The organism is Niveispirillum sp. CC-CTL257 (assembly GCF_059489915.1).
The window spans coordinates 1,813,573-2,044,258 of record NZ_JCAJXE010000001.1 but is presented as its reverse complement, the minus strand read 5'-3'; the positions used below and the strand labels follow the sequence as shown (position 1 = coordinate 2,044,258).

Annotated in this window: 181 protein-coding genes and 3 pseudogenes (1 of these 184 cut by a window edge); 97 read left to right on the top strand and 87 right to left on the bottom strand. The window is 64.2% G+C overall.

From position 1 onward, the window contains the following. Nucleotides 1-281 precede the first annotated feature (281 nt). Together ABC729_RS09515 and ABC729_RS09510 are read right to left on the bottom strand one after the other, a co-directional pair. Nucleotides 282-656, bottom strand: a complete 375-nt coding sequence (locus ABC729_RS09515) for a DUF3703 domain-containing protein (RefSeq protein ID WP_488968691.1) — start codon at nt 654-656, stop codon at nt 282-284. Between the two features lie 5 nt (nt 657-661). Further along, nucleotides 662-1,324, bottom strand: coding sequence for a cation efflux transmembrane domain-containing protein (locus tag ABC729_RS09510; RefSeq protein WP_488968692.1), 663 nt, complete (start codon nt 1,322-1,324; stop codon nt 662-664). 70 nt (nt 1,325-1,394) lie between these two features. Here ABC729_RS09510 and ABC729_RS09505 point away from each other — a divergent pair, with 70 nt between their 5' ends. After that, entirely contained in the window at nt 1,395-1,826 is a 432-nt protein-coding gene (locus ABC729_RS09505; RefSeq protein WP_495607373.1) for a MerR family transcriptional regulator, read from the top strand. A gap of 33 nt (nt 1,827-1,859) precedes the next feature. Here ABC729_RS09505 and ABC729_RS09500 read toward each other — a convergent pair whose 3' ends face one another. From ABC729_RS09500 to ABC729_RS09480, 5 genes are all read right to left on the bottom strand, one after another. Continuing rightward, the gene (locus ABC729_RS09500; RefSeq protein WP_488968694.1) at nt 1,860-2,084 is read right to left on the bottom strand and encodes a methyltransferase family protein; all 225 of its coding nucleotides are present in this window, start codon (nt 2,082-2,084) and stop codon (nt 1,860-1,862) included. 74 nt (nt 2,085-2,158) lie between these two features. Further along, complete coding sequence (gene istB / locus ABC729_RS09495; RefSeq protein WP_495607372.1) at nt 2,159-2,953, bottom strand: IS21-like element helper ATPase IstB; 795 nt, start codon at nt 2,951-2,953, stop codon at nt 2,159-2,161. Then, a complete protein-coding gene (istA, locus tag ABC729_RS09490; protein ID WP_495607371.1) occupies nt 2,943-4,472 on the bottom strand; it encodes an IS21 family transposase in 1,530 nt (509 codons plus the stop codon). The genes istB and istA overlap by 11 nt, the downstream gene beginning before the upstream one ends. 107 nt (nt 4,473-4,579) lie before the next feature. Beyond that, nucleotides 4,580-4,861: a hypothetical protein gene (locus ABC729_RS09485; RefSeq protein ID WP_488964043.1), complete on the bottom strand. Its 282-nt coding sequence runs from the start codon at nt 4,859-4,861 to the stop codon at nt 4,580-4,582. Nucleotides 4,862-5,413: 552 nt separating this feature from the next. Further along, complete coding sequence (locus tag ABC729_RS09480) at nt 5,414-5,761, bottom strand: hypothetical protein (RefSeq protein ID WP_495607370.1); 348 nt, start codon at nt 5,759-5,761, stop codon at nt 5,414-5,416. A gap of 145 nt (nt 5,762-5,906) precedes the next feature. On the opposite strand from ABC729_RS09480, the gene ABC729_RS09475 reads away from it, so the two are divergent. The 6 genes from ABC729_RS09475 (at nt 5,907) to ABC729_RS09450 (ending at nt 14,848) form a co-directional block, all read left to right on the top strand. Next, complete coding sequence (locus ABC729_RS09475; protein WP_488964045.1) at nt 5,907-6,206, top strand: hypothetical protein; 300 nt, start codon at nt 5,907-5,909, stop codon at nt 6,204-6,206. 72 nt (nt 6,207-6,278) lie between these two features. Further along, a complete protein-coding gene (locus tag ABC729_RS09470) occupies nt 6,279-7,559 on the top strand; it encodes a TolC family protein (protein ID WP_488964046.1) in 1,281 nt (426 codons plus the stop codon). Next, nucleotides 7,556-8,773, top strand: coding sequence for an efflux RND transporter periplasmic adaptor subunit (locus ABC729_RS09465; RefSeq protein WP_488964047.1), 1,218 nt, complete (start codon nt 7,556-7,558; stop codon nt 8,771-8,773). Before ABC729_RS09470 ends, ABC729_RS09465 begins: the two co-directional genes overlap by 4 nt. 11 nt (nt 8,774-8,784) lie before the next feature. Then, entirely contained in the window at nt 8,785-12,045 is a 3,261-nt protein-coding gene (locus ABC729_RS09460; RefSeq protein WP_495607369.1) for an efflux RND transporter permease subunit, read from the top strand. Between the two features lie 75 nt (nt 12,046-12,120). Beyond that, nucleotides 12,121-12,522, top strand: a complete 402-nt coding sequence (locus tag ABC729_RS09455; protein WP_488964049.1) for a hypothetical protein — start codon at nt 12,121-12,123, stop codon at nt 12,520-12,522. Nucleotides 12,523-12,829: 307 nt separating this feature from the next. Next, nucleotides 12,830-14,848 (top strand): heavy metal translocating P-type ATPase, encoded by a 2,019-nt coding sequence (locus ABC729_RS09450; RefSeq protein ID WP_495607368.1) that lies wholly within the window; start codon nt 12,830-12,832, stop codon nt 14,846-14,848. Between the two features lie 85 nt (nt 14,849-14,933). On the opposite strand, the gene ABC729_RS09445 is transcribed toward ABC729_RS09450, so the two are convergent. The 7 genes from ABC729_RS09445 to ABC729_RS09415 form a co-directional block, all read right to left on the bottom strand. Continuing rightward, nucleotides 14,934-15,608, bottom strand: coding sequence for an ArsR/SmtB family transcription factor (locus ABC729_RS09445; RefSeq protein WP_495607367.1), 675 nt, complete (start codon nt 15,606-15,608; stop codon nt 14,934-14,936). 101 nt (nt 15,609-15,709) lie between these two features. Beyond that, nucleotides 15,710-16,507, bottom strand: a complete 798-nt coding sequence (locus tag ABC729_RS09440; RefSeq protein WP_495607366.1) for a nucleoside phosphorylase — start codon at nt 16,505-16,507, stop codon at nt 15,710-15,712. Next, nucleotides 16,507-17,139 (bottom strand): class I SAM-dependent methyltransferase, encoded by a 633-nt coding sequence (locus ABC729_RS09435; RefSeq protein WP_495607365.1) that lies wholly within the window; start codon nt 17,137-17,139, stop codon nt 16,507-16,509. The genes ABC729_RS09440 and ABC729_RS09435 overlap by 1 nt, the downstream gene beginning before the upstream one ends. A 168-nt stretch (nt 17,140-17,307) precedes the next feature. Further along, nucleotides 17,308-17,718, bottom strand: a complete 411-nt coding sequence (locus ABC729_RS09430) for a hypothetical protein (protein ID WP_495607364.1) — start codon at nt 17,716-17,718, stop codon at nt 17,308-17,310. Between the two features lie 86 nt (nt 17,719-17,804). Then, a complete protein-coding gene (locus ABC729_RS09425; RefSeq protein ID WP_495607363.1) occupies nt 17,805-18,071 on the bottom strand; it encodes a hypothetical protein in 267 nt (88 codons plus the stop codon). Between the two features lie 14 nt (nt 18,072-18,085). Beyond that, nucleotides 18,086-18,820: a HupE/UreJ family protein gene (locus tag ABC729_RS09420; protein WP_495607362.1), complete on the bottom strand. Its 735-nt coding sequence runs from the start codon at nt 18,818-18,820 to the stop codon at nt 18,086-18,088. Between the two features lie 57 nt (nt 18,821-18,877). Beyond that, on the bottom strand, nt 18,878-19,246 hold the full coding sequence (locus tag ABC729_RS09415) for a hypothetical protein (protein WP_495607361.1): 369 nt from the start codon (nt 19,244-19,246) through the stop codon (nt 18,878-18,880). A gap of 231 nt (nt 19,247-19,477) precedes the next feature. On the opposite strand from ABC729_RS09415, the gene ABC729_RS09410 reads away from it, so the two are divergent. Next, a complete protein-coding gene (locus ABC729_RS09410) occupies nt 19,478-20,710 on the top strand; it encodes an MFS transporter (protein ID WP_495607360.1) in 1,233 nt (410 codons plus the stop codon). A 300-nt stretch (nt 20,711-21,010) separates the two neighbouring features. Here ABC729_RS09410 and ABC729_RS09405 read toward each other — a convergent pair whose 3' ends face one another. From ABC729_RS09405 to ABC729_RS09385, 5 genes are all read right to left on the bottom strand, one after another. Then, entirely contained in the window at nt 21,011-24,178 is a 3,168-nt protein-coding gene (locus ABC729_RS09405; protein WP_495607359.1) for an efflux RND transporter permease subunit, read from the bottom strand. 11 nt (nt 24,179-24,189) lie between these two features. Then, nucleotides 24,190-25,452, bottom strand: a complete 1,263-nt coding sequence (locus ABC729_RS09400; RefSeq protein ID WP_495607358.1) for an efflux RND transporter periplasmic adaptor subunit — start codon at nt 25,450-25,452, stop codon at nt 24,190-24,192. A gap of 4 nt (nt 25,453-25,456) precedes the next feature. Then, nucleotides 25,457-26,770, bottom strand: coding sequence for a TolC family protein (locus ABC729_RS09395; protein WP_495607357.1), 1,314 nt, complete (start codon nt 26,768-26,770; stop codon nt 25,457-25,459). A gap of 69 nt (nt 26,771-26,839) precedes the next feature. After that, nucleotides 26,840-27,163, bottom strand: a complete 324-nt coding sequence (locus ABC729_RS09390; protein ID WP_495607356.1) for a hypothetical protein — start codon at nt 27,161-27,163, stop codon at nt 26,840-26,842. A gap of 128 nt (nt 27,164-27,291) precedes the next feature. After that, a complete protein-coding gene (locus ABC729_RS09385) occupies nt 27,292-27,558 on the bottom strand; it encodes a metal-sensing transcriptional repressor (protein ID WP_488964063.1) in 267 nt (88 codons plus the stop codon). Nucleotides 27,559-27,676: 118 nt separating this feature from the next. Between ABC729_RS09385 and ABC729_RS09380 the strand changes: the two genes are divergently transcribed. Further along, nucleotides 27,677-27,853, top strand: a complete 177-nt coding sequence (locus ABC729_RS09380) for a hypothetical protein (protein ID WP_488964064.1) — start codon at nt 27,677-27,679, stop codon at nt 27,851-27,853. A gap of 564 nt (nt 27,854-28,417) precedes the next feature. Here the strand turns inward: ABC729_RS09380 and ABC729_RS09375 are convergent. The 3 genes from ABC729_RS09375 to ABC729_RS09365 form a co-directional block, all read right to left on the bottom strand. Further along, entirely contained in the window at nt 28,418-31,555 is a 3,138-nt protein-coding gene (locus ABC729_RS09375) for an efflux RND transporter permease subunit (protein ID WP_495607355.1), read from the bottom strand. Further along, nucleotides 31,552-32,778: an efflux RND transporter periplasmic adaptor subunit gene (locus ABC729_RS09370; protein ID WP_495607354.1), complete on the bottom strand. Its 1,227-nt coding sequence runs from the start codon at nt 32,776-32,778 to the stop codon at nt 31,552-31,554. Before ABC729_RS09370 ends, ABC729_RS09375 begins: the two co-directional genes overlap by 4 nt. Nucleotides 32,779-32,871: 93 nt before the next feature. Continuing rightward, nucleotides 32,872-33,225, bottom strand: a complete 354-nt coding sequence (locus ABC729_RS09365; RefSeq protein WP_495607353.1) for a hypothetical protein — start codon at nt 33,223-33,225, stop codon at nt 32,872-32,874. Between the two features lie 499 nt (nt 33,226-33,724). Between ABC729_RS09365 and ABC729_RS09360 the strand changes: the two genes are divergently transcribed. From ABC729_RS09360 to nqrF, 9 genes are all read left to right on the top strand, one after another. Further along, nucleotides 33,725-34,102, top strand: coding sequence for a hypothetical protein (locus tag ABC729_RS09360; RefSeq protein WP_495607352.1), 378 nt, complete (start codon nt 33,725-33,727; stop codon nt 34,100-34,102). Between the two features lie 302 nt (nt 34,103-34,404). Beyond that, on the top strand, nt 34,405-34,980 hold the full coding sequence (locus ABC729_RS09355) for a cupredoxin domain-containing protein (RefSeq protein WP_495607351.1): 576 nt from the start codon (nt 34,405-34,407) through the stop codon (nt 34,978-34,980). Between the two features lie 13 nt (nt 34,981-34,993). Beyond that, complete coding sequence (locus ABC729_RS09350; RefSeq protein WP_495607350.1) at nt 34,994-36,730, top strand: copper resistance system multicopper oxidase; 1,737 nt, start codon at nt 34,994-34,996, stop codon at nt 36,728-36,730. Nucleotides 36,731-36,744: 14 nt separating this feature from the next. Further along, the gene (locus tag ABC729_RS09345; protein ID WP_495607349.1) at nt 36,745-37,497 is read left to right on the top strand and encodes a copper resistance protein B; all 753 of its coding nucleotides are present in this window, start codon (nt 36,745-36,747) and stop codon (nt 37,495-37,497) included. Between the two features lie 274 nt (nt 37,498-37,771). Continuing rightward, on the top strand, nt 37,772-40,156 hold the full coding sequence (locus ABC729_RS09340) for a heavy metal translocating P-type ATPase (protein ID WP_495607348.1): 2,385 nt from the start codon (nt 37,772-37,774) through the stop codon (nt 40,154-40,156). Between the two features lie 156 nt (nt 40,157-40,312). Continuing rightward, nucleotides 40,313-40,735 (top strand): hypothetical protein, encoded by a 423-nt coding sequence (locus tag ABC729_RS09335; RefSeq protein ID WP_488964072.1) that lies wholly within the window; start codon nt 40,313-40,315, stop codon nt 40,733-40,735. 350 nt (nt 40,736-41,085) lie between these two features. After that, on the top strand, nt 41,086-43,770 hold the full coding sequence (locus ABC729_RS09330) for a TonB-dependent receptor (protein ID WP_495607347.1): 2,685 nt from the start codon (nt 41,086-41,088) through the stop codon (nt 43,768-43,770). Between the two features lie 213 nt (nt 43,771-43,983). Further along, nucleotides 43,984-44,700: a PepSY domain-containing protein gene (locus tag ABC729_RS09325; protein ID WP_488964074.1), complete on the top strand. Its 717-nt coding sequence runs from the start codon at nt 43,984-43,986 to the stop codon at nt 44,698-44,700. Then, nucleotides 44,700-46,547 carry an NADH:ubiquinone reductase (Na(+)-transporting) subunit F gene (gene nqrF / locus ABC729_RS09320; RefSeq protein ID WP_488964075.1) on the top strand — a complete coding sequence of 616 codons (1,848 nt, stop codon included), beginning with the start codon at nt 44,700-44,702 and terminating at the stop codon, nt 46,545-46,547. Before ABC729_RS09325 ends, nqrF begins: the two co-directional genes overlap by 1 nt. 114 nt (nt 46,548-46,661) lie before the next feature. Here the strand turns inward: nqrF and ABC729_RS09315 are convergent, their stop codons facing one another. Together ABC729_RS09315 and ABC729_RS09310 are read right to left on the bottom strand one after the other, a co-directional pair. Further along, a complete protein-coding gene (locus tag ABC729_RS09315) occupies nt 46,662-47,084 on the bottom strand; it encodes an AAA family ATPase (protein WP_488964076.1) in 423 nt (140 codons plus the stop codon). 317 nt (nt 47,085-47,401) lie between these two features. After that, nucleotides 47,402-52,450 (bottom strand): SIR2 family protein, encoded by a 5,049-nt coding sequence (locus ABC729_RS09310; RefSeq protein ID WP_495607346.1) that lies wholly within the window; start codon nt 52,448-52,450, stop codon nt 47,402-47,404. A 262-nt stretch (nt 52,451-52,712) separates the two neighbouring features. Here ABC729_RS09310 and ABC729_RS09305 point away from each other — a divergent pair, with 262 nt between their 5' ends. Then, nucleotides 52,713-53,189, top strand: a complete 477-nt coding sequence (locus ABC729_RS09305; RefSeq protein WP_495607345.1) for a YciE/YciF ferroxidase family protein — start codon at nt 52,713-52,715, stop codon at nt 53,187-53,189. A gap of 64 nt (nt 53,190-53,253) precedes the next feature. Beyond that, nucleotides 53,254-54,390 carry a zinc-dependent alcohol dehydrogenase gene (locus tag ABC729_RS09300; RefSeq protein WP_495607344.1) on the top strand — a complete coding sequence of 379 codons (1,137 nt, stop codon included), beginning with the start codon at nt 53,254-53,256 and terminating at the stop codon, nt 54,388-54,390. 42 nt (nt 54,391-54,432) lie between these two features. Here the strand turns inward: ABC729_RS09300 and ABC729_RS09295 are convergent. Further along, nucleotides 54,433-55,571, bottom strand: a protein-coding gene (locus ABC729_RS09295; protein WP_495607343.1) for an IS3 family transposase whose coding sequence is annotated in 2 segments (ribosomal slippage) — nt 54,433-55,316 and nt 55,316-55,571 — 1,140 coding nt in all. Because the reading frame shifts where the segments join, the coding sequence is not laid out codon by codon here. Nucleotides 55,572-55,654: 83 nt separating this feature from the next. On the opposite strand from ABC729_RS09295, the gene ABC729_RS09290 reads away from it, so the two are divergent. Beyond that, complete coding sequence (locus tag ABC729_RS09290) at nt 55,655-56,581, top strand: diflavin oxidoreductase (RefSeq protein ID WP_495607342.1); 927 nt, start codon at nt 55,655-55,657, stop codon at nt 56,579-56,581. Between the two features lie 216 nt (nt 56,582-56,797). Here the strand turns inward: ABC729_RS09290 and ABC729_RS09285 are convergent, their stop codons facing one another. From ABC729_RS09285 to ABC729_RS09275, 3 genes and pseudogenes are all read right to left on the bottom strand, one after another. Continuing rightward, nucleotides 56,798-58,264: a caspase family protein gene (locus ABC729_RS09285; RefSeq protein ID WP_495607341.1), complete on the bottom strand. Its 1,467-nt coding sequence runs from the start codon at nt 58,262-58,264 to the stop codon at nt 56,798-56,800. 126 nt (nt 58,265-58,390) lie between these two features. Continuing rightward, complete coding sequence (locus ABC729_RS09280) at nt 58,391-58,897, bottom strand: LysR substrate-binding domain-containing protein (protein WP_495607340.1); 507 nt, start codon at nt 58,895-58,897, stop codon at nt 58,391-58,393. A 42-nt stretch (nt 58,898-58,939) separates the two neighbouring features. Further along, nucleotides 58,940-59,254: pseudogene (locus ABC729_RS09275) on the bottom strand (IS5/IS1182 family transposase); the annotation flags it as partial. Nucleotides 59,255-59,731: 477 nt separating this feature from the next. Between ABC729_RS09275 and ABC729_RS09270 the strand changes: the two are divergent. The 4 genes from ABC729_RS09270 to ABC729_RS09255 are packed head-to-tail and all read left to right on the top strand — an operon-like array spanning nt 59,732 to nt 63,468. Continuing rightward, a complete protein-coding gene (locus tag ABC729_RS09270) occupies nt 59,732-60,301 on the top strand; it encodes a hypothetical protein (RefSeq protein WP_495607339.1) in 570 nt (189 codons plus the stop codon). Then, nucleotides 60,298-61,686 carry a 7-cyano-7-deazaguanine synthase gene (locus ABC729_RS09265; protein WP_495607338.1) on the top strand — a complete coding sequence of 463 codons (1,389 nt, stop codon included), beginning with the start codon at nt 60,298-60,300 and terminating at the stop codon, nt 61,684-61,686. Before ABC729_RS09270 ends, ABC729_RS09265 begins: the two co-directional genes overlap by 4 nt. After that, a complete protein-coding gene (locus tag ABC729_RS09260) occupies nt 61,677-62,858 on the top strand; it encodes a helix-turn-helix domain-containing protein (protein WP_495607337.1) in 1,182 nt (393 codons plus the stop codon). The genes ABC729_RS09265 and ABC729_RS09260 overlap by 10 nt, the downstream gene beginning before the upstream one ends. Then, nucleotides 62,833-63,468: a PIN domain-containing protein gene (locus tag ABC729_RS09255; protein WP_495607336.1), complete on the top strand. Its 636-nt coding sequence runs from the start codon at nt 62,833-62,835 to the stop codon at nt 63,466-63,468. The genes ABC729_RS09260 and ABC729_RS09255 overlap by 26 nt, the downstream gene beginning before the upstream one ends. Before the next feature lie 132 nt (nt 63,469-63,600). Here the strand turns inward: ABC729_RS09255 and ABC729_RS09250 are convergent, their stop codons facing one another. From ABC729_RS09250 to ABC729_RS09230, 5 genes are all read right to left on the bottom strand, one after another. After that, nucleotides 63,601-65,157, bottom strand: coding sequence for an ISL3 family transposase (locus ABC729_RS09250; RefSeq protein WP_495608664.1), 1,557 nt, complete (start codon nt 65,155-65,157; stop codon nt 63,601-63,603). Nucleotides 65,158-65,556: 399 nt separating this feature from the next. Then, a complete protein-coding gene (locus ABC729_RS09245) occupies nt 65,557-67,983 on the bottom strand; it encodes an efflux RND transporter permease subunit (RefSeq protein WP_495607335.1) in 2,427 nt (808 codons plus the stop codon). Then, nucleotides 67,980-68,972: a WD40/YVTN/BNR-like repeat-containing protein gene (locus ABC729_RS09240; protein ID WP_495607334.1), complete on the bottom strand. Its 993-nt coding sequence runs from the start codon at nt 68,970-68,972 to the stop codon at nt 67,980-67,982. The genes ABC729_RS09245 and ABC729_RS09240 overlap by 4 nt, the downstream gene beginning before the upstream one ends. A 339-nt stretch (nt 68,973-69,311) precedes the next feature. Then, nucleotides 69,312-71,141, bottom strand: a complete 1,830-nt coding sequence (locus ABC729_RS09235) for a sigma 54-interacting transcriptional regulator (protein WP_495607333.1) — start codon at nt 71,139-71,141, stop codon at nt 69,312-69,314. After that, nucleotides 71,138-71,410: a hypothetical protein gene (locus ABC729_RS09230; RefSeq protein ID WP_495607332.1), complete on the bottom strand. Its 273-nt coding sequence runs from the start codon at nt 71,408-71,410 to the stop codon at nt 71,138-71,140. Before ABC729_RS09230 ends, ABC729_RS09235 begins: the two co-directional genes overlap by 4 nt. Nucleotides 71,411-71,739: 329 nt before the next feature. Between ABC729_RS09230 and ABC729_RS09225 the strand changes: the two genes are divergently transcribed. From ABC729_RS09225 to ABC729_RS09140, 18 genes are all read left to right on the top strand, one after another. After that, nucleotides 71,740-73,617: a DUF1302 family protein gene (locus tag ABC729_RS09225; protein ID WP_495607331.1), complete on the top strand. Its 1,878-nt coding sequence runs from the start codon at nt 71,740-71,742 to the stop codon at nt 73,615-73,617. 22 nt (nt 73,618-73,639) lie between these two features. Then, nucleotides 73,640-74,971, top strand: coding sequence for a DUF1329 domain-containing protein (locus ABC729_RS09220; RefSeq protein ID WP_495607330.1), 1,332 nt, complete (start codon nt 73,640-73,642; stop codon nt 74,969-74,971). 96 nt (nt 74,972-75,067) lie between these two features. Then, nucleotides 75,068-75,655 (top strand): 2-hydroxychromene-2-carboxylate isomerase, encoded by a 588-nt coding sequence (locus ABC729_RS09215; RefSeq protein WP_495607329.1) that lies wholly within the window; start codon nt 75,068-75,070, stop codon nt 75,653-75,655. Nucleotides 75,656-75,943: 288 nt separating this feature from the next. Next, the gene (locus ABC729_RS09210) at nt 75,944-76,216 is read left to right on the top strand and encodes a phenol hydroxylase subunit (RefSeq protein WP_495607328.1); all 273 of its coding nucleotides are present in this window, start codon (nt 75,944-75,946) and stop codon (nt 76,214-76,216) included. Beyond that, nucleotides 76,213-77,211: an aromatic/alkene monooxygenase hydroxylase subunit beta gene (locus tag ABC729_RS09205; RefSeq protein ID WP_495607327.1), complete on the top strand. Its 999-nt coding sequence runs from the start codon at nt 76,213-76,215 to the stop codon at nt 77,209-77,211. The genes ABC729_RS09210 and ABC729_RS09205 overlap by 4 nt, the downstream gene beginning before the upstream one ends. Nucleotides 77,212-77,316: 105 nt before the next feature. Further along, on the top strand, nt 77,317-77,589 hold the full coding sequence (locus tag ABC729_RS09200) for an MmoB/DmpM family protein (RefSeq protein ID WP_495607326.1): 273 nt from the start codon (nt 77,317-77,319) through the stop codon (nt 77,587-77,589). An 11-nt stretch (nt 77,590-77,600) separates the two neighbouring features. After that, the gene (locus tag ABC729_RS09195) at nt 77,601-79,136 is read left to right on the top strand and encodes an aromatic/alkene/methane monooxygenase hydroxylase/oxygenase subunit alpha (RefSeq protein WP_495607325.1); all 1,536 of its coding nucleotides are present in this window, start codon (nt 77,601-77,603) and stop codon (nt 79,134-79,136) included. A 156-nt stretch (nt 79,137-79,292) separates the two neighbouring features. Continuing rightward, a complete protein-coding gene (locus ABC729_RS09190) occupies nt 79,293-79,652 on the top strand; it encodes a phenol hydroxylase subunit P4 (RefSeq protein WP_495607324.1) in 360 nt (119 codons plus the stop codon). A 7-nt stretch (nt 79,653-79,659) separates the two neighbouring features. After that, a complete protein-coding gene (locus ABC729_RS09185) occupies nt 79,660-80,721 on the top strand; it encodes an NADH:ubiquinone reductase (Na(+)-transporting) subunit F (RefSeq protein ID WP_495607323.1) in 1,062 nt (353 codons plus the stop codon). Nucleotides 80,722-80,724: 3 nt separating this feature from the next. Further along, a complete protein-coding gene (locus ABC729_RS09180; protein WP_495607322.1) occupies nt 80,725-81,057 on the top strand; it encodes a 2Fe-2S iron-sulfur cluster-binding protein in 333 nt (110 codons plus the stop codon). Between the two features lie 17 nt (nt 81,058-81,074). Further along, nucleotides 81,075-82,001, top strand: a complete 927-nt coding sequence (locus ABC729_RS09175) for a catechol 2,3-dioxygenase (RefSeq protein ID WP_495607321.1) — start codon at nt 81,075-81,077, stop codon at nt 81,999-82,001. 82 nt (nt 82,002-82,083) lie between these two features. Continuing rightward, complete coding sequence (locus tag ABC729_RS09170; RefSeq protein ID WP_495607320.1) at nt 82,084-83,550, top strand: 2-hydroxymuconic semialdehyde dehydrogenase; 1,467 nt, start codon at nt 82,084-82,086, stop codon at nt 83,548-83,550. 3 nt (nt 83,551-83,553) lie between these two features. Continuing rightward, complete coding sequence (locus ABC729_RS09165) at nt 83,554-84,348, top strand: 2-keto-4-pentenoate hydratase (protein WP_495607319.1); 795 nt, start codon at nt 83,554-83,556, stop codon at nt 84,346-84,348. Between the two features lie 14 nt (nt 84,349-84,362). After that, complete coding sequence (locus ABC729_RS09160) at nt 84,363-85,127, top strand: 2-keto-4-pentenoate hydratase (RefSeq protein WP_495607318.1); 765 nt, start codon at nt 84,363-84,365, stop codon at nt 85,125-85,127. An 11-nt stretch (nt 85,128-85,138) separates the two neighbouring features. Further along, nucleotides 85,139-85,963: an alpha/beta fold hydrolase gene (locus ABC729_RS09155; RefSeq protein ID WP_495607317.1), complete on the top strand. Its 825-nt coding sequence runs from the start codon at nt 85,139-85,141 to the stop codon at nt 85,961-85,963. A 793-nt stretch (nt 85,964-86,756) separates the two neighbouring features. Further along, a complete protein-coding gene (gene acnD / locus ABC729_RS09150; RefSeq protein ID WP_495607316.1) occupies nt 86,757-89,393 on the top strand; it encodes a Fe/S-dependent 2-methylisocitrate dehydratase AcnD in 2,637 nt (878 codons plus the stop codon). Then, complete coding sequence (prpF, locus tag ABC729_RS09145) at nt 89,393-90,592, top strand: 2-methylaconitate cis-trans isomerase PrpF (protein ID WP_495607315.1); 1,200 nt, start codon at nt 89,393-89,395, stop codon at nt 90,590-90,592. The genes acnD and prpF overlap by 1 nt, the downstream gene beginning before the upstream one ends. 124 nt (nt 90,593-90,716) lie before the next feature. After that, nucleotides 90,717-91,577: an isocitrate lyase/PEP mutase family protein gene (locus ABC729_RS09140; protein ID WP_495607314.1), complete on the top strand. Its 861-nt coding sequence runs from the start codon at nt 90,717-90,719 to the stop codon at nt 91,575-91,577. Between the two features lie 84 nt (nt 91,578-91,661). On the opposite strand, the gene ABC729_RS09135 is transcribed toward ABC729_RS09140, so the two are convergent. Both ABC729_RS09135 and ABC729_RS09130 read right to left on the bottom strand, forming a co-directional pair. Continuing rightward, complete coding sequence (locus ABC729_RS09135; protein WP_495607313.1) at nt 91,662-92,690, bottom strand: PstS family phosphate ABC transporter substrate-binding protein; 1,029 nt, start codon at nt 92,688-92,690, stop codon at nt 91,662-91,664. Continuing rightward, entirely contained in the window at nt 92,687-92,860 is a 174-nt protein-coding gene (locus tag ABC729_RS09130) for a hypothetical protein (protein WP_495607312.1), read from the bottom strand. The genes ABC729_RS09135 and ABC729_RS09130 overlap by 4 nt, the downstream gene beginning before the upstream one ends. Between ABC729_RS09130 and ABC729_RS09125 the strand changes: the two genes are divergently transcribed. The 4 genes from ABC729_RS09125 to ABC729_RS09110 all read left to right on the top strand — a co-directional run bounded on the left by ABC729_RS09125 (nt 92,834) and on the right by ABC729_RS09110 (nt 98,445). Continuing rightward, entirely contained in the window at nt 92,834-95,005 is a 2,172-nt protein-coding gene (locus ABC729_RS09125; RefSeq protein ID WP_495607311.1) for a TonB-dependent receptor, read from the top strand. The two genes, ABC729_RS09130 and ABC729_RS09125, sit on opposite strands and share 27 nt — an antisense overlap. A gap of 59 nt (nt 95,006-95,064) precedes the next feature. Continuing rightward, nucleotides 95,065-96,237, top strand: coding sequence for a PstS family phosphate ABC transporter substrate-binding protein (locus tag ABC729_RS09120; RefSeq protein WP_495607310.1), 1,173 nt, complete (start codon nt 95,065-95,067; stop codon nt 96,235-96,237). 8 nt (nt 96,238-96,245) lie between these two features. Beyond that, nucleotides 96,246-97,736: a PstS family phosphate ABC transporter substrate-binding protein gene (locus ABC729_RS09115; protein ID WP_495607309.1), complete on the top strand. Its 1,491-nt coding sequence runs from the start codon at nt 96,246-96,248 to the stop codon at nt 97,734-97,736. A gap of 136 nt (nt 97,737-97,872) precedes the next feature. Next, nucleotides 97,873-98,445 carry a hypothetical protein gene (locus ABC729_RS09110; RefSeq protein ID WP_495607308.1) on the top strand — a complete coding sequence of 191 codons (573 nt, stop codon included), beginning with the start codon at nt 97,873-97,875 and terminating at the stop codon, nt 98,443-98,445. Between the two features lie 118 nt (nt 98,446-98,563). On the opposite strand, the gene ABC729_RS09105 is transcribed toward ABC729_RS09110, so the two are convergent. Then, the gene (locus ABC729_RS09105) at nt 98,564-99,640 is read right to left on the bottom strand and encodes an ABC transporter substrate-binding protein (RefSeq protein ID WP_495607307.1); all 1,077 of its coding nucleotides are present in this window, start codon (nt 99,638-99,640) and stop codon (nt 98,564-98,566) included. Nucleotides 99,641-99,912: 272 nt separating this feature from the next. Between ABC729_RS09105 and ABC729_RS09100 the strand changes: the two genes are divergently transcribed. The 6 genes from ABC729_RS09100 (at nt 99,913) to ABC729_RS09075 (ending at nt 106,725) form a co-directional block, all read left to right on the top strand. Next, on the top strand, nt 99,913-100,581 hold the full coding sequence (locus ABC729_RS09100) for a response regulator transcription factor (RefSeq protein ID WP_495607306.1): 669 nt from the start codon (nt 99,913-99,915) through the stop codon (nt 100,579-100,581). Then, on the top strand, nt 100,578-101,984 hold the full coding sequence (locus ABC729_RS09095) for a sensor histidine kinase (protein ID WP_495607305.1): 1,407 nt from the start codon (nt 100,578-100,580) through the stop codon (nt 101,982-101,984). The genes ABC729_RS09100 and ABC729_RS09095 overlap by 4 nt, the downstream gene beginning before the upstream one ends. 232 nt (nt 101,985-102,216) lie before the next feature. Beyond that, complete coding sequence (locus tag ABC729_RS09090) at nt 102,217-103,182, top strand: hypothetical protein (RefSeq protein ID WP_495607304.1); 966 nt, start codon at nt 102,217-102,219, stop codon at nt 103,180-103,182. Between the two features lie 125 nt (nt 103,183-103,307). Continuing rightward, nucleotides 103,308-104,825: a hypothetical protein gene (locus tag ABC729_RS09085; RefSeq protein WP_495607303.1), complete on the top strand. Its 1,518-nt coding sequence runs from the start codon at nt 103,308-103,310 to the stop codon at nt 104,823-104,825. A 5-nt stretch (nt 104,826-104,830) separates the two neighbouring features. Next, nucleotides 104,831-105,928 (top strand): PstS family phosphate ABC transporter substrate-binding protein, encoded by a 1,098-nt coding sequence (locus ABC729_RS09080; protein WP_495607302.1) that lies wholly within the window; start codon nt 104,831-104,833, stop codon nt 105,926-105,928. Nucleotides 105,929-106,179: 251 nt separating this feature from the next. Next, entirely contained in the window at nt 106,180-106,725 is a 546-nt protein-coding gene (locus ABC729_RS09075; protein WP_495607301.1) for a hypothetical protein, read from the top strand. A gap of 147 nt (nt 106,726-106,872) precedes the next feature. On the opposite strand, the gene ABC729_RS09070 is transcribed toward ABC729_RS09075, so the two are convergent. After that, on the bottom strand, nt 106,873-107,937 hold the full coding sequence (locus ABC729_RS09070) for a YncE family protein (protein WP_495607300.1): 1,065 nt from the start codon (nt 107,935-107,937) through the stop codon (nt 106,873-106,875). Between the two features lie 254 nt (nt 107,938-108,191). Here ABC729_RS09070 and ABC729_RS09065 point away from each other — a divergent pair, with 254 nt between their 5' ends. Next, a complete protein-coding gene (locus ABC729_RS09065; RefSeq protein ID WP_495607299.1) occupies nt 108,192-109,514 on the top strand; it encodes a CitMHS family transporter in 1,323 nt (440 codons plus the stop codon). A 199-nt stretch (nt 109,515-109,713) separates the two neighbouring features. After that, nucleotides 109,714-111,894 carry a TonB-dependent receptor gene (locus ABC729_RS09060; RefSeq protein ID WP_495607298.1) on the top strand — a complete coding sequence of 727 codons (2,181 nt, stop codon included), beginning with the start codon at nt 109,714-109,716 and terminating at the stop codon, nt 111,892-111,894. 59 nt (nt 111,895-111,953) lie between these two features. Here ABC729_RS09060 and ABC729_RS09055 read toward each other — a convergent pair whose 3' ends face one another. Continuing rightward, the gene (locus tag ABC729_RS09055; RefSeq protein WP_495607297.1) at nt 111,954-112,700 is read right to left on the bottom strand and encodes a transporter; all 747 of its coding nucleotides are present in this window, start codon (nt 112,698-112,700) and stop codon (nt 111,954-111,956) included. Nucleotides 112,701-112,737: 37 nt separating this feature from the next. Further along, complete coding sequence (locus tag ABC729_RS09050; RefSeq protein WP_495607296.1) at nt 112,738-113,028, bottom strand: PepSY domain-containing protein; 291 nt, start codon at nt 113,026-113,028, stop codon at nt 112,738-112,740. Between the two features lie 116 nt (nt 113,029-113,144). Here ABC729_RS09050 and ABC729_RS09045 point away from each other — a divergent pair, with 116 nt between their 5' ends. The 5 genes from ABC729_RS09045 to ABC729_RS09025 all read left to right on the top strand — a co-directional run bounded on the left by ABC729_RS09045 (nt 113,145) and on the right by ABC729_RS09025 (nt 120,267). Beyond that, complete coding sequence (locus ABC729_RS09045; RefSeq protein ID WP_495607295.1) at nt 113,145-113,477, top strand: PepSY domain-containing protein; 333 nt, start codon at nt 113,145-113,147, stop codon at nt 113,475-113,477. Next, a complete protein-coding gene (locus tag ABC729_RS09040) occupies nt 113,478-114,143 on the top strand; it encodes a response regulator transcription factor (protein ID WP_495607294.1) in 666 nt (221 codons plus the stop codon). Continuing rightward, a complete protein-coding gene (locus tag ABC729_RS09035) occupies nt 114,140-115,480 on the top strand; it encodes an ATP-binding protein (RefSeq protein ID WP_495607293.1) in 1,341 nt (446 codons plus the stop codon). Before ABC729_RS09040 ends, ABC729_RS09035 begins: the two co-directional genes overlap by 4 nt. Nucleotides 115,481-116,085: 605 nt before the next feature. After that, nucleotides 116,086-117,180: an efflux RND transporter periplasmic adaptor subunit gene (locus ABC729_RS09030; protein WP_495607292.1), complete on the top strand. Its 1,095-nt coding sequence runs from the start codon at nt 116,086-116,088 to the stop codon at nt 117,178-117,180. Between the two features lie 6 nt (nt 117,181-117,186). Further along, a complete protein-coding gene (locus ABC729_RS09025) occupies nt 117,187-120,267 on the top strand; it encodes an efflux RND transporter permease subunit (protein ID WP_495607291.1) in 3,081 nt (1,026 codons plus the stop codon). A gap of 17 nt (nt 120,268-120,284) precedes the next feature. Here ABC729_RS09025 and ABC729_RS09020 read toward each other — a convergent pair whose 3' ends face one another. From ABC729_RS09020 to ABC729_RS09005, 4 genes are all read right to left on the bottom strand, one after another. Further along, nucleotides 120,285-122,438 (bottom strand): TonB-dependent receptor, encoded by a 2,154-nt coding sequence (locus ABC729_RS09020; RefSeq protein WP_495607290.1) that lies wholly within the window; start codon nt 122,436-122,438, stop codon nt 120,285-120,287. A 99-nt stretch (nt 122,439-122,537) separates the two neighbouring features. After that, on the bottom strand, nt 122,538-123,110 hold the full coding sequence (locus ABC729_RS09015) for a dual specificity protein phosphatase family protein (RefSeq protein ID WP_495607289.1): 573 nt from the start codon (nt 123,108-123,110) through the stop codon (nt 122,538-122,540). Beyond that, the gene (locus tag ABC729_RS09010; RefSeq protein ID WP_495607288.1) at nt 123,107-123,334 is read right to left on the bottom strand and encodes a hypothetical protein; all 228 of its coding nucleotides are present in this window, start codon (nt 123,332-123,334) and stop codon (nt 123,107-123,109) included. The genes ABC729_RS09015 and ABC729_RS09010 overlap by 4 nt, the downstream gene beginning before the upstream one ends. Next, a complete protein-coding gene (locus tag ABC729_RS09005; RefSeq protein WP_495607287.1) occupies nt 123,331-124,083 on the bottom strand; it encodes a hypothetical protein in 753 nt (250 codons plus the stop codon). Before ABC729_RS09005 ends, ABC729_RS09010 begins: the two co-directional genes overlap by 4 nt. Nucleotides 124,084-124,178: 95 nt before the next feature. Between ABC729_RS09005 and ABC729_RS09000 the strand changes: the two genes are divergently transcribed. After that, complete coding sequence (locus ABC729_RS09000; protein WP_495607286.1) at nt 124,179-125,105, top strand: MurR/RpiR family transcriptional regulator; 927 nt, start codon at nt 124,179-124,181, stop codon at nt 125,103-125,105. Between the two features lie 596 nt (nt 125,106-125,701). On the opposite strand, the pseudogene ABC729_RS08995 reads toward ABC729_RS09000, so the two are convergent. Continuing rightward, nucleotides 125,702-126,875 (bottom strand): annotated as a pseudogene (locus tag ABC729_RS08995) (IS3 family transposase). 15 nt (nt 126,876-126,890) lie between these two features. Between ABC729_RS08995 and ABC729_RS08990 the strand changes: the two are divergent. Together ABC729_RS08990 and ABC729_RS08985 are read left to right on the top strand one after the other, a co-directional pair. Then, nucleotides 126,891-127,563, top strand: a pseudogene (locus ABC729_RS08990) (IS3 family transposase); the annotation flags it as partial. Nucleotides 127,564-128,002: 439 nt separating this feature from the next. Beyond that, complete coding sequence (locus ABC729_RS08985) at nt 128,003-129,481, top strand: AMP-binding protein (protein ID WP_495607285.1); 1,479 nt, start codon at nt 128,003-128,005, stop codon at nt 129,479-129,481. A 26-nt stretch (nt 129,482-129,507) separates the two neighbouring features. On the opposite strand, the gene ABC729_RS08980 is transcribed toward ABC729_RS08985, so the two are convergent. After that, nucleotides 129,508-130,191: a TetR/AcrR family transcriptional regulator gene (locus tag ABC729_RS08980; protein ID WP_495607284.1), complete on the bottom strand. Its 684-nt coding sequence runs from the start codon at nt 130,189-130,191 to the stop codon at nt 129,508-129,510. Between the two features lie 209 nt (nt 130,192-130,400). Between ABC729_RS08980 and ABC729_RS08975 the strand changes: the two genes are divergently transcribed. The 3 genes from ABC729_RS08975 to ABC729_RS08965 all read left to right on the top strand — a co-directional run bounded on the left by ABC729_RS08975 (nt 130,401) and on the right by ABC729_RS08965 (nt 136,090). Further along, nucleotides 130,401-133,037: a TonB-dependent receptor plug domain-containing protein gene (locus ABC729_RS08975; protein WP_495607283.1), complete on the top strand. Its 2,637-nt coding sequence runs from the start codon at nt 130,401-130,403 to the stop codon at nt 133,035-133,037. 93 nt (nt 133,038-133,130) lie between these two features. After that, nucleotides 133,131-134,456: a spinster family MFS transporter gene (locus ABC729_RS08970; RefSeq protein WP_495607282.1), complete on the top strand. Its 1,326-nt coding sequence runs from the start codon at nt 133,131-133,133 to the stop codon at nt 134,454-134,456. Further along, on the top strand, nt 134,453-136,090 hold the full coding sequence (locus ABC729_RS08965; RefSeq protein WP_495607281.1) for a carboxylesterase/lipase family protein: 1,638 nt from the start codon (nt 134,453-134,455) through the stop codon (nt 136,088-136,090). The genes ABC729_RS08970 and ABC729_RS08965 overlap by 4 nt, the downstream gene beginning before the upstream one ends. A 13-nt stretch (nt 136,091-136,103) precedes the next feature. Here ABC729_RS08965 and ABC729_RS08960 read toward each other — a convergent pair whose 3' ends face one another. Both ABC729_RS08960 and ABC729_RS08955 read right to left on the bottom strand, forming a co-directional pair. Next, complete coding sequence (locus ABC729_RS08960; RefSeq protein WP_495607280.1) at nt 136,104-137,348, bottom strand: TetR/AcrR family transcriptional regulator; 1,245 nt, start codon at nt 137,346-137,348, stop codon at nt 136,104-136,106. 77 nt (nt 137,349-137,425) lie between these two features. Beyond that, a complete protein-coding gene (locus tag ABC729_RS08955) occupies nt 137,426-139,234 on the bottom strand; it encodes an acyl-CoA dehydrogenase (RefSeq protein ID WP_495607279.1) in 1,809 nt (602 codons plus the stop codon). A 219-nt stretch (nt 139,235-139,453) separates the two neighbouring features. On the opposite strand from ABC729_RS08955, the gene ABC729_RS08950 reads away from it, so the two are divergent. From ABC729_RS08950 to ABC729_RS08925, 6 genes are all read left to right on the top strand, one after another. Then, nucleotides 139,454-141,703 (top strand): TonB-dependent receptor, encoded by a 2,250-nt coding sequence (locus tag ABC729_RS08950; protein ID WP_495607278.1) that lies wholly within the window; start codon nt 139,454-139,456, stop codon nt 141,701-141,703. A gap of 14 nt (nt 141,704-141,717) precedes the next feature. Beyond that, entirely contained in the window at nt 141,718-143,337 is a 1,620-nt protein-coding gene (locus ABC729_RS08945) for a carboxylesterase/lipase family protein (protein WP_495607277.1), read from the top strand. 72 nt (nt 143,338-143,409) lie between these two features. Then, nucleotides 143,410-144,117 carry a TetR/AcrR family transcriptional regulator gene (locus ABC729_RS08940; RefSeq protein WP_495607276.1) on the top strand — a complete coding sequence of 236 codons (708 nt, stop codon included), beginning with the start codon at nt 143,410-143,412 and terminating at the stop codon, nt 144,115-144,117. 25 nt (nt 144,118-144,142) lie between these two features. Beyond that, complete coding sequence (locus tag ABC729_RS08935) at nt 144,143-145,744, top strand: AMP-binding protein (RefSeq protein WP_495607275.1); 1,602 nt, start codon at nt 144,143-144,145, stop codon at nt 145,742-145,744. A gap of 37 nt (nt 145,745-145,781) precedes the next feature. Further along, nucleotides 145,782-147,083 (top strand): glycoside hydrolase family 1 protein, encoded by a 1,302-nt coding sequence (locus ABC729_RS08930; protein ID WP_495607274.1) that lies wholly within the window; start codon nt 145,782-145,784, stop codon nt 147,081-147,083. A gap of 53 nt (nt 147,084-147,136) precedes the next feature. Further along, a complete protein-coding gene (locus ABC729_RS08925; protein ID WP_495607273.1) occupies nt 147,137-148,456 on the top strand; it encodes an MFS transporter in 1,320 nt (439 codons plus the stop codon). A gap of 40 nt (nt 148,457-148,496) precedes the next feature. On the opposite strand, the gene ABC729_RS08920 is transcribed toward ABC729_RS08925, so the two are convergent. The 6 genes from ABC729_RS08920 to ABC729_RS08895 all read right to left on the bottom strand — a co-directional run bounded on the left by ABC729_RS08920 (nt 148,497) and on the right by ABC729_RS08895 (nt 158,962). Then, nucleotides 148,497-150,143 carry a tannase/feruloyl esterase family alpha/beta hydrolase gene (locus tag ABC729_RS08920; protein WP_495607272.1) on the bottom strand — a complete coding sequence of 549 codons (1,647 nt, stop codon included), beginning with the start codon at nt 150,141-150,143 and terminating at the stop codon, nt 148,497-148,499. Between the two features lie 2 nt (nt 150,144-150,145). Further along, on the bottom strand, nt 150,146-151,468 hold the full coding sequence (locus ABC729_RS08915; RefSeq protein ID WP_495607271.1) for an MFS transporter: 1,323 nt from the start codon (nt 151,466-151,468) through the stop codon (nt 150,146-150,148). A 38-nt stretch (nt 151,469-151,506) separates the two neighbouring features. Continuing rightward, entirely contained in the window at nt 151,507-153,549 is a 2,043-nt protein-coding gene (locus ABC729_RS08910) for an acetoacetate--CoA ligase (protein WP_495607270.1), read from the bottom strand. A gap of 113 nt (nt 153,550-153,662) precedes the next feature. Further along, nucleotides 153,663-155,945, bottom strand: a complete 2,283-nt coding sequence (locus ABC729_RS08905) for a TonB-dependent receptor (protein ID WP_495607269.1) — start codon at nt 155,943-155,945, stop codon at nt 153,663-153,665. Nucleotides 155,946-156,093: 148 nt separating this feature from the next. After that, nucleotides 156,094-157,185: an AraC family transcriptional regulator gene (locus ABC729_RS08900; protein ID WP_495607268.1), complete on the bottom strand. Its 1,092-nt coding sequence runs from the start codon at nt 157,183-157,185 to the stop codon at nt 156,094-156,096. Between the two features lie 100 nt (nt 157,186-157,285). Next, nucleotides 157,286-158,962, bottom strand: a complete 1,677-nt coding sequence (locus ABC729_RS08895; RefSeq protein ID WP_495607267.1) for a M28 family peptidase — start codon at nt 158,960-158,962, stop codon at nt 157,286-157,288. 209 nt (nt 158,963-159,171) lie between these two features. On the opposite strand from ABC729_RS08895, the gene ABC729_RS08890 reads away from it, so the two are divergent. Continuing rightward, complete coding sequence (locus ABC729_RS08890) at nt 159,172-160,179, top strand: alpha/beta hydrolase (RefSeq protein WP_495607266.1); 1,008 nt, start codon at nt 159,172-159,174, stop codon at nt 160,177-160,179. A gap of 13 nt (nt 160,180-160,192) precedes the next feature. Here ABC729_RS08890 and ABC729_RS08885 read toward each other — a convergent pair whose 3' ends face one another. Next, nucleotides 160,193-161,485, bottom strand: a complete 1,293-nt coding sequence (locus ABC729_RS08885; protein ID WP_495607265.1) for a hypothetical protein — start codon at nt 161,483-161,485, stop codon at nt 160,193-160,195. A 227-nt stretch (nt 161,486-161,712) separates the two neighbouring features. Between ABC729_RS08885 and ABC729_RS08880 the strand changes: the two genes are divergently transcribed. Together ABC729_RS08880 and ABC729_RS08875 are read left to right on the top strand one after the other, a co-directional pair. Then, on the top strand, nt 161,713-162,504 hold the full coding sequence (locus ABC729_RS08880) for a GntR family transcriptional regulator (protein WP_495607264.1): 792 nt from the start codon (nt 161,713-161,715) through the stop codon (nt 162,502-162,504). 1 nt (nt 162,505) lies between these two features. Continuing rightward, entirely contained in the window at nt 162,506-163,543 is a 1,038-nt protein-coding gene (locus tag ABC729_RS08875; protein ID WP_495607263.1) for a serine hydrolase domain-containing protein, read from the top strand. A gap of 157 nt (nt 163,544-163,700) precedes the next feature. Here the strand turns inward: ABC729_RS08875 and ABC729_RS08870 are convergent, their stop codons facing one another. Beyond that, a complete protein-coding gene (locus tag ABC729_RS08870) occupies nt 163,701-165,311 on the bottom strand; it encodes a GMC family oxidoreductase (protein WP_495607262.1) in 1,611 nt (536 codons plus the stop codon). Further along, the gene (locus ABC729_RS08865; protein WP_495607261.1) at nt 165,308-166,327 is read right to left on the bottom strand and encodes a Rieske 2Fe-2S domain-containing protein; all 1,020 of its coding nucleotides are present in this window, start codon (nt 166,325-166,327) and stop codon (nt 165,308-165,310) included. The genes ABC729_RS08870 and ABC729_RS08865 overlap by 4 nt, the downstream gene beginning before the upstream one ends. A 307-nt stretch (nt 166,328-166,634) precedes the next feature. Here ABC729_RS08865 and ABC729_RS08860 point away from each other — a divergent pair, with 307 nt between their 5' ends. Further along, entirely contained in the window at nt 166,635-168,137 is a 1,503-nt protein-coding gene (locus ABC729_RS08860; protein ID WP_495607260.1) for an AMP-binding protein, read from the top strand. Next, nucleotides 168,134-168,940 (top strand): enoyl-CoA hydratase/isomerase family protein, encoded by an 807-nt coding sequence (locus ABC729_RS08855; RefSeq protein ID WP_495607259.1) that lies wholly within the window; start codon nt 168,134-168,136, stop codon nt 168,938-168,940. The genes ABC729_RS08860 and ABC729_RS08855 overlap by 4 nt, the downstream gene beginning before the upstream one ends. A gap of 73 nt (nt 168,941-169,013) precedes the next feature. Here ABC729_RS08855 and ABC729_RS08850 read toward each other — a convergent pair whose 3' ends face one another. The 4 genes from ABC729_RS08850 to ABC729_RS08835 all read right to left on the bottom strand — a co-directional run bounded on the left by ABC729_RS08850 (nt 169,014) and on the right by ABC729_RS08835 (nt 174,025). After that, on the bottom strand, nt 169,014-170,291 hold the full coding sequence (locus ABC729_RS08850; protein WP_495607258.1) for a spinster family MFS transporter: 1,278 nt from the start codon (nt 170,289-170,291) through the stop codon (nt 169,014-169,016). A 45-nt stretch (nt 170,292-170,336) separates the two neighbouring features. Continuing rightward, complete coding sequence (locus tag ABC729_RS08845; protein WP_495607257.1) at nt 170,337-171,530, bottom strand: acetyl-CoA acetyltransferase; 1,194 nt, start codon at nt 171,528-171,530, stop codon at nt 170,337-170,339. A 108-nt stretch (nt 171,531-171,638) separates the two neighbouring features. Continuing rightward, nucleotides 171,639-173,111, bottom strand: coding sequence for a 3-oxoacyl-[acyl-carrier-protein] synthase III C-terminal domain-containing protein (locus ABC729_RS08840; protein WP_495607256.1), 1,473 nt, complete (start codon nt 173,109-173,111; stop codon nt 171,639-171,641). An 11-nt stretch (nt 173,112-173,122) separates the two neighbouring features. Continuing rightward, nucleotides 173,123-174,025, bottom strand: a complete 903-nt coding sequence (locus tag ABC729_RS08835; RefSeq protein ID WP_495607255.1) for an SDR family NAD(P)-dependent oxidoreductase — start codon at nt 174,023-174,025, stop codon at nt 173,123-173,125. A gap of 95 nt (nt 174,026-174,120) precedes the next feature. On the opposite strand from ABC729_RS08835, the gene ABC729_RS08830 reads away from it, so the two are divergent. After that, nucleotides 174,121-175,011 carry a LysR family transcriptional regulator gene (locus ABC729_RS08830; protein ID WP_495607254.1) on the top strand — a complete coding sequence of 297 codons (891 nt, stop codon included), beginning with the start codon at nt 174,121-174,123 and terminating at the stop codon, nt 175,009-175,011. Nucleotides 175,012-175,016: 5 nt separating this feature from the next. Here the strand turns inward: ABC729_RS08830 and ABC729_RS08825 are convergent, their stop codons facing one another. From ABC729_RS08825 to ABC729_RS08815, 3 genes are read right to left on the bottom strand one after another with little or no spacing between them, the layout of a single operon-like run. Continuing rightward, nucleotides 175,017-177,188 carry a 3-hydroxyacyl-CoA dehydrogenase NAD-binding domain-containing protein gene (locus ABC729_RS08825; protein WP_495607253.1) on the bottom strand — a complete coding sequence of 724 codons (2,172 nt, stop codon included), beginning with the start codon at nt 177,186-177,188 and terminating at the stop codon, nt 175,017-175,019. A gap of 23 nt (nt 177,189-177,211) precedes the next feature. After that, on the bottom strand, nt 177,212-178,420 hold the full coding sequence (locus ABC729_RS08820) for an acetyl-CoA C-acetyltransferase (RefSeq protein WP_495607252.1): 1,209 nt from the start codon (nt 178,418-178,420) through the stop codon (nt 177,212-177,214). A gap of 48 nt (nt 178,421-178,468) precedes the next feature. Further along, on the bottom strand, nt 178,469-180,811 hold the full coding sequence (locus ABC729_RS08815; RefSeq protein WP_495607251.1) for a TonB-dependent receptor: 2,343 nt from the start codon (nt 180,809-180,811) through the stop codon (nt 178,469-178,471). A gap of 324 nt (nt 180,812-181,135) precedes the next feature. Here ABC729_RS08815 and ABC729_RS08810 point away from each other — a divergent pair, with 324 nt between their 5' ends. Continuing rightward, nucleotides 181,136-182,614, top strand: a complete 1,479-nt coding sequence (locus ABC729_RS08810) for an aldehyde dehydrogenase family protein (protein WP_495607250.1) — start codon at nt 181,136-181,138, stop codon at nt 182,612-182,614. Between the two features lie 98 nt (nt 182,615-182,712). Here ABC729_RS08810 and ABC729_RS08805 read toward each other — a convergent pair whose 3' ends face one another. Both ABC729_RS08805 and ABC729_RS08800 read right to left on the bottom strand, forming a co-directional pair. Then, a complete protein-coding gene (locus ABC729_RS08805; RefSeq protein WP_495608663.1) occupies nt 182,713-182,832 on the bottom strand; it encodes an FAD-linked oxidase C-terminal domain-containing protein in 120 nt (39 codons plus the stop codon). Nucleotides 182,833-182,927: 95 nt separating this feature from the next. After that, nucleotides 182,928-183,839, bottom strand: coding sequence for a LysR substrate-binding domain-containing protein (locus ABC729_RS08800; protein ID WP_495607249.1), 912 nt, complete (start codon nt 183,837-183,839; stop codon nt 182,928-182,930). A 249-nt stretch (nt 183,840-184,088) separates the two neighbouring features. On the opposite strand from ABC729_RS08800, the gene metC reads away from it, so the two are divergent. From metC to ABC729_RS08760, 8 genes are all read left to right on the top strand, one after another. After that, on the top strand, nt 184,089-185,270 hold the full coding sequence (gene metC / locus ABC729_RS08795) for a cystathionine beta-lyase (RefSeq protein WP_495607248.1): 1,182 nt from the start codon (nt 184,089-184,091) through the stop codon (nt 185,268-185,270). 26 nt (nt 185,271-185,296) lie between these two features. Further along, nucleotides 185,297-186,364, top strand: coding sequence for an amino acid ABC transporter substrate-binding protein (locus ABC729_RS08790; protein WP_495607247.1), 1,068 nt, complete (start codon nt 185,297-185,299; stop codon nt 186,362-186,364). 10 nt (nt 186,365-186,374) lie between these two features. After that, a complete protein-coding gene (locus tag ABC729_RS08785) occupies nt 186,375-187,535 on the top strand; it encodes an amino acid ABC transporter permease (RefSeq protein ID WP_495607246.1) in 1,161 nt (386 codons plus the stop codon). Further along, nucleotides 187,532-188,641 carry an amino acid ABC transporter permease gene (locus ABC729_RS08780; RefSeq protein ID WP_495607245.1) on the top strand — a complete coding sequence of 370 codons (1,110 nt, stop codon included), beginning with the start codon at nt 187,532-187,534 and terminating at the stop codon, nt 188,639-188,641. Before ABC729_RS08785 ends, ABC729_RS08780 begins: the two co-directional genes overlap by 4 nt. Further along, nucleotides 188,638-189,369, top strand: a complete 732-nt coding sequence (locus ABC729_RS08775) for an amino acid ABC transporter ATP-binding protein (protein ID WP_495607244.1) — start codon at nt 188,638-188,640, stop codon at nt 189,367-189,369. The genes ABC729_RS08780 and ABC729_RS08775 overlap by 4 nt, the downstream gene beginning before the upstream one ends. Before the next feature lie 203 nt (nt 189,370-189,572). Next, on the top strand, nt 189,573-192,173 hold the full coding sequence (locus ABC729_RS08770) for a TonB-dependent receptor plug domain-containing protein (protein ID WP_495607243.1): 2,601 nt from the start codon (nt 189,573-189,575) through the stop codon (nt 192,171-192,173). 39 nt (nt 192,174-192,212) lie between these two features. Then, nucleotides 192,213-192,560 carry a copper resistance protein CopC gene (locus tag ABC729_RS08765; RefSeq protein WP_495607242.1) on the top strand — a complete coding sequence of 116 codons (348 nt, stop codon included), beginning with the start codon at nt 192,213-192,215 and terminating at the stop codon, nt 192,558-192,560. A gap of 15 nt (nt 192,561-192,575) precedes the next feature. Then, complete coding sequence (locus ABC729_RS08760) at nt 192,576-194,042, top strand: M20/M25/M40 family metallo-hydrolase (protein ID WP_495607241.1); 1,467 nt, start codon at nt 192,576-192,578, stop codon at nt 194,040-194,042. A 71-nt stretch (nt 194,043-194,113) separates the two neighbouring features. On the opposite strand, the gene arsB is transcribed toward ABC729_RS08760, so the two are convergent. The 4 genes from arsB to ABC729_RS08740 are packed head-to-tail and all read right to left on the bottom strand — an operon-like array spanning nt 194,114 to nt 196,524. Further along, a complete protein-coding gene (gene arsB, locus ABC729_RS08755) occupies nt 194,114-195,181 on the bottom strand; it encodes an ACR3 family arsenite efflux transporter (RefSeq protein WP_495607240.1) in 1,068 nt (355 codons plus the stop codon). Nucleotides 195,182-195,213: 32 nt separating this feature from the next. Beyond that, nucleotides 195,214-195,639 (bottom strand): arsenate reductase (glutaredoxin), encoded by a 426-nt coding sequence (arsC, locus tag ABC729_RS08750; RefSeq protein WP_495607239.1) that lies wholly within the window; start codon nt 195,637-195,639, stop codon nt 195,214-195,216. Continuing rightward, entirely contained in the window at nt 195,636-196,145 is a 510-nt protein-coding gene (locus ABC729_RS08745) for an arsenate reductase ArsC (RefSeq protein ID WP_495607238.1), read from the bottom strand. Before ABC729_RS08745 ends, arsC begins: the two co-directional genes overlap by 4 nt. Beyond that, on the bottom strand, nt 196,135-196,524 hold the full coding sequence (locus tag ABC729_RS08740) for an ArsR/SmtB family transcription factor (protein WP_495607237.1): 390 nt from the start codon (nt 196,522-196,524) through the stop codon (nt 196,135-196,137). The genes ABC729_RS08745 and ABC729_RS08740 overlap by 11 nt, the downstream gene beginning before the upstream one ends. 114 nt (nt 196,525-196,638) lie before the next feature. Between ABC729_RS08740 and ABC729_RS08735 the strand changes: the two genes are divergently transcribed. After that, nucleotides 196,639-196,959 (top strand): ArsR/SmtB family transcription factor, encoded by a 321-nt coding sequence (locus tag ABC729_RS08735; RefSeq protein WP_495607236.1) that lies wholly within the window; start codon nt 196,639-196,641, stop codon nt 196,957-196,959. Here ABC729_RS08735 and ABC729_RS08730 read toward each other — a convergent pair. From ABC729_RS08730 to ABC729_RS08680, 11 genes are all read right to left on the bottom strand, one after another. Continuing rightward, nucleotides 196,925-198,118, bottom strand: a complete 1,194-nt coding sequence (locus tag ABC729_RS08730) for an MFS transporter (RefSeq protein ID WP_495607235.1) — start codon at nt 198,116-198,118, stop codon at nt 196,925-196,927. The two genes, ABC729_RS08735 and ABC729_RS08730, sit on opposite strands and share 35 nt — an antisense overlap. A gap of 17 nt (nt 198,119-198,135) precedes the next feature. Next, nucleotides 198,136-199,530 (bottom strand): NAD(P)-binding domain-containing protein, encoded by a 1,395-nt coding sequence (locus tag ABC729_RS08725; protein WP_495607234.1) that lies wholly within the window; start codon nt 199,528-199,530, stop codon nt 198,136-198,138. 149 nt (nt 199,531-199,679) lie between these two features. Further along, complete coding sequence (locus ABC729_RS08720; RefSeq protein WP_495607233.1) at nt 199,680-202,046, bottom strand: 2-hydroxyacyl-CoA dehydratase; 2,367 nt, start codon at nt 202,044-202,046, stop codon at nt 199,680-199,682. After that, nucleotides 202,046-203,299: a CaiB/BaiF CoA transferase family protein gene (locus tag ABC729_RS08715; RefSeq protein WP_495607232.1), complete on the bottom strand. Its 1,254-nt coding sequence runs from the start codon at nt 203,297-203,299 to the stop codon at nt 202,046-202,048. Before ABC729_RS08715 ends, ABC729_RS08720 begins: the two co-directional genes overlap by 1 nt. Then, on the bottom strand, nt 203,296-204,495 hold the full coding sequence (locus tag ABC729_RS08710) for a CaiB/BaiF CoA transferase family protein (protein ID WP_495607231.1): 1,200 nt from the start codon (nt 204,493-204,495) through the stop codon (nt 203,296-203,298). Before ABC729_RS08710 ends, ABC729_RS08715 begins: the two co-directional genes overlap by 4 nt. Continuing rightward, nucleotides 204,492-205,484, bottom strand: a complete 993-nt coding sequence (locus tag ABC729_RS08705; protein WP_495607230.1) for a CoA transferase — start codon at nt 205,482-205,484, stop codon at nt 204,492-204,494. The genes ABC729_RS08710 and ABC729_RS08705 overlap by 4 nt, the downstream gene beginning before the upstream one ends. A gap of 10 nt (nt 205,485-205,494) precedes the next feature. Then, on the bottom strand, nt 205,495-206,691 hold the full coding sequence (locus ABC729_RS08700; protein ID WP_495607229.1) for a CaiB/BaiF CoA transferase family protein: 1,197 nt from the start codon (nt 206,689-206,691) through the stop codon (nt 205,495-205,497). Beyond that, nucleotides 206,688-207,770 carry a TRAP transporter substrate-binding protein DctP gene (gene dctP / locus ABC729_RS08695; RefSeq protein WP_495607228.1) on the bottom strand — a complete coding sequence of 361 codons (1,083 nt, stop codon included), beginning with the start codon at nt 207,768-207,770 and terminating at the stop codon, nt 206,688-206,690. Before dctP ends, ABC729_RS08700 begins: the two co-directional genes overlap by 4 nt. Then, nucleotides 207,767-209,071: a TRAP transporter large permease gene (locus tag ABC729_RS08690; RefSeq protein ID WP_495607227.1), complete on the bottom strand. Its 1,305-nt coding sequence runs from the start codon at nt 209,069-209,071 to the stop codon at nt 207,767-207,769. Before ABC729_RS08690 ends, dctP begins: the two co-directional genes overlap by 4 nt. Then, nucleotides 209,061-209,558, bottom strand: a complete 498-nt coding sequence (locus ABC729_RS08685; protein ID WP_495607226.1) for a TRAP transporter small permease subunit — start codon at nt 209,556-209,558, stop codon at nt 209,061-209,063. The genes ABC729_RS08690 and ABC729_RS08685 overlap by 11 nt, the downstream gene beginning before the upstream one ends. A 182-nt stretch (nt 209,559-209,740) precedes the next feature. After that, on the bottom strand, nt 209,741-212,134 hold the full coding sequence (locus ABC729_RS08680; RefSeq protein WP_495607225.1) for a TonB-dependent receptor: 2,394 nt from the start codon (nt 212,132-212,134) through the stop codon (nt 209,741-209,743). Between the two features lie 208 nt (nt 212,135-212,342). On the opposite strand from ABC729_RS08680, the gene ABC729_RS08675 reads away from it, so the two are divergent. From ABC729_RS08675 to ABC729_RS08660, 4 genes are all read left to right on the top strand, one after another. Next, nucleotides 212,343-212,816 carry a MarR family winged helix-turn-helix transcriptional regulator gene (locus tag ABC729_RS08675; protein ID WP_495607224.1) on the top strand — a complete coding sequence of 158 codons (474 nt, stop codon included), beginning with the start codon at nt 212,343-212,345 and terminating at the stop codon, nt 212,814-212,816. 208 nt (nt 212,817-213,024) lie between these two features. Beyond that, on the top strand, nt 213,025-215,148 hold the full coding sequence (locus ABC729_RS08670) for a TonB-dependent receptor (RefSeq protein ID WP_495607223.1): 2,124 nt from the start codon (nt 213,025-213,027) through the stop codon (nt 215,146-215,148). Nucleotides 215,149-215,162: 14 nt separating this feature from the next. Then, nucleotides 215,163-216,629 carry a hypothetical protein gene (locus ABC729_RS08665; protein ID WP_495607222.1) on the top strand — a complete coding sequence of 489 codons (1,467 nt, stop codon included), beginning with the start codon at nt 215,163-215,165 and terminating at the stop codon, nt 216,627-216,629. Next, nucleotides 216,629-217,408 (top strand): OmpA family protein, encoded by a 780-nt coding sequence (locus ABC729_RS08660; RefSeq protein WP_495607221.1) that lies wholly within the window; start codon nt 216,629-216,631, stop codon nt 217,406-217,408. Before ABC729_RS08665 ends, ABC729_RS08660 begins: the two co-directional genes overlap by 1 nt. Before the next feature lie 4 nt (nt 217,409-217,412). On the opposite strand, the gene ABC729_RS08655 is transcribed toward ABC729_RS08660, so the two are convergent. Next, nucleotides 217,413-217,613, bottom strand: coding sequence for a YgaP family membrane protein (locus tag ABC729_RS08655; protein ID WP_495607220.1), 201 nt, complete (start codon nt 217,611-217,613; stop codon nt 217,413-217,415). 233 nt (nt 217,614-217,846) lie between these two features. On the opposite strand from ABC729_RS08655, the gene ABC729_RS08650 reads away from it, so the two are divergent. Genes ABC729_RS08650 through ABC729_RS08635 form a run of 4 tightly spaced genes read left to right on the top strand, consistent with a single transcriptional unit; the run spans nt 217,847 to nt 222,758 of the window. After that, entirely contained in the window at nt 217,847-218,194 is a 348-nt protein-coding gene (locus tag ABC729_RS08650) for a rhodanese-like domain-containing protein (protein ID WP_495607219.1), read from the top strand. Nucleotides 218,195-218,215: 21 nt separating this feature from the next. Continuing rightward, on the top strand, nt 218,216-219,214 hold the full coding sequence (locus ABC729_RS08645; protein ID WP_495607218.1) for an efflux RND transporter periplasmic adaptor subunit: 999 nt from the start codon (nt 218,216-218,218) through the stop codon (nt 219,212-219,214). Beyond that, nucleotides 219,211-222,423: an efflux RND transporter permease subunit gene (locus ABC729_RS08640; RefSeq protein WP_495607217.1), complete on the top strand. Its 3,213-nt coding sequence runs from the start codon at nt 219,211-219,213 to the stop codon at nt 222,421-222,423. Before ABC729_RS08645 ends, ABC729_RS08640 begins: the two co-directional genes overlap by 4 nt. Before the next feature lie 35 nt (nt 222,424-222,458). Next, nucleotides 222,459-222,758: an ArsR/SmtB family transcription factor gene (locus tag ABC729_RS08635; RefSeq protein ID WP_495607216.1), complete on the top strand. Its 300-nt coding sequence runs from the start codon at nt 222,459-222,461 to the stop codon at nt 222,756-222,758. A 72-nt stretch (nt 222,759-222,830) separates the two neighbouring features. Here ABC729_RS08635 and cydX read toward each other — a convergent pair whose 3' ends face one another. The 6 genes from cydX to ABC729_RS08605 form a co-directional block, all read right to left on the bottom strand. Then, nucleotides 222,831-222,944 (bottom strand): cytochrome bd-I oxidase subunit CydX, encoded by a 114-nt coding sequence (gene cydX, locus ABC729_RS08630; protein WP_495607215.1) that lies wholly within the window; start codon nt 222,942-222,944, stop codon nt 222,831-222,833. A gap of 18 nt (nt 222,945-222,962) precedes the next feature. Then, on the bottom strand, nt 222,963-224,117 hold the full coding sequence (gene cydB, locus ABC729_RS08625; RefSeq protein WP_495607214.1) for a cytochrome d ubiquinol oxidase subunit II: 1,155 nt from the start codon (nt 224,115-224,117) through the stop codon (nt 222,963-222,965). Nucleotides 224,118-224,122: 5 nt separating this feature from the next. Then, on the bottom strand, nt 224,123-225,697 hold the full coding sequence (locus ABC729_RS08620; RefSeq protein WP_495607213.1) for a cytochrome ubiquinol oxidase subunit I: 1,575 nt from the start codon (nt 225,695-225,697) through the stop codon (nt 224,123-224,125). A 91-nt stretch (nt 225,698-225,788) separates the two neighbouring features. Beyond that, the gene (locus ABC729_RS08615) at nt 225,789-227,465 is read right to left on the bottom strand and encodes an amino acid ABC transporter ATP-binding/permease protein (RefSeq protein WP_495607212.1); all 1,677 of its coding nucleotides are present in this window, start codon (nt 227,463-227,465) and stop codon (nt 225,789-225,791) included. Continuing rightward, a complete protein-coding gene (cydD, locus tag ABC729_RS08610) occupies nt 227,462-229,039 on the bottom strand; it encodes a thiol reductant ABC exporter subunit CydD (protein WP_495607211.1) in 1,578 nt (525 codons plus the stop codon). The genes ABC729_RS08615 and cydD overlap by 4 nt, the downstream gene beginning before the upstream one ends. A gap of 114 nt (nt 229,040-229,153) precedes the next feature. Further along, complete coding sequence (locus ABC729_RS08605; RefSeq protein WP_495607210.1) at nt 229,154-230,158, bottom strand: LacI family DNA-binding transcriptional regulator; 1,005 nt, start codon at nt 230,156-230,158, stop codon at nt 229,154-229,156. Nucleotides 230,159-230,324: 166 nt separating this feature from the next. On the opposite strand from ABC729_RS08605, the gene ABC729_RS08600 reads away from it, so the two are divergent. After that, nucleotides 230,325-230,686, top strand: the 5' portion of a protein-coding gene (locus ABC729_RS08600) for an LLM class flavin-dependent oxidoreductase (RefSeq protein WP_495607209.1). 628 nt of this gene lie beyond the right edge of the window; the window shows 362 of its 990 coding nt (coding positions 1-362); its start codon is at nt 230,325-230,327; its stop codon lies beyond the right edge, outside the window.

The window sequence follows — 230,686 nt, the reverse complement described above, 5'->3', positions numbered from 1 at the left end:
CCTCATGCGTAGGGCCTACCTATTGGGCGACTAAAGTTGAAAGCCAGCTGGTCAAGCAGATACTCCGGCACCACCACATTGTGGACGTTGTCATTCAGTGAGTGGCTACTGGTCTTGGTATGGTAAGCGGCGATCCTTCATTCAGGACATAGGCGATTGAAAACACCTCTCCGGGCTACTGGGCGTTGCAGACCAGTCGCGTTCAGTCGCCTAACCGGATGAAGAGGTTCTCCAACCTGCGGAGTCCGGCGAGGATTGCCGATCCTATACCGCAGTTGACTTTAGCGGTGGTAACCCGTGGGTTTCCGACCCCGGCCGGCTTCTGCCAGCTTGACAGCGATCTCCGGGTCGAGCGGCATCACCGCCATGATCGGCACCGTGGCCCGGCCGGTATTGCCCCTGGGCGCTTTGCCCAGCAGGGAGCCGATGCCCGCCACGGCGATGCGCGCGACCTGCCCCCGCACCTCCATCCAGTCGCCCAGGCCGATGGCGAAGCGCAGCATCGCCAGATGCACCCTGGTATGCAGCCAAGCGTCCGGCTGTGACAGGACATGCGCCCTCTCCAGTGCGGTCCAGGCGTCAGCCGTGTGGCTGTCGCGCCGGGCGCGGTGATGGCTGGCCAGTTCCTCTTCCACGAACCGTTTCAACATTGTCATGGGCGTCACTCCGTCGCCAGGGTCTGGGGCAAGGTGCGGGGCAGGGTGCCAAGCGGCGGCTGCGCCAGCTCGCGCCGGGCCTGCATGACGATCTGCACGGCACCCGACAGGGCGAGCCAGGCCATGATGGCGGCCACGATGAGGTCGGGCCAGTTGCTGCCCGTGCCGAAGACGCCGGCGGCGGCCAGCATGACGGCGATATTGCCGATGGCGTCGTTGCGTGAGCAGATCCACACCGAGCGCATGTTGGCGTCGCCCTGGCGGAAGGCGTAGAGCAGGGCGACCGTGGCCATGTTCGCCACCAGCGCCAGCAGGCCCACGACACCCATCACCTCTGCCTCCGGCACCTGGCCGTTGAAGAGGCGCCAGACGATGTTGCTGGCCACGAGGAGGCCGATGAGGCCCATGGATAGGCCCTTGACCAGGGCTGCCCTGGCGCGCATGGCCAGGGCGGCGCCCAGCACGAATAGGCTGATGGCGTAGTTGGCGCTGTCGGCCAGGAAGTCCGCACTGTCGGCCAGCAGCGAGGCGGAACCGGCGGCGGCCCCCGCCACGATCTCCACGGCGAACAGGCTGGCATTGATGATCAGTGCCGCCCACAGCACGCGGCGGTAGGCGGGGTCGACGGCCGGTTTCGCCGGGCCGGTGTTGCAGCAGGAAGCGCCCATGTCCTTCTCCTTGATGGCGTTCCTGCGTAAGCTGGGGCCTGTAGCGGCTACAGGGTCAAGGGGTATTTCCATGGGTGCGCAGGGAATGAATATCGGCCGTCTGGGCAAGCTGACCGACACCAATATCGAGACCATCCGCTATTACGAGCGGATCGGCCTGCTGCCACCCCCGCCCCGCACGGAGGGCAACTACCGGGCCTACGACCAGTCCCATGTGCGGCGCCTGTCCTTCGTGCGGCGGGCGCGGGCGCTGGGCTTCCACCTGGATACGATCCGGGCCTTGCTGGACGTGGCCGACAGGCCGGACCAGCCCTGCTGCGACGTCGACGCCCTGGCCCAGGCCCAGATCCGCGAGGTGGAGGCCAAGATCGCCGACCTGAACCGCCTACGCGACGAGCTGGTGCGCATTGCGGGCCAGTGCGGCGGCGGTCGCATCGCCGATTGCCGCATCATCGAAGCCCTGTCGCCGGAAACCGGCGCGGCCGAAACTGGCCGGCGATAATCGGGGCAGGGAGTAGGGAAACTGGTTGCCAGCCTACAGCCAGCGCCTCACCCGAGCGGCGTAGGAATCGAATTCGGTTCCGAATTGAGCGCGGAGTGCCCGTTCCTCCGGCCTGATCTGGAACAGGGTCAGGTAGAGGACGAACAAGGGCAGCACCAGGAAGGCGGAGAGCGTGGCCAGATACAGCGCCCATGCCAGCAAGACGACCAGAAAGCCGAGATACATCGGATTGCGCGTATGGTGGTAGATACCGCGCATCTGTTGATTTCCACGCGGAACTGACCCGGGATTTCCGTCGAGAATTGACCCACCTATGAGTTATGCGGCTTGGTTCATGATTGGGTCAAGGCATGTGGATTTCCCTTTCTCTTGCCGGATGCTGCGGCGGTGCTGGCCTTGAAACGAAAGCTGTCATTTCCGGTTTCGACGATGTGGCAGCGGTGCGTCAGGCGGTCGAGCAAGGCTGTGGTCATTTTGGCATCGCCAAAGACGGTGGCCCATTCGCTGAAACTGAGGTTGGTGGTTATGATGACGCTGGTCCGCTCATAGAGTTTGCTGAGCAGGTGGAATAGCAACGCGCCGCCAGATGCGCTGAACGGCAGGTACCCGAGTTGGTCCAGGATCACGAGATCCAGACGTGTCATGGCCTCGGCCAGCTGTCCGGCCTTTCCCTTGGCCTTCTCCTGCTCGAGAGCGTTGACGAGTTCAATGGTCGATATGAACCGGACCTTACGACGATGATGTTCGATGGCCTGAATGGCGATAGCCGTTGCGACGTGGGTTTTTCCGGTACCGGGGCCACCGATCAACACGACATTCTGCGCGCCGTCGATGAACGCGCAGCTGTGGAGTTGGCGCACCGTGGCTTCGTTGATCTCACTGGCGTGGAAATCGAAACCTGCCAGATCCTTGTAGGCTGGGAACCGTGCGGCTTTCATGTGGTAGGCGATGGAACGCACCTCCCGTTCTGCCATCTCGGCCTTCAGCAGTTGCGTCAGGATGGGGATGGCGGCCTCAAAGGCGGGAGCACCTTGCTCAATCAGATCGGTGACGGCCTGCGCCATTCCATACATCTTGAGACTTCGCAGCATGATGACGATGGCAGCACTGGCGGGGTCATGACGCATGACGGCCTCCGGTGCTGCGGGCGCGCAGGTCGTCATAGCGTTCGACATTGGCCTTGGGTTCATGGCGCAGGAGCAGGGTCTGCGGTGTGCTGATGGTCGGCCCGTCGGTCGGCTTACCATCGATCAGGCGATGCAGGATGTTCAGGACATGGGTTTTGGTTGCCACGCCGTCGGACAGGGCCAGTTCGACGGCGGCCAGCACCGCCTGCTCGTCGTGCTGCAGGACCAGGGCCAGGATATCGACCATGTCGCGATCACCACCGGGACGCCGCAGCATCTGATCCTGCAATCGCCGGAACCCCGACGGCAGGTCCGCGAAGGGGGCACCATTGCGCAATGCGCCGGGCTTACGCTGGACCACCGCCAGATAATGGCGCCAGTCATAAATTGTCCGGGGCATTTGACGGGATCGGTCAATCCAGCGTTCATGCTGGCACAGGATATTGCCCTCGGCCGCGACAACAAGCCGGTCCGGGTAGACCCGCAGGCTGACGGGCCGGTTCGCGAACGAGGCCGGCACGCTGTAGCGGTTGCGCTCGAAGCTGATCAGGCAGGTTGGTGAGACGCGCTTGCTCTGCTCAATGAACCCGTCAAACGGGAGCGGCACGGGCATCAGCGCGGACCGTTCCTCTGCCCAGATATCGGCAAGGGTCCCGACGAGACGACCATGCGGAATCTCCTGCCACAGCTCCAGGCAGCGCTGCTCAAGCCAGACATTCAGCGCGGCCAGGTCGGGAAAATCCGGTGTCGGCTGCCACAGCCGTGGCCGTGCATCCTGCACATTTTTCTCGACCTGCCCTTTCTCCCAGCCCGACGCCGGGTTGCAGAACGACGGCTCGAAGACATAGTGGTTGGCCATGGCCAGAAAGCGCAAATTGATCTGGCGCTCCTTGCCACGCCCGACGCGGTCCACCGCCGTGCGCATGTTGTCGTAGATGCCGCGCCCTGGCACGCCGCCGAAGACGCGGAAGCCATGCCAATGGGCGTCGAACAGCATTTCATGGGTTTGCAGTAGATAGGCGCGGACCAGGAACGCCCGGCTGTACGCCAGTTTGATATGCGCGACCTGCAATTTGGTACGATGACCGCCCAGCATGGCATAATCCTCGCTCCAGTCGAACTGGAAGGCCTCGCCGGGGCGAAAACTCAGCGGAACGAAAACGCCGCGCCCGGTCGTCTGCTGCTCGCGTTGCCGCTCCGCGCGCCATTCACGGGCAAAGGCCGCAACCCGGTTATAAGAACCGGTGAACCCCAGCGCGACCAGATCGGCGTGCATATGTTTCAAGGTTCGGCGCTGCTTGCGCGATGTGGAAGCCTCGGCCTTGAGCCAGCCTGCCAACTTGTCGGCGAACGGGTCCAGCTTGCTGGGTCGCTCCGGCACTGAGAACTTCGGTTCGATCGTCCCGGCGTTCAAATACTTCTTGATGGTATTCCGCGACAGACTGGTCCGGCGCGCGATCTCCCGGATCGCCACCTTCTCACGCAAGGCCAAACGGCGGATGACATTCAAAAGTCCCATGTGGATCACTCCTGTGCCCCCCGTCGCTCAATGCGCCGGGGGAAGGGTCACATGGGTCATTTCTCAATGGAAATAAGCCGCCATCCCGGGTCAGTTCCGCGTGGAAATCAACAGCGCATCACCAACGATGAAGCCGTATCCGGGTGCATGGGGTTGACAGTGGTCCGGGCGCGGCGGAAGGCCAAAACCCCGGCCAGGCAGATCAGGATCCCCAGGCAACCGAGCGCCGCGCACAGCCAGACCTGCCAAGGGTCGGTGGGGCGTGGCAGGTCTGTTATCGGTGGCAGCAACCACATCGCCAGCGCGGCGAGAAGGACCAGAGCCAAGGGCGGTACCTTCAGGGAAAGGGTTGGCCAGGGATGCGGCTGTGGCTGTCGGTTGTCTTCCATGATGTTTCCTCCTGTCAGGCTCGGCAGCGGTTCGTCCGCGCGAATGATCAGGTATGAGCCTAAAGCCTGTAGTTCCTACAGGGACAAGACTGAATCTTCCGCATCCTGATGAAATTGCCGCGGCCATATGCGCTGGACCGGCGGAACCGGAAGGGCGCTGGCGGCGACCGTGCCGGCAAACCGCCAGCGCCTTGTCCCTACATTCCGGGTTTCGGCTGCGAGGGCGATACCGGCGCGCACTCGCCTCGACGCCAACGGATGCTGTGCCATTTATGGCCGGTCGGGCGTGTGCCTACCTGCATCTGGCGTTGTCCGCTTTCACAGGAGCTGTCGGTAACTGTACGCGCCGGCGTGTCGGGGCCGGACGAGCATCCGGCCAGGAACATCGCGGCAAGCACGATGGTCGTCATGGTCTTCATGGTTTTTCCCCTATCGGGTTCGGGAACGTGGCATGCAGCCGGTTGCCGGCGGCAGTCGCGGCGCGTGGACGCGGTAGGTACGGCAAGCCGTGTCCGGCATGCCGCGCGGATGGACGGCTTCTCGGCCTGGGCCTCAGGCTGTCCTTGGCGGGCGGTCTATGCGGATGCTGTTCTCTGGCAGTGTGAACCGCGCCGGCACCGCTCCCCCGCCGCCGATTGGCGGGAGGGAAACCAAGGCTGCCTGCGCCGGCAGCACGATGAGGAGATGGTGGCCGCCATCATGGCAGCGGTGCAGGCACACCCCATTCTCCTCGGCAGCGTGTTCCGGGGAATGCCGCGCGCCAGCCCCATCCTCATCGCGGTCATGGAACGCAGACGCCTCGACGGCAGGCCCGCCGACATCGAACGCCATTGCCGCCGCCGCATGGACGACGGTGAAGACGAGCATCAGGGACAGGATGGCGCAAACGATGCGGCGCATTGCTCTGGAGGCCCCAATGAGGGATCGACGCGACCCGCAAAGCCTATGCCCGGAAACGGACGGGAAGCAATCGCATTCCGCATCCTATCCGATTACGCAAAATACAGGCTTGCAAGAGCCGGGACCTGCACCTATTTTCTGGTCCATGCGTTTCCTGACCGTCCTGCTGCTTCTCGCGGCATTCCTGTTCAATGCCCCAGGCATCCATGCCGCGGACATCGGGAACTGTGACGTCCAGACGGTGGCTGCCGAAAGCAGCCACCCGGCCGGCAAGGCGCATGTCGACTACCATCATGGTTGCAGCCACATGCATGTGGCTGATCGGGCACGCGCGACCCGCGTTGCCGAGCCTGTGGTGTGGGAGCAGACCCGCTACGCGATGGACCCTGCACTTCCGCCGGCCAGTGCCGATCCGACCCTGCCTGACGAACCACCGCGCGCCTGACAAGCCGAATTCCGTCTGGGTGATGACCCCTTGGGTCCGCCCGCCATTCGCTTGTCCGCACGCGGAGCATCCATGCGCACGCACGTCGCAGCCGCCTTGGCGATGGTTTTCGCCTGGGCGCCGACGGCCGGGGCACAACAGTCCCAAGCCGCCGAACCCTCCACACTTTCCCCCTCATCCCCATCCGTCCTGACGCCGGAAACGGCCATCGCCCGCGCTCTGGAGGTGGCGCCGCGCACCGCTGCGGCCGCCGCACGCCTGCGGGCCGCCGGCGGGGCGGTCGACCAGGCCGACGTCCTGCCCAACCCCGAAATCTCGGTCGAGTTCGAGAATTTCAAGGGCAGCGGCCCCTATCGCGGCTATGGGAATACGGAAACCACCTACAGCCTGTCCCAGACGATCGAGCTGGGCGGCAAGCGCGGGGCTCGAGTTGGCTCGGCCCGGGCCGCCCGGTCCACCGCCGGCTTCGACCTGGCGGCTGCGAAGCTGGACCTGGTCCGAGACGTGCGCCAGGCTTTCACCGAGGCGGTCGCCGCTGATGCCGCCGTGACCCTGGCCGACGAGCAGTTGCGGTTGGCCGGGGAGGTGGAGCGGTCCACCCAGGCGCGGCTGGAGGCCGGCCGCGAAGCACCGATCCAACTCGGCCGTGCCGAGATCGCGCGGCGCCAAGCTCAGTTGGAACTGGAGCAGGCCAAGCGCCGGGCCGGGGCGGCCCGTCAGGTCCTGGCCGGACTTACCGGCATCGGCCAGGCCGGTCTCCAGCTGGAAGAGGACTGGTTCCGACGGCTCGACGCGACGGCTGCTGAAACGGCGGCGGAGTCCACGGAGCTGCTGCGCCGGCAGTCCGAACTGCGGCGCAGCCGCGCCGAGCTTGATGTGGAACGGTCCAAGGCCATTCCCGATGTGACGGTGTCCGGTGGCTTTCGCCGGTTCCGGGAGGGCCGTGACAATGCCTTCCTAGTCGGCGTCTCCGTTCCCATCCCGCTGTTCGACCAGAACCGCGGCGCCATCGAACGGGCGCGCGCCGAAGTGGTTGCCGCCGAGGCGGACCTGGCGGCCGAGCGCATCGACCAGGAGCGGCGCGTGACCGTCGCCCGCGCCAACCTGGACGCGTCGCGCGATACGGCTGCAGCCTTGCAGGAAAAGATCATTCCCACCGCCGAGCAGGCTTTCGCCGCCGCGCAGGAGGGTTATCGGCAAGGCAAGTTCTCATACCTGGAAATGCTTGAGGCGCAGCGCACGCTGTTTGATACGCGGCGCAACCTCATCGACACGCTCCAGGGCTTCCACAATGCGCGGGCCGAGCTTGAACGCCTGACCGCGACCGCCGAGGGCGGAGAGGTGACACCATGAACAAGAAGAACATCCTGATCGGCGTCTCGGTCCTGGCCCTGGCTGTCGCCGGCATCGGCTATTGGACCTTCAGCGGCAACGGCAAGCCCACCGCCCAACTGGCATCCGGCAAGGACGGCCATGGCGGCGAGGGCGAGGAAGGGCATGAGGATGAGGAAGGCGCCATCCACCTCACGGCCGAACAGATCAAAAAAGCCAACATCAAGGTCGTGGCCGCCGGTCCGGCCGAGGTTTCCCGGGAAATCCAGGTGATGGGCACCGTCGTGGCGGACGCCGATCGCATGACCCATGTCACGACACGGGTTCCCGGTGTCGTCATAGAGGTGCGCAAGCGCCTGGGCGAGCCGGTGACGGCAGGCGAGGTGCTGGCCGTCCTGGACAGCCGCGAGTTGGCCGACGCCAAGGCCGAATACATGTCCGCCCAGCGGCAGGAGGCGCTGGCCGCCACGACGCTGCGGCGTGAGGAAGACCTTTGGCGCAAGAAGGTGTCGGCGGAGCAGGATTATCTCGACGCCCGCACCAATGCTGAGACCAGCCGCATCACCCTGGACGCCACCCGCCAGCGCCTTGGTACGCTGGGCCTCACATCGGCGGAAATCGCGGACCTGTCGCGGCAAGGCGTTTCCAGCCTGAGCCGCCTGGAGGTTCGCGCCCCCATCGCCGGCCGCATCACCCGGCGCGAGCTGGTGCGCGGCGAATTGGCGGCGGCGGAGAAGGAAATCTTCACCATCGCCGACCTGTCCAAGGTCTGGGTGGAACTGCCGGTCTACGCAGCCGACTTGGCGCAGGTGCGCGAGGGGCAGTCTGTCACGCTGAAGGGCCAGGACGGCCGGACGGCACAGGGCACGGTCATCGCGGCCGGTGCCACGCTGGAGACACAGACGGGGGCGGCCCGCGTGGTGGCGGCCCTGGACAATGCCGAAGGGCAGTGGCGTCCAGGTGATTTCGGTACCGGCACCATCGTCGCCGGCGGGGAAAAGGCGGACGTCGCCGTTCCGGCATCGGCGCTGCAGACCCTGAACGGCGAGAATGTCGTCTTCGTGCGCAACGAGGAGGGGTTCCAGGCACGGGCCGTTGAAATCGGCCGCCGCAACAGTGCCGCCGCCGAGATCACCTTCGGCCTGTTCCCCGGCGACCAGGTGGCGACGGGCAACACCTTCCTGCTGAAATCGGAAGCGTCGCGCGGCGCTGCCGAACATTCCCACGCGCATTGAGGAGCGGCGGCATGATCGAACGCGTCCTCAATTTCGCCATCCAGCGCCGCTTCCTTGTGGTGCTGCTCGTGGCGGTCGCCGCCGCCTTCGGCGTGCAGTCGCTTCTGCGACTGCCCATCGACGCGGTCCCCGACATCACCAACAACCAGATTCAGATCACCACCCTTGCCCCGGCCCTGTCGCCGTTCGAGATCGAGCAGCAGGTGACATATCCGGTGGAGACGGCCCTGGCCGGCATCGCCGGGCTGGAAAACACCCGTTCCATCTCCGTCAACGGCCTGTCGCAGGTGACGGCCATCTTCGGTGAGAAGGTGGACATCTATTTCGCCCGCCAGCAGGTGGGCGAGCGTCTGACCGAGGCCAAGGAGCAGTTGCCGCCGGGGTTGACACCCACGATGGGCCCGATCTCCACGGGTCTGGGCGAGATTTACATGTGGACGGTGGAGTATGCGCCGTTCGCCAAGGAGAAAGCCCAGGCCGGCAAGCCCGGCTGGCAGCCCGACGGCGCCTACCTGACCCCGGAGGGCGAGAAGCTGACGTCCGAGGCTGAGCGGGCGACATATCTGCGAACCGTTCAGGACTGGATCGTCTCCCCGCAGATGAAGGGCGTGGCAGGCGTTGCCGGCATCGACACGATCGGCGGCTTTGTCCGCCAGTACCATGTCATGCCGGATCCGGCCCGGCTCATCTCCTTCGGGCTGACCTTCGCCGAACTGGGCGAGGCGTTGGAGCGCGCCAATCAGAGTCTGGGCGCCGGGCAGCTTGAGCGCAATGGCGAGCTGTTCATCGTCCGTTCCGACGGGCGCATCTCCACGGCGGTACAGATCGCCGAGGTCGTCGTTACCACACGCGGCGGCGTGCCTGTCCGCCTTGGCGATGTCGCCACGGTCCAGACGGGGCAGGAAGTGCGCACCGGTTCAGCCAGCGAGAATGGTCGCGAGGTGGTGGTCGGCACGGCCCTGATGCTGATCGGCCAGAACAGCCGGACGGTGGCGGCGGCCGTGGATACCAAGCTGCAGGAGATCCGCCGCTCCCTGCCGGCCGACATCGTCGCCAAGACGGTGCTGGACCGCACTGACCTGGTGAATTCCACCATCAAGACCGTGGCCAAGAACCTGACGGAGGGGGCGCTGCTGGTCATCGCGGTGCTGTTCCTGTTGCTGGGCAACATCCGCGCGGCCCTGATCACGGCGCTCGTCATCCCTGTCACCATGCTGATGACGGCGACGGGGATGCTGGAGGCCGGTGTCAGCGCCAACCTGATGAGCTTGGGCGCACTTGATTTCGGCCTGATCGTCGATGGTGCCGTCATCATCGCGGAGAACTGTCTGCGAAGGCTCGGGGAGCGGCAGCATCATCTGGGCCGCGTCCTGACCCTGAAAGAGCGTCTGGCCGAGGTGGGCGTCGCCGCCAAGGAGATGATCCAGCCGTCGGTCTATGGGCAAGCCATCATCATCGTCGTCTATCTGCCGCTGCTGACCTTCACGGGCGTGGAAGGCAAGATGTTCCAGCCGATGGCGCTCACCGTCATCATCGCGCTCGTCGCCGCCTTCGTCCTGTCGCTGACCCTGGTTCCGGCGCTGATCGCCATCTTCGTGTCGGGCAAGGTGGAGGAGAAGGAGAACGCCATCATCCGCAAAGCCGGGGAGACCTACCGGCCGCTGTTGGAAAAGGCGTTGAAGGCGCCGATGCGCATGGCCGCACTGGCCGCCCTGCTATTTGCCGGCAGCCTGGTGCTGTTCACTCAGCTGGGCCAGGAATTCATCCCGCAGCTGGATGAGGGCGACGTCGCCCTGAACGCCTTCCGCATCCCCAGCACCAACCTGGCCCAGGCGACGGGCCAGCAATTGGAGATCGAGAAGGCCGTGACCGCGTTCCCGGAAGTGGCCTTCGCCTTTTCCAAGACCGGCACGGCCGAGATCGGAACGGACGTCATGCCGCCCGGCATCTCGCACATGTTCGTGATGCTGAAGCCGCGTGACCAATGGCCGAACCCCGGCCTGTCAAAAGCGGAACTGGTCCAGCGGCTGGAGAAGGCTGTGGGATCATTGCCCGGCCAGGTGTACGAGGTCAGCCAGCCCATCCAGTTGCGCTTCAACGAACTGCTGGCCGGCGTGCGCGGCGACGTCGCCATCAAGGTGTTCGGTGACGATTTCGACACGCTGCTGGCCACGGCCAACCAGATCGCCGGTGTGGTCCGGGGCATCGATGGTGCGGCCGACGTGCGGGTGGAACAGGTGTCCGGCGCTTCCTTCATGAATGTGGAGGTCGACCGGGCGCGCGCGGCGCGCTTCGGCCTGTCCGTGGCCGACGTGCAGGAGGTGGTGGCCATGGCCATCGGCGGCCGCGAGGCCGGCATGGTCTATCAGGGCGACCGCCGCTTCGACATTGTCACCCGCCTGCCGGATGCATTGCGCAACGATCCGGTGGCGCTGGCCTCCATCCCGATTCCGCTGTCGGGCGAGGTCGCCGGGGACGAGGGCGGGCCGGCCATGCGGACGGTGCCGCTGGGCGAGGTGGCCCGCTTCAACTTCACGGAGGGACCGAACCAGATCAGCCGCGAGAACGGCAAGCGCCGCATCGTGGTGCAGGCCAATGTTCGCGGCCGCGACATCGGCTCCTTTGTCCTGGACGCGCAGTCCAAGATAGCCGGTCAGGTCCAGGTGCCCGCTGGCTACTGGGTCAATTGGGGCGGGCAGTTCGAGAACCTGATCGCGGCGCGCGAGCGTCTGTCGATCGTGGTGCCGGCCTGCTTCGCCCTGATCTTCCTGCTGCTTTACAGCGCTCTCGGGTCGGCGCGGGACGCGGCTCTGGTGTTCAGCGGCGTGCCGCTGGCGCTGACCGGCGGCATCCTGGCCCTTTTCCTGCGCGGCATGCCGTTCTCCATCTCCGCCGCCGTGGGGATGATCGCGCTGTCGGGCATCGCCGTGCTGAACGGGCTGGTCATGCTCTCCTACATCCGCCAACTCCGCCTGGGCGGGAAAAGCCTGGAGGATGCGGTGCGGGAAGGGGCGCAGACCCGACTGCGTCCCGTGCTGATGACGGCTCTGGTGGCCAGCCTGGGCTTCGTACCCATGGCCTTGTCCACCAGCGTGGGTGCGGAGGTGCAGAGGCCCATCGCCACCGTCGTCATCGGCGGCCTGATCACCGCCACGCTGCTGACCCTGCTGGTCCTGCCTGCCCTTTACCGCCGCTTCGCCGGACCGGTCGTGAGCGGGGAGGCGGAGGACGAGCCCGTGCCGACGGCACCGGGTCCGCACCCCACCGCCTGACATTTTCCGATCCTAATCGACGACAGCCCCGGTTGCCTGCGGGCGCCGGGGCCCCAACCCTGAAGGAGACATACCATGTTGAAGCCGTTTCTGATCGCCGCCAGCCTCTGCCTGCTGCCCGCCGCTGCCATGGCGCAGGACAGCCATGGCCACGACCACACCGCCAAGGGGCCGCATGGCGGCATCGTCAAGGAAGTGGGCGGGCAGGACGCCGAACTGGTCGTGGGCGACGGCACCGTCACCCTCTACCTGCTCGATGGCAAGACGGGTGCCCTGGCACCGGTCGACGGTGCCCAGGCCAGCGTCCTGTTCACGCAAGGCGCTGCCCGCAAGGGAACCCTCGTCCTCCAGGCGGCCGGTGACAAGCTGGAAGCCAAGGGTGCGGTGCCGGAAGGGGCCGACATTGTCGTCAGCCTGCGCACCAAGTCCGGCAAGAGCGGCCAGGCCAAGTTCGAGCTGGGCGGTCACGGCCATTGAGGGTCGGGAAGCCGGCGGCGCGGCCAACGCTGCCGGCTTTCCCATTTGGGGAGCATGTCCGATGGGGCGTCGTATCAGGCCCTCGCGGAGGGAGATTGCCAGGGGCTCCAGTCTGATCGGCGGGCGGCAGGCACGTCCGGCTGCGGTGGAGAAAGCCATGCTCCGGCGGAAGCGGACGAAGCGCCTCCGTCATGATGGCGTGGCGCTGGCCATCATGGGCGCGCTTCTCCTGTTGGGACTGGCCCTGGACCATCTGGTAAGCGGTTGAATCCGAAGACGCGCCGCCAAAGCCGGCGAGGAGAGCATCATGCAGGAACAATCGCACGAATGTGACGGGCACGAAGCCGGCGCGCATGACCACAAGCCCGGCGGCGACCATGAGCATGACCATGGCGGCATCTTTGGCTCCCGCACGGAACTGGTCTTCTCGCTCCTGTGCGGCGCCGCCCTCGGCCTGGGCGTCCTTCTCGAATATGCGATGCCTGGGGCGCCCGGCTGGATCAGCCTCGCCCTGTTCATCGCGGCCTATGTCTTCGGTGGCTGGTTCACGGGGCGGGAGGCGCTGGAGAACCTGTGGAACAAGCGTTTCGAGATCGACACGCTGATGCTGGTGGCCGCCGCCGGCGCCGCGGCGCTGGGGGCCTGGGCGGAGGGCGCGCTGCTGCTGTTCCTGTTCAGCCTGGGCCATGCGCTGGAACATTACGCCATGGGCCGCGCCAAGCGCGCCATGGAGGCGCTGGCGGCACTGGCCCCGCGTACGGCCATGGTCCGCCGGGACGGGGAAGTGATCGAACTGCCGGTGGAGGAACTGGCCATCGGTGACATCGTCATCGTCAAGCCCGACACCCGCCTGCCGGCCGACGGTTTCGTCATCGCCGGCACCAGCAGCGTCAACCAGGCCCCCGTGACAGGGGAGAGCATACCCGTTGACAAGCAGCCGGTGGCCGATCCGGCCGAGGCCCGCGTCAATCTGGACAGGCTGACGGCAGCCACCCGCGTCTTCGCCGGCACGGTCAACGGCGGCGGCTCGCTGGAGGTGGAGGTCACCAAGCGCGCCGACGACAGCACCCTGGCCCGCTTGGTCCGGCTGGTCAGCGAGGCGGAAAGCCAGAAATCACCGACCCAGCGCCTGACCGACACGTTCGAGCGCTTCTTCGTGCCGGCGGTGCTGGGGCTGGCCGTGTTGCTGCTGTTCGCCTGGGTCGTGGTGGACGAGCCGTTCCGCGACAGTTTCTACCGCGCCATGGCGGTGCTGGTGGCGGCCAGCCCCTGCGCACTGGCCATCGCCACGCCCAGCGCCGTGCTGTCCGGCGTGGCCCGCGCCGCGCGGGGCGGGGTGCTGGTCAAGGGCGGAGGGCCGCTGGAGACCCTGGGTTCGGTCACCGCCATCGCCTTCGACAAGACCGGCACCCTGACCGAGGGACGCCCCCGCATCACGGATGTGATCACGGCCGAGGGCGTGGCGGAAGCCGACCTGCTGGCCGTGGCCGTCGCCGTGGAGAGCCTCAGCGACCATCCCCTCGCCCGTGCCATCGTGCGCGATGGCAAGGAACGGCTGGCGGGGCGGCCGGTGGCTGCGGCCGGCAGCCTGGACAGCCTGACCGGACGCGGGGTCAGCGCCATGCTCGACGGCGAGAAGGTGCTGATCGGCAAGGCGGAGATGTTCGGCAATGACGGTATCGCCCCGCTTTCCGCCGCCATGGCGACGGCGGTGGAGGATCTGCGGGAGAAGGGCCGCACCACCATGGTGGTGCGGCGTGGCGATCGCGACCTGGGCGTCGTCGGCCTGATGGACACGCCCCGCAAGGCGGCGGTCGACACGATGCGCCGGCTGCGGGCGCTGGGCGTGCAGCGCATGGTCATGATCTCCGGCGACAACCAGCGCGTGGCCACCGCCGTCGCGGCGGAAGTGGGGCTGAGCGAGGCGCGGGGCGACCTGATGCCGGAGGACAAGGTGGCAACCATCCGGGCGCTGAAGGCCGAACAGCCGGTGGCCATGGTGGGCGACGGCGTGAACGACGCCCCCGCCATGGCCAGCGCTTCGGTGGGCGTGGCCATGGGGGCGGCTGGGTCGGACGTGGCGCTGGAGACGGCCGACGTGGCCCTGATGGCCGACGACTTGTCGCACCTGCCCTTCGCCATCGGCCTCAGCCGACAGGCCCGCTCCATCATCCGTCAGAACGTCTTCGCCAGTCTGGGCGTGGTGGCCCTGCTGGTGCCGGCCACCATCCTGGGACTGGGCATCGGCCCCGCCGTCGCCATGCATGAGGGATCGACGCTGCTGGTCGTGTTCAACGCCTTGCGGCTGCTGGTTTACAGGGAGTGAGGAAGACCGCGCCGGACACGCCCACCGGGGCCGTCACCACCGCAACCACTTCCGGGTTCACCCTGGTGGAACCCGCTGGCGAACCTCAGCCCGGACTGTGGATCTCCACGGCCAGGCCGCCCACTTTCCAGTCTGGGAATCCGTCCTCCAGGCGTACTGCCCGGTATCCTTTTTCGCGCAGAACCGCGACGGCCTCGAACGACAGGACACAGTAAGGGCCGCGGCAATAGGCGACGATCTCCGTATCCTTCGGCAGCTCGTCCAGTCGGCTGGCCAGTTCGGCCAGCGGAATGTTGCGTGCGCCCGGCAGATGCCCGCGCTCGAATTCATCCTGGCGCCGCACGTCCAGCACGGTCACCAAGCCGTCGCCCATGCGGCTGAGCAATTCCTCGCGCGACACGGCTTCCATCTGGTCACGGGCATGGAAATAGTCCCGGATCACGCAGCCCACCTCTGCGACGTTGCGCTCCCCCACCTGGCCAAGCGCCCGCATGAGCCCGATGACCTCTCCGTCATTGGCAAGGCTGTAATGGATGTGCTTTCCGTTCCGTTCGGTCCCTACGAGGTTCGCGCGCCGCAGGATCTGGAGATGGCGGGATGTATTGGCGACGGACAGGTCCGACAAGCCCGCCAGTTCCTCCACCGAGCGGCGGCCCTGCGCCAGCAGATCCAGCAGTTCCAGCCGATTGGCGTGCCCGATGGCCTGGGCCACCTCCGCCAGCTTCTCGAAAATCTGGAATTTGGGTCCGGAGGTTGACAAGCTGACCTCGTCGATAGATCAATCTTGAAATTGATTGAATGATCGGTAGCATGGTTGCGACCACGGGGCAAGCATGCATGGACTTCCGGTGTCCGTCGCCGTCACCGGTTCCACGCCTCCGCGACGGCATGGACGAGGGCGAGCGAGGCGACGGCCCCATTTGCCTCGCCCTTCTCGAAATCCCCGGTCTGACCCATCTGGTTGGTGACGTGGGCAAAGCACAGCACGGGCTTGCCGCGGGCGCGGGAGAAGGCATATAGCGCGGCCGCCTCCATCTCGACGGCCAGGATGCCCTGCTCACGCGCCGCCTCGATGGCTTCTGCGGTTTCACGATAGGGTGCATCGGTGGTCCAGGTCGCTCCGCGTTCCACCGGCTCCCCCACGCGGGACAGCGCCTGCGCGACGGAAGCGATGAGTGCGGGGTCGGCCTCGGCATAGTCCGAGGCGGGCAGGTAGTGGTAGCTGGTGCCTTCGTCCCGGAGCGCCCGTTCGATGAGGATGAAATAGGGTGGGGGGCGAAGTGCCTTGATCTGCCCGGACGAGGTGATGCTGATCAGCAGGCGGCAGCCGGAAGCGAACATCTGCTCCGCCAGCAGCACCGCATAGGAAGCGCCCACGGCGCAGCCGACGACGCCGAACTCCCGTCCTTCCTGCTCGAAACTGTACATCTCGCTGTGATAGCAGGCCCACCCGGTGGTGCGTCTCGAACGGCCAGTGGCATGAAGATGCCGCACGATGTCCCCGTCCGGATCAAGGATGCAAACCTCCGGCACCACCATATCCGGCACGTCCTTCTGCCGGCGCGCCTCGCGCAGGAGGCTTTCCGGCGTGAAGGCGGAGGGCGCGTCATGCTGCTTTTCGCGCAGGATGGGTGGGAGGCTGCCGCCGATCGGGGACATCAGGACCTCGCAATGGGCTGGTGGCGGAAGATGCTGAACTGGAAGGACTGCGTGGAGCCCCAGGGCGTGGCATGCAGGTGCCGTTGCGTGCCTGTCAGCTGGAACGCGGGACCGAGCGTTTCGGCCAGGCTGTCGGCATCGTACCGGACCACCGGCAGGCCGCTGCAACGCTCCGGCCCGTCCGGGGCGAAGGTCGCGATGATGGCATGGCCGCCGGGTTTCAGGGCTTGGGAGAGACGGGCGATGTAAGCCTCGCGATCCGCGGCGGCGGTGAGGAAATGGAAGGCGGCCCGGTCGTGCCAAACCGCGTAGGTGCGATCCGGCTCCCACTTGGTGACGTCCGCCACGATCCATTGCACATGGTCGCCTGTGCTGTCGATCCGGGCCTTGGCGGCGGTCAAGGCCGACGATGACAGATCCAGCACCGTCGCATCCCGGTATCCGCGGTGAAGCAGCGCATCAATCAGGCGCGAAGCGCCGCCACCAATGTCGATAATGGCGTCCGGTGCCGCGGCGCAGCCTTCGATCAGGCCCAGCGAAGGTTCGGGACTATCCTGAAACCAGCTGACTTCCTGTTCGCCCTTCGTCTGGTAGGTGGATTGCCAATGCTCTTGGCGATCTTCCGGATGCATGGGGCTTCCTTCTCGGGACGGCCCTGGGGAAAGGGCGGCGGGCAGAGACTTGCGATCCCGCCTCTTAGCATGGGCCTGGAAGCTTTACATTAAATCATTCTGATGAATGTTATTTCGATGGTAAGCCATTGTAAGGCCGGCGGGCTCCTCCGCCCGCCGGCCAGCTCGTCACATCACACGCTTGAACTTGGTGTAGTCGCCGGTGGCGCGGACTGTGATGGTGACGTCCTTGTCACCACGGTTGCGCCAGAACCAGCCATGGTTGCCATCGAAGGCAGCGACGATCTCGCCTTCATCGCTGGCGGCACCACGGCCCTTCTCATAGGAATGGACCTTGTCGGGGGCGGCGAAGGATTCGCCATGGGTGTCGAAATTCACCACCCCGCCCTCGGCCTTCCAGGAAAATTGCAGCTTGGCACCCTGCTTCATCTCCACCTTGACCTCGGCACCCTTGCCGGGGGCCAGCGTCAGGGTCATCTCGTTGCCATGCTCCTCCTCACCATGCACATGGTCGCCGTGGGCCAGGACGGTGACGGGCAGCAGGCACAGGCCGGCGGCGATCAGAAACGGCTTCAGCATCGGTTTATTCCTTCATATTCCTGGGGACGCGCCGGGCCCGCAGGCATGCCGGCGCGTCGGGTTGTATCGGGGTCGTTGTTCGCGGATCACGGCGCGGAAGCGGGCCGGGGGGCAGCCTGCTCCCGGTCGGCCTTGGCGTCGGCTTCGGCCTCTGCGGCCAGTTCGGACTTGATCTCGCCCATCTCCGTCAGGCCCAGCAGCTTGCCGATGCCGGTGGGGTCGATGGCGTATTCCGACGGCAGCACCACGGTGACCAGCAGGATGGAGGCGGTGACCAGGGCGATGGCGGTGGAGCGCAGGAGCTGACCGGAGGTCGGCAGGTCCGCCTGGGTGGGGATGTTGGTGTTGTACATGGTCTGGCTCCTTCTCAGGACGAGATGGTCCAGCCGGTCAGCTGATACCCGATCAGCATGAACCCGGCGGTCATCATCGCGACGTTGGCGGTGTAGGCATGGCGCCAGAAGCCGGCGGTGCGGCGCCAGTAGCCCATGACGATCAGGATGGCGCCCAAGGCCAGAAGCTGGCCGATCTCGACCCCGACATTGAAGGCCAGCAGGTTGGGGATCAGCCCATCCGGCGAGACGTCATATTCGCGGATCTTGGTAGCCAGCCCCAGTCCGTGGAACAGGCCGAAGACCAGCGTCGCCACCTTGGTGTTGGGCTGGAAGCCCAGCCAGCGCTGATAGGCGCCCAGATTGTCCAGCGCCTTGTAGACCACCGACAGGCCGATGATGGCGTCGATCAGGTAGCCGTTGACGTTGATGTCGAACAGGACACCCAGCAGCATCGTCGTGGAATGGCCCACGGCGAACAGGCTGACATAGAGGCCGATATGTTTCAGCCGGTAGAGGAAGAAGATCACCCCGAACAGGAACAGGATGTGATCGTAGCCGGTCACCATGTGCTTGGCGCCGAGATAGAGGAAGGGCAGGAGATGCACGCCCGTGATCTCCTGGATATAGCCCTTGTCGCCCTGCGTGACGGCATGGGCCAGCGCATCTCTGTTGCCGAAGATCAGCGCCATGCCCAGCAACGCAAGCAACAGGGCGCGCGGCCGCAAGACGGCATCATGCCGTCCGGCCTTCAATGGAAGCCCGTTCATGGGTTGAGGTTCCGTTGTCTATGGATACAGGCGACCGCGCAGGGGGCGCGGCCATGATCATGCGGACAGAGCGGAACGGGGTGGGCGGTCCAGCGAATAGAGCGGCGAGCTATAGGCGGGCGTGGCAACGCCACCCTGCCAATCGGTGCGGAACATGACGGGGGCGACGCTGCCGGGCGGCGCCACGCCGGTCATGGCCACATGGGAATGGTCACCGGCATTGTGGCTGTGGGTATGGGCAGCGGCATGGTCATCCCAGACCTCGAAGCCATCCTCATCATGCCAATGGCAGTGATGCTCGATTTCGGCGACGGCCACACCGGGAAGATGGGCGGCACTGCCATGATGGGCGAGCGACAGGATACCCATTGCCATCGCCAGAAAGGCGATGAGCCGGAAGGCCTTGAGCAAAGGGTGCCGCGACATCTCGTTGCCACCAACCGTCAAGAGGGGGACGCCAAGCCGGCTTGGCCGCTCCCAAGGGCGCTGCCGGACCTGGAGCAGGGATAGCCCATGGCTGGGAACCGGTCAACCATGGCGGGACCGGGCATGTGCTTGCTATATCCCCTCCAGGGGGATAGCATATTGCCTATCACATATGCTTGTGCGGAGGGCCGGAATGCTGGCCGATGCTTCGCCCACCCTGGAAGAAATCCCGTGCTCTCTCCCCTGCTGAACCGGACCTACCGGCATCTTTTCGCAGCACAGGTCGTGGCCCTGGTGGGCACCGGGTTGCTGACGGTCGCTTTGGGGCTGCTGGCCTATGATCTGGCTGGAGCCGATGCCGGGGCGGTACTGGGCACGGCCCTGGCCATCAAGATGGTGGCCTATGTCGGGGTGGCGCCTGTTGCGGGTGCCTTCGCCGACCGGCTGCCCCGGCGCAGCTTCCTGGTGGCCATGGATCTGGTACGGGCGGTGATCGCCCTGTCGCTGCCCTTCGTCACCGAGATCTGGCAGATCTATGTACTGATCTTCCTGCTGCAATCGGCGTCGGCCGCCTTCACGCCGACCTTCCAGGCCACGATCCCGGATGTACTGCCCGAAGAGGCCGAGTACACCAAGGCCCTGTCGCTGGCCCGACTGGCTTATGACCTGGAAAGCCTTGCCAGCCCGACCCTGGCGGCAGCCTTGCTGACGGTTATGACCTACCACGACCTGTTCGCGGGCACGGTGGTCGGCTTCATCGGATCGGCCCTGCTGGTGGCATCGACCAGCCTCGTCAGGCCCAAGGCCGGACAGGACAGGGGCGGTATCTATGACCGGACGACGCGGGGTGTCCGCATCTACCTGCGCACACCCCGCCTGCGGGGCCTGCTGGCCTTCAACGGCACCGTCGCTGCTGCCGGTGCCATGGTCATCGTCAATACGGTCGTGCTGGTGCGCGGCCTGCTGGGCGGGACGGAGTCCGACGTGGCCATGGTGCTGGCCGCTTATGGCGCCGGCTCCATGACCATGGCGTTCCTGCTGCCGCGATTGCTGGAAAGGGTGACGGACCGGACCATCATGTTGGCGGGTGCCTGGGTGCTGACCGGCGGTCTGCTGATGCTGGCGGCGATCCTGGCCAGCGGCGTCATTGCGGCGGATGGCACGTCTCCTTTCCTGGTGCTGATGCCGGCCTGGTACGTGCTGGGGGCGGCCAACGCCGCCGTGCTGACGCCGTCGGGCCGGCTGCTGCGCCGCTCCGCCGAAGCCGGCGACCGACCGGCCATCTTCGCGGCGCAGTTTGCCCTCTCCCATGCCTGCTGGCTGGCCACATACCCGCTGGCCGGCTGGCTGGGCGCGACCGGCGGGCTGGGGATCGCCTGCGCGGTGCTGGGTGTGCTGGCCACCGTGACGACGATGATTGCTGCGCGGATCTGGTCCGGCGACGGGATAGGCTCTGCGAACTGATCAAATCGACGGAATGCCGCCTCCGCCCCTGGCTATGCAAGGGCGGAGGCGGCATGGCTTTACCTGACCTCCTTCATGGGCTGCGCTACCGTCGGGAGGCAATCGCCATCACGCCAGCGCACCCCATACCGTTTTATCCCCGGCAGCCGGGGGGCGATCTTCTGGAGACGCTGGCCGCTTTCGCATGTGCTGTCGGCGACTGTCCTGCCTGGCAGGTCTGTGCCGCCTGAACAGCCCGCCAAGGCCAGGGCAAGCAGGAATGGTGCGATCCTCGTCTTCATGGACACCCTCCATTGGGGATCAGGAAAGTTGCGGTACGGTGGCCTGTGCCGATGCGTGGTCATTTCTTCGTGTCCGGTAGCACAGCCGGTACAAGGCCGGCAGAACCAGTAGGGTCAGCAGGGTGGAGGAGAGGATGCCGCCGATGACCACGGTGGCCAGCGGGCGCTGCACTTCGCTGCCGGCGCCGACATTGAAGGCCATGGGGATGAAGCCCAACCCGGCGACCAGGGCGGTCATCAGCACCGGTCGCAGCCGGGCCAGTGCGCCCTGGCTGATGGCGGCCTCCAGCTCCATGCCGTCATCCAGCAATTTGCGGATGAAGGTCACCATCACCACGCCGTTCAGCACGGCGATGCCGGACAGCGCGATGAAGCCGACCCCGGCCGAGATCGACAGCGGGATATCGCGCAGGGCCAGCGCCGCCACGCCGCCGGTCAGCGCCAGCGGCACGCCGCTGAACACCACGCCAGCATCACGCATCGACCCGAACGCCATGATCAGCAGGCCGAAAATGGCCAGCAGGGTCAGCGGCACCACGACCTGCAGCCGCTGGGTCGCGGATGTAAGCTGCTGGAACGTGCCGCCATATTCCACCCAATAGCCTTCGGGCACGGTCACGTTCTGCGCCACCGTGCGCTGGATTTCCTGCACGAAGGAGCCAAGGTCACGGCCACGCACATTGGTGGTGACGACGATGCGGCGCTTGGCATTTTCCCGGCTGATCTGATTGGGACCCAGGCCGATCTCCACCTTGGCCAACTCGCCCAAGGGGAGATACGCCACGGCAGAACCACCTTCGACCGCCGGCATGGGGACGGGCAGCAGGCGCAACCGGTCCAGATCGGTGCGGATATCTTCCGGCAGACGGACGACGATGTCGAACCGTCGGTCGCCCTCGAATATCTGGCCGGAGACCTGTCCGGCCAGGGCCGTCTGCACCACCTGCTGCAAGTCGGCGATGTTGATGCCGTAGCGATCCAGTGCGGCGCGGTCGGGCATGATGCTCAGCACGGGCAGGCCGGTGGCCTGTTCCAGCTTGGCATCCGCCGCACCGGGGATGGCGGTGATGACCTTCTCGATCTGGGCACCGATCTCCGTCAGCTTCCCCAGGTCGTCGCCATAGACCTTGACGGCCACCTCGCTGCGCACGCCGGCGATCAATTCGTTGAAGCGCATCTGGATCGGTTGCAGGAACTCATAATTGTTGCCGGGAACCGTGGCGACGGCAGCCGCCATCTCCGACACCAGCTGTTCCTTGGTCTTGCCCGGATCGGGCCATTGGTCGCGAGGCTTCAGCATGACGAACGTGTCAGCGACACTGGGTGGCATCGGGTCGGTCGCTACCTCCGCCGTGCCGATCTTGGCGAAGATCCGGTCGACCTCCGGCAATGTTTTCAGCTTGGCCTCCAGCACCGTCTGCATACCGACAGCCTGGGTCAGGCTGGTGCCGGGGATGCGCAAGGCGTGGAGCGCGATGTCGCCCTCGTCCAGGTTGGGGATGAACTCCGTCCCCATCCGGGATGCGGCGATGCCGGACAGCACCACCAGCATGGCGGCGGCCACCAGTACGGGCACTCGGTTGCCGATGGCCATATGCAGCACCCGGTTGTAAAGGCGACCTGTGGCCTGCATGACGGCATTCTCCTGCTCCGCCACCCGACCGGTGACGAACAGGGCGACGGCGGCGGGCACGAAGGTCAGCGACAGGACCAAAGCCGCCGAGAGCGCCATCACCACTGTGGCCGCCATGGGATGGAACATCTTCCCCTCCACCCCGGTCAGGGTGAAGATGGGCAGATAGACGGCGGTGATGATGATGATGCCGAACAGGCTGGGCTTGATCACCTCCGACGTGGCGGATGCCGCAAGGTCGAACCGCTCCTCGCGCGTCAGCAGCCGGCCCAGCCGGTGCTGCGCCTCGCCGAAGCGGCGCAGGCAATTCTCGATGATGATGACGGCGCCATCGACGATCAGGCCGAAATCAAGCGCGCCCAGGCTCATCAGGTTGCCCGATACCTTGGTCTGCACCATGCCGGTGATGGTCAGCAGCATGGAAAGCGGGATGACCGCCGCTGTGATCAGGGCCGCGCGGATATTGCCCAGCAGCGCGAACAGCACCACGACGACCAGCAGCGCGCCCTCCGCCAGGTTCTTCTCCACGGTCGCGATGGTCCGGTCGACCAGGGTGGTGCGGTCATAAACAGCCTCGGCCACGATGCCGGCGGGCAGGCTGGACTTCACCTCCTCCAGCTTGGCGGCGACGAGGCGGGAGACGTCGCGGCTGTTCTCTCCCACCAGCATGAAGACGGTACCCAGCACGGTCTCCTTGCCGTTCTGGGTGGCGGCACCGGTGCGCAGTTCCGCCCCGAAGCCGACATCGGCCACGTCACCGATACGCAGCGGCACCCCGGCCGGTCGGTCCAGCAGGATGGAAGCGAGGTCTTCCGCCCCCGTGGCCTGTCCCGGCACGCGGATCAGATATTGCTGGCCGTGGCGTTCGATGTAACCGGCACCGACATTGGCGTTGTTGCGCTCCAGCGCCTGCACGATGTCGGCCATTGCGACGCCATGGGCCTGCATGCGCCGCGGGTCGGGTGACACCTGATATTGACGGTTGAAGCCGCCGATGGAGTTGATCTCCGTGACGCCGGGAATGTTGCGCAATTGCGGGCGGACCACCCAATCCTGCACTTCGCGCAGATCGGCGGGCGTCCAGGGCTGGCCGTCCGGTCGGGTCGTGCCGTCGCGCGCGCTGATTGTGTACATGAAGATCTCGCCCAGGCCGGTGGCGATGGGGCCCATTGTCGGCTCGATGCCGACGGGCAGCTGTGCCAGGGTCTGTTGCAGCCGTTCATTGACCAGCTGGCGGGCGAAATAGAGGTCCGTCCCATCCTCGAACACCACCGTCACCTGTGACAGGCCATAGCGGGAGATGGAGCGGGTGTAGGAAAGGTGGGGCAGGCCACCCAATGCGGCCTCGATCGGATAGGTGATGCGCTGTTCGGCCTCCAGCGGCGAATAGCCGGGTGCCTCGGTATTCACCTGGACCTGGACATTGGTGATATCGGGCACCGCGTCGATGGACAGGCGGGTGAAGTTATAGACGCCCAGGGCGGCCAGCCCGAAGGTCAGGGCCAGCACCAGCCAGCGCTGCCGGATGGCGGATCTGATGAGAGTGTCGAGCATGGTCCGGCTCCTCAATGGTCGTGGCTGGCGCCGGACTTGTCGATGTCGGCCTTGATGAGGAAACTGTTCTCGCTGACATAGCGTTCACCGGGCTCGATGCCGCCCAGTACTTCGATCCAGTCGCCATCCTGCTGGCCCAGCTCCAGCATTCGGACCTCGTAGGTGTCGCCGACCAGTGCGAAGACCACGGTGAAGTCGCGGAAGGCCTGAAGGCCGGAAACTTTCACTGCCAGCGGCACCTCACGCGAACCGATGGTGATGGCGGCATTGACCATTTGTCCCGGCCGCAGCTTCTGTTCGGCGTTGTCCAGGACGACGCGGGCGGCCAGGGTCTGGCTGCCGGCATCGGCCAGGGGCAGGATACGCTGGACGGTGCCGGTCACCATCGTCCCGTCGCCGGTCGTCAGCCGCACCGGCTGGCCCGGCTTTACCCGCGCCGCATCGGCGGGGAACAGGCGCAGGTCGGCCCAGACGCTGGACAGGTCACCGATCTCGAACAGTGGGCCGCTGCCAGTGACGGCCCCGACATTGACGTCGCGCGATAGGATGGTGCCGCTGACCGGGGCCTTCACGGCATAGGTCTGCAGGCTCTCATTGCTTTCGATGGTGGCGATCACTTCGCCGGCCTCCACCTTGTCGCCGGGCAGCTTGCGTACCTCGCGCACCAGACCGGGGAAGCGGGCGTCGATGCGCGCCGACCGGTCCAGGTTCAAGGTGATGCGGCCCGTGACGTCGGCCACCTCATTGATGGTGGCGGGACCGGCCGGTTCCGTCTTGATGCCAGACGCTTCGGCTGCGGCAGCCTCGATCCGCGTGCGGCCCTCGTAGGAGGCGAATTTCCATTCATGGCGCTTGCCGCCCTGGTTGGCGACGACATGCACGTCGAAGGAATGCGGTTCGGCCAGCACAGCGTCGCCGGTCAGATAATCCTGTTCCGGCTTGAAGCCGAACCGGTCCACCTTGCCACCCAGGCGCGTCACGGCGACGGTCAGGCCCACGCTCTGCGGGGCCACCGGCCTGCCCTCGACATAGGCATAGACGCGGTAATGCGGGGGCACGCCATCCTCGAACACGGTCAGCTCCAGGGCCAGCGGCCCATCGCGCAGCATGCGGCCGCGATGGGGGCCACGTTCGTAGTCGCCTTCTGCTTTTGCATGGCCAGTCTCGGCATGAATGTCCGCAGGGCGGTTCAGCAGCCACAGGCCGGCGGCACCGCCGACGGCCAGGATGGTGGCGACAAGCAGGGTCTGCTTGAGCTTGTTTGTCTTGGTCATTCTGTCAGTCCTGCGGGGCAAGGGTCTGGCCGGTCAGGCGTTCGGCCTCGATGGCGAGCCGGTGATAGTCGGCGGCTTCGTTGATCATGGCCTGTTCCAGCTCCACCAATTGCCGGTTGGCCTCCGTCAGTTCCAGCAGCGACAGGCGGCCAGCCTTGTAGCCCTCCTCGATATCGGCGATGGCGATGCGGGCTTTAGGGGTCGCCTCCTCCTGCAACAGCCGGAGCGCCTGGCGGGCGCGTTCCATCCCGGCATGCAGGCTGGCCAGCATGTTGTAGAGGCTGGTGCGTGCCGCCCGTTCGCGGGCCAGGGCCAGGCCGGTGGCGGCCCTGGCCTCACGGATACCGGGCTCGGCCCGGCTGGCGGCCCCCAGCGGCATGGACAGCGACATGACGAAGGCCTGACCATTCTGGCCTTCCAACCGCCTTATGCCGGCACTGACCGTCAGGTCGGGTGTGCGGGCACTTTCAGCCAGCAGGGTACGGGCCTCCAGCGTGCGGCGCTCCGACGCGAAGCGTAGCAGGTCGGGATTGCGCTCCATCCTGGCCTGGATGGTGGAGACGGGCAGCGGCTCGGGAAGGTCCAGCAGCTTGGCGGCGGCCAGTTCGAACCGCGGGTCGCGATCCTCCCACGCTTCGGCCAGCAGCAGCCGGGCCGAATGCAGTTCCTGCTCGGCCCGCAGGCGGACCAGCCTTGCCTGGGTGACGGAAACCTGGGCGCGCGCCACCTCGCCTGGGAGGGCCTTGGCGGCCTTCGCGCGGGTGCCGGCGGCATCCAGGGCGCGACCGGCCATGGTTTCCTGGCGGCGGGCCAGGGTCAGCAGTTCCTGGTTGACCACGACATCGGTGAAGCGGCGCGTCACTTCGGCCAGGATGTCGATCTTCTCGGCATCCTGTTCGGACAGGACCTGGGCGCGTTCCTGCCGGGCCACGTCCATGCGCCGGCCGCGCTTGTCCTCAAGATCCAGGACGGTGCCCAGGCTGAGGGTGGTTTCGGTGTCGCCGATGAAGCGGGTGCCGCCGGTGCCCCCGATATTCTCCACCTCGATGCCGAGTTGGAGCGGGTTGCGCAGCGCCGCATGATCCTGGCGGGCCGTGGCGGCATCCAGGGCGAAGCGGTGGCCGGCAAGACGCGGATGGGTGTTCGCCGCCAGCGCCAGCGCCTGGCGCAGGGTCAGGATGCCGACAGGGCTGGCCGCCGGATCGGCGGCATAGGGAACGGAGGCGGGTGCCTCCTGGGCCAGGCACGGGCCGGCGACGGTTGCGAGCAGCAACATCGTCGCGGCCATGCCGGACCGGAGCGGGATGGCTCTGGGCATGGGTATCGTCCTCGGCACCCCGATGTTCGGGGGCCAATCAAATCGCGGGTCAGGGCTTGGAACCGGGGTTCAAGCCGCGCGCGGCGGACGATCAATGCGGATATAAGCACTCTGGCGCGTGAAATAGGCCGGCAGGCGGACATGGCCGCGCTGGATCGGCGGCTTCACCAGATCTGAAATGGCTGGCACGACGACCAGCAGATGGCCGGTTGCATCATGAGCATGATGCAACCAGTCGGCGTGTGGCCCGGTCTCCGCCGCCTCCACCTGCCGTCCATGGTCCGCCTGCTTGTCCCCTTGTCCGTCCGCGTGGTGATGCTCCATCGCCTCCGCTACCCCATGCGCCATGGTCTCGCCCGTGTGCAGCACGGTGAGGCAAAGCATCAGGGTCATGAGCAGGCTGAGGATACGGTGCATTATGCAAACGGCTGGTTGTCGGGACAGGGGCGATGGGAAAGCGTAACCTCAACGCCGCATCCGGGCCAATCCGATTTTGGCGCTGGAGGCGGGTGAAACTGTCGTCAAAGGTACTTTGTTATCTCCGCAATTCCGGCAAGCCGTTCACGCGCCTCCTTGGGCAGGGGGCCGGTGGCCTCCTCCAGATGATGCTCGATATGATGCAGGACCAGGACGGTCTTGGCCTTGTCCACAGCCTTCAGAACCGCCTGCAGCTGCTGGGCGACGACCAGCGCATCGCGGCCTTCCTCGACCATCTCGACGATCTTGGACAGGTGACCCTGCGCCCGCTTGAGGCGGTTCAGGATATCGGGGTTGTTGGCATGGCTCATATCACATACCTATCCCCCTGGAGGGGATGTGTCAATGCGCCTGCCGCTCCTTTATGCTCCTATAGACCATCCCCGGTAACCGGTGTTTGCGGGAATGCCCGCATATGGAGGATCGTGTATGTGCTGCCGTCATGCTGTGGAACAGGCTTATCGCCGCATGCAGGACAGCGGCGTGCCCGACCTGCACGCCTATCAAGTTGCCTTGACGATTTACCGATACAACCATCCTGACGATGAGATGCAGGTCGCCGAGGCGTCAGTTACCCGATGGACCGGCTACGCTTCCTTCCACTGAACCCATGCCCATCTTTGCGTGGTGTGTGGCCATGTGGTGCACAGAAAGGGGAGAGCAGCTTGCAATAAAAGTGAGATGTCGGATCATTAACCTGTTTAGCGAAGCCCGACCAACGCGACCGCTTTGCGCCGCATTCTGGTCATTCGAGAGCAGCGAGGTGGAGCCTGAAAGCCGCCGTTCGCCAAATCGACTTGGTCGTAGGGAATTGGGCAGGAGCCGGGCGCTCACAATTCTGTAACTTCAAGCAATACGGTCGCGCTGTCAGGCAGCTCCTCGATCTGTGAGAACTGTATAGATACGGTAATCCTCTGACGTCGTCTCCTCTTCTAGGTTTACAAGGCGGCTGGTTTGCTGGTTCCGGGGGCAAAACAGAACAGCTTCATCATGTCTATGGTGCCCTTGTTACCTCCCCCTAGATGTCGATGCGGAACTTCTGGCCCGTCTGGGATACATCCACAATGAGGCAGCCTGTACGACCGTCGTAAAGGTTCGCGATCACACGGTCGACAAGCACGGTTGCCCGACGGATGGCATCCTCCGGCCTCTCTTGGCTTAGCAGGAGCTTCAGTTCACCCCGTCAGGCCCCACCGCTCCCGGCAGCCGCCACCCCTTGACCAGCCCGTAGACGGCGGGGATCACCACCAGGGTCAGCAGGGTGGAGGAGATCATGCCGCCGATCATCGGCACGGCGATGCGCCGCATCACCTCCGATCCGGCCCCGTCGCTCCACAGGATGGGCAGCAGGCCGGCGATGATGGCGGTGACCGTCATCATCTTGGGCCGCACCCGTTCCACGGCCCCGCGCATCACCGCATCGCGCACATCCTCGCGGGTCAGCGCCAGGCCCTGGGCCGCGCGCTCGGCCCTGATCGCGGCCAGGGCCTGGTCGAGATAGATCAGCATGACGACGCCCGTCTCCGCCGCCACGCCGGCCAGCGCGATGAAGCCCACGGCCACAGCCACTGACAGGTTGAAGCCCAGCCACCACATCAGCCACACCCCGCCAACCAGCGCGAAGGGCAAGGACAGCATGACGATCAGCGTCTCGGTCAGCGCCCGGAAATTCAGGTAGAGCAACAGGAAGATGACCAGCAGCGTCAGCGGCACGACGATGCGCAGCCGTGCCTCGGCCCGTTCCAGATACTCGAACTGCCCGCTCCAGCCGATCATGTAGCCGGGCGGCAGGGTGACGGCGCCGGCCACGGCGGCCTGCGCATCGGCGACATAGGAGCCCAGGTCGCGCCCGGCCATGTCGACATAGATATAGGTGGCGAGCTGGCCGTTCTCCGTGCGGATGGAAGTGGCGCCCCGGTCCAGCCGGATGGCGGCCACCTCCCCCAACGGCACCGACCCGCCGCCCGGCAGCGGCACATGCACCTCCGTGGCGATGGTGGCCGGGCTGTCGCGCAGGTCGCGCGGATAGCGCAGGGAGACGCCGTAGCGCTCCCGCCCCTCCACCATGGTCGTGACGATGGCCCCGCCCAGCGCCGTGGCCACCACATCCTGCACGTCGCCGACGGTCAGGCCATAGCGGCCCAGCGCCTGGCGGTCGGGCACGATGTCCAGGTAATAGCCGCCGATCACCCGCTCCGCATAGGCGCTGGTCGTGCCCGGCACGGTGCGCAGCACCGCCTCGATCCGGCGGGCAATGGGTTCCATCGCCGCCAGGTCGGGACCGAACAGCTTGATGCCCACCGGCGTGCGGATGCCGGTGGCCAGCATGTCGATTCGGGCGCGGATGGGCATGGTCCAGGCGTTCGACACGCCGGGGAATTGCAGCGCCCTGTCCATCTCCGCCTTCAGGCTGTCGATACTGGTGCCGGGCCGCCATTCGGACCTTGGCTTCAGGTTGATGATGGTCTCGAACATCTCCGTCGGGGCTGGGTCGGTGGCCGTGGCGGCGCGACCGGCCTTGCCATAGACCGACGCCACCTCCGGGAAGGAGCGGATGATGCGGTCCTGAATGGCCAGCAGTTCCGCCGCCTTGGTCACCGACAGGCCCGGCAGGGTGGTGGGCATGTACATCAGCGTGCCCTCGTCCAGGCCGGGCATGAATTCAGAGCCCAGTTGGCGGGCCGGCCAGACGCTCGCACCCAGCACCAGCAGGGCCAGCAGGATGGTCGTGCCGCGGGCGCGCAGCACGGCGGCGATGACGGGCCGGTAGAGCCGGACCAGCAGGCGGTTGACGGGGTTGCGATGCTCCGGGACGATCCGCCCGCGCACGCACAGCACCATCAGCGCCGGCACCAGCGTCACCGACAGCAGGGCGGCCGCCGCCATGGCGAAGGTCTTGGTGAAGGCCAGCGGGCCGAACAGCCGGCCCTCCTGCGCCTCCAGCGTGAAGATGGGCAGGAAGGAGACGGTGATGACCAGCAGGCTGAAGAACAGGGCGGGCCCCACCTCGGTCGCGGCCGCGATCAGCACCTGGGTGCGTGGCTTGTCGGGCGGGCTGTGTTCCAGGTGTTTGTGGGCGTTCTCGATCATGACGATGGCGGCGTCGATCATGGCGCCGACGGCGATGGCGATGCCACCCAGGCTCATGATGTCCGCACCCAGGCCGATGGCCCGCATGGCGGCGAACCCCATCAGGATGCCCACCGGCAGCATCAGGATGGCGACCAGGGCGCTGCGCAGATGTAGCAGGAAGACCACGCAGACCAGGGCCACGATCAGGCTTTCCTCCAGCAGCGTGCCCGTCAGCGTATCGATGGCCGCCTTGATCAGGCGGGAGCGGTCATAGACGGGGACGATCTCCACCCCGTCCGGCAGGCTGGCGGCGATCTCGCCCAGGCGGGCCTTGGCATTGTCGATGACGGTCAGGGCGTTGGCGCCGAAGCGCTGCAGCACGATGCCGCCCGCCACCTCGCCCTCGCCGTTCAGCTCGGCGATGCCGCGCCGCTCGTCGGGCACGATCTCCACGCGGGCCACGTCGCGGATGCGCAGCGGCACGCCCTCCTTGCTGCGCAGCACGATGTCGGCGATGTCGTTGGCAGAGCGCAGGTAGCCGCGCCCGCGCACCATGAACTCGACCTCCGACAGTTCCAGGGTGCGGCCGCCGACATCGCGGTTGCTGGCCTGCACCGCGTCGCGGATCATGGAAAGCGAGACGCCCTGGGCGCGCAGCCTCCGCGGGTCCACGACGATGCTATACTGCTTGACGAAGCCGCCGATGCCGGCCACTTCCGCCACGCCGCCGGCCCGGGACAGGGGGAAGCGCAACCTCCAGTCCTGCAGGGACCGCAGCTCGGCCAGTGTCATCTCCCGCGCCACCAGCGCGTACTGGTAGACCCAGCCCACGCCTGTGGCGTCCGGGCCCAGGCCCGGATTCACCCCGTCGGGCAGGCGGGGGGCGGCGGCGTTCAGATATTCCAGGACGCGGGCCCGCGCCCAATAGGGATCGGTGCCGTCCTCGAAGATCACGTAGACGAAGGATACCCCGAAGAAGGAGAAGCCGCGCACCACCTTCGACCGGGGCACGGTCAGCATGGCACTGCTCAGCGGGTAGGTCACCTGGTCTTCGACCACCTGCGGCGCCTGGCCGGGATAGTCGGTATAGACGATGACCTGCACGTCGGAGAGGTCGGGGATGGCGTCCAGCGGCAGGGTCTTCAGGGCGTAGAGGCCGGCGGCCACCGTGAACGCGGTGCCGATGAGCACCAGCAGCAGGTTGCGGGCCGACCAGGCGATCAGGCGGGCGATCATGGCGTGTCCTCCCCGTCCCGCATGCCGTCCAGGGCGGCCTTCAGGTTGCTTTCGGCGTCGATCAGGAAATTGGCTGCCACCACCACCCGGTCGCCGGCGGCAAGACCGGAACGGATCTCGACATAGCCGCCGCCGCGCCGGCCCGGCAGCACGGGGCGCGGCTCGAACCGACCGTCGCCCTTGTCCAGGATGACGGTCTGCCGCCGGCCGTTGTCGATGATTGCACTGTCGGGCACGGCCAGCACGGGTATGCCGTCGCCGGTGGCGATCTCGACATCGGCATACATGTCGGGAAGCAGGGCGCCGTCGGGATTGACGACCTCAATCCGCACGCGGACGGTGCGGGTGTCGGCCATGACCTGCGGATAAATGATGGATACCCTGCCCTGCAGCACCCGTCCCGGCAGGCCGCGTGGCCGGATGCTGGCGATGGCGCCCGGGCGCAGTTCGCCCAGCCTGGCCTCCGGCACGTCGGCGACGATCCAGAGGAAGGAGAGGTCGGCCAGCCGGAACAGCACGTCGCCCGCCGCCGCCTTCATCCCCTCCATGGCGTTGCGCTGTACGACGACCCCGTCGCGCGGCGCCCGCCAGGTCATGGGCAACGGCACCTGCCGCGTCCGCTCGATCTCGGCGATGGTTTCGGGCGGGACGCCCAGGTTGGCCAGCCGCTGGCGGGCGCCGCCGCGCGTGGCGCCGCCGTTCAGCTCGCCCAGGAAAAGGGCCGCCGCCGCGGCGATGTCGGGCGCGTAGAATTGCAGCAGCACCTGGCCCGCTGCCACCCGCCCGCCCGTCGTCACGTCGGCCACCTTCTCGATGAAGGCATCGGCGCGCGGCGCCAGCACGGTGACGCGCCGTTCGTCCAGCTGCACCATGCCGGGCACGTACAGAGGCTCGGCCACCACCCGCTGCGCGGCGATATCGGTGCGCACGCCCGTCCGCTGCCGCTTGGCAGTGGAGATTGTGACGGCACCTGTCTCGTCCGCCTCGCCCTCATAGACGGGGATATAATCCATGCCCATGCCATCCTGCCTGGGCACAGGCGAGGTGTCGGGCAGGCCCATCGGGTTGCGGTAATGGAGGATGCGCCGGGCCGGAGCATCGGTGCTGGTGGCGGTCGGCGGCGGTGTGTCCTGCCGTCCGGCCCAATAGCCGCCAGTTCCCGCCGCCAGGATGGCGACAAGGGCAAGCGGGCCAGCGGCCCGCCTCATCAGGGGTGAGATCATCGCGGAGTTTCCAGGGTCCATCGGAAAGGGCTGCGCGGGCGCGAGGCCCGCACGGGATCGGCAACCGGCTTCAACCGAAGCCGGCGATGAACCTCAGAGGCGGGGCGGCTTGCGGGGCGGCGGGGCCCCGCGGCTGCGATAGGCGATGTCGCCGCCGGGCAGCATCACGGCGATGGTGTCCAGCCGCGCAATCATCGAACCGGGCGCCGAGGCCTGGGCGATACCCATGCCCAGGCACAGGATGGCCAGCGGGCAGGCCTTGCCGCAGTCGGGCGCCTGATCCCGGTCGGGACAGCAGGGCATGTCGCCCGGCATGGAGACCATGTCCGTGACGGAAGGAGAAGCAGTGCCCGCCGTTGCCATTGATGGCGGCGCCATCGAAGCGGTCATCAGGCCGGCCACCGTCAGGATCGACAGCAGGCGGCAAAGGGCGGTCCAGAGCTTCATGCTCCAACCCTCCCACAGCCCTTTGCGGTTGGCAAGAGCAGCACGTCACTGCAACGCTGTGTTGTCGAGTGCGATGGGCTGGTCTTCTTTCGGACGAATGCGGCAATCCAGCGGCGGATTTACCCCATCACCATCATCGACTTTAACACGCAAGTCGCAACTTCACTGTTCCTATTAACAACTCGCCAACCGAGGTCGTTGCGTGATGGTCGTCTGGGGAAATGCGGGTGCCGCTGCCTCGATAACGGGACTCATTCCGATGATATTTAGGATGTCGAAGCCAGCCTATATACGTTCGGATAGTGTAGGGCCAAAACTACACTGTGTTCCTTTTACTGGGATGGAAAAGATTTCATGAAAAATTGTTCACCCAACTCTCTAGGTCCAGACGAAGAAATACCTTGCGCCTTGGCTGCGTTTGGCCATAAGTATGTTACTTGCATGCAGCCGCTGCCCGCGCGCCGGTCGCAGTTGCAACTCGTAGGGTATCGTCCTCCAAATGTCCATCGCCCGCACCCTTGCTGTGTTGCTGATCGGCCTCCTTGTAGGATGGGGTGGACTATCGGGCTTTGGCGGCGCGACCGCGATGGCGCACATGTCGCCGGCGGTGCATGCCATGGACGTGCCCGCAGGGTCGACCGCCGAATGCCACGATGCGCAGGAATACGCACAGTACGCCGATCACGGCGACGCGACGTCCAAGGCGTCCAAGGCGGGGTGCTGCGTCGTGGCCTGTGGCCAATCGATACTGACGGCCCACGAGATCGGTTTCAGCTATTCCGGCTGGCAGCTGGCGGATTTGCTGCCGGTCGTCGACGACCTCGTCAAGGGCCGCTCCGTCTCCCCCATGCTGCGCCCGCCGAGGCTGGCAGCCTGACGCCTACCCAAGTGACGCGCTTGGGCGAAGGGCATAGCCTGCTTGCAGCTTACGCCGCACGGGACTGAAAAGCGAACTTATGATCGGTTCCGCGACTGCAAGCGCTCCATGCCAGGGCGTAGCGCCTTCGTGCCCGTCCACTTCCGCGATGCCGTGCCGCACGTCGTGCCGCCGCTTCCACAGGAATGTTCGCCAGCGTCATCCATGCACACCACTTTTCAAGGCGAAGAGCGTCTTCGCCAGGCCCACGACCGGACTCCATCGTTTCCGAGGAGGCCGGCAGATCGACAGGACATTCCAAGATGAACGTCAACTTCCGCATCGCGCACGCTGTCGCCGCCATCCTGGTTGGGGTCAGCATCATCGGCATCACGGGGGGCGCCATGGCCGGCGTCGGCGAGGCCGGACACGCCCATGCCGTCGAGATCGGCCAGCCGGGGGAGGCCGCGAAGGCCACCCGGACGGTCCGGATCGAGACCGTCGACAACCTTTTCAACCTCGAGAAGATCGAGGTGAAGAAAGGCGAAACCGTTCGCTTCGTCATCACCAACAAGGGTGAACTGCTGCACGAGTTCAATATCGGCACGACGGACATGCACGCCGCCCACCAGAAGGAAATGGAGATGATGGCGGACCAGGGCATGCTGACCCCGACGGGGATGAACGAGACGTCGGGCATGGACCATTCCAAGATGGGCCATTCCAAGGGTGACATGGCGCCGATGAAGCACGACGATCCCAACAGCGTGCTGATCGGCCCGGGACAGACGAAAGAGCTGACCTGGACCTTCTCCAAGGATGCCGCCCTGGAGTTCGCCTGCAACATCCCGGGCCACTACGAGTCCGGCATGGCCGGCAAGATCGTCATCCAGAAGTGATCGGAGGCGGAAAATGAACAATCTAACAACGCTTTCCAGGCGCAACGTACTGCGCCTTGCCGGTGCCGCCGGCATGGCGGGGGTCGTGACCGTCTTCCCCGGTCGGCTCAGCTTCGCTTCCGCCGACCAGACACTGGATCTGGCCGTCGAGCGGACGCGCATAACGGTGGACGGGGTGACCACCGACGCCATCGCCATCGGTGGCACGGTACCGGCGCCCATCCTCCGCTGGCGCGAAGGCCAGGAAGTGGTGGTCAGGGTCACCAACGTGCTGGACGAGCCCACCTCCATCCATTGGCACGGCCTGCTGCTGCAGGGCGTCATGGACGGCTCCCCCGGATTCAACGGCTTCGTGTCGATCAAGCCGGGGGAGACTTACACCTACCGCTTCAAGCTGCGGCAGGCCGGTACCTACTGGTACCACAGCCACTCCGCTGCCCAGGAACAGGAAGGCATGTACGGCGCCATCATCATCGACCCTGCGGACCGCGACCCGGTTAGGGCCGACCGCGACCTGGTCGTCCTGCTTTCCGACCATACCGCGGAGGACCCCGTGGCGGTCCTGAACAAGCTGAAGGTCAGCGAGGGCTACTACAACAAGGGCAAGCGCACGCTGTCGGACTTCTTCTCCGACGCCGGCCGCGACGGATGGCGCGCCGCCATCCAGGACCGGAAGGACTGGGGCGACATGCGCATGGATCCGACGGATCTGGCGGATGTCACCGGCTACCAGTTCCTCGTGAACGGCAAGGGCCCGAAGGACAACTGGACGGCGGTCTACAGGCCGGGAGAGCGGATACGCCTGCGTATCATCAACGGCTCGGCGATGAGCATCTTCGACGTGCGGATACCCGGCCTTCCCATGACGGTTGTGGCGGCTGACGGGCAGAACGTCATGCCGGTCAAGGTGGACGAGTTCCGGTTCGGCGTCGGCGAGACATACGACGTCATCGTAATGCCGACGGGGGACAAGCCCTTCACCTTCTTTGCAGAACCCATCGACCGCAGCGGCTATGCACGGGCGACCATCGCGACCGTGGAAGGCGCCGAGGGGGAGATCCCAGAGCGCCGGCCCCGCACCATCCTGACCATGGCGGACATGGGCATGGCCCATGCCGGCATGGGCGGGGACTCCATGGCTGGCATGGACCATGGTTCCATGTCCGGCATGGCGGGAATACAAGGCATGGATCATGGCTCGATGCCGAGCATGGCCGGGATGGACCATGGCTCCATGGCGGGGATGGACCAGGCGAAGCCGGCTCCGTCAGAGCCCGGTCGGGCAGTGGGCTGGGGCGATGCTGGCACGCCCCCGGGCACGAAGGCGCTCTCCTACGCAGACCTCAAATCTCTGGCCAAGGCGAAGGACCTGCGTGAGCCGACGCACGAGATCGAGGTCCAGCTCACGGGCATGATGTCGCGCTACATCTGGACCCTGAACGGCATGAAGTTCGACCAGGGCGAGCCCATCCGTGTCGCCTACGGCGACCGGGTGCGCATCAAGTTCGTCAATACGACCATGATGGCGCATCCCATGCACCTTCACGGCATGTTCATGGAGCTGGAGAACGGGCAGACCGACCGCATGCCGAGGAAGCATGTCGTGCTGGTGCCGCCTGGGCAGTCCAAATCCGTGCAGTTGACGGCGGACGAGCCCGGCGAATGGCCGTTCCACTGCCATCTGCTGTTCCACATGGCGTCTGGAATGATGACGAGATTCATCGTCGAACCGAAAACAGCCAGCCTTTGACCGTGGAGTGGCAGATGCAAAAGAAACTGATGCGATTGGGATTGGCCGCGCTCGCGGCTGGGATCCTGGCCCTGCCGACCACCATGGCCCAGGCCGAGGAGGACTACGTCGAGCACCGTGCTTCGGAGCACGAGGCACCGCTGTTCGGCACCTTCAAGGTCGACCAGGTCGAGCGCCGCTGGGTAGACGGGCGCGATTCCGTGAATTGGGAAGCGCAGGGCTGGGCCGGCGGGGACACGGAGAGGCTCTGGTTCATGACGGAGGGCAGCAAGCCCAACGGCGGGAACCTTGAGGAGGCGGAGTTCCAGCTTCTCTACAGCCGGATGACGTCCGAATTCTGGGACGTGCAAGCCGGCGTCCGCTACGACGTCCGGCCCCAGCCGGGGACCGCCTATGGCGTGGTGGGTGTGAAGGGCATCGCACCCTACTTCTTCGACGTGACGGCTCAGGCCTTCGTCAGCGAGGACGGGGATGTGTCCGGCCGGATGAAGGCCGAACTCGACCTGCTCCTGACCCAGAAGCTGATCCTCCAGCCGAGCGCGGAACTGAACATCGCGGTGCAGAGGGTGGAGGCGCTCGGGGTCGGCCGCGGCGTCAACGACGTCGGCCTGGGACTGCGCCTTCGCTATGAGTTCGTGAAGGAGTTCGCCCCCTATGTCGGCATCCAGTGGGACCGCAAGCTGGGCGACACGGCGGAAATAGCGCGTAGCGAGGGGGAGCGGGCCAGCCAGTTCTCCGTCGTCACCGGCGTGCGCTTCTGGTTCTAGGGCAGACGCGGTCGGATGCCCCAAACCGCGCGGGGGTGTCCAGCTGTCTTCCCCCCTTTAACAGGGTGCGGAAAAACCATTTCGCTGCTGCGGTCGGGTTATTTTCGGCAATCTCGCGTCAAATCCTCGTAAGATACCACCAGTATCTTGCTTCGAATTTTCCTAATCTTGCCGAAAATTCCCCACCCTCGCGACGCGAAAGCCTTTTTCGCACCCTGTTAAGGCAGGGCGGGAAATCCACCCGACGGATTGTACCTACTCTCTGTAGGAGGTCATGATGCAAGAAGACGAAAGCAGAGCTCCACATCACAGCCACGCGGCCTGCGGTCATTCCCACCATGGCCACGCGTCCCATGGCGCGGGGTCTGTGCTTGAGAAAGACCCCGTCTGCGGCATGTCTGTCGACCCTGCAACGGCGACGCACCGGCTTGAACAGGATGGGAAGACCTACTGGTTCTGCTCCTCCCGCTGCCAGGAAAAGTTCGTGCAGGATTCGGGTGCCTATCTGCGCGGCACCGGGGAACAGGCGACCGCGCCGGGCAAGAAGGCGATCTACACCTGCCCCATGCACCCGCAGGTCAGACAGGAAGGTCCGGGCAATTGCCCGATCTGCGGGATGGCGCTGGAGCCTGAGGTGGCGGCGCCCGACGCCGGACCCAGTGAGGAACTTCGGAACATGCAGCGCCGAATGGTCATCGGCGGCGTCCTGACAGCCCCCATCCTGCTGCTGGAAATGGGCGGGCATATTCCGGGCCTGGGCCTGGCGCACCTTCTGTCGCCAACGCTGAACAGCTGGTTGCAGTTCGCGCTGGGCACCCCGGTCGTCTTGTGGGCGGGATGGCCGTTCCTTGCCCGTGGCTGGGCATCGATCCTCGCTCGCAGCCCCAATATGTTCACCCTTATCGCCATGGGTGTTGGTGCGGCCTTCCTCTACAGCCTCACGGCCATTCTGGCGCCCCAGGTGTTTCCCGACGGTTTCCGCGATGTGGACGGCTCGGTGGCCGTCTATTTCGAGGCGGCGTCGGTGATTGTGGTTCTTGTCCTGTTGGGGCAGGTGCTGGAACTGCGCGCCCGTGAACAGACCGGCGGCGCGATCCAGGCCTTGCTCAACCTGGCGCCAAAGGTCGCGCGACGCCTGACCCCTGACGGCCAGGACCAGGAGGTCCCCCTGGAGCAGGTCAATCCCGGTGACCGGCTGCGAGTGCGGCCGGGCGAAGCGGTGCCCGTTGATGGGATCGTCATCGAGGGACGGTCGTCGCTGGATGAGTCCATGGTGACGGGCGAATCCATCCCCGTGGAGAAGGAACCGGGCGCCAAGCTGATCGGTGGAACCGTCAATGGTACCGGCGGACTGGTGATGCAGGCCGACAAGGTCGGGGCCGAGACCATGCTGTCACGCATCGTGCAGATGGTCGCCGACGCACAGCGCAGCCGCGCGCCCATTCAGAAGCTGGCGGACGCGGTTTCCGGCTATTTCGTGCCGGCGGTGATCCTGATCGCCCTGCTTGCCTTCGCCGCCTGGGCAATGTGGGGGCCAAGCCCTTCCTTTGCCTATGGGCTGGTGGCCGCCGTTTCGGTGCTCATCATCGCGTGCCCCTGCGCGCTGGGTCTGGCCACACCGATGAGCGTGATGGTCGGGGTCGGGCGCGGGGCGACCGAGGGGGTCCTGATCAGGAATGCCGAAGCACTGGAAAGGCTGGAGAAGGTCGATACGCTTGTGGTGGACAAGACCGGCACGCTTACCATCGGCAAGCCCAAGGTCACGGCCCTGGTGCCGGCCGAAGGCTTCAGTGAACTGGAATTGCTGTCGCTTTCGGCCAGCCTTGAGCAAGGCAGCGAACATCCGCTTGCCGCTGCCATCCTGGCCGCCGCGTCCGAACAGGGCGCGGCCTTGACGACGGTTACGGAATTCAGCTCTGTGACCGGTCGCGGCGTGACGGGCGTGGCCGCGGGGCGTCGCGTCGTCCTGGGCAATGCGCGGCTCATGGCGGAAATGGGCGTATCCCTTGGCCAGCTTTCCCAGGAAGCGGAAAGACTGCGGGCCGACGGGGCCACGGCCATGTTCGCTTCCGTGGACGGTCGCCCGGCCGGGATCATCGCGGTATCCGATCCCGTCAAGCCCACCACGTCTGACGCCCTGAAGGCACTGCGCGCCGATGGCATCCGGGTGGTGATGCTGACCGGCGACAACAAGACCACGGCGACAGCGGTTGCGCGGCATCTGGCGATCGACGAGGTCGTGGCGGAGGTCAGCCCAGCGGACAAGAACAGTATCGTCCGGCGCCTGAAGGCCGAAGGGCGGGTGGTGGCGATGGCCGGCGATGGGGTCAACGACGCCCCCGCTCTGGCCGAGGCCGATGTCGGCATCGCGATGGGAACGGGCACGGATGTCGCGATCCAGAGCGCTGGTGTCACCTTGGTGAAAGGCGACCTGGCGGCCATCGCCAGGGCCCGGTCGCTCAGCCGCGCTACCATGCGCAACATCCGGCAGAACCTGTTCCTTGCCTTCATCTACAATGCGCTGGGTGTGCCGGTGGCGGCCGGGGTCCTGTACCCGCTGTTCGGCTTCCTGCTCAGTCCGGTCATTGCCGCCGCCGCGATGGCATTGAGTTCGGTGTCCGTCGTGGGCAACGCCTTGCGCCTGCGGTCATTCAGATAGGCTGGGAAAGGGGAAACGGTTCTGGCGGCTTGCTCCGCCGCCGCCAGAACCGTTTCCCAAAGCTTCGACATTTCGGTCGATGTAGCGCTTGACGGTCATTGCTTCCGTACTTAGCATACAAAGATAACCGAGATCGGATCCTGCCGGAGGCATGACTTGGTGGATCAGTTGGAAACAATACGGCGACTGTGCCTGGTGGGGTTCTTCGCCCTGACCATGACGCTGGTCTTTGCCGTTTCCAACGCGTCTCAGGCCCGGTCGGTTCAGGACGGTGCGACCGTTGTGGCGGCGCATGGGCAAGTCAAGGTGGAAGGACAATCCGAAACGGCCCGCCACGGTATGGCCATGTCGGGCCTTTCGGCGGCGGACGCGATGTCGGACGATGCCTGCCCGACCGACTGTTCCGGCGGCGGCGCCTGTTGCGGCGTGATCCATTGCCTCACCATGCTGTCGGGCCTTCCTTCCAGCGACACGGCGCTGTCCGTCACGGTAACGGGTGACGTGAAGAAGCCGGTGGCAGGCTACGTGCCTGCCGGCATTGGGCATGCGCCCGACCTCAGACCGCCTGTAGCGGCCTGAGCATAGGACCGGTGTGCCCTGGCGGCACCGGTTCAGGCCTTTGCTGCCAACATTCCTCCATTTCCAGTTCTCGGCAGTCATCCACGGATGGTCCGCCCGTTCGATGCATCGCAACCCGGTGCGCGAAGGGACGGGTTCCGCCCTGGTATGGCCCGATCCACGGAAATGCCCCGATCATAACAAGACAATAAGGGCCGGGGACTGCCGGGTCGTCTCCGCTTCGGCCATCACGGTCGCGGCGGGGACCACCGGTCATGGGGGACAGACATCCAATTCTACGGGCAAGGACATTGCCGGCACCCCAAAGAACGGGCTGCCGGTCCGTGCCCGACCTGGAACGGGGACATCAAATGAAGAACTTCACGGGGAACCTTTTTCTTGCCACCGCGCTGGCCGCGGGCGTCATGACGGTGCCGGCCATGGCGCAGAACAGCAAGCAGACGCTGGAAGAAATCGTCGTCACCGGCAGCCGCATCGCGCGGCAGGACATTACCGGCCTGGGCCCGGCAACCGTGCTGACGCAGGAGGCCATCGCGAATACGGGCGTGACCAGCATCGAGACCTTGCTGCAGAGGCTGCCGTCCAGCGCCGGCTTTGCCGGCAACCAGACCAACGCCTATTGGGCCAATAACGGCTATGGCACGGCGCAGGTCAATCTGCGCGGTCTGGGTATCAACCGCACCCTGGTTCTGCTGAATGGTCGCCGGGTGGTGGCCGGCGGCACCGGCGCCAACTCCGCACCCGACTTGAACACGATCCCGGTATCGATCATTCAGCGCATTGACGTGCTGAAGGACGGCGCATCCGCCATCTATGGTGCGGATGCCGTGGCCGGCGTGGTGAACATCGTGACCCGCACCGACTTCAACGGGGTCGAGGTTTCGGCTAAGTACGGGATCACCGACGAAGGCGATGGGGAGGAGAAGAGTGCGGACCTGACATGGGGGGTGTCCGGCGACAAGGGTTCCATCGTTACGTCACTCAGCTACGCCAAGTCCGGCTCCGTCAACCTTGCCGACCGGGAGCCCTGCGGCCTGGGAGAGAGCGGCGGGCAGCTTGTCTGCGTCGGCAGTTCATCCACCGCCGGCGGTCGGGCGCTGCTGCCCAACGGCCAGAGCATCAACTTCAACCAGACGCCCGGCGGCAACGGGAACTTCTACGAGCCCTATTCCAGCGCCAAGCACAATTTCAATTCCAACCCCTTCCTGAATGCGGTGAACCCGATCGAGCGCGTATCGGCGAGCATGTTCGGGCACCTGAACGTGTCAGACGATGTGCGCCTGTTCAGCGAGCTGATGTTCACCAACCGGCAGTCCAACCAGATCGCCACGCCGGGCACGCTGCGTAACCTGACGGTAGCGGCGAACAATCCCACCAACCCGACCGGGCAGACGCTGGTCATCCAGGGCCGGCGTCTGGTGGAGCCGGGACCGCGCGAATTCTACCAGGACGTCGATACCTGGCGCACCGTGCTGGGCCTGGACGGGACGCTGGGGAACGGCTGGCGCTGGGAAGCCGCCTTCAACTGGGGACGCAACAAGGGCGTGGACGGTTCCACAAATATTGCTAACCTGGATCGTGTCCGTCAGACGTTGAACGCCAGCGCCTGCAGCAGTGCTGCCGGTGCCGCCATTCCATGCGGCGACTATCTGGGGGCGGGCGACCTAACCCCGCAGGTTCTGGACTATATCCTCTATACCAGCCGCGACAGCGGCGGGAACGAGCAGATCAGCGGCACTTTCGACCTGACGGGGACGTTGCTTGAACTGCCGGCGGGCGACCTGGGCTTTGCCACCGGCATCGTCTACCGGGAGGAAAAGGGATGGCGAGACCCTGACGCGCTGACTGTTCTGGGCATCGCCAACACCAACCAGCAGGATCCGATCGCCGGTCGGGTGAAAGCCAAGGAGGCTTACCTGGAACTGCAGGTGCCATTGTTGGCCGACCTGCCTTTCGCCCAGCGGCTTGAACTGAACGCGGCCGCCCGCTATTCCGACTATGACCTGTTCGGCAGCGCCGACAATTACAAGGCTGGCCTGGACTGGCAGGTGGTCGACGGCCTGCGGTTCCGCGCTACCTATGGAACCGCGTTCCGCATCCCCAACGTGCCGGAGCTGTTCGGCGGCGTGTCAGAGGGCAACCTGACCACGACCGATCCGTGCAGCAATTATTCGTCCTTGCCGTCGGGCTCCGTCGTGGCGGCCAACTGCCGGGCCAGCGGCGTTCCCGCCGGCTTCCGTCAGCTTGGCAACACGGTGCTGACCACCGTCGGCGGCAATAGCAACCTGAAGCCGGAGACATCCGACAGCTTCACCATCGGCACCGTGCTCCAGCCCGGCTTCGTCGAGGGTTTGACCGTCACGGCGGACCTGTTCGACATCCGTATCAAGGATGCCATCAGGTCCATCCCCGGTTCCACCAAGCTGTCGGTCTGCTACAATTCTGCCGGCCTCACCCACCCGTTCTGCGGGGCGCAGCATTTCACCCGCAACACCCTGACCGGCGAGATCAACTACCTGTCAGCCCAGCCGGTGAACACGGGTCGGGAGAAGATGCGCGGCATCGATGTCGGCCTGTTGTACCAGTTCGATCTGGCCGATCTGGGTGTGGTCATCGACTGGAACACCACCTATCTCGACAAATATACCATCACCCCGTTCCAGGGTGCGGCACCGATCATCTTCGACGGGTTCATTGGCGGCGGCAATGGTGGCTTCCCGCATTGGCGCTCCAATCTCAGCGGCACTGTGTCGGACGAGAAGTGGAACGCCACCTACTCCGTGCAATGGATCGGCAAGGCGACGGACTTCAACGCCGCGCCGACGGCGATCGGCTACCGGACGCCGAATGTCTTCTATCACAACATTCAAGCCGGCTATTCGGTAATGGATAGCGCCCGCATCGCAATCGGTATCGACAATCTGTTCGACCGGGATGCACCGTTCATCCAAAGCTGGACGGACGGCAATACCGACACCATGACTTACGACCTCCTCGGTCGCCGCGGATACGTGCGCGTGACGTACAACTTCTGACCCGGTATCGGCGCACGGCGTCAGCCGCGCCCCCCTATTGTACCATGTCCCGGTGATCGCAACCGATCCCCAGGACCTCAGTCGCCGGCGCCAACATCCGTTGGCTTGGCTACGCGCCCCGAGGCGCGCGGCGGCAGTCGCCGCCTTACCAGATCCCGATGAGTTCTACTCACCGGGATCTGGTATTACCCCAAAACGTCCCTGGAGGCGTGAATGCATCCGGCTTCCATTGCCAGGAAGACACATAAGTGGCTGGCCCTGCTGATCGGCATCCAGGCCGTGATCTGGGCGGTCAGCGGCCTGTACATGGTCGCGGTTCCGATCGAGATCATCCATGGTGACCATTTCATCCGCCCGCATGGCGCGGCACCCCTGCCGCTGGACCGGGTGCGCGTCGAGATGGACGATATCCGCCACACGTACGGCGATGTCCGCGGCGTGCGGCTGAAGATGCTGCTGGACCAGCCCTATTACGTGGTCGAACGGTCCGCCAGCACCGTACTGGTGAGTGCGGTCACAGGGGTGGAGAACCCACCCCTGGACGAGGCGGCGGCGCGCAAGGTGGCACTCGGCCTCTATGCGGGCCGTTCGGACATCCAGTCGGCCAGCCTGCTGCCGGAGGCGCCATCGGAAATCCGGGGCCGGGCCGCGCCGGTCTGGCAGGTGCGGTTCGATGGCTGGAATGACCATACCCTCTACCTGTCACCAACGACCGGGGACCTGTTGGCACGCCGGCACAATCTCTGGCGGCTCTTCGATTTCGTCTGGATGTTCCACATCATGGACTATGTAGAGCGCGAGGACGTCAACAACACGCTGCTGCGGGTCGCGACGCTGACGGCCGTCGTCGCCATGTGCAGCGGTATCTGGCTGCTCTTCTACAGTTTTCGTCGCCGCAAGGCGACCATGGCCCAGATGGGGAGGCGTTGATGCTTCAGACTCTCCGTTGGTTCCACAAATGGGTCGGCCTGCTGATCGGCTTGCAGTTCGCGCTATGGGCGGCAAGCGGCGCGACAATGGCCCTGATCAACCATCACGACGTCATGGGCGACCACACTCGCCGGGCCGCTGCACCGCTGCTTCTGCCGACGGACACGCCTTTTCTGCCATTGGCGGACGTTCGGTCGCACCTTGCCGGCAGCGCGGTCGTCGCCCTGCGCCTGCGGCCGCTCTTGGACGATTTCGTCTATGAGGTTCACACCGCCAAAGGCGTTCACCTCCTCTCGGCCCGCGATGGGTCGCGCGTGTCTGTAACTGAGGACGTGGCACGCCGCGTCGCGACGGCTGATTATGCCGGTGCTGCCCCTGTCGCAGGCGTGGAATGGTTGGCCGGGCCGAACCTGGAAACCCGCAAACATGAAGGGGCGATATGGCGCGTCGCCTTTGCCGATGCCGACAACACCACGCTCTATATTTCTGCCGAAACGGGGCGGCTGCTGGAACGGCGCAATGATGCCTGGCGGCTCTGGGACATCGCCTGGATGCTGCACATCATGGATTACGGGGAGCGGGAAAGCTTCAACCACCCCCTGATCATCCTGGCCGCTGTCGCTACGGCATGGCTGGCGGTCACCGGCCTGTTCCTGGTCTATGACAGTTTCGGACGGCAGGATTTCCAACCATCGCGGGTGACGCGCCGGCTGCGCAGACAGGGCGTTCCAGTTTCGCTGCGCACGGCGTCGGGCACCGTCCGGGCGCTGACGCTGCCGGAAGGGGCGTCCTATTTCGACGCTCTTGCCGGTGCGGGCATCACCCTGCCGTCCAATTGCGGCGGCGGCGGCAGTTGCGGCCTGTGCCAGGTCACCCTTGCCGGTGCGCCGGTGGGCGATGCCGACCGCCAGCACATCCCCCTTCGTGCCCTGGAGCAAGGCTGCCGCCTTGCCTGCCGGCACAAGGTCGTGCCCGGCAGCACCGTCACGGTTCCCGACCAGGCGCTTGATGGTGAAGGCTTCCGGGCGGAGGTCGCCGGCACCCGCTTCCTCAGCCCCACGATCAAGGAAGTGAGGCTGCGTATGAAGGCTGGGACCATGCCCACCTACCGTGCCGGCCAGTTCATCCAACTGGCGATCCCGGCCTACAGCACCGGACCGGACCGGTTCGGCGTACCCGAGTGCTGGCGGGCGGACTGGCGACAACTGGCCGTTCCGGAGGCCATCAGTCACCAGGGCGGCCTTCGCCGGTCCTACTCCATGGCGACCCACCCAGGCGAGTTGCTGAACGAGATCGTCCTGAACGTGCGCTTCATGCCCTCCCCCGATCCGGCCGCGATCCCATGCGGCGCCGGATCAAGCTATGTCTTCGGACTTCAACCCGGCGACGAGGTCCGGTTCTTCGGCCCCTACGGCAACTTTGCGGCACGGGAAGGCAGCCGGGAGATTGTGGCGATCGGGGGCGGGGCCGGTATGGCCCCGCTGCGGGCGATCATTCGTGACGAACTGCTCCGCAAGGACTGCAAGGGCCGGATCACCTACTGGTACGGTGCCCGCTCCGTGAAGGACATTTTGTACCGGGAGGAATTCGAACGGTTGCAGCAGGAACATACCGGTTTCACCTGGAACGTCGTGCTTTCCGAGCCGACCCCCGGTGACGACTGGCATGGGCACCGAGGCATGGTGCACGAGGCTGTCCGGGCCCAGTACCTGGCCCGCCACCGCGACCTGCGATCCTGCGACTTCCTGGTCTGTGGTCCGCCAGCCATGCTGAAGGCGACGTTGGAGGTGCTCCACAGGTTGGGCATTCCCCGCGACCGGATTGCGTTCGACGACTTTGGCTGCTGAGCCGGTTCGAGATATTCATCGAGGCCAGGCCGCCGATGTCAGAAGCTGGCGGCGGCTTGGAGCTTCAATACGGGAGGGATGAACGCCACATTAAGTACGCCTTTCCGATACAATTTATTCACTCGGATAGGGATCGTCAGCGCCCGCCAATAACGCTCGCAGCGCATCTACCACTGCTTTCTTGCCGATGTTGTTGGGGCCGACGATGACATTCATGCCGGGCCGGAATTTCAGCGTAGCGTCCGAGATTCGCCTGAAGTTCCTGATCCTGAGTTCCGCCAAATGCACGTCTACCCCCCAGGGTTGTTGATGGCCTAATCTCACCGCGCGTTCGGCTGTGCCGAAAGTGGAGCTTTCCGCTCGCATTCCAAATGGGGGCTTGGCAAAGATACTATTTGAAGTAGGCAAAGCTCCCTGCTGCGTCGAAAGCGACCGGGCGCCCAGCGGCCCAGTTGTAGCCAGCGCGTTACGGGTGTCAGCTCTGCGCGGGTCGTTCGCCAAAACCTGTCCGTCCGCTTCCAGCCCCAATCCGGGCATAAGGTGATAACCATGAGGATGAATTACCGGGTCAAATGTTCACGGATAAATTGTCATGCCATCGGTCGAGGCGCGCCCCCGCATCCAAGATTTGTCAAAAAATCCCAGCAAGATCAGAATCTTGCTGGGGTTTGTGTATTGGTGTGCAGCGCAACCCTATGGGAAGTTGCAGTAAAATCAATAGCTTGTCGCCGCAGGTTCAAATCGGGTGTCCATGACCACGCATCCAACATGCGAATTCAGCGGACAGGTACTCATCGCCTATAGCCTTCACCGACTCCGGCGCGCCTCAAGGTCAGTCCCGCTTCGGCGTGGCGTCATAGCTGCGGCGGTGGCAGCCGCGCCGAGACGGGGCCGGGGGTTCCCCAGGGTTTGCCGGACGTCATGTGGTATCCGACGCGCCGGGCTGAGCGCTCGGCCATGGACTGCATGCGGTCGGCGGCGGCGAGATTGCCGCGCTGGCGTAGGATGCGAGACAGCAGCTCCGTCAGGCTGATGCGCCGCAGCACCAGGTCGTTCAGCTTGGCGACACGCATGGCCTTGGCGGCCATGTCCCCGGCCAGCTGCGTCTCTCCCTGCGTCAGGAAGATCTCGGCCCGCGTGCGCAGCGCCTCGATCCGCAGCCGCGGTATGTCCATGCGCTCCGCATACTGCTCCGCCTGGGTCACGTCGCGCAACATGTCGGCGAGGGGAACGCCGGTCGTCAGGTTCAGGCGCACCGCCGACAATTGCGCGAAATGGTAGAAGTCGGCGAAGCCCCCGGCTTCGGCTACGCGCAGCGCATGGTCCAGCTCCTGTCGCGCTTCGCCGACTAGGCCCTTGCGCCGCAGCAGGTCGGCTAGACCCCGGCGCAGGTAGCTGACGGGCCGGCGATGGTTCATGCGCGTGAGGGTGTCAATGGACTTCCGGTATTCCTCCTCTGCCAGGTCATAATTGCCTTTCAAGTGTTTGATCAGGGCGCTGTAGCCATCTGCCAGAGTCCGCAGCAGCAGTTCCTCGTCCTCGCACTGCCTGACCTCATCGAAGTAGCGCTGGGCCTGGGACAACTGCCCCAGGTCGATAGCGCACAGCCCCCGGTTCAGCATCATGCGCCGGGCCATGGTGCCGACGCCGCCCTCCGCCTCCTTGCTGGCCTGGATGGCCCGCGTGACGAAGGTCTCCGCCTCGCGGCAGCGCCCCTGGACCAGGGAAAGCACGCCGATCTCATTCATCAGCCAGGCGATCTCGTCCTGGTAGAAGGGGGGCGCGTCCTTGGGTTCGACGGGTTCGACCTTCCCTTCCTGCTCCTTTGGGTTACACTTGACCGCCTCCGCCAGCATCCAGCGTAGCAGCAGCCGATGCCGCTCCAACTGCCCCAGCCCGCCTAGTCCCGGCGCCGGCAGGGACTGCAGGTTGGCAAAGCGGCAGACCATGCCGAAGGACAAGAGCGTGCGCACCACGCCCAGCGCAGCCCGAAGACGCGCAGGCCGCGCCTTGCCATTATCCGCAGCCGGTCCGGCCGTCGCCGATGGATAGTCGGTCAGCGCGCAGACGACATCGTAGAGGAAGATATAGGCGTCAGCGTTCAGTTGCGGCAGGCTGCTGGCCTGGCTGGTGGACAGCGAGGGAATGAACAAGGTCCCCTCTACCGGCTCTGTGATCTGGGCCCCCAGTTTGTTGTACACGAAATGCTGGACTCCGCGATGAACCTGGTAGCGCCGGGGCCAGATATCGGTGGGTGTTTCCGACAAGTCGCCCGACGTCGCTCCCAGATGGTCGATCCGGAACGCCAGCCCCTTGATGTCCACGATGATCTGCAGCGCCAGGCCCGTCAGGAACTGCAGGCGCAGGCACCGGTCGGCTTTTCCCCGATCGCTATCCGCCGTTTTCGGGACGATCTGGTCGTAGATGCGCACCAGTGCCGGGCAATAGGCGAGGACGGCGGCGGCGACGGGGATGGAGATGATGGCCAGGTGTCGGATGATGGTTTCATGGAACTTGGCACTGATGATCAGCTCTATCTCGTCGTCGCTGAGTTTCTCATCCAAGGGGTCGGAGATGCCGTTGAACGTCGATCGATCCGGGTTCGCGAACGCTATAAGGTCCTTCATGATAGAGGATTTGTCAATATTAGCGATAAATTTATTGTCATTATCTTTCGGTATTTTCGGATTATGATCCGATATCCAGTTTAAATACCAATAGTTTGTCACCTCGTCCAAAACATTCATCAATTTATTATTCTGTCCGATTCGCCCAATCGACAGGCATCCTTGCATTTCTTCTCGAGGAATGTTCTTGTTTAGGGCCTCATTCTTTAGGATATGGTGTAAGAGATATTGCCCATAAACGGTGGCATCTGGACCTTCATAGGGGGTTTCGTCAATTTTTCCAGCGAAGGAGCGGGAGCGGGAAGTGAGGTCGAGCAGGATGTTCTGACCGCTGGAGACCGAATTCGGTCCACTGCGGAACGTCACCGGCGCCGGTGGATTGCGGTAGCGGGGCAGCGCCGGCGCCTTCCTCCCGGCTGGGGCGGCGCCAGCCAGGAAAAGCGGACAGCGGTCGGAGCGCACAAAGACGACGATGTCGATATCGGTGTTCGCCATGTAGGGGCCGAACAGGATACGCATGATGTCATTGATTTCCGTATTCTTGGCTTCGCCATTTTGATGGAAGAGCATATCCAGGGAGTTCAGGACGATCAGTTGGCGCTCGCCCTTGCTTGCGGCGCCCCGGGCCCGCCGCCGGTCGATCGCCTCGCGCAGGCGTTCGGTACGCAAACTGGTCGGCGCCATCTTCGTCCGCCCTGTATGCGAACCATAGTCGCCGATGAACTGGATCAGGGAATCCCAGACCGACGCAACCTCGCAGGAGAAGCTGAACCCCGCGAAGAAGGCGCTCTTGTAGGAATTCTTGTCGCATCCCTGGAGGTGGCGCAGCAGCGACATGAACAGCAGGCCCTTGCCGCTGCCCATCGGGCCGCTGACGGCGACAATGCGCCGCGCCGTCGCCCGCCGGTTGAGGGCCTCGACAATGAATTGGGCCGCGTCGGACGATACGTTGCCGGCGATGGCATAGTGTCGGACGACGATGTTGGTACGGGTGCTGGTGGCTTGCGACACCAAGGAGGGGGGCGGGCTGGCCGCCAGGCTCCAGGGTGGCGGCAGGCCGATATAGCTCGAGTGTTGGCCGCGCGGCGCCGGCGGGACCTTCCAGGCTTTCCACCAATCATGCCAGGATTGCTTGATGCCCAGCAGGGCGGCGCACAGGGACTTGGTCAGGACAGCGGATTCAACGCTGGCTGTCCAGGCCCGCAGCGCGCGGAACAGGCGCCATTCCCTGTCGGTCAGCTCGTCCGGGGACATGCGGGATAGGACCGCCAGCGCGGTCTTCACGATCTCCTCCAGGGCGATGAGCTCCTGCTGGATGTCGGCCTTCGACCGCACGTTCGTCGTACCCTCGATGGCGTAGAACGATTCCCGCGTAAGTATCTCCCGGCATGTGCCCAGGTGTTCCGTCAGCTTGCCTTTGGCATCGACGGCGGTGCGTGGCAATTCATTCCGGGCCTCCGACGGCTTGTCGGCGTGCGTGCAGGCGGCGCGGCGCACCGCCTCAAGATGTTCGACAAGGTTGCTGAAGCTAGTGGCGATGGACTTGCATAGCTGCAGGACTTTATAGAGCCAGGCGTCCGGCTTCTCGGACGTACCGGCCAAGCCGTGATAAAGCACGTAGATGCCGTAGCGGCTGAAATGCTTGATTGTCGTCGCGCGGCAGGTTTCCGGCGAATCCAGTGCCGGCATGAGTGCCAGGACCGGGCGGTTGACATCCGGTTCCAGGGTCAGGAATTCCCGCAGCGGCCGCAGCAGGTCATCCTCATTCAGGCCTACGCCGACGAACAGCACGGGATTGCCGCCGAACAGGATGGACAGGCCCTGGCGATAGGTGTCGGCCACCTCTCCATTGTCGATATAGGTGGCTCGGTAGTCGCGGTCGGTTACTACCAGGCTGCTGTCGCTGGTCGACCGACCGTGCAGATGCACCACCTGCACGGCATACTCGTCTTCCGACACGGCGAAGTCGATCAGGTCGGCGGTCCGGTCGCCGTCCAAGGCTATGTCGCGGCTGCGTCCGCCAAGCGGGCCTGTGCGCTCATAGCCGGCGTAACCTGACGCGCTGGCGGAAGAGTGGGAGCCGAAACCCAGATCATCCAGATAGCGCTCGACCTCCAGGTCGTAATTGATCGTGGCGAGACGGTTGACGTTCAGTTCCTGGATCAGGCAATGCAGCGGATCATGTTGCTTCGCGACCACCTCGTCGCGGTGGCGAAAAGGGACCGGACTGGCGGTTCCGACCGCTCTCAGCCACGCCCTGAACAGCCCCTCTTCGCCGCTGGACCCGTCAGAGATGCGGGCATGCGCGCTTCTGCAGGAATCCTCGTATCGGATGATGTCCAGCGCAAGCCCGGTCATAAAATAACAGGCCGGTGGAATTGGCGTATGGTCGCGGTACTCTCCCTTGATGCTGTCGCGCATCGAAGTGAACAGGTGGTAGGCGCTGCTATAGATAGGAGCGTTGTACAGTTTATTCTTTTCTAATTCGCTGCATACGCCTGTAAAAACTTTCTTGTGGAAGAAATATGATGATGTCCTGCCGGACGGCAGGTTTGCGCGGTCGTGGGGAACGAATTCAACCAGAGACTTGATCACGTCCTTCCATTTCGTTCTCAAGTCCTCCGGTGGCTCGCTTTTGGTGAGAGGGGAGATGAATATGAGGTCCTCCTCGCCCGCCGGGATCTCATCGAGCGGTAGGAAATAGCCGTTCAGGATGGAATAGATGTTCCTGCTTTCATCGAAGGTCTCGCGTTTCAGGACGGACTGGAAGCAGAAGCGTCCGTAATCTTCCGGCGTCGCGAACTTCTCCTTCGCACCGTTTTCCTCCCGCATGCCCATTTGCTCTGCCAACGCCCGGATTTGGTCGAAATCCAGAAGGCACCAGAACTGTTCGCAAAGATTGAGAACGAAGACCTGGTCGATGGTGCGCTTCTTCTCATAGTCATCGACTTGGTTCCTCAGCATCGTCAACAGGCTGTCCAGGTTCCGGCCCCGGGGCGTGCCGTTGCCGGCGGCTCCCCGCTTGAACCTGAGGATGTGGAGCGCATGGGTATAGGCAAGGTCCGCCCAGGAAATGCGGCCATAGGCCATGGATAGGCCAGCCCCCAAGAAAGCTACGATCTGCTGGAGATTGAGCGCTCGGTAGAGCAGGAAGCGCCCCTGTTCCCGGATCCGGTCATAGTCCAGCCAGCCGGCATGCGCCTCCTGAAGATAGGGCCAGTGGTTGATGATGGCGTTGTCCGATTCCGAAACACCGGCCTCCTGGTTACCCGTCATGGCGCATCCGATTGCAATTGAGCCTTATTTCTATTCAGATATAATAGCGCATTATATATTTGTAATTGAATATCGCGATTTTTCTCTCCAGATTCTTCACATTCCGATTTCAAGGAGCCGCGCGGGGTGAGCCTGGCGTCCGCGCTGTGCTATGGTCGCTCCGACGAAAGGGATGGGTTCAGTTGAGAGTTCCGGATGCCGGCAGGCGTCCGAAAGTCCTGGGAGAACGAACCCGCGATCCGCGGGGCAGTGGTATGGGGATTTGTCCTCCGGTGCCGTTCGATGGGCGGCGCAGTTGCCGGTTCGGGGCCAGAATGGGGGACATGCCCTGGCCTCGTTTGCTGGATTCATAGATGTCTGGGCCGATCGGGCAAGGCGTCTGAAGCAGGCGTTCGAGACCCATATTATCGAGACCTCCCACCAGATCGACCGGTTAACGCAGGTGTTCGAACTCTGCGGCGCGCAAGTCAGGATCGTGGACTGCCCCGCCTTCGACGGCTTCGTCAGAGAGACGGACGACATCATGGCGGACATCGTCGACAAGGACGTCCTGGACGAGGCGTTGATCGCCGCCGCGCGGGCGATGGAGCATTACCAGATTTCCCGCTATGGCAGCTTGGCCGCATGGGCGGTACGGCTTGGCCGGACCGATGGGGCGATCCTCCTGCGCCGGAGCCTCGAAGAGGAGGAAGTGGCGAATGACAGGCTGGCGATGCTGGTGGAGCGGAAGGCGACGTGACCGACAGCTCCATGTCCATCCGTACCGCAGGACGACCTTGCGTAACCATATTCGGAGACAGACCATGAAGGCCCTGTGCTGGCACGGCAAAGGCGACGTCCGCTACGACACCGTACCTGATCCCCGTATTGAATATCCCACCGACGTCATCCTGAAGGTGACGAGCTGCGCTATCTGCGGTTCCGACCTCCATCTCTACGACGGCTACATGCCGGCCATGGAGAGCGGCGACCTCCTGGGGCACGAGACGATGGGCGAGGTGGTGGAGATCGGTTCCGCAATCTTGAACCTGAAGATCGGCGATCGGGTCGTCATCCCCTTCAACATCTCCTGCGGCGACTGCTTCTTCTGCCGCAAGGGCATGTTCTCGCTCTGCGACCGTTCCAATCCCGATGCGGAGAAGGCGGCCAAGGCCATGGGCCATGCCCCGGCGGGCCTGTTCGGCTATTCCCATCTGACGGGCGGCTATGCCGGCGGCCAGGCGGAGTATATCCGCGTGCCCTTCGCCGATGTCGGGGCGCTGAAGGTCCCGGACGGGTTGACCGACGAGCAAGTGCTGTTCCTGTCCGACATCTTCCCCACAGGATACATGGCGGCGGAGAATGCGGAGATAGAACCTGGCGACACGGTGGCCGTCTGGGGCTGCGGCCCCGTGGGACAGTTCGCCATCCAGTGTGCCTGGATGCTGGGAGCGGGTCGCGTCATCGCCATCGACCGGGTGCCAGAGCGCTTGGCCATGGCGGCGGCCATCGGCAAGGCGGAGATCATCAATTTCGATGATGCCGGCAGCGTCTATGATCGTCTCATGGAGATGACCGAGGGCCGCGGTCCCGACCGCTGCATCGAGGCGGTGGGGACGGAAGCCCATGTCGGCGGCTCCTTTGACGCTGTCATGGACAAGGCTAAGACCTTGTTGATGTTGGGCACTGACCGGCCGCATGCCCTGCGCGAGGCACTCTATTGCTGTCGCAAGGGCGGCACCGTCTCCGTTCCCGGCGTGTATGTTGGCATGCTGGACAATATCCCGTTCGGGGCGACGATGAACAAGGGACTGACCATCCGCACGGGCCAGACCCATACCCACCGCTACATGAAGCCCCTGCTGGTCAAGATCATGGACGGCACCATCGACCCCTCCTTCGTCATCACCCACTGCGTGGGGCTGGAGCAGGGGCCGGAGATGAGAGCTGGTCCCCGGTGAGCGGACAGTTTTTGTTCGGCGTTAAGCTTGGTCCTGATCAGTTCACGCCGCCAAACACAGTCTTTCCGCCCCTTGCCTGTATGCCTCGTCGGGTGTTTGTCCCCCGAGCGCGGAATGAGGGCGTTGGGTATTGTAGTAGTCGATCCATCGTCCGATCCCGGTCCTGGCCTCGCTGCCGGTCTCGAAAGCGTGGAGATAGACGCATTCGTATTTCAGGGACCGCCAGAGCCGTTCGATGAACACATTGTCCATCCAGCGGCCCCGTCCATCCATGGAAACCTTGATACCGGCATTGGTCAAGATGCCGGTGAATTTCGGGCTGGTGAACTGGCCGCCCTGGTCGGTGTTGAAGATTTCCGGTTTGCCGTGCCGGGCCATCGCCTCCTGCAAGACCTCCAGGCAGAAATCGATGTCCATGCTGTTGGACAGTTTCCAGGCCAGCACCCTGCGCGATGCCCAATCCATCACGGCGATCAGGTACAGAAAACCCCGCCGCATGGGAATGTAGGTGATGTCAGTACACCAGACATGGTCCGGCCGGTCGATGGTCAGGTCCCGCAGCAGGTAGGGCCAGATCTTGTGCTCGGGATGGGGAACGCTGGTCTTGGGTCGCTGGTAGATGGCGGCCAGCCCCATCCGGACCCTCAACCGGCGCACCCGCTTGCGATTGACGACATGACCCTGGCGCCGCAGATGGTGGGTCATCTGCCGACTGCCGTACCAGGGCGTCTCCAGGAACTGGGCGTCGATCACCCGCATCAGCGCCAGGTTCTCAGCACTCTCGCCCCGCACCGGCCCGTAATAATGCGACCGGCTGATCGACAGCAGCGCGCATTGCCGGACAACCGACAAGCCGGGATGGGATCGATCCACCATTTCCCGCCTCCGACCGGCACTCATCGACCGGAGGCCTTGCGCAAAAAATCCCGCTCCACCACCAACTGGCCGATCTTGGCGTGCAGCCGGTCGATCTCGGCGCCATCAACCACCGGCGCAGCCTCGGCCTTGCCGGAAAACGAGGCGGCCATTCCTTCAATCGCCTGCTTGCGCCAAGCGTTGATCATCGTCTGGTGAACACCGTGCTTCGACACCAGTTGCGCCATCGTCAACTCGCCCCGGATCGCCTCCAGCGCCACCTTCGCCTTGAAATCCGCTGAATACCGCTTCCTCTGTCCCGTCATGTCGGTCGTCCTTCAATAAGGCCGAACCAAGCTTACCAAACTGTCCGCTCACTGGGGACCAGCTCTGCCAGACCCTGGAGGCCATGAAGCTGCCAGCCTCGACCATGGTGGAGATCAGGGACGCAGGCGAGATGCCGCTGGGCGAGGCGCTGGCCCGGCGGTTGGAGATCGCGCGCATCACGCCGGAAATCCTGGCCTTTGTCGGTCAGCGGTCCTGTGACGAGAGGTTGGCCGATCTGCTGAGGGCGGAGCGCAAGGACGATCTGAAGCAATGGCTGTGGGGCCGGCAGATCATCGATCTGCTGCGGGCCTTCCCCGTCATGGCCACGGCAGATGAATGGCTGGGCGTGCTGAAGCGCCTGCAGCCGCGGCTCTATTCGATCGCCTCCAGCCCGAAGGCGCATGCGGATGCCGTCCATCTCACCATGTCCACGGTGCGCTATGCCTGTGAGGGTGCTGCCCGGGGCGGGGTCTGTTCCACCTTCCTCGCCGACCGGGCGGAGCAGGGGGAGGTGCCGATCTTCGTACAGAAATCGGCGCATTTCCGGCCGCCCGGGGACGGGACGGTGCCGATGGTCATGGTGGGGCCCGGCACCGGCATCGCCCCCTTCCGGGCCTTCCTCCAGGAGCGCCGTGCCATGGCGGCGAAGGGGCGCAACTGGCTGTTCTTCGGGGAACAGCACGCGGCCACGGATTTCTACTACCGCGACGAGTTGGAGGAGATGCGGCGGGATGGCTACCTGCATCGCCTGGACACAGCCTTCTCCCGCGATCAGGCCGACAAGCTCTATGTTCAGAACCGGATGATCGAGCAGGGGGCTGAACTGTGGAAATGGCTCCAGGAAGGGGCCGGCTTCTATGTCTGCGGCGATGCCAGCCGCATGGCGAAGGATGTCGACATGGCCTTGCGGACGGTCATGAAGACCCATGGCGGGATGAGCAGCGAAGATGCGGCGGCCTATCTGGGCCGGATGGTGCAGGACAAGCGGTATCTGCGGGATGTTTATTGACGGCTTTTTTGGGGAGGAGGGTATGCCGCGTTAGATGTTTCCTGCGGCATTCTTTGGCTGGGCGTGAAGGGTGGGCTGTTTTGTAATGGCAACTATGGGGCTGAATGCGGACTGACCGATCATGGATTAGAAGTATAGCGAACAGGACTGAAAATACGGATCCGATATCGTTCCCAGAGTTGTGTGCGACGGTTTATTACCACAACCGATTTAATCTTAAATTAGGTCGTCTATTGGCCCCTTCCGGACGATCCACCCCCGTGGAATATAGAGGCTTTCCTCCTTAGCAGCTGTGCTGGGCGTATAGGTAACTTTCAGAGATCGTGAGGGGACGATAAGTTCCTCAGCTAATTGCTGGTTTAAGGCCTCCGGATCGACCTCGGAGTGCTGCTTAGTCCCATCTGCAGAGTCCTTAGCGTCAGCCTTCAACCGCAGAACGTTGGCACCGCCGATGTAGATCGCTTCGACAAATGTGCCGTTTTTATTCTTCTTAGTAGATACTGTCACAGCAACATCGTGTCCTTTGCCTGGCACAGCATAAAAATCCCCACCTGCCGCAGTTAGCGTCTCAGCAATGAAATCAAAACTATCCTGTAGTTGGTTGTATCGTTGCAGTTCGAAAACCTCGTCGAAGTAACGGCCTTTGATAGAGGTCCGCAGTCTTCCCTTGGAATTGAAGAAAATTTCAAACAACATTCCATCAAGAATAGCCTTTCTTTTGTCGGGGCCGAATCCTTGTGTAATATTCATAAAATTTTTTATGAATACATCGGCAGATCCAGAAGATCCACAAGCGGCTTGGTATATATTGCGCCCAACTACGAATAGACTGTTCTTCGCCATCCTGTTGACTGATTTGGCGTCCAGTAGATCGATTGCCGGGTTTTGTTTGTACCAATTGTAAGTTTTAAGGCCCTGAATCACTTTATGGGAATTCTTTGTCGGGTCGATAACGAAGAGACTGTCAGCCAATGCCGTACCATCATACTCTTCAATTAGGTTACCTAGACTCATATTGAAATAGAATTCACCAGATAGGGAGGTGTGCTCCCACGAAGTTTGCTTCCCTTTCGTGGCTGCGGCGACTGTATTCCGTACACGTTTGAACATCGTTTCAATGGAACAGTCGGGTGTATCGATGTGTTGGAGAAGCGCTTCCGTATAAGTACCATTCCTTCCCGCCCCATCAGAAGCTACTTCGCCGGGGGATGTTGCGAAGCCAATGATCGTACCCTTTGGTGCGTAGACGGATGCTAGTCCGCGCGCACCAGGCCCACGATGCCACGCTCGCTCCCATGGATTGTTGCGACAAGCATCAAGAATAATGATTTTGGTGGAAGCTTGTGATTTGGCCATGACGTCGACCACTTTGTCGAGTGACAGTGAACTATGTTTCGCATCCGTCTCACTTTCCATGTCCGTGTCGAGTGCGAGGAGATAGTTGCTTCCTTCGATCTGCATGCCGTGGCCAGCAAAGAAGAATAGACCCACTTCATGCGTTTCAAGGAGGACACGAAAAGCTTTGAGCTGCTTTTCCATCTCCTTAGCCGAACAATCAAGGGCGACTAGAACTTCGAACCCATAGCCTTTTAGCTTCACTCCAAGATCTGATGCGTCATTTAACGGATTGGCGAGATCGTCGCCGGCAGGATAAGCGCCATTGCCTACTACCAGCGCGGCCATGCTCCGTTTCAATTGTCATTCCCCCGAACTATTATTGCCCATCATGGCGTTCAGCATATATCTGCTTCAGAGTATCGGCAAAGACAGGTTACATGTCCACAAAGGGCATATAATTATCCACCCCATTCAGCCCTCCTTCCCCGCAATAGCCCCTTCCACCCGCGCCAAGAATAGGTTGGCCGCAGCGGAGAGTTGCCTGGTCGGGCTGAGACATAGGGCGAGCGTGAGGGGCTTCAGGGTCGTGTCCATGATGGGGATGAAGGCCAGCTCGCCACCTGCCACCTCGTCCATAACATCGATCGAACTGAGAATCCTGATCCCGATGCCTTCGCGGACCAGCGATTTCAGCATCTGGATATTGTCGGATGCCGCCACGGTCGCAAGGGGGAAGCCGGCTGTGGCCTCAAGCGCCCGCACCTGCTCGCCGACGGCAAGCAGGGCGACCGGCACGATCATGGGTAGCCTGACGCAGGCGTTGAAGCGGCATCGGTCATGCCGTGCGAGAGGATGCCCGGTCGGCGTCACGAACCCCAGCACCACGTCGCGATTGGCACGTATATGAATGTCCTTGGAGCTTTGCGGGTTTAGCAGCACGCCGAAATCGGTCTCACCACGGGGCGGCTTTTCGGCCATTTTTTCCGTTGTCCGCCGGTTTGAGACGGAGTCCGGGTGTCATCAGGCTGTCCGCATGAGCTTGGGCAGCCTGATGAGGTTGTAGGCGGCGGCGTTTAGGGCAAAGACGCAGTCGATGCGGCCGGTGCCCTTGTGGCAGGTTTTGCGCAGGCCGGTAGCGGCCTTGATCCAGCCGAACACCTCATCGATGCGCAGACTGATGGCATAGCCGGGGTGGCGGGTTGTGCGGGCGTCGATGGCGCTGCTGCGCCGCAGGGCACCTGTCTCGGTCCGCTGTTCGTTGCGGGTGATGTGGGGCGCGACCCTGCGGGCGCGCAGATCCTTGACGAAAGCGCGCACGTCAAGCCCGACGTCCGACTTGGCCCTGCCATACCTAATCGTGAAAACGGTTATGCCGACCCGCCCTTCATCGCCGAATTCATCGAGGGCTGGGACGCTATTTCCGGCTTCCTAGAGGATTGCGGCCTGGAACGGATGACGGAGATCACCGGCATTGCCGGAGGCTGTCCTCCCCTAGTGAGCTGGTGCAAAGAATTTGCCTAAGCCCGGCGTGAACATCCTGATGGCAATTTGATAATGTCAGGTCGGGGAAATTCATTGTTCGACCGTCTATCTGCTGATGCGAGCTGATTAGCATACATGGCTGGTTCACAAGGAAATCGACCTGCATATATTCTTGTATGATTGAATGCTTCGGCTGACTGCCTTGGACGCAGCTAAGGGCCATCCGAGAGTGATGGCAGGTTAAGAGAATAATATTGTTGACAATGTCAGGTTTTCTGATCAAGGTAGGTCATATATGGCGGCCAGGATAAGCTGTGAGGAGGACTTCACATGAGCGATGGTCCGTACCGTTCCTTGCCAATGTCACCAAAGTGGAAGCAGGCGGCCAAGTGCGCTTTTCTGCCGTCCTTTTCGACGCCCGAGATTTCGGAGGCTCTGCAGCAGGCGGCGGAGCGTGACTGTCGAGCCGAAATCTCCGCGAGCCTTGTGCGTCGCGTGACGGCCCTGGTCGTCAGCGCAGATGAACTCGGTCTCTTCCGAGACCTGCCGACCACCGATCTGAACGGACTTCATCGCGATTGCGCTTCGACTATGGAACATGGGTTCGTGAACAACGCTATTGACGCGCTACAAGACGGCTTGAGTGGTCACGAAGCGCTCCAGTGGGCCGCGGAGGCCTGCGTGTCGGATCGTCTGCTCGCTGGCAGTCGTCAGATCGAAGAGCATATGCATCGCGAAACCTCGGATCACCGGGCGCGAGCAACCCGGTCACGACTTGAGGAAGCGCACAGCGGCGTCAATGTTGCCGGTGTCGCGCGTATGCTGCTGCGGACAGCAGATGCGCCGGCGAGGACCATAACCGTCGTTAATTCCGGCCTCGACGATGGAGTTCCGCTTTGATCACGAAGGCCTACCATGTTGCAGACGCGGCGCCGCACCGTGTTGATGCCATCGAAATTGGCGAGGTGCCGCGCGCAGGCGCGCGCGTGGCGACACTTGGCCAGACCATCACCTTGTCTATCGAAGGGTTAAAGGACTTCTTTTTTGCTGACTGGCGGCACGATTTGATTGACTTGCTCGTGATCGCTGGCGCCGTCGAATATTGCGACCTCAGCGTCCGGCGGCCATCGTGGGGCTGGGCGCGGTCGTTCGACTTGCTGGTTGCGGTTCATGAAGAGGACAAGTGGAGCACGCCTTCCGTACGCAACGCACTCGAAGAGGCTCTCTGTTTTCTGACAGGTGATCGCTGGAGTGTCAGCTTCATCAAACGACGTGATATTGTCGTGAAAATTAAGCCGCGTCGTTTCGTTTTTGACACCCCAGACAAGGTGATCATACCATATAGCGATGGGCTCGACTCCCGTGCTGTCGCAGCGATCGTTGAGGACGAAGAGAAGAGTGGCATCGTGCGAGTCCGTCTGGGCTCTAAAGGTGTTGACAGTGCGAAGGTGCCACGCAGGAAACGCCGCTTTGAGACCGTTCCCTTCGAGGTGAAGCTTGGCAAACGCCAGCGCGTCGAATTGTCTGCACGATCGCGTGGCTTCAAGTTTGCTGTTATCACTGGCATCGCTGCGCAACTTGCCCCCGTCGATCGCGTTGTGGTTACCGAGAGCGGGCAGGGCGCACTCGGGCCGATTCTCGCTTCGTCCGGACAGAGTTATCCAGATTATCGCGTCCATCCCGCTTTCACTCGACGTATTGAACGGCTGTTCGAGGCCCTCACCAACAAGGCACCGACTTATGAATACCCACGTATTTGGAACACCAAAGGGGAAACTCTTGCCAAGGCGAAAGCCCTTGCCAATCCGCCTACCTGGCATGATACACGCTCGTGCTGGCAGGACTCGCGTCACGTCAGCTTCGGAGGCGCTCGTCGTCAGTGTGGTGTCTGTGCTGCCTGCATGTTGCGGCGCATGAGCATCCACCGTGCGGCTATTGAGGAGCCTAGCTCGGAATATATCTGGGAGAACCTTGGCGCCGCCGAGATGGAAGATGGCACCGTGGCGGGTTTCTCTGGCATGTCATCGGCATTTCGCGACTATGCTCTCGCCGGCATCCTCCACCTTGATCATCTCGCTGCGCTTAGCGGATCAGAATTGCATAGACGAATCGTCCGGCGTGTCGCCCGCGAAACCGCCGAAGCGCTTGGGATCGAGATGGCCGAAGGCGAGCGAGCCCTGATGGGCTTGCTTGAGCGGCACCGGGCCGAGTGGCTCGATTTCCTCATCAGCCTCGGCAGCCGTTCATTCGTCGCCCGTGTGGCCATGGTGTCGCCATGGCACTGACCCCGGTCGGACTCTCGCCAAAGGATTTGGGAGACCTGCTGCGGCAGGCCCGCGAGAACGCCAAGATTACGCAGGCGGTAGCTGCGACCACGCTTGATGTCGCGCGCACCACCCTGGTTGCGATGGAACAAGGGCAGCGCCGACCGCGCGTCGACGAACTCCAAAAGCTAGCCGTCCTCTATGGGTTGTCACTCAATGAACTGCTCCGCCAGGACAGCATCCGCGTTGATCTGCGGCCTCGCTTCCGTCATGCTGGCGAACAAGGCGAGAAGCTTCAAGCAGCCATCGAACTGCTAAATCGGCTAGTCCAGGCCGAGGTCGAGTTTGAGGATTTGCTTGGTATTCAGCGCGCGCGGCTCGATCCGCCCGAACGCCCTATTTTGCCGGGCAATGTCAACCTTCAGGCGGAGCAAGACGCTGCGGAATTGCGCCAATGGCTGGGTCTCGGACTGGCACCGATCCACGATATCGTGAGTCTCCTCGAGCTGCAGTTGGGCGCGCGTGTCTATGTGCGGAAGCTCGACCCGAAAATTTCCGGACTTTACGCCTTCGATGAGCGCGCGGGCGCGTGCATATTGTTAAACGCAGATCATCCACGCGACCGTCGGACTCAGACTGGTGCGCACGAGTTGGGGCACTTCATTTCGACCCGCCAATCGCCTGACGCGCTCCATGACGGAACGCCTGAGTCGACCCGTGAGGAACGCTACGCGAACACTTTCGCGCGGTGCTTCCTGACCCCAGCCCGGGCAGTAAGTGTTAAGTTCCAAGAGCTTACTGCCGGAGCGTCAAAGCTAACCCGCCGGCACGTCATCTTGTTGGCGCATTTTTTCGGCATCTCCCGGGAAGCGATGGTCCGCCGTCTTGAAGAACTGGGACTCACGAAGTCGGGCACTTGGGACTGGTTCGTACAGCAAGGTGGAATCACTGACGTCCAGGCGCGCGAGGTGCTCGGCGATCTAATCCCGCCTGACGATGCCAAGGTCGACGCGCGGCGCCAGATATCGATGCGCATGGGCGTGATGGCCAGCGAGACTTGGCGCCAAGCGTTACTCAGCGAAGGACAGATTGCCAGGCTCCTCCACATCGATCGCGTCGATGCCCGGATCCTCATCGATGAGTTCGAAGCGGAAGGAGTTGAGACGGATGGATCCCGTTCGTTTTCGGCCTGAATTGCCGCTCATCGCTGACGCCAGTGTCTGGATCAATCTCGTTGCCGGAGGGCATGTGGTCGAGGTGCTGCGAGCATTGCACAAACCTATGATCATCCCGAGCATCGCTCTCAGTGAACTTGAACGTGGGCGCGATAAGGGCCGCATCACACACGCGGGCGTCTTGCCGCTGATCCCGGCCGGCTATGTAACCGTCATCGACCTGCCGGAGGAGGCGGAGGACGCTTATGTGAGCCTTGTCTCAGGGCGCGCCAGCCAGACGTTGGATGATGGTGAGGCTGCTACCCTTGCGCTTGCGCTCCATCTCGGCGCGACCGCGCTCATCGACGAGCGCAAAGCGATCAGTATCGCGGCCACCCGATTTCCGGCCCTCACCGTCATCACGACCACCGACCTTCTTCTAAGCTCGCAGATTCGAGCTATGTTAGATACCAGCCAACTCGCCAATGCGTTGTTTTCATCACTCATGGAGGCGCGAATGCGAGTTCCCGATCATTTGCTCGACGAGGTTTGTGCCTGCCTTGGGCCAGACAGAACACAGCTGTGCCTTAACCTTCCAGCGCGTGTGGGGAGCTTCCTACCAAACGATTTGAGCTCGCAGATCCGTTAGCTTGACCCAAGGACATAGTCTTCGATGATCCCATTCTCGTCGGCGCTTCGATGGCTTGGAGTCGTGGCCGAACGAAGAGCTGTCAATCGGCATTGAAATTTGGCTCTGACGCAGTTTTGGTGAAGTGCTTTTCTACCCTGCACCGATGACGCGGGCCTGGAGCAGGTCGAGTTTTCCGCGGCCATACATCTGGCGCTTAACGAGTTTGAGCTTGGTTATCTGGCCTTCGGTTTGGCCGTTGGACCATGGGGAAGTGATAGCCTCCTCCACAGCGGCTTGGTCCTTGACGATGCCATTGGCGAACGACGCCACCATGGATTTGCTTGCCCGTTCCAGCCAGGGGGTCAGGTCAGCCAACGACCGGCGCCGGATCATGCCCTGGAAATCGGCGATGATGGTCCTGGCTTCGATAATGGTTGGAACCCCCTTTTCAATGGCGGCAACCAGGACAGTCTCAGCCTTTGTCAGCGCATCGCGTCCCAAGGTCATGAGCCGGGCAATGATCCGGGCGGATGGTGTCCGTTTGAGGGCCTCTACTCCCATCTGGTCGGCCCGGCGTCGGCGGGTCGCCCATTCCGTAACGACGCGTAGCGAGCCTTGGAAACCCTTCTCCCTGAGCCGCCGCCAAAGTTCGGTACCGTTGCGATGCCCCGCCTGCCATTGCTGGTCGAGCCAGGGAAGATGAAGTTCCAGGGAACTTTCCCTTGTCCGAAAGATGTCCGTCCCCTGACCCCGGAGGATTTTGCGCACCAGCCCTCGGCTGTGGCCGGTCCGGCGAACGATCTCCTTAATGGGGATGCCCTCCTTGGCCAGGCGCTGGACCGCATTGTTGGTATCCTCACGCCGCAGATATCCTTCGTACTGCAAGCGCTCTGCCGCCGTGAGAAGGGCCGGATCGATGCTGGTGGCACCGACCGCAGTGCGTATCTGCCGCATGGATTTCCGGACCGCGTCGAGAAAGGCTCGACTTGCGTTCTCCATCAGGTGCCAGCGGTCGGCCACCTGCGTGGCAGCCGGCAACGCCTTGGAGACAGCCAGGGCGTAGCCACTTGCGCGGTCGCGGGCCACGATGCTGACCTGCGGCTGCTGTTCCAGCCAGGCTTGCGTCGTCGCCGGCTCACGATCAGGCAGCAGGGCGATGGTCCGTCTCCGCTCCAGGTCACAGATCAGAGTTCCATAGCGGTGATTGCGTCGCCACGCCCAATCATCCACGCCGATCACCGTAGGCGGCACGATGCGCGGGCTGCCCCGACGGCGAACCACCCGCAACAAGGTGTCGTTGCTCACCGGTAGCATCAAGCGACGGGCCAGGGCAGCAGCCGGTCGACCTCCCAGCGCTAGACCCAGATGGTGGACAACCTGATCCAGCCGGGCCGTCCGGCGGGCCCAAGGTGCGAGAACCTTCGGATCAAAGCGCTCCGTGAATACGCGGCGCCTGCACAGCACAGCATCGCAGAAAAAGCGGCGGGCAAGCAGCACAAGCTCAACCAGACGACCGCTGGTCGGCAGGTCCGCCAGCCGCCGGTGATATCGGCTATGGATCCGGCCTGACCGCGTCCCGCATCCGGGACAGGCGCTCATCGCCGTGACCGGGCTGATGGTGAGGCGCACCATCCCATCATCATCGGTGATGTCCTCTATGGTCATTCCGGTAACGTCGAACATTGAGTGTGGAAAACCCGATCGCATCATGCTGATCCCTATGGAAAATCCGCTCCAGAGGAATCCCGAATTTCATCAAAATTGAGTCAGAGCCACTTTTCCACGCCGGATAACAATCAGATCTCCGATTTGAGCCGGCTCAACTGGCGGATACATCGTTGTCCCTGAAAGACATCCTCAATTGCGGACCGTCGTGACAGGAGTTCCCATGGCCCCAGCTCAGCCTATTCATCGGGATTGACCAATTTGGTGGAAAAGGCGATGTGGCTCGGCCTCGTGCCGAAGCAACAGTCGTCTGGTTGCAAGAGCTGGATGGGCCAGGGATGAGCGACTGCAGGAATTCCGTGCTCGGCTGCGCCATACTTCCACGTTCTGATGCGTGCGGATGACGGGGCGGGCCGATGGCGCGCCCCGTCAAAGCGCTGGTCAGGCCGCCTCCACCTTTGGCGTGGTGCCCCCGTGGTCGGCGGCCTCGTCCGCCTGTTCCGCCGCCCGGTCGGCGGACAGGATGAAACCAGGACGGCACAGCAGCACCCAGGCCGGCACCAGGAAGATGGCGGCGGCCATGTTCAGCGCCAGCATAAGGCACAGCAACAGCGCCGCGTCCGCCTGGAACCGCAAGCTGGACAGGAACACCCACATGACGACGCCGAACATGAGCGTGAAGGCCGTGAAACTGATGGCGCGACCGGTCGTCATGATGGTTTCCCGGATGGCGCGGGGCAGATCGCCGGACAGACCGTACTGATGGTGAATGCGGTCCATGATGTAGATCGAATAATCGATGCCGATCCCGATGCCGACCGCCACCACGGGCACGGTATTGATGTTCAGGCCCGCACCCGTGATGCCGAACCAGGCATAGGTCAGCAAGGTGGCGAACACCATGGATGACAGCATCATGGCGCCCGCCGCCACCGACCGGTAGGACGCCGCCGTCAGCAACGTGATGACCAGCAGCACGACGGGCACGACCAGCAGGTTGGAATGCAGGATGGCGTCATTGATGCCGGCATTCACACCGATCACCCCGCCCGCCAGATGGAAGCTGAGCCCCGGCACGGCATGGCCGTTCTCCGCGATCCAGCCGCGCGCCCGGCCGATGGCGGTGCGGATCGTGTCGCCCTTATGGTCCTTGAAGAAGAAGACGAGGTTGGCGGTACGCTCGTCCGGGGTCACGAACTCGTTCAGGGCGCCGGGAATGGGGCTGGACGCCATATAGGCGAACATCAGCCCGCCGACATAGGACGCATCGCCGGGAATGACGGCCCAGCGCGGGTCGTTGCCATGCAGCAGCCGGTTCACCTGGGCGATCAGGTCGGGAATGCCCTTGGTGCCGCCCACCGCCGGGTCACCCATCATATGGACCTGCAAATCCTGGATGGATTGCAGTACGTCGGGCCGCTTCAGGTCGCCGCGTTCGGCGACGCGGGCCACGATGTACAGTTCCTCCGATCCGGGGAAGTCGGCATTGATGGTGGCCGATGCGTGGTTATAGTCATGGTCGGGATAGAACAACGGTGATCCCGGCTCGCTCTCGCCGATCTGGATGGCGGGCAGCAGAGCGGCAGACCCGGCCACCAGCAGGAACGCCGCCAGCACGGTGCCCTTCGCCGCCCCCATGCCCGACACGAAATTGCCCGTGGCGGCCAGGATGCGGTCGGTCAGGCTGCCTTGCCTGCGGATCAGGGGTTTGGGCCCCGGCACCACGGCCAGCATCAGCGGCACCAGCAGCAGCACGGCCGGCACGATGGACAGCGCCCAGAGCGAGGCGTAAAGCGCCAGCTTGTGATCTAGCGGAATCGACCCCAGGATCAGCAGGAAGATGCCCGCCGCATCGGCCACGATACCCAGGCAGCCGGGCCGGAACAGGGCATGGAAGGCGGCCCGCGCCGCGATCCTGGTATCGCCGCTGCGCGCCAGTTCCACGAAGTACCGTTCCACCTTCTGCACCCCGTGCGACAGGGCGCGCGCGGAAATCAGGAAGGGGATGACCAGGGTCAGCGGGTCCAGGTTGATGTCCAGCACCACCACCCAGCCCAGGCCCCAGATGGTGGACACCGTGATGGCCGCCACCGGCATCAGCACGCCATAGGCCCGGCGGAAATAGACCAGCAGCAGCCCGACCATCACGGCCAGCGTGGCCGCGAAGATCTGCAGGATTTCCACCATATAGGTGTACATCCAGCCGACGATCACCGGCTGGCCGATGACATGCACCTCGAACCCCTGGGCGCGCAGGTCGGTCTTCAGGGCCGCCAGCTTGTCGAAGATGGCGTGATAATCCAGGTCGCCTTCGGCCAGTTGCCCCTTGATCAGGGCGGCATCCAGGGCGGGCGACACGGTCAGCCCATAGGTGCGCGGATCGGCCATCACGTCGATGCGCATCTGCTCCAGTTCCGCTGCCGACAGTGGTTCGCGCGCGGATGGGTTGTAATAGGGGGTGGCCACCACGGCCCCTGTTTCCGACACGGTGACGCGCCGGGCGGTGCGGTGGGTGATGGAGTTCACAAGGTTGTGGTTGATGCCCGGCAGTTCGTCCACCACCTGGGTCGCGTGATGGATGGCGGCCAATGCCTGGTTGGTGAAGATGCCTCTATCGGGGGCCTTCACCGACACGGTGACGATGTTGGCGCCGCCGAACGTGTCGCGGATGTCGTTATGCAGGCGGATGAACTCGTTCTCCTGCGGCAGCAGGTCGGCGAAATCCGTATAGACACGCAGATTGGGCAGCTGGAAGGCGAACAGCGCCGTGATGCCCATCAGGATGGAAAGGAACAGGCGGGGCCGGGCGAAGATCATCTGTTCGAACCGGGCCATGGCGCCGGAGCTCGCGGAATGGGTCTGGGTCATGGCGTCAACCTGATCTGGGTGAGCGTGCCGGCGGCACCGGCCGCCAGGATGGTGTCGGGGCCGGTGGCGACGGCGCTGGTCAGGAAGGGTGCGCCCGCCTGTGGCGGCTGCGCCGGGGTCCAGGCATTGCCGTCCATGGACAGGACGGTGGCGCGATCACCGACCGCCACGACCTTGCCATCGGGCAAGGCCGCCAGACCGAACAGCCCGACCTGCGCGCTGCTGGATTGCTTGGCCCAGCTCTGACCGCCATCGGCGGTATGCATGACGGCCCCATCCAGCCCGACCACCCAGCCATGGGCGGTGTCGGTGAACAAGGCCGCCTGCGGATAGAACTCGCCGGGAATGGGCGGCAATGCGCTCCAGCTTTCCCCGCCGTCCACGGTGGCATAGATGCTGCCGAACTCCCCCAGCGCATAGCCCCGGACGGCATCGGGAAACTGGATGGCGGTCAGGATCAGGTCTTCGCCGATGGAGCGGTCCTGCCAGCTTTGCCCGCCATCATCGCTGACCAGGATGGTGGAAAACCCGCCCACCACCCACAGGCGCCCGGCGGCGTCGCAGGTGATGGCCTGCGGCGGTTCGGGGCTTTCCAGTGCATGCATGGTCCAGGTCCCGCCCTGGTCGGCACTGGCAAAGACATGGCCGCGCCCGTCCAGGGCCGCGAAACCACCATCGGGGCAGGATGCGATGTCCAGCAGTGCGGGGCGCAGGCCGCCGGTGCGGTCGGCCAGATCATGGCGCTGCCAGCTGCCGCCATCATCCTTGCTGACGCCGATGACGCCGCGCAGGCCCACGGCCACGATGGTGCCGGTCTTCCCGTCCCGGGCCACGGCCTGCAACAGGTCGGTGCGCCCGAAACCATCGGCGGCGGCGGGACCGGCCAAGGCCGCCAAAGCCAGGGCCAGCGCGGTCAGGTGGCGGGCAGGGTGGAGGTTGGGGCGTGCCCGGAATAGCCGGGACCGCCGCGCGGAAGGCGCGTCGCACATTCTGTATTTCCCCCTCGGACGGGTATCGGCCAAGGCGCGTGGCGCCGGGCCGTTCCCGGATCATGTCCGCCCCTGTCGCTGCGGGGCGCTTCTTCGGTGGGGGACGAGGTTAGCAACGCCTGTGCCAGGACAGGAAAGCAAGGGTTCCGGGCGGTGCCGCCCCGCCTTGCTTCATGATTTGATCGAAGGGGGCGGCGGGGATGGGGGCGGGGGTGATGAATTGGTGAAGGGATCAGTCTGGGAACCGTAGGTCAGGTCGAGGACAAAGTCCGAGCCCTGACGAACGACGGTGCCGGAAATGTCAGGGCTCGGCATCGCCTCGACCTGACCTACGGCATGTCACACAATCTTCCGCTTCAACCGGTACGCCAGCTGCGGCCTTGTGATGCCCAGGATGCGGGCGGCCTCTGAGATGTTGCCCTGCGCCCGCTCTACGGCGGCCTGCAGCAGCTGTTCCTCCAGGTCATCCAGGGAAGTGCCGCCGCCCAGCAGCGTGTCGATCAGGCTGCCGGCATCGCCGCCACCCCCCGCACCTGCCGCCTCCTTGGCTCGTGCCTTCTCCCGCTGGCCGCAAGGGTTCAGCAGCCCGTCGCCGGACATGGCCAGGACATTGGCCGACAGGATTTCGCCAGAGGTGAACAGGTGGCATAGATCCACCGCCTCCCCGTCGGCGGCCAGGATGACGCCGCGTTCGATCATGTTCTCCAGCTCGCGGATATTGCCGGGCCAGTCATAGGCGAACAGGCCGTTGATGGCCCGCTGGGTGAAGCCGGTGACCTGCTTGCCGTGGCGGGCGCGGAACTGCTTCAGGAAATGTTCCATCAGCAGCGGGATGTCGGCGCGGCGGTCGCGCAGTGGCGGGATCTGGATGGGAAAGACGTTCAGACGGAAGAACAGATCCTCACGGAACGTGCCCTTGCGTGCGCTGTCGCGCAGGTTAATGTTGGTCGCGGCGACCACCCGGACATCCACCTTGCGGCTTTTCCGGTCGCCCACCCGCTCCACCTCGCCCTCCTGCAGGGCGCGCAGCAGCTTGCCCTGCGCCTGCAAGGTCAGGGTCCCGATCTCGTCCAGGAACAGGGTGCCGCCATGGGCGCGTTCGAACCGTCCCGCGCGGCTTTCGGTGGCACCCGTGAAGGCACCTTTCTCCACCCCGAACAATTCGCTTTCGATCAGGTGTTCCGGGATGGCGGCACAATTGACGGCCACGAACGGGCCGGCGGCGCGCTTGGAGATGCGGTGCAGGGTCTGCGCGAACAGTTCCTTGCCCACGCCGCTTTCGCCCAACAGCAGGACGGTGGCGTTGGTTCCTGCCACCTTGTCGAGCATGTGGCAGACCATATTGAAACCCGCCGACGCGCCTACCAGCAGCTTTTCCGGCGTGGCTGGCGCCTCCGATGACGGGGCGGCAGTAGGCGATGTGGTGGGGACCGCCTGCGCCGTCCGGTTCGATACGATCAGCCGGTCGCGGTTGGCGAAGCTCTGCGGCTGCAAATACCGCAGTTCCTCTTCCGTGGCGTCCCATTCCGACAGGGGTTTGCCGATGATGCGGCAGGCCTGCGCACCCGTGGCCCGGCATTCCACCTCCCGGAACAGCACGGGCCGGCCCACGAAGACGGACGTGTAACCCGATGCGTAGCCCTGCTGCATCCAGCAGGCGCTCTCCGATCCGAATCCGAACTGTTCGATATGCACCTCATCCTCGGCGCTATCGTGCCACAGGAACTCGCCATAGAAATGGCCGGTGCTGGTATCGGATTCCAGACGGACCGGCTGCACATTCACGATGCCTTCCAGGGCATGCAGCTGCGGGCCGACCAGGAAGAAGTCGGTGAAGCTGGCCGTGCCGCGCACCTTCACCGCCAGTTCCGCATCCTGCGCGCCTGATGCATAGCCCATGCGGATCAGCAGCGCGCGGGCCGCCGATATGCCGAGTGTATCCACCAGTTCCCGGCGCAGCGCCCCCAGCGCGCGGGTATGCATCAGGATCATCCGGTTATTGTCCAGCCAGATGCGCCCCGTCTTGGGTGAGAAACGCAGCCGGGAGGCCAGATCCTCGATATCTGGAAGATCGAACCGGTCGAATATCTGCGTCCCGCATTGGCCAATCGCATCGCCGGCCCGATTGGGTCCGCCGCTGCGCAGGATACCCGCCTGCTTGTCGGTCATCTGTTTCCTCCCAAGGGCGCTTCTATGGCGCCTTTTTCACACAAAAGCGTATGTCGCGACCGGGCCGCTGGCAACCGCCGAACAGCGCGGAACCCCAAGACTTTCGGCCGGGTGCCGGTGGCGCATTTCATGCTGCAGCGCATCGTGATGAAAACATCCATCGCGTCAAAGCCGCCGGGGCCGGTTTTGATCAATTGATGACCCACCGGTCCCTGTCCCACCACCGTCACCCCGTCTGCCGCAGCATTGCCGCTGATGGCCGCAAGCATTGGCCCGTCCTGGGTTTCCCGCCTGTGGAACAGGGTGCAATCACCGGGCCAGCGCACCTGCGCAATGGTTCTGGCACGGCGATTGCGATGTGGGGACAACCGGCCCCGTGTGATGGGCCGCGATAAAGGCGACCAAGGGGCCAAACCCCATCCGCCGCCCGATCCCAGGGGGGAACATGACCAGGCACCAACGCATCCCGCTTATCCGGTAGCGCACAGGCAGCCGCCTGCGGGCGGGGCCATCCATTCAGCACGAAATATCCGGCGACCACCCGAACGGGCGGCGCGACACCGGGCCTTTGCGCCCGCAACAAGGGGGACAGGGAGAGATGCCCAAGATCAGGGGTTACGGCCATCTGGCCGGATTGCTGTTGTCGGCCAGTGCGCTGGCCATGCCGGCCATGGCGGATGAGCCCGCCGATATCGGCGGCTTCGTGGAAAGCGTCACGCATGCGCGCAAGGATGATGGGCTGGTGAAGGCCCGCACCACCGCGCAAGTGGAAATCCACAAGGATTTCGGGGAAACGGGGAATTTCAGCCGCCTGTCCTTCAACGCTATCCTGCGCGCCAGCTATGACGCCGTCTACGATCTGCGCGACACGCGGTTCGGCAAGAATGCCGGCAGCCCGGTCCTGATCGAAAGCACGGCCATGGGACGGTCCGTGCCCCATGGCGGCGGCATCCCGCTGCCGGCGGGTCCCATCGACCTGACCCGCAATCCCAATCAGGGGATGATCGTGCTGGGCCAGCCGCTGCACGGCCCCGATGGCGGCGTCAGCTTCGGCGTGCCGGTACGCCCCTGCAACGTGGACAGCCGTGGCTGCATTCCCGGCTATATGAACGCGACGCTGAACGACCTGCGCTATCCGGAATTCAACAGCCGCTGGGATTTCCTGCGCGAAGCCTATGTCGATGCCGCGTGGGAGGCGGGCGACACGCGCGAATTCGGCGTGCGCGTGGGGCGCCAGCAGGTGGTCTGGGGCCGCACCGACCTGTTCCGCGTGCTGGACGTCATCAACCCCGTCGATTACAGCCGCCACAACATCTATGACGAGTTGGAGGATATCCGCATCCCGCAATGGATCGCGACCGCCGAATACCGCATGGGCGGCACCGGCGCATTCGACGATCTGAACCTGCAGTTCGTCTGGAATTTCGACCGGTTCCGCCCGTCCAACCTGGGGCAGGCCGGCACGCCCTATCAGATATTGGACGCGGGCAGCTTCTTCCGCGGCATGAAGAATTGCTGGGACAATGGCTGCACCGTGTCGAACTTCGCCAATGGCAACCTGGCGACCGACTTCCCCGCCCATGTCATCGGCATCCGTCAGGCCAATGTCCCGAATTGGAGCCTGGATGACACGCAGTTCGGCGGCAAGCTGGAAGGCGTGTTCAAAGGGGTGGGTTTCAGCGCCAATTACCTGCATACGCGCCAGCAGCTTCCCACCCTGCGCGGCGGCATTCCCGCCGACAATGCCTTCACGCCCGGGGTGGAGGCGCAGGCCTGGCCCTACCTTATCGCCTTCGACATCGATTTCCCCAAGGTCGATCTCTACGGCACCTCGCTGGATTTCTATGTCGACAGCCTGAAATCCGCCGTGCGCATGGAATTCGCCTATACGACGGGGGAGGAATTCGCCAACACCCTGCGACCCCGCCTGTTCAGCAGCAGCGATGTCATCCGCTATGTCGTCGGCATCGACCGGCAGACCTTCATCCCCTTCCTGAACCCCACCCGGTCCTTCCTGATCTCCGGCCAGATTTTCGGCCAGCACATCCTGGATCATGAGCTGGAACAGGGGCCGCTGGGCCCGATGGGCATGCCCGACTGGAAGAACAGCTGGATCGGCACGCTGCTGATCAAGGGCTTCTACATGAATGACCGGCTGTCGCCGCAGGTCATCACCGCCTACGACTTCAAGGCCGATGCCGCCACCGTCGCGCCGTCCGTCGACTGGCTGATCAATGACAGCTGGCAGGTGGTGCTGGGCGGCAATTTCAAGGTCGGCAAGGGCATCCGCCGGTTCGACGATTGCCGCACCTGCAACCCGTTTCCACCCTTCACGGCCACGCCGCTGCATGCGGGCGGCGCCCCCGGCTCTGTGGGCCTGGGTGGGTTCGAGCCGCTGGGCCGCTTCCGCTCCGGCCCCATCGGCATGGCCCAGCGCGAAGACGAGATTCAACTGACCGTGCGTTACCGGTTCTGAAGATCCTGGGAGGACAGAGAAGATGAAAGCCAAGAAATTCGGCAGCACCCTGCGTCTGGCCGCTGCCGGTCTGGCGCTTTGCGCCGTCGCGTTCGGCGGTTCCGCCGACGCGCAGACCGCCCAGGCGTTCCAGGACAGTTTCTATCCCTACAAGAAGGGCGTGCCGCAGGTGGCGGGCCTCACTCCCGGCCTGATCATCAACAAGGGCAATGTGGAGGCGGCGAAGGAGTATCTCGACCCCGCCATGTACCAGTTCATCAAGGATGGCTGGGTGGAGGTGACGGTGGGGGCCACCACTGATTTCCCGCTGCCCGACAGCTATGTGAAGGCGTCGGAGCAGAATGTGGGCAAGGTCGCCATCGGGGCCGATGGCAACCTGTCCGGCTATGTTGCGGGCCGTCCGTTTCCCGCCGATCCCGATCCCAAGGACCCGCTGGCGGGCCAGAAACTGGCTTGGAACTACAAGCATGGCTATAACTGGGGCGACAGTGCCGCCATCCACCCCTTCTACTGGCGTTTCCGGAACCTCAATTCCGGGGCCGTGGAACGCGAGATCAAGTTCAACTTCCATTTCCTGAACTTCAAGCACCGGGTGGATCAGCCGCCGCTGCCCGACCTAGCGGGCAATCCGTCGAACATCTTTCGCGGCATCTATGTGCAGGTGCTGGAACCGGGCGACCTGAAGAATACCCAGCTGCTGATCCTGCGGTACGAGGATGACAGCAAGCGCGACGATGCCTGGCTGTATCTGGGTTTCCAGCGTCGTGTGCGCCGTCTGGCCACGGGCCAGGTGACCGACGCCTTCTTGGGCTCCGATCTGATGATCGAGGATTTCGAAGGCTATAATGGCCGCATCGCCGACATGAAATGGACCTACAAGGGCACGAAGATTCTGCTTCTGCCCTTCTACAACCATAATGACCTGAAGCTGGCCACCGACATCAAGGACCCGGACGGGTACCAATATGTCGATTTCGGCGGCAAGGGCGGCTGCTTCCCCAACATCACCTGGCAGCTGCGCAAGACCTATGTGCTGGAAGCCGAACCGGTCGATCCCGCACACCCGATCTCCAAACGCGTTTTCCATATCGACGCCCAGGCCATGACGATCCAGCGCACGCTGATCTATGACCGCAAGGGCGACCTGTGGAAATCCTGGACCATCGGCAAGTCGCATCCTGACCACCACCTGCCCGTCAACAAGGGTACCGGTGTCGCCATTGATGACAGTTTCTCCATGATCGACCTGCTGTCGGGCCATTGCACGACGGGCCAGTTCAAGGGGCAGGTCGATCCCAAACTGTCGCCTTCCAACATGTTCAACGTCCAGAACATGCGCGCCGAAGGCCGCTGAACCTCCGCCCGGCGGCGTCCCAATAGGCCGCCGGCTCCCTTCCGGACCGATGGGAAACCGTCGGTCCGGTTTTTTGTTTATGACGGAGCCCAACCCATGTCCACCGACCTGATCTTCTATTTCAACTTCCGCAGCCCCTATTGCTATCTGGTGTCCAAGACCATTTGGCCCGTACTGGACCGCTATCATGTCAATCTGGTCTGGCGGCCCCTGGGCGGCTGGGACGGGCGGTCGCCGCCCGACCGAGCCAAGGTGAAAATCCCGCTGGTCCGTCAGGATCTGGCGCGCTGGGCCCGCCGGCTGGGCATTCCCGTCACCCCGCCGCCGGTTTCCACCGACCCGACCCTGGCCGGGCTGGGCTCCCTTCTGGCCGAGGAACGGGGGCTGCTGCGCCCCTATATCGTGGAGATGATGCGCCGCGAATGGGCCGAAGGGGTGGATATCGGCCAGCGGGATGTGGTGCTGGATGTGGGCGTGTCCATCGGCCTGGACAGGGCGGCACTTGCCGCAACCCTGGACGATCAGCGGTCGGCCGCCATCCTGGCCCGCAACGGCGAACTGGCCCTGGAACAGGGTGTGATCGGCGTGCCCAGCTTCGTGGTCGGCGACCAGATCTTCTGGGGCAATGACCGCGTCGACTTCCTGGACGAGCATCTGCGCGAGCTGCGTCTGGCCAGGCTGTGACCAGCCTTGATGAAATGATCAATCGGTCCGAGAGGTCGCCTTCATCGAAAGATCAACCCGGGGCGCTGGGGAGTGGCCGTGGCGGCGATTGGTCCCGTAGAACCGGTTGGGTTCCATAAAAAAACAAACTAAATCAATTATTTAACAAAAATAACACCACCCACGCGCCAAACGCCGCCACTGGCACGGCCCTTGCGAAACAGATGGGCAGACGCCGACCCCGCCCCTCCCGACCGGGAGCAAGAAGATGCCAAACCGGGGCGGCCCCCTTTCAGGGAGGGAAATACCATGGCCAGCGCCCAACCGCCTGAGCCTTATCCGCTAGACATCACGCAGCGTCATGTCCGGGTCACGGGCACGCACGGGTCCTTCGTCCTGTTCGATTTCACCATCGCCGACCCGGACCTGACGGTGGAACTGGTGCTGCCCATGCCGGCCTTTCGCGAATTCCTGGCCGCCAACGCCGCCGACATGGCGGTGGAGGAGGTGGCCCTGGCCGGTTTCGGCCTGCTTTCCGCCCGTTTCCCCGCCCTCTCCGCACCCGTCAGGAGCCCGGCATGAGCCTGGAGATCAAGACCAACGCCATCCAGCAACGGCGGCAGACCTTCGCCAATGTCGCCCGCCGCCTGGGCGCCGACCGCCCGGCCTCGCGGTACGAGGAGTCGATGTACGACCTTCAGCCGGAGGTGAATTTCCATTACCGCCCCACCTGGGCCCCGGAATATGAGCTGTTCGACAAGGCACGCACCGCCGTCACCATGGCGGACTGGTACGCGCCCCGCGACCCGCGCCAGCTTTATTACGGCGCCTACACCATCGCCCGGTCACGGATGATGGAGGCGACGGAAAAGAACTTCGCCTTTGTCGAGAAACGCCAGCTGCTGGCCGCCATTGCGCCCGACTGGGCGGAGATGGTTCGCCTCTATCTGCTGCCCCTTCGTCATTATGAATGGGGCGCCAACATGAACAATTCCCAGATCACAGCGCTGGGATACGGGGCCGCCATCACCCAGGCCACGCAGTTCATCACCATGGACCGGCTGGGCATCGCCCAGATCATCAGCCGCGTCGGCCTGGTCATGGACGGCAATTCCGGTGACAGCCTGGGGGCGGCCAAGCGGGCCTGGATGGACGATCCTGTCTGGCAGGGCATGCGCCGGATGGTGGAGGACAGCCTGGTCCTCACTGACTGGTTCGAACTGCTGGTCGCGCAAAACCTGTGCATGGATGGGATGCTGTACCCGCTGGCCTATGGAAGCTTCGACGCCGCCGGACAGGCGCATGGGGTGCAGGGTCTGTCGATGCTGACCGAATTCATGGTCGACTGGCAGGATGACAACGCCAAATGGGTGGATGCCGTCATCAAGCGCGTAGCCGCCGAGAATGACGCTAACCGCCGGCTTCTGTCGGACTGGCACTGCCATTGGGCCGACCGGGCGCAGGCCGCTCTGGCGCCGCTGGCTGAACATGTCCTGGGCTGCGACGGTGCCACCGCCCTGGCCGGCATCCGCCAAGGGCTGGATGCGCGGGTACAGAGGCTGGGCCTCACCCTGTAGGTCAGGTCGAGGGCGATGCCCGAGCCCTGACAGCAATGGATTGAAAGCCTTATCCGTCAGGGCTCGCCTGCGGCTCGACCTGACCTACGCATAAAGGACGCCGCCATGGCGCAGAATGTTTCCATCACGCTTCAGAATACCGATGAGGGGCGGGCCATCGTGGCGGCCATCCTGTCGGACAATCCGGCGGCCACGGTCGCCAACATGCCGTCGCTGACCAAGATCGACTGTCCCGGCCGGCTGGAAATCCGCCGCGACAGCGTGGAGGCGCAGCTGGGCCGTGATTACGACCTGCAAGAGCTGCAGCTGAGCCTGATCAGCCTGGCCGGCAATGTCGACGAGGATGACGAGCGCATCGTCATCGCCTGGAAGAACTGAGGGGTTGATCCATGACCACGCTGTTGAAGGAACCCAAGGCGAAGAAGCTGGGCCTGAAGGACCGCTATGCGCATCTGACGCGCGGCCTGGGCTGGGAAACCACCTATCAGCCGATGAACAAGGTGTTTCCCTTTGCCGAGTATGAAGGCATCAAGATCCATGACTGGGACGCCTGGGAAGACCCGTTCCGCCTGACCATGGATGCCTACTGGAAATACCAGGCGGAGAAGGAGCGCAAGCTTTACGCCGTGATCGACAGCTTCGCCCAGAATAATGGGCAGATGAACATCACGGATGCCCGCTATATCAACGCCATCAAGCTGTTCCTGACGGGCGTGTCGCCCCTTGAATACATGGCCCACCGCGGCTATGCCCAGGTGGGGCGCCACTTCGTGGGGGCGGGCCCGCGCGTCGCCTGCCAGATGCAGGCCATTGACGAACTGCGCCACGCCCAGACCCAGATCCACACGATCAGCCATTACAACAAGTTCTTCGACGGGCTGCATGACAGCCGGCACATGCATGACCGCGTCTGGTACCTGTCGGTGCCGAAAAGCTTTTTCGATGATGCGGCCACCGCCGGGCCGTTTGAATTCCTGACGGCGATCAGCTTTTCCTTCGAATATGTGCTGACCAACCTGCTGTTCGTGCCCTTCATGTCGGGGGCCGCCTTCAATGGCGACATGGCCACGGTGACCTTCGGCTTTTCGGCGCAGAGCGACGAGAGCCGGCACATGACGCTGGGCCTGGAGATCATCAAGTTCATGCTGGAGCAGGATGAGGCCAATGTACCCATCGTCCAGAAATGGATCGATAAATGGTTCTGGCGCGGCTACCGCCTGCTGACCATTGTCGCCTTGATGATGGATTACATGCTGCCCAAGCGCGTCATGTCCTGGGCCGAGGCCTGGGAGATGTATTACGAGGAGGCGGGCAGCGCCCTGTTCAAGGATCTGGCCCGCTACGGCATCCGTGAGCCCAAATATGCCGACGTGGCACGCAAGGAGAAGGGCCGCCTCAGCCACGAGGCCTGGTGCACCTTCTACAACTACACCCACGCCGCCGCCTTCCATACCTGGGTGCCGGAGGAGGGGGAGATGGCCTGGCTGTCGGAGAAATATCCCGACACGTTCGACAAGCTGTACCGACCGCGCTTCGAATACTGGCGGGCGCAGCAGCAGGCAGGCAAGCGATTCTACAATAACAGCCTGCCGCAGCTTTGCACCGTCTGTCAGGTGCCGATGCTGTTCACGGAACCGGACGATCCCACCAAGATCTGTTTCCGCCGGGCCGAGCATAAGGGCGAGACCTACCATTTCTGCTCAGACGGATGCTGCGACATCTTCAAGGATGAGCCGGAGAAATACATCCAGTCCTGGCTGCCCGTGCACCAGATATTCCAGGGCAATTGTGGCGGGGCCACCATCCCCGACGTGCTGGCCTGGTATCACCTGAATAATGGCGCCGACAATCTGGACTACCAGGGCTCCCCCGATCAGCAATTGTGGGACGCCTGGACAAAGGACCGGGGCAAGGCAGGCGGGTGAAGCGTAGGTCAGGTCGAGCCGAAGGCGAGCCCTGACGAGCGACGGTGCCAATGAATGTCAGGGCTCGCCTTCGGCTCGACCTGACCTACGGCGCTCAATTGAAAACCAATTCATCACCGGCCGCCCCCTCGCGGCGGCCGACGGGGGAGGTGTGCCATGGCGGTTGTCGCGATCGGCCCATATGAGTTCCAGCCCAAGGACCGGCTGGAGAATTTCCACGGAAACCAGATCGTCTACCTCCATTGGGAAGATCATCTGATGTTCTGTGCGCCGGTGGCCTTTCCACTGCCGCCCGCCATGCCCTTTGCCGCGTTCCATGACCAGATCGTGCCGGCGGCCTATGCCCAGCATCCCGATTTCGCGGCCATCGACTGGGGCATGGCGGAATGGAAACTGGATGGTGCGGCCTTCACGCCGGACCCGGCCAAGGGGCTGAAGGATCAGGGGGTGGGGCACAAATCGGTGCTGGTCCTGCGCACGCCGGGCCTGACCGGCATCAATGGCTCCCACGCCTGAGGTCGACATGGGTTATCAACTGACCATAGAGCCGCTGGGCGAAACCATCGACGTCGCGGATGGCCAGACGCTGCTGGATGCCTGTCTGCGCAACGGTATCTACCTGCCCTATCAGTGCAATCACGGGCTCTGCGGCACCTGCAAGGTGGCCGTGCTGGATGGCGATGTGGACCATGCCGGGGCCAGCCCCTTTGCCCTGATGGATTTCGAGCGGGAGGAGGGCCGCACGCTGGCCTGCTGCGCCAAGGTCCTGTCCGATGTCACCATCGAGGCGGATGTGGAGATCGACCCTGACGCCGAACATCACCCCGTTCAGGACGTGACCGCGACCGTGGAGGCCATCACCAACTTGACCCCCGACATCAAGGCTGTCTGGCTGCGCGTGCCCGGCGGAGGTTTGCCGTTCCAGGCTGGACAATATGTCAATTTGCACTTGCCGGGCCTGACCGAACCGCGTGCCTTTTCCATCGCGTCTTCGCCCGCCGACCCCACCTTGCTGGAACTGCATATCCGCAAGGTACCGGGCGGTGTGGGCACGGCCTATATCCATGAAGAACTAGTCGTTGGCGACCGGTTGGACCTGTCGGGGCCGTTGGGCCGGTTCCATGTCCATAAATCCTTTGCCGATCCGATGCTGTTCCTGGCCGGTGGTTCAGGGCTTTCCAGCCCGAAAAGCATGGTGCTGGACCTGCTGGCCGGCGGCTGGACGGGACCCATTACCCTGATCCATGGCGTACGCAGGACCTGCGATGTCTATGACGATGCCCTGTTCCGCGATCTGGCGGCCCGGCACTCAACATTCACCTACATCCCCTGCCTGTCGCAGGGCGGTGCGGATGAGGACTGGAACGGGGAACGCGGTTTCGTGCATGAGGTCGCGGAACGGCATTTCGGTGGCAGCTTCAAGGGGCTGAAAGCCTATCTCTGCGGTCCGCCGGTGATGATCGATGCCTGCGTGAAAAGCCTGATGAAGGGAAGGCTGTTCGAAAAGGACATCTTCACCGAAAGCTTCGTGACCAAGGCCGATGGTGCCGCGATCACGAAAAGTCCCCTCTACAAGAGGATATGACGCATGGCCCCCGATCACCGCCATCGCGTCACCGTCCGCGACAATGGTGGCAGCTTTGCCTGCGCCCCCGGTGACCGCGTGCTGATCGCCATGGAGAAGGGCGGCAAGGCCGACATTCCCGTTGGCTGCCGGGGTGGCGGCTGTGGCGTCTGCCGGGTGCGGGTGCTGGAGGGGACGTTCGAAACGGGGCCGATGAGCAAGCGCCATGTCGGTCCGGATGAGAAGGCGCAGGGCCTGGCGCTGGCCTGCCGCCTCTATCCACGCGGCGACCTGATCCTGGCGCTCGATGTCAGTCCGCACTGCCTTTACCCGGTGGAACAAGCCGCCGGTTCATAACAGGGAAGGAAACGATCATGTCGATGACAGGTGTGTTGCGTCCCGGCTTCGCCCAGGTTCGCGTGCTGGATCTGGATGAGGCCCTGGTCCATTACCGCGACCGTATGGGCCTGGAACTGGTGGAGGTGGCGGGCGATGGCCGCGCTTACTTGCGCGCCTATGACGAGTTCGACCGCCATTCCATCGTGCTGCGCGAGGCGGATGAGCCGGGCCTGGACGTGATGGGCTTCAAGGTCGCCTCCGACGAGGTGCTGGATTTCTACGCCGTGCAGTTGCGTGCCGCCGGTCTGACGGTCAGCGACATTCCCGCCGGCGAACAGCCGGGTCTGGGCCGTCGTGTGCGCTTCCTGGCACCGACGGGCCATGCCATCGATCTGTTCGCCAGTATCGAACGGGCAGAAAACGGCCCGATGATTGACAATCCCGACCTGTGGCGCACGGAACCGCGCGGCATGCGTATCATCCGCTTCGACCATTGCCTGATCTATGGTGATGAGATCGATGCCACCGCCGCCATCTTCCGCGACATTCTGGGCTTCAGCCTGACCGAACAGGTGGTCACGCCGGGGGGAGAGGAAACCATCGCCATCTTCCTGACCTGCTCCACCAAGGCGCATGATATCGCGCTGGTACGCTATCCGGCCAAGGGCAAGCTGCATCATGTCAGTTTCCTGCTGGAAAGCTGGACCGATATCGGCCATGCCGCCGACCTGATGACCCGCTACAACATCTCCGTCGATATCGGGCCGACCCGCCACGGCATCACGCGCGGCCAGACCATCTATTTCTTCGATCCGTCCGGCAACCGGAACGAAGTGTTCTGCGGCGGCTATCAGTTCTATCCCGACCATCCGGTGCGTACCTGGACAGCGGACGAGGCCGGCAAGGCGATCTTCTATTATGAGCGCGTGCTGAATGACCGCTTCATGACCGTGGTGACGTGAGCCGCGGCCCCGTCTCCCGGCGGTGCGACAGCGCCGGGAGACGGGCTTCCTTTCATTTCCCGCCTCTATGAAGGAACCCGCCATGACCGACCGGCGCATCCTGAACTTTATCAACGGCGCCTTCGTGCCCGGCGCGTCCGACCGCTGGTTCGATGATCGCAACCCGTGCGATAATTCCCTGATCGCGCGCGTGGCCGAAGCCGATGCGCAGGATGTCGATGCCGCCGTGAAGGCGGCGCGCGCGGCCCTGAACGGTCCCTGGGGCCGGATGAGCATGGCCGAACGGGCCGACATCCTGCACCGCGTGGCCGACGGCATCACTACCCGGTTCGAGGAGTTCCTGGCCGCCGAATGCCTGGACACCGGCAAGCCCCGCAGCCTGGCCAGCCATATCGACATCCCGCGCGGCGCCGCAAATTTCAAGATCTTCGCCGATCTGGTGAAGAACGTGCCGACGGAAGCCTTCTCCATGCCCACGCCCGACGGCATGGGTGCTGTCAATTACGGTGTGCGCCGGCCACGCGGGGTGATTGCCGTCATCTGCCCCTGGAACCTGCCGCTTCTGCTGATGACCTGGAAGGTCGGGCCGGCGCTGGCCTGCGGCAATACGGTTGTGGTGAAACCATCGGAGGAGACGCCGGCCACCGCCGCCCTGCTGGGCGAGGTGATGAACGCGGCGGGCGTGCCGCCCGGCGTCTATAATGTCGTCAACGGCTTTGGTCCTGGCAGTGCGGGGGAGTTCCTGACCACGAACAGGGGTGTGAATGGCATCACCTTCACCGGTGAGACGCGCACCGGCACGGCCATCATGAAGGCGGCGGCAGAGGGCACGCGCCCCGTCAGCTTCGAACTGGGCGGCAAGAATCCCGGCATCGTGTTTGCCGATGCCGACATGGACAAGGCCATCGAAGGCACCTTGCGGTCGGTCTTTGCCAATTGCGGCCAGGTCTGCCTGGGCACCGAGCGGGTCTTCGTGGAACGGCCCATCTTCGATGAATTCGTGGCGCGGCTGAAGGAAGGTGCCGAGGCTCTGCGCATTGGCGTGCCGTCCGACCCCCGCGCCAATTTCGGCCCGCTGATCAGCAAGGAACATCAGGCCAAGGTCCATTCCTATTACCAGAAGGCTCGTGATCTGGGCGCATCGGTCGTGACGGGTGGAGGCATCCCTGAGATGTCGGGCGCCCTGGCCGATGGAAGCTGGATCGAACCCACCATCTGGACCGGCCTTCCCGATGACAGCCCGATCATGCGGGAGGAGATTTTCGGCCCTTGCTGCCACATCAGCCCGTTCGATACCGAGGAAGAGGTGATCGCGCGGGCCAACGATACCGAATACGGCCTTGCCGCCGCCATCTGGACGGAAAATGCCAGCCGCGCCCACCGCGTGGCAGCCCGGATCGAGGCCGGCATCGTCTGGGTCAACAGCTGGTTCCTGCGCGACCTGCGCACCGCCTTCGGCGGGTCCAAATCGTCCGGCATCGGGCGGGAGGGCGGCGTCCACGGCCTGGAATTCTACACCGAACTGACCAACATCTGCGTGAAGCTGTGAGGCATGATGCCCGACATTTCTCCTGAACAGATCGAAGAAGCTGCCGCATCCCTGCGTGCCGTCACGGCGGGCGGCACCCCCATCACCCCCTTGCGGGACACGCTGGGCACCAATGATCCCGGCACCGCCTATGCCATCCAGGAGGTGAACACCCGGCATGGGCTGGCGGCCGGCCGCCGGCTGGTGGGCCGCAAGATCGGCGCCACCTCCAGGGCCGTGCAGACCATGCTGGGTCTGGACCAGCCCGATTATGGCATGCTGTTCGCCGACATGGCCTTCACCGATGGGGAGGAAATCCGCTTCGATCAATTGCACCAGCCCAAGGTGGAAGGCGAGGTTGCCTTCGCCCTGAAGGATGACCTGGACGGTGACGGGCTGACCATCGCCGATGTGATCCATGCCGTCGATTATGCCCTACCCGCCATCGAGGTGGTGGGCAGCCGCATCAAGGACTGGAACATCAAGATCCTGGACACGATCGCCGACAATGCCAGCGCCGATCGCTTCGTGCTGGGCACGCGACCGGTGGTGCTGTCGGATTTCGATCCCGTCCTGTGCGGCATGGTGATCGAACGGCGCGGCGAGCCGGTATCCACCGGTGCCGGCATCGCCTGTCTGGGCAACCCGCTGACCGCCACCTTGTGGCTGGCGCGCAAGATGGTGGCGGTGGGGCGGCCCCTGAAGAAGGGCGACATCGTGCTGTCGGGCGCGCTGGGGCCGCTGGCCCCCGTGGCGAAGGGCGACAGCATCGAATTGCGCATCAACGGCCTGGGCTCCGTCCGGGCACATTTCGGCTAAGCGGGAGCTATCCCATGAAACTGTTGGCAGACCTGGCCCGCACCGTTGACGAGGCGGCGCGCACCGCGACCGAGATACCGCAGCTGGCCGACACCCATGATCTGGGCCTGGAGGAGGCTTACGCCATCCAGGCCCTGTCCATCCGCCGCCGGCAGGAACGCGGCGAGCGGATCATCGGCATGAAGATGGGCCTGACCAGCCGGGCCAAGATGAACCAGATGGGCGTGCATGACGTCATCTGGGGCCAGCTGACCGACGCCATGCGGGTGGAGGACGGGGAGGCCATCCGCTTCGACCGCTATGTCCATCCGCGCGTGGAGCCGGAAATCGCCTTCCTGCTGAAACGCCCCCTGGAGGGGCTGGTCACCCTGGCGGAGGCGTTGAACGCCGTGGAGGCGGTGGCCCCGGCGCTGGAGATCATCGACAGCCGCTACCGGAACTTCAAGTTCAGCCTGCCCGACGTCATCGCCGACAATTCCTCCTCATCCTCCTTCGTGCTGGGCGCCTGGAACCGGCCGGACATCGACCTGTCGAACCTGGGCATGGTCATGCGGTTTAACGGCCGACCGGTGCAGGTGGGGTCCAGTGCCGCCATTCTGGGCCATCCGGGCCGCAGCCTGGCGGCGGCGTCGCGTCTGGTGGCAGCATCGGGCCTGCGGCTGGAGGCGGGCTGGATCGTGCTGGCCGGCGGGGCCACGGCGGCGGACGCCCTGTCGCCGGGCCTGTCCGTTTCCCTGGATGTGCAGCATCTGGGATCGACCGGTTTTGCGGTGAAGTGAAAGGAACACCCATGTCTTCCTCTCCTGAGATCGGCCGTTCGGTCATGGCCGGCGGCGTGTCCGTGAATTATCACGATTATGGTAGCGGCGAGCCGGTCATCCTGATCCACGGGTCCGGCCCCGGCGTCACCGCCTGGGCCAACTGGCGCTTGACCATCCCGGACCTGTCCAAGCGGTTCCGCGTGGTGGCGCCCGATATGCTGGGCTTCGGCTATACGGAGCGGCGGGGGGCGGCCCCCCTGGTTTGCGACAAATCCGTCTGGGTGGCGCAACTAGCGACCCTGATGGACGTACTGGATATCGGTCGCGCCCATCTCATCGGCAACAGTTTCGGTGGTGCCATCGCGCTTTCCATGGCCATTGCCCACCCGGAGAGGGTGGGCAGGCTGGTGTTGATGGGGGCGGCGGGCACCTCGTTCCCCATCACCGACGGGCTGGACCGGGTCTGGGGTTATGAACCGAGTTTGCAGGCGATGCGGGAGATGATGGATCTGTTCGCCCATGACCGTACCCTGGTGACGGACGAACTGGCGGAACTGCGCTACAAGGCCAGCGCCCGCCCCGGCGTGCAGGATGCCTTCGCCGCCTTGTTTCCCGCCCCGCGTCAGCGCTGGGTCGATGCGCTTGCCAGTGACCCGGACGCCATCCGGGCGCTGCCGCATCAGACGCTGATCATCCATGGCCGTGACGACCGCATCATTCCGCTGGCAAGTTCCCTGACGCTGCATCAATGGATTGACCGGTCGCAGTTGCATGTTTTCGGGCAGTGCGGCCATTGGACCCAGATTGAGCATGGTGCCGGCTTTACCCGGCTGGTGAACGATTTCCTGATCTGAAAGCGGTGCTCAGCAGTCAGGAGTTGGAGCCACGGGTCATCCTGACCTATGCGCGGGCACTGATATGGATCCGGACGAAGAAGCTGGACGCATGAAACAGCGCCAGCCGGTCCGGATCATCCTGTTCGATGTCAAAGGCCGTGTCCTGATTGGATGTTCAGGCTGCTGAATTATGAGCAAGATTGCTTGTGGAAGCATTCAGGATTGCGGGAAACGTTTGGCTATATATACACTGAAAGATTGTCATACCATCGGCCTAGTCCTGCCCCCGCATCCAAATTTGTGATCAAAACCCCAGTAACCTCAATAAGTTACTGGGGTTTTGGCGTTTGGGGTCAAGTGCAACCTATTGGAGATTCCATGCAAAATCAAAGACTTGTCCTCGCAGGTTCAAATCGGGGGTCTCAACCCACGCATCCAGCATACCAAGGTTTCATGGCCGTCTACTCATGCACTGTGGCCTGCGGCAAACTCAGCGCGGTTCAATAATGTCTGCTCCTCGCACATTGGGGTGGCATTTTCTGATCTATGTAATGATCAGGGGTTAAATTGATCGATCCATCCCTGAACATCGGCAAGCGCGTCGTCGTTACGAGCGTCCTGCCGGTTCTGATTGCCGTCCCGGCGTGAGTGGCGCTCGCGGCCCTGGCTGCCACGGTCGTCAGCTTTCTGACCCTAACATTCTGCGATCGAACGGCGTTGGCATATGTGGGTCGAAAGCTCCCGCCTGTGCAGGCCGGTTGTGACGGTGACAGGCTGATGACAGCGACATTCAGTCATGGTCGGAAGTACCATGAATAATACTTATCGTAAGACGCTGCCCGGCACGCAGCTCGACTATTTCGACACGCCCGCCGCCGCGGATGCCATCCGTCCCGGCGCCTGGGCCTGCCTGCCTTATGTCTCCCGCGTCCTGGCCGAACAGCTGGTGCGACGCTGCGATCCGGATTTGCTGACCGACGCGCTGCGCCAGTTGGTGGAACGGCGTCGGGACCTGGATTTCCCCTGGTATCCTGCCCGTGTCGTCTGTCACGACATTCTGGGCCAGACGGCGCTGGTCGATCTGGCGGGCCTGCGCGACGCCATCGCGGATCAGGGCGGTGATCCGGCGAAGGTGAACCCGGTGGTGCCGACGCAGTTGATCGTCGACCACTCGCTGGCAGTCGAATATGGCGGCTTCGACCCGCAGGCGTTCGAAAAGAACCGAGCGGTGGAGGATCGCCGCAACGAGGACCGGTTCCATTTCATCGAATGGACCAAGCGGGCCTTCGAGAATGTCGATGTGATCCCGGCCGGCAACGGCATCATGCACCAGATCAATCTGGAGAAGATGTCGCCCGTCATCCAGGTCCGCGACGGCGTGGCCTTTCCCGACACCTGCGTGGGCACCGACAGCCATACCCCGCATGTCGATGCGATGGGCGTCATCGCCATCGGCGTGGGCGGTCTGGAGGCGGAGACGGTGATGCTAGGCCGCGCCTCCATGATGCGCCTGCCCGACATTGTCGGCGTGCGTCTGAACGGCCAGCGGCAGCCCGGCATCACGGCCACCGACATCGTCCTGGCCCTGACGGAGTTCCTACGCAAGGAACGGGTGGTCGGCGCCTGGGTGGAGTTCTTCGGTGAAGGGGCGGACAGCCTGTCCATCGGTGACCGGGCCACCATTTCCAACATGTGTCCCGAATACGGCGCCACCGCCGCCATGTTCTACATCGATGGCCAGACCATCGACTATCTGCGCCTGACCGGCCGGGAGCCGGAGCAGGTGGCGCTTGTGGAGACCTATGCCAAGGTGCTGGGTCTGTGGGCCGATGCGCTGAAAACGGCCGAGTATGAGCGGGTGCTGGCATTCGACCTGTCCAGCGTCGTGCGCAACATGGCCGGTCCGTCCAACCCGCATAAGCGCCTGCCGACCAGCGCCCTGGCCGAACGCGGCATCGCTGTCGACCTGGACAAGGCCCAGGCGCAGGAACGCGACGGGCTGCTGCCCGATGGCGCGGTGATCATCGCCGCCATCACCAGCTGCACCAACACCTCCAACCCCCGCAACGTGGTGGCTGCCGGGCTTGTCGCCCGCAAGGCCAACGAACTGGGGCTGGTGCGCAAGCCCTGGGTGAAGTCGTCTTTCGCGCCGGGCTCCAAGGTGGCCAGACTCTATCTGGAAGAAGCCGGCCTGCTGTCAGAGCTGGAGAAGCTGGGTTTCGGCATCGTCGCCTATGCCTGCACCACCTGCAACGGCATGTCGGGTGCCCTCGACCCCGCCATCCAGCAGGAGATCATCGACCGCGACCTCTATGCGACGGCCGTCCTGTCCGGCAACCGCAATTTCGACGGCCGCATCCATCCCTATGCGAAACAGGCCTTCCTGGCCTCCCCGCCGCTGGTTGTGGCCTATGCCATCGCCGGCACGGTGCGCTTTGATATCGAACGTGACGTGCTGGGGACGGATGCCGGCGGAAACCCGATCACCCTAAAGGACCTATGGCCGTCGGACGAGGAGATCGATGCCATCGTGGCGGCCAGCGTGAAGCCTGAGCAGTTCCGCCAGGTCTACGAACCGATGTTCGGCGCTGGCCGCGCGAAGGCGGCGAAAGTCAGCCCGCTCTATGATTGGAGCCCCACTTCCACCTATATCCGTCGCCCGCCCTATTGGGACACGCAAGGCGTGGGCGCACTCGCCGCTTTCCCGCGCACGCTGAAGGACATGCGGCCACTGGCCATCTTGCCTGACAATATCACCACCGACCATCTGTCCCCGTCCAACGCCATCCTGGCCAATTCGGCGGCGGGTGAGTACCTGATCCGGATGGGCGTGCCGGAGGAGGACTTCAATTCCTACGCCACCCATCGCGGCGATCATCTGACGGCCATGCGCGCCACCTTCGCCAACCCGCAGCTGGTCAACGAGATGGCATTGGTGGATGGGGTGGTGAAGAAGGGGTCGCTGGCCAGGGTGGAACCCGACGGCAAGGTGATGCGGATGTGGGAGGCGATCGAGACCTACCTGGATCGGCGCCAGCCGCTGATCATCATTGCCGGCGCCGATTACGGCCAGGGCTCCAGCCGCGACTGGGCCGCCAAGGGCGTGCGGCTGGCGGGGGTGGAGGCCATCGTGGCCGAAGGGTTCGAGCGTATCCACCGCACCAACCTGATCGGCATGGGCGTGCTGCCGCTGGAGTTCAAGCCGGGCACGACCCGCCTGACGCTGGGGCTGGACGGCACGGAGACCTATGACGTGACGGGCGACCGCCGGTCCCGCGCCGACCTGACCCTGACCATCCGTCGCCGCAACGGCGAATGGCTGGATGTGCCCGTCACCTGCCGCCTGGACACGGGCGAGGAAGTGTCGATCTATGAGGCGGGTGGCGTGCTGCAACGCTTCGCCCAGGATTTCCTGGCCACGCAAACCCCGCAGAAGGAAGCGGTCTGATGCCATCCGCACCGCAAATCCGCATTCCCGCCACCTATATGCGGGGCGGCACCAGCAAGGGCGTGTTCTTCCGCCTGGATGATCTGCCGGCGCCCTGCCGGGTGCCGGGCGAGGCGCGCGACCGCCTGTTCCTGCGGGTGATCGGCAGTCCCGATCCCTATGCCAAGCACACCGACGGTATGGGTGGTGCCACATCCAGCACGTCCAAATGCGTGATCCTGTCGAAAAGCGCCCGGCCAGACCATGATGTCGATTACCTCTATGGTCAGGTGTCCATCGACAGCGCCTTTGTCGACTGGTCGGGCAATTGCGGCAACCTGTCCACGGCGGCAGGATCCTTCGCCATCCATGCCGGCCTGATCGACCGGGACCGCGTGCCCGACGACGGTATCTGCACCGTCCGCATCTGGCAGGCCAATATCGGCAAGAGCATCATCGCCCATGTCCCCGTCACCGGCGGGCAGGTGCAGGAGACCGGCAGCTTCGAACTGGATGGCGTGATCTTTCCGGCCGCCGAGATCATGCTGGAATTCCTCGATCCCGCCGAGGAGGGGGAGGATGGCGGTGCGATGTTCCCCACCAGCAATCTGGTCGATGAACTGGAGGTGCCCGAGAGCATAGTCCCCGGTGGCAGGCTGCGCGCGACGCTGATCAATGCCGGCATCCCCACCATCTTCGTGAACGCCGCCGATATCGGCTATGGCGGCACGGAGCTGCAGGGCGACATCAATGACGACAAGGCGGCACTCGCCCGGTTTGAGACGCTGCGCGCCATCGGGGCCGTCCGCATGGGCCTGATCAAGGACATTCCCGATGCGCCCAAGCGCCAGCACACGCCCAAGATCGCCTTCGTCTCCCCGCCTTCGGACCATACCGTTTCCAGCAGCAGGCAGGTCCGGGCCGACGAGATCGACCTGAGCGTCCGCGCCCTGTCCATGGGCAAGCTGCACCATGCCATGATGGGCACGGCATCCGTCGCCATCGCCACGGCGGCGGCAATTCCCGGTACGCTGGTCAACCTGGCGGCTGGCGGCGGTGAACGCAACGCGGTCCGCTTCGGACACCCGTCCGGCACGCTGCGCGTGGGGGCGGAAGCCAGGCTGGCCGATGGAAAATGGCAGGTCACCAAGGCCGTGATGAGCCGCAGCGCCCGCATCCTGATGGAAGGCTGGGTCCGCGTGCCCGCCGACGGTTTTTAGTTCGCGTTCCTCAAACGCCGGCGCCGCATCCGCGGCTTGGCTTCACGGCGTATGGGCGCCGCGGCAGTCGCCGCCGGAGAGGTTTCCGGTCCCGAAAACCTCTCCCAAGATTCAAGGAAAATCCATGTCCACCCGCAAGCAACTCAAGGCCCTGGTCGAGGCTCGCCGTGGCGCCATCGTGCCCGGCGCCTTCAACGCACTCTCCGCCAAGGTCATCGAAGATCTGGGCTTCAAGGCCATCTATGTCACCGGCGCCGGTGTCACCAACATGTGGTTCGGCATGCCAGACCAGGGCTTCATGGGCCTGGCCGAAATCGCCGACCACACGGCCCGCATCCGCGATACGGTCAACGTACCGCTGCTGGTCGATGCCGATACCGGCTTCGGCAATGCGCTGAATGTCTATCACACCGTCCGCACCCTGGAACGGGCCGGGGCCGACTGCATCCAGTTGGAAGACCAGGTGGCACCCAAGCGCTGCGGCCATTTCAACGGCAAGGACGTCATCTCCACCGATGAGGCGGTGTCCAAGATCAAGGCCGCCGTCGACGCCCGCCGCGACCCCGACCTGCTGATCATGGCCCGCACCGATGCCGCCGCCGTGCATGGGTTCGAAGCCGCTGTGGAGCGCGCCGCGAGGTTCGCCGAGGCCGGGGCCGACATCCTGTTCGTGGAGGCGGTGACAAAGGCGGAGGAAGTCCGCGCCCTGCCACAGCGTCTGGACCGGCCGCAATTGATGAACATGGTCATCGGCGGCAAGACGCCGATCTTCAACGCCACCGAACTGGCCGAACTCGGCTATGGCATCGTGCTCTACGCCAACGCCGCGCTGCAGGGGGCCGTCATGGGCATGCAGAAGGCACTCACGGTGCTGCGCGACGAGAAAGAGGTGAAGGAGGAGAGCGGCCTCGTCACCCCCTTCGCCGAACGCCAGCGCCTGGTCGGCAAGCCCGAATGGGATGCGCTGGACAAGCGCTATAGCTGACGGTGCCAAAGGCGTCGGGGCCGCATCTCCAGATTTTCGTTGTCGGGATTAAGAGAGCCTTGAGCCTTTCGGGTGCAGATGATTTTACTTCGGCAACTTGGCCCGTTCCGCCGCGAGTTCAGCGGAATTGAGAGGAATATAGCCGAGCCTGCCGGCGGCGATCACCTGCTGTCCCTCGCAGGAGAGGATCAGGTTCAGCCATTCGCGGGCGACCGGGTCGATGGCGCCATCGGCCGATTGCCGGACATAGATCAGCAGATGACGATCCAGCGGGTACCGGCCGGACCGGATACCTTCTTCCGTGCCGTGGAACACCGGACCCCCGGGCTGCGCGGCGATGCCCAACGCCTTCACGCCGGGCGTTGCATGATTGAGATTGGCCAAGCCGATGGCCAGCTTGTCACGGGCCACGGCCTCCATCACGTCGCGCGATTTGGGCTTGCCGTCGTATTCCGGCACGAAGGGCCGGCCGGCGAACTTATGCCGCCGCAGGAACTGGCCGATCGCTGTTTCATCACTGAAGCCAACGGGATGGATGGGCTGTTCTCGCCACCCCTGCCGCACGCCGACCTGTCCCCACTTCGTCCTGGGCGCCGGGCCGGTCGCGAAGATAGCGGCGATCTCGTCCAGCGTCAGGCTGTCTAGGGGATTATCCTTGTGGACGAAGACGCCGGTCGGTGAAGACAGTGCTGCCGGGTTCAACGAGTCATGCGCCACCTTGAATTCCAACGGATCTCGGCCGTGGGCGGCGCGATATGCTGTCAGCGGTGCATCCTCGATCTCCGCACCCATGGGGGCGAACAGCGAGGTGCCGTCCGTCAACGGCGCCGGTGCCGTGCGCGTGCCCTTCAGGACCAGATCGAACCGGAATCCCGGATGGGCGGCGGTGAACAGCGCGCCCAAGCCCTCCAGCATCTCCGCCATGTCGTTATAGCCGACAATGCGGATGCGGCCGTCGGGCATCACGTAGGATGCACCCGCCGGAAATTCCAGCGGTGCGGGGCGATAGGCGGGCAGGTCCTGCGGACAAGTCGCGGCCACGGCCGGGCCCGCCATCGCGACCGCGATCGGCACCGCACATAGCCGCAATGCCGTAAAGATGGTGCGGATCATATCCTCTCCTGTTCGATGAAGCGGTCGGGATTATTTTCTGCGGCCAGCATATGAAAGGTTCCTGACAGCAAGCTGACGATATCGTCTTCGAAACCAGAGAAATAAGCCGTGCCGAAGAGTGCGGCGGTCATGGGGAGGAAAATATGTCGTTCAGGAAGATGCTGCTCCATACGAGTGTCCTCAGTCTCGGCCTGGCTGTGCCGGCCTTGGCGCAGACGGCACCAGCGGAGGACGATCTGGAACTGACGCCGATCATCGTGACGGCCACCCGCAGCGCTAAGGCCATCGACAAGATTCCGGGTGCCGTCACCGTCATTTCGACCAAGGAACTGGAAGCCCAGTTCCAGATTTCCGACGATCCGTCGGCAGCGCTGACGGCGTCCGTGCCGGGTTACACGCCGTCGCGCCAGAAGCTCACCTCCACCGGTGAATCGGTGCGCGGCCGCGGCGTGCTGATCATGCTGGACGGCATTCCGCAGGGCAATCCGCTGCGCGACGCGCGCCGGGAAGGCTATTTCGTCGACAGCACCGTCATCTCCAGCATCGAGGTGGTCAGCGGCGCTTCGGCCATCCATGGAATGGGTGCCACGGGCGGCATCATCAACTACATCACCCGTTCGCCCGAGGAAGGAACCCATCACAAGCTGGATATACGGGCACTTTCCCAGTTCCGCGACGACAACCTGGAGATAAAGGGTGGCTATACGCTCACCCACAAGTCGGACCTGCTGGATTTCCTGGGCTATGTCGCCTATCAGCGGCGCGGCATGCTTTATGATGGCAAGGGCGACCTGATCGGGGTCGACAGTGCCGTCGGCGACAGCATGGACAGCCACGGCAACAATGTCTTCGTGAAGCTGGGCAAGGATTTCGATGCCCAGCGCGTACAGTTCACCTTGAACCGCTTCCGTATCTATGGCGACGGCGACTATCGCGAGGTGGCGGGCAATGCCGTGGCCGGCGTGCCGACCACGTCGGAGAAGGGCTTCTACCCCGTCGGCAAGGCGGCCTTCAACCGCGTCCGGAGCATGAGCTTCGCCTATTCCAACGCCGATTTCCTGGGCGGCAGCCTGGACCTGCAACTGTTCAACCACCGTTCCTTCGCGCAGCTTGGTCCGGACATCGCTCCCGCTGCGCAGGACCCGCATATCGCGCCGGTCGGCACGCTGTACGACCAGAACGCCCTGACCGACCGGAAGGATGGCGCAAAGCTGACCTATGTACGGCCGGACCTGTTGGTGGAAGGGTTGGAACTGACCGCCGGTGTCGATCAGATCTTCGCCAAGACCGAGCAATATTACACCATAACCAACCGCATCTGGATGCCGGAGCTGGATTACCAGGCCACCGCACCCTTTACGCAGTTGGAATATAACTGGGAAGACATCACCGTGCGCGGTGGCGTGCGGTACGAAGACGGTCGGCTGAAGGTCGATGACTACCGGACAGTTGGCTATTACGGGCGGCTGAACAACGGCTATGTTGGCCACCTCGTCAGTGGCGGTGAGCGGGATTTCAGCAAGCTGGTGAAGAATATAGGCGGCGTCTGGCGCTTCGGTGACGGGCTTTCTGCCTTCGCCGCCTATTCCGAAGGCTTCGGCCTGCCCGATGTCGGCATCCTGCTGCGCACCGTGTCTTTGCCGAACAAGGATGTCGACGATCTGTTCGACCTGAAGCCGATCGTCACCAAGAGCAGGGAGATCGGAGCCAACTGGCGCCAGCATTGGGGCCATATCGGTTTCTCGCTCTATGAATCGGAATCGAAGTTCGGCAGTGCGCTCCGCGTTGGCACCGACGGGCTGGGCGAGCTGGTGCGCGTGCCGACGCGGGTGCGTGGCCTGGAGGCGACCGCCGAATGGCGGCCGGTGCGCGAGGTGTCGCTGAACGCCAGCTATGCGCTGACCCGTGGCAAGACGGCGGAAGCCGTTGGCAGGCCGCTGGATCTGGCACTGGGTGGACGCAACCAAGGGCCGGACAAGCTGAACCTCGGGGCCGAATGGCGCTTCCAGCCCGGCGCCAATGTCCGTATCCAGGCCAGCCATTTCTTCGACCGCGACGTGAATGAGGGGCGTGGCACCCTGCGCAATGGCCGCTACCTGCTGGAGGAGCATTTCGACGGCTATACGCTGTTCGACCTGAACGCTTCGCTGGATACCGACTATGGCCGCTTCGGGCTGGGTATCGAGAACATCTTCGACAAATACTACGTCACCTATTTCTCGCAGTCGGTGCGCTACGCCGTGGCCGATGCCGACGAGCAGTATTTCGCCGGCCACGGGCGTACGCTGTCGCTGAGCTGGAGCCGGGAGTTCTGAGGCATCGCCGAAACCCCGCCTTGAAATGAGAAGCCCGTGAACGGGCAGGGAGCTGACCAATGAAGTTCATGACCGCCGCCGCCCTGACGGCCCTGATTGCCCTGGCGCCGGCATCCGTGGCCCATGCCAGCGGGGAAGCGGCACCAGCGCCGGCCATTACGCCCGGCCCCGTCACCTGGCTGCTGCCCGCCCCGACAGTGGTGGTGCCCCAGACGGACGAGGAGAAGAAGGCGGCCCAGGCCAATGGCCGTACGCTGCCCACGCCGGAACTGCTGCAGCCCACCCTCGATCCCGGTCTGGCGCCGTTTGTGCCCACCAAGGGGCTGAAGATAAACAAGCAGTTCAAGGCCGGATCGTCCGACGTGCTGCCCACCCTGGTCACGGCCTGGGTGGAGGCGTTCCGCAAGCATCATCCGGGTTTCAAGGTCGAGATCGACAAGCCCATGGCCGGCAGCCTGGGCACCCTGGAACTGATCAAGGAACAGGTGGACTTCGTCTTCGTGTCGCGCGAATTGAAGCCCACCGACATCAGCAGTTTCCAGGAAAAGTTCGGCTACGGCCCGACCTCGGTGCCGATTTCCGGTGGTTCCTACCGGCATTTCGGCTTCCTGGACAGCATGGCCTTCATTGTCCACAAGGATAACCCACTGGAAAAGCTGAGTTTCAAGCAGCTGGATGCGCTGATGTCCACCACGCGCCATCGCGGCGGGGCGGCGGTGAAGACCTGGGGCGACCTGGGCGTCGCCGATCCGGTCTGGGCCAAACGGGAGATCAAGCTCTATGGCATCAAGCCCTGGAACGGGTTCGAGGAATTCATCCGTCAGCGCGTGCTGAATGTCGGTGCCAAGCGTGGTGAGTGGCGCGAGGACATGAACATGGACCCCGTCGTCTTCCCCGTGGCGCGCCGCGTGGCCGCCGACAGGGACGCGCTGGGCTATACCGGCCTGTCGGTGGTGGACAGTGCGGTGAAGGTGATCCCCGTCGGCGTGGAGGATGCGGGACCGTTCCTGGCGCCCAGCTATGAGAATGTGGCCGCCGCGACCTATCCGTTGAGCCGGCTGATCTACCTGAACACCAATGCCAAGCCGGGCCAGAAGATGGACCCGGCCCTGGAAGAGTTCCTGCGCTTCATCCTGAGCCGTGATGGCCAGGCCGTGGTGCGCGAGCATGGCATCTTCCTGCCGCTGCGCGCTGCCCAGGTGGCCGGCAGCCGCGACATGCTGGCCCGGTGAGGGCGGTGATGGGACGGTATCTCTACCGCACATCCGCCGCTGCCTTGCTGGCGGCCTGTCTCTTGACGGGGACGGCGGCGCTGGCGGCCGATGTACCGCCCGCCTATCGCGCCGAACGGACGGTGGCGGGCAGCCTGAACAGCGTGGGTGATCCGGCCATGGCGCCCCTGATGGAGGCGTGGCTGGAGGCGTTGCGGGCCAAGCAGCCGGGTCTGGCCAAGGGCGAGCGCTGGGAACATCGCAGCGGCGCCATGGCGGTCGGTGCCCTGATGTTCGAACAGGCGGACCTGGGTCCGATGCTGCGCGAGCCGGTGCCCGCTGAACTGTCGCCCTATGCCCATCAGTTCCATGGCGACATGATGAAGACACCCGTCATGGTGCGGGTGGCGTTGCAGGCCGATGGACGGCCTGCCTTCCTGGCCGTGAACAAGCGGCCGGGTTCGCCGCTGCCGCCGCTGGTCAAGGAGTTCCTGTCCTTTGCGCTGAGCCGCGAGGGACAGGCCATCGTGGCGGCAAAGCCGGGGTTCCAGCCGCTGCCGGCTGCTGATCTGGCGGCAGAGCGGGAGCGGATCGGCGGATATCTGGCCGTGCTGGATCCGGCCTTGCCGGCCTACAAGCCTGCTTCCCCCGTATCGGGGGAAATCCGCAGTGTGGGCAGCGATGGCATGAAGACGTTGGTGGATCGCTGGGAACAGCGCTTCCGCCGCCTGCATCCCGGCGTGTCGAAGGGTGAGCGCTGGGAACATGTCGGCACGTTGAACGGTTTCCAGGCGCTGCTGGCCGGAGAGGCCGATCTGGCGCCCATGGGTCGTGAGCTGTGGCCGCAGGAACAGGCGGCAGCGGACGAGGTGCTGGGGCCGGGACGCCTGCTGGAGATCAAGGTGGCGCGCGGCGGCTTCAACACGCCGCAGCGGACCACGGCGCAGGCCGTGTTCGTGCATCAGGATAATCCGCTGACGGGCGTCGGCCTGGACCAACTGGCCGCCATCCTGGGGGCCGATCCCAGCATCGCCAATTGGGGACAACTGGGCCTGAAGGGCGAATGGGCGAACCGGCCCATCACGCTCTATATGCCGCCGCGCGTTGCCCCCAACGCCATGTCGATGCAGATGATGGTGCTGAAGGGCGGGGCGTGGAACGCCGGCGCCAAGGAAGGGACCATCGCGGAGACGGCCAAGGCGGCGACCGCTGACCCGTCCGCCATCGCTTTTGGCGGGTTCGAGGAGGGCGGGCCGGGGCTGAAGCCGCTGGCCTTGGCTACGAAGAAGGGCGGTCCCTTCATTGCCGGCACGGGGGAGACGGCGTCCACCGGACGCTATCCGCTGACCCGTTACATGTATATCCGCCTAGTCCGCCGGCCGGGCGAGGCGCTGGCTCCGCAGGTGCGGGAATTCCTGCGCTACATCCTGAGCCGGGAAGGCCAGGAACCGATCCTGTATTCAGGATATTTCCCGCTGACCGCCCAGGAGGCGGCGGCGGAACTGGCCAAGCTGGACTGATCCAATGGCCGTAGGTCGGGTCGAGCCGCAGGCGAGCCCCAACATTCAATGGCGCTGTCGCTTGTCAGGGCTCGCCTGCGGCTCGACTTGACCTACGAATGACCCCAACAATAACGCATTGAAAGGTATGAGGAAAATGACCAAGTCGCTGAAGAACCGTACCGCCATCCTGGCTCTGGGCGCCGTCGCCCTGTTCGCCGCGATGCCCGCCGCTTATGCCGCGAATGACGAAATCCCCCGCGCCGCGTCGACCCCGACGACGCCCAAGAACTGGCGTGCCCCGGCGCACAAGATCAAGGCCCAGGCCATCGTCGACCGGCTGATGGCAGCACATCCGGAGGTGCAGAGCATCACCATCCATGCCGTGCCCAAGGAATTGCCGGCCGAAACCTATACGATGATCGCCGGCTCCTTCCCCGACCGTATCGGCAACACCTCCTCCCCCGGTGACATCATCACCGCCAAGAAGGGCGTGACACAGGTGGAGTCCAAGTGGGGCACGGAGAATTTCGGCAAAAAGGTCTCCATCGTCCTGCCGCTGAAGGACAGCGCCGGCAATTACCTGCCCGTCGCCATGGTCGTCGCTTTCAACCAGTCGCCGACGTCCGGCAAGATCGACACCGACTTCATGCAGCCGGGCATCGCCATCCGCGACGGCCTGAACAAGGAAATCCCCAACCTGGAGAGCCTGTTCGCGCCGGTGAAGTGAATGAGTGCTAAGTTATTCAGCTGATATTTCCCGCCTTCCCGGCGAAATCCGGGAAGGCGGGAAAGAAGATTCTCTGTGGAACTGACAAACTCTATTGGCGGGACATCCGCCAGATTTCTCAATCCTTCGCCAGCAGCTTGTTCCAGTCCTTCACGAACCGCGCCCGTCTTGCCTGGTCCAGATTGGCCAGCAGCATGGGGCCGACGCGGATGGCGTGGCCCTGGTCGGGGGCCAGGCGGGCATCGTCGGGGGTGGGAACGTCGGAGCGGACCGGGGCCATGTGCCGGTCGGCCAGATGCGCCTGACCGCGCTTGGACAAGAGGAAATCCAGGAACAGGCGGGCGGCGTTGGGGTGCCGCGCTTCCGCCGGGATCAGGGCGATGCGTGACATGACTAGCGTATAGTCGGTGGGAACCACCATGCCCAGTGCCGGATGCTGTTCCTGCCGGGCAAAGGCGTAGGAGCCGATCAGATTGTAGGCCAGCACATGTTCGCCGCTGGCCAGCTTCTGCACCATTTCCAGGGTTGAGGCGTAGAATTTCGTTTCCACCCCGGCCAATGCCCGCAGCAGGTCCCAGGTGTCGCGATTGGCTTGCATGTCCTGGGTCAGGTAGAGGAAGCCGACCCCGGAATGGATGGGGTCGTATGTGGCGACCTTGCCGCGATAGGCGGCCGGGTCCTGGCGCAGCAGGGCCATCAGATCGGCATGGGTCTTCGGCACTTTGTCAGGCGGCAGAAGGTTCTTGTTGTAGCCGAAGACGATCGGCTCCGCCGTCACGCCGTAGGCCTCGTTCTTCCAAACGGCCCATTCCGGCAGGTTCGGCTTTTCCGGTGACGCATAGGCCTGGGCATAGCCGTCATTGACCAGCTTGATCTGCAGGTCCATGGCCGAACTCCACAACAGGTCGGCCGTACCGGACTTGTCGTTCACCTCCTCCACCACGCGGTTATAGATCTCGGTGGAGGTGATATCCATGTATTCGACCGCAATCTCCGGATAAAGCCGGTGGAAATCGGCCAGCAGGTCGGTCATCTGTTCCTGGTCGGTGGCAGAATAGATCAGCAGCTCCTTTTCTGCCTTTGCCGTCTCGATGATCTTCTTGTAGGAACGCGGATATCCTGCGGGCACCTCGGCCGCCCCGTCCGGAACCAGGATGACGACCGTCACCAGCAGCGCTGTCGCCAGCAGCTTCATCGAAACCTCCCTGTGCGGCCGCCATTTCAGCAGGCGACCTTATCATTCGTGCCCGGTGATGCCGGGTGTTGACCGCATTCTATCACGCCGAACCTGTCACGAAGCTGACATACGTGGATATTGCATCGCAATAAATAATGCTTCACCGCACAATATTCGTGATATCATAAGTAAATATTTATAGGATTGAAGATCGGTTTGCCAAAATGATTATGCCATCCTATATAATGTCCGCCAATTCTGATCTGTCCAATCAGCCGGCGGAGGGCGCCATGCCCAGGGTTCTTTTGGTGGAAGACGATCCGGCACTGTCCCGCGGCATCGCGGCCAGCCTGCGGGCCGATGGCTATGCTGTCGATACGGCGGAGGATGGGGAGGGGGCGCTGGAAGTAGCGCTGGATGAACCCTATGCCATCATCACCCTGGATATAGGCCTGCCTGACATGACGGGGTTCGAGGTGCTGAAGCGCCTGCGGGCCAGGGGCTGCAAGGTGCCGGTCCTGGTGCTGACGGCGCGCGACAGCATCCAGGACCGGGTGACCGGGCTGGATCTGGGGGCGGACGACTACATGCTGAAGCCCTTCGATACGGCGGAACTGACGGCCCGCATCCGCGCCATGCTGCGCCGGTCGCAGGGGGAGCCGTCGCCCGCCCTGACCCTGGGCAGCCTGACCATCGACCGCACACGGGGCGTGGCCATGGTCAATGACCGGGCGCTGGACCTGCGCCGGCGGGAATGGGCCGTGCTGGATCGGCTGGCGGCCCGTCCGGGCAAGCTGATCACCAAGGAGCGGCTGGCGGCGGAAGTGTTCAGCTTCGACGAGGTTGTGGCACCCAATGCCATTGAGGTCTATGTGGCCCGCCTGCGCAAGAAGCTAGAACCCGATGGCCCAAGCATCCGCACCATGCGGGGCCTGGGCTATATGCTGGACATTTCGTGACAGCAGGGGGCCACACGCCGTCACTGACCAGCCGCCTGCTGCGCGGGCTGGTCGGGCCCATGGCCGTGCTGTCGCTGCTGCTGGCCCTTGGCGGAGCCTGGACCATCCACAAGCTGGTGGAAGGGGTGAATGACCGACTGCTGAGCGCGTCGGCCCGCCATGTGGCGGAGACGCTGGCGCTGGAGGATGGCGAGATCACGGTGGATTTTCCGGCCCCCATCCTGGGCATGTTGGAGAATGAGCTGCGTGACAACATCTATTACAGCGTGCGCCATGGCGAGGTGCTGATCACCGGCTATGGCGACATGCCGCGCATCGAGCCGTCGGAATTCACCGACCGCCAGCCCGTCTTCCGTTATGCCCGTTATCGCGGCTACTGGATCCGCATCGTGGCGGAGATGCGGCGCATCCCGCGCGTCGACGGCGCCATCATCGTGCAGGTGGCGGAAACGCTGGAGGCGCGCAAGCTGCTGGCCACCCGCATGCTGGCGGCGCTGGCGCTGCTGGAAGGCGCCCTGATGGTGCTGGTGGCCTTCATGCTGCCGGTGGTGGTGCGCTGGGGCCTGAAGCCGCTGCGCCGGCTGCGGGGCGAGATGGACACGCGGATATCCAGCGACTTTACGCCGCTGTCCACCGACGGGGTGCCGCTGGAACTGCGCGACCTGGTGCTGGCCTTCAACGCGCTGCTGGGCCGGCTGGACAATGCGGTGGAGGGTATGCGGCGCTTCACGGCCGACGCCTCGCACCAGATGCGCACCCCGCTTTCCATACTGCGCACCCATATTTCCGTGCTGAAGAATGCCGAGCCGCAACTGGCCATGCCGGGCGGGTCGCTGGCCGATATCGAAACGGCGACGGACCGGTTGCAGCATCTGTTGATCCAGCTTCTGGCACTCGCCCGCGCCGACGGGGCCAATGCCGGCAGCCTGGAACTGGCTGAGGTGGATCTGCGCGCTGCTGTGCGCTATGTCGCCGGCGAACTTGTGCCCAAGGCGCTGGAGGCGTGGATCGACCTGGATTTCGACGTTCCCGAGGAGGGAGAATTCAAAGCGTTGGCTCACCCGATCATGGTGGGCGAGCTGGTCGGCAACCTGATCGATAATGCCATCCGCTATAACCAGCGCGGCGGGTCGGTCACGATCCGCATGCAGGACAAAGAGAGCCATGTTGCCGTGATCATCGAGGATGACGGGCCGGGCATCCCCACTGTCGACCGGGAGAAGGTGTTCACCCGCTTCTATCGCCTGCGCCGCGACCAGGAACGGCCGGGCAGCGGCCTGGGCCTGTCCATCGTGGATGCGCTGGCCCGTTCCATGCTGGCCAGCATCGATCTTGATGTCGGCAAGGACGGCAAGGGGCTGAGGGTGGCGGTGTCGTTCCAGAAGGTGGAAAAGCCGGCATAGGGTAAATCTTTTCGCTCCTCACCTTGGGTGAAAGGTTGATGACAGCAATCCCTGCAACACTGCTCCCATAAAGAAGGGGAACCGGCCGCGCCGGACATCCTGACAGGGGAGGAGGGTTTTCCGCCCGCGACCGGTTTGGCAGAACCCGTGGCGGCGGCGGAAGCATATTGCCGGCCGTTCGGCCCGGCGAACCTCGTTCCCCATCCACCGACCATAGGGATAGGGACGTTCCATGAACCGCTTGCTTCGCACCTCCTTGCTGGCCGCCACCATGCTGATGGCGGCACTGCCGGCGGCCGCGGCCGATACCGGCTATCGCGTCGTTTCCACCATCAAGACCGACGGCCAGGGCGCCGTCACGGCCCTGCGCGTCGATGCCGCCGCCCGCCGCCTGTATGTGGCGCGCGAGGGCGGGGTCGAGGTCATCGATATCGAGGCCGGAAAGAAGGTCGGCCAGGTGGCGCTGAGGGGCGCGCCGACGGGTCTGGCCCTGGCGCCCGACCTGAAGCGCGGCTTCGCCAGCGTGGCCGCCGACAACAGCGTCACCATCTTCGACCTTTCCACCCTGGCGATCGTCAGCACTGCCAAGGCAGGTGGGGCCGGCGAGCTGGAATTCGACGCCCGCAGCGGCAAGCTGTTCGTATCGGGCGGGACCGATGGCCAGTTGACCGCCATCAATGCCGCCACGGGCAAGGCGGCAGGTAATGTGAAGCTGGGCGGCGATCTGCGCCAGGCGGTGGCCGATAATCGCGGCAACCTGTTCGTGGCGGATGCCGCGCGCAACGTGCTGCATGTCGTGCATACCGCCGACCTGAAGGAACAGGGCACCATCGATGTCTGGCCGGGCACCAAGCCGTCGGGCCTGTCGCTGGACGACAAGGAGCGCCGCATCTATGTCGCGGCGGCCAATGAGCGGATGATCATCGTCGATCCCGATCCCGGCCAGATGATCGGACAGGTGGAGACCAAGGGCAAGGGCACGGCCGGTGTGGCCATGCAGTTCGCGCCCGCCCGCCTGACGCGCATGTTCATCCCGACCGAGGATGGCACCGTCTCCGTCATCCAGAACGCCAAGCTGACGGCGACCCTGGAAGCCACGGTTCCCGCCGGGGCCAAGGGCACGGCCGTGGCCTTCGATGCCAAGAGCGGCAAGGCCTTCGCGGTCGGCGCCGACGGCATCCTGGTCATCGGTAAATGAGACCTTGTGCGGTCCCTCAGGCGCCGGGCGCCGCCTCTGGCGGCTTGGCTCACGGCACCACGAGGTGCCGGGCCGCCCGTCGGCGGCCTGACCCGCTCCAAACGATTTCCTTGAAGGAAACTCCCATGCTGAAGAATCTCACCAAGGCTGCGGCCATCGGCGCCCTGCTGCTCGCTTCCACCGCGCTGTCCCATGCCGCCGCTGTCGCCCCCGACGCGCTGAGCGGCAAGAAGATCCTGTTCGTCACCGGCGAGGTGGAGAAGGGGGCCGAGAATGACGACCCGCTGATCCGCCAGTATATGGAAACCAAGGGCAGCAAGGTCACAATGGTGAAGGCTGATGCCGATGCGGGTGCCGCCACGGGCCAGGACCTGATCGTCATCTCCTCCACCGTCAATGCCCGCGAACTGCGCGGCAAATATCATGACGCCGCCGTGCCGGTGGTGACCTGGAACGCCTATTCCTTCGGCGACATGGACATGACGGGCCGGATGCTGCATCGCGACTTCTCCGTGGTGCGCGAGAAGCCGTTCCATAACGAGAACCATGCCGATTACTACGCCCACGCCACCAGCAGCACGAATGCCATCCTGAAGGCGGCCAAGCTGCCGCAGGGCATGTTCGCGCCGCTGCTGTTCAGTGCCGGCGTCACCGATCCTTCCTGGGGCAAGGCTTCGCTGGGTGCCGATATTGCCGTCACCTTCGGCGATGACCGCAATCAGGCCGCCGTCTTCTCGTATGAGAAGGGGGCGATGATGGCCAATGAATATGTGGCACCGGCCCGTCGTGTCGGCCTGTTCCTGGGTGACAACAGCTTCTCCAAGCTGTCGGACGCACAAGGGCCGGCCGCCAAGGACCCGGATGAGTTCGCCTGGTTCGCCGGCAAGCGCGTGTTCGACGCTGCGCTGCGCTGGGCCGTCAGCACGCCCGACCAGCCGGTCACCGCGACGCCGGCACAGCAGCTTGAAACGCTGAAGAGCCTGGCCAAGGGCAAGAAGCTGCTGTTCGTGCGCCGCTTCGACCTGCCCTGGCCGGAGAATGAGGCGTCGGATCTGGCGCAGCTCGACTGGCTGAAGTCGCTGGGTTTCGAGATCACCGTCGTCGATCATATGGACCCGGACAGCCACGCCGAGGGCAAGGACCTGATCATCATTTCGGCCAGCACCAACAAGTACAAGCTGGGCAGCAAGTATGCCGAGGCCAAGGCACCGGTGATCCTGCTGGAAGCCAAGGCCGTCGATGCCCTGCACATGGTCTCCCGCCGCCGCAACACCGATTATGGCGTCAACGACCATAAGGAAAGCCTGTATCCGCCGGAGAACTATGTGCATCTGGTCCGGGGATCGCATCCGGTCACGGCCGGTTTCCCCGTCGGCATGTTCAAGCTGTACAAGGACCCGGGCGTGCTGGCCTGGTCGCGGCCGCCGGCCGGGGCCCAGATCATTGCCAGCATCCCCAACCAGTCCGAGCATGCGACCATGTTCGTCTATGAGAAGGGGGCGACCATGGACCATGACGCCGTGGCCCCGGCCCGTCGCGCCCTGTTCCCCATGGACGCGCCGCGCTTCCCCGCGCTGACGGCAGAAGGTCTGACCGTCTATGGCGCCGTCATCGCCTGGTCGCTGGGCAAGCCGGAGGCCTGATTGTGATGCGGGCGCTGCCGGCCCTGCTGACTGTTTTCGCTGTTACCCTGGCCGGTGTCATGCCGGCCGGGGCGGACCAGGCCTGGGAACAGGCGGGCCGGCCCCTGCCGGAAAGGCTGGAACCCAGGGTCGACATCGATCCCGGCCTGCCTGCCTATACCCCCTCCCGCGGCGGGCCGTCGGCCGGGCGGATCGAAGGCTTCGTGCCGGCGATCCTGCCCGGCCTTTTCCATCGCTGGGCCGACGCCTTCCACGCCCTGCATCCAGGTGTGGAAGTGATAGCCCCGCCGCCTTACGGGCCGCCGCTGGCCGATGCCAGCGCGCGGCTGGGTCTGTTTCTGGACGGCAAGCTGGATTTCGCGCTGATGTCGCGCGACCTGTCGGCGGCCGACCTGGAACGGTTCCGGGCCGCCCATGGCCATGATCCGCTCTATATCCCCGTGGCCAATGGCAGCTGGCGGCATTTCGGCTTCGCCGACGCCATCGCCATCATCGTGCATCGCGACAATCCCGTGGCGGGGCTGACGCTGCCCCAGTTGGACGCGCTGTTCTCCCGCACCCGCCGGCGCGGGTATGTGGGGCCGGTGGCCACCTGGGGCGACCTGGGTGTTGCGGCCTGGGCCGACCGGCCCGTGCACGTTGTCGGCGTCGGTGGCTGGCGGGGGGAGGAACCGGCGAAGGCACAGTTCCTGCGCGCCCGCGTGCTGGAAAATGGTGACTGGCGGGATGGGGATGGTGATGCCGGCGACCGGACGGTTGCGGCCCGTGTCGCTGCGGACCCCGCCGCCATCGGCTTCACCGGCATGGGCCATCTGATCGATGGTGTGCGGGCGGTGGCGCTGGCGGAGCGGGAAGGGGAGCCGTTCCAGGTGTCCGACCATGATAATGCCGCCACCGGCCGCTATCCGCTGGTCCGGCCCGTCTATCTGCTGGTCTCCCGGCCACCTGGTCGCCGCCTGGACCCGCTGCTGGCCGAATTCATCCGTTTCATCCTCAGCCGCGAGGGGCAGCAACAGGTCGCCGAACAGGGCGTGTTCCTGCCGCTGCGGTCACGTCAGGCCCTGACGTCGGTGCTGCTGGTTGAGGGGCCCGACGGCCAATAAGACGATTTTCTCGCAAGAAAACCAGCCGGCGACAGGTTCATGACAGTCACCGGCACTTAGGATGGTTTCTGTCGCGGAGATGAAAGGTATCCCCCCATCTCCCTCCCTTCCGCCGCTTCATCGGGTCCCGGTACCGACGGGTATCCGTCCCGGTGCAGGGCTTGGCAATCCATGCCTGTCGATCGCCTTGGGCATCGATGAAGCGGCGGGCCCGTACTGGCCCCCAATGAAACACAATCGGAGGAAAAACCATGCGTTCCGGTAAAGTCATGCTGCTGGCCGCCGCACTCTGCCTGCCGTTCCTGTCCGTTCCTGCCCTGGCGGCGGAAACCGCAAACCCGGCACCGGCGGCGGTAACCAAGAACTGGAACCCGCCGGCCCACAAGATCCATGCCCAGACCCTGGTTGAAGGGCTGATGAAGGCCAATCCCGACCTGCTGAGCGTCACGTTCCACGGTGTGCCGCCGGGCGCCAGCAACCTTTACACCATGTTCGCCGGTTCCTTCCCCGATCGTATCGGCAAGGTGTCCAGCGCTGACGATGTGATGGTGGTGGAGGAAGGCTTCACCATCATCGACCCGCGCTGGAAGAAGACCGACCCCGTGCGTAAGTTCCTGGTGCTGGTGCCGCTGCGCGACGCCAAGGCCCAGAATGTCGGCTGCATCGTCTTCGCCTTCAAGGACCCGGAAGGCAGCGGCAAGGGTGCGGCGGAATATCTGGTGCGGGCCGATGCCCTGCGCGACGGCATGCAGAAGGATGTCGCCAGTCACGCGGCCCTGTTCGCCGCCGCCAAGTGAGATTGTAGCGTTTCCTTCCTTCCTGAAGTGCCCACCCCCTCAAGGTAATGGCACGAACTTGACGCCCGATCCCGGAGACCCCTGGATCGGGCGTTTCTTTTTGTCCGGATGTGGAGGGAAGGGCCGCCTAATGACGGCCCCACATAATCACTCCACCGGCTTGAAGCTCATCACCGTGAAGCTGTCCTTGTGATAGGTGACGGTACTCGCCCCCTTCTCGCCCGGCGGGCCCACCGTATGGTCGGCGCCGACGACATGCAGGCTGCCATCTTCCTCGTTGATCTGCATGATGCGGGCCATGGGGCGGGTGGCTACATTGCCCAGCAGGCGGTAGCTGTCCGGGCCTTCCTGGGCGATCACTGTCAGGTTGGCGTCGCCGCCATTGCTGGTGATGATGCGATGGCGCTTCTCGTCCACGGCCATGCCGTCGATGCCGCGCCCGATGGGGATCTGGGTCAGGACCTTGCCCGTATCGGCATCCAGCGCCAGGAACAGCGGCTTGTCGCCACGGCAGCCCAGCAGCAGCCGGTTGGTGGCCGCCTGATATTCCAGCGCCACGGGCTGCACGCAGTCGCCGACCGTGAAGCGCGTCTGTTCGGACAGGTCCTTGGCTTTCAGCTTCAGGATGACATTGTCATAGCGGGCCGGGGCGAACAGGTTGCCCTTACCGTCGGGGGCCGGATCGTCCATCTTGCGGAAGGGAAATTCCTTCTTGCCCAGCACCTTGCCCGTCGCGGCATCGATCGTATACCAGTGCGATTTTTCAGGCCGGGAGCCCACCACCACCTGCACGCGCTTGGTCGTCGGCTCATAGACCGCCCCGTTCAGCCCGCCATCATCGGCCAGCTTGATCCGGTCGATCACGGCCAGGGTTTTCAGATCGAAGCTGAGCAGGGTGCCATCCGTCATGGCCACATAGCCACGGTTGAACTGCGGCAGCAGCAGGGGGCCGTTGGCGCCGACGGAGTTGGCCACGGTGCCCAGCACCTTGCGCGTATGGATGTCGAAGACGGTCAGGCCGTCCTTGCGCCTGGCCATGAACAGGCGGGTGCCGTGGGGTTCCAGCTTGATATAATCCCAGTCGGTATCCGTGCTGGGCAGAATGGTGGCGGTGTCCAGCGTATAGAGCTGCTGTGCCGCGGCCGGCAGCGTGGCGAGCATCGCGGTGCCCAACAGCAGTGCCGTGGCGACGCGGCTTTGGATGGCCTTCATCAAGGTCCGTTCCTCCCGATTTTGGAAAAGGCGTCGTCTTGGACGCTGCACACAGCATGGCTCCCTATGCTTTCACGGGCCTGTCACCGGTGCCGCAAACAAGGTTTTCAACCTGACAGCTTGGTGAAAGCTAGGCGCGCATAGCATCCGGCAAATGCTCCGATGAACCCATGTCCGGTTCCGGCAGCCACCAGATAAATCCGCCGGCCCTGGGGCACCCCCGCGCGGCCGGCCATAAGGGGAGTGAACGGCCGATGCTGTCGATAACAGCCTTCGCCATGGTGACGACGTTCATGGTGCTGATCATGACCAAGCGGATGACCGCTTTGATCGCGCTGATGGTCGTGCCTGTCGCCTTCGCCTTGTTGACCGGCCATCATGATGGCCTGGGCAAGATGATGATGGAGGGCGTGAAGAGCCTGGCCCCCACCGGGGTCATGCTGCTGTTCGCCATCCTGTATTTCGGGCTGATGATCGATGCCGGCCTGTTCGACCCGCTGGTCAAGCGCATCGTGCGCATCGTGCATGGCGATCCGGTCAAGGTGCTGGTCGGCACGGCCGTACTGGCCCTGCTGGTCTCGCTGGATGGCGATGGCACCACGACCTACATGATCACGGTGTCGGCGCTGCTGCCGCTCTACCGGCACCTGAACCTGAATGTCCGCATGATGACCTGCATCATCATCATGGCGGCGGCCATCACCAACCTGACACCCTGGGGCGGACCCACGGCGCGGGCGGCCACGGCGCTGAATATCGATCCCGGCACCCTGTTCATTCCCATGCTGCCCGCGATGCTGGTGACGGCGCTCTATGTCATCGGCGTGGCCTGGTATTTCGGCCGCAAGGAACGCAACCGCCTGGGCGCCATCGTCGATCCGGCGCGGGAGGTGGAAGGGGCCGGCGTCATGGAGACCTGGATGCAGGAGGATCATGACGCCGCCCACAGCACGCGCCGCCCCCGCCTATTGTGGTTCAACGCCGCCCTGACGGCCGGCCTGATGGCCATGCTGATCATGGGCGTGCTGCCGCTGGCGGTGCTGTTCATGCTGGCCTTCGCCATCGCCATGATGGTCAATTATCCCAGGCTGGACGATCAGAAGGACCGGGTGCGCGCCCATGCCGGCAATGCCCTGTCGGTCGTGTCGCTGATCTTCGCGGCCGGCATCTTCACCGGCATCCTGTCGGGCACCAAGATGGTGGACGCCATGGCGGAGTCGGTGATCGCCATGATCCCGGATGCGGTCGGCCCCTATATGGCGCCGATCACGGCCCTGATCTCCATGCCCTTCACCTTCTTCATCTCCAACGACGCCTTCTATTTCGGCATGCTGCCGATCCTGGCCCGCACCGCCGCCGAATATGGCATCACGCTGGAAGAGATCGGCCGCGCTTCCCTGATCGGGCAGCAGGTGCATCTGCTCAGCCCGCTGGTGCCCTCCACCTACCTGCTGGTGGGCATGGCCAAGATCGACATGGGCGACCACCAGCGCTTCACCCTGAAATGGGCCATCGGTTCCTGCCTGGTGATGCTGGTCGCATCGCTGCTGTTCGGGATTTTCCCGTTTGCTTCCTGATGGCGGTGACAGGTTGGTGACAGGGGTATTCGGTTAAACAGAACCTGATCACCAGCAGTATTCAAACTGACCTGCAGCACCTTCATTCCCCGGACCTCTGTCCGGGGGCGACGGAGAAGCTTTGCCGATTTCAAAGAACAAACCGCGCTGAAACAGGCCGAACCAAAAACATGGTTGGCAGTATCCTGGGGAGGATGACATGGATCTCAAGAAATCATTGTTCCGCACCACCATCTTGGCCGCCGGCTTCTGCATGGCCTTGCCCGCCGGCGCCCAGACTGCCGAGAGTGAGCTGGAAGAACTGACGCCGATCATCGTGACCGCCACGCGCAGCGCCAAGGCCATCGATAAGATCCCCGGCGCCATCACGGTGATCTCGCCCAAGGAATTGCAGGCGCAGTTCCAGGTGTCGGACGATCCGTCGGCCATGCTGGCGGCCACGGTGCCGGGCTTCTCCCCCGGCCGGCAGAAGCTGACTTCGGCGGGTGAGAGCATCCGCGGCCGTGGCGCCCTGATCATGCTGGACGGTATCCCGCAGGGAAACCCGCTGCGCGATGGCCGCCGCGAAGGCTATTTCCTGGACAACGCCATCGTGGAGCGGGTGGAGGTGATCTCCGGCGCCTCGGCCATCCATGGCATGGGGGCCACCGGCGGCATCGTCAATTATATCACCCGCAGCGCCAAGCAGGAGGGCACCCACCACAAGCTGGATGCCCGCGTCATGTCGCAGTTCAAGTCCGACAGCCTGGACGCCAAGACCAGCTATACCCTATCCCACAAGTCCGACATGCTGGACGTGGTAGCCTTTGCCGGCATCCAGCGGCGTGGCCTGATGTATGACGGACGTGGAAAGTCGATCGGCGTGGACAGCGTGGCCGGCGATACCGCCGACAGCCATGGCAACAATTTCTACCTGAAGGTCGGCAAGGAAATCGGTGATCAGCGCTTCCAGGCCAGCATCAACCGCTTCCGCCTTTATGGCGAGGGCGATTATATCGAGAAGACGGGCAATGCCCGTCTGGGCGTCCCCACGGAGTCCGAGAAGGGTGGCTATGACGAGGGCGAGGCGCCGACCAACAGGATCCGCAGCCTGAATTTCGACTATTCACACGGCGATCTGCTGGGTGGCAGCGTGAGTTTGCAGGTCTTCAAGCATGACGCCGACGTGCTGTACGGCCCCGACACGGCCATCGCCGCCCAGGACCGCAACATCAAGCCCGTGGGCATGCTGGTCGACCAGTCACAGCTGATCGATGAGAAGCTGGGCGCCAAGCTGACCTATGTCCGCCCCGACCTGTTCATCCCGGGGCTGGAGCTGACCCTGGGCGGTGACCAGCTATGGGACAAGACGACCCAGCTTTATGCCCTGACCAACCGCACCTGGATGCCCTGGCTGAAATACCAGTCAACCGCGGGCTTCACCCAGTTGGAATATGACATCGACGATTTCACCTTCCGCGGCGGTGTGCGTGGCGAATGGGCGGAGATGAAGGTCGATGACTTCACGACCTTGGGCTACTATGGACGCCTTAACAACAACTGGCGTGGCCATCTGGTGAAGGGCGGCAAGCGCAGCTTCTCCAAGGCCGTGAAGAATGCCGGTGTCGTCTGGCGTTTCGCCCCGGAATTCTCTGCTTTCGCTGCCTATTCGGAAGGGTTCGGCCTGCCTGACGTGGGCATCGCGCTGCGCGCCATCGCCGTACCGAACCAGAGCGTGGAAAAACTGGTCGACCTCCAGCCCGTCGTTACCAGGAGCAAGGAAGTCGGCGTCAACTGGCGGGCGCATTGGGGCAATCTCGGCTTCTCCTATTATGACAGCCGTTCCAAGATGGGCAGCACCATCCGCGTCGGCACCGACGGGCTGGGCACTATCCTGCGTGTGCCGACGACTGTGAAGGGTATCGAGGCGACGGGCGAGGTCCATGCCACTGATACACTGAGCCTGAACGCCAACTATTCCCGCACGCGGGGCAAGACGGCGGAAGCGGTGGGGCGGCCGCTGGACCTGGCGCTGGGCGGGCGCAACCAGGGGCCGGACAAGGTGACGGCGGGCGCAAACTGGCGCATCGACCATGCCTTTACCCTGCGCGTCCATGCCACGCATCTGTTCGACCGCGACATCAACAAGGGACGCGGCACCATCACCAATGGCCATCCGGTGCTGGAAGAACATTTCGAGGGCTACACCACCGCCGATGCCACCCTGACCTGGGACAGCGGCGATTACGGCCGCTTCACCTTCGCCATGGAGAACCTGTTCGACAAGCAGTACATCACCTATTACGCCCAGACGCAGCGCTATGTTGCCGCCACGGCGGACGACCAGTATTTCGCTGGCCACGGCAGGACCTTCTCGCTTGGGTGGACGCTGGAGTTCTGATCCCTGCAGCCAGGCTTATTGTCAGAGGGGGCGGATTTCCGCCCCCTCTTCGCATTCACTCAAATCTTGAATTCCACCACCATCTTGGCCCGTGTCACGGGATTGTGGTCGGGGGTGCGCAGGCTGCGGCCAGCCAGTAACTGGACCTCAATGGTATCCGTGGCCTTCCAGTTGGCGCCAATATCGGTGAATAGCTTGTAATTTTCGCTGTCATCGCGCGGCGTTTCCGCGATCAGGTCGACACCCACCCGTAGGCTTGGCACGGGTTTGTAGGTGGCCAGAACACCCGTCGTGAACTTGCTGTCACCGCCCTTGCCGGCGAAATCATGCTTGTAGCCCAGCTTGGCGATCAGTCCGGCCTTGCCCCAGTTGCGGGCGATAAGCACGGGCAGATCGATCTGCGCATCGCCTCCGCCCAGCCCGCGCCCATGGTCGCCGGTCGGCAGGATCAGCTTGGGCTCCAGGGCCATGGCGGGTGTTGCCCCATCCTCCCGCTGGAACACCCATTTCGCCTTGATCTCCATGTCCCCCAGCCCCTGCTGGGTGCGTACGCCCGGCTTGTCGATCTGAAGGCGGGTGGCTGCGACCTCTATTTCCAGGTCGGTGGCCAATGGCATGGCAAGGGCGAATTTCGGCAGGGTGCTGGTGGTCTTTACAGCACTGTCCTTCTGCTCCAGCGTCAGTTTCAGCTTGGTATCTCCGGAAACCGAGGGGGTGCCGATATCATAGGGCGAAGCCAGTGCCGCACCGGCGCCAAGGCAAAGGGCGGCGGCCAGCCCGGCCGCCGCGAGGTTGGGGTGACGCATCGGTCATTTCCTCTTGTTCTTGTTCGGTTGCAAGGGATTAGCGGGTGTGCTTGGGTAGCTTCACCTCGCGCGACAGCACTTCGCCCGTCACCCGGTGCAGGACCAGTTCCACCTTGCGCTGCTGGGCGTCTAGGCCCTTGACCTCCACCATCCGGTCCTCAATCTCGATCTCGCGGACCAGGACGATGCCTTCCGCCGTGGCGCGCTTTTCCAGTTCGGTCAGGCTCAGCACCGGGGCGGTAGCTGCCGGCGCCTGGGCATAGGCGGCACAGCCGGCGGTGGCCAGCATCAGGGCGGGCAGGGCGAGGGAGAAGATTTGCTTCTTCATGATCGGGCTCCTTGGTGAGCGGTTGCGACAGGACCTGATCTACAGGGGTGCTGCTGACGCCCGCTTGGTGCGATACGTCAGCCCGCTGTCAGTTTCGCCATGCTAGATTGGCCATCATGATGACCAGCCGCCGCGCCACCCTTTTCACCGCCCTTGTCCTGCCGGTTCTGGCCCTTGCCGGTGTCGCCACCGGTTGGGCCGGTGACGACACCGGCAAGAAGAAACGCAAGGACCATGACGCGGCGCGCGAGGCGCTGCGCCGGGGGGAAATCCTGCCCCTGGTCCGTATCCTGGAGGTCGTGTCGCGCGAACAGCCCGGCGACATCCTGGAAATTGAGCTGGAGGATGATTTTTCCTACGACGTCAAGGTCTTGGCGCCCGATGGCCGCGTGCTGAAACTGAAGCTGGACGGGCGTACCGGCGCCGTCCTGAAGCGCAAGGGGGACTGAATGCGGGCCTTGCTGGTGGAGGATGATCCCGATGTCGGCGCCGATCTGGCCAATGCGCTGCGCGATGCCGGCTTCATCGTCGATCTGGTTCGCAATGGTGAGGATGCTTGGTTCCAGGGCGATGTCGAGGATTACGCCGTCGCCGTGCTGGATCTGGGTCTGCCGCGTCTGGATGGCCTATCGGTGCTGCGCCGCTGGCGCGCGTCCGACCGGCTGTTTCCCGTGCTGATCCTGTCGGCACGCGGCGACTGGACGGAGAAGGTGGAAGGTATCGAGAGTGGGGCCGACGATTACATGGCCAAGCCGTTCGAGCTCGGCGAGCTGGTGGTTCGCGTCCGGGCCCTGGTGCGCCGCGCCGCGGGTCGCGCGTCGTCGCTGCTAGTCTGCGGCCGCATCAGCCTGGATACGCGCCGCATGATGGTGACCCTGGACGGGCGGCCCGTGCGCCTGTCGCCGCTGGAATACCGCTTCCTGGACTATCTGGCGCATCAGCCGAACCGGGCGGTGCCGGCGGCGGAACTGGCCGAGCATATCTATGGCGTGGCCGACGCCGGCGATGCCAACGCCATCGAGGCCCTGGTCCTGCGCCTGCGGCGCAAGCTGGGGGCCGACCAGATCGAGACGCGGCGCGGCTTCGGCTATCTGCTGGCCGGGGCGACCGCGTGACAGGCGGTTCGCTGCGCCTGCGCCTGCTGCTGGGAGCGGGGGCTGCCATCTTCGCCGCCATGCTGGTAGCCTGGCTGATCATGGCGTTGCTGTTCGCCCGCCATATCGAGCGGAGGGCGGGCGACGAGTTGGCCGTCGATGCCAATGAGTTGCTGGCCGAGCTTTCAGTCAATGCGAAGGGCGCGCCGGTTGTGGAGCGGCTGCCCTCCGATCCCCGCTTCGACCTGCCGGCCAGTGGCCTTTACTGGCAGCTTTCAACCGATGCCGGCCAACTCCGCTCCCGTTCGCTGTGGGACGAAACCTTGCCGGGGGCAGAGTTGCCGGAACGGAAGGGCTGGCGTGCCCGCGCCGCCCCGGGTCCGTTCGACCGGCCCATATTCTTGATTGAACGCCGGGTCCGGTTGGAGGAGGGCGGGCAGGTGGTGCTGGTGCAATTGGCCCGAGATGAGGATGATCTGCTTGCGTCGAGGCGGGAGTTCGGTCTGGAACTGGCCTTGTTTCTGGCTCTGCTCTGGTCGGCGCTGATGCTGGCGGCTTGGGTGCAGGTGCGCTTAGGCTTGGCGCCGCTGGCACGGGTGCGGGCGGAACTGGCCGCCCTGCGCCGTAGCCCGTCAACCCGTATGGAAGCGCTGCACCCGCGCGAGATTGAACCCCTGACGGCAGCCATCAACGATCTGGCGGAAGCGCGTGAGCGCGATCTGACCCGTGCGCGCCGCCGCGCCGCCGATCTGGCCCATTCCCTGAAGACGCCGTTGGCTGCCCTGTCAGCGCAAAGCCGGCGGGCGCGGATTGAGGGGGCGGCGACCGCCGCCGATGGTCTGGACCGCGCCATCGCTGCCGTTGCGGCGGCGGTGGAGGCGGAACTGGCCCGGTCCCGCGCCGCAGCGGCGCGTCAGGGTGGGGACGGGCTGTCCACGCTGGTGCTGGCGGTGGTGGAGCGCGTGGTCGGCGTCGTGGAGCGCACCGATGCTGGATCGCGGCTGGTGTTCGATGTCGAGGTGCCGGACGAACTGGCCCTGCCGCTGGCCGGGGATGATTTGACCGAATTGCTGGGCGCGCTGGTGGAAAACGCCGCCCGCTTCGCCCGACGCCTGGTGCGCGTGTCGGCCGTCCGCGAGGGTGGGGCGGTCAGGCTGCTGGTGGAGGATGACGGCCACGGGCTGGATATCAGCGCCGAGACCGCCCTGTTGCGCGGTGGCCGCGTCGATGAGGCGGGACTTGGCCATGACGGGTTGGGGCTGGCCATCGTCCGCGATCTGGTGGAGGCAACGGGTGGTGATGTTACCCTGTCCCGCTCTGCACTGGGCGGGCTGTGCGTCACCTTGCGCTGGGGCTGAGGTTTATCATTTCCCACCGTTCTTATGGCACGCTGCCGCTCGATTCCGGCGACCCATTGTTCGGCGTTGATCGGGCCCGACGCCTCGAAATGCGCATGGCCTGTCATCATATCGCGGACATGCACGAAATAGAGCGCACCCGTGGGCAGGCCCAGTTCCTTGATCTTGGCGGCCATCGCCGCCTCCTGGGCCGGCGTGGGCTTGGGCCGGCTTGTACAGCAGCACGTCCCAGCCCTCGCCACCGGCATGCAGCAAAAGCTGCGTTGGTGGCTGGCCTCTGGCGATGCTGACCTTGACCGAGGCGCTGCGTTCCGTGCCGGGCCTCGGCCGAGGGCGGGGATTTCCGGGGCCAGTTCAATCTGGCCCGCCTGCTGGCCGAACAGGGGCAGGTTGCGGACGCGCTGGGTTGGCTGCACCGCGCGACGGCCGATGCCACACCCAATTTCCGGGCCAACATGAAGCGGTTCCTGGCGGCGTCCCCCATTGCGGAATTGAGGGCCTTCGGGGCGGGGCTGCCTGGCTGACATCATTGCGCGCGGGTGTCAGAAAAATGTCAGCAACCCGGTGCTAGGGTGCGCGCCTGTTCCTGATGGGCGAGGCGGGTGATGAAGCGTGGGTTGCTGCTGGCCGGGGTGGCTGGTCTGGTTCTGATGGCGGGTCTGTGGTGGCTGGCGCCGTTCGGCGCGTCGGCCCCGCAGAAATCCGCCAAGGCCCGTGCTGCCAAGGTGGTGACGGTGGCGCCCGTGCGGCTGGAGCCCGTGGAACGGCGGGTGGCGGCTGTGGGCACGGTGCGGTCGGTGGAATCCGTGGTGATCACGGCGGAAAGCCAGGGTGTCATCCGCGAGCTGCTGTTCGATGACGGCGCCCGCGTCAAGGCCGGTGCCGTGCTGGCCCGGTTGGATACGGAGGTGGAGCGGGCGGAACTGGCATCCGCCACAGCGGAGATGGAACAGGCGAAAAGCGCCTTCGACCGTGCCCGTACCCTGCGCGAACGCGGCGTGGCCACCGTGTCGGGCCTGGAGGTGGCGCAGGTATCGCTGCGCACGGCAGAGGCGCGGGTGGATCTGGCCCGCGCCCGCCTGTCCAAGCGTACCGTGACCGCCCCATTCGACGGTATTCTGAGCTTCCGCAAGGTCAGCCTGGGTGCCCATGTCCAGGCCGGCGACCCGCTGGCCACGCTGGAGGCACTGGGCGACGTGCATGTCGATTTCCGGCTGGCGGAGGATTTCATCGGCATGGTGGCCAAGGGCCAGCCTGTCGCCGTGCATGTCCGCGCCTATGCCGGACGCGCCTTTACTGGCACCCTGAAGGATGTGGATACGGTCATCGATCCGGCCAGCCGCCAGGCCGTGGTGCGTGCCACCATCCCCAATCCGGACTTCACCCTGCGTCCGGGCATGCTGGCGGAGGTGTCGCTGTTGCTGGGCCGGGAGGATGGCATCCTGCTGCCGGAACTGGCGGTGCAGCAGGTGGGGCCGTCGCCCTTCGTCTTCATCGCCGCCCCCGACAAGCCGGTGGAACGCCGCGCCGTGGTGCTGGGCCCGCGCCGGCCGGGCACGGTGCAGATTGTCGAGGGCGTGACGCCGGGCGAAATGGTGGTGGTGGAGGGCGCGGCCAAGCTGTCCGATGGTGACATGGTCAAGGCCGCCGCCCCGGCTGCCCCGCCCGTGGCCGCCTTGCCGCCCGCTGGTCGGGAGTAAGCCGCCATGACCCTGACCGATTTCGCCGTTCGCCGCCCCATTGGGGCCGCCGTGCTGAACCTGATGCTGGTGGTGATCGGGCTGGTCGCCCTGCAAAGGCTGGCCGTGCGCGAGGCACCGGACATCGCCCTGCCGGTTGTGTCGATCCGCGCCGATTACACCGGGGCACCGGCCCAGGTGGTGGAAGCGCGCGTCACCCGCGTGCTGGAGGACAGTCTGGCTGGCATCGACGGTGTGCGCACCATCGACAGCCGTTCGCGCGACGGTTCCGCCCGCATCCAGGTGGAATTCGAGCTGAACCGCGACATCGACGATGCCGCCAACGATGTGCGTGACCGGGTCAGCCGGGCCGCTCGCGACCTGCCCGACGATATCGACCCGCCGGAAATCGTGAAGGTCGACGACAATGCCGATGAGGTGATGTGGCTGTCGCTCCGCAGCCAGACGCTGGACCCGATGGCCCTGACCGATCTGGTCGACCGGCTGGTGGTGGACCGGCTGACGGCCATCGACGGGGTGGCGCAGATCAATATCGGTGGCGAGCGCCGGTCGGCGATGCGCATCTGGCTGGACAGCACCGCCATGGCCGCGCGCGGCGTCACCGTCGGTGATATCGAACAGGCGCTGCGGGAGGAGAATGTCGAGCTGCCGGCCGGTGCGCTGAAATCCACGACGCAGAACCTGTCGATGCGCATCGACCGCGCCTATCGCGATCCCGACATGTTCGCTCGCCTGCCCGTGCGGCGCACGGTGGACACCACCATCCGCCTGGGTGAGGTGGCGCGGGTGGAGATCGGGGCGGAGAACCCGGAAATCCGCTATCGCGCCAACGGCATGACCACGGTCGGCCTGGGCGTGATCATCCAGGCCAAGGCCAATCTACTGTCGGTGACCAAGGCAGTGCGGGCGGAGCTGGACCGGATCGCGCCCGACCTGCCGGGTGGGCTTTCCATCGGCGTCACCTATGACAGTTCGCGTTTCGTGGAGGCGGCGCTGCATGAGGTGGTGGTGACCCTGATCATCGCCGTCGTGCTGGTGGTGGGCGTCATCCTGCTGTTCCTGGGCAGTCCGCGCGCCACCCTGATCCCGGCGCTGACCATTCCCGTCTCGCTGATCGGCGGGCTGGCCGTCATCTATCTGTTCGGCTTTTCCATCAACCTCCTGACCCTGCTGGCCTTCGTGCTGGCCACCGGTCTGGTGGTGGATGACGCCATCGTCGTGCTGGAGAATATCTGGCGCCGGATCGAGGGCGGGGAGGATGCGAAGGAGGCGTCGGAGAAGGGCGGGCGGCAGGTGTTCTTCGCCGTCATCGCCACCACGTTGGTGCTGGTCGCCGTGTTCGCGCCCATCGGGCTGCAGACTGGCACGACGGGCCGGCTGTTTCGCGAATTCGCGCTGACCATCGCCGCCACGGTGGCCATTTCCGCCTTCTCCGCCCTGACCATCGTGCCGGCCCTGTCCGCCCTGATGCTGCGCCATGGCGGGGCGCACAAGCCCAACCGTTTGCAGCTCTGGGCCGACCGCGTGTTCGCACGGATTGAGGGGGCGTATCGCCGCCTGCTGTCGCGGATGGTGGATCGCCGCGCCGTGGCGTTGCTGGTCATGGGTTTGGCCCTGCTGGTGTCGGGCGTTGTTTATAGCCAACTGCCGCAGGAACTGGTGCCGCCGGAGGATCGCGGCGGATTGAGCGTCAACCTGACACCGCCGGAAGGGGCGGGGTTTGACTATGTCACGCGCTATATGGAGCAGGTGGAGAACCATCTGCTGGCCGATACCGGGCCGGATGGCGATCTGGCCCAGGTACAGTCGCTAGTGCGCATGGGCAACAACCCGCGCGCCCGCGTCACCGTCACCCTGAACGACTGGGCGGATCGTGACCGCCGCCAGGACGAGATCGCCAGCGACATCACCGCCTATCTGCGCACCCTGCCGGGGGTGGAGGCGAATGCACGGGGCCGCCCGGCCCTGGGCCAGGGTGGCGGCGGCCGACCCGTCAGCTTCGTCATCGGCGGCCCGACCTATGCCGATCTGGCCGTCTGGCGTGACCGGATCATGGCGCGGCTGGCGGAAAACCCGCGTATCGTCAATCCCGACCCGGACTATGACGAGCGCCGGCCGCAGCTGCTGGTGCGGGTGGATCAGGAGCGCGCGGCGGAACTGGGCATTTCCGGTCAGTCGGTGGGCGCCACCTTGCAGACCATGTTCGGGTCGCGCCGGGTGACGACATATCTGGACCGGGGCGAGGAATATGAGGTGATGCTGCAGGCCGATGATGCCAGCCGCCGCTCCCCCGACGACCTGACCAATGTCTATGTCCGTGCCGCCAATGGCGCACCCATCCCGCTGTCCAACCTGATCAGCGTGGCGGAAGGGGCGAGCGCGGCAGAACTGGCCCGCTTCAACCGCACCCGCGCCATCACCATCGATGCCGGACTGGCGCCTGGTTATACGTTGGGCGAGGCGCTGGACTGGCTGCGCACCGTGGCGCAGGAGGAGTTGCCGGCGTCGGAAGCGCGGCTGGACTACAAGGGCGAAAGCCGGAATTTCCAGGAGGCGGCGAGCCAGGGGCTGTACACGTTCGGCCTGGCGCTGCTGGTGGTGTTCCTGGTGCTGGCGGCACAGTTCGAGAGCTTGAGGCTGCCGGCCGCCGTCATGCTGACGGTGCCGCTGGCCATGGCGGGTGCGCTGCTGGGCCTGTGGCTGACCGGCCAGTCGCTGAACATCTACAGCCAGATCGGGCTGGTCATGCTGGTCGGCATCGCCGCCAAGAACGGCATCCTGCTGGTGGAATTCGCTGCCCAGCTTCAGGAACATGACGGGATGGATGCACGGACGGCGGCGGTGGAGGCGGCCGTGCTGCGCCTGCGCCCCGTGCTGATGACCGCCATAGCGACGGCGGCCGGCGCGGTACCCCTGATGCTGACCGGCGGGGCGGGGTCGGAGGTGCGGACGGTGATCGCCATCGTCATCCTGTCCGGCATCGGCATCTCCACCCTGCTGACCCTGCTGCTGCTGCCCGCCATCTATACGCTGGTGGGGCGGCGGGTGCGGGTGGTGGAAACGGAGAAGGAGCCCGCTCAAGCTTGAGCGGGCTCCCAGTACTATTACAGCTTCGCCGTCAGTCCGATTCTGAAGGTTCGTGGGGCGGCGGGGGTGAGGTTGTTGTTGGAGTGGGCGTTGAGATAGTAGTGGCGGTCCAGGACGTTTTCGACATTGAGCTGCGCGGAGAGTGAGGCGTTGATTTCAACGAATAGCGCCGCATCCACCCGTGCGTAGGGTCCCATTTCCACCAGATTGTCTGTGGCCGCATAGCGTGTCCCCAGATAGGTGACGCCGACGCCGGCGCCGGCATTGGGCAGGAAGTCGTACCGGTTCCACAGGGCGGCACTGTGCTTGGGCAGGTTGGCCAACTGTGCTCCGGTGCGGACCGTGGCCGACTGGTTGGCTGTCAGCTTGCCGTCCTGATAGGCGTAAGACGCGATGACGCTCCATTCCCTGGTCACCTGGCCGTTGGCGGCCAGTTCCACGCCCTTGGTGCGCTGGCCATCGACCAGGATGGACAGGGTGGGATTGACCGGGTCGGGCACCACGACATTGGTGCGGTCAAGCTGGTAGAGGGCCGCCGACAGCATCAGGTCGGGCAGCACGTCCCACTTGGCGCCCACCTCGTAGTTCGTGAACTTTTCCGGGTCCAGGTTACGGTTGGTGGCGCTAAGCGAGGCCAGCTGCTCCCCCGCGCGCGGCAGGTAGGACAGGCTGTAGCTGGCATAGAGCGAGACCGCTTCCACCGGCTTGTAGACAAGGGCGGCGCGCGGCGACCAGAGATTGTCGCGGCTGTCCAGGGTGACATTGGTGCGGTTGTTGCGCAGGTCGGCATCGAACCGGTCGAAGCGCAGGCCCAGGATGGCCTGGACTTGTGGCGTCAGGTCGATCTGGTCCTGGACATAACCGCCGATGGACTTGGCCACACCATGATTGTCGGCGTCAGAGGCGCTCTGCCGGAAGGTGATGGGCACCGACACGCGCGGGCTGCCGACGGGGGCGTTGATCGAGGTGACGTTGGGGCCGACGGCGGTGAAATAGCCGGTCTCACGGAAATTATCCGTCGTCTGGCGGCTCAGTTCCATGCCGGCCAGCAGCGTGTGGCTGATGGCACCGGTCGCGACCTTGTACGTGACGTCCGTCTGGTTCAGCAGCGTCTCGCGGTCGGTCTGGTTGTTATAGGCCGAGATGGCGACTGTGGTGCGGGCCGCGTTGACGGCACCGGGGAAGACGTTCTGGTAGAACTTGGAATAGTCGGCATAGCGGGTGCGGTTGCGCAGGCTCAGCCCGGCGCCGAAATCATGCTCGATGGCCAGATTGACGGCATCGACACGGCTGTCGGTCGGGCTCTGATCCGGGTCGCCGAAGAAGGTGGAGCGGCTGGTCGGCAGGCCGCGACCCTGAAAGGAGGGGATGCCGCGGTCGGCGACGCGCTCATCCTCGAAATGCTCGTATCCTAGCTGGATCTGCGTGGCCTCGCCGGCAATGAGGCTCGCCGTGGGGTTGAGGCCCCAGCGCTGGTAATTCACGCCGTCGCGATAGCTGCCGCTGTCCTGGTATAGGCCGGTCAGGCGCAGGGCGACCTTATCGCTGACGCCCTGGCCCAGATCGAAGGTGCCGCGATAGTGATCGTCGCTGCCCGTCTCCAGCTTCACTTCGCCGATCTGGCGCCAATCGGCCTGGCGGGTGACGCGGTTGATCAGGCCGCCGATGCCACCACGCCCAAAGGCCATGGCGTTCGGGCCCTTCAGCACCTCCACCCGCTCGATATTATAGACGTCGCGGTAATACTGGACGTCATCGCGCATGCCATCGACGAAGAAGTCGGCGGTGGACGCGTTGCCGCGGAAGATCGGCGTGTCGCGATTGCCCTCACCCTGGGCATAGACGACACCGGGGACATAGCGCACGGCTTCCGCCATGCTCTGGATCGACTGGTCTTCCATCTGCTTGCGGGTGACGACGGAAACCGCCTGCGGCACATCGCGCAGCTTGGTGTCGGTGCGGGTGGCGCTGACGATGCGGTCGGCCTTGTAGCCCTGGTCGGGGGCCGGCTGCAGGGTCGGGGCGGCTTCTTCCTTGCCCTCGACCTTCAGCGACGGCAGGCGGGTGGCGGTGTCATTGGTCGCCTGGGCCAGCGCCGGCAGGGCCGAGCTGCCCAGCAGCAGGGCGGCGAGACCGGCCAAGGTGGTACGGCGTATATCATGCATTTTCATCTTGTCTCTCTGTGAATGCTGGCGCTTCTTATTCGCAACAACTTGGTTAGAAGGGGTGCCGATGGGGAACCCAGCGGCACCGGGTGGAAAAGGGTGGGATCAGCTGTCCGGGTAGCCCAGCCAGGGTTCCAGCGCTTCAAAGCTGCGATCCATGGCGTAGGTGGCATTGACCAGAAGGGAGAGATGGCCATAGCGCAGCGATATCTGCCGCTCGGCCGCTTCCTCTCCGCCCTGTTCTATGGCCGCGACATAGAGGGCGGCGGCCAGACCGCTGCGGTCGGCGCCGGCTTGGCAATGGATCAGGATGGGCTTCTCCGCCCGGCGCAGGATGTCGAGCAGTTCCTCCGCCCGTGCCTGGGTCAGTTCGCGCTTGGCGGACATGGGAAAGTCGATATGGGTGATGCCCAGGCGGCCGGCCGCCGCCGTCTCATCCCGGTACCAATCCTTTTGGGGATTGGAGCCGCGCAGGTTGACGATGGTCCTGATGCCGTATTCCTTGCCATACCGCTCCACCGCCGCCGCATTCGGCTGGGCCGAGCGGTAGAGCTTCTTGTCGACGACGGTGTGGAAGTTGCCGTTCAATTGCAGGCCGCCCATATAGGCGCCGGTACCCAGCAGTGCGAGACCCAGCACGCCGGCACCCTTCAGCCATCGGGATTTGGGCATCCTCATGCGGGTCTCCTGCGTCGGGCGGCATGCAGTGCCGCGTCGAACAGGATGGCAAGGCAACCCAGGAGCAGCAGGGCACCAGCCGCCAGATCGGACGGCGTCCAGTGCCGCGCCAGATGCACCAGCAGAACCAGGACCAGGGTTGCCACCGTCAGCCTTGCATCGGCCATGAACATTCCGAACAATGTCCGGGCGATGCCTTGGGGCAGGCCGTCATCCAGTCTCACCGCCCCGTCTCCTCTGCCATGGAGCGGCGCAGCAGATGGATAGTCAGGCGGGCCATGGACAGGAACAGGGCGATGAACAGGACCAGGACCAGATCGCCATCCCCTGGCCAGGTGATGCCCAGGCCCTTGCCGACCCACAGCACGCCGAAGGAGGCGGAAACGACACCGACGCCCTGCTTCAGCGCATTCTCCGGCACCTGCGACAGGGGGCGGCGCAAGATCACGCCCAGGGCCAACACCAGCAGACAGGCGACCAGGGCGCCCATCGCGGCCGGCCCCAGCAGATCGTGCCCCGCACCCAGTGCGACCACGATGAACACGACCTCCAGTCCTTCCAGCAGGACGGCCTTGAAGGCAACGATGCCACCCAGCCAGTTGAGGGAGTTCTGATGCGCGGCACCGCGGCGGTTCCAGGCCCCCTTGGTCATGGCGTAGATCTCATCCTCGTCATGCAGCGGGATCACTCCGGACGAGCGCAGGATCGACTTGCACAGCCAGTTCAGCCCGAACAGCAGCAGCATGGTGCCGATGATCAGATGCAGCAGCATCATGGGCACCAACGGCAGCAGCGGCCACAACAGCAGTACCAAAGCCGCCAGGGCCGCCAGCGCCAGCCCGGTACCCAGCAGTGCCGGGCGCCAGCCGCGTGTCATGGCGATGGCCAGGACGATGGTGAACGCTTCCACCACCTCCACGAGGGAGGCGAAGAAGGCCATCGCAATGGCGGGTATGGCGGAACTGGCAAGCATGGGCCCATCGCGGCACCCCGGCCGGGACCGGGAGGGGTTTGTAGTGAAAACTACCAATTCGATATTTATGTAATAAACATTACAAGAGTCAAGAGATGGCAGTGAGCGGGGAGACGATGCAGGGTTTCGACGAACGCGTGTCTGAGCGGTGGCCGGAGATGAGCCGCGCGGAGCAGAAGGTGGCGCGCTTCTTCCAGGAGAACCGCGCCGACGTGCTGATCTCCTCGGCGGCGGCACTGGCGGCCAAGGCGGGCACGTCGGACGCCACCGTCGTGCGCACGGCGAAGTCGCTGGGCTATGCGGGACTGGACGAGCTGCGCCGGGCGCTGGCGGCGGGGATCGAGCAGCCATCGCAGGCCGACCGCCTGACCCGCATCCTGGGCCGTGTCGGCAGCGACCCGGAAAGTGCCTTGGCCGTGACCCTGGACATCCATGCGCAGTCGCTGGAAGGGGTGCGCCGCTCAATCACCCCTGACCTGTTCGCCCGGACTGTGCAGGCCTTTGCCGACGCGCCGCGCGTCTTCGTGTTCGGCATCGGGCCGTCCAGCGCGCTGGCCCAGTATCTGGCCATCCAGTTGAACCGCTTCGGGGTGGAGGCGGGGACGTTCAGCAATACCGGCCTGTTGTTCGCCGACGATTTGCATCGGATCCGGGCCGGTGATCTGGTGGTCATGCTGGCTTACGGCAGGGTTTATAGCGAGCTGAAGGCCCTTCTGGAGGAGATCGACCGGCGGCGGGCGGTGTCGATCTTGATCACCGACACGCTGGGCGACAGTATCGGCCATCTCGTGCAGCTGGTCCTGCCGGTGCCGCGGGGGCATGCCGACATGCTGAGCATGCACACGGCGACGATGGGCCTGATGGAGGCGCTGCTGGTCGGCATCGCCGCGAGGCTGCCTAAGCGCGCGCTGGACAGCCTGAACGACCTCAACCAGATGCGCGCGAAACTGACGGATGAGGAAATGAAGCTGCGCATACCCGTCAGGCCGGCGGGAGGTGGTAGGAAGCGACGGGGGACATAGTTGCGGGTTCCGTTTCGCAATTGAGTTCGGCCTCTGTCTGCCAAAGGTCGTTTCTGTTGTGGAGCGGCCTGTCAAAAGTGGTGGAATTCTCTATTTCTGATCAATATCATTATAATACGAAGTGTAAAAATGTTTGACCTTCGTATCGGCGAAGACTACCGCCGCGCGGCCCCCGCCGCATGCCCGAGTCAACGGATTTTGGCGCCGGCAGACATATAGGGGGCTTGAAAGAACGACCATCGGTCAATCTTTCAAGCCGACAGTATAAGCTGTTTAGATATTCACGTATAAATTGTCACGCCATCGGCCAAGTCCTGCCCCCGCATCCAATTAAGCCCCGACGGAAAAATCCGACGGGGCTTTTTTTATTGCTCGAAACCTAACAGAAAAATATGCGTCCGGCGTCATCATCTGATGACTCAGGGGGCCGTGCGCAAAAAACGGAAATCAACGCCCCGGCGCCAGTCAACGCCAGGCCGGTAAATGCCAAAAGCCACGCAGAATGACGATGGGGGCAGCACGTTCCGACCGAACCGGACTGCCCCTGCCCGCTAGGCTTTGGACTTGCCCGGAAAAAGTGGAGAGCGATTGGTTGGCTATGCTGCCAGTTTGAGAGGCAGGCTCTCGAACTGGATTGGGCTTCTGAAGCCCAAGGCTGAATGCCTTCTTGTTGGGTTATAGAGGGCGTCGATGTATCGGCCAATGGCAGTTTCGGCGGTGATGCGGGTTTTGAAGGCGGTTCGCCAGACCAGTTCCGCCTTCAGCGTCTTGAACAAGTTTCCACCATGGCATTGTCGTAGCAGTTTCCCTTTCGGCTCATGGATACGATGAAACCGTAGGCGGCCAGGAGCTTTTGGTAGTCGTCCGAGCAATATTGGCTGCCGCGATCGGAATGGTGAATGACGCCCTTCGGCGGCCTGCGGATAGCGATGGCGCGCCTGAGGGCGTTTAGGGCGAGATCCTTCTTCAGCCTGTCGGACACCGCCCAGCCGATGATACGGCGCGAATAGAGGTCGAGCACGATGGCCAGATAGAGCCAGCCCTCGGCGGTCCAGACATAGCTGATGTCGACGCCCCACTTCTCATTTGGTCAGGCGGCGGCAAAATCCTGGTCGAGCACATTGGCGGCAACCGGGCCTTTGTGGCTGCTGTCCGTCGTTTTCTTGAAGCGGCGCTTCTGCAAGGCTTTCAGGCCATTATCGCGCATGAGCCTGGCAACGCGATGACGCCCGACGGCAATACCGTCCTCGTTCAGCCCTGCCGTCATGCGCGGGCTGCCATAGGTCTCGTTGGATGTCCGGAACTCGGCTCGGATATGGGCGAGCAGAACCATGTCATCGCGCTGGCGCAGGCATGGCGCGCAACCTTTCCAGGCATAAAAGCCGCTTTCGCTGACGTCGAGCAACGCGCAGGCACGCTGAACCGGCACATTCGCCTTCTCTGCCTCGATGACCTTGAACTTCATTTCATGGTCTCCTTGGCAAAGAAGGCGGCCGTTTTTTTTAGCAGGTCGCGCTCCTGCCGCAGGATCTCGTTTTCCTTGTGAAGACGCGTCAGTTCCCTGGCTGTGTCCTCATGCGGGCCGGAAAGAAGGTCGGCCTCTTTGGCCGATGAAATCCATTTACCCAGCGTCGACAGCCCGACACCAAGATCTTCGGCAATCGCCCGCAAAGGGCGACCACTCGTCTGGGTCAGGCGAACCGCCTCGGCTTTGAACTCATCCGTGAATTGCGCGTGCCGGCCCCGACCGCGTTTCTTCTCATTCGTCATGGGGCGATATCCTATCTGACACTAAGGACATCGCTCTCCACTTTTCTCCGGGAAAGTCCACATTATTACGGGCCGGTACGGGGCGAGAGTGCTGAGAACCTGGCGCTGATGCGGCTGATTGATGCCCAGTTCCTGGAGACGCCCTGGTACGGGAGCCGACAGATGCCCCACCATCTGCGGCGCCAGGGTCATGTCGTCAATCGCAAGCGGGTGCGCCGGCTGATGGGCCGAATGGGGTTGGCAGCCATCTACCAACGGCCAAGATGGATTGGGCATCGCGCAGGGTGCTGGCCTGGAAACTGTCCAATCGCATGGATATCGATTTCTGCCTGGAAGCGCTTGCCAAGATGCCATGGCCCGCCACGGCAAGCCCGAAATCTTCAACACTGACCAAGGCGGCCAATTCACCAGCCCGAGATTCACCAGCATCTTGACCGATGCCGGCATCAAGGTTTCCATGGATGGAAGGGGCCGCTGGATGGACAATGTGTTCATCGAACGGCTCTGGCGGTCACTGAAATACGAATGCGTCTATCTCCACGCTTTCGAGACCGGCAGCGAGGCCAGGGCCGGGATCGGAGGCTGGATCGATTACTACAATACCCAACGCCCACATGCCGCGCTCGGGGGACAGACACCCGACGAGGCATATAGGCAAAGGGCGGACAGACTGTGTTTAGCGGCGTGAACTGAACAGGACCAAGCTTAACGCCGAACAAAAACTGTCCAGTCACGGGGGACCAGCTCTGTCGATATCGTCGCCCAGTTGCTGGGCGATGTTGGCGATTGTGTAGACATACGAGATCGCTGGCATTGGATCAGGCCGCGATCTGTGGCGCTCGGCGCTGCTTCCATCCCCAGGGGACCAGCTCTAACGACCTGTTGCCATTCAATTTCGCCAAAACCCAGGCCGACTGACCAAGCCGGGCGCCCTCATGGCACAGACCCGGCATCAACGTGCCGAGAAATGTGCGCTTACCACCATCAAGCAACTTCGTCGATTCCGCTTTTAATTCATTCACTGCTAAGTTAATGAAATGGGGCGCAGTGCCCGGCGACAAGGTCGCAACCGTCCCAGGAAGGCGGGGAGGTACCAGCGGGAGAGGTCTCATTCAGGGGTTGCCTTCATGTCGAACGACGTCGTCGCTTTCAGTTCCATCCTGGCCTACCACGCGCGTCGCGCGCCGGGACGGGCCGCCCTGATCGTGGATGAATGCCCGGTCAGCTTTGATGAATTGGACGCCCTGACCAACCGTCGTGCGCGGCTGCTGGCGGCGCGCGGGGTCGGTTGCGGCGATTTCGTGACGGTCGCACTGCCCAACGGGCTGGAGTTCTACGAAACCATCTTCGCCATCTGGAAGCTGGGAGCCATTCCCAACATCGTGGCTTCCAAACTGCCGCGACGGGAGATGGAGGCGATCCTGGATATTGTCCGCCCGCGCCTGTTCGTGGGCACGCCGCCCAATGCCGATACGCCGGTGCTGGCGCCTGAGGCGGGGGAGATCGAGCGCTATTCGACGGCGTCGCTGCCTGAGATCGTCTCCCCGCACTGGAAAGCCATGACCAGCGGCGGCTCCACAGGGCGGCCCAAGGTGATCGTGGATGCCATGCCGGCGCGCTGGGACACGCAGGACGGATTCCTGGGGCAGCGGCCGGGAGAGGTGATGCTCAATCCCGGCCCGCTATACCATAATGCCCCGTTCCATTGCATTTTCCTGGGGCTGGCGACCGGCAACAGCATTGTCGAGATGGGCAGGTTCGACGCGCTGCGCACCCTGCAGCTGATCGACCGGTACAAGGTGAACTGGGTCACGCTGGTGCCGACCATGATGCACCGCATCTGGCAACTGGGACCGGAGGTGCTGTCATCGGTCACGCTGCCCAGCCTGCGCATGATGCTGCACATGGCGGCACCCTGCGCGCCCTGGCTGAAGGAGGCATGGATCGACTGGCTGGGCGGGGAGCGGGTGCATGAATATTACGGGTCGACCGAGGGCATCGGCTCAACCATGATTTCGGGCACCGACTGGCTGGCCCATCGTGGGTCGGTGGGGCGGGTGCGGGACGGCTACGCGCTGAGGATTCTGGATGGCGAGGGCCGCCCCTGCCCGACGGGGGAGGTGGGCGAGGTCTATTTCCGGCCCGATGGCGGGGTGGGGTCCACCTATCATTATCTGGGCAGTGCCGCCAAACGCCTGGGCGAGTGGGAATCCATGGGCGACCTGGGCAGCCTGGATGCGGACGGGTATCTGTATTTGTCAGACCGCCGCAACGACCTGATCATCTCCGGCGGGGCCAATATCTATCCGGCGGAGGTTGAGGCGGCCATCGATGAGCATCCATCGGTCAGGACCAGCGCCGTGATCGGCCTGCCCGATGAGGAATGGGGCGCGCGGGTACATGCCATCGTCCAGCCCATGGCCGGCATGAAACTGGACGAGGCCGACATCCAGGCCTTCGTCGCCGAACGACTGGCCCGGTACAAACTGCCCAAGAGCGTGGAGTTTACCAGCGAGCCGCTGCGCGATGAGGCGGGGAAGGTGCGGCGTGTGGCGCTGCGCGAGGCGCGGCTGGGTAAAGGGACAAAGCCGGCCGCCCCGGTGTGACAGGGGCGGCCCATGGCGGGGACGGGTCAGGATTTGCGGCGCTTGTACAAAGCCTCGAACCCGCCCGCGATGAAGGTCACGAAGCGGTCGCGGGCCGCCTCATAATCCTCTGACGAGCAAAGATTACCCGACAGACGGTCGATGCGGCCCGTGCGCGACAGGATCAGCGTGTAAGCGCCCGACGTGAACTGGAAGCACCAGAATAAATCTTCCATGGGCGCGTCGGGCAGGGCCTTTTGCAGGATGCTGATCAGGCGCAGGACCAGGGGGTCGAAATAGGTGTCCATCGCTTCGGCGCCATAGCCCGGCGCGTTATTCACCTGCGCGAAGATGCGGCCGAAATTCCGCCAGCCGTCGCCGCCATTGATATAGATGTCGAACGCCCCTTCATAGAAGGCGCGCAAGGCCCCCTCCACGGTCGGGTGATCCCCGGCCTTCGCCTCATATTCGTCCAGCGCCGCAGTACGGGTGACGACGGCATATTGCACGCGGCGTTCGAAAACGGCGTCGAACAAAGCTTTCTTGCCGTCGAAATAATAATGAATCAAGGCGGGATGGATGCCCATCTTGTCCGCGACATCCTTGATCGTGACCCCGAAATAACCGAGCTGCGAGAACAGATCCTCGCTGGTGTCCAGGATGGTCTTCAAGGTTGCCGCCCGCTGTTCCGCGCGCGTGCGGCGACCCGCTGGTTTCTGCTCTGCTGCCATACATACGGCCTTTCTGTCGGTACACGTCCGGGCAAGACGCGACGCACCTGAACTTTCAACGCAGACGATGGGCGCGGGACCCGTGTCCGGTCAAGCAATCCCGACAAGGTGCATAATTTTTATTTACTACTAAATGAATGAACTTGACGCATCCGAGGGTCCAGGCTATCGCTTGACGAAAGCCATAACCAAATAAGGGAGGAGTAAGCATGTCAGGGGCCATGAACGCCGCGCGGCAAATCGCGCTTTTTGGCACATCCGCAGCCGTCATCGCGTTGCTGGCGACCGGCCCGGCATCGGCGCAGGGCACGGGTGCGGCCGCAGCATCAGCCGGGGCGTCCGACACCATCCTGGAAGAGATCATCGTCACTGGGTCGAGAATCCGGGGCGTGCCGCCCACCGGGTCCAACCTGATCAGCGTTTCGCGCCAGGATATCGAGGCGGTCGGTGCGCCGACCACGCCCGACCTTCTGGCCAGCGTGCCGCAGCTGAACAGCTTCAACACGGCCCCGCGCGCCAGCAGCGCCGGTTTCGGGCCGTTCGCGCCGGGCCTGCGCGCCCTGCCGTCCAGTGCCACACTGGTCATGATGAATGGCCGCCGTCTGGTTGGGGCCGCCGCCAATGACACCAACCCCGATTATCCGCATCTGCCGGGTCTGGCCATCGAGCGGGTGGAAGTGGTGGCCGATGGCGCATCCTCCGTCTATGGCTCCGACGCCATTGCCGGCGTGGTGAATTTCGTGACCCGCCAGCGTTTTTCCGGGGCCGAGGTCGATGTCCGCCATGGCGTGGGTGATGATTTCCATTCCACCTATGCCAGCACCCTGGTCGGGGAGGATTGGGGCAGCGGATCGCTGCTGGCCGCGTATCAGTTCACGCAGAATGACAATATCAAAGGGTCGGATCGCGATTACCGCGTGCTGGATTTCCGCCCCTATGGCGGTGTCGATACCCGCCTGACCAATTGCCCGAACCCCAATGTCCTGATCCCGCAGACCGGGGCCGTCACCTATGCAGCACCGGGTTTCGCGCCCAATACCACCAATTACTGCGACAATGGCGCGTCGGTCGATCTCTACCCCCGCACCCGCATGCATAGCGGCTTCGTGTCGGGCCGCCAGGAGCTGGGTGAGCATGTCACCCTGTGGGGCGATGTTCTCTATTCCGACCGCAAAGACAAGATCCAGGCGGCCCCATCCATCCAGGCCCTGACCATCCGCAACACCAACCCGTTCTTTGTGGCCCCGCCGGGCACCAATGCCACGCAGGAGACGGTGCTGTTCCGCACCGACAATCTGTACGGGTCGGACCATGTGATCAATGAAGACCGGGCCAAGGTGGGCAATTCCTCGCTTGGTCTTGATGTCTCGCTGCCGCATGACCTCAATCTCAGCGCCTATGGCACGTTCGGCTGGACCACCAACAAAGCCTTCATCCCCGATGTGAACCCCTATGCGCTGGCCGCGGCCGCTGCCGGGACCACGACGGCCACGGCGCTGGACCCGTTCGGCACCCGCACGGCCCCGTCGGTGGTTGCCGCCACCACCGATTATTCCACCAGCGTCACCGTCAAGCAGCGCACCTCCCTGGGGGCCGTGAAGATCGACGGGCCGCTGTTCGACATGCCGGGTGGCGAGCTGAAATTCGCGGCAGGGGCCGAGTATCGGCGGGAGACGTTTGAACAGGCGGGCTTTGTCGGCGTCTTCCCCGTGCCGGAGGATCTGGGCCGCAATATCTATTCCGTCTTCGGCGAAATCTACGCGCCCATCGTGGGGGCCGATAATGAAGCGCCGCTGCTGCACCGGCTGTCGCTGTCGCTGTCGGGCCGGTATGACCATTACAGCGATTTCGGTTCGACCAAGAACCCCAAGATCGGTTTCAACTGGGACCCGGTAGCGGGCGTGACCGTGCGCGGCACCTATGGACGGTCGTTCCGGGCACCGGGCATGCGGCAGGTCGGGGCCACGGTGGGTGCCTATTACCTGGATGCTGCATCGGCGGCGGTGGCCGCCCGCGACCCGACGCGCGGCAATAATCAGGTCAACACCATCTATTTCCGGGGCGGCAACCGCAACCTGCAGCCGGAAAAGGCCCGGACCTATTCCTTCGGCGTCGACTGGCTGCCCAGTTTCCTGCCGGAAGTGCGGGCCAGCGCCACCTTCTATGATATCCGCTTCACCGATGCCATCGGGGTGCCGGCGGCGGCCCTGATGTTCGCCGATCCGACGCTGGCCTCCATCGTCTATCGCAACCCGACGCCGGCGCAGCTGGCCAGCCTGCTGGCGCAGGCCACACCCGTCAACCTGCCCACGCCTTTGCCGCAGATCGGCAATCTGCTGGATCAGCGTTTGGGCAATTTCGGCATCCGGGAGACCAATGGTCTGGATTTCGATATCGGGTGGAAGCACAACACGGAATTCGGCGCGGTGTTCGCGGGTCTGGCCGGCAATTACATCCTGAATTTCGACACGCAGCTGTCGCCGGGGGCGGCGGTGTCGGACAGTCTGAAACTGGGTCTGGCAAAGGCGACGGCGCGCGCCTCGCTGGGTGCGGTGGCGGGTCCCGTCAGCGTCATCGGTTTTGTCAATTACCGCACGGGTGTGGAGAGCACCTACAGCACGCCGACGGGGCTTGGCACCTATAAGGCTGATCCCTATACGACGGTCGATCTGCGCGTCAGTTGGACCCTGCCGGACAGCGGCATGATTTCGGGCACGCAGCTGTCCCTGCAGGTCAATGACCTGTTCGACAAGAAGCCGCCCTTCTTCCCCGCTACGGACGGGATCGGCGGCAATTACAATCCCATCGGCCGGTTCGTGGCGCTCAATCTGCGCAAGGCGTTCTGATTAAATCTTGGGCATCCGACCGAAGCTGTCATTCATGATAGCTTCGGTCACCCATGACACGCCTTTCCCCGCAGCAACCAAGAGCGCCCCGCCATGCAAGATGCGTCCCCGTCCCAGCCTGTGCCCAGCACCATGCCCAAGCCGCCGGATGCGCGGGCCTGGTACGTGCTGGGTGCGTTGTGCTTCGTTTATGTGCTGAATTTCCTGGACCGGCAGTTGCTGTCCATCCTGGCCAAGCCGATCCAGGATGACCTGGGCGTCACCGATGGGCAGCTGGGCCTGATCAGCGGTCTTTATTTCGCGATGTTCTATTGCACCATCTCCATCCCCGTGGCGTGGCTGGCCGACCGCACCAACCGGGTGAAGGTGCTGTCCATCGCCTGCGCCCTGTGGAGTGCGGCGACGGTGGCCTGTGGCCTGTCATCGACCTATCCGCAGCTGGTGCTGGCGCGCATGTCGGTGGGCGTGGGCGAGGCGGGGGGCGTTCCCCCCTCCTACGCCATCATCACCGATTATTTCCCGCCGGGGCGGCGGGGGATGGCGCTGGGCCTGTTCAATCTGGGGCCGCCGCTGGGTCAGGCGCTGGGCGTAGCCTTCGGCGCATCCATCGCCGCCGCCTATAGCTGGCGTAGCGCCTTTATCGTGCTGGGCGTGTTCGGTATCGGGGCGGCTCTCGTCGTCTGGACGACGATCCGGGAACCCAAGCGCGGCGGGCTGGACCTGCCGGCGGCGGGCACGCCATCGGTCGCAGCGCCGGCCAAGGCCGGCTTCTGGGAAACCGTGACCATGTTCTTTGGCCGGCGCACGCTGCTGGTCCTGTCGCTGGCCGGTGGGGCGACGCAGTTCGTGACCTATGCGGTCATGAATTTCACGGTCCTGTTCCTGATGCGGGAAAAGGGCATGACCCTTCAGGAAGTGGCGCTTTATTACGCGCTGGTGATCGGCATCGGCATCTCACTGGGCATGGTCGTGTCGGGCCGTCTGGTCGACCGGTTCAGCGCCCGGTCCAAGCAGGCCTATGCCCTGATCCCGGCGGTGGGGCTGGCGGGGTCGGTGCCGTTCTTCATCGGCTTCGTCTGGGCACCGGGATGGGAACTGGCGCTGCTGTTCCTGGTCGGGCCGACCTTTCTCAACTACTTCTTCCTGTCGCCGGCCGTCACGCTGGTGCAGGAGGAGGTGAAGCCGCATCAGCGCGTGATGTCGGGCGCGCTGCTGCTGCTGGTCATGAATTTGATCGGGTTGGGGCTTGGTCCCACCTATCTGGGGGCCGCCAGCGATTATTTCCGGGCCACCAACCCCGACAATTCCCTGCAACTCGCCTTCTACACGCTGACGCCCTTCTATTTCCTGGCCATCGCGCTCTACCTGCTGCTGGCCCGGATGCTGAAGGCGGAGGCGGGGCGGACTGGAGGTCAATGATGCGTCTTCTTCTTCAGCTTGGCGCCTGCGCCGCCGCCGGCCTTCTGGCCTTTGCCGCCATGGCGCAGACGCATCCACGGGTGCAGGCCCCGGCGGGAACCCTGGAAGGCCGCGCGGCCGGCGACCTGACGGTTTTCAACGGCATCCCCTATGCCAAACCGCCGGTCGGTCCCCTACGCTGGAAAGCGCCGGAACCGCTGCCGCCCTGGCAGGGGGTGCGCGATGCGGGGTCGCCGGGTCTGGCCTGCGTGCAGCCGACCGTCACGGCCATCAGCGTCTATACCAACCCGCCGCCGGCATCGGGGGAGGACTGCCTGACCCTGAACATCACCGTGCCGAAGGGGGCGAAGAAAGCGCCGGTCCTGATCTGGATCCATGGCGGCACCTTGCTGAATGGCCGGGGCTTTGGCGCGATGTATGATGGCAGCGCCATGGCGGCGCGCGGCGTGATGGTCGTGTCGATCAATTACCGGCTGGGCGTGCTGGGCTATATGGCGCATCCGGGGCTGAGTGCCGAGAATCCAGACGGAATTTCCGGCAATTACGGATTGCTGGACCAGATTGCCGCGTTGCGCTGGGTTCGTGAGAATATCGCGGCGTTTGGCGGCGACCCGGACAATGTCACCATTTCGGGGGAATCCGCCGGGGCGCTGTCGGTCATGTATCTGATGACCTCTCCGCTGGCCAAGGGGTTGTTCGCCAAAGCCATCATGCAGAGCGGATACATGATCTCCGGCCCTGAACTGAAAAAGCCCAACCATGGGGAATTCGCCGCGGAGGCCATTGGCGCCTATATGATGGCCCAGGCCGGGGTCAATGACGTGGCGGCGATGCGGGCGGCGGATGCGCAAACGCTGGTCGATGTGGGGGCTAGGCTCAACTATTTCCCGCTGGGCACCGTGGATGGCAAGGTCCTGACGGGGCAGATGGTTGATGTGCTGGACCGGGGGGAACAGGCGCCCGTGCCGGTGCTGGCCGGGTTCAATGGCGGTGAGATCCGCACATTGCGCCATCTGCTGCCGCCGAAGCCCGCCGATGCCAAGGCCTATGAGACGGCGATTGCCGAGAAATATGGCGACCTGACGGAGCTGTTCCTGCGGCTTTACCCCTCCGACAATCTGGAGGAGAGCATGCTGGCCGTGTCGCGCGACGCGCTTTATGCCTGGACGGCGGAACGGCTGGTGCGCAGCCAGACGGCGAAGGGGCAGGACAGCTATTATTACCTGTTCGACCATGCCTATCCGGCCACAGCGGAGAAGGGGCTGAACGCCTTTCATGCGGCGGAAATCCCCTATGTCTTCGGCACCATGAGCCGCACGCCGCAATATTGGCCCAAGGCCCCGGATACAGAGGCCGAACGCGCCCTGTCCGCCGCCATGACCGATTACTGGGCCAGCTTCGCCAAAACCGGCAAGCCGGTGGCGACGGGGCAGCCGGACTGGCCCGCCTATGGACGCGAGGAAGGCTATATGGCCTTCATCGACGCGCCGCAGCCGGGGCAGCGCCTGATGCCGGGCATGTTCACGCTGCACGAGACGGCCATGTGCCGGCGGCGGGCGGCGGGGACCATGCAATGGAACTGGAATGCGGGCCTCATCTCCCCCGTCCTGCCGGCGAAGGGCAAAGATTGCTGAGGTAGGAAAGCGGTTAGCGGGGGCAGAGCCAGAAGTCTCCGCGCGCCAGCGATGTCAGGTCGCTGGCGAATTCCCGGCGCACATTCTCCATCGCGTCCAGGCCGGCACCGGTGGAGAGGTGGCGGATCAGCTTGCCGATGAAGATACATTGCGGCAGCAGCGCCTCCAGCGGGCGCAGGGGGCTGCCGGCATTGGCCATCACCTGCTGCCAGCCCCGCATCTGGTCGGCGATGCTGCTCCAGACCATGGGGCGCAGTTCGGGGCGGCGCGATGCCTCCAGCCAGACCGTGAAATTCGCCAGATTCTGGTCGGCGAAGGCCGTCACCTCGCGCAGGAAGACGACGGCGGTGCGGTCGATCAGCCGTTCCAGATCCTGTGGCCCGCTATCCATGGCGGCGGCGAGGCGGTAACGCTGTTTCGATTGTTCGAACAGCTGCGCCTGGGTCGCGGCCAGCAGATGATCGACGGTGGGGAAGTGATAGGCGGGGCCGGCGGGGGCCAGACCGGCCTGAAGGGCGACGTTGCGGTAGCTGACGGCGGCGCTGCCGTCGCGGGTCAGGATGGTGATGGCGGCGTCGATGATGCGGCCGCGCGTTTCCGCCGATTTGCGCCCCAGGTTGGGCGGGGTGGGGCGCGGTGCGGCAGCGGGTGGGGCCCAGGCGTTGGGGTCGGCGCCGTGCAGCAGGACAGCGGCCAGCTGTTCCTCCGTCAGGCCCAGGGCCAGGACCGCCAGCAGCAGGCCGATCATCGCGTCGATGGCGGACCGGGCCGTGCCGCGCGGGTCGGCTGCGCCCGTTGTGCGGGCGATCTCCTCCCAGATGACCGGCAGGTCCGCGAACCATTGCCGGGCCAGGGTCAGGCTTTCGCCATGACGCGGCGCGTCCAGCACGATCTCTGTCCAGCAGGTGGAACCGGTGCGGTCGCGGCCCACGGCGTTGGCCAGCAGGCGCACCACATAGGCGCGCACCGAGCCATTATGCCCCGAACGGGCCGCACGGCGGAACGCGTCGGCATAGCCCCGCAGGATGCGATCGGAGGCGGCGGCCACCATGTCGAACTTGCTGTCGAAATAATAGGTGGTGGCGGCCAGCGAGACGCCCGCCTGCTGTGCCACCAGCCGGTGCGTCAGGCCGGCGATGCCGTGGCTTTCCATCAGCGTGATGATGGCTTCCACCATGAGGGCGCGGCGCTGCTGTGAGCGTTCCTGCTTCTCTCCCCGGCGGCGCGCGGGCGGCGTGGCTGCGTCCTGATCGCTCATGGTGCCCGGATGCGGTGGATGTTGGCGGCAAACCTACCGCCGGGGGCCGCCATGCGGCAAGCCCCCCGGCAGTGGGATCAGCATCCCAGGAATTGCGCCGGGGTCATGTCCAGACAGGTGCGGTCCAGCCGTTCCACCAGACCCAGCAGGGGCAGGGTGCGGGGCAGTTCGTAGCGGAAGAAATAGCGGCAGGCGGCGATCTTGCCCTGATAGAAATCGGCGTCGGGGCCGGAAGGTGCGCCGTCGCGGGCCAGGGCATGGCTGGCCGCCACCGCTTGGCGCAGCCATAACCAGGCGACCACGATCTGTCCGAACGCGTCCAGATAGAGCGTGGCGTTCGCCATGGCGCGGTCAGCGTCGGTACAGGCCAGGGCAGCGCGGGTCGCCCGGCCCAGATGGGCCAGCGCCGTGTGCAGGGCATCTACCTCCGCCCCGAAATTGCCATCGGCCTCCGCCGCGTCCTGGGTGTGGCCGATTTCCAGGACCAGCAGGTCCATCGCCCAGCCATCGGCCATCCGCACCTTGCGGCCCAGCAGGTCCAGGCCGTGGATGGCCTGTGTGCCCTCATGGATGGCGTTCAGGCGGTTGTCGCGGTAATGACGCTCCACAGGGAAGTCGCGCGTGTAGCCATAGCCGCCCAGGACCTGGATGGACAGCTTGTTCGCCTCCAGACAATGTTCGGCGGGCCAGGACTTGGCGATGGGCGTCAGCAGCTCCAGCAGCAGCGACAGGTCTCGCCGCCGCCCCTCATCGGCCGTGGCGGCGATGCGGTCAACCAGCAGGGTGCAGTAGCAGGACAGGGCCAGCCCGCCCTCCACCGCCGCCTTCTGCGCCAGCAGCATGCGGCGCACATCCGCATGCTCGATGATGGAAATCTGCGGCGTCGTCGCGTCCTTGTTGCGCAAGGAGCGGCCCTGCGGCCGGGTGCGGGCATAGTCCAGGGCGCAGAGATATCCGGCCAGGGCCGACATCACGGAATTGGCGCCCACGCCGATCCGCGCCTCGTTCATCATATGGAACATGCAGGCCAGACCCTGGTGCGCCTCACCCAGCAGATAGCCCAGGCAATCGCCGCCTTCGCCGAAATTCAGCAGGCAGTTGGTGGTTCCGCGCTGCCCCATCTTATGGTTCAGGCCGGCGAGCGCGATATTGTTGAAGGGGCCTTGCGTGCCATCGGAGTTCAGCCGGTATTTCGGCACGATGAACAGCGACAGGCCCTTGACGCCCGGCGGCCCGTCGGGACGGCGCGCCAGCACCATATGGACGATGTTTTCCGTCAGGTTGTGATCGCCGCCGGAGATCCACATCTTGGTGCCCGTGATGCGGTGCAGACCCCCGTCCAGCGGTTCGGCGCGGGTGCGGATATCGGACAGGGACGACCCGGCCTGCGGCTCCGACAGGCACATGGTACCGAACCAGCGGCCCGCCAGCATGGGTGGAAGGTACAGCGATTTCTGTTCATCCGTACCAAAAGCGGCCAGCATGTTGGCGGCGGCCACGGTCAGCAGCTGATAATTGGCGATGCCGATATTGGCGGCGGCCAGGATGCCGTTGATCAGCATCGTCACCGTCATGGGCAGGCGCAAGCCCCCGACATCAGGTTCGAAGCCCGCCGAGAACAGGCCGGCATCGGCGCAGGCCGTCAGGGCACGGCGCACGCGCGGATCGACCCGCACGGTCCCGTCGCTGAAATCCGGTTCATGGGCGTCCAGATCGGCGGCGCAGGGCAGAAATTGTTCCTCCGCGATGGCCTGCGTGGTGTCCAGGACGGCATCGATATCGGCGCGGTCATAGGCAGCGAAAGGCGGGGCCGCCAGCACGGTGCCGAAGTCCAGAACCTCATAAAGCAGGAAGTCGAGGTTTCGGCGGTGGACGATCGGGGACATGAGCCAATCCTGTCAGCTTCTGGCGGGCATGAGGGGATTATCGGCAGCCAGGCATCCGGGTCAAGGATTTTTGATTGATCGTACCAGTTATGCGGAGGGGCTGAAAAATAATACTGACTTGCGTGTCAGTCAGTATTGACGACCCCCGGATGGTATGAGAACGTCAGTCCATTCGCGCAAAAGCGTCGCCAAAGACGCAGCCGAAACAGGGAGGACAAATTGAGAAATCTAGCTTGTGCCGCGTCGGCAACGGCGCTGCTGGCGGCTGCGTCCGCTGCTGTTGCCCAGACCCCGTCCAATGAGGGTGTGGTGCTGGAAGAGATTGTGGTGACGGCAACCCGCCGTGTTGAGCGGTTACAGGATGTACCGTTGTCCATCACCGCCTTCACCCAGGCCGAACTGACCCAGAAGGGCATTGTCGGCGTCGAGGGCATCGCCAAGGAAACGCCGGGTGTCGTGCTGGATAGCCGCAGCAGCAACAATCTGAGCGTCACGACGCGCGGCATCTCGGTCAATGGCTATGATGCCGGGCTGCAAAGCACGACCACCATCTATCTGAACGATCTGCCGCTGACCACCATCGGCAATTCGGTGACGCTGGACCCGACCCTGTTCGATGTGGAGCGGGTGGAATTCCTGCGCGGCCCGCAGGGGACGCTGTTCGGGTCGGGTTCGCTGTCGGGCGCGTTGCGCATCCTGACCAAGAGCCCCGATCTGAGCCAGACCGACAAGGCGCTGTCGGTGGATGCGGGCTATACCCCGGCGTCCAACGGACTGCGCCAGCGGTATAACGGCATGGTGAATGTGCCGCTGGTGGAGGACAAGCTGGGCCTGCGCGTCGTCGGCTTCTACCGGCACGAGGACGGGTATATCGAGAATACCGGCACGGGCAAGAAGAACGCCAACACGCTGGAAAGTGCCGGCGGGCGCGCCATGCTGATGTGGCAGCCGTCAGACCGGCTGAGCGTGAAGCTGATGGCGCTGTATGAGGACAGCCAGCCCAAGGATGCCTCCCTGGTCACGCCGTCGCTGGGCAAGCGCAAGCGCTACACGACCATGCCCGACCTCTATACCTCCAAGACCCAGCAATATAATGCGACGCTGGATTATGATTTCGACTGGGCGCACCTGACCAGTTCCACCAGCTATGGCCACCAGAAGGGGCATTTCGACGTCGATCTATCGGGCACCTTCGCCCTTGCCATCCCCTATGACCTGTTCAATACCGGCATCTGGAAGACCCTGGTGCAGGAAACGCGGCTGGTTTCGGAAAGCGGTGGGCGGTTTGAATGGACGGTCGGCGGCTATTACCTGGATCGTCAACAGTATCTGGACGCCCGCCAGGCGTCGCGGCCTAACTTCCTGGCCACGCGTGGCATTACCGGCGCGATGCCGGATGGTACGTTCTATGCCAATGAGACGGATGCCAGCTCCTATGAGTTGGCGGGTTTCGGGGAACTGACCTTCCATATCACTGACAAGCTGTCGGCGACCGGTGGCCTGCGCTATGGCAAGTACAAGACGACGGTCGATGTGCTGTCGGGCTTCAATTCGGCTTATTTCACCTATGCGCTGGGCGGTATCCGGGGGCCGCTGACCCTGGTGCCCACAGCACCGGTGACCCGCGATTATCCGTCGGCGGAGAAATCGTCCTGGAAGGCCAGCCTGTCCTATGAGCCATCGCGCAACATGACGCTCTATACGACGGTGTCTACCGGGTATCGCACGCCCGTCTATAATGTCCGCGCCGGCAGTGTCAGTACCATCAACCCCACCGATCTGGTCATCCCGCCGGGCGCCAGTTCCGACGATCTGACCAATTACGAGGCGGGGATCAAGGGCACGTGGCTGGATGGCAAGCTGACGGCCAATCTCGCCGCCTATTATATCGACTGGTCGAACCTGCAGGTACAGGCCAACCGGGTGTCGGACAGCGTGCAGTTCGCCACCAATATCGGTCAGGCCGTCAGCAAGGGTCTGGAAGCGGAAGTCACGCTCCGGCCCACGCGCGGCCTGACCCTGGGCCTGAACGCCTCGTTGAACGATGCCAAGGTGACGAAGCTGTCCACGCAGGAGGCACAGATTTCGGGTGCGGTTGATGGATCACGGCTGGCATCGCCGCATCTGCAGGGATCGTTCTTCGGCACCTACAGCTATACGGTCTTCAATGACAAGCCGGCCTTCACCAGCTTCCAGATCCAGCATGTCGGTTCATTCCCGGTCGGGTTCCCCAACACGCCGGGCAAGCCGACAGTGCCGCGTCCGACCTATGCCAGCACCGACGCCTATACGCTGCTGAACCTGCAGGCGGGTGTCACCTTCGATGATCTGACGGTCACGCTCTATGGCGAGAACCTGACCAACCGCAATGCCGTCACCTATGTCCACCCGGAGGCCTTCGTCTATAGCCGCCATGCCGTCACCCGGCCGCTGACGGTCGGTATCCGGCTGGGGTACAATCTGTGGTAAGGGCATTGCGCGGCATGCGCCGGTGGCTGGCCTTCGCCAGCCTGTGCGCAGGGTTGGTCGCGGGGCAGCCGGCCCTGGCCAACGCCGACCCGCAGGTGCGTATCGGCAATGGCGTGTTGCAGGGTGTGTCCGGCGACGGGGTGCTGTCCTTCAAGGGCATCCCCTATGCCGAGCCGCCGACGGGCACACAGCGCTGGCGTCCGCCGGTACCGGCGCGCCCGTGGCAGGGCGTGCGCGAGGCGAAGAATTTCGGCCCCTCCTGCCTGCAGCCGCCGCCCGTGCCGACCAGTCTCTATTATGGCGGCATGGCCCCGATGGCCGAGGATTGCCTGAGCCTGAATGTCTGGGCACCAGCGGGGGCCAAGGGCCTGCCCGTCATGGTCTGGATCCATGGTGGGGCGCTGGTGGGGGGCAGCAGTTCAGAGCCGCTTTATGATGGGACAAGGATCGCGCAGAAGGGCGTAATCGTGGTGTCCATCAATTACCGGCTGGGGCTGCTGGGCTTCCTGGCGCATCCGGCACTGAGTGCTGAACAGCCGGATCAGTTGTCCGGCAATTACGGGCTGTTGGACCAGATCGAGGCGTTGCGCTGGGTCCGCGACAATATCGCGTCGTTCGGCGGCGATCCGGCCAGGGTGACCATCGCCGGGGAATCCGCCGGGGGCCTGTCGGCCATCGCCCTGATGGCCAGCCCGAAAGCGAACGGTCTGTTCCGCGCCGCCATCGTGCAGAGCGGCTATATGCCCAGCTACCGCGCCTTGCGTGACGAGACGCTGGGTCTGCCGTCGGCGGAGGCGATGGGGGCGGCGCTGGGCAAGATGGCGGGGATCAGCGATGCGGCGTCGCTGCGCGCCGCCGATCTGGTGACCCTGTTCAAGGCGGGGCTGGCGACAGGATGGGCACCGGAGCCGGTGATCGATGGTTCGGTCCTGACCAGGCAGCTGGCCGATACGTTTGCCAAGGGGGAGCAGGCCAAGGTCGCCGTCCTGGCCGGCTTCAATGAGGGCGAAATCCGGTCGCTGCCTTTCCTGGTGCCGAAGAATATTCCCGCCACCAAGGCGGAATATCAGGCGGATATCCGTGCCCGGTTCGGCGGCGGAGCGGCGGCCTATCTGGCGCTCTATCCCGGTGACGATCCGAAGGAGGATGCCGCCGCCTCCATCCGTGACGGGCTTTATGGCTGGGCCGCACAGAATATCGTGCGCCAGCAGGCAGCGGCGGGGCAGCCGGCCTATCTCTATTATTTCCGGCACAGCACGCCGGCGCAGAGGGAACGCAAGCTCGCGGCCTTCCACGCCAGCGAACTGCCCTACATGTTCGGGCAGGTGGGGCCGGATGCGGCGCTGGGCCCGAACTGGCCCAAGCCGCCGCCGGGCGAGGAAGAGGCCCGGCTGTCGGCGGCGATGATGGGGTACTGGCTGTCCTTCGTCCGTGACGGCGTTCCGCAGGCCGGGGGCGAGGTGGCGTGGCCCCGCTATCGGCCGGGCGAGGCGGGGTATCTGGAAATTGGCGAGCGTCCGGCGGTGGGGCGCGGGCTTCTGGCCGGGCCGTTCGCCCATGCCGACGCGCTGGTCGAAAGCCGGCGGCAGCAGGGGCGTGCCTGGCGGCTCGACATCGGGTTCTCGGCATTTTAACCGTACTGGGAAAGAGCCGGGCGGCAGGGACGTCGCCCGGCGGAAGCCCCCAGGTCGGAAGTTGGGAGTATCATGAGCGACGTTGAACAACCTGCCCGTGGCAAGAACCACAAGGCCCGCGTCCGTGAAGCGTCCATCGAGCGCATCCTGGACGCGGCCGAGCAGCTTTTCGCCGAGTTCGGCTATCACGGGTTCACGCTGAAGGATGTGGCGGCGCGGGTGGGTGTCAGCTCCACCCTGATCCATTATCATTTCAGCGGCAAGGACAGCATCTGTGAGGCGGTTTGGGCCCGCAAGGCCCCGATTTCCGCCCGCAACCGTCTGGAATCCATGCGCCGCTATGCCGAGGAAGTGGGCGACAAGATCACGGTGGAAGGGGCGCTGGCCGCCTGGATCGATGCCGACCTGAATGTGCAGATCGAGGAGACGGAGCAATGGCGCGCCTTTGGCAAGATCGCGGCCCAGGCCAACAGTGCCGCCGGTTGGGGCGCCGAGAAGATGACCAAATATTTCAACCCGGTCGTTCTGGCCCTGATCGACCTGTTGAAGAAAGCCATGCCCGATTGTGACGAGGAAACGATCTTCTGGGGCTATCATTTCGTGTCCGGGGCGATGACGCACAATATGGCCCGCACGGGCCGTCTGGACGAACTGTCCCACGGGCTCTGTTCCTCCAACGATTTTGTCTCCATCCGCCGGCACATGGCGAAATTCATGGCGGCCGGGTTCGAGGCCATCTGCCGGGAAGAAGCCGCCCGGAAGCGAAAAATATCCCCTTAGAAATGTGCGGGAGCACAGCAATAAGATGAGCAATCCCTTGCCCGCCGGCGCCATGCAGCCCTATGCGCTGACGCTGGACCGTTTCATCGATCATGCGGCCCGGTGGCATGGCGCCACCGAGGTCGTGACGGCCGGTGGCGGCGGGGTCACCAGCCGGATCGGCTATGCGGCTCTGCGCGACCGCGCCCGGCGCCTGTCCGGGGCGTTGCAGGCGCTGGGCCTGAAGACGGGTGACAATCTGGGCCTGCTGGCCTGGAACAGTCAGGCGCATATGGAATGCTGGTACGGGGCGGTGGGGGTGGGCCTCGTCTGTCACACGCTGAACCCCCGGCTGTCGCCGACGCATCTGGCCGGGATGATCCGGCAGGCGGGCAACCGCGTGCTGGCGGTCAGCCCCGACCTGATCGAACTGGCCCGGTCGCTGGTCGCACTCTGCCCCGGTCTGGCACATGTCATCATACTGGACGAACCGGGGTGCGATGAGGCGTTGCCGGATTGCGGGGGCGCCAAGGTCTGGGCCTATGGCGATCTTCTGGCCGCCCTTGGCCTTGATGTCGGCTGGCGCGGGGTGGGGGAGGATGCGCCGGCGGGGCTGTGTTTTACGTCGGGGACCACCGGTGCGCCCAAGGGCGTCACCTATACGCACCGGTCCAATTACCTGCATACGGTGCATCAGCTGCAGGCCGATGCCTGCGGGCTGACGTCACGCGATTGCGTGCTGGTGGCGGTACCGATGTTCCATGCCAATGGCTGGGGCTTTCCGTTTTCCGGGCCGGCGGCGGGGGCCAAGCTGGTGCTGCCGGGGCGGCACCAGGACGGGGCCAGCCTTGCCGCCCTGATCAACCGGGAGGGGGTGACGGTGGCGGCGGGGGTGGCGACGGTCTGGCTGGGGCTGGCCGATCATCTGGACCGCACGGGCGGGGAGGTGCCGACCTTGCGCCGGATCATGGTGGGCGGGGCCGCCATGCCGCAGGCCCTGATGGAACGGCTGGAGCGCCGGCTGGGGGTGGCGATCCAGACCAGCTGGGGCATGACGGAGCTGTCGCCCCTGGGCACGGCGGCCCCGCCGGGGGCTTTGGTGCGCAAGGCAGCGCAGTCGGGGCGGCCGACGCTGGGCGTCGATCTGCTGCTGACCGATGCGGACGGCGTGGCGCTGCCTGAACAGCGGGGACGGGAAGGGCGGCTGCGCGTGCGCGGTGCCGCCGTTGTCCAGCGCTATTTCGGGCAGGAGATGGTTGCCGTGGATGAGGATGGCTGGTTCGATACGGGCGATCTGGCCCAGATTGATGATGATGGCAATGTCACCATCACGGGGCGTGCCAAGGACCTGATCAAATCGGGCGGGGAATGGATCAATCCCGGCGAGATCGAGGCCATTGTGGGGGCGCTGCCGGAAGTGGCGCAGGTCGCCGTGGTGGGCCGCGCCGATCCGAAATGGGGGGAGCGCCCGATCCTGGTGGTGGAACCCTGCAAGGGGGTGGAAATCGCGGATGAGGCGCTGCTGGGCGCGTTGCGCCCGCGCGTTCCGTCCTGGTGGCTGCCCGATGCGGTGGTGCGGGTGGCGGCCATGCCGGTGGCAGCGACCGGCAAGATCGACAAGACAAGGCTACGCGCCGAGCACGGCTGAGTTCACGTCCAGTACCATAAAAGTCAGGGAGGATGGGATGATCACGACACGCCGCCATGTGCTGGCGGGAATGACGGCGGCTGCCCTGGCAGGGGTCGTGCCGGCCCGCGCCGTACCGCGCCGGATGATACCCGGAGGTTTCCTCTGGGGTTCCGCCATTTCCGCGCATCAGAGCGAGGGCAATAACAGGCATTCCGACAGCTGGCTTCTCGAACATCTGCCGGAAACGGTTTACAAGGAGTCGTCGGGCAGCGCCTGCGACAGCTATAACCGCTATGCCCAGGATTTCGCGATCGCCCGCGACATCGGCCTGAACTGCTACCGGTTCGGGATCGAATGGGCGAGAATTGAACCGGATCAGGGGCGGTTCGATCAGGCGGCGCTTGACCATTATGTCCGGGTGCTGGCGTCGTGCCGGGAGCATGGATTGCTGCCCATCGTCACCTATAACCATTTCACGGTGCCGCTCTGGTTCGCCAGCCGGGGCGGGTGGGAGGCGGCGGACAGTTCCGACCTGTTCGCCCGGTTCTGTGAGCGCGCAACCCTTGCGTTGGGCGACCAGATCGGCATGGCATCGCCCTTCAACGAGGCCAATATCCATCTGCTGGTGAAGGTGTTCCGCATGGCTGCGACGCCCGAACACCGCGCCAGGCGGTCGGCCATGATCGCGGCAGCGGGGCGGGCCACGGGATCGCCGAACTTCTCCTCCATCCTGTTCGCGGAACCGGATCGGGTGGAGCCGAACCTGCTGGCCGCCCACGCCAAGGCCTATCAGGCGATCAAGGCGGGGCCCGGCGACTTCCCCGTGGGCGTCACCCTGACCACGCAGGCGGTGGAGGCGGTGGGCGAGGACAGCATCGCGGCACAGGTGGAGGCGACGCTTTACGGCGGCTGGTGGGACGCCGTGAACAGCAGCGATTTCGTGGGCGTCCAGGCCTATACCCGCATCCGGGTCGATGCCAGGGGACCGATGGCGGCCCCGGCGGGGGTGGAGATGACGGCGGCGGGGTACGAATATTACCCCAAGGCCCTGGGGTCGGTGATCCGGCTGGCCCATGCCAAGACGCGCAAGCCCATCCATGTCACGGAAAGCGGCATCGCCACGGATGATGATACGCGCCGCGTCGCGTGGTTGAATGAATGCGTGGCCGAAGTGGAACAGTGCTTACGCGAACGCGTCGATGTGCGCAGCTATATCTACTGGTCGCTGCTGGACAATTTCGAATGGACGCAAGGGTACGGGCAGCATTTCGGGCTGGTGTCCGTCGACCGCGAGACATTCGCACGCACACCCAAGCCCAGCGCCCGGCATTTCGCCGGCATCATCAAGGGCAGTTGACAGGAAGGCCAGCGCACGGGCGCTGCTGACCGCGCGCTGAACGGGGACGGAACATGACAGCGACAACACGGGTACGGTCCACCACCAAGGTCGCGGCGACCGCCGGGGCCGCCGCTTCCATCGAATGGTATGATTTCTTCATCTATGGTACGGCGGCGGCCCTGGTCTTTCCGGCACAGTTCTTTCCCGCCGACATGCCGCCCCTGGTGGCGCAGATCGCGGCCTTCAGCACCTTCGCCGTCGGCTTCATCGTGCGGCCCCTGGGCGGCATCCTGTTCGGGCATCTGGGCGATATGTTCGGGCGCAAGCGGGCCCTGTCCATCGCCCTGCTGATCATGGGTATCGCCACCACCGGCATCGGGCTTCTGCCCAACTATGCCCAGGCGGGGGTGTTCGCGCCGCTGGCCCTGGTGCTGCTGCGCTTTGCCCAGGGGCTGGCGGTCGGCGGGCAATGGGGCGGGGCGGCATTGATGGCCATCGAAAGCGCGCCCGCCAACCGGCGCGGCTATTACGGCAGTTTCGTGCAAATCGGGGTGCCGGTCGGGCTGGTCCTGGCCAATAGTGTCTTCCTGCTGGTCAGCGAGGCGGTTTCGCCGGAGACATTCCAGTCCTGGGGATGGCGCGTGCCGTTCCTGCTGTCGGTGGTGCTGGTCCTGATCGGCACCTATGTGCAGCGGCATCTGGAGGAGCCGGAGGAGTTCGGCAAGACGGTGCCGGCAGCGGCGGCGGACAAGCCGCGCGAACTGCCGCTGACCAGGGTGCTGCGCGATCATATGCCCGATGTGCTGCTGGCCGGCGGGGCGTTCGTCGCCAACAATACCTGCTTCTACATGGCCATCACCTATATCGTCGCCTATGGCACGGCCACTCTGGGCATCGCGCAGGAGACCATGCTGCTGGCGGTGATGTCGGCCAGCGCCATGATGCTGCCGGTGCTGGTGGTGTTCGGCGGCCTGTCGGACCGGTATGGGCGGCGCGGCATCTTCATGATCGGCGCGGTGTTGAGCGGGCTGTGGGCCTTCGCCATGTTCCCGCTGGTGGAGACGGCGTCCACGCCCCTGATCATCCTGGCCATCGCCGTGGAGATGCTGTTCATCAGCATGATGTACGGGCCGCAGGCGGCCCTGTTCGCGGAGCTGTTCCCCGTCGATGTCCGCTATTCCGGGGCGTCGCTGGGCTATCAGGTTGGGTCGGTGGTGGGGGGCGGTTTCGCGCCGATCATCGCCACGGCCCTTTACGCCCATTACCAGTCGACCTTGTCGATCTCGCTTTACCTTTGCGCCATGTGTGCGGTTTCCTTCTTCAGTGTCATGGCGTTGGGCCACCGCGCCCGGCATATGCAGGGCGCGGTCGGAGTTAGGGGCAGTCACTGATTGGAGATACGCTGACTGTTCCAATCAGGGTGAACTGACGTTACGGCGCGGAACAGGCAAAACTATCGGCGGAAGCGGCTGAGCCACCGCCGTCATGCCGGGCTTGCTGCGGGTAGGCGCACAGTTTGCGTTGGAAGGTGATCGTCTTGGCGTTGTCAGTGCCATATTTCGTCGCGATCACCTGCGCGGGGGCGGGGCCTCCGTTGGTCCATGCGATCAGGGCGGCGAACAGGTCGTGGTTTGGGTCGGAAACGGGGGGAAGCGGCATGCCGCCCGCAGCCGAATTGAACGCATCGGGACCGGTGCCGCCGGCACAATGCATCAGTCCGGGTGCCATGAACAGGCGTGCCACCTCTTCCGTCTGCGCCCGCCCGCCCAGTTCCGCCATCTGCCGCTCGTAGAACGCCACCGACTGGGCCGGGGGCACCAGCGTATCGGCCGTACCGTGATAAATGATGAGCTTGCCGCCACGTGCCTTGAATGCCTGAAGGCTGCCCCGTGTCGCATCATTGACGATGTCGCCAAGGGCGGCATCGACCTTTGGCATGTCGCGGTCCAGGTCAAAGCTGCGCCAATCCCATTCAGCACCGAAAACCCATTTGAACAGGCTGCTGAAGGGTGGCTGTCCTTTCAACGCGCTTTGCAGAAAGGACCAGCCGTATTTGCCCGGTGCCTCACTGCCCGGCAGCCAGCCGAAGAAGGCGGGGCGGCCGTCCCCCATGGTCGGGCCATTATAGAATGCCTGGGCGGTTGCGACCTCTGCCGGGGTCAGGCATTGGTCGCTATCCGCGCCCTGGCAACTCAGTTCCGCAGGGTCGAAGCGGCAGGACAGGGGATCGGTGATGAAATCCTCCTCCTCCTGCCCGTGCCCGCGCGCATTGCAGCGCGCGATGGCGGCCCTGTTCAGAAGCTTCAGCTTGGCCTCCGATAGCAGGCTGTCCGGCGTGCGATGGGCGGCGGTATAGTTCCATAGGACCGCCGCATGCCCCCATGTCCTGTTGATGACGGGGGCGCCAACCAGAATGCCGTCATAGTCTTCGGGATAATAAAGGGCCTCAATCAGGCCTTGCTGCCCCCCGGTCGAACAGCCGGTATAATAGGACCGCTCCACCCCCCGTCCATAGAAGGCGGCGGCAATGCCCTTGCCGGTCACCGTCATCACATGGGTAGAAAGCCGGCCCCAATCCCGCCATTTGCGGGGCTGCCCGATCAACGGGTCACCGTCCAGCGGCGTGGCGGGGGCTGTGCCCGTGTCGGTGGTTGCCACGGCATGACCACGCCGCAGCCCGCGGACCATGCCGCCATAGCCGCTTTGCAGCAATCCGGCGAACCCGCCATTGCCGTTCCCATGAAAGACGCCATTCCATTCGACCGGTAGCCACAGTTCGATACCGATGTCGGACCCCGGCGCCGACCGGACATGGGCGACGACCCGGCAGAAAGCCGGAAGGTCGGAAGCGCCGGGAATATCGGGTGCCGCCGCCCCTTGGGCCACCATTGTGGCGCTGGTGATGGTCGTATCCTGCCGGCGCAGCCAGACCAGCGCCTCGCAACGCGCTGCATCGGCCGACGGCGCATTGGCGGCAGACTGCGCCATGGCGGGGGAGGGCAGGCCGAGCGTGACGGCGGCGATGGCGGCCGCAACCGGCACCAGCACCCGGCGGTGTAGAGAGGTGATGAGTTCCATTATCACGAACCTTTCCCAACCAAGGACGCATTGACATGCCGGGTCAACAGACAGGTACAGATCAGCGACAGGAAGCATACGCCGAACAGGAAGATCGAAATGGGCAGCGAGGAGGCATATTCGGCGAACAGGGCCGTTGCGATGATCGGCGCAAAGCCGCCACCGATGACCGCCCCCAACTGATATCCAAGCGACGCACCGGAATAGCGCACGGCCACGGGGAAAAGCTCTGCGAACAGGGCGGCCTGCGGGCCGTACATGATACTGATGAAGACCAGTTCCACGGTCAAAGCGGCCAGGATCGCCGGGTAAGAAAGTGTTTCCAGCAACGGAAAGAAGGCGAAGGACCAAAGGCCCGTCAGCGCAAGCCCGATCATGAACAGTCTTGACCTTCCCACCCGATCCGACAGGGCCCCGAAGAACAGCAGGCTGGGCACCATCACCACACTGGCCGCCACCACACAGGCCAGCATGGCGCTCCGGGACAGATGCAGGACCGTGTCGCCATAGGAAACGGCATAGGTTATGGCCGCATAGAAACAGGTGTTCGACGCGATGAAGGCGCCACCGGCCAGCAGGATTTTCAGCGGATGCCGGGTCAGAACCTGAAGGATCGGGGATTTCCGGTGTTCCTTTGGGGTGTCCTCCTGCGACCGGGCCGCCTGTTCGAATTCCACCGACTCTTCCAGCCGCGTCTGTATATAGATGCCGATGAAGACCAGGGCGAAACTCAGGACGAAGGGCACCCGCCAACCCCAGGACTGGAACGCATCCGGGGACAGGGTGGTGATCATGATGAAGAAGACGATATTGGAAAGCACCACACCCAGCGGCACGCCCATCTGAACGAAACTGCCAAAATAGCCGCTCTTGCCTTTGGGGGCGCTTTCGATGGCCAGCAGGGCCGCACCCCCCCATTGTCCGCCAACGGCCACCCCCTGGATCAGCCGCAGAATGATCAACAGCAGCGGACTGAATATGCCGGCGGTCGTGTAGGTGGGCAGGAAGCCGATTGCCGTGGTGGCAAGGCCCATGGTCAGCAGGGCGACGAGAAGCGCCTTCTTGCGGCCGAACAGATCGCCGAAATGACCGAACACGATGCCGCCGAACGGCCGGGCGATGAAGCCCACGGCGAAGGTGCTGAACGCCGCTAACTGGGCAACCAGCGGCGGCAGGTCCGCCGGGAAGAAGATTTTCGGGAACACCAGGGCCGCTGCCGTCCCATAAACGAAGAAATCATACCATTCGATTGTCGCACCGGCCCCGGCCGTCACCGCGACCTTGAAGATGGAAGAGCCGTCCTTGTCCGATGCCGAACCCGTCATATGTTCCCCCTATCAGCGTATTTTTGTTGGCCGGCAGATCATTCGCCCCTGGCTGCAACCTTTGCTGACGTCATGCCGGTTTCCGCCCGCCAGGCATCTGCCTGCGCGACGTACCAGGGGATGATTGCGGCATTGTCTGTCAGGCTGGGGTCGATGACTTTCGCCACGGGCCACCCCTGGAACAGCCGCTTGACCGGCAGCTCCTGCTTCTTGCCGGACAGGGTACGGGGAATGGCTGGCGCCTGGATGAACCGGTCGGGGATGAAGCGCGGCGACAGCGTCTCGCGGATGGCCTTGGCGATGGCTGCTTCCAATTCAGGCCCCCAGAGAGTGCCTTCGCCGGGAACCACGAACATCAGAAGCTTGCTGTCACCGACCCCATCCTCCAGGTCGATGACCAAACTGTCCACGATGGTGGGCAGACGTTCGACAGCGGCATAGATGTCCGCCGTTCCCATGCGCAGGCCGTGCCGGTTGATCGTCGCGTCGCTGCGCCCGGCGATGGTGCAACTGCCATCGGCCTCCACGCTCAACCAGTCACCATGCCGCCAGACGCCCTCCCAGCTCTCGAAATAGGTGGATCGATAACGGGCGCGCTCGGTGTCACCCCAGAAGAACAGGGGCATGCTGGGAAAGGGCTGTGTGCAAACCAGTTCACCCACCTGCCCCTGGACGGCCCGGCCATCCTCGTCCCAGGCGTCCACCGACGCGCCAAGGTGCCGACATTGCATTCGTCCTGGTGTCGCCGGCAGTTCCCGGTTCCCTGACAGGAAAGCCGCCGCGATGTCGGTACCACCTGAAATGTTACACCACCAGATATCGGCGGTGCCCAGGGTGGCGAACTGGCGCGTGCCCCAGGTCTGGTCATCAACGGTCAGGGGAGATCCGGTGCTTCCCAGCGCCCGGATGCCGCTCAGATCGCCGATGTCCCGCAAAGCCAGACCCGCCTTTCGGCAACTGGCATAAAAGGCCGCACCGGCCCCGAACCATGTTACATGGTGCCGCGCGGCGAACGCCCATAACGGCGTCCATTCCGCCGCGCCGGCAGCCCCCTTTGGCGAACCGTCGTAAATGCAGATGGTGGTCCCGGACAACAGGCCGCCGACCTGGATGTTCCACATCACCCAGCCGGTGGCGCTGTACCAGTGGAACCGCTCGCCGAAATTGTTGGGGGAATAGCTGGCCCCGAGGTCCAGGTGCATGTTCCCGACACAGGCGGCAATGACAACGCCACCATGCCCATGGACGATGGCTTTGGGCAGACCTGTAGTTCCGCTGGAGTAAAGGATCCATAGCGGATGGTCAAAGGGCAGCCATTCCGGCTCAAACATCGCCGCCGTTCGGGCGTCCACTGGCTGGACAGCATGAAAATCGCTGGCACCTGCGATGGGGAACGCGCCTTTTCCCGTGGCGATCACGAACAGGTCGGTCACGCTGGGCAGGCCCTGACGGATGGTCTCGACGGTGGCGGCGCGATCCGCCTGCTTGCCGCCATAGGAAACCCCGTCCACAGCGATCAGAACCTTGGGTGCCGTCTGCTGGAACCGGGCCAGCACTGCCGGCGTGCCCATATCGGGGGAGCATATTGTCCAGATGGCACCAATGCTGGCACAGGCCAGCATCGACACCACGGCTTCCGGAATATTCGGCAGATAGGCCGCGACCACGTCACCACGCCCGATGCCCCGGTACCGGAGCTCAAGCGCGAATGTCGCGACCTGATGCCGCAATGCGCTCCAGGTCAGTTCGGTGACCCGGTCGCTTTCATCGGCGGCGATGATGGCGGGTTGGCCGGCGGCATCCGCCATATCGGCGTGGCGGAACACCTGTCGGGCATAATTGACCTGCGCGCCCGTGAACCAGCGGGCATCCGGCATCGTCCCTTCCACGATTACGGATGGGGGCGTTGGCGACCACAGGCCGTGATAGTCCCAGACGCTTTGCCAGAACGCTGTCAGATCGGTGCGCGACCATTCCCACATCGCCGCATAGTCGCAAAATGCCAGCCCGCGTTCCCGATGCAGCCATTCCCGGTACAGGCTGATCTGGGGAATGCTGGCGTCAGCCCCGCGATTGACCATGTCGTACTTCCTCGTGACTTTTAAAATAGTGTCTGCCCCAATGGAAAGGGGAAGCAGCGCCTGGGCCCGCATGCCCTTGTCGGCATGGGCGGACGGCGCTGCTTCCCGCCAGGTCAGAACCGATGATAGAGCGTGGCGCCATACATGCGCGGTGTGCCGACGGACCCGGAGGTATAGGCATTCGCTCCGGGGCGGGTGACAGCTTGGCTGATATAGCGCTTGTCGGCCGCGTTACGGACCCAACCGGTCAGCGACCAGGTCTTGTCGAACGTCCCCAGGGCCATCGACAGGTTGAGCAGGCCGTAATCTTCCTGCGTGTTCAACGGGTTGTTATAGATGTCGAAATAGACCTTGCTCTGCCATTTGTAGTCGGCGCGCGCGGTGACCTCCAGGTTCCCTGAAACCGGGAAGGCATATTCGCCGGAAAGGTTGAACTGCCATTTCGGCGCCTGGGTCAGCGTGTTGCCTTCCAGGTTAACGGCACCCGGCGGCAGCGGCTTGCCGCCACTGAGGACGCCGATGCAGGACGCGGCGGTCGGCACGTTGGGGTAAAGAGGATCGTTGTTGCAGAATTTCCCATATTCCGTGTCCAGGCGCGTGGCCGCACCGGACAGTTTCAGGCCCCTGGTCGGTGCCGCCTCGAACTCCAGCTCGATGCCCTTGATCTTGGCGGCCGACGCGTTCTCCACCCTGGGGAAGCGCACGCCCGTTTCCTCGTTGGTGCGGAAGACGGTCTGCTGCAGGTTCGTGTAGTCGGCGTAGAAGGCGGTCAGACCCATGCGCAGCCGCTTGTCGAAGAACTTGCCCTTGGTTCCGACTTCGTAGTTCCAGACATATTCCGGATTGAAGACGTTGACCGGCTGCGTAATGTCGCCCAGCGTGTTGAAACCGCCGGATTTGAAGCCACGCGACACGCTTGTATAGATCAGCGTGTTTTCCTCTGGCGTGTAATCCAGCACGAAGCGGGGCGTGAAGGCCTTCCAGGTATCCTTGTCGCCCAGCAGGTAGCGCCGCCCGCTCGACGTCGCATCCATCTCGTAAGTCTTCTTGTCGATCGTGTAGCGCCCGCCGGCGGTGGCGCGGAGATCATCGGTCAGATTGTACCGGAACTGCACATAGGAGGCGTAGGAATTCAGCTTCTCGTTGGGGAGATAGATGAGGAGGTTCTTTACCGTCGCGGAGCTGAGATAGAGCGGCTCGCTGGCGTCGCCATGCATGTAGAACAGGCCGGCGACCAGATCCGCCCGGTCGCCCAGATCGGTGGTGGCCGTGAACTCCTGTGTCGCCTGCTCGGCATAAAGACCGATCAGATCGAAGCGGGAGCCGACAACGGGCGTCAGGTCCACATCCAGATTGGTAAGGTCGATATCGTGCCGGATATAGCCGGTGGTGGAAGTGATCGAGCTATTTGAACCCAGTTCCATACGGGCGGTCAGGGTGGCGCGCACATCCTCCACATCGCGCTGGCCGGGCTCGTTGAAATAGAATTTCAGGTCCTTGAGATTGTTGACCGGATAGGCATAGCCAGGCACCTCGGCCGGCGTGGGGCGGGCCGGATCGGCGCGACCCAGCAGCACGTTGAAGGACGGATCGCCACGGTCACGCATGTAATCGACCAGCGCATTCACGCTGAACCTGTCCGACGGCTTGACCAGCAGCTGCCCACGCAACTGGGTCATGTCGGCATCGTCGTTGCGGCGGTTCAGGAACTGGTTCTTCGTCCAGCCGTCGGCGCGGTCATTCTGGAAGGAAATGCGCGCCATGACCTGATCGGACAACGCCGCGTTCACAAAGCCTTTGATGCCCATGCGAGCGTAATTGCCCGCAGTGAGACCGATTTCACCTTCGGTCTGGTCGGTCGGTCCCTTGCTGTAGACATTGATGGCGCCGCCCGTGGCGTTGCGGCCCTGAATGGTGCCCTGCGGCCCGCGCAGCACTTCGACCCGTTCAATGTCCAGGAAGGCGGGGTTCATCATGAAATGATTGAGCAGCGGCACACCGTCGAGCGATACGGTCACCCCTGACTGGCTGCCGATATCCTGCCCAGCCTGGCCGATGCCGCGCATTGCGATGAACACGTTGGTGGAACGCGTGCCGAATTGCAGGCTGGGCGCCAGTTGCACAAGGTCGCCAACTTCCTTGACGCCGGCCTTTTCCAGGGTTGCGCCCGAAACAGCGGTGATGGCGATGGGGATGTTCTGCAGCCCCTCAGCACGCTTTTCCGCCGTGACGACGATTTCTTCCAGGACGATCTCGCTCTGGGTCCCGGTGCTGGACGTCGCGTTGTTGCTTTGCGTCTGGGCCCAGACATGGCCCGGAACAAGACAGCCGCCGAACAGCGCAGTCGCCCCCAGACCCAACGCACGCATATGGCGGGTCGGCATCATGCTCTTCATGGTCATTCCATCCCGATTGATTGAAACGCCGGGGATCTGCCGCCCCCGGTCAGGGGGTAATCTTCGCATCCGCAGGTTGGGACACAATGACCGGTCTGACCCCATGATTTGACACAAGTGACAGGGCCGCTGGCGCGTCCCCCTTCAGTCAGGGCAGGCGCCGGTCATTGAGCAGGACGGTGGCGGCACGGACCTTTGCCGCATCGTTCATATATTCCGCCCGGTATGTTGATGGCGACATCCCCGCCCAGGTGCAGAAATGCCGGGAAAAGCTTCCAGGTTCGCTGAAGCCGAGGATGAAGCCGATCTCCGTGATGGGCGTGTCACTGGCCAGCAGATATGCCGCCGCCAGCTCTCCGCGCAGCCGTGTCCGCATATCCTGAAAGCTCTCGCCTTCAAGCGCCAGATCATGACGCAGCCGTCGCGGCCGTGTCCGCAGGCGTGATGCCACAACCTCCACTGGCACGGACCAGAGGCCGGCCCGCTGGCAATCGATCAGGACCTGCTGCGTCTTTTCCCGCCAGCTCACGCCACGGTCGGGCGGGGCGAACCAGTCAGGCTCGCTGCCATAGTAATCATTGTATTCGGTGATCGTATTGTGGACCAGCCGGGCCGTCAGATCGCCCCATTCATAGGACAGGGCGTCAACGTCCGCGTCAAACTGCACCGGACAACCGAAAGGTGCGAAACGGTCGAACCCGTTTTCCTGTGACGGACGCGGCCCGCGCACGGAAAGGCTCCGCAATGCCAGCGGCCGACCGATCAGCCAGCTGAACAACTGATATATCCAGACGAACCGTATCCAGACGAATATGTCACGATCAACGCCCGCAATCGTCTGGTAGTTGCAGATATGCTTAAGGCCGACCCCATGCTCTTCCTTGATGTCGGGCCCGACATTGGTGGACATGGCGTCTGTGAACCGGATGCTGACCCGCAGTGCCTCGCCCAGTGTCGTGCAATGCAGGAAGGAGAGCAGCCGTTCGGCCTCCAGTGCCAGCCGGCAATTCTGCGCGAAGAAGCCCAGATAGACATCGTCCAGCCGGAACTGGATCTGGCGGACCAGCCGGACCAGCGCCCTGCCGTCGATCCCTTCCATCTGGTTGCCGTAAACGGATGGATCAATCCCCGCTTCCTGCAAAAGGACCAGGGGGTCCGCACCCTTCAGAACAGCACCCTGCAGCAGTTGCCGGACGGCCTCACCGTCCAGCCCTGGACTGCCCCTTAATTCCTTATCCATTGCTGATGGGTTCTGTATCCACATGCCTGACGGTACCGGCCGCCAAGCGTTCCCCTCAACAGAGTATCGCATACCATTGTCCTCGCAAGGGTCGATCATTTCATGGCGTGGGTGGGCATTGCCGCGCTGCCGTCCACTCGCCGCCCCGCAGCAGTCCGGCGGGCGCGTTTGCGACTTGCGCGATGAAATGGGCGTAGAAGCGTGCCGCGCGTTCCAACCCTTCAGGTGGGACGCTGTAAAGATCATCACCCGTCGTGTGATAGACGGCACCGGAAGCGATCATTTGCGTCTGCGGAATCTCCGGCCGCGACGCAAACGCCTTGAGCTCGCCGGGAAGCGGCTTGTCGATGACCCGTTGGGCATCCAGCCCGAAACATTCTATCCCCTGTCGCCAGAGACCGATCAGATAAGGGGCGCTGTTGCTGATGGCGATCTGCTTGGGCAGTTCGCCGGACGCCGCGATGACCCGTCGCCCGAAATTATTATCCTGCTGGTCGACATAGGATCGCATCGTCGCGGCCTGGGCCGGATGTTCGATATTCAGGATAAGGTCGGCCTGGGCTACGTGACCGGCATCGTGCCGGGCGCGAAAGGCGGCGAGCCCGCTGGCACCGGGGCTGTGGTGACCGGCACTACCCACGAAGACCAGGGTTCGCTCCAGTTTGGGCGCCTCCGTGAAATGCCTGGCCAGTGCCAGCATGATCGCGACGCCCGATGCATTGTCATCGGCACCTCCGAACCAGCCGTCGATATGCGCATCGACGATGATGGTGCGGGCGGTCTTGCCCGGCAACGTGGCCACGACGTTGGACACGTCCATATTGAGAGTTTCTGATGTTGCCGACAGGCTGGCATTGACGCTTCGCCCTGCGCGGTCCGCTTCGCTCATAAGGTTTAGCAGGAAGAACCCGTCCTCTCCGCCCACCGTGAAGCACAAACCCCGTCCGCAGCCATGGCGGTCGCGGTCGAAGCTTTTCAGGTTTCCGGCCTGTACCAGGATTTCAACCACACCGACAGCGCCGGCCTTCGTAACCGTTTCCGTGCGACGAGCCGGGATCGGCGCATAAAGGCTGGGGGCCGGGAATGCCAGGATCACCGCGATCTTTCCATGAAGATCGCGTCCGGCCAAGTCGGCATCCATGCCCATGCCGGCATAGACCAGCGGTGCAGTGACGGTTCCATTGACGGGGCCAATCCCCTGCACCATCGCCGATTGCAGCACGATGTCCTGGCTTCCCGGCCCCATCTCCGCACCGCCGATCAGCCGGACTTCCCCTGTCACCGGCAGATTGACATCGTTGATACGAAATGGCTCCAGGCGCGTGTCGGTATAGCCGGCAGCGCGCAACTGCGCGGCTACCCAGTGCGCGGTCTTCTCATAGGCCGGCTTCCCCGTGACGCGCCCCCACAGATAGTCGCCAGCGGCCCGGCTTTCATGGGAAAAGCCGACGATGGTGGCGACATCCGCGTGAAGGACAGCACCGTTGAAAAGCGGGCTCATCGGGCCGGGTGCGAACAGGGCGGGCCGCGCCGGTAGGTCCGTCTGGCCCGTCTCGAACGCACCTGCCACGGGGTCAGTTTCCGCTTCCGGCGGCCGCAGACTGAACCAGGCTGGCTTGCCCGACCTTGCCGGCTCGGGGCCATCCAGAATGCTGCGGGTCGTCGGGGGTGCTTCATGCCCTGCGGCTGATCCCCAGGCAAGCAAGGTGACCATGACGAACAGTGCCGTAACATAGGGGCGTATGCAGTTATGGACGAGCCCATTGGCAGAGAACATGGAAGGGTGTCCCTCTCCTGTCTCCGTGCAGCCTGGGCCGTGGCCGACCCTGTCTCCTGCGCGGTTGATGGTGGCAGTATAGGGGAGGGAAGGCTTGACAGTCATTTCATTTATTCACAATCTAATAAATGAATAGTCCGGCCAGCTAGGCCGCCACCCCTGATGCCACCCCGTATCCTTGGGTCTCGCGTCGCGACGGAGGGTTTCCAGTGATCAATCGACGGAAATTTGCGGCCGCCATCGCCGCGATGTCGGGCATGCCTGCCCTTGCCCAGGTCGCAGACAAGGGGGCAGAGCAACCGGCCGGAACGGTTCGCGCTATCACGCTGCAATCCGCCAACGTACCGGGTGATGTCGCCGTCAGCATCTATACGCCGCCCGGCTATGGTCTGGGGCATGCTCTTCCTTTAATGCTGTTCCTGCATGGTGGTAACGGCAGCGATCAGGACCTGCTCCGTTTCACGCCTGCGATCGACGCGGCCATCAGTGCCGGCGTGATTCCATCCCTGGTCATCGCCACGCCAAGCGCCCGCCGATCCCTATACATGGATTTCAGGGACAGGTCGCAGCGCTGGGAAACCTTCATCATGTCGGAACTGCTGCCCCATCTGCGCGGCAGTCTGGCCGTCTCCGCCGAACGGCGGCACAGTTTCATCGGAGGTGTGTCGATGGGCGGGTTGGGCAGCTTACGGCTGGCCTTCAAGCATCCCGAAAGCTTTGCCGCCGTGGCCGCGCTGGAGCCGGCGATTGAGCCCGTCCTGTCCTGGGCGGATGTCGGTCCGAATGTCAAATTCTGGCGGCCGGAAAAGGTGATCCAGCCGATATTCGGGTCGCCGGTCGATCTGGACTATTGGGCCGCCAACAACCCTGCCACCATCGCCAGCAATGATCCGGAACGGCTGGTCAACTTGCCCATCTATCTCGATGTCGGTGATCAGGACATGCTTTACCTGCATCAGGGGGTGGAGTTCCTGCATCGCATTCTTTTCGATGCCGGGGTTGGCCATGAATACCGGCTGGTCCGTGGCGCCGACCATATCGGACCCTCGCTGGTTCCCCGCGTTCTGGATGCGTTGGGCTTCATCGGTCGCCAGATTCGCCCGCCTGAATGGATCGATGACGGTGTCCGAAAGGCACGAGCGTCATTCGATGAGGTGAAACGGGCCATGGGCATGGCGGTGGTTGAACTGGACCCGAGGAAAATCCGGAGCATGTGATGTCCCCGGATCATCAGACACGGATTTGTGTTTCGATAAGCCGTTGGAACGCGGCGGCGGCTTCGGCGACAGCGGGCGCCGACACGCACCTTGCGTCGTCGTCCGCGACATGGTGGAAACGGTGGATTCCGAAGACCCCGGCCGTCGGGGCATAGCCGGCCGCCACGATTTCCGTCAGTTCGCCCGCTGTCAGCGTATCCGTGGACAGGGGCGCTTCCAGTCCCGCATGGCCCGCGAAGACCTCCCGCGCCACCGGCAGCAGGGAAGGGCTGACCGACAGATAGCGCTGGGTGTCCACGCTGGGCAGCGGCTGCCACTTACCGGGCCATTCCTGCCAGTCGCGTGCGGCCACGTTGGCGCCCAGATGTAGCCAGAACCGTGTTTCCACCGGTTTCGGTGCGATGGCCTTCAGCGATTCCGATGCACCCAGATTCTCATATTCATGGCCGCTATGGCAGACGAAGGCGAGGTCGTGATCCTTCACCGCCCCGGCAGCCCAGCGGGCGATCCACAGCCAGGCAGCGATGCCGGGCCCACGCTCCCCCGCGCAGCCGTACCAGCCCGAACGCGGTGTCGATACAACCAGCCAGCGTTTGCGTCCCCGATCCATCCGACCGATGAAGTTAAAGGCGGGGCGTCTTCCTGTCACGCCCTGCAAGTACAGGGTGGCGTCGCTTTTGGCGACGGCGCCTGCGCGAAACGGCTTCGCATCCTCGGGGGCTAGTAGGGCGACGGGGCCGGCGAACATCGGTTCGCGGCCATCAGCGTTAAGCGCGATTACCTTGCCCGTGGGGCCGTTGGTGATCGCGACCACCGCCCGCGCTCCACTGCCGAAGGCGGCCGTGATCGGCTCCCGGATCGCCTTGGACAATGCCGAGGACCACCTTCCATATGGCAGGTCGATCAGCGCGATGGCCCCGTTCAGTGGGCCATCGGCCAGACCTTGTGCATCGACGCGTACCAGGGGGCCGGTAATACCGTCCGGCCCTGTGGGGATCACGATGGGCTGTGGCCACACGGTCGCCGTGGCCCCGCCGCACAGCAGTTCAGCGCGCTTCGGGTCGAAGAACGGTGTGGCTACGTCCTGCCGTTCAACCCGAAAGCCAAGCTGCGCCAGTTCCGACGACAGCCATTCCCCGACTGCATTGTCGCCGGTCCCGCCGGCCTGTTTGCTGCCGAAGTCGATATATTTGGCAAGGTCGGCCGCGACCCGATCCTCCTGTGCCGGCGTTACCTTCGCCATTGCCGCTGCGGCGGGAAGGGCGGCCCCGGTGGCCAGAAAACGGCGTCTGCTGGTCTTGAACATAAGGAAACTCCCGCGCGAAGGGATGTCGCTGGCTGGGTGGCATTTTCGACCTGCCAGACAGGACGGGACATATCAGCCCGATGGTGATCGGTCATTCTGTCCCTCAATGAGGGCTGGATTGTACGACAATATTGACGTTGACGTATGATGAATCTCCGTAGAATGATCATGGTCGAGCTTGCGGTTCGGTGCCCGGGACGGGGCCGCCTGTAGAAGGGGCAATGACGTTGAGCAGCAAGGCCAAAGCGGTGGATCGCGATCCTGGATCTGATGATCCCGACATGGATGCAGAAGCGGCGGCGTCATCGGGTCCGCTTGGAGCCGACGATGTGGCAGAGGTGCTGCGCCGCCGCATTCAGCGCCAGGAGCTGCCCCCTGGCGAATGGCTGCGGGAGGCGCGGCTTTGCAGTGAATTCGGCGTCGGCCGGTCCATCGTGCGGCGTGCCCTGCGCGCGCTGGTCGATGATGGTCTGGTGGATATGGAGGCCAATCGCGGTGCACGGGTTTCCGCCACCAGTGTGGAGGAGGTTTTCGACCTATATGAGGTGCGGGCTGCCCTTTACGGCTTGGCCGCGCGCTTTGCCTGTCTGCGCGCATCTGAAACGGCGATCCGCGCCATGTTGGTGAAGATCGACCAGTTGCTGGAGGTTGCTGCGCGCCGGGCGCCGCCTGAAGAGGTCATTACACTCAGCGAGGCAATTTTCAGCGACATGGCAGCGGCGGCGAGCCCCAACGCACAGCATATGATCGAAGCGATCCGCCGCAAGACGCGCTTTCATTATTCCTACACTGCGCTGACGGTTTTTGCGGATGGGCACGGTCCTTATGATCATTGGCGCCGCGTCCGCGCAGCCCTTCTGATCCGCAATGCCGATGCGGCGAGCCAGGGGGCGCGGGACATTCTCTATTACATGCAGGGCGAGGTTGCGCGAATCATGCTCGCGCATGGGACCCGTGCCCGGGAGGCACTGACACCTTCAGTGCCAGTCCGCAAACCGCGTGCTGTCAGGGGGAGCTAAAATGGCCGGATTCCGTTTGAAGCTACTGCTTGCTGCCACCCTGCTCGCAGGTTTGACCGTCTTTCAGACAACCGTTACCACTTCCACCGCCGCTGCGGCGGACAGTTTGGAACTGACGCGGCTTCTCGACTATCTGCGCCAGCAGAATACAACGGGCTTTCTTGTCATTCAGGACGGCAAGACGCTGATCGAGAAGAACTGGCCAGCGCCGGAGGGCAATCCGCAATTCGCGCTTTTCGCCTATGAGCGTGATGCCGAAGGCGCATTGCTGGAAGATGTGGCCTCGCAGCAGAAAAGCTTCATCGCGGTGCTTATGGCCATCGCCGTGGACAAGGGCCTGATCGATGTCCAGAAGCCGGTTTCCGACTATATCGGCGCTGGCTGGTCCAAGGCCACGCCATTACAGGAAGCCGCAATCCGCGTCATCGACCTGCTGACGATGAGTTCCGGGCTGGATGACAAGTTCGGTTATGTTGCCCCGGCAGGCACCCAGTTCTATTACAACACGCCTGTTTACGCCGTGACCAAGCGTGTTCTGGCGGTAGCGTCGAAACAGTCGCTCGACGCGGTCACGCGCGACTGGCTGACCGGGCCGGCGGGAATGAAGGCGACCACCTGGCGCAAGCGACCGGCCGTGCTGGCCGGTATCGGGAATGACACGGGCCTTGTCACCTCGCCGCGTGACACGGCCCGGTTCGGCTCCATCATCCTTTCCGGAGGTCTGGCGGAGGATGGTAAACGCATTATTTCTGAAGCCTCCATAAAGGCAATGCTGACGCCGTCAGCCACCAATCCCGCCTATGGGCACTTGTGGTGGCTGAACAGCAGCCAATATACGCTGCGTGCCGTGGGGGAGCGGCGTGAGGGTCCGCTGGTCACGGCGGCACCGGCCGACATGGTGGCGGCGCTGGGAGCGTTTGACCGCCGCCTTTATATCGTGCCCAGTGCCAGGCTGATCGTCGTGCGTACCGGTGCGGCTGCGGGTGATAAGGCTTTCGATGAACAACTCTGGCAGCTTTTGATGAAAGTGATCAGCTGAGGGGAGCGTGGCTGGACCGCGAGAAGGATCACCCGTCGCTATGGGCGGCGGCGGCGTCAGTGGCATCCAAGATTGGCTGTTCGGCCCATATGCTGAATGAGGGGGGCAAGAAAGCCGAGGTGGGAACCCCAGTTGAAGGGGCATTAACACCGTCCGTTCAGGTCAGAAAATCTGCGGCGCGTTCCCCGATCATGATGCTGGGCGCGTTCGTATGACCCCCGATCAGTGCCGGCATAACGGAGGCGTCGGCGACGCGCAGCCCCTGCACGCCATGCACCTGCAAAACGGAATTAACAACGCTCTTGTCGTCGGTACCCATCCGGCAGGTGCAGGCCGGGTGCTGGGCCGTGACGGCGATTGAACGGATATAGCCGTCCATGGATTGCCGGCCGGCCACCTTGGGGCCGGGGAACACCTCCTCACCCACGAAATCGCGGATCGGGTCCGTCGCCACCAACTGCCGTGTCCATTCAATCGAATGGCGCAGCAGATCGATATCGCTGGGGTCGGACAGAAGGTTGAAGCGTATTTCCGGCGGGGCCGCCGGATCGGCGGAGCGCAGGCGCACCGTTCCCCGGCTGCCAGGTCGCAGCACGCAATTGAGCGAGGTCAGCATATCCTCGTGCGGGCGGCGGATGCCGGGGAACCAGACATGGGCGTTCAGGCTGGTCGGCATCAGGATGTTTTCCAGATCCGGTCGCTCCAGCCCCGGATGCGAGCGGTAATAGGCGATGGCCGTCAGGGGCTGGGTGCCCATCATGCCCTTGCCGGTCAGGACCCAGCGCAGTGCGGACAGCGCAATGCGGTCGGCCCGCAGTTTTGCGCGCAGCGGGAAGGGTTGCCTGCCCCGGAACCCCATCGGCACCAGGGGATGATCCTGCAAATTGTCGCCTACGCCCGGCAGGTCAGCCACCACATCAATCCCATGCGCGCGCAGATGGTCGGCGGGACCGATGCCGGACAGCATCAGCAAATGGGGCGATGCATAAGCGCCGCCACACAGCACCGTTTCACGGGTACAGTGGGCCGTGAGGGTCCGGCCCGCCTGTCGATACTCCACGCCCACAGCGCGGGTGCCCTGAAACAGGATACGGGTCGCTTGCGCGCCCGTTTCGATCGTCAAGTTGGGCCGGCTGCGCGCGGGTGCCAGGAAGGCGCTGGCGGTGCTGGCCCGCCGTCCGCGCCCCACCGTCAGGTCCGGCAGGCCGAAACCTTCCGACGTTCCCGCCTCGAAATCGTCGGTGACGGGGTGGCCCAGCCTGCGGGCGGTTTCCTGCATGGCCCAGACCAGCGGATCATCCTGGGACATGCGCGATACGCTCATCGGGCCATCGGCGCCATGCCAGTGGCTGGCCCCGCGCTCGTTGCGCTCCGACTTGCGGAAATAGGGCAGGACATCGTCGAAGGACCAGCCCGTCGCCCCCATCTGCGCCCATTGGTCGTAATCGCGTGGATGGCCGCGCGAATACATCATGCCGTTCACGGCCGACGACCCGCCCAGCACCTTGCCGCGAGCCGCCGGAATGGACCGGTCCGCCGCATGCGGTTCCGATTCAGACTTGTAGCCCCAGTCGAACAGCATACGCTGACGCAGCAGGCGGAAGGCGACCGGCATGTGGATCAGCAAACTGCGGTCGCGGGGACCCGCCTCCAGCAGCAGCACGCGGATGTCGGGGCGCTCGCTCAGCCTTGCTGCGACCACGGCCCCGGCAGACCCGCCACCGATAATGATGAAATCATGCCGGCTCGTGTCATTCCCGCTGTTCATGCGTCGGTGGCCTGTTCATGGGCGATCAACCGGTTCAGCTTGCGCCGGGCCAGGGCGGCGCCGGCATCGATGGACAACAATATGGACCGCAGGCTGTTGGGGTCGGCCATGCCGATGCGTTTCTGCTGATCTTCCAGCATAGGCTTGTCCTCCCGCTCGAACGCGTGTTGCAGCATCGTCCGCAGGCGCGCCGAATAATGGACATCGTCCATCCGGTCGCGCCGCGTGCCGCAAACGAAGTAATGCGTACTCCCCGCCGTCGCCGGTGTCATGCTGTGCAAGGCCCAGACTTCATCTTCCCGGCTGCGCTCCCGACCGCTTTGTGTCAGGGCGGTCTTGATCACCATGATGGCGGGTGCCTGCCATTCCGCGCGTGTCCAGGCATCGGCCCGCTGCGCGGCGGGTACCCGTTCCCGGAAGCGAGGTGGCGGCACCACGTTGCGGTTCACCCATTCCACGGCCACGCCGTTTTCCGTATCGATCACGTTGGGCCGCACCCCCGTCATGACGCCGCCCAGCGTGCCGGGATGCAGGTAGTCGGCATGGCTCAGGTCCAGCAGATTATCGGTGACCAGGCGATAGCTGGCCCGGATGGCGATGGTGAAATGGATGCGCGCCGTCCCTGGCGTCTCATCGATGAAGGACAGGTCGGGGATCAGCGCCGGATCGGCCAGTGATGCCTCACCCATCCAGACCCAGAGGGCGCCATGCCGTTCCACCGCCGGAAAGGACCGCACCCGCAGCGCCGTCGTGATCTTGCCATGCGGATTGGCAGCGCAGTGCCCGGCCCCGTCGAAGGCGAGCCCGTGATAGCCACAGATGATGCGCCCCTGGTCGACCCGCCCCGTGGATAGCGGGGCAAAGCGGTGCGGGCACATGTCCAGCAGGATGCTGACATCCCTGTCTGTACGAAAGGCGACCAGGGGCGTGTCGATGATCGTCCGGGCCAGCGGGGTGTCGGCCAGTTCATGGCTGAACCCATACTGGTACCAGCGGCTCCTCAGGAAATCTTCCATGCTGGCCTCTCCACCCCGGTATTGTTGATTTGTTGCGGACCCGGCAAAGGGCCGCTTTCCGGCCAGTGTCGGCGGGCACTTGATCATGCGTCAAATGACTTGTGGTCAATTATCATTCCACGGAAGAATGATGGGCGGGCATTCCGCCATGGAATGCGAATAGCCAGCAAAGCATTAGACGCAGATGCCCGTCATTGGCAGGTTTCCCCCTGTTCGGTTTTGCAATGGAGAGGGGCGATCCGGTGCCGGGTGGAATGACAAGCAGAACGGTGTCACGGTCTGGATCTGAAGGCACGGGGTTGGACGCATGAACATGGTCCTCCCTGCCGCCGCCCGCATTCCGCTGGGTCTGATCCTCTCCTATCATGCCGCCATCGACCCTGAACGGCCGGCGCTGACCCAGGATGGCGTGACCTTGAGCCGGGCCGAACTGGATGCCCGCGCCAACCGCCGCGCCCGCCTGCTGGCCCGCCATGGGGTGGGGCAGGGGGATTTTGTCATCTTCGCCCTGCCAAACTCCATCGCCTTCTTCGAAACCAGCTTTGCCCTGTGGAAGCTGGGGGCCGTGCCGTGCCCGATCTCGCCCAAGATGCCCGCCGCCGAATGCGCCGCCATTGTGGAGGCGGTGTCGCCGCGTCTGGTGATCGGGCCGCCCGGCCTGTGCTTTGCCCAGTGCCCGACCCTGGCGCCCGATGCCGAACCGGGGCCGGAGGATGGCGACCAGCCCCTGCCGGCGCGCGTGTCGCCGTCCTGGAAGGCGATCACCAGCGGCGGCTCCACGGGGCGGCCCAAGGTCATTGTCACCAATGTTGACGGGCAGGCCGATCCGGCGGGGGCGGGCTATGCCCTGCAACGGCCCGGCGACACGATCCTCAATCCAGGACCGCTTTATCACAATGCCGCCTTCAGCGCCGTGCACCAGTGCCTGTTCGGCGGCGGCCATGTGGTCAATATGGAGCGGTTCGATGCGGAGGCGTGTCTGGCGCTGATCGAGCGACACCGGGTCACCTATGTGATGATGGTGCCCACCATGATGGGCCGCATCTGGCGCCTGCCGGAAGCGGTGCGGGGGCGGTACGACCTGTCCAGCCTGCGCACCCTGGTGCATCTGGGTGGCCCCTGTTCACCTTGGCTGAAGGAAAGCTGGATCGGCTGGATCGGGCCGGACCGGCTGTTCGAGATCTATGCCGGGACGGAAGGGATCGGCGCCACAATCATCAACGGGACGGACTGGCTGGCCCATCGCGGGTCGGTGGGGCGCCCGGCGCCCGGAACGGAGATGAGAATTCTCCACCCCGACGGGTCGCCCTGCGCGCCCGGAGAGGTGGGGCAGATTTTCTTCCGTCAGGCCTCCGGGGCCGGCCCCAATTTCCGCTATATCGGATCGGAGATGAAGGTAACCGATGGCTGGACCTCGCTGGGGGACCTGGGCCACACCGATGATGACGGTTTTTTGTACATCTCCGACCGCCGCACGGACCTGATCATCTCCGGTGCCGTCAATATCTATCCGGCGGAGGTGGAGGCGGCCATCGAGCGCCACCCGGATGTACGCGGCAGCGTGGTGATCGGCCTGCCCGACGATGATCTGGGCAACCGGGTGCATGCCATCGTGCAGGTCGCACCGGGCCAGGACCCACCTTTGGACGCGGAGACTTTGGCGGCCTACCTCGCCACGCAACTGGCTCGCTACAAGGTCCCGCGAAGCTTCGAATTCGTCACCACCGACCTGCGCGACGAGGTGGGCAAGGCCCGCCGCAGCCAGTTCCGCCAGGAACGCCTTTCCCAGGAAAGCATGGGCAGAAAATGAACCAGCATGAATTTTCGCCGGACCCTGGTCCGCTGGCTGAACCGGATGCGGACGGCAATGTCATCAATGTGACGCGGGCCGAGGGCCATGTCGCGGTTGTCCGCTTTGCCCGACCGCCCAGCAATTATTTCAGCATTCCGCTGATCACGGCCATTGGCAGCGCGCTGGAGCAGGTTGACGCCGATCCCGACATCCACGCCATCGTTCTGGCGGCCGAGGGGCGGAATTTCTGTGCCGGGGCCGAACTGACCCAGGCGCATGAGGAGCCGGAGCAGATCTATGCGGCGGCCCACCGCCTGTTCGCCATCCGCAAGCCCATCGTGGCGGCGGTGCAGGGAGCGGCCATCGGTGGCGGGCTGGGCCTGACGCTGGTGGCCGATTTCCGCGTGGTTGCCCCCAGCACGCGCCTAGCGGTGAATTTTGTGAAGATCGGCATCCATCCCGGCTTCGCCATCACCCTGTTGCTGCCGCGTGTGGTGGGGCAGCAGAAGGCCGCCGAGTTGCTCTATACCGGCCGGCGCATCAATGGGGAGGAGGCGCTGCGCATCGGTCTGGCTGACCGCCTGGTCGAGGAGGGGGCGCTGTTCGACACTGCCCTGACGCTGGCCCGGCAGATCGCCGAGAATGCGCCGCTGGCCGTGGAAGCCACGCGGGCAACGCTGCGCGAGGGCCTGCTGGAGGATATCCGCCACCAGACCGATACGGAAGCGCGCAAGCAGCATGAGCTGCGCGTGACCGAGGATTTCGCCGAGGGCATCCTGGCGGTACAGGAACGGCGGGCCGGGAACTGGAAGCGGAGATAGGCGGTAAGGCCTTTCCACCCTGCGCAAAGACGGCACCGCCCATGGACGGTGCCGTCTTTGTTTGCATATTTCACTATTTTCCCCGTAGCGCCTCCCGTCGGATCAGCCAGGCGGTGATCGCCTGGCACAGGAAGGCCAGGATGATGAACGGTGTCAGCCATTGCAGGGCCATGGCCAGACCGGCATTGCCGTAAACCGGCGTCAGCCGGTCGCTGACCATGCCCACGAACAGCGGGCCGCAGCCCAGGCCCAGCAGGTTCAGCAGGAACAGCAGCGTGGCGCTGACCGTAGCCCGATACTGGGGCGGCGTGCGGTTCTGCAGCAGGGCCAGCGCCGGCACCAGATAGATGGATGTCAGCATCGTGGGCGGCACCAGCAGCAGCAGCGACAGCGACCAGTCACCGACCATGGTGAAGCCGAACAGAAAGGGCAGTACCACCAGCATGCCGAGGCCGGGCAGCAGAGGGTACCAGACGGGATTACGCGCCCCTGCCTTGTCCGCGATCATCGCGCCGATCCAGGCGGCAACGACCATCGAACCCGCAACCAGAACCCCGAAATAGAAGCTGATCTGGCCCAGCGACATGCCCTGCACCCGGCTCAGGAAGGCGGGGGTCCAGTTCAGCAGCCCGTAGGAGCAGAAAGACGTCAGGCCGCAAGCCAAGCCCGTGAAGATGAAGATCGGCGACCGCCAGAAATAGCCCAGTGCCTCCATCAGGCGGGGCGTGGCGGCATCGGACGGGGCGGCCGCATCGAAGCGCCCGCGCACCGGTTCCCGCACGATCAGCAGCAGCAGCGGCGCGAACAGCAGGCCAGCCAGACCGATGGTGATGAAGGCCGTCCGCCAGCCATAGGCCTGGGCGATTGCCGCCCCCGCCACGGCCCCGACCAAGCTGCCTGCCGGCACGCCCAGAACATAAAGTCCCAGGGCCCGGCCGCGTTTATGGGCCGGGAAATAGTCGGCGATAATGGAATAGGAGGGGGGCGAACAGCCGGCCTCGCCGATACCGACACCGATGCGGGCTAGCGCCAGGCTGATGAAGCCCGTGGCAAAACCCGACAGGGCGGTGAAGATGCTCCAGATGCCGCAGGCGGCCGCAATCAGGCGGGTGCGATTGCCCCGGTCGGCGATCATGGCCACCGGAATACCGAAGAACGTATAGAACAGCGCGAACATCAGCCCCGTCAGCATGCCGATCTGGGTATCGCTGAGGCCGAGATCCTGTTTCACCGGCTCCACCAGGATCGACAGCAATTGCCGGTCGACGAAGTTGAGCATGTAGGCAAAGGCCAGCGCCGCCACGACCACATAGCGGTAGCGCGCGTCCGGTTCGGATGTTGGGGTGCTCAAGGCCGGATCCTGTCAGTTCATGGTTTGACTTGTTTGGGAATGCCCTTACAGCAACCCGACGATGGAGATGGAACAGATGCCGTGGAACGGCGCGCCGCCCAGATTATGGGCCAGCGCGTTCACTACAGGCTGCTGTCGCTGGCGCGCGCCGGCCCGGCCCAGAAGCTGGAGATAATTCTCATAGACCATGCGGATGCCGGTGGCGCCGATCGGATGGCCGAAACATTTCAGGCCGCCATCGATCTGGCAGGGCAAGGCGCCATCGGCATCGAACCGTCCGTCCAGCACATCGCGCCAGGCGTGGCCATCGTCGCTGAGCCCCAGATCCTCCATCGTCACCAGTTCGGTGATGGAGAAACAATCATGCACTTCCGTCAGGCTCAGTTCCGTGCGCGGGTCTTTGATCCCGGCTTCCTTGTAGGCGCGGGCGGCCGCCGCGCGGGTGGTGGGCACATAGCTGCTGTCCCAGCCACTGCCCTGCGCCTCCCAACCGCCGGTCGCGGCCAGTTGCAGCGACTTGATGGTGACGATGTCAGTCCTGCCCAGCGCGCGGGCGATCTCCGGCCGTGTGACGATGGCGCAGGCTGCGCCATCGGACACGCCGCAGCAATCGAACAGGCCCAGGGGGGCGGCCACGATGGGGGCCTTGATCACCTGCTCGGCCGTGATGGGCTTGCGCAGATGGGCTTTGGGGTTCTTCGTGGCGTTGGCGTGGCTCTTGACCGAGATATGGGCCATGGCGCGCTTCAGATCGTCCGCCGCCACCTTGTGGCGCGCGGCATAACCCGACGCCAGTTGCGCAAAGGCACCGGGTGCCGTCAGGTTGGCGTTGGTCGCATCATAGAATGGCCCGCGCGAGGCGGCGGGAAGCCCGCTATAGCCGGCATCCTTCAGCTTTTCCATGCCCAGCGCGAAAGCGATGTCGCAAGCGCCGCTGGCCACGGCATAGGCCGCCCCGCGCAACGCCTCCGTCCCCGTGGCGCAGGCATTCTCAACCCGCGTCATGGGGATGTTGTGCAGGCGCAGCGCCAGGGGCAGCGGAATGGCGCCCGGCCCCACGGCATTGCCGGCATGGCCGAACCAACCGGCCTCCAACTGCGACGGGTCGATGCCCGCGTCGGCGATGGCCTCCTCGAACGCCTCCACCATCAGGGTCGGGCCGTCGGTGTCCCACCGTTCTCCGAATTTCGCGCATCCCATGCCCAGGATGGCGACCTTGTCCTTGATGCCACTGGCCATTGTCGGTCCTCTGCTTTCGTGTGCCCTCAGATGCCGGGCGCCGCCATCCGGCGGCTTGGCTTACGCGCCATGAGGCGCGCGGCGGCGGTCGCCGCCGTGTATGGGTGGTCAAACATCTTGACCGCCGGCTTCCCCCTCATCCGGGGCGGCTTTCCAGAAATATTGAGTGAAGCCGCGGGCATCGACGCGCTTGATCCTGAACATCATGCGCATCCGCGCACCCGGCCGCAGGACCGTGTCGCCCACATCCACGATGTCGGCGATCATGCGACCGCCGCCATCGAAATCGATCATGCCGTAATGGCTGGGCGGGTCGGGGGAGAAGGCCAGATGGTCGGCGGTGACGGTCACCAGCCGCGCCGGCCGGTCGGCCAGCGGATAATCATCCTGCGTGTCCACCATCCGCGCGTTTCGGGCGACGGAGACCGTACTTTTCGGATACTGCACCGTCCCCGTCACACGGCATTTCCCGCCAACCAGGCCCAGGACCGTTTTCCGGTCACGATAAAGGGCGGCGTGCGAGGTCTTGAGGTCCAGTTCGGCGCGCATGCCGGCCTCAAGCGTCACCTCGCCCCGGAAATGCAGATGCTTCAGGTAATTCTCTTCCGGCCGCCGCCGCGCCAGCCAGCCATCGACGCCCCTGCCGGTGGTGACCTTGCCCGCAAGGCCGGTGGTGCGGAACAGCAGCAGGTCGACGCCCTGGCCAAAGGCAGCCAGCGCAATGCACTTGCCCGGCTCAACAGTGGCCAGCAGCCGGGCCAGCAGCAGCAGCGGGTGGGCGGCACCCGTGTAGCCCAGGTGCCCGTGCAGGCCATCCATCAAACGGTCGGGCGGAACGCCGATGGCCTTGGCGACCTGTGTATCGACCCCTGAGGTGGGCAAGGCCAGGATCAGGTGATCGATATCGCTGGCGCTGATGCCGTTCCGGTCAAGCCCGTCGCGGATGGACCCCGTCAACAGGCGAAGATAGCCCTCGTCCCGGACCCATCGCCCTTCCCAACCATAATCATGGTCACGGTCGCTGGCGCGGTAATGATCGACGAAATCGACGGTCACGCTGTAACGGCCGATCAGTTCCGCGATCAGATCCCGTGTGCCGGCCAGCAGGGCCGCTGCCCCGTCACCATTCAGGAGCTCATCCGTCGATGCCGGCCGGGCCGGCCGTTTGTCGGCGGCAAGGCATAGGACCGGGCCGTCCGCCGCACGCGCCGTATCCAGCGCCGACAGCAGGGCGGTCGTACCGGCTCGCTGCGACCCGCCCACATCCATCGACCCGACGGCATCGGGCAGGGTCAGCGCCTCCTTGACGATGCCGGCATTCTGCCGGTCAGCGAAGGGCAGGCTGGTGGAGGCCAGGATCAAGCGGTTCACTTCTTGCCGGTCGCGCCCGCTCAGGCAGTCGCGGGCCGCTTCCACCGCCATGGTCACGGCATCCTCGTCCCAATTCGCCATGGCCCGTTCACCCTTGCCCAGGCTGGCCAGCGCCGGGTTGTACCAAGCGGTGGCGGTGGCAATGGCCCGGCGCTGCAGGCGCAGCAGCGGCACATAGGCGCCGGCGGCACTGATGCCGACCTTCGTCATGTCGGCGACCATTACAGCGGGTCCCAGTTGATGATGTCGGTGGCGCTGCGCAACGGTTGCATGCTGGACCGCAGGGCCGGCATCAGCGTGTCCGCGCAGTTCTGCGGGGTCCAGCCGCCAGCATTATGCATGGTGCGCAGGATGGTCGGCCGGGAATAAAGGAACACCTCATCCCCGCGCACGCCGAAAATCTGGCCGGTAATATCGGCGGCATCATCAGCGCACAGATAGGCTGCCAGCGGCGCAATCTTCTCCGGCGTCAGGGATTTCAGCTTTTCCGCCCGCTCGCGGTTCACACTGGCCAGCGGCACGCTATCGACCAGCCGTGTCCAGGCGGTTGGCGCCAGACAGTTGGAGCGCACGCCGAAACGCTGCATATCCAGCGCGATGGCGGTGGACAGGCCGACAATGCCCGCCTTGGCGGCCCCGTAATTCGCCTGCCCAACATTGCCGATCAGGCCGGTGGTGGAGGTGAAATGTACGAAGCTGCCCGACCCCTGCTCCCGGAAATGCGGGGCCGCCGCGCGGGAGACCAGGAAGGCACCGGTCAGATGCACGGCGATGACATTGTTCCAGTCAGCAAGGCTCATCTTGTGAAAGATGCTGTCGCGCAGGAAGCCGGCATTGTTGATGACGGCGTCGATGCGCCCGAAATGCCGGATCGCATCGGCAATGATCGATGCCGCCCCGTCCGGATCGGCCACGCTGGCATGGTTGGCCATGGCCGTGCCGCCCGCCGCCCGGATCTGATCCACCACATGGTCGGCGTGGCGTGCGTCGGTGCCGTCACCATCGGCCGAAACACCCAGATCATTGACCAGCACCCTGGCCCCTTCCTGGGCGCAAAGAAGGGCGATGGCCGCACCGATCCCGCGGCCCGCCCCGGTGACCACGATGGTCTTTCCCGTCAGCATTCGCATCTCCATTTTCTGCTTGCAGCCTGGATCGAACCGACATAAGCGTCAAATTCATTTGTAGTCATCAACATGCCTTGATGGAATGACCTGCCATGGATCTCCGGCTGAACTATGTCGTCGCCGTCGCCCGCACCGGCTCCATCACGGCGGCGGCCGAAGCGGTCGGGGTCACGCAATCGGCGATCACCAAAAGTGTGGCCAGCCTGGAGAAGCAGATCGGCTATTCGATCTTCTACCGGACGCCGCGCGGATCGTTCCTGACGGCGGAGGGGCGCGATTTCATCGACCGGGCGTCCCGGCTGGTCGATGACACGCGCGAATTGCTGCGCCGGCCGGCGGAACAGGACCGGGACTATGCCGGCACCCTGCGCATCGGGGTTGGCCCTGCCTCGCTGGAATGGCGCCTGCTGGCACCCCTGGCGTTGCTGCTGAAGCGTCATCCCGGCGTCAAGGTGGATGTCAGTGGATCGACGTTCGAACGGACGGTGCAGTTGCTGCGGGCCGGCACGGTGGATGTCGCCCTGGGTTTTGATGCCGCCTATGCTGATTGGCCGGATATCCACCGCGAGACGATCCGTGCCGTACGGTCGGTGAATTTTGTGCGCAAGGGGCATCCACTGCTGGAACGGCCCAGGATCACCGCTACCGATCTGGCGGAATTCGACTTTGTCAGCCCCTCGGACGGCCGCCCCTATGGCGTGGCTGTCCGCAAGATTTACGAGGACGCCAACATCGAATGGCACAAGCGGGTGCATGTCGTGGATTATTTCCCCCTGGTCCGCCAGATCGTGGCCCAGACCAACGCCATCGGCGTCACGACGGATTTCTTCGCCGGGACCCCTGCCTTCCAGGCGGATTTTGTGGCGCTGGAAGACATGAACCTGCTGCCCCCCTCCACCATGTGCTGTGCCGTCCGCAAGCGGTGGGAGCCCAAGCCCTTGATGCGTGCCTTCATCCGCGCGGTGAAGGAAACGCAAGGGTAAGCGCCTCATCCGCGCGGTGAGGATGGCGGGTAGAAGCGCCGCCCGCTGGCCGCCATCTCCCGCAACTGCGCCGTGGGCGTGAAACGGTCACCATGGATGCCGGCCAGCCGGTCCAGCACCCGCACGACCGTGCCGATACCCAGATTGTCCATGTGGCTGAACGGCCCGCCGGTGTGGGCCGCGAAGCCCCAGCCGAAAATGGCGCCGATATCGCCATCCTCCGGTGCCGACAGCACCCCTTCCTCCAGACACCGCGCGCATTCGATCAGTTGCCGGTACAGCAGTCGCTCGCGCACATCCTCCGGGTTTGGCTGTTCGGCGGCGGGGCGGAAATGCTGCGCCAGACCGGGCCACAGGCGCTTTGACCCACCATCGGCGGGGTAATCGTAATAGCCGCGACTATTCTTGCGGCCCCGGCGGTCCAGTTGGACGACCATCTTTTCCAGCACATCGTCGGCCGCACTGGGCCGATAGGCGGTACCCAGGGCGTCACGCGTCGCCTGCATGACCTTGAGGCCCAGTTCGATGGACACCTCGTCCGACACGGCTAGCGGCCCCACGGGCATGCCCAACTGCCGACCCATATTCTCGATCAGGGCTGGATTGATGCCCTCTGCCAGCATCTGGGTGCCTTCGCCGACATATGTCGCAAAGCAGCGCGATGTGTAGAAGCCCCGGCTGTCATTGACGACGATGGGCGTCTTGCGGATCTGGGCGATGAAGTCCAACGCCTTGGCCAGCGCCGCCTCACCCGTCTTCGGTCCCAGGATCACCTCCACCAGCGGCATGCGCTCCACAGGCGAGAAGAAATGGATGCCGATAAAATTCTCCGGCTTCGACCACGCATTTGCCAGCGTGCCGATGGGCAGGGTGGAGGTGTTGGAGCCGAAGATCGTGTCGGGACCCAGCACCGCTTCCACCTTGCGCGTCACCTCGGCCTTGATGCCAGGATCTTCGAACACGGCCTCGATCACGAAATCCGACCCGGCCAGGGCGGCGAAATCCGTGGCGGGAATAATGCGGGCCAGAATCTGCGTCGCCTTTTCTTCGGTCAGGCTGCCCTTGGCGACGCGGGCGGCCAGTTCGGCCTGCGCATGCGCCTTGCCCTTTTCTGCTGCGACCATGTCGCGGTCCAGCATCACGACCTCCATCCCCGCCTGGACGGCGACGGTGGCGATACCCGCCCCCATCATGCCGGCACCCAGCATCGCCAGCTTGCGCGTTGGGGAGGGTGCGACCGTGGCCGGCCGGCGGGCGCCGCGTTCGACCGCCTGCTTGTTCACGAACAGGGTGCGGACCATGAAACGGGCCTGCGGATCGGCCAGCACCTTGGCAAAATATTTGGATTCCACCCGGATGGCCCGGTCCATGGGCAATTGCAGCCCTTCATAGACGGCGGACAATAGGGCCACCGGCCCATGGATATTATGCTGGGTCTGCTTAACCATCATCGGTACCGCACCGATGAAATTCTGCACGAAGGCCGGGTTCATGGCACCCGCGCCGCCCGGCACCTTGAAGCCCTTGCGGTCCCAGGGCTGTATATGCGCGTCGGGATTGGTCATGACCCAGGCCCGCGCGGCAGCCAACGCCGTGCCCACCGGCACCACCGCGTCCAGCAGCTTCAGCGCCAAGCCCTCCGCCGGGCGGAACAGCTTGCCCTGCAGCATATAGGTCAAGGCCGTCTGCACGCCGGTCAGGCGCGGCATGCGTTGGGTTCCGCCCCCGCCGGGGATCAGTCCCAGCAGGCATTCCGGCAGGCCCAGTTGGGTCTTGGGATCGTCACCAACGACACGGTAATGGCAGGCCAGCGCCAGTTCGAACCCGCCACCCAGGCACGCCCCCTCGATGGCGCAGGCCACCGGCTTGCCGCAGGTCTCCAGCCGGCGCAGCAGGCGGTTCAGGTCGAACACCCGCCCGAACAGGCCGCCCATGTCGTCGCCGTCGGCCAGCAGCGCTTCCATGGCCTTCAGGTCCATGCCCGCCATGAAGCCGCTTTGCTTGCCCGATGCGATGACGACGCCCTTCACGCTGTCATCAGCGACGATCCGGTCGAGCAGCAAGGCAAAGTCGGTGAGGAACGCCGCACCGATGACATTCATCGACTGGCCGGGCACATCGATTGTCAGGGTGGCGATGCCATCGGCGTCGATGTCGTAACGGATGGATGGGGTCATTCTCAAAGCTCCGTAACGGAATATCAGACGCGCTCAATGATGGCGCCGGTGCCCATGCCGGCGGCCACACACAGGCAGACCAGGGCCGTCTGTCGGCCGCTGCGTTCCAGTTCATCCAGGGCGGTGCCCAGGATCATGGCGCCTGTGGCACCCAGCGGGTGGCCCATGGCAATGGCGCCGCCATTGACATTCACCCGGTCGGGATCAAGGTCCAGCGCCTGGATGGTGCGCAGCACGACGCTGGCAAACGCCTCGTTGATCTCCCACAGGTCGATATCGGCGACGGACAGGCCGGTGCGGTCCAGCAGCTTACGGGCGATGCGTTCCGGCCCGGTCAGCATGATGGTCGGTTCCGACCCGATGGAGCCCATTGCCCGGATGCGGGCGCGGGGCCGCAGGCCCAGCCGCTGTCCCGCCTCCCGCGATCCCACCAGCACGACGGCCGCCCCATCGACGATGCCGGAACTGTTGCAGGCATGATGGACATGGGTAATCCGCTCCACCATGGGATAGCGCAGCAGGGCCGTGGCGTCGAAGCCGGGCATTTTCCGGCCTATATCCTCGAACGCGGGCTTCAGGGTGCCCAGGGCCTGAAGGTCGGCATCGGGCCGCATATGTTCGTCACGGTCCAGCAGGACCTGACCGATAATATCGCGGATCGGCAGGATCGACTGGTCGAACCGCCCCGCGTCCCAGGCCCGCTTGGCGCGGCGCTGGCTTTCCACGGCGAAGGCATCGCAATCGGTGCGGGTAAAGCCATGCAGCGTGGCCAGCAGGTCAGCCCCGATGCCTTGCGGCACGAAATAGGTCTGGTAGGCGACGGTCGGGTCGCTTGCGAGGGCACCGCCGTCCGACATCATGGGCACACGGCTCATGCTTTCCACGCCACCGCCGATGGCCAGTCCCGCCTCTCTGGCAATGACCTTGGCCGCCGCGATGTTGACCGCTTCAAGGCCGGAGCCACAAAACCGGTTCACCTGCACGCCCGGCACATCCTGGTGGAAACCGGCCATCAAGGCGGCGACACGGGCAATGTCGGCACCCTGTTCACCCACGGGCGTGACGCAGCCCAGGATCACATCCCCGATCTGCGTACTGTCGATGCCATTGCGGTCGGGGATGGCGGCCAGCAATTGGGCCGCCAGTGCCACCGGCGTCACCTCATGCAGCGCGCCATCGGGCTTGCCGCGTCCACGGGGGCTGCGGACCGCGTCGTAAATATAGGCTTCCATGCCGCCTCCATAGGTGCCGGAGGCAGGCATCCCCCGGCACCGGTTTTGTCAGTATTTGACGCTGAGCTGGATGCCGTAGGTGCGCGGCATGCCCGTGTAACGGCGGACCACGTCGGACAGACGGGCGACGTTGTTCCAGTAATATTCGTCGAATACATTATGCACGAATAGGGTCGCCGCCCATTGATCGTCATTGGCGGCGATGCCGAACCGTGCATCCACCAGCGTATAGGCGTCGATCCGCAGACGCTGGTCGCCGCCGAAGCCGGCATTGGTGGCGCTGCGATAGGTGGCATTCAGACCCAGGATGCCATCCAGGCTGCCGCTGACCGGCGTGCGGTATTCGCCGTCGGCGACAAGCTGGTATTTCGGCGTATAGGGGAAGGCATCGCCCTTGAAGTCCGCCGTGACGCCCAGGATCGTGGAGTTGGTGAAGCTGCCCGTCACCTTGCTGTCCAGCCAGGTGCCGCCTAGGCTGAGGCGCAGATCCTCTACCGGATAGGCATTGACCTGGATTTCCGCACCCTTGATCCGCGATTTCGGGACATTCACCAGACCAGGCAGGTTGCCCAGCACCGTGGGACGGCGGGCCAGCAACTGCTTGTCATCATAATCGTAATGGAACAGGGCGCCGTTGGCGTCCAGAGCGCCACGCACGATGGTCGCCTTGAACCCCGCCTCATAGGCCATCACGGATTCCTGCGTGACGGGCGACAGGGTCGATGCCTCGATGGCCGGCAGGGTGGGGGCGCTGCCCGACTTGTAGCCCTTGCTGGCATTCACATAGAACAGGGTGCGCGGCAGCGGCTTCCAGTCCAGGCCCAGGCGCCAGGATACATTATCCTCATTCAGCGATTTCCGCACCTCGCCGGGCGTGGCCGTGGCATCTAGCGTGACGCACTGGTTTGCCTGCAGGGGTGCTAGGGGCGCCAGCCCGACGCGACCGCGCACGACATTGACCAGCGTGCTGTATGTGGCGGCCGAGGTTGCATCGCCGCTGACGGCGCAGGACCGGTAATCCAGGTCAACCTTGGTGTAGCGCACACCGCCATGGGCGGTGATCTCGTCGGTCAGGTCCATGTCGATATTGCCGAATACGGCCCTGTTATCGAAATCCTGTTTGCCACGCAGCCCGGAACTCAGCGTGCGCATGCCGGGGATGGTGGTGAAGGAACTGGTCGTATAGGGGAACTGGTACAGGCTGTTCTCGTCCGAATTTTCCTTGGCATAGCTGGCGCCCGCCACGATGACGGCCGGCCCGACCACGCCTGTCAGGCGCAGTTCCTGGGAAAAGGCCGACAGGCTGCCCCGGATATTGGTCAGGGACGCGCGCTGGTTGGTGCCATCCTGATCGACCAACTGATCCACATCCATGTCGGAATAGGCGGTGATGGAGGTCACCTGCCAATCGTCGGTAATGTCCAGGTCGCCGCGCAGCGACGCCTGATAGAAACCGTTATCCCGCTTCAGCGCCTGGTCCGGGTCCCAGTCGGCTGCGCGGTTATTGTCGGGTGCGACGGCATAATTGACGATGGTGGGGATGTTGCCGGTGGCGGCCGGGGCGGAATAGACCCGCGCGATCAACTGGGCCGCCTGGGTGTCCGACTTATCTTTGAAGCCGTTGACATTGATCATGAATTTCAGGTCGTCGGACGGCGTCACATCCAGCAGCAGGCGACCCTGATAGAAGCGCTTGGCGCCCAGGCTGTCATCGCGGGTATAGCTTTTCTGCCAGTCGCCACTGCTCACGGCTCGGGCCGACAGGCGGGCGGTGACGACATCGCCGACCAGCGGGCCACTGACATAGCCCGATGTCTCGATATTGTTGAAACGTGCGACGCTGGCGGTCATCCCGGCGGCGAAGTCGCGCGTCGGCTTGGCAGCGACATAGTTCAGAGCGCCGCCCGTGGCGTTCTGGCCGAACAGCGTGCCCTGCGGACCCTTCAGCACTTCCACGCGCGCCAGATCCAATGCTGCCCCCTGCGCCATGATGGAGAAGGGCAGGGGCACCTCGTCGCTATAGACAGCGACGCTGGGCTTGGCGCCGAGCGTGGTGTCGAAGAAGCCAACGCCGCGCAGCGTGAAGACCGGGGTGCCGGAGCCGCTTTCGGTGAAGCTGAGGCCCGGCGTCACCTTGGCTAGGTCTTCCACGTCATTGATGCCGCGTGCGGCCAGATCGTCGCCGGTGATGGCGGTGATCGACATGGGCACGTCATTCAACGACTGCTCGCGCTTCTGCGCCGTCACGATGATTTCTTCCAGCAGGACGGCGCCGCTCTGTCCAGCGGCGGCGGGGGAGGCTGCCTGTGCCATGGCGATGGACGGCCACAGGATGGTGTTCAACGCCGTCGCCATCATCAGCACGGATCGCCTTGCATGGTTGCGCTTCATATTCTTCCTCCCTTGACGCATCGCGACCGGTTGCCCGCGATGCCGCCGCCCTTGGGCTGCTGGCCGGCGGGCTGCTTGTTTGTGGATTTGTTCCTGAGAGGAAAGGGGTGCGGGCGGGTGATTGTAAAATTCAATTTCCTGGCCCTTTATTCCCGCAAGGAATGTTGCGTGCAAGGCAATCACCACCATGCTTTGGCGGAATGCTGCCGTCCAAGAAGGAATTGCGGATTGCAGGCCGGGCTCCCTTAGAAATCCGGACGGCACCCTGAACGCGGGTGACCCGTCCACCCAACCATTACAGGCAGCGTTCAAGGGAGAAGCCGGATGATCACGGACATTGCCGAGGCGACGCGGGCGTCGCTTGCCCGACCATTCCGGATGCTGATCGGGGATGCCTGGCGCGAGGCGTCGGATGCGGCACGGATGGATGTCGTCAATCCGGTCGATGAACAGAGCTTTGCCAGCATTCCCCAGGGCACGCCGGCGGATATCGACCTTGCGGTGGCCGCCGCCCGCCATGCCTTCGACAGCGGCGCCTGGACGGGACTGATGCCGGGCCGGCGGGCCCAGATCCTGTGGCGGGTCGCCGACCTGCTGGAGGCACGCGCCCAGGAATTTGCCGAGCTTGAAACGCTGGATAATGGCAAGCCGGTCAGTGCGGCCCGTGCCGTGGATCTGAACCTGGCCATCGGCGCCTTCCGCTACTGGTCGGGCTGGTGCACCAAGATCAGTGGTGAGACGCCGACCGTGGACCTGCCCGGCCATTTCATGGCCATGACGCTACGGGAGCCGGTGGGCGTGGTCGGCATCATCACACCCTGGAACTTCCCCCTGGTTCAGGCCGTGGTGAAGATCGCGCCGGCCCTGGCCGCCGGATGTACCATGGTGGTGAAACCGGCGGAGCAGACATCGCTGACCCTGCTGCGGCTCGGGGAGGTCCTGCTGGATGCGGGCGTGCCGCCGGGCGTGGTCAATATCGTATCCGGGCTGGGCAGCGTCGCCGGTGCGGGGCTGGCCGCGCATCTCGACGTGGACAAAGTCTCCTTCACCGGGTCTACCCCTGTCGGCAAGACCCTCTTGGCGGCGGCGCAGGGCAATCTGAAACGCCTGACCCTGGAACTGGGGGGCAAGTCGCCCACCATCCTGATGCCCGACGCCGATCTGGACCGCGCCATCCCCAGCGTTGCTGGCGGCATCTTCCGCAATGCCGGACAGATGTGTGCGGCCGGTTCCCGGTTGCTGGTCGCGCGGGCGGTGGTGGATCGGGTACTGGAAGGTCTGGTAGAGCAGGCACGCGCCTTGCGGATCGGTCCTGGCATTGACCCTGCGACTACACTGGGGCCGCTGGTGTCGGCGCAGCAGCAGCAGCGCGTGCTGTCCTATATTGATGGCGCGCGGCGGGAAGGTGTGGAGGTGGTGACAGGCGGGCGTGCCGCCAGTGAACGGGGATACTTCGTCGAGCCGACCATCCTGCTCGACCCCGGTGCCAGGGCGACGGTGTCGCGGGAGGAGATCTTCGGGCCGGTTCTGGTGGTCACCCCTTATGACGACCCCGCCGATCTGGTCCTCCTGGCCAATGAGACGGTGTACGGTCTGTCAGCCAATATCTGGAGCCTGGATGTCACCGCCGCTTATCGGCTGGCCCGGCAGGTCAGGGTCGGCACGATCACCGTCAATAGCGGCATGGTCGTTGGCCCCGCCCTGCCATTCGGAGGGTTCAAGCAATCCGGCTGGGGACGTGAAGGCGGCGCCGAGGGTTTGTCCGCCTTTATGGAGACAAAAAGCATCATCACAGCGATCTGATCCAAGTGATCGAAATCTCGCCCGATTGCGTCCGTGCCGACGGTTGCCATTCATCGGGCACTTCACCCGAAGCCACACCAGGATGACTGCGCCGGATATCAGAAGGTGAAAATTTTGCCCGGATTGAACAGGTCCTGCGGGTTCAGCGCCTGCTTAATCCGGCGCATCTGTTCCACCGCCTCTCCCAACTCGGCGATCAGCCATTCCTGCTTGCCCAGGCAGATGCTCTGTTCGCCCGCGCCGTGGAGCGGTTCCGCGCAGATGGCGGGGTCGCACCCGCCGGGCTTTCCGGCTTGCCAAACCCGTTTGCCGTTTATACTCCCGCGCCGGTTCCGGGCAACGTGACCCGATCGCGGAAATGCAGCAGTTCCGCCACGAAGCTTTTAACCAACCGGGCCTTCTGTGCGTCGGGCCGGAACAGAAGGTAGGATTTGAATTGAACATCCGGCTTGAAGGGCCGGAACACCAATCCCCGTTCAGCGTAGCCGTCGGCGACGGCGGGGTTGATCAGGCCCATGCCCACTCCTTCCAGGGCCAGGGCACAGATGGTGCCGGCGCTTGGCGTTTCAACGACGATCTCCGGTCGGGCGCCCACGCTGTCCAGGATTTCGGTGATCCGATGCCGTGCCCGATCCTCCGGAGCCAGGGCGATGAAGGGTTGACCATCCAGATCAGATGGCCCTACCACCGCCTTCGCCGCCAGGGGATGGCCCGGCGGGAGGGCCAGTACCGCCCGGAAGCTGCTGAAGACGCGATGCTCCACGCCTGACAGATCGACCTCATCGGCGGCGATGCCGATGTCGAACTGCTGGTTAGCCACCAGATCGCGGACGGTGGAGGAGGAGAGGACCTGCAAGGTGATGGCGATCTGGGGGTTCTTCTGCCGGAAGGCACGGATGGCCTTTGGTACCACCGTGGCACCATAGGCGGCCATACTTGCGATGCGCAGGCTGCCCGACCCGAAATCGCGGATGCGGGCCGCCGATGCGCGCAGGCGGTCCAGCCCCACGAAGCTGGTATTCACGTCGCGAAAGAACATCTGCCCTTCCGGCGTGGGCACCAGCCGGCCCTTGACCCGGTCGAACAGTCCGAACCCCAGGTCAGCTTCAAGTTCCACCAGCGCACGGCTGACGGCGGGCTGCGTGATACGCAGAAGTTCCGCCGCACGGGAGGCAGAGCCGCTGATCATCACGGCCCGGAAAATCTCAAGTTGCCGGAAATGCATACGGAAACCCCCTGCGAGACACATAAAGTTGATGCATAGGCGCATGGGTATCCGTCAATCAAATTTGTACCCACTGCTTTTGGTATGCGGGGCTGGTGGAGATGATCACCAGATTGATTTTATGAACGCTTTTCAGGGATGGCATCGCCACCAATCTATAAGGTTTACGCATGGAGTTAGGTGATCTCGTCAATTGAATTTGTACCCCTGTGCGCACACACTCGTGTCATCAACATCACGAGGAACGTCATGCGCGACCTGTCCCGTTGCGTCATCCATCCCGCCGTCTCGCATGAGGGGTTCGCCAGTGTCGGCGTGCCGACCTACCGGGCGTCGACTATCCTGTTCGACGATGCCAAGTCTTACACCAACCGCAAATACCGGGGGCCGGACGGCTATACCTACGGGCTGCACGGCACGCCGACGACCCGCACCCTGGAGGCGCAGCTTACGGCGCTGGAGGAAGGGGAGCGCACGGTGATCGTGCCGTCGGGTCAGGCGGCAATCACCATCGTCTTTCTGACGGTGCTGTTGCCGGGTGACCATGTGCTGATCCCGGATACGGCATATCCACCCTGCCGGGGCTTCTGTGAGAATTATCTGAAGCTGCGCGGTGTGGAATACACGGTCTATGACCCGCTGATCGGGGCGGAGATCGCGGCCCTGATCAAGCCCAATACCAAGCTGATCTGGATGGAAAGCCCCGGCTCCACGACCATGGAATTCCAGGATGTGCCCGCCATCGTGAAGGTGGCCAAGGAACGTGGCGGCATCCTGACCGGTTGCGACAATACCTGGGCCACGCCGCTGCTGTTCAAGCCGCTGGCCCATGGTGTGGATTTCTCCAGCGAGGCCTTGTCCAAATATGTCGGCGGCCATTCCGACCTGCTGATGGGGTCGATCAGCGTCAAGGATGTGGCTCTGTTTCGCCGGCTGAAGGACACAATGCGCATGATCGGCATCGGCGTGTCGCCGGACGATTGCGGGCTGGCGCTGCGCGGGCTGGAGACGATGGGCGTGCGTATGCGCCATGCCGGTGCGGTGGCAACGGCGTTCGCGCGGCGTCTGGTGGAATTGCCGGCGGTGGAACGGGTACTGCACCCGTCGCTGCCCACCTGTCCGGGGCATGAAATCTGGAAACGGGATTTCGTCGGCGCCTCGGGCGTCTTCTCCGTGGTGCTGAAGCCGCAGGCCAACGCGGTGATTGAAGAGGCGTTTGGCGTCCTCAAGACCTTCGCGATTGGCGCTTCCTGGGGTGGGACGCGCAGTCTGATCGTGCCCATGGCCATCAAGGCCGATCGGGTCGCCACCGACTGGGCCGATGAGGGGGTGATCCTGCGTCTGTCGGTCGGGATGGAGGATCCGGAGGATCTCTGGGCTGACCTGGAGGCGCTGTTCGCAGCGCTTGCCGTGCCCGTTCTGGGCGGTTGAGAGCGGCCAAGCGGGGAGGGCGGGCGATGCGGGGTATGGCCAAGCGGCTTCTGGTGGGGGCATGCCTTCTGGCGCTGGCCGCGTGTGGGCAGCCGGCGACCGAAAAGAAACCGGAGGGAGGTGGCACGGCGGGCAGCCCGGCTGGCGGTACCGTGAAGGCGGTGCGCGACCGGGGCTATGTCTCCTGTGGGGCCAGTACCGGTACGGTGGGCTTCGGTGCGCCCGACAGCCGGGGTTATTGGCGCGGGCTGGATGTGGAGACCTGCCGGGCTGTTGCCGCCGCCGTTCTGGGCGACAAGGACAAGGTCCGTTTTGTCCCCTTGACGGGGCAGCAGCGTCTGACGGCCCTGCAAAGCGGGGAGATCGACATTCTGCCCCGCACCACCACCTGGACCCTGTCGCGCGATGCCAACGGGGTGAATTTTACCCTGCCCAATTATTACGACTATGACGGGATCATGGTCCGCAAGGACCGGGGCGTGACCAGTTCGCGTGAACTGGACGGCGCGTCGGTCTGTGTGCAGACGGGATCGACGACGGAGGTGACCTTCACCAATCTGGTGGCATCGGTGGCTCCCAATCTGAAGGCTGTGATCTTCGACAGCACGCAGGCGACAAGGCAGGCCTTCTTCTCGGGACGCTGCGATGCGCTGATTACCGATGCCTCGGGTCTGGCCTCAGTCCGGGCCACCATGGCCAGCAATCCCGACGACTTCATCATCTTCCCGGCGGATGGCAAGCTGTCGCCCCTGACGCCCGCTGTCCGGCATGGCGATGACCAATGGTTCGACATTGTGAAATGGTCGTTCCAGGCGCTGCTGATGGCGGAAGAATTGGGCATCACCCAGGCCAATATCGATGAGATGCGCAACAGCCAGGACCCGACCATCCGCCGCTTCCTGGGCGTGGAGCCGGGCAATGGCGCGGCGCTGGGCCTGGATGAGGAATGGACCTATCGCATCGTCAAGCAACTGGGCAATTACGGCGAGATGTTCGACCGCAATGTCGGGGCCGGTAGCCCGCTGAAACTGGACCGCGGTCTTAACCGTCTGTTCCGCGACGGGGGCCTGATGGTTCCCATGGCGTTCAATTGAGGGGGCGGGGATGACAAACCTCTCCACCCTTCTGCACGACACCCGCACCCGACAGATCGGGTTGCAGGCCCTGCTGCTGGCTGTTGTGGCCGGCGGTATCGGCTGGCTGATCCTCAATACCGCCAGCAATCTGGATGAACGCGGTATCACCGGCGGGTTCGGCTTTCTGGACCGGGCGGCGCGTTTTCCCATTGCGGAGAGCATCATTGCCTATCGTCCCACCGACAGTTTCGGTTGGGCCTTCCTGGTGGGGCTAGGTAACACGCTGTTCCTGGCCGTCACGGTCGCCCTGGCGGCGACAGTGCTGGGCCTTGGTGTGGCGCTGGCCCGGCGGTCGGCCCATCCGCTGTCCAGCGGGTCGGCGACCGTCTATGTGGAGGCGATGCGCAACACGCCGCTGGTGGTGCAGTTGCTCTTCTGGTACGCGCTGGTCACGCTGGGCCTGCCCAATATCCATGCGGCCTTCATCCCCATCGACGGCGTGATCCTCGCCGACCGGGGGCTGTATCTGCCCCGGCCCGTGATTGTGGGCGACAAAGGGCCGTTCGTGGCGGCCCTGCTGCTGGGGCTGGCGTCTGTTGCTGCGGCATGGCGGTATGGGCGGGTACAGAGACTGCGCACTGGCATTCCCAACCATTATGGCCGCATCGCCATCCTTTCCACCCTGCTGTTGCTGGGGCTGGCCTGGGTCGCGTCTGGTCTGTCACTGGCGCTGGACCGGCCCGTCATCGGACGGTTCAACGCCACGGGCGGCATGGGACTGTCGCCGGAATTCACGGCGGTGTTCGCGGGCCTGCTGCTCTATTCCGCTGCGTTTATCGGGGAGATCATCCGGGGCGGCATAGACGCCGTGGACAGGGGGCAATGGGAGGCGGGGCGCGCCCTGGGGCTTGAAGAAGGCAAGATCCTGCGCCTGATCGTCATCCCGCAGGCCCTGCGCGTGATCATCCCGCCCATGACCAGCCAATATATCAACATCACCAAGAACACGACCCTGGCGCTGGCCGTCGGTTATCCCGATATCGCCCTGGTGGCGGCCACCACCATCAACCAGACGGGCCAGGCGGTGGAGGGCATTCTGATCCTGATGCTGGTCTTCCTGACCCTGTCCGTCACGGCGTCGCTGTTCATGAACTGGTACAACCGGCGGATCGCCCTGGTGACGCGATGACGGACATGACCCAACCTACGCCCGTCTTCGTTCGCACTGCACCGACCCCGGCCCGTGCCGCCCCCATGGCTGAACGCCGGCCCCTGTGGCGGTTGCTGTTCGGCGACATGGTTAGTGCTGCCATGACCCTGGTCGGCCTGCTGGGACTGGCCTGGATGCTGCCGCATCTGCTGTCCTGGGCCGTGATCAATGGTGTGTGGACGGGCGGCGGCGATGCATGCCGGCAGGCCGGCGCCTGCTGGGCCTTCCTGGCGGACAAGTACCCGCAGATCCTGTTCGGCATCTATCCCCCGGCGGAGCAGTGGCGACCCATCGCCGTCTGCGCCCTGATCCTGGGGCTGGGATTGTGGAGCCTTCCGCCGCGCAACTGGACGAAGCTGACCCTGGGCCTGTGGCTGGGCGGCATGCTGGGCAGCCTGGCCCTGATGGGCGGGGGTGTGCTGGGGCTCAAATCCGTGCCGACATCGGCCTGGGGCGGGCTGCCCGTCACCCTGCTGCTGACCGTCTGGTCGCTGGGGCTGGGTTTTCCGCTGGCGGTGCTGCTGGCGCTGGGGCGGCGGGCCAACCTGCCCGTGCCACGCTACCTCTCTATCGGGATCATTGAGCTGATCCGGGGCCTGCCGCTGCTGTCGCTGCTGTTCATCGCCTCCATCCTGCTGCCCATCATGCTGCCGGAAGGGGTGAGTATCGACAAGCTGGCCCGCGCCCTTGCCGCCATGACCCTGGTATCGGCGGCCTATATCGCGGAGGTACTGCGCGGTGGCTTGCAGGCCATCCCGAAGGGGCAAACAGAGGCGGCGGCCGCGTTGGGTTTGAACTGGGCACAGACGACGCGCCTGATCGTGCTGCCGCAGGCGATTGCAAAGGTTATCCCGCCGCTGACCAGCACCGTGATCGTCATGGTCAAGAATACCAGCCTGGTCCTGGTTGTCGGCCTGTTCGACCTGTTGAGCGCGGGGCGTGCAGCACTCGCCGATCCCGACTGGCCCGCACCCTTTGCCGAGACCTACCTGCTGATCGCGCTGATCTATTTCATCCTCTGCTTTTCCATCTCCCGCTATGCGCGTTGGCTGGAAACGCGGATGTCCAAGGGGAACCGCCGATGAACGCCGTGGAACTGTCCCGCGTCAACAAATGGTATGGCGACTTTCATGTCCTGCGCGATGTCGACCTGACGGTGGCCAGGGGGGAGCGGATCGTGATCTGTGGCCCGTCCGGGTCCGGCAAATCCACCCTGATCCGCTGCATCAACCGGTTGGAGGAACATCAGGCCGGAAAGATCGCGGTGGAGGGCACGGAGTTGACCGGCGATGCCCGCAGCGTGGAGGTTGTGCGCCGCCGCGTGGGCATGGTGTTTCAGCAGTTCAACCTGTTCCCGCATTTGACCATCCTGGAAAACTGCACGCTGGCCCTGACCCAGGTGAAGCGCATGCCCAAGGCCCATGCGGAGGAGATTGCCATGGCCTACCTGACCCGTGTGCGCATCCCCGATCAGGCCCGCAAGTTCCCCGGCCAGCTATCGGGCGGGCAGCAGCAGCGGGTAGCTATCGCGCGGGCCCTGTCGCTGTCGCCGGAGATCATGCTGTTCGACGAGCCCACCAGTGCGCTTGACATGGAAATGGTCAAGGAGGTGCTGGACATCATGGTCGAACTGGCGGGCGAGGGCATGACCATGCTGTGCGTCACGCACGAGATGGGCTTCGCCCGACAAGTGGCCGACCGCGTCATCTTCATGGATGCCGGCCAGATCGTGGAAGCAGCACCACCGACCGAGTTTTTCAATAATCCGCAGCATGAAAGGACCCGGACCTTCCTGGGCCAGGTGCTGCATTGACGGGAATGACCACGCCAACCCGGTGGGGCAAAGCATGATTTCATAAACCACCCCATCCCCCCGCCATCACCGATCCTTTTCCCACGGAAGCCCGTCTTCCGTGAACGGGCAGGCTTTGCCCGAAGCACTAGGCGCGTCGCCAAGACAGCCACAAGAGCTGTCGTCAAGCCACCGACCAACCAGCCAAACAGGGAACCTTCATCATGGGTAAGGAACTGAAATATCTCACCGTCACCGGCGTCTCCACCCTGGCTTTGCTGGCCGTGTCGCCGGCCCTGGCCCAGCCGGCGGAACTGGAGGAGATCATTGTCATCGGCTCGCGCTTTGAACCACGCGTGGTCACGGACAGCCCCACGCCGATTGACAGTATCTCCGCTGAGGAGCTGACGCGCGGCGGGGCTACCGATCTGCAAAGTATGCTGAAGGTCGCGGTGCCCAGCTTCAGCACCCCGCGCCCCACGGCAGCGGGTGCCCTGGATTTCCTGACCCCGCCCACCATGCGCGGCCTGTCCACGGGTCAGCTGTTAGTGCTGGTCAATGGCAAACGCCGGCATACTGCACCCGGCGTGAATGCCGGTAACCAGATCGGGCGCGGCGATGTTGCCTATGATTTCAATGCCATCCCGTCGGCGGCCATTTCGCGGGTGGAAGTGCTGCGCGACGGTGCCGCCGCCCAGTACGGGTCCGATGCCATCGCCGGCGTCATGAATGTGCAATTGGCGAAAGGGACCGACGGTACGGCATCGGCCATGTATGGCATCACCGGGGAAGGGGACGGCCAGCATGTGGACCTGTCGGTGGGCAAGGGTATCGACCTGGGCGATGACGGCTTCGCCCGCCTGACGGTGCAGTACAAGCACCATGAGGAAACCGACCGCGCCGCCCCCGACACCCGTCAGCAATATTTCGGGCGCAATGCCGCCGGTGCCCTGGTCGCACCATCGGGCAATTACGGGTCCGGTATCGGCCTCACCCCATCGAACGGCACGCTGGACCCGCGTGAGGCGACCATCGACCGCGACATGTGGAATTTCGGCGAGCCGAAATATGAACAGATCGCCCTGTTCGCAAATGCCGAAAAGCCGCTCTCCGATGAAGTCACGGCCTATGGTTTCGGTGGCTATAGCCGGGTGAATGGCAACAGCTTCAACTTCTTCCGCCGCGCCGGCCAGGATGAGACGCTGCGCAGCCTCTATCCCGACGGGTTCATGCCGATCCAGGAGATCGAGATCATCAATGGGTCCGGCGCTGTCGGCGTGCGCGGGGATGATCTGGCCGGTTTCGGCTGGGACCTGTCGACGCTTTATGGCGGGTCGCGGATCAATACAGGTTATTCCAACACAGCCAACGTTTCCCAGGGCACGGCCAGCAAGACCAGCTTCGACCGTGGCTTCAACGATTTCCGGCAATGGACGACCAACCTGGATTTCACCCGCGAAATCCCCATCGGCGGGGATGAGCCGCTGAAGTTTGCCTTCGGGTTCGAATATCGCAAGGAAATCTATGAACTGGGTGTGGGCGAGCCTGACAGCTATGCCAATGGCGGGGTGCCCATCCTGGACGGTCCCAATGCCGCCCGCCCGGCCCCGGTGGGCGCGCAGCCTGGCGGCGGTAATACGCCGGAGGATGCCACCAAACAGGACCGCAACAGCAGGGCCGCCTATGTGGAGTTGGAGCGCGACTTCTTCGATGAGCGCCTGACCCTGTCCGGTGCCCTGCGGTACGAGGATTTCTCCGATTTCGGCGACACCACCAATTACAAGCTGGCGGGCCGGTTTGAGATCACGGACGAACTGGCGCTGCGCGGGTCGTTTGGCAGCGGCTTCCGGGCACCGGCCCTGGCCCAGTCCTACTTCAGCTCCACCAATGTCAGCTTCGTGAACGGCCAGCCGCTGCGCACCCGCAACATCTCCGTCAACCATCCGACCGCCGCTCTGGTGGGGGCCACGGCGCTTAAGCCGGAAAAGTCGGACAATATCTCCACCGGTGTCGTGTTCAGCAGCGGCGATTTCGATGCCACGGTGGATTATTACCGGATCGAGATCACCGACCGTATCGCCATGTCGTCTAATTTCCAGTCCACGGCGCTGACCAACCTGCTGGCGGCGCGCGGATATCCGGGGCTGGGCGCCATCTCCTATCTGACCAATGCCGTGGACACCACGACCAAGGGTGTCGATATCACCCTGCGTTACAAGCATGATCTGGATGAATGGGGGGAGGTGACCGGCACCTTCGCCGCCAATTTCAACGATACGAAGTTCGACCGTATCGCCGGCACCCCGGCGGCCCTGTCCGCCATCGGCATCACCACCGTGCTGTTCGACCTGTCGCAGCAGGTGCGTTTCACCGACAGCATGCCCAAGGACAAGGTCACGGCCAATCTGAACTGGCAGAAGGATGCCCTGCATCTGAACCTGACCGGCACCCGCTATGGCGAGGTGGCGCAGGTTGCCCTGACCAACCGCACCCCGGCCCAGATCGCGGCCCTGACGCCCGGCTACAAGGTGAAGCTGGTGCCGGTATCCGCCACCTCGGCCAATTCCGACATCATCCAGTATTACCGCGCCGATATCGTGGTCGATATCGAGGCGGGATACGACCTGACCGAGGATTTTACCCTGTCGGCCGGTGTGTCGAACCTGTTCGACAAATATCCGGAAAAGCAGATCGCCTCGACCGCCGCCTCCGTCGCGGCCGGGACCAATGGCGCCGACAATAACGGCACCTTCCCCTACGCCTATATCGCGCCCTACGGCGTCAATGGCCGGTCCTTCCATGTGAAGGCGACCTATCGGTTCTGAGTGCTGTACCTCCCGTCCCCACCAAAAAGGACCATCCCCATGCGCATGACCCGCCTCATCCCCGCCATTGCCCTGTCTCTGCTGCTCGCCGTCCCCGCGCTGGCCCATCCCAAGCTGAAGGCCGCCGAACCGGCGGTGGACAGCACCGGGCCGGCACCATCCGCCCTGTCGCTGTCCTTTTCGGAAAAGCTGACACCGGGCACCGCCACCGTCACCCTGTCGCCGGCACCCGCCGGAGGCGTCACCATCGCCGATGGCGCGGACGGCCAGTCGCTGACCGTCACGCCGAAAGCGAAGTTGGCGGCGGGTTCCTACAAGGTGGATTGGGCGGTGACGGCGGCCAATGGCCATCAATCCACCGGCAGCTATCATATCAATGTGAAGTAACCGGAGTATCCGACGATGCAGCATCCCTTCCGCCCCCTGCTGGTTTCCGCCCTGGTTCTGGCTCTGGCGGCACCCATTGCCGGAGCCAGTTCCAAAACCGAAAAGGCGGAGGGTGATGCCGCCGTCGCCCTGTTACAGGACCTGATCCGGTTCGACACGGTGAACGCGCCCGGCGACACCACGAAACTGGCCGCCTATCTGGAAGGCCTGTTCAAACCGCTTGGCGTCGAAACAGAGATCATCCTCGCCCCCAATGGCAAGGCTGCCCATTTCATTGCCCGGCTGAAGGGGGATGGCAGCCTGGAGCCTGTGCTGCTGGCCGCCCACACTGATGTGGTGCCGGTGGAACGTGAATTCTGGACCGTCGATCCCTTCGCGGCCACCATCAAGGATGGCTTCGTCTATGGTCGTGGCGCGCTTGATAATAAAAGTGCTGTCGCCGTCTTCGCCCGCGCGGTCATGCGGCTGGCACGGGATAAGGTGAAGCTGAAACGCGACATCATTTTCCTGGCCGAGGCGGACGAGGAGCAGGGCCGCTTCAATACCGGCTGGCTGGCCCAGAATCACTGGGACAAGATCAAGGCGGCCGTCGCCCTGAATGAGGGCGGGAATACCATGCTGGACCCGGACGGCAAGGTCCGGCAGATCAACATCTCCGTTGCGGACAAGCAGACCTTGAATCTGAAACTGACCGCGCGGGGCAAGGCGGCCCATTCATCGCTGGCGGTGCCGCCGCTGGAAACCGCCAACGGCCAGTTGATTGCGGCCCTGGGCAAGATCGCCTTCGCCGAAACACCCATCCGCCTGACGCCGCCGGCTGTGACCTATTTTAAGGGTTTGGCCAGGCTCAATCCGGGTCCCCTGTCGGGTGCGGTGGACCGGCTGTTGGCGGCGGGTGATGATGCCGCCCGTTTGGTTGCCGCCAAGGAGGTTCTGGAAGCCCATCCCAAGGAGGCGCCGACCCTTTCGGCCCTGATGCGCGACACGATGGTGGTCACGATGATCAATGCCGGGGTCAAGCCGAACATCATCCCCGGTGAGGCCGAGGCCATCATGAATGCCCGCCTGATGCCGGGTGTGGATGTGTATCAGTTCGTGGAGCAGGTGAAGGCCCTGATCGGCAACCCCGCCATTGAGGTGGAAATCGTGAATTCCCGGCCCAAGGAGGAGCAGGCCGAATTCTTCCGCCAGCGCAGCGCTATTCAACCCTCCAGCATCGAAACCGACCTGTTCGGTGCGTTGGAAAAGCAGGCCAAACGCGTTTGGCCGGGCGCACAGGTGCTGCCGGTGATGCTGCAGGCCTCTACCGATGCCGGTGCCTGGCGGGCCCGTGGCGTCCCGGTCTATGGGATCAGGCCGTTTCCGACCGATCCTGACACGTCAACGCGCGTTCACGGCCATGATGAACGCGTGGCCGTGAAATCGGTGCATGAGGGTGTGGACTATGTCTATGGCGTACTGAAGCAGGTGGCGTCGCGCTGACGCCCCCTGTGTCACGGCCCAGTGACTGAAGTCGGTCACTGGGCTTCAACCGGCAGCGGGTTGACCCTTTGTTATCCACGGGTCGGCGCAGTTGCCGGAAACCAGTGCCGGCCCAGCCACAGGGCCAACTGCACCATCAGGATCAGCACCGGTACCTCCACCAGGGGGCCGATGACGGCGGCGAAGGCCACCGGTGAGGCTAGGCCGAAGGCTGCGATGGCGACCGCGATGGCCAGTTCGAAATTGTTGCCGGCAGCCGTGAAGGCGACGGAGGTGGCGCGCGGGTAATCCGCTTCAATCACCCGGCCCATGAAGAAGCTGACTAGGAACATGATCAGGAAATAAAGGGTCAGGGGGACCGCGATGGCCAGCGCATCCATGGGAAGACGCACCAAATCCGCGCCTTTCAGGCTGAACATGGCGACAATGGTGAAGAGCAGGGCACCCAGCGTGATGGGGGAGATGCGGGGCAGGAACCTTTCCTCATACCAAGCCGCCCCCTTGGCGCGAACCAGAAGCTTGCGTGACAGATATCCAGCCAGGAAGGGGATGCCCAGATAGATCGCCACCGCCTCTGCGATGGTCCAGAATGAAACATCAATGACGCTGCCCTCCAGCCCCAGCAGGGGTGGCAGGAAGCCCAGGAAGAACCACGCATAGATGCTGAAGAACAGCACCTGGAAGATGGAGTTGAAGGCCACCAGCCCCGCCACATACTGGTTCGATCCGCAGGCCAGTTGGTTCCAGACCAGGACCATGGCGATGCAACGGGCCAGTCCGATCAGGATCAGGCCCGTCATATAGTCGGGTTGATCCGAGAGGAAAATGACCGCCAGGGCGAACATCAGCACCGGCCCGATGATCCAGTTCTGGATCAGCGACAGGGCCAGGATGCGTTTGTCGGCGAAGACTTGATGCAATTCCTCGTACCGGACCTTTGCCAGCGGCGGGTACATCATCAGGATCAGGCCGATGGCGATGGGGATGTTCGTCGTGCCCACGGAGAGCTGGTTGAGAGCGCTGGGCAGACCGTCGAACAAGCTGCCCAGCGCGACACCCAGCGCCATGGCGGCGAAAATCCACAAGGTCAGATACCGGTCAAGGAAAGACAGGCGACGGGCAGGGGTGGCTTGGGTCACGGGCAAGGGGACCTTTGTAAGGAGAAGGGGGATCAGCGCAACCGGTTGCCAGCCGCGTCCACAACGGCCTCGCCATCTTCCTTGGCAAAGGCAGCCTTCTGCGCATCGGGCAGGATGTCCAGCACCTGTTCAGACGGTCGGCACAGCCGCACGCCCAGCGGCGTGACCACGATAGGGCGGTTGATCAGGATCGGGTGCGCCATCATAGCGTCCAACAGGGCATCGTCGGACAAAGTGGGGTCATCCAACCCCAGTTCGGCATAAGGCGTACCCTTGTCACGGAGCACGGCGCGTACCGGCACGCCCATCCGGGCGATCAGGTCGGCCAATGTTCCGCGCGACGGCGGGGTTATCAGATATTCAATCACCTCCGGCTCCACCCCGCTATTGCGGATCATGGCCAGCGTGTTGCGTGAGGTGCCGCAGGCGGGATTGTGATAGATGGTGATGCCGGTCATGCCATGACCTCCTGCTGCGCCAGTTCCGCCAACTTGCGTTTCAAGACCAGCTTGTCCAGCGAGGCCAGCGGCAGACTGATAAAAAGGTTCAGGCGGCGTTCGATCTGTCGGTAGATATCTGCCGTGAAGGCCGCCTTCTCTGCGTCTGTTCCGGTCGCGGACGAGGGATCGGCAAAGCCCCAATGGGCCGTCATTGGATGACCCGGCCAGACGGGGCAGGTCTCACCCGCTGCGTTGTCGCAAACGGTAAAGATGAAATCCATCTGCGGCGCTCCCGGTCGCGCGAATTCGTCCCAGGTCTTGGAGCGCGCCGCACGGATATCATACCCCAGGTGTGACAAGAGGTCCGCCACGAAGGGATTGATGCGGCCTGAGGGTTGGCTGCCTGCGCTATAGGCTTGGAATCGGCCGTAGCCGAGGCGGTTCAGAATATATTCGGCCATCACACTGCGTGCGCTGTTATGCGTGCACAGGAACAGCACATTGTAAGGCTTCTCAGTCATCATTCCCTCCAGCGGCGTCGGCCCCGCAAGCTTCGGGACCGCACGGGGCGGCGCAGGGTGTGACGGCGTCCCGCAGCCCATCCCCGCACAATTCTGGCCGCCCGGCGCAGCAATCCTCCACCAGGAAGCTCAGCAGCCCGCGCGTGCCCTCAAAATCGGTGGCGTAATGGATATGCCGCTGCACCCGCCAGGACCTAAGCAGACCTGCCCGTTCCAGGGTTGCCAAGTGGTGCGACAGGGTCGAGGCAGGAACCCCCATCTGTTGCCCCACCTCACCGGCGGTCAGGCCATTGGGCCCGACGCGCACCAGCAGACGGAAAATGCCCAGGCGTGTTTCCTGGGACAGGGCGGCAAAGGCATGGGTGGCGGCTTTTGTTTCCATGATTCGATGATCATAGAATAATAGAATTAAGTCAACCCGCTTCGACATTCCTGGAAATGGGAAAGCATCCAGCCCATATTTCGGGTGAACCGCCTTCTTGAAAGCCCTGCTGTCATGGACCTTGAAACCGCCGCCCGCTGCTTTGCCGAACTGGGGCACCCGTCGCGGCTGGCCGTCTATCAGCGGCTGGTGCAGGCTGGGGATGCCGGCATGCCCGTCGGTGCCATCGCGGAGGAGTTGGGGATCGTCCTGTCCACGCTGTCCCACCATATCAAGCAACTGGTGCAGGCGGGACTGGTGGAGCAGGTGCGTGATGGCCGCACCCTGATCTGTCGCCCCATTTATCCGCAGATGGACGGGCTGCTGGCCTTTCTACGCGATCAGTGCTGTGCCCGACCGGTCATGGCAGCGGGCTGTTGCGATCCGGCGGCCTGAAGGCGGCCAGCAGGAACCCGGCCAGGATTGGCAAACAGACGATGATCCCCAGCCACAGGACGGGTCGGTAGGAGCCGGACAGGTCCCACAACAGGGCCACCAGCATGGGAGCCAGCGCCTTGCAGACGGAACCCGGCAGGCTCAACAAGCCATTGACCGCGCCATAGGCGCGGGGGGTCAGCATTTCCGGTACGGCCGCACCCCGGATGATGGTCATGATGCCATTGGCAGCCCCATAGATCAGGGCGAACAGCAGAAGTGTTGCCATCCCGGTCAATGGCAGCAGGAGAAGGGCCATTGCCAAAGGCAGGGCCAGAATGGTGCCGATGCCTACCTGCCGGATGGGTGCGCGTTCCGCGACGGCGGCCACGATGATGCGCCCCGCGACCTGGGCAGGACCGATCAGGGTCATGATCATCACCACCGACGCGGTGGGCAATCCCCGTTCCCCCAGCAGCGGGTACATGTGAAAGCTGATGCCGGAGAACAGGGCGTAGTAAAGGGTGAACGCCGCCATCAGGCCCCAAAAGGCCGGCTGTCGCAAAACCCAGTGAACGATGCCGTCATCAGGTGACGTCGCTTTACGCGGCAGTACCGCCATCTGCCGATCAATGACCCACAGGTGCAACGGCAGAGACAGGGCCAGATTGATAAATGCCAGCACCTCCAGCGTGCCGCGCCAGTCCAAACGGTCCAGCAGGAACTGCGTCAGTGGCACAAAGACAGTACTGGCAAATCCACCCCACAGCGTCAGTGCCGTAATCCCCCGCCGCGCGTCGGTGCCGTAGCGGCGAGAAACTACAGCAAAGCCCGGTTCATAAAGGGTCATGGCCTGTGCCAGCCCGACCAGCATGAAGATCGGCGGGAGCATCCAGCCCGTGCCGGCCAGCGCCCAGGCCAGGAGGGCCAGGGATGCCAGGATGGACCCGCCAGCCATGATCCATCGGCCATGCCCCCGGTCGATGGCCCGACCCACCGGATAAGCGGCCAGCCCGGCAATCGCCAACGCCAGAGAGGCCAGCCCGAAAATCTCCGTCCGTCCCCATCCGAATTCCGCGCCCATCGGCGTGGCAAGCACCGGAAAGGCATAGATCAGGCTGCCCCAGGAGATGATCTGGGCCATGCCCAGCCCGGCAATGAAGCCGCGATGCCCGGACATGACCCAACCTTGGACCATCATGCGCCGCCGCAGCTTTTTTTCACCGGGGCCGGCGGTGGGCAACCGCAACCGGTCGCACCGTCTGCCTTGGCGGCCGCATCATCGTCGCAGCAGGCGTCACTGCCCGCAGGGGCCGGCCCACCGCAGCAATCGGACGCAGCCGCATTCGTGCCAAGGCTGACGCTGCAAACGCCGGTTTCGGGCAGTTCCAACTGTACCTCCGCTGCTGCCGCGAAATCCCCGGCCAGGAAGGCCACCACCGATCGTACTTGTTCATAGCCGGTGGTCATCAGGAAGGTGGGGGCACGGCCATAGCTTTTAATGCCAACAGTATAGAAGCCGGGTTCGGGATGGGCCAGTTCCTTTGCCCCGTGCGGACGGACGGTGCCGCAGCTATGAAGGTTCGGGTCGATCAGCGGCCCCAGTGCCATGGTGCTTTCCAGCCAGGGATCCAGGCCCAGGCGCAGTTCGCGCAGCATCGTCAGATCAGGCCGCTGCCCCGTGGCGACGATTACCTGTTCCACGCCGGTGATCATGCGACCGTCCCGTGCGGTGACGGTCAGGCTGCCCGCCCCCTGGTGAAAGGCGGCCGTCTTGAAGCCCATATAGAGTTCCATCCGGCCGCTGTCGGCCAGCCGGCGAAGGGCGCTGCCCAGGGCACCGCGAGCGGCCAGCGCATCCGCATCGCCCCCGCCAAAAGTGCGGCGCAGGTCAGTGCCGCGCACGGCCCAGCTGATCCGTGTGCCGGGAGCCTGTTCCGTCAATTTTGCCAGATCCAGCAAGGCGTTAGCGGCGGAATGGCCGGCACCAATGACCAGCACATGGCGCCCCACATAACGTCCCCGGTCAATCCCCAACAGGTCGGGAATACGGTATGCGATACGGTCCGCTGCCGCCACTTCCCCGATGGCGGGCAACCCGTCGGCTCCTGCGGGGTTGGGCTGTGACCAGGTGCCCGACGCATCCAGGACGGCGGCGGCCAGCAAATCGGCCTCCCCCGTCGGCGTGGAGACGCGCAACAGGAATGGGGCCTGTTCCCGGCCCGCACTTTTCACCTTGTCGAAGCCGGCCCGGCTGATGGCCGTGACCCGGTGGCCCAGACGCAAATGCGGTGCAATGGCGGGCAGGCGTGACAGGGGGCGCAGATACTGTTCCACCAGTTCCGCGCCGGTCGGCAACACATCGGCTGGCGGCGACTGCCAACCTGATGCCTCCAGCAGGGCGCGGGCGGCCTTATCGATATTGTACTGCCAGGGGGAGAAGACACGGACATGCGCCCAGTCGCGAACATGGGCGGCGACATCATCCGCCGCCTCCAGGATCAGGGGTTGCAGCCCACGGGCCAGAAGATGGGCGGCGGCGGCCAGCCCCACGGGGCCGGCGCCGATAACGGCAATGGGAAGAGCGCTCATGGTTGGCTCCATTCATTTCGATGAATATCAAAATAAATGAGTCCAGGCGCACTGTCAACGATAATTCGAGAATTATCGAAATAACAAACGACGAGAGGGTGTCTGCAACATGGAGGTATCGAGAGTCCCTCCCATGTTGCAGACGTCGCTTAAGACAGGCTGTCGATGAACCGGGTGACCGCCCCGTCGACGGCGGCTGCGTCGGCACTTTCCTGATTGTAATTGTCGAGGTCCAGACGCAGCACGGGAATGCCCGCTTCCTCCAGTGCGTGCAGCACGAACGGGTCGGCATCGGTCAATGCCACGGCCCCATGAACGCCGTGAATGCGGGCATCGCGCACATGCCATGCGCCGGCCCAGGTGGGCATGCGCAATTCATCGCCCATGGTGACGAAGCGGGCGGCCAGCGCCCGCATCGGGTCGCGCCCCCGGTCGTGATGGCGGATATAGCCGTCGGCCGCCAGCGATAGATACATGGAGCAGACGAAGACTGCCCCATGGCTTTCCTCCCAGCGCTGGTAGAATGCCATGTCGCTCCACAGGCCGCGACCCACCCACATCAGGCGTACACGCTCATTCGGGCACGCGGCTTCGCCGGTTGCCGCGCGGGCTGCCACTTCCTCATAAAGTGCCTTGGCGGCGTCGCGGGCCCAGACGGAACCGCGATGCCATTGTGGCACCATCGTGGCCGGCATCGTATCGACGATGCTGACGGGGGCGGGGTGGGAGGCGGCGATCAGGTCGCGGGTGCGGCGATACCATTCCTCCTGCTCATTCACCAGATCCATGACCTCGGTAAACCTTGCAGGATCAAAGCGCTTTCCGGTGGCTGCTTCCAACCGCGCGACATGGGCGCGTAATTCCCCTTCCATCAGGTCCAGGCGTTCCGGCTCCAGATGTTGGTCCCAGTCGTCGGGCAGTTTATCCCACCAATCTTTCGGTATGGTCCAACGGCTGTCGAAACTGCGCTGGTATAGGAACAGATCGGCCCCGGTCTCCATCGCCCAACAGCGGAAGATGCGGGCGGTGGCGTCGGTGCCGGTGACGGCGGCCAGGAAATCGGGCCTGGGAAGTCCGCCCCAGGGGGCGTTATCCCCGTCGTCGTCGAAAGCGGCAGCCAGCCCTTGCGCGCTGTAAGCTTCCACATCTGCCGGATAGTCGCGGTCGCGCAACAGGCCGAAATAGCGACCGGATTGCTGTTTCGCGGCCACGATGGAGGCCCACCACTGGTTCACCACGAATGGAATGTCCATGGCCCGCAGGATTTCTTGCGGCGCGTTGGCATTGACGACGGCCAGCGGCGCGCCCGCCGCCACCCGTTCGCGCAAACCCGCGAACCAGTCGCGCTGGAACTGCCCGAAACTGGCGACCGCAGACAGCGATTTGCGGCTGCGCACGGGTGGCTTCAGCGCGGCGCGTCCCCCGCCGGCACGGGCGGCGGAGGGGGATGGTACCGGTACTGGCGGGGCGGCCGGCGTGGTGGGGTCGGCAAGGAATGTGCCTAATGCCGCCGGTATCTCGCCATCCCCGTCCCAGGTGACGGCCAGGAAGGGCAGGTGGGCAGCGATACACGCTTCGCGCAGCGACTTCGTGTCCCAGGGCGCAGCCTCTTCACCGGGACGCATTGCATGCAGCAAGGCAGTGGCACCGGCAGCTTTTGCGGCGGCGATGATGCTGGAAGGATCGTCAGGTGCGCGGCGGGCAAAGGGGGGTGGACCGTCGCACCAGGGACGCCCCCAATCCTGCGCCTCGCCCACCACAAGGGTGCCGGCAGCTTCCAGCTGGTCATAAAGCCGGAAATCCTCCTGCGTGCTGCCGGTCAGGAACAGGCGCAGGGCGGCGGCAGGCACTATCGGCGGGGGATCGGCCAGCAAGGCCGATAGCGCGGCCTCGACCTGCGACAACGGCAGAATGGTGGCGGCAGCGACCAGCCGTACCGCCTCGGTGCCGGTCAGCCGTCCGACATGGCGCAGGTCCAACGCCTGGGCAAGCAAACCCCGTAATCGGGCTTCGTCCCGCTCCGCCTGCGCCATATCGCCCACGGGCGCGCCGATGGTGGTCAGCCATTCTTGTAACTGTGCGCGCCGAGCCTTGTTGTAACACGCCGACTGTTCCCCCCCGCCGTGAAGCAGGTCCAGGAAATGCACCGGCCCCAGCCGTCCTCCTGCTTCCCGCGCCAGTTCGCGCAGGGCCGCAAAGACCTGCGGCTGTTCATTATCGGCACTGGTGATCAAAACAGGGTCGGGTTCAGCACCGTCCCCCACCAACTGCTCCAGCAGCGATTTGCCCCGCACCGACAGGCCAGCCCCGCCCATCAGCGCGTCCATCATCGGCGTTGGCGCATTCGCTGGCACCAACCGGACGGGCAGCAGTCCGGCGGCCCGCACCAACGCACGGGGACCATCCACGCCCAGCAGGCGGAGCGGGCGATATCCCTGACCCCGCAGCGCCTCCAGCGTTCCGGCAGGATCGTTGGCGGCAGTCAGCAGCGGAGCAAGGGTGGGATGGCGGGCCATCAGATCACCCCTTGCTGCTTCAAACTATCCAGCCGTTCGGCGCTGTATCCGGTCAGGCGGGCATAGACATCGCCATTATGCTCCCCGATGGTCACGGGCAGTACGGGGTCGAACCCGGTCCGCGCACCGGAGAACAGGATGGGGATGCCCGCCGTGCGCAGGTCGATGTCGGAGGTGTAGCTGGGATGGGCGATGGGCATCGTCTCGTTGCGGGCTACCACGCGCGGATCGACCAGCGCATCCTCCGGATGCCGTACAGGGGCCACCGGAACGCCCTGTGCCTCCAGGGCTGTCACGACATCGGCCACCGGCAATTGCCGCGACCAGCCATTGATCCGCGCCTCCAGTTCGGTGGCATTGGCCACGCGGGCGTCGCGCGTGGCGAATTGTGGATGCTGAAGCAGTTCCACCTGTCCCATGGCGCGGAACAGGCCGGCGGCCAGCTTGTCATGCACCGCGACCAGGGCGATATAACCGTCGGCACATTCGAACACACCAAAGGGCGACAGGCGCTGCACCGTCAGGCCCGTGCGCGATGGCATGCCGGCGGCGGCCATGGCCGACCAGTTCTCGATGGCAACGAAGGAAGTCAGCGCCCCCAGCATCGACACGTCGATATGCTGCCCCTCACCGGTCCGGTGCCGCTGTTCCAGGGCAGCCAGGATGCCGATCACGGCGAAGACCGGGGCCAGCATATCGGCCATGGGCACGCCCATGCGCACCGGCGGCTCCCCCGGCGCGCCTGATGTGTACATGGCACCCGACAGGGCCTGGATGATGACATCCATGGCCTTGCCGCCTTCCGACCCGTTGGCCCCGAAGCCGGACAGGGAGCAATAGATCACGCGCGGATTGGCCGCTTTGGCCGCCGCATAGCCCACGCCCAGCCGGTCGGCGGTGCCACTGGTGAAATTCTCCACCACGATGTCGCAGCCCTTCACCAGATCGGCGAAGACCGTCTTGGCGTCCGGGTGCTTCAGGTTCAGGCTGATGCCATGCTTGCCGCGTGCGCGGGTCAGGTGGGAGATCGAGATGTCATCATCATGCCGTCGTTCCACCACCACGCCGTCGCGTCCGACATAGGGGCTGTTGTCCCGCGCCAGATCGCCGCCGACCGGGTCCTCCAGCTTGATCACTTCGGCCCCCAGACCCGCCAGCAGCAAGGTGGCGTAGGGTCCTGCCAGGGCGCGGGTCAGGTCCAGGACGCGCAGTCCTTCCAGGGGGCGTTGCTGGCTGTTGTCGGTCGTGTTCATGCTTGTGATCCTTGACGGGCGGCCAATGCGCCCTTGTCGCGCAGGGACTGGATATCGGTTTGGGAAAGGCCGATGCCGGCTAGAATGGCGTCGCTGTCCCCGCCTGCCGGGGCCGCCGGTTGTGGTGCGGCGGCGGGCGTGTCGGACAGGCGGATGGGCAGGCCGATATGGGGAGCAGTGCCGCCGCCGGGCAGCGACACCTCAAACACCATGCCTCGCGCCCGGTTATGCGGGTCGGCCAGGGCGTCGGACAGGTCATGCACGGGTGCAAACTGCGTATCCGCTGCCGCCAGGACATTCAGCCATTCGGCCAGGGGCTTGGTGCGGAAGATGGCGGTCAGCGCCGCCGCGATCTCCTCCCGCCGGCTGACATCCATCTGCGAACCGGCGAAGTCCGGACGGCCCACGGCCACGCAGAAACGCTGCCAGTAGCGGGGCTCCATGTCCGTGGTGGTGATGAAACGCCCGTCTGCCGTTTCCCAGATGCCGCTGTCGGCCCGGCGCTTGCCGCGTCCCGGTGCTTTTGATAGGTCCGGATTGCGGGAGATCGTGCTGGCGATCAGGGCGAGCGATGCGTCGGACATGGCGACATCTACATGCTGACCCCGGCCCGTGCTGGCGCGTGCAATGATGGCGGACAGGATGCCAATGACAGCGTTCGACCCGCTCAACAGATCGGCCACGGGCACGCCGGGGAAGCTGGGTTTGGCCGGGTCTTCGCCGATGCGTGACAGGGCGCCTGCAATCGCCAGCGCTACCGGATCATGCCCCGGCTTATCCCGGTAAGGCCCCGTCTGTCCGCACAGGGTGACCGACGCATAGACCAGCCTTGGGTTCAATTCCAGCATGGCGGCGGCACCATATCCCATGCTGTCCATCACGCCGGGCCGGTAATCCTCCACCAGGATATCGGCCTTTGCGACCAACGCTTCGATCGCCGCCCTTGCATCTTCATGGCCGGGATCGATGACCAGACTGCGCTTGTTGCGGGCGTAGATGTCGCGGGCGCGCAGGTCCGCGCGGGCATCCGCGCCCAGCTTGTCCCAGCCGAAAACCTGCGCCTGTTTTGCCAACTCGCGCGGGTTTTCCACGCGGATGATGTCGGCCCCCAGATTGCCCAGCATCCAGGTGCAATAGGGGCCAGGCAGGAACTTGGAGAAATCGACGACCGTAAGGCCGGAAAGCGGGCCATTCATCGCGCACCCTCCTGGCTGGTCTGGAACAGGGAGTCGGGCACACGGATCGTGCGGCCCGACACGGGATCGTCGAAGTTGGTGAAAGCCCCACGCGCCGCGTGATGCGCGCTGTTCAGCACATCACCCGGTTCATCGATGGCCGACAGGCCCATACCGTGACGGTTGGATTGGTCGGCCAGGAAGGCGCGGGTCTTGGTGGCGAAGAACGCGCCCACGACCTTTTCCCATTCATTCAATGTTTCCTGGGCCAAATCGGCGACCAGGATATTCTCCCAATCCACTGCGGCCAGCGGCCCTGCCATATCATCGGCCTGCATCAGGGCGACCATGGCGCGCATCATGCCGGGATTGTCGACCAAGGCCCAGGTGACCCAGCCATCGGCCACCTTCCAGACCTGATTGACACCCGATTTGCCGCGCACCAGCAGATTGCCCTGCCGCCTGCCCACCTTCCCGGCCCAGTCCCACATCACGGGTTCGCGGTAGTTAGCCAGCACGGCGGACTGATAGGCGGAAACGGTGACCTGTTGTCCCTTCTCCTTGCGGGCATAAAGGGCCGTCAGCGCCCCTATCACCGCCTGGATGGCGCCCAGCGCATAGGCCTGCTGTCCGGGCAGACGCAGCGGTTCCCGGTCGGGATCGCCGCCGATATGCAGCAGGCCCGACCGCGCCATCAAGGTCAAGTCGGTGGCCGGCCGGTCCGCACAGGAGAACGGCGTCAGCAGCACATCGATCAGAATCGGATAATCCCCCGGCTCCACGCCCGGCAGCGGCCCGTTGCGCAGCAGGATGTCGGCACTCGACAGCAGGGAAGGCAGGTCGGCATCATCCAGCGCCATGCAACGCTTGCCCCGGTTCCAGACCGGATCGGCCGTCTCGCCCCCTGCCGGGACCAGCCGTGTCACCGACGCGCCCAGTTGCGCCAGCATATGGCCCGCCAGGGCACCCAATTCGCCCGTCGCGTCGATGATGGTCAGATGGTTCAGCATCTTCATCCCCTTACGCCAGCGCGCCCGAGGCGGTCAGTTCATCGACCACGCCTGGGTCCATGCCCAGCAGGTCGATGAAGACAGCGCGATTATCGCCCCCTAGTAGGGGCGGCGGACCGACATGGATGCCGGCATCGGAAAAGCGCAGGGGCGGCCCCGGCATCTCGCATTCGCCAAGCTTCTCGTGGTGGATGCGATGGTAATGGCCGGCGCGTTCCAGTTCAGCGTCGGTGAAGACATCGCGCCCGTCATTAACCGCCTCCGCCGGAACCCCGGCGGTGGACAGGCGGTCGGCCAGCCGGTGCTTGTCCTGCGTCCGGGTCCAGGCGGCCAGCAGGGCGCGCAGGTCCGCCGCATGGGTCTTGCGGCCCGCCAGGGTGGCGAAACGCGGATCATTGATGCCCGACAGCCCGGCCAGAACCTGCCAGTCGGTGTCATCGCGCGCGGCGATGGCGCACCATTGGTCGGAACCGCGACAGGGGAACAGGCCGTGCGGTTCCATACGCGGATCGTCATTGCCGCGCCGTGGGTCGATCCCGCGCTGTCCATCGGCCAGACAGTCCGACGTGACCAGCATCATCGGTTCGACCTGCGACACGTCCAGATGCTGGCCCTCGCCCGTCACTCGTCGATGTTCCAGTGCGGCCAGTACCGCCACCGTCGCCATCATGGGAGCGACCACATCGCCATAGGCGAAGGGGGCCATATGCGGCCCCCGGTCGGGCCAGCCTGATAGCGAGGCAAAGCCCGACAGGGCCGCCGCTGAATTGCCATAGCCGCGCAGGTCCGACAGGGGACCAGTACGCCCGGTCACACTGACCGACAGCAAGATGATGTCAGGCTTGATGGATTTCAGCGTGTCGAACGACAGACCGATCCGGTCCATGTAGCCCTTGCCGAAATTCTCCACCACCACATCGGCCCAGGCGACCAGCTTTTTCGCCACCTCGATACCGCGCGGATCATTCAGATTGATGGTCACGCCCTGCTTGCCGGTATTGGTGATGGCGAAGAAGGCGGATGCGTCGTGATGGCGCTTTCCATCCTTGAAGGGCGGGGACAGGCGGCCGAGGTCCAGACGTTTGGCGCTTTCCACCTTGATGACGTTGGCGCCGTAATCGGCCAGATCCTTGGTGGCGCGGGGACCGGCACCGACCCAGCTGAAATCAGCGATGCGTAGCCCTGCCAGGGGTCCTTCGCGGGTCATGGCGATACCTCTGCATGACTGTTGAAACAGGCCGGGGTTTCCCCCCGCCCTCTGGCTGCAATCAATTCCTGGGCATGGGCCAGGATCGGGCGGCCATCCACATTGAAATGCGACAACTCATCCGCGATGCGGCGGGCATTTTCCGCATACAGCGCCCGGAACCGCTCCTGATCCGCTGGGGGCAGGGCGTCGGTGATGTGCATGCCCAGCGCCTTGCCCTTTTCCATGCCGCGATCCTCGGCACTCAGAATCTGGCGCGACAATGCCGCTTCCCAGATCGGCTGCGCTTCCTTCAACACTTGGCGCAGTTCAGGTGTCAGGCGTTGCCAGGCCTTGTCCGACATGGCGCGGGCCGGATAGGCCCCACGGTCGAAATGGAGGCCGGTGAAATAGGAGGCAACCTCGCCAAAGTGCAGGGAATGGACGGTATCGACCGGGGCCACCACCCCATCAATCACGCCCTTGGCCAGGGCGGAATAGACCTCTCCCATCGGCATGTTCACAGGATCGGCACCCAGGTCGCGCAACACGCCCAGCGCTTCGGTCTGGGCGCGCAGGCGCAGACCACGCAGATCCTCCAGCTTTTCGATCGGCTTGTGCCGGGTCAACACGCCGGGGAAGTTGCCGCCCTGAACGGCCAGGACGTGCAAACCCTGCAATTCCTGACTGAACACGGGGAAGACGGCTTCCAGGCATTTATAGATGGCGACCTGATCGGGCAGGTCCTTGATCCCGCCATAGAAACCAGCCTGTCCGCGCAGCGCGTGCGCCCCGCCCCTTGCATAGATCGGCGTGATCAGGCCGATATCGGCCACGCCATGGCGGATTTCCACCATGCTCTGATCCGACGTGATCAGCGATCCCGACCAGAAGGGCTTGATCACCAGCGTGCCGCCGGACTTTTCCGTGACGGCCTTCATCCATTCGATGTCGGCCTTGCTGAACGGGTGGCCGGGCGGGTAGGGGCTGGCATAGGAGAGGGTAATGGTGCCGGGTGCCTCTTCCTTACCGCCACAGGCGGACAAGGCAAGCAGGGCACAGGCGGTCAGCAGATGTTTCAGACGCGTGCCCATCATCATGCCCCCAGCACCTTGGGCAGCCAGAGCGTCACCGCCGGGAAGGCGATGATGACCGCCAGATGCACGAAATCGATGGCGAGGAAGGGCACGATGCCCCGGAAGATGGTGCCCAACGGGATATCCTTGGCGATGCCATGGATGACGTAGCAGTTCAGGCCGAGCGGCGGATGCACGAACCCGATTTCCATGGTCCGTACCAGGAAAATACCGAACCAGATGGGCGACAGGCCCAGATCGATGATGATCGGCAGGAAGATGGGTGCCGTCAGCAGCATCAGTGCCAAGCCATCCAGGAACGATCCCAGCACCAGCAGCAGCAACGTCATCACCAGAACGGCGGCCAGCGGCCCTGCATCCAGGTCGGCGACCAGCGCCGACATATGCCCCGTGATGCCCGTCAGGCTGACGAAGGTGGAAAACAGGATGGCGCCGATAATGACGACATAGATCATGCCGGTGGTGCGCAGCGTGTCCGAAAGCGCCTTGGTGATGGCGGCCCGCGTCAGGGCACCCCGGATGGCGCAGAGCAGGAAGGAGCCAGCGGCCCCCACCGATGCGGCCTCCGTCGGGGTGAACCAGCCGACCATCAGGCCGCCGACCACGAACATGACTAGGGCTACGATATCAATGATGCGCCGCAGGGCCGGCAGGCGGTCCCGCCACGGCACCCGCGCCGTCTTCGGCCCCAGCTCGGGCCAGATGCGGCACAGGATGTAGATACCGACCATGTAGAACAGGGCTTGGCTCAAACCGGGGATCACGGCGGCGGCGAACAGGCGTCCGATGGATTGTTCGGCGATGATGCCGAACACGATCAAGGCGCCCGACGGCGGGATCAGCGCCCCTAAGGTGCCACCAGCGGCCAGCGCCCCTGTTGCAAAAGCCGGGGAGTAATTGTGCTTGCGCATCTCTGGCAGCGCCACCGATCCGATGGTGGCGGCGGTGGCCAGACTGGAGCCACTGATTGCCCCGAAACCGGCGCAACCGGCGATGGAGGCAAGGGCCAGCCCGCCGGGCCGATGCCCGATGAACCGGGCCGCCGCGTCAAAGAAATCGCGGCTGGCCCCCGCTGCGAAGCACAGATGCGCCATCAGCAGGAACAGGGGCAATACGCCCAGTTCATATTTGGCGATGGTTTCAAATGCCACCACGCCGGCCTTGATCATTGCCGCTTCCGGCGTGACCAGGATGGCGATGCCCCCGGCCCCCACGGCGGCCAAGGCCACCCCGATGGGCAGGCCGAGCGTCAGCAGGGCCAGCAGCGCGATGATGCCCAGGGCACCCCAAATCTCAGGACTCATGGTTGCCTCTCTTACCCAGCGCACGTACCAGGAACAGAAGGGCGATCAGCAGGCAGGAACCGATCCACACGACACGCAGCCAGCGCAGGGGCAGGCCCAGGATTTCCGTCACTTCAAACCCGGTCCACAGGTCGGCGGCGACCCAGGCTGACCCGGCGGCCAGGAACAGGAAGAACAGGCAACAGGCAAAATCCGATGCCCGGTCGTAGCGCTGATGCCAGTCGGGTCCCAGCCGTTCGATCAGGATATGCACGCGGGCATGGGCACCGGACAGGGTGGCCCCCACCATGGCGGCGGATGCCGCCAGGACCACGCTGGCCTGCACCACCTCAATGGCACCCAGCAGGGTGAAGCCGACATGCCGACCCAGCACCGCAATGGCATCCGCCGACATGGCCATCAACAAACCGGCTGCTCCCAGCGCGAAGGAAATCCGGGTCAGCAGCCCGCCACCGGATGATGGTGGTTTGTCAAAGCGTTGAACCAAGATGCGCTTCCCCCTAATCGCTCATTCTTGTCATCCCGGCGAAAGCCGGGACCCCGGGACCAAGTGCCCACCCTGTCAGCAGCGTCCAGCGAAGCAACCCACACCGCAAGTGCCTGTGGCCCCTGGGTCCCGGCTTTCGCCGGGATGACGCAGGAGAGGCACTTGGAAGGGCTGTATTCGCATCAGAACGTCACCCGGATACCGCCATAGGTCATGCGTGGCGGCTTGTAGGTCACCATCTGGTTGCCATTGGCGGGGGAGGCGACACCATTAGCGATGACGGCTTTATTCCCGATGTTGCTCATCGCCACGAACAGTTCCCAACCGCCTTGGGCAGGAACGAAGGTGATGCGCCCATCGAACACGTCATAGGCGTCCTGGGCTACGGCGGCGGTGTTGTCGATATCAATGAAATAGCTGCTGGAATGGCGCCAGTCGCCACGCAGACGCACCGCCGCGCCCTCTGCCGAAACCGGAACCTCATAGGTCAGGCCCAGATTGCCGGTGAATTTCGGCACGAAGGGCAGTTCGTTCTTAAGGCCCAGCAGTACCGTGCCCGCCGTGGCCTGCTGCGGAAGCAGCTTGGTGAACTTGAAGTCGGTGTAGCCCAGTCCCGCCTGCAAGGTCAGCCCCTCGGCCAGCAGCGCCGTCGCTTCGGCTTCCAGTCCCTTGATCTCGCCATCGCCGCCATTGGTTTCCAGGCGGATGAAGGCGCCCGTGCTGTCCGTGGTGTTGCGGGTGATCTGGATGTCATTGTACTCACTGAAATACGCAGCGAGGTTCAGGCGCAGGCGGCGGTCGAAGAAGTCACCCTTGAAGCCCGCCTCATAGGCTGTCAGCTTTTCTGGGTCGAAGGTGTTGAACAGGTCGGCGCGGGTCGGGCGACCATTGACGCCACCGGCCTTGAACCCCTTGGACCAGGAGACATAGGCCATCATGTTGCTGTCGAACTTATATTCGGCACCCAGCTTGGGCGTGAACACGTCCCAGGTATCGCCAGCGGTGACATTGTTGAAGCTGACCAGATTGTTCTGCAAAGGCCGGACCTCGTAATAGCGGAAGTCCTTCTTCTCCTTGCTGATACGGGCCCCGGCCGTCAGGCTGAACGCATCCGTGACCTTATATCCGGCATGGGCGAAGGCGGCATAGGACGAACCGTCCAGCCAGCGGTTGCCCAGACGCATCTGGTCATAGCGCAGGTTATTGGCGTTATTGGCACCGCCCAGGCAACTGGCCGGGCCGGTCCCGTTGGCGGGGCAGGTGGCGGCGGCGACGCCCGGTGGGGAGATGGAGCGGTTGGGGGCCGCGCGCAGCGCCTCCACCAGACCCACCAACTGACGCGAGGACTGCGTATCCTGAGCCTTTTCCTCAAAGTACCAGAGGCCGACCAGCCAGTTCAGACGGTCGTCGAAGGCATCGCCGCTGAACTGGAATTCCTGGCTGAACTGGTGCTGCTGCACAGAGATGCCGGCCGAGGCGACGATATCGGCGGGGGTGCCGTCGGCGTCTGCTTTGCTGCGCACATCCAGGTCACGATAGGCGGTGATGGACTTTACGCCGATCACGCCAGGGTCCCAATCTACCACGCCGGACACGCCCCAGACATCGGAATTGGCGTAGCTGGTGGAGGTGGAATAGGTCGTCCAGGGCTTGGGTGCCACCCAGCGGTTGTCGTAGGTCAGACCCTGCGGGGCCAGCACGACGCGGTTATACAGCTCGATATTCGGGGCTGCTGCGGCAGTATTGAAAATGCCGACAGCCTGGTAATCGGTCGCTGCTTGCCGTTCCCGCGTTACGTCGCCCGACAGCGTCACCTGCAGCGTATCGGTGGGCGTCCAGGCCAGGGTGGCGCGGCCGCTGCGGACATTCACGTCGTTGCCGTTGCGCTTGGTCCCGTCGGCGGAAGGCAGAAGCCGCTTGTAATATCCGTCCTGATCGCGCGACAGGGCGCTGACGCGCAGCGCCAGCCTATCCTCGACCAGCGGCACATTGACGGAACCACCGACATCCATGCGGCCGTAATTGCCGACGCGCAGTTCGGCCACGCCGCCAAACTCATCACTCGGGGCTTTGGTGCTGATATTCAGCGCACCGCCCGACGTATTCTTGCCGAACAGCGTTCCCTGTGGGCCACGCAGCACTTCCACCCGCTCGATATCCAGCAGTTCCAGCACGGCACCGGGCGCGCGCGCCAGATAGACGCCGTCGATATAGATGCCGACCGCCGGGTCCTTGGTGATGATGAAGTCGGGCTGGCCCACGCCGCGGATGAACAATTGTGCGAAGTTGCTGCCGCCGGAACCGTTGCCAGAGGTGGTCATCTGGAAGTTCGGGGTGGCGTCGGCCACACCCTTCAGATCGACGACGCCCTTTTCGCGCAGATCTTCCGCTGTCAGGGCCGTGATGGCGATGGGCGTGTCCTGAAGGTTCGTGGACCGGCGTTCCGCCGTCACGATGATCTCCTCCAGCACGATGGGCGCTGCGGCCTGCTGGGCCTGCGCCATAGCGGGAATTGCGTAGAGACCGATGGCCAGCGCAACGGGCGCGGCGCCGCGAGGCGTCCACTTCTGGAACATTTTCATCCTCCCTGGATATTCGGGCGGGGTTCTTTGCCCCGTCTGAAGGCACCTTCGCCTTTCGTTATTGTTCATAACATAGACGGTTGATATTTACAACTATCTAAATTCCCGAATGCGATCTTGGAGAACGGAATTTGCGGACAGGGCAGCCCGCATCCGCTATCAAGGTTTTGAACCAATCCCGGCCCCCTTTCCGACGAAGATCATGGCGAACGACAAGAATGATGCGGGTGATCCGCCCGAGGTGGATCTGGGGCGGCTGGGGGATTTCATCGGCTTCCGGCTACGCCGTATCCAGAACCATCTGTCACGCAATTTCTCCGCCCGTAATGCCGACTGGAACCTGCGTTCCGGTCTGTTCAGCTCGTTGGCCATCATCGCCGCAAATCCAGGAATTTCCCAGAATGTCTTGTCGCGGGAGGTGGGACTGGACAAGTCGGCGACGGTACAGATTGTCGATGATCTGGAGGGGCGCGGCTGGGCCGAACGTCGGCGTTCACCCAACGACCGTCGCTTCTATGAATTGGTGGTCACGGAGAAGGGCCAACAGGCGCTGGCACAGCTTTTCGCCAATCTGGAAGAAACGGAACGGGATGTGATGGCTCACCTGTCGGACGGGGAGCGGACCCTGTTGCTGGGCCTGCTGGACCGGATTTATCAGAGTTGTTTCAAGGTGTAATTCTATCACATTGAAACAATTGATATTTGTCCCGCCTCATTACCAACTGGCGGGGCTGGATGTGCGCGTCCGCAGGCACCGTGCCGCAGAAATTTCGCGGCCCGTATATTGTTATGTTGAATTACGATTTATCGTGACGTATCGTTGAAAATATCAACGAATTAAGAGCCTGTCCCCTAAAGGGCGGGCCGTCCCGAGGGAGAAACCCATGAAGATGCTGGCATCGCGCCCGGCGGCGCGTCTGCTTACCCTTTTGTTGGCCAGCAGTGCCATTGCACCGGCAGCCCTGGCCCAGGCCGACAGCACGCCTGTGCTGGAAGAGATCGTGGTGACGGCCGAGCGCCGGACGCAGAGCCTGCAGGATGTGCCAATCAGCGCGACTGTCCTGTCGGGTGAGGATATCGTCCGCAAGGGCGTGGCCAACCTGGCCGATATCCAGCAGGTTTCCCCCTCCATCGCCATCAATCAGGTGAACCGTTCCACCTATGTGAATATCCGCGGCGTCGGTATCGCGCAGACGGCACCCAGTTCCAGCCCCGGCGTCGCTTATTATATCGACGGACAGTTGATCCCGCATGAACAGTTCATCAGCCAGTCCTTCTACGACATCGGCTCGCTGGAGGTTCTGCGCGGGCCGCAGGGCACCCTGACGGGCCAGAACTCCACGGGTGGCGCCATTTATGTGCGCACGCCGGACCCGGAATTCGGCGTGGTGAAGGGCTTTGTCGATCAGACCATCGCCTCCTATGACTGGTATCGCACCACGGGTGCTTTGAATGTCGGGATGGGCGACAATGTCGCCGTGCGCGTCGCCGCCGTCCGCGACAAGCGCGACAGCTTCTCCAAGAATATCGGCCCCAGTCCCAGCGATCCCGGCAATATCGATTTGGAGGGTGCCCGCCTCAACATCGCGCTGCGCAACGACGCGGAAACCCTGCGCATCAACCTGCGCGGGGAGTATTTCAACAGCGACAGTGACAACAACGCCGTCAAGCGCCGCAACGATACCGTCAGCACCAACCCCTATATCATCCAGGAAGACGCCATCTCCTATCTGAAGCAGGAAGGTTATCGTCTGTCCGGCGAACTGAAACTTGCCCTGTCCGACAGTGTCGATCTGCGCGCACTCACCTCCTGGCAGGATGGCAGCACCACGGACCAGACCGATGGTGATCGTACCGCCACGGCCCGCCCGCGTCCGCCGGCGGCCAATGTCGGTCGTGTCGGCTACACCGATACGACCATCGAGACACTGATCAACGAGGTGAACCTGCTATCCACGGGCGATGGGCCGCTGACCTGGGTCGTCGGGGCATTTCGGATGGATGAGGATATTCCCATCACCGTCCTGCGCGACAACAACAACACCGTGAACTTCGTTTCCTCCACCTCCACCATCATCTCCAAGGTGACGAACAAATCGCAGTCGGTTTTCGGTCAGGCGAATTATTTCGCGACGGAGCAGTGGGAACTCATCGTCGGTGCCCGCCATTCCTGGGACGGCCAGACCTATAACCGCATCGCTTCCGCCGGCGGTACCGGCATCAGCAAGCTCAGCTCCACCAAGCTGACGGGCAAGGTGGGGGCGAACTACCACGCCACCGACGACACGATGCTCTATGCCAGCCTGTCGCGCGGGTACAAGGCCGGTGGCGGCAATCTGCCGGCGGCCAGCCCCGCCTTCGGGCCGGAAACCAATCTCGTGTATGAGGCGGGGTGGAAGACCACCTTCCTGGACCGCCGCCTGCGCCTGAACGGCTCGCTGTTCTATTCCGATTATAAGGACATGCAGTTGGCCAGTCTGGCCAACGGCCTGCCGCTGACCCAGAACGCCGCCGCCGGCCAGTCGATGGGCGGTGAGTTGGAGTTGGAAGGCCGGTTCGGTGCGCTCGGCTTCAATGCCGGCCTGGGCTATCTGGATGCCGAATTCGCCAAGGACACGACGTTGCAAAACACCGTCGCCAACCGCAACGAGCTGGTGAAAAAGGGCAGCACGCTACCCTTCTCCCCCGAATGGACCATCAATGCCGGGGTGCAGTATGAGATCATGGCGGGCGAAACGGCCATCACCCCGCGCCTGCAATGGAGCCATGTGGGCAAGAGCTACGCGACCCCGTTCCCCAGCCTTGTCACCACCCTGCCGGCCAGGGACGTGGTCGATGCCCGTTTGTCCGTCGATCCCACGGATGCGCTGCGCCTGGAACTGTTCGTCACCAACCTGTTTGACGAGACCTATATTGCCAGTCAGCTCCAAAACTCGTCATCCGCTGATGGCGGCATCATCTATGGTGCCCGCCGTCAATATGGCGGCCGTCTGACCTATCGGTTTTAAGGCGGGGGAAGGGGATGCGATCCTTCGTTTCCGCCCTGGCCCTGTTGGCAGCCTTCACGCTGCCGGCGGGGGCGACATGGTGGTCGCCGGGTGACGGTACGCCGTTCCCGGCCCAGTATGACGATGCCGACGCGCACGGTGTCACGCGCCTGCTGCTGGATGGCGGGCCGATGGAAACGAAGGGCCATCCCTTTTTTGAGGCCAAGGGCAAATATGGCCGCGCCTGTGTCACCTGCCACCAGCCGTCGGATGGGATGAGCCTGTCGGCTGAAACCGCCCGCATAAGGTGGCAGGAAACGGCGGGCAAGGACCCGCTGTTCGCGGCCATCGACGGGGCCAACTGCCCCGATCTGGCGCAGGGGGAGCGCGCGTCGCATTCCCTGCTGCTGGAACACGGCCTGTTCCGCATCGCCCGGCCCTGGCCGCCCGTCGATCATGATGGACAGAAGATCGAGCCCGACTTCACACTGGAGGTCGTGCGCGACCCGACCGGGTGCAACGCGTCCAAGGTTTGGGGTCTGTCATCGCCCAATCCGCAGGTCTCCGTCTTCCGCCGGCCCCGTCCGGTGGCGAATTTCAAATATATCCTGGCCATGGGCTTCGCGATCGACCCGAAGGTCGGCAAGCCACTGCCCATCGATCCCGAAACCGGGAAGATGGTTAGCGGCAATCTGATGGCCGACCGCCGTGTTCTTTCCCTGGAAGCGCAGATGCGCGATGCGGCCCATTCCCATATGGGCTTCGACGCGTTGACGCCCGACGATATCAAGCGTATCCGCGATTTCGAGGATCGCATCTTCGTGGCGCGGCAGCGCGACAGCGTGGGCGGTGATCTCGACGCGATGGGCGCGCGTGGCGGGCCGGAGACATTGGCCACGTCGCAACCGGGCCGCCTGGGCAGCCAGGGTGCCGCCGTGTTCAGCGAGTTCGCGGCATGGGAGAATATCCCCGCCGACGCCGCCATAACGCCGGAGCAGCGTGCATGGCGGGAATCTGTTGCCCGTGGGGCGCGGGTGTTCCGGGAAAAGATGTTCCTGATCACCGACAGTGCGGGCATCAACTCCCCCGTTGGCTTTGGCAATCCCGTCCGTAATTCCTGCGTCTTCTGCCATAACATGAGCCAGATGGGCATGGATGTGGCCCCCGGTCAGGTCGATCTGGGCACCACCACCATGCCCTTTGCCGACCCGCAGCCGCATCTGCCTTTGTTCCGCATCATCTGCAAGGGGCCGGCGCATCCGCACTATGGACCCGTGATCCACACGCACGACCCCGGCTATGCCCTGACCACGGGCCGGTGCGAGGATGTGGGCAAGATCACCTTGCAAACCCTTCGCGGCCTGACGGGAAGGGCGCCCTATTTCGCCAGCGGCTCGGCCCCCGACCTGCGGGCAGTGATCGATTATTACGACCGGCGCTACAATATCGGCTACACGGAGCAGGAAAAGCGCGATCTGGTCAATCTGATGGGGGCGCTCTGATGCGGCGGATGATGACGGCGCTGCTGGCGCTTTTGTCCTTCAACAGTGTCTCACAGGCGGCAGAGGCGGTGCGCTTCATAAGCTGTCCCGTCTATCGCGACACCGATGCCGGCCGCAAATCCGGCTGCTGGCTGGCGGAGGAGCGGGAGACGGGCCGGCGTTTCGACATCACCCAGTCGGCGACCAAGCCCGACTGGTCCATGGCCGTCCTGGTGGAAGGGCGCATTGCGGAAAAACAGGATAATGCCTGTGGTGCTGTCGTGCTGGAGCCTGTGCGGGTCTCGCTCCTGCCGGCACAGGCCTGCACCCGCGCCATGATCCCGGCAGAGGGCTTTCCAGGCCGCCGTTTCGTGCTGCCGCCCCGCAATATCCGGCCGCTTTATGCGCCGGAACCAGCTCCGCCGCCGCCCTATACGGACAAACTGTTCCCCATCCCGTTTGATTACGGGCGCGACTTCGTCGTCTATCAGCAAAGCGACTGGATGCTGGTCAATGCCGCCACTTATGCCAAGGCATCGGGTGGCAGTGTGATCATCACCGGATACGCCGAAACGGAGCCGTTGACCCTGTCGGGACAAACCTTGTCCGAACCTGCCGCCCTTGCCAAAAGCCGGGCGGAAATGGCACGGCTTTGGCTGGTCAGTCTGGGGGTGCCGTCCGACAGGGTGCGGATGGATTGGCACCTGAACCCCGCTCCGCTGGCCGATCCCGCCTTTGATGGATTGACGGAAACGTCGCGCAGGCGCGTGGATATCCGGGTGTCGGCTCCAATGCCATAGAAGGTCAGAAGGCGCAGCCCTTGGGCAAGCCCAGCTTGCGCAGAATGATGGCAGCAGGGCAGAAGCCGGTAATGCCGGCCTGCAAAAGGTTGGCCCCTACAAATATCGTCAGCAGCAGCCAAGCCTGACTGACAAACCAAGCCAACGCGACACTGAGCAGCACCATGGCCCCTGCAAAGGACATCACCGCTTTATCGATATTCATTTCATTCTCCGTCAGACTTCTTGAGAGGGCGTGGCAGCCGGGTACAGCCAGCGTGATGCCGACGACGACAACCACAGCCATACATGCAAAATGAAATCATATATTCAAACATATGAATATATGAAAATCATGCGTAAGTGACCTGACCCCTGCGTATGCCGGCATCGGTTGACGGGGCCGGTGCGTTACAATATCTTCATATATTAATATATACGCAAATAAGGAAGCACGCTATGGCGAAGGAACTGTCCCCAGCAGAAGTTCATCACCTGCTGACCCAGCATGGCATCCTGCTGATTGATGTGCGCGAGCCGCAGGAATTTGCTGCCGCCCGCATCCATGGCGCCCTGCTGTTCCCGCTGTCCAGCTTCGATCCGCTGGCCCTGCCGACGGGCGACAATGTGCGGATCGTGTTCCATTGCGGGTCGGGCAAGAGGTCGGCCATGGCGGTCGTGCGGTGCCAGCAGGCGGGTCTGACGCACAATGAACATATGGCGGGCGGTATCCAGGCCTGGATGGCGCGGCGCCTGCCCACGGTCACGCTGGACCCGACCAGCGGCGGCGTGATCGACCGGCGCTGAACAGCCATAGGGGAGGGAAAAATGCGCGCACGCCTGCTGTCATCCTTGCTGTTGTCCACCCTTCTGGCAGGTCCCGTTCTGGCCGCCAGTGGAGAATTCACCGTTTCAGTGCAAAGCCTGCCGGACCAGAAGTCCGTGTTCGCGACGGTGGAAAGCGTGAACAAGGTGCCGGCGCGCGTGCGCACCGGGGGCACCATCACCGGCCTGTCCGTGAAGGAAGGTGACGCGGTGATGGCGGGTCAGGTAATCGCCACCATCGGTGACCAGAAGCTGGCCCTGCAGCAGGGCGGGCTGGATGCGCAGATCGCCGCTGCCCGCGCACAGGTGGACCAAGCGCAAGGCGATCTGAAACGGGCTGAGGAACTGTCCAAGAACGGCTTTGTCACCAAGCAGCGGCTGGATGAATTGCGCACCGCCGCCAATGTTGCCGCCAACAATCTGAAGGCGCGCACCGCAGAACGGGCCGTGGTCGGCCAGCAGATGAATGAAGGCCAGGTGCTGGCCCCCACCAGCGGTCGTGTGTTGAGCGTGCCAGTCACGCCGGGCACCGTGGTGATGGCGGGGGAGGCGGTGGCGATGATTGCCGAACGCGATTATGTCCTGCGCCTGTCCGTCCCCGAACGCCATGCCGCCAGCTTGAAAAAAGGCGATCCCGTCCGGCTGGACGGGGAGGATATGGCACCGGGGGCGGCGGATGGGAGCGGCACCATCACCCTGGTCTATCCCCAGATCAGTGATGGACGGGTGCAGGCCGATGCCCGTGTGGCCGGCATCGGTGATTACTATGTGGGCCAGCGGGTGCGCGTGCTTGTGCCGGCGGGTGCCCGGCCCACCATTGTGGTGCCCGCCTCCTTCCTGACCAGCCGTTTCGGCCTGGATTACGCGCATCTGCGCGGGGGCGACGGCAAAGCCGTCCTAGTGCCGGTGCAGCGTGGGCAGAATCGCCCGCTGCCCGACATGGCGGACGGGGTGGAAATCCTGTCCGGTCTTTCCAATGGCGACATCATGGTGCGGCCATGACACTGGGCATTTCCGGCCTGCTTACGCGGGCGACCATCCGTTCCCCCCTGACGCCATTGTTCCTGATGGCCTCGCTCATCGCTGGGCTAATCGCGCTTGCGGTCATCCCGCGTGAGGAGGAGCCGCAGATCAGCGTGCCCATGGTCGATATCCTGGTCTCCGCTGACGGGTTGAAAGCCCCGGATGCGGCGGAACTGGTGACCAAGCCGCTGGAAGCCATCGTCAAGGGCATCAATGGTGTCGACCATGTCTATAGCCAGACGGAGGATGACCGCGTCATGGTGACGGCGCGGTTCAAGGTTGGCACCAAGGAAGATGACGCCATCGTCCGCGTCCATTCAAAGATCCGCGCGCATCTGTCAGAAATCCCGGTCGGCATTCCCGAACCCGCTATCATCGGGCGCGGCATCAATGATGTCGCCATCGTCACCCTGACCCTGTCGGCGGAACCCGGCATGGAACATCACTGGCATGACCGTGATCTGGGCAAGCTGGCGGAAAAGCTGCGGACGGAATTGATCAAGGTGCCCGATATCGGCGGCACCTATCTTTCGGGGCGGGTGACGGAGCAAATGCGGGTGGAGCCGGACCCGGAAAAGCTGGCGCTGTACGGTATCACGCTGGAGCAACTGACCGCCAAGATCGCCGGGGCCAACCGGTCCTTCGTTGCGGGCCGTGTGCTGGACGGCGGTAAGAGCCTGACGGTGGCGGCGGGCCAGACCCTATCGGGGGTGCCCGATATCGGGCTGCTGCTGCTGACCAGCCGCGACAACCGCCCCATCTATGTCCGTGATGTCGCCACTGTCGTCCTGGATAGCGCGCCGGTGGATCAGGCCGCCTGGACCATGGTGAAGGATGACAAGGGTGGCTGGATGCGCAGCCCCGCCGTCACGGTGGCCCTGGCCAAACGGGCAGGGGCCAATGCCGTGGTCGTCGCCGATGCCATCCTGGACCGGGTGGAAGGTCTGCGCGGTCGCCTGATCCCCGACGGGGTGCGGGTGGAGGTGACGCGCAATTATGGGGAAACCGCGTCGGAAAAGGCTGATGAACTGCTGTTCCACCTGGGGCTGGCGACCCTGTCCATCGTCGCCCTGATCTGGTTTGCCATTGGCCGGCGGGAGGCGCTGGTGACCCTGGTGGTCATTCCCGTGACCATCCTGATGACGCTTTTTGCGGCGCACCTGATGGGCTACACCATCAACCGCGTCAGCCTGTTCGCACTGATCTTCGCCATCGGCATCCTGGTCGATGACGCCATCGTAGTGGTGGAGAATATTGCCCGCCACTGGGCGATGAAGGATGGCCGCGACCGGTTGACCGGTGCGGTGGAGGCGGTGGCGGAGGTCGGCAACCCCACCATTGTCGCCACACTGACGGTGATCGCCGCCCTGCTGCCCATGCTGTTCGTGTCGGGCATGATGGGGCCGTACATGGCGCCCATCCCGGTCAATGCCTCCGCCGCCATGCTGTTCAGCTTCTTCGCGGCCATGGTGCTGGCGCCATGGTTGATGCTGAAACTGTCGGGCAAGGGGGCGGATGCAGGGCATGGGCATGACGGTGCGCATGATGGCGGGACCCTGGGCCGGGTTTACCGGAAGGTGGCGGTGCCGCTTTTGTCGTCGCGCCGCAATGCCGGCCGGTTCCTGGCCGTAGTGGGGGTGGCGACCTTGGCCTCGCTGGGCCTGTTCGCGACCAAGAGTGTGACGGTCAAGCTGCTGCCCTTCGACAATAAATCCGAACTGTCGGTGCAACTGAACCTGCCGCGCGGGGCCAGTCTGCAGGACACGGAGCGGTTGCTGTTCCAGGCCGCCGACATTGCGGCCACCCTGCCGGAACTGCGCTCGGCCCAGATCTATGCGGGCACGGCGGCCCCGTTCAATTTCAACGGTCTGGTACGGCACAGCTTCCTGCGCAACAGCCCCGATCTGGGGGAGCTGCAGATCAATCTGGCACCCAAGGGGGAGCGCGCCCGCGCCAGCCATGATATTGCGGTGGACCTGCGGACCAAACTGCTGGCGGGCCTGACCTTGCCGGCGGGCACCAGCCTGAAGGTTGTGGAGGTGCCGCCCGGCCCGCCGGTGATGGCGACCCTGTTGGCCGAAATCTACGGCCCCGACGCGGCCACGCGCCGGGCGGTGGCGGCGGAGGTGCGAAAGCTGTTCGCCACCATCCCCTTCATCACCGATATCGATGACAGCATCGGCACCACCCAGCCGCGCCTTCGGATTTCCATCGACCAGGAGCGAGTGGAATATTTCGGAGTGGAGCAGGCATCGGTCTATGACGCGCTGCGCGCCATCCTGGGCAGCAATCCGGTGGGTTATTCCCATCGGGGGGCGGAACGCTATCCCGTCGATATCTCCATCGCCCTGCCGAAGGAGGATCGAGCCTGGACCGCACGTCTGTCCAGCACGCCGGTGCCCGCCAACGCCATTCCGGGATCGAACCGCGTGGTGGAACTGGGCGAACTGGTCCGTGTGACGCGGGAGGAGGGATCGCCGGTCCTGTTCCGCCGCGACGGCTATTTCACCGACATGGTGACAGCGGAACTGGCCGGGCGGTTTGAGGCCCCGATCTATGGCATGGGTGCGGTGGCCGACGCCATCGACGCCCATGACTGGGGCGAGCTGCCCAAGCCTTTGGTGACGCTGGCCGGACAGCCGGCCGATGAAAGCCATCCGACCCTGCTGTGGGATGGGGAATGGGAGGTCACCTGGGTCACGTTCCGCGACATGGGGGCGGCGTTCGGCGTAGCGATCCTGGGCATCTATGTGCTGGTGGTGGCGCAGTTCCGCAGCTTCAAACTGCCGCTGGTCATCCTGACACCCATTCCGCTGACGTTGCTGGGCATCATGGTGGGCCATTGGATCATGGGCGCGGCCTTCACAGCGACGTCGATGATCGGTTTCATCGCGCTGGCCGGCATCATCGTGCGCAATTCCATCCTGCTGGTGGATTTCATCCGCCATGGGGCGGGAAGGGGCATGAACCTGCGTGAGGTGTTGCTGGAAGCCGGTGCCGTGCGGTTCAAGCCCATCCTGCTGACGGCCCTGTCGGCCATGATCGGTGCCGCGACCATCCTGACCGACCCGATCTTTCAGGGGCTGGCGGTGTCGCTGCTGTTCGGGCTGGCATCGTCCACTTTGCTGACGGTCCTCGTCATCCCGGCCATCTATGTCGTGTTGCGGGACGCGGACGCGGTTGCCTGATTGACGGCCAAAGCTTTCCCTTTTATCTCGGAGGGATGAACGTGGAAGAGATGCAGGCCAACGCCGACCGCGCGGTTGAATTGCTGAAGTCGCTGGGCAACCGCAGCCGGCTGATGATCCTGTGCCAGTTGCTGCAGGGTGAGCGGTCGGTGGGCGATCTGGCTCAGCGGATCGGCATGCGCGACACCGCCGTGTCACAGCAACTGGCCCTGCTGCGCAAGGATGGTCTGGTCCGGGCCCGCCGCGATGCACAGACCATCTATTATGCGCTGGCCAGTGCGGAGGCCGAGCGGGTGATCGTCACGCTCTATGATATCTACTGTCCGGCGGAATAGCGCCGCGATGCTGGTGATAAAAAAGGCCGCTCCCGGTTGCCCGGAAGCGGCCTTTTCTTTGTCGGTCCGGGATCACGTCCCCTGCGGCCGTTCCTTCGCGTCTTCACGCATTTCGAACCACATGGCGTTCAGAACGGCAAAGGCGGCGGCCAGGGGAAGGCCCAGCATCCAGGCGAAATACCACATGATGCGCTCTCCATTTCCTTAGTAATGGTGGCCTTGACCGGCGCGGATGGCATCCGCGTCAACCTTGCCCCACAGGATGCGATAGGCCCAGGCCGTGTAGGCCAAGACGATGGGCAGGAAAATGCCGGTAACCACCAGCATGATGAACAAGGTCTGGTGCGAGGATGAACTATCCCAGACCGTCAGGCTGCTGGCCGGGTCGATGGAACTGGGCAGGATGAAGGGGAACATCGATACGCCGACAGTGGCGATGATCCCGAACAGCGACAGGCCAGAAATGATCAGGGTCGATCCCTCCCGGCGTGCCTTCAACCCGGCCCAAACCAGGAGCGGCCCCGCGAGACCCAGCGCTGGCGCGATCAGCAGGAATGGGTGGGCGGCATAATTGCTGAACCACAGCGCCGGTGCCGCCGCCACTTCCTTCAACAGCGGGTTGGACGGACCGTCGGTCACTACAGCACTGCTGATATGATAGCCATCGACCCACAGATAGAGCGCCAGACCCGCCAGTGCGAACAGGGCGGGCGTCAACAGGGCGGTCACCAGCCCCACGGCCCGCGCCCGTTCTGCGACGGTTCCTGTGGTCTTCAACGCCACCCAGGCGGCCCCGTGTGTGACCAGCATCGCGACCGACAGCAGACCGCAGAGCAGGGCGAACGGGTTCAGCAGGCCGAAGAACGATCCTTCGTAAAAGGCGCGCAGGTCGCCATCCAGCCGGAATGGCACGCCCTGCATCACATTGCCGACGGCCACGCCGAAGATCAACACCGGCACGAAGCCGCCCGTGAACAGCGCCCAGTCCCAGGCCGTGCGCCAGCGGACATCGTCTCGCTTCGACCGGTACTTGAACGCCACGGGCCGCAGGATCAGGGCCGCCAGCACGACAAACATGGCGAGGTAGAAGCCGGAGAAAGACACGGCATAAAGCGGCGGCCAAGCGGCGAAGATGGCACCACCGCCCAGGATGAACCACACCTGGTTGCCTTCCCACACCGGTCCAACGGCATTGATGAGGGTGCGGCGCTCGACATCGTTCTTGCCGATAAAGGGCAGCAGGATGGCCGTGCCCATATCGAACCCGTCCGTGGCCGCAAACCCGATCAGCAATATGCCCAGCAGCACCCACCAGATCAGGCGCAGCGTCGTATAATCCAGAAGTTCATGCAGGATCATGATCGTCACTCCGCCGCTTGCAACGAGGTATAGGGCAGGGGGGCGGGATGGTCATCCGGCTCCGGCCCCTTCTTGATGGCGCGGACCATCAGCGCCATCTCCACCACGAACAGTACGCTGTAGAACAGGGTGAAGCCGGCGATGGTGATCAGCAGGTCGGTGACCGACAAGCTGGACACCGCCATGGCTGTCGGCAGTACGCCTTCAATGATCCAGGGCTGACGTCCGAACTCCGCCACCACCCAGCCCAATTCCGCTGCGATCCAGGGTAGCGGAATGGCCAGCACGGCCACTTTCAGCAGCCAGCGCGGTTCGCCCAGTCGGCCCGTGGCGGATTGCCAGAAGAAGGCGGCCATCAGGGCGATGAAGAAGAAGCCCAGCCCCACCATGATGCGGAAGGACCAGAAAAGGGGTGCGACCTGCGGCACCAGATCCCAGGCCGCCTTGTCGATCTGGTCCGCCGTCGCCTGACGCGGATCATCGACATAGCGTTTCAGGAGATAGGCGTAGCCCAGATCGCGACCGTGGTTCTCAAACGCCGTTTTCACCTCTGGTGCTACCTTGTCCACGCCCTTGGCGGCGCGGATGGTCTGCAGGGCGTCATAAGCGATGATGCCATTCTCCACGCGCTGCTTGCCGTGGGCGACCAAATCATTGATACCGGGAACCTGTGTGTTCAGCGAGCGGGTGGAAATCAGGCCCAGCGCCCAGGGGATTTGCAGCACATGGTGCGTTTCCCGGGCTTCCTGATTGGGAAAGCCGATGGCGGTGAAGGCAGCGGGGGCGGGTTCGGTCTCCCACATGCCCTCAATAGCGGCCAGCTTCATCTTCTGATGTTCGGTCGCCAGATAGCCGCTTTCATCGCCCAGAACGACCACCGACAAGGACGACAGCAGGCCGAAGGAACAGGCGACCGCCATGCTGCGCTTGGCCAGCGTCACATGCCGCCCCTTCAGCAGATAGAAGGCCGAGACACCCAGCACGAACACTGCCGCCGTGACATAGCCGGCGGAAACGGTATGTACGAACTTGGCCTGCGCCACGGGATTGAAAATCACGGCATAGAAATCCTCAATCTCCATGCGCATGGTTGCCGGGTTGAAGACTGCCCCCACCGGGTTCTGCATCCAGCCATTGGCGATCAGGATCCACAGGGCGGAGAAGTTAGACCCAATGGCGACGGCCCAGGTCGCGGCCAGATGCTGCACCTTGCCCATCTTGTCCCAGCCGAAGAAGAACAGGCCGACAAAGGTGGCTTCCAGGAAGAAGGCCATCAGGCCCTCAATGGCCAGCGGCGCGCCGAAAATGTCGCCGACATAATGGCTGTAATAGGACCAGTTCATGCCGAACTGGAATTCCATGGTCAGTCCCGTGGCGACACCCAGGACGAAGTTGATGCCGAACAGGCTACCCCAGAACTTGGTCATCTGCCGCCAGATAGGCCGGTCGGTCATGACATAGACCGTCTCCATGATGGCGATGATGATTGACAGGCCCAGGGTCAGGGGCACGAACAGAAAATGGTAGAGGGCGGTCAGTGCGAATTGCAGGCGTGACAGCCCGACAATGTCCAACTCCATGCGTCATGTCGCCGGCTGCCACCGGCGCCTCCTGAACGCGAACCCCGTCCCGATGGCGGGGCTTCATCCTCCGGGGCGTTGGTCCGGCCGGTCAGTCGGGGCGCAGGGTTGACAGGGCATCTTCAAAGGCCGGGTCGCCGCGCGCCACATCCATGACCGCCCGGCCATGGGACAACCGGATGATCCGGTCGGCCAGGGCCGCCTCACGCCTCAGATGCGTGACCAGCAGAATAGTTCGTCCAGCGGCCGATGCTTTGATTTTTGTCAAAATCAGGGCTGCGACAGAAAGGTCGATGCCCTCCGTAACTTCGTCCAGCAGCCACAAAGCCTTGTCCTGCAACAGGAAACGCGCCAGGGCCAGACGGCGGCGCTGTCCTGATGACAGGCCGGTTCCACCTTCGCCCAGTGGGGCGTCCAACCCACCGGGCATTTCCCGGACGACTCGCGCCAAACCGGCCTGTTCCAGCACGTCCCACAACCGTATATCGTCCGCGGCAGGGTCGGCCAGTAACAGGTTGGCCCGCACACTGTCCTGAAACAGGGCCGCATCCTGGCCCAGCAGGGCCCAGTCGGGGACAGTGACTGTACCCGACTGCGGCGTTGCTTCGCTGGTAATCAGGGCCAGAAGGCTGGATTTGCCGGCCCCGCTTTCACCGATCACGGCCACATGCTGTCCGGCCGGAATGGACAGGCTGAACCCATCGAATAGCGGGGAAGGCGCACCATCATGCCGGAAGCTGACCGAAGACAGCACCACATCGGTGGTCTTGGCTGCTGGCTGCACTGTGTCGGCCGGCATGGACAGCGCATCCCCAACCCGCCGTACCGCCCGTAAGGAACGCCCAAGTTCCACCGCCCCACGCCGCAGCGCGCCCAGCGGTTCCGTGATACCCAGCAGGATCAAGACGAACAGCGCCACTGCCGGCCCGCCAAACAGGCCCCGTTCCACCAGTTCCGCACACAGCATGACGCCGCCGGACAGCAAGGCCGTCCCTGCCAGCCCCTGCCAAAGCGTCAGACGGCTTTCCAACTGGTTAAGCCTGTCATCCGCCTTTGCCAGTCGTTCCTCCGCTGACAGGACCAGACCGGCAATCTGTTCCTGACGCTCGGTCATACGCCATTCCACGCGGCCCGCGACCAGATCCAGAACACGAAGACGCAACGCCTCCAGTGCCGACGCGCGCCGTCCCCCCGCCGTCATGCCACTTCGCCCGCCCAGGATCAGCATGACAAGGCCGGTCAGCAGCAGAAACAGGCCCGGCAGAAGACCCGCCAACCCGGTGAGCAGTGTCAATGCCACCATACTGGCCGCTGCCAGCAGGATCAGGACGCCCATCGGCACCAGCAGCCGCAGATAAAGCGTGTCCAGTGCGTCCAGATCGCCGGTGATCCGAAACAGCAGTCGCCCAGGCCGTTGGGCCAGGGCACGGCCCAGACCGGGCCGCGCCAGCGCCCGGAACAGGCGCGCGCGCAGCCCCGCGATCACCGACAAGGTGGCGTCATGCGTCACCAGCCGTTCGCCATAACGGGCCCCTGTGCGCAGGATGGCCAGCGCCCGCACGCCAGCGCCGGGCCGAAACACATCAAATGCCAGGGCTGTCCCCACCGAAAGGCCGGCGATGCCTGTGGCCGTGATGAACCAGCCGGAAAGCCCCAACAAGGCCGCGCCCGCCAGGGCCGTCAAACCGGCAATGCCCAGGCCCAGCCACAGCTTCCAACCCGCCGCCTGCCGGAAAAGGCGGAACAGCAGCAACAGTTGCGCGCTCATGTCCCGACCTCCACCACGCGATCCATCCGCGCGGCCAACCGGGGATCATGGGTCGCCACCAGGAGGGCACGCCCCTCGGCGGCTTTCAACAGCGCCTCAATCACTTCTGCCGCTGTATCGGCATCCAGATGGGCGGTGGGTTCATCGGCAAGGATCAAGGCGGCATCCGGGTCGGCGATGGCCCGAGCCAGGGCCAGCCGCAATGTCTCACCCCCCGACAATCCGACCCCGCCTTCGCCCACGCGTCGCGCCGGGTTATGACCGGGCAGCAATTGGTGCAGCAGGGTTGCTGTCTGCAGTCCTGGCCGGCCCAACGTCACATTGGCGGTCAGCGACGCGTTCATTGTGAAGGGCCGGTGCCCGATCCAGCCGATCTTCCCCTCGCGTGATACGCTGCCCTTGTCCGGTTGCAGCAACCCCGCCGCCAGGGCCAGCAGGGTGGACTTGCCCCCGCCGCTGGGACCGAACAGGGCCACCTTCTCCCCGCGTATCAATGTCATGTTCAGGCCGGTCACTATCGGCCCCGCACCCGGATAGGCGAAATCCACGTCGGTCAGACACAGAACGGAACCATCCGTGGATACCTCCACCGGTCGCGGCACCATCGCAACCCCGTCCGTCAAGCCGGCAAGGGCCCGCAACGCCGCTTCACCACTGGCCCGGTCATGCCAGACAGACGACAGTTCGCGCAGCGGCTCGAAAAAGGCTGGCGCCAGCAGCAGGATGAACAGGCCCTCGGCCAGCCCCAGTTTGCTGCCCCAGCTGCCGAATTCGATCTGGCCCAGCAGATTGAACCCGACATAGACAGCCACCAACGCCACGCCCAGCGCCGAAAACAGCTCTAATACTGCCGATGACAGAAAGGCGATACGAAGGACCGCCATGGTCCGCCGCTTCACATCGGCGGCCAGGACGCCGATCCGGTCCGCCACCCGATCCTCTGCCTTCAGGGCGCGGATGGTGGACAGCCCGCGCAGCCGGTCCATCAGCAGCCCGTTCATGCTACCCACTGCCGCCAGCTGATCTTCGCTGGCCTTCTTGGCCCGGATGCCGATCAACGCCATGAACAACGGGATCAAGGGGGCGGCGACCAGCAGGATCAGGGCCGCCGCCCAGGAATGCCAGGCGACCACGGGCAGGATCACGCCCGGCACCAGCATCAGCCGCCAGCGGATGGGCACATAGCGTTGCAAATAGGGAACGACCGCTTCCGCCTGTTCAGCCAACAGGCCCGCCGCCTCTCCCGATGGGGGTAGGGTGGGCTCAAGTGGCGGGCGGTTTCCCAGCGCGGCCAAAGACTGTGCCCGTAGCTGCGACAGTTCCGCCCGGGCCGCGCGAAAGGCCAGCCGCCCGCCCCAGGCATCCAGGAAGGAGCGCAGAATACCCAGTATCGCGAACATTCCGGCCAGAACCATCGCATGGGCTGGCAGTGTATAAGTGCCGATCAGCCAGAAGACCGCGTCCGCCAGCAGCCAGGCCTGCGGTACCCACAGCAAGGCTGCCGTGGCCTGCAGCAATGCCGCCGGCAACAGCCTGCGCTGCTGCTGATCAGACAATGAGGAGGTGCGGGCCATGGTCAGGGGGTGCCGTGGGTCATTCAGGTTCAGGTGATTTAAGCCAGGGACCCTTGTCACCACAAGCGGTGCCGCCTGCGGCCAACTGTCGATCCCGTTGGAGGTCAGATGGCGTCAACGCGGTGCGCGGCCTGAGGACTCCCCCGGAACCAGGGTCAAAGTCCGATGCATTTCGGTTTGCGTTGGCAGGTCCTCAATCATGTTGACCAGCCAGGCTGTCGCCAGTTGCGCCATCTCACCCAGGGGACGATGGACAGTGGTCAGGGCGGGTGTCAGCATCTGGGCCAGCATGCTGCCGTCAAACCCGACGACAGACAGCGACTGCGGCACGGAGATGCCACGCGCCGAAGCAGCCTTCAACACGCCGGCCGCCATAATGTCATTGGCGGCGAAGATGGCGGTGGGCATCGGGTCCAGGGACAGCAACCGTTCAGCGGCCGCCACGCCGGAGGCGAAACCGTAATCGCCCTCCACTTCACCCACCAGACCGCATCCCGCCTCCATCAGAGCGGCCACGAAGCCGGCGCGACGTTCCTGCGCTGACCGGGCGCTGGACGGGCCCGACACCAGGGCGATGCGGCGATGCCCCAGTTCGACCAGATGCCGGGCGACATCGGCAGCACCGATGCGTTCATCGGAAACCAGGAAGCCGGCGAAGCCGTGAAGCGGGGTTGGCGACAGTGCAATGGCGGGCACGCCGGCCCCCGAAAGCGCCTCTGGCAATCCGGGAACGGTGGAGACGGGCGACAGAACGACCACCCCGTCGACACGAGAGCGACCGACAAAATCCAGCACATTCTCAATGGGTCCCATCGGACCGGTCGGTGCCGGGTGGATCACGATCTCATAACCGCGCCGCGTCGCCTCATGCACCATGCCCCGCTGGACGTCATCCAGCACCAGGGCATTCTGGTCATTATGGACCATGCCGATCAGGAAGGATCGACCAGTGGCAAGGCCGCGCGCCCGCGCGCTAGGCCGAAAGCCCAGGGCGGCAATCGCCTCTTCCACGCGCTCGCGCGTCAGCGCATTCACCTTGGTGGACCGGTTCAGCACGCGGGAAACAGTGCGGATGGATACGCCCGCCCGTTCGGCAACGTCGTTGATCGTTATATCCACAATGACGCGTTCCGCTGCTGACTGGGGTGATCGATATTATCCTACTTATCAAACCATGCCCGCTTGGCAAGCGCTTCCCACCCCCTCGTCATGCCCATCTGATACCCCATATGGGGGGAAATGATTGATCCCCTTGATGGCCATGCCGATGCGTGGCCCCGGAGACATGGCTGTGGTTGATTTCTCTATCCTGGAACTGGGCCGCGTGCGGGAGGGCGGGAGCCGCCGTGACGCGATGGACGAGGCCCGCACGTTGGCGCAGCATGCCGAACGATGGGGCTATAAGCGCCTGTGGGTGGCCGAACATCACAATATGCCGACCGTGACGACGGCGGCCACGTCGCTGATCATCGCGCATATCGCGGCCGGAACGAGCCATATCCGGGTGGGGGCAGGGGGCATCATGCTGCCCAACCATTCTCCCTATGTGATCGCCGAACAGTTCGGGACGCTGGCTACTCTCTTTCCTGATCGGATTGATCTGGGCCTGGGCCGCGCGCCCGGAACGGATCAGTACACTTTGCGCGC

Bases quoted from the DNA above. Each gene is read 5' to 3' on its own strand.
- ABC729_RS09105 (WP_495607307.1), bottom strand. From the start codon at position 99,640: ATGAAGCTGCTGGCGACAGCGCTGCTGGTGACGGTCGTCATCCTGGTT.
- ABC729_RS09205 (WP_495607327.1), top strand. From the start codon at position 76,213: ATGAGCCTGGAGATCAAGACCAACGCCATCCAGCAACGGCGGCAGACC.
- ABC729_RS09280 (WP_495607340.1), bottom strand. From the start codon at position 58,897: ATGGCCGAAAAGCCGCCCCGTGGTGAGACCGATTTCGGCGTGCTGCTA.
- ABC729_RS09310 (WP_495607346.1), bottom strand. From the start codon at position 52,450: ATGACGGGTAACCAGGAGGCCGGTGTTTCGGAATCGGACAACGCCATC.
- ABC729_RS08745 (WP_495607238.1), bottom strand. From the start codon at position 196,145: ATGATGACTGAGAAGCCTTACAATGTGCTGTTCCTGTGCACGCATAAC.
- ABC729_RS08825 (WP_495607253.1), bottom strand. From the start codon at position 177,188: ATGACCCCATCCATCCGTTACGACATCGACGCCGATGGCATCGCCACC.
- ABC729_RS08715 (WP_495607232.1), bottom strand. From the start codon at position 203,299: ATGAACACGACCGACAACAGCCAGCAACGCCCCCTGGAAGGACTGCGC.
- ABC729_RS09285 (WP_495607341.1), bottom strand. From the start codon at position 58,264: ATGGCCGCGCTGGTAGTAGGCAATGGCGCTTATCCTGCCGGCGACGAT.
- ABC729_RS08900 (WP_495607268.1), bottom strand. From the start codon at position 157,185: ATGGATAAGGAATTAAGGGGCAGTCCAGGGCTGGACGGTGAGGCCGTC.
- ABC729_RS08665 (WP_495607222.1), top strand. From the start codon at position 215,163: ATGCGATCCTTCGTTTCCGCCCTGGCCCTGTTGGCAGCCTTCACGCTG.
- cydD (WP_495607211.1), bottom strand. From the start codon at position 229,039: ATGGCCCGCACCTCCTCATTGTCTGATCAGCAGCAGCGCAGGCTGTTG.
- ABC729_RS08955 (WP_495607279.1), bottom strand. From the start codon at position 139,234: ATGTCCCCGATCGTCCACCGCCGAAACCTCGACTTCCTGCTTTATGAG.
- ABC729_RS09260 (WP_495607337.1), top strand. From the start codon at position 61,677: ATGGCACTGACCCCGGTCGGACTCTCGCCAAAGGATTTGGGAGACCTG.
- ABC729_RS09195 (WP_495607325.1), top strand. From the start codon at position 77,601: ATGACCACGCTGTTGAAGGAACCCAAGGCGAAGAAGCTGGGCCTGAAG.
- ABC729_RS09000 (WP_495607286.1), top strand. From the start codon at position 124,179: ATGGCAGTGAGCGGGGAGACGATGCAGGGTTTCGACGAACGCGTGTCT.
- ABC729_RS08765 (WP_495607242.1), top strand. From the start codon at position 192,213: ATGCGCATGACCCGCCTCATCCCCGCCATTGCCCTGTCTCTGCTGCTC.
- ABC729_RS09435 (WP_495607365.1), bottom strand. From the start codon at position 17,139: ATGCATCCGGAAGATCGCCAAGAGCATTGGCAATCCACCTACCAGACG.
- ABC729_RS08935 (WP_495607275.1), top strand. From the start codon at position 144,143: ATGAGCAATCCCTTGCCCGCCGGCGCCATGCAGCCCTATGCGCTGACG.
- ABC729_RS09080 (WP_495607302.1), top strand. From the start codon at position 104,831: ATGCGGGCGCTGCCGGCCCTGCTGACTGTTTTCGCTGTTACCCTGGCC.
- ABC729_RS08875 (WP_495607263.1), top strand. From the start codon at position 162,506: ATGGCCGGATTCCGTTTGAAGCTACTGCTTGCTGCCACCCTGCTCGCA.
- ABC729_RS09020 (WP_495607290.1), bottom strand. From the start codon at position 122,438: ATGAAAATGCATGATATACGCCGTACCACCTTGGCCGGTCTCGCCGCC.
- ABC729_RS09100 (WP_495607306.1), top strand. From the start codon at position 99,913: ATGCCCAGGGTTCTTTTGGTGGAAGACGATCCGGCACTGTCCCGCGGC.
- ABC729_RS09165 (WP_495607319.1), top strand. From the start codon at position 83,554: ATGATGCCCGACATTTCTCCTGAACAGATCGAAGAAGCTGCCGCATCC.
- ABC729_RS09470 (WP_488964046.1), top strand. From the start codon at position 6,279: ATGCGCACGCACGTCGCAGCCGCCTTGGCGATGGTTTTCGCCTGGGCG.
- ABC729_RS09050 (WP_495607296.1), bottom strand. From the start codon at position 113,028: ATGAAGAAGCAAATCTTCTCCCTCGCCCTGCCCGCCCTGATGCTGGCC.
- ABC729_RS08945 (WP_495607277.1), top strand. From the start codon at position 141,718: ATGCGCCGGTGGCTGGCCTTCGCCAGCCTGTGCGCAGGGTTGGTCGCG.
- ABC729_RS09065 (WP_495607299.1), top strand. From the start codon at position 108,192: ATGCTGTCGATAACAGCCTTCGCCATGGTGACGACGTTCATGGTGCTG.
- ABC729_RS08725 (WP_495607234.1), bottom strand. From the start codon at position 199,530: ATGAGCGCTCTTCCCATTGCCGTTATCGGCGCCGGCCCCGTGGGGCTG.
- ABC729_RS09040 (WP_495607294.1), top strand. From the start codon at position 113,478: ATGCGGGCCTTGCTGGTGGAGGATGATCCCGATGTCGGCGCCGATCTG.
- ABC729_RS08865 (WP_495607261.1), bottom strand. From the start codon at position 166,327: ATGGAAGATTTCCTGAGGAGCCGCTGGTACCAGTATGGGTTCAGCCAT.
- ABC729_RS08785 (WP_495607246.1), top strand. From the start codon at position 186,375: ATGACAAACCTCTCCACCCTTCTGCACGACACCCGCACCCGACAGATC.
- cydB (WP_495607214.1), bottom strand. From the start codon at position 224,117: ATGATCCTGCATGAACTTCTGGATTATACGACGCTGCGCCTGATCTGG.
- ABC729_RS09450 (WP_495607368.1), top strand. From the start codon at position 12,830: ATGCAGGAACAATCGCACGAATGTGACGGGCACGAAGCCGGCGCGCAT.
- ABC729_RS08780 (WP_495607245.1), top strand. From the start codon at position 187,532: ATGACGGACATGACCCAACCTACGCCCGTCTTCGTTCGCACTGCACCG.
- ABC729_RS08975 (WP_495607283.1), top strand. From the start codon at position 130,401: ATGTCAGGGGCCATGAACGCCGCGCGGCAAATCGCGCTTTTTGGCACA.
- ABC729_RS09110 (WP_495607308.1), top strand. From the start codon at position 97,873: ATGACCAAGTCGCTGAAGAACCGTACCGCCATCCTGGCTCTGGGCGCC.
- ABC729_RS09230 (WP_495607332.1), bottom strand. From the start codon at position 71,410: ATGCTTGCGGCCATCAGCGGCAATGCTGCGGCAGACGGGGTGACGGTG.
- ABC729_RS09370 (WP_495607354.1), bottom strand. From the start codon at position 32,778: ATGATCTCACCCCTGATGAGGCGGGCCGCTGGCCCGCTTGCCCTTGTC.
- ABC729_RS09500 (WP_488968694.1), bottom strand. From the start codon at position 2,084: ATGCGCGGTATCTACCACCATACGCGCAATCCGATGTATCTCGGCTTT.
- ABC729_RS08885 (WP_495607265.1), bottom strand. From the start codon at position 161,485: ATGTTCAAGACCAGCAGACGCCGTTTTCTGGCCACCGGGGCCGCCCTT.
- ABC729_RS09350 (WP_495607350.1), top strand. From the start codon at position 34,994: ATGAACAATCTAACAACGCTTTCCAGGCGCAACGTACTGCGCCTTGCC.
- ABC729_RS08925 (WP_495607273.1), top strand. From the start codon at position 147,137: ATGACAGCGACAACACGGGTACGGTCCACCACCAAGGTCGCGGCGACC.
- prpF (WP_495607315.1), top strand. From the start codon at position 89,393: ATGCCATCCGCACCGCAAATCCGCATTCCCGCCACCTATATGCGGGGC.
- ABC729_RS08620 (WP_495607213.1), bottom strand. From the start codon at position 225,697: ATGGAGTTGGACATTGTCGGGCTGTCACGCCTGCAATTCGCACTGACC.
- ABC729_RS09070 (WP_495607300.1), bottom strand. From the start codon at position 107,937: ATGAAGGCCATCCAAAGCCGCGTCGCCACGGCACTGCTGTTGGGCACC.
- ABC729_RS09300 (WP_495607344.1), top strand. From the start codon at position 53,254: ATGAAGGCCCTGTGCTGGCACGGCAAAGGCGACGTCCGCTACGACACC.
- ABC729_RS08660 (WP_495607221.1), top strand. From the start codon at position 216,629: ATGCGGCGGATGATGACGGCGCTGCTGGCGCTTTTGTCCTTCAACAGT.
- ABC729_RS08965 (WP_495607281.1), top strand. From the start codon at position 134,453: ATGATGCGTCTTCTTCTTCAGCTTGGCGCCTGCGCCGCCGCCGGCCTT.
- ABC729_RS09160 (WP_495607318.1), top strand. From the start codon at position 84,363: ATGAAACTGTTGGCAGACCTGGCCCGCACCGTTGACGAGGCGGCGCGC.
- ABC729_RS09355 (WP_495607351.1), top strand. From the start codon at position 34,405: ATGAACGTCAACTTCCGCATCGCGCACGCTGTCGCCGCCATCCTGGTT.
- ABC729_RS09455 (WP_488964049.1), top strand. From the start codon at position 12,121: ATGTTGAAGCCGTTTCTGATCGCCGCCAGCCTCTGCCTGCTGCCCGCC.
- ABC729_RS09120 (WP_495607310.1), top strand. From the start codon at position 95,065: ATGAAGTTCATGACCGCCGCCGCCCTGACGGCCCTGATTGCCCTGGCG.
- ABC729_RS09315 (WP_488964076.1), bottom strand. From the start codon at position 47,084: ATGCCCGGATTGGGGCTGGAAGCGGACGGACAGGTTTTGGCGAACGAC.
- ABC729_RS09425 (WP_495607363.1), bottom strand. From the start codon at position 18,071: ATGTACAACACCAACATCCCCACCCAGGCGGACCTGCCGACCTCCGGT.
- ABC729_RS08705 (WP_495607230.1), bottom strand. From the start codon at position 205,484: ATGCTGAACCATCTGACCATCATCGACGCGACGGGCGAATTGGGTGCC.
- ABC729_RS08735 (WP_495607236.1), top strand. From the start codon at position 196,639: ATGGACCTTGAAACCGCCGCCCGCTGCTTTGCCGAACTGGGGCACCCG.
- nqrF (WP_488964075.1), top strand. From the start codon at position 44,700: ATGCTTCAGACTCTCCGTTGGTTCCACAAATGGGTCGGCCTGCTGATC.
- ABC729_RS08615 (WP_495607212.1), bottom strand. From the start codon at position 227,465: ATGAGCGCGCAACTGTTGCTGCTGTTCCGCCTTTTCCGGCAGGCGGCG.
- ABC729_RS08790 (WP_495607247.1), top strand. From the start codon at position 185,297: ATGCGGGGTATGGCCAAGCGGCTTCTGGTGGGGGCATGCCTTCTGGCG.
- ABC729_RS09430 (WP_495607364.1), bottom strand. From the start codon at position 17,718: ATGCTGAAGCCGTTTCTGATCGCCGCCGGCCTGTGCCTGCTGCCCGTC.
- ABC729_RS08700 (WP_495607229.1), bottom strand. From the start codon at position 206,691: ATGACCCGCGAAGGACCCCTGGCAGGGCTACGCATCGCTGATTTCAGC.
- ABC729_RS09130 (WP_495607312.1), bottom strand. From the start codon at position 92,860: ATGGAGCAGCATCTTCCTGAACGACATATTTTCCTCCCCATGACCGCC.
- ABC729_RS09255 (WP_495607336.1), top strand. From the start codon at position 62,833: ATGGATCCCGTTCGTTTTCGGCCTGAATTGCCGCTCATCGCTGACGCC.
- ABC729_RS09290 (WP_495607342.1), top strand. From the start codon at position 55,655: ATGAAGCTGCCAGCCTCGACCATGGTGGAGATCAGGGACGCAGGCGAG.
- ABC729_RS09375 (WP_495607355.1), bottom strand. From the start codon at position 31,555: ATGATCGCCCGCCTGATCGCCTGGTCGGCCCGCAACCTGCTGCTGGTG.
- ABC729_RS08830 (WP_495607254.1), top strand. From the start codon at position 174,121: ATGGATCTCCGGCTGAACTATGTCGTCGCCGTCGCCCGCACCGGCTCC.
- ABC729_RS09485 (WP_488964043.1), bottom strand. From the start codon at position 4,861: ATGGAAGACAACCGACAGCCACAGCCGCATCCCTGGCCAACCCTTTCC.
- ABC729_RS09200 (WP_495607326.1), top strand. From the start codon at position 77,317: ATGGCGCAGAATGTTTCCATCACGCTTCAGAATACCGATGAGGGGCGG.
- ABC729_RS09340 (WP_495607348.1), top strand. From the start codon at position 37,772: ATGATGCAAGAAGACGAAAGCAGAGCTCCACATCACAGCCACGCGGCC.
- ABC729_RS09245 (WP_495607335.1), bottom strand. From the start codon at position 67,983: ATGACCCAGACCCATTCCGCGAGCTCCGGCGCCATGGCCCGGTTCGAA.
- ABC729_RS08870 (WP_495607262.1), bottom strand. From the start codon at position 165,311: ATGAACAGCGGGAATGACACGAGCCGGCATGATTTCATCATTATCGGT.
- ABC729_RS09045 (WP_495607295.1), top strand. From the start codon at position 113,145: ATGATGACCAGCCGCCGCGCCACCCTTTTCACCGCCCTTGTCCTGCCG.
- ABC729_RS08855 (WP_495607259.1), top strand. From the start codon at position 168,134: ATGAACCAGCATGAATTTTCGCCGGACCCTGGTCCGCTGGCTGAACCG.
- ABC729_RS09055 (WP_495607297.1), bottom strand. From the start codon at position 112,700: ATGCGTCACCCCAACCTCGCGGCGGCCGGGCTGGCCGCCGCCCTTTGC.
- ABC729_RS09330 (WP_495607347.1), top strand. From the start codon at position 41,086: ATGAAGAACTTCACGGGGAACCTTTTTCTTGCCACCGCGCTGGCCGCG.
- ABC729_RS09225 (WP_495607331.1), top strand. From the start codon at position 71,740: ATGCCCAAGATCAGGGGTTACGGCCATCTGGCCGGATTGCTGTTGTCG.
- ABC729_RS09360 (WP_495607352.1), top strand. From the start codon at position 33,725: ATGTCCATCGCCCGCACCCTTGCTGTGTTGCTGATCGGCCTCCTTGTA.
- ABC729_RS08635 (WP_495607216.1), top strand. From the start codon at position 222,459: ATGAACGTGGAAGAGATGCAGGCCAACGCCGACCGCGCGGTTGAATTG.
- ABC729_RS09115 (WP_495607309.1), top strand. From the start codon at position 96,246: ATGGGACGGTATCTCTACCGCACATCCGCCGCTGCCTTGCTGGCGGCC.
- ABC729_RS08655 (WP_495607220.1), bottom strand. From the start codon at position 217,613: ATGAATATCGATAAAGCGGTGATGTCCTTTGCAGGGGCCATGGTGCTG.
- ABC729_RS09505 (WP_495607373.1), top strand. From the start codon at position 1,395: ATGGGTGCGCAGGGAATGAATATCGGCCGTCTGGGCAAGCTGACCGAC.
- ABC729_RS08680 (WP_495607225.1), bottom strand. From the start codon at position 212,134: ATGTTCCAGAAGTGGACGCCTCGCGGCGCCGCGCCCGTTGCGCTGGCC.
- ABC729_RS09220 (WP_495607330.1), top strand. From the start codon at position 73,640: ATGAAAGCCAAGAAATTCGGCAGCACCCTGCGTCTGGCCGCTGCCGGT.
- ABC729_RS08640 (WP_495607217.1), top strand. From the start codon at position 219,211: ATGACACTGGGCATTTCCGGCCTGCTTACGCGGGCGACCATCCGTTCC.
- metC (WP_495607248.1), top strand. From the start codon at position 184,089: ATGCGCGACCTGTCCCGTTGCGTCATCCATCCCGCCGTCTCGCATGAG.
- ABC729_RS09390 (WP_495607356.1), bottom strand. From the start codon at position 27,163: ATGACCCTGATGCTTTGCCTCACCGTGCTGCACACGGGCGAGACCATG.
- ABC729_RS09250 (WP_495608664.1), bottom strand. From the start codon at position 65,157: ATGCGATCGGGTTTTCCACACTCAATGTTCGACGTTACCGGAATGACC.
- dctP (WP_495607228.1), bottom strand. From the start codon at position 207,770: ATGATGATGGGCACGCGTCTGAAACATCTGCTGACCGCCTGTGCCCTG.
- ABC729_RS08730 (WP_495607235.1), bottom strand. From the start codon at position 198,118: ATGTCCGGGCATCGCGGCTTCATTGCCGGGCTGGGCATGGCCCAGATC.
- ABC729_RS08820 (WP_495607252.1), bottom strand. From the start codon at position 178,420: ATGGAAGCCTATATTTACGACGCGGTCCGCAGCCCCCGTGGACGCGGC.
- ABC729_RS09215 (WP_495607329.1), top strand. From the start codon at position 75,068: ATGTCCACCGACCTGATCTTCTATTTCAACTTCCGCAGCCCCTATTGC.
- ABC729_RS09025 (WP_495607291.1), top strand. From the start codon at position 117,187: ATGACCCTGACCGATTTCGCCGTTCGCCGCCCCATTGGGGCCGCCGTG.
- ABC729_RS09180 (WP_495607322.1), top strand. From the start codon at position 80,725: ATGGCCCCCGATCACCGCCATCGCGTCACCGTCCGCGACAATGGTGGC.
- ABC729_RS08645 (WP_495607218.1), top strand. From the start codon at position 218,216: ATGCGCGCACGCCTGCTGTCATCCTTGCTGTTGTCCACCCTTCTGGCA.
- ABC729_RS09405 (WP_495607359.1), bottom strand. From the start codon at position 24,178: ATGCTCGACACTCTCATCAGATCCGCCATCCGGCAGCGCTGGCTGGTG.
- ABC729_RS09460 (WP_495607369.1), top strand. From the start codon at position 8,785: ATGATCGAACGCGTCCTCAATTTCGCCATCCAGCGCCGCTTCCTTGTG.
- ABC729_RS09235 (WP_495607333.1), bottom strand. From the start codon at position 71,141: ATGACCGACAAGCAGGCGGGTATCCTGCGCAGCGGCGGACCCAATCGG.
- ABC729_RS09380 (WP_488964064.1), top strand. From the start codon at position 27,677: ATGTGCTGCCGTCATGCTGTGGAACAGGCTTATCGCCGCATGCAGGAC.
- ABC729_RS09475 (WP_488964045.1), top strand. From the start codon at position 5,907: ATGCGTTTCCTGACCGTCCTGCTGCTTCTCGCGGCATTCCTGTTCAAT.
- ABC729_RS08845 (WP_495607257.1), bottom strand. From the start codon at position 171,530: ATGGCCAGTGGCATCAAGGACAAGGTCGCCATCCTGGGCATGGGATGC.
- istB (WP_495607372.1), bottom strand. From the start codon at position 2,953: ATGCGTCATGACCCCGCCAGTGCTGCCATCGTCATCATGCTGCGAAGT.
- ABC729_RS08835 (WP_495607255.1), bottom strand. From the start codon at position 174,025: ATGCTGACGGGAAAGACCATCGTGGTCACCGGGGCGGGCCGCGGGATC.
- ABC729_RS09400 (WP_495607358.1), bottom strand. From the start codon at position 25,452: ATGACCAAGACAAACAAGCTCAAGCAGACCCTGCTTGTCGCCACCATC.
- ABC729_RS08675 (WP_495607224.1), top strand. From the start codon at position 212,343: ATGGCGAACGACAAGAATGATGCGGGTGATCCGCCCGAGGTGGATCTG.
- istA (WP_495607371.1), bottom strand. From the start codon at position 4,472: ATGGGACTTTTGAATGTCATCCGCCGTTTGGCCTTGCGTGAGAAGGTG.
- ABC729_RS09185 (WP_495607323.1), top strand. From the start codon at position 79,660: ATGGGTTATCAACTGACCATAGAGCCGCTGGGCGAAACCATCGACGTC.
- ABC729_RS08915 (WP_495607271.1), bottom strand. From the start codon at position 151,468: ATGACGGGTTCGGCATCGGACAAGGACGGCTCTTCCATCTTCAAGGTC.
- ABC729_RS08980 (WP_495607284.1), bottom strand. From the start codon at position 130,191: ATGGCAGCAGAGCAGAAACCAGCGGGTCGCCGCACGCGCGCGGAACAG.
- ABC729_RS09415 (WP_495607361.1), bottom strand. From the start codon at position 19,246: ATGTCGCGGCACCCTTTGCTCAAGGCCTTCCGGCTCATCGCCTTTCTG.
- ABC729_RS09420 (WP_495607362.1), bottom strand. From the start codon at position 18,820: ATGAACGGGCTTCCATTGAAGGCCGGACGGCATGATGCCGTCTTGCGG.
- ABC729_RS09140 (WP_495607314.1), top strand. From the start codon at position 90,717: ATGTCCACCCGCAAGCAACTCAAGGCCCTGGTCGAGGCTCGCCGTGGC.
- ABC729_RS08770 (WP_495607243.1), top strand. From the start codon at position 189,573: ATGGGTAAGGAACTGAAATATCTCACCGTCACCGGCGTCTCCACCCTG.
- ABC729_RS08775 (WP_495607244.1), top strand. From the start codon at position 188,638: ATGAACGCCGTGGAACTGTCCCGCGTCAACAAATGGTATGGCGACTTT.
- ABC729_RS08720 (WP_495607233.1), bottom strand. From the start codon at position 202,046: ATGGCCCGCCATCCCACCCTTGCTCCGCTGCTGACTGCCGCCAACGAT.
- ABC729_RS08800 (WP_495607249.1), bottom strand. From the start codon at position 183,839: ATGCATTTCCGGCAACTTGAGATTTTCCGGGCCGTGATGATCAGCGGC.
- ABC729_RS09060 (WP_495607298.1), top strand. From the start codon at position 109,714: ATGGATCTCAAGAAATCATTGTTCCGCACCACCATCTTGGCCGCCGGC.
- ABC729_RS09210 (WP_495607328.1), top strand. From the start codon at position 75,944: ATGGCCAGCGCCCAACCGCCTGAGCCTTATCCGCTAGACATCACGCAG.
- acnD (WP_495607316.1), top strand. From the start codon at position 86,757: ATGAATAATACTTATCGTAAGACGCTGCCCGGCACGCAGCTCGACTAT.
- ABC729_RS09385 (WP_488964063.1), bottom strand. From the start codon at position 27,558: ATGAGCCATGCCAACAACCCCGATATCCTGAACCGCCTCAAGCGGGCG.
- ABC729_RS08940 (WP_495607276.1), top strand. From the start codon at position 143,410: ATGAGCGACGTTGAACAACCTGCCCGTGGCAAGAACCACAAGGCCCGC.
- ABC729_RS09135 (WP_495607313.1), bottom strand. From the start codon at position 92,690: ATGATCCGCACCATCTTTACGGCATTGCGGCTATGTGCGGTGCCGATC.
- ABC729_RS08690 (WP_495607227.1), bottom strand. From the start codon at position 209,071: ATGAGTCCTGAGATTTGGGGTGCCCTGGGCATCATCGCGCTGCTGGCC.
- ABC729_RS09075 (WP_495607301.1), top strand. From the start codon at position 106,180: ATGCGTTCCGGTAAAGTCATGCTGCTGGCCGCCGCACTCTGCCTGCCG.
- ABC729_RS08970 (WP_495607282.1), top strand. From the start codon at position 133,131: ATGCAAGATGCGTCCCCGTCCCAGCCTGTGCCCAGCACCATGCCCAAG.
- ABC729_RS08810 (WP_495607250.1), top strand. From the start codon at position 181,136: ATGATCACGGACATTGCCGAGGCGACGCGGGCGTCGCTTGCCCGACCA.
- ABC729_RS09365 (WP_495607353.1), bottom strand. From the start codon at position 33,225: ATGAAGCTCTGGACCGCCCTTTGCCGCCTGCTGTCGATCCTGACGGTG.
- ABC729_RS09515 (WP_488968691.1), bottom strand. From the start codon at position 656: ATGACAATGTTGAAACGGTTCGTGGAAGAGGAACTGGCCAGCCATCAC.
- ABC729_RS09465 (WP_488964047.1), top strand. From the start codon at position 7,556: ATGAACAAGAAGAACATCCTGATCGGCGTCTCGGTCCTGGCCCTGGCT.
- ABC729_RS09345 (WP_495607349.1), top strand. From the start codon at position 36,745: ATGCAAAAGAAACTGATGCGATTGGGATTGGCCGCGCTCGCGGCTGGG.
- ABC729_RS09015 (WP_495607289.1), bottom strand. From the start codon at position 123,110: ATGAGGATGCCCAAATCCCGATGGCTGAAGGGTGCCGGCGTGCTGGGT.
- ABC729_RS08740 (WP_495607237.1), bottom strand. From the start codon at position 196,524: ATGGAAACAAAAGCCGCCACCCATGCCTTTGCCGCCCTGTCCCAGGAA.
- ABC729_RS08930 (WP_495607274.1), top strand. From the start codon at position 145,782: ATGATCACGACACGCCGCCATGTGCTGGCGGGAATGACGGCGGCTGCC.
- ABC729_RS08670 (WP_495607223.1), top strand. From the start codon at position 213,025: ATGAAGATGCTGGCATCGCGCCCGGCGGCGCGTCTGCTTACCCTTTTG.
- ABC729_RS08760 (WP_495607241.1), top strand. From the start codon at position 192,576: ATGCAGCATCCCTTCCGCCCCCTGCTGGTTTCCGCCCTGGTTCTGGCT.
- ABC729_RS09030 (WP_495607292.1), top strand. From the start codon at position 116,086: ATGAAGCGTGGGTTGCTGCTGGCCGGGGTGGCTGGTCTGGTTCTGATG.
- ABC729_RS08860 (WP_495607260.1), top strand. From the start codon at position 166,635: ATGAACATGGTCCTCCCTGCCGCCGCCCGCATTCCGCTGGGTCTGATC.
- arsC (WP_495607239.1), bottom strand. From the start codon at position 195,639: ATGACCGGCATCACCATCTATCACAATCCCGCCTGCGGCACCTCACGC.
- ABC729_RS08920 (WP_495607272.1), bottom strand. From the start codon at position 150,143: ATGGAACTCATCACCTCTCTACACCGCCGGGTGCTGGTGCCGGTTGCG.
- ABC729_RS08840 (WP_495607256.1), bottom strand. From the start codon at position 173,111: ATGACGAAGGTCGGCATCAGTGCCGCCGGCGCCTATGTGCCGCTGCTG.
- ABC729_RS09170 (WP_495607320.1), top strand. From the start codon at position 82,084: ATGACCGACCGGCGCATCCTGAACTTTATCAACGGCGCCTTCGTGCCC.
- ABC729_RS09480 (WP_495607370.1), bottom strand. From the start codon at position 5,761: ATGCGCCGCATCGTTTGCGCCATCCTGTCCCTGATGCTCGTCTTCACC.
- ABC729_RS09090 (WP_495607304.1), top strand. From the start codon at position 102,217: ATGAACCGCTTGCTTCGCACCTCCTTGCTGGCCGCCACCATGCTGATG.
- ABC729_RS09510 (WP_488968692.1), bottom strand. From the start codon at position 1,324: ATGGGCGCTTCCTGCTGCAACACCGGCCCGGCGAAACCGGCCGTCGAC.
- ABC729_RS08710 (WP_495607231.1), bottom strand. From the start codon at position 204,495: ATGAATGGCCCGCTTTCCGGCCTTACGGTCGTCGATTTCTCCAAGTTC.
- ABC729_RS09190 (WP_495607324.1), top strand. From the start codon at position 79,293: ATGGCGGTTGTCGCGATCGGCCCATATGAGTTCCAGCCCAAGGACCGG.
- cydX (WP_495607215.1), bottom strand. From the start codon at position 222,944: ATGTGGTATTTCGCCTGGATGCTGGGCCTTCCCCTGGCCGCCGCCTTT.
- ABC729_RS09085 (WP_495607303.1), top strand. From the start codon at position 103,308: ATGCTGAAGAATCTCACCAAGGCTGCGGCCATCGGCGCCCTGCTGCTC.
- ABC729_RS08905 (WP_495607269.1), bottom strand. From the start codon at position 155,945: ATGAAGAGCATGATGCCGACCCGCCATATGCGTGCGTTGGGTCTGGGG.
- ABC729_RS08910 (WP_495607270.1), bottom strand. From the start codon at position 153,549: ATGGTCAATCGCGGGGCTGACGCCAGCATTCCCCAGATCAGCCTGTAC.
- ABC729_RS09395 (WP_495607357.1), bottom strand. From the start codon at position 26,770: ATGCCCAGAGCCATCCCGCTCCGGTCCGGCATGGCCGCGACGATGTTG.
- ABC729_RS09005 (WP_495607287.1), bottom strand. From the start codon at position 124,083: ATGCTTGCCAGTTCCGCCATACCCGCCATTGCGATGGCCTTCTTCGCC.
- ABC729_RS09440 (WP_495607366.1), bottom strand. From the start codon at position 16,507: ATGTCCCCGATCGGCGGCAGCCTCCCACCCATCCTGCGCGAAAAGCAG.
- ABC729_RS09125 (WP_495607311.1), top strand. From the start codon at position 92,834: ATGTCGTTCAGGAAGATGCTGCTCCATACGAGTGTCCTCAGTCTCGGC.
- ABC729_RS09155 (WP_495607317.1), top strand. From the start codon at position 85,139: ATGTCTTCCTCTCCTGAGATCGGCCGTTCGGTCATGGCCGGCGGCGTG.
- ABC729_RS09325 (WP_488964074.1), top strand. From the start codon at position 43,984: ATGCATCCGGCTTCCATTGCCAGGAAGACACATAAGTGGCTGGCCCTG.
- ABC729_RS08895 (WP_495607267.1), bottom strand. From the start codon at position 158,962: ATGTTCTCTGCCAATGGGCTCGTCCATAACTGCATACGCCCCTATGTT.
- ABC729_RS09175 (WP_495607321.1), top strand. From the start codon at position 81,075: ATGTCGATGACAGGTGTGTTGCGTCCCGGCTTCGCCCAGGTTCGCGTG.
- ABC729_RS08650 (WP_495607219.1), top strand. From the start codon at position 217,847: ATGGCGAAGGAACTGTCCCCAGCAGAAGTTCATCACCTGCTGACCCAG.
- ABC729_RS09270 (WP_495607339.1), top strand. From the start codon at position 59,732: ATGAGCGATGGTCCGTACCGTTCCTTGCCAATGTCACCAAAGTGGAAG.
- ABC729_RS08985 (WP_495607285.1), top strand. From the start codon at position 128,003: ATGTCGAACGACGTCGTCGCTTTCAGTTCCATCCTGGCCTACCACGCG.
- ABC729_RS08960 (WP_495607280.1), bottom strand. From the start codon at position 137,348: ATGAGCGATCAGGACGCAGCCACGCCGCCCGCGCGCCGCCGGGGAGAG.
- ABC729_RS08815 (WP_495607251.1), bottom strand. From the start codon at position 180,811: ATGAAGCGCAACCATGCAAGGCGATCCGTGCTGATGATGGCGACGGCG.
- ABC729_RS09240 (WP_495607334.1), bottom strand. From the start codon at position 68,972: ATGTGCGACGCGCCTTCCGCGCGGCGGTCCCGGCTATTCCGGGCACGC.